At 72.4% G+C, this 226,393-nt stretch carries 202 protein-coding genes, 3 tRNA genes and 2 pseudogenes (2 of these 207 only partly in view); 81 read left to right on the top strand and 126 right to left on the bottom strand.

The features are described from left to right. Positions 1-362, top strand: partial view of an amino acid permease gene (locus tag A6P39_RS08445; RefSeq protein ID WP_067053727.1) — the 3' portion only. 1,057 nt of this gene lie to the left of the window's left edge; only the last 362 of its 1,419 coding nucleotides appear in the window; its start codon lies off the left edge, out of view; its stop codon occupies positions 360-362. A 57-nt stretch (positions 363-419) separates the two neighbouring features. On the opposite strand, the gene A6P39_RS08450 is transcribed toward A6P39_RS08445, so the two are convergent. Both A6P39_RS08450 and A6P39_RS08455 read right to left on the bottom strand, forming a co-directional pair. Next, positions 420-493 (bottom strand) — tRNA-Pro (locus A6P39_RS08450). A gap of 47 nt (positions 494-540) precedes the next feature. Then, positions 541-1,965, bottom strand: a complete 1,425-nt coding sequence (locus A6P39_RS08455; protein ID WP_067053729.1) for an MFS transporter — start codon at positions 1,963-1,965, stop codon at positions 541-543. A gap of 289 nt (positions 1,966-2,254) precedes the next feature. Between A6P39_RS08455 and A6P39_RS08460 the strand changes: the two genes are divergently transcribed. Further along, on the top strand, positions 2,255-2,833 hold the full coding sequence (locus A6P39_RS08460) for a TetR/AcrR family transcriptional regulator (RefSeq protein ID WP_067053731.1): 579 nt from the start codon (positions 2,255-2,257) through the stop codon (positions 2,831-2,833). A 62-nt stretch (positions 2,834-2,895) separates the two neighbouring features. Here the strand turns inward: A6P39_RS08460 and A6P39_RS08465 are convergent, their stop codons facing one another. After that, positions 2,896-3,420, bottom strand: a complete 525-nt coding sequence (locus A6P39_RS08465; RefSeq protein ID WP_067053733.1) for a hypothetical protein — start codon at positions 3,418-3,420, stop codon at positions 2,896-2,898. Between the two features lie 131 nt (positions 3,421-3,551). On the opposite strand from A6P39_RS08465, the gene A6P39_RS08470 reads away from it, so the two are divergent. After that, positions 3,552-3,896 carry a cupin domain-containing protein gene (locus A6P39_RS08470; protein ID WP_067053735.1) on the top strand — a complete coding sequence of 115 codons (345 nt, stop codon included), beginning with the start codon at positions 3,552-3,554 and terminating at the stop codon, positions 3,894-3,896. A 7-nt stretch (positions 3,897-3,903) separates the two neighbouring features. Here A6P39_RS08470 and A6P39_RS08475 read toward each other — a convergent pair whose 3' ends face one another. Next, on the bottom strand, positions 3,904-4,494 hold the full coding sequence (locus A6P39_RS08475) for a poly-gamma-glutamate hydrolase family protein (protein WP_067053737.1): 591 nt from the start codon (positions 4,492-4,494) through the stop codon (positions 3,904-3,906). A gap of 9 nt (positions 4,495-4,503) precedes the next feature. Next, entirely contained in the window at positions 4,504-5,535 is a 1,032-nt protein-coding gene (locus A6P39_RS08480) for a LacI family DNA-binding transcriptional regulator (RefSeq protein WP_067053739.1), read from the bottom strand. A gap of 127 nt (positions 5,536-5,662) precedes the next feature. Between A6P39_RS08480 and A6P39_RS08485 the strand changes: the two genes are divergently transcribed. The 3 genes from A6P39_RS08485 to A6P39_RS08495 all read left to right on the top strand — a co-directional run bounded on the left by A6P39_RS08485 (position 5,663) and on the right by A6P39_RS08495 (position 8,708). Beyond that, a complete protein-coding gene (locus A6P39_RS08485) occupies positions 5,663-6,829 on the top strand; it encodes a phytanoyl-CoA dioxygenase family protein (RefSeq protein ID WP_067053741.1) in 1,167 nt (388 codons plus the stop codon). A gap of 23 nt (positions 6,830-6,852) precedes the next feature. Next, a complete protein-coding gene (locus A6P39_RS08490) occupies positions 6,853-7,641 on the top strand; it encodes an SDR family oxidoreductase (RefSeq protein WP_067054016.1) in 789 nt (262 codons plus the stop codon). Between the two features lie 62 nt (positions 7,642-7,703). After that, positions 7,704-8,708, top strand: coding sequence for a Gfo/Idh/MocA family protein (locus A6P39_RS08495; protein WP_067053744.1), 1,005 nt, complete (start codon positions 7,704-7,706; stop codon positions 8,706-8,708). Between the two features lie 86 nt (positions 8,709-8,794). Here A6P39_RS08495 and A6P39_RS08500 read toward each other — a convergent pair whose 3' ends face one another. The 5 genes from A6P39_RS08500 to A6P39_RS08520 form a co-directional block, all read right to left on the bottom strand. Next, a complete protein-coding gene (locus A6P39_RS08500; RefSeq protein WP_067053746.1) occupies positions 8,795-8,983 on the bottom strand; it encodes a hypothetical protein in 189 nt (62 codons plus the stop codon). 122 nt (positions 8,984-9,105) lie between these two features. After that, positions 9,106-10,014, bottom strand: coding sequence for a sugar phosphate isomerase/epimerase family protein (locus A6P39_RS08505; protein WP_067053748.1), 909 nt, complete (start codon positions 10,012-10,014; stop codon positions 9,106-9,108). A 2-nt stretch (positions 10,015-10,016) separates the two neighbouring features. Continuing rightward, positions 10,017-10,928, bottom strand: a complete 912-nt coding sequence (locus A6P39_RS08510) for an ATP-binding cassette domain-containing protein (RefSeq protein ID WP_067053750.1) — start codon at positions 10,926-10,928, stop codon at positions 10,017-10,019. A gap of 3 nt (positions 10,929-10,931) precedes the next feature. After that, positions 10,932-12,011: an ABC transporter permease gene (locus A6P39_RS08515; RefSeq protein ID WP_067053752.1), complete on the bottom strand. Its 1,080-nt coding sequence runs from the start codon at positions 12,009-12,011 to the stop codon at positions 10,932-10,934. Next, on the bottom strand, positions 12,011-13,030 hold the full coding sequence (locus A6P39_RS08520; RefSeq protein ID WP_067053755.1) for a sugar ABC transporter substrate-binding protein: 1,020 nt from the start codon (positions 13,028-13,030) through the stop codon (positions 12,011-12,013). The genes A6P39_RS08515 and A6P39_RS08520 overlap by 1 nt, the downstream gene beginning before the upstream one ends. A gap of 177 nt (positions 13,031-13,207) precedes the next feature. Between A6P39_RS08520 and A6P39_RS08525 the strand changes: the two genes are divergently transcribed. From A6P39_RS08525 to A6P39_RS08550, 6 genes are all read left to right on the top strand, one after another. Further along, positions 13,208-13,999: a GntR family transcriptional regulator gene (locus tag A6P39_RS08525; RefSeq protein WP_067053757.1), complete on the top strand. Its 792-nt coding sequence runs from the start codon at positions 13,208-13,210 to the stop codon at positions 13,997-13,999. A gap of 297 nt (positions 14,000-14,296) precedes the next feature. Further along, entirely contained in the window at positions 14,297-15,610 is a 1,314-nt protein-coding gene (locus A6P39_RS08530; protein WP_067053759.1) for an ABC transporter substrate-binding protein, read from the top strand. Between the two features lie 8 nt (positions 15,611-15,618). Then, positions 15,619-16,599: a carbohydrate ABC transporter permease gene (locus tag A6P39_RS08535; protein ID WP_067053761.1), complete on the top strand. Its 981-nt coding sequence runs from the start codon at positions 15,619-15,621 to the stop codon at positions 16,597-16,599. Next, positions 16,596-17,483: a carbohydrate ABC transporter permease gene (locus A6P39_RS08540; protein ID WP_067053763.1), complete on the top strand. Its 888-nt coding sequence runs from the start codon at positions 16,596-16,598 to the stop codon at positions 17,481-17,483. The genes A6P39_RS08535 and A6P39_RS08540 overlap by 4 nt, the downstream gene beginning before the upstream one ends. Positions 17,484-17,750: 267 nt before the next feature. Further along, positions 17,751-19,085, top strand: coding sequence for a PP2C family protein-serine/threonine phosphatase (locus A6P39_RS08545; protein WP_067053765.1), 1,335 nt, complete (start codon positions 17,751-17,753; stop codon positions 19,083-19,085). Between the two features lie 145 nt (positions 19,086-19,230). Then, positions 19,231-20,277, top strand: coding sequence for an MASE1 domain-containing protein (locus A6P39_RS08550; protein ID WP_079133723.1), 1,047 nt, complete (start codon positions 19,231-19,233; stop codon positions 20,275-20,277). 28 nt (positions 20,278-20,305) lie between these two features. Here the strand turns inward: A6P39_RS08550 and A6P39_RS08555 are convergent. Next, positions 20,306-20,382 (bottom strand) — tRNA-Pro (locus A6P39_RS08555). 137 nt (positions 20,383-20,519) lie between these two features. On the opposite strand from A6P39_RS08555, the gene A6P39_RS08560 reads away from it, so the two are divergent. Then, the gene (locus A6P39_RS08560; RefSeq protein ID WP_067053767.1) at positions 20,520-21,035 is read left to right on the top strand and encodes a DUF309 domain-containing protein; all 516 of its coding nucleotides are present in this window, start codon (positions 20,520-20,522) and stop codon (positions 21,033-21,035) included. 76 nt (positions 21,036-21,111) lie between these two features. Beyond that, positions 21,112-21,897: a precorrin-6A synthase (deacetylating) gene (gene cobF / locus A6P39_RS08565; RefSeq protein ID WP_067053769.1), complete on the top strand. Its 786-nt coding sequence runs from the start codon at positions 21,112-21,114 to the stop codon at positions 21,895-21,897. Between the two features lie 161 nt (positions 21,898-22,058). On the opposite strand, the gene A6P39_RS08570 is transcribed toward cobF, so the two are convergent. Continuing rightward, complete coding sequence (locus A6P39_RS08570) at positions 22,059-22,805, bottom strand: cobalt-precorrin-6A reductase (protein ID WP_067053771.1); 747 nt, start codon at positions 22,803-22,805, stop codon at positions 22,059-22,061. A 62-nt stretch (positions 22,806-22,867) separates the two neighbouring features. On the opposite strand from A6P39_RS08570, the gene A6P39_RS08575 reads away from it, so the two are divergent. Next, entirely contained in the window at positions 22,868-23,686 is an 819-nt protein-coding gene (locus A6P39_RS08575; RefSeq protein WP_199840981.1) for an HAD-IIA family hydrolase, read from the top strand. Positions 23,687-23,691: 5 nt separating this feature from the next. On the opposite strand, the gene A6P39_RS08580 is transcribed toward A6P39_RS08575, so the two are convergent. From A6P39_RS08580 to A6P39_RS08590, 3 genes are all read right to left on the bottom strand, one after another. Further along, complete coding sequence (locus tag A6P39_RS08580) at positions 23,692-24,468, bottom strand: sulfite exporter TauE/SafE family protein (protein WP_067053773.1); 777 nt, start codon at positions 24,466-24,468, stop codon at positions 23,692-23,694. 72 nt (positions 24,469-24,540) lie between these two features. Continuing rightward, positions 24,541-26,067, bottom strand: coding sequence for a long-chain-fatty-acid--CoA ligase (locus A6P39_RS08585; RefSeq protein WP_067053775.1), 1,527 nt, complete (start codon positions 26,065-26,067; stop codon positions 24,541-24,543). Between the two features lie 129 nt (positions 26,068-26,196). Further along, positions 26,197-27,384 carry a thiolase family protein gene (locus tag A6P39_RS08590; RefSeq protein WP_067053777.1) on the bottom strand — a complete coding sequence of 396 codons (1,188 nt, stop codon included), beginning with the start codon at positions 27,382-27,384 and terminating at the stop codon, positions 26,197-26,199. 149 nt (positions 27,385-27,533) lie between these two features. Here A6P39_RS08590 and A6P39_RS08595 point away from each other — a divergent pair, with 149 nt between their 5' ends. Beyond that, the gene (locus A6P39_RS08595) at positions 27,534-28,343 is read left to right on the top strand and encodes an alpha/beta hydrolase (protein WP_067053778.1); all 810 of its coding nucleotides are present in this window, start codon (positions 27,534-27,536) and stop codon (positions 28,341-28,343) included. 146 nt (positions 28,344-28,489) lie between these two features. Beyond that, positions 28,490-29,287: an SAM-dependent methyltransferase gene (locus A6P39_RS08600; RefSeq protein ID WP_067053780.1), complete on the top strand. Its 798-nt coding sequence runs from the start codon at positions 28,490-28,492 to the stop codon at positions 29,285-29,287. Positions 29,288-29,312: 25 nt separating this feature from the next. Here the strand turns inward: A6P39_RS08600 and A6P39_RS08605 are convergent, their stop codons facing one another. Further along, complete coding sequence (locus A6P39_RS08605) at positions 29,313-30,167, bottom strand: Cof-type HAD-IIB family hydrolase (RefSeq protein WP_067054019.1); 855 nt, start codon at positions 30,165-30,167, stop codon at positions 29,313-29,315. A 192-nt stretch (positions 30,168-30,359) separates the two neighbouring features. On the opposite strand from A6P39_RS08605, the gene A6P39_RS08610 reads away from it, so the two are divergent. From A6P39_RS08610 to A6P39_RS08630, 5 genes are all read left to right on the top strand, one after another. Beyond that, the gene (locus A6P39_RS08610; RefSeq protein WP_067053782.1) at positions 30,360-31,169 is read left to right on the top strand and encodes an SAM-dependent methyltransferase; all 810 of its coding nucleotides are present in this window, start codon (positions 30,360-30,362) and stop codon (positions 31,167-31,169) included. Positions 31,170-31,214: 45 nt separating this feature from the next. After that, positions 31,215-32,618, top strand: coding sequence for a glutamine synthetase family protein (locus A6P39_RS08615; RefSeq protein ID WP_067053784.1), 1,404 nt, complete (start codon positions 31,215-31,217; stop codon positions 32,616-32,618). Between the two features lie 2 nt (positions 32,619-32,620). Further along, on the top strand, positions 32,621-33,805 hold the full coding sequence (locus A6P39_RS08620; protein WP_067053786.1) for an amidohydrolase family protein: 1,185 nt from the start codon (positions 32,621-32,623) through the stop codon (positions 33,803-33,805). A gap of 16 nt (positions 33,806-33,821) precedes the next feature. Then, the gene (locus A6P39_RS08625) at positions 33,822-34,349 is read left to right on the top strand and encodes an NUDIX hydrolase family protein (protein ID WP_067053788.1); all 528 of its coding nucleotides are present in this window, start codon (positions 33,822-33,824) and stop codon (positions 34,347-34,349) included. A gap of 183 nt (positions 34,350-34,532) precedes the next feature. Beyond that, positions 34,533-35,327: a COG4705 family protein gene (locus tag A6P39_RS08630; protein ID WP_067053790.1), complete on the top strand. Its 795-nt coding sequence runs from the start codon at positions 34,533-34,535 to the stop codon at positions 35,325-35,327. Positions 35,328-35,566: 239 nt separating this feature from the next. Here the strand turns inward: A6P39_RS08630 and A6P39_RS08635 are convergent. Next, positions 35,567-35,640: transfer RNA gene (locus A6P39_RS08635), tRNA-Pro, on the bottom strand. Between the two features lie 126 nt (positions 35,641-35,766). Here A6P39_RS08635 and A6P39_RS08640 point away from each other — a divergent pair. Beyond that, on the top strand, positions 35,767-36,474 hold the full coding sequence (locus A6P39_RS08640) for a transketolase (RefSeq protein WP_067053792.1): 708 nt from the start codon (positions 35,767-35,769) through the stop codon (positions 36,472-36,474). A gap of 32 nt (positions 36,475-36,506) precedes the next feature. Continuing rightward, a complete protein-coding gene (locus tag A6P39_RS08645) occupies positions 36,507-37,427 on the top strand; it encodes a transketolase family protein (protein ID WP_067053793.1) in 921 nt (306 codons plus the stop codon). Between the two features lie 93 nt (positions 37,428-37,520). On the opposite strand, the gene A6P39_RS08650 is transcribed toward A6P39_RS08645, so the two are convergent. From A6P39_RS08650 to A6P39_RS08695, 10 genes are all read right to left on the bottom strand, one after another. Continuing rightward, positions 37,521-37,880 (bottom strand): MmcQ/YjbR family DNA-binding protein, encoded by a 360-nt coding sequence (locus tag A6P39_RS08650; RefSeq protein WP_067053795.1) that lies wholly within the window; start codon positions 37,878-37,880, stop codon positions 37,521-37,523. 162 nt (positions 37,881-38,042) lie between these two features. Next, complete coding sequence (locus A6P39_RS08655) at positions 38,043-38,948, bottom strand: LysR family transcriptional regulator (RefSeq protein ID WP_067053797.1); 906 nt, start codon at positions 38,946-38,948, stop codon at positions 38,043-38,045. A 30-nt stretch (positions 38,949-38,978) separates the two neighbouring features. Further along, positions 38,979-40,172, bottom strand: a complete 1,194-nt coding sequence (locus A6P39_RS08660) for a glycine C-acetyltransferase (RefSeq protein WP_067053799.1) — start codon at positions 40,170-40,172, stop codon at positions 38,979-38,981. 53 nt (positions 40,173-40,225) lie between these two features. Beyond that, positions 40,226-41,254 (bottom strand): L-threonine 3-dehydrogenase, encoded by a 1,029-nt coding sequence (gene tdh, locus A6P39_RS08665; RefSeq protein ID WP_067053801.1) that lies wholly within the window; start codon positions 41,252-41,254, stop codon positions 40,226-40,228. A gap of 214 nt (positions 41,255-41,468) precedes the next feature. Beyond that, the gene (locus tag A6P39_RS08670) at positions 41,469-42,044 is read right to left on the bottom strand and encodes a GAF domain-containing protein (RefSeq protein ID WP_067053803.1); all 576 of its coding nucleotides are present in this window, start codon (positions 42,042-42,044) and stop codon (positions 41,469-41,471) included. Positions 42,045-42,171: 127 nt separating this feature from the next. Then, the gene (locus A6P39_RS08675; RefSeq protein WP_067053806.1) at positions 42,172-42,771 is read right to left on the bottom strand and encodes a GTP-binding protein; all 600 of its coding nucleotides are present in this window, start codon (positions 42,769-42,771) and stop codon (positions 42,172-42,174) included. Further along, positions 42,749-43,120 (bottom strand): DUF742 domain-containing protein, encoded by a 372-nt coding sequence (locus A6P39_RS08680; RefSeq protein WP_067053808.1) that lies wholly within the window; start codon positions 43,118-43,120, stop codon positions 42,749-42,751. The genes A6P39_RS08675 and A6P39_RS08680 overlap by 23 nt, the downstream gene beginning before the upstream one ends. A gap of 2 nt (positions 43,121-43,122) precedes the next feature. Continuing rightward, on the bottom strand, positions 43,123-43,557 hold the full coding sequence (locus A6P39_RS08685) for a roadblock/LC7 domain-containing protein (protein ID WP_067053810.1): 435 nt from the start codon (positions 43,555-43,557) through the stop codon (positions 43,123-43,125). A gap of 100 nt (positions 43,558-43,657) precedes the next feature. Further along, positions 43,658-45,850: an ATP-binding protein gene (locus A6P39_RS08690; protein ID WP_107304498.1), complete on the bottom strand. Its 2,193-nt coding sequence runs from the start codon at positions 45,848-45,850 to the stop codon at positions 43,658-43,660. 536 nt (positions 45,851-46,386) lie between these two features. Beyond that, positions 46,387-47,553: an MBL fold metallo-hydrolase gene (locus tag A6P39_RS08695; RefSeq protein ID WP_067053812.1), complete on the bottom strand. Its 1,167-nt coding sequence runs from the start codon at positions 47,551-47,553 to the stop codon at positions 46,387-46,389. A gap of 293 nt (positions 47,554-47,846) precedes the next feature. On the opposite strand from A6P39_RS08695, the gene A6P39_RS08700 reads away from it, so the two are divergent. After that, positions 47,847-49,031, top strand: a complete 1,185-nt coding sequence (locus A6P39_RS08700) for a Glu/Leu/Phe/Val dehydrogenase dimerization domain-containing protein (RefSeq protein ID WP_067053814.1) — start codon at positions 47,847-47,849, stop codon at positions 49,029-49,031. Between the two features lie 149 nt (positions 49,032-49,180). Then, the gene (locus A6P39_RS08705) at positions 49,181-49,801 is read left to right on the top strand and encodes a TetR/AcrR family transcriptional regulator (RefSeq protein WP_199840982.1); all 621 of its coding nucleotides are present in this window, start codon (positions 49,181-49,183) and stop codon (positions 49,799-49,801) included. A 291-nt stretch (positions 49,802-50,092) separates the two neighbouring features. Here A6P39_RS08705 and A6P39_RS08710 read toward each other — a convergent pair whose 3' ends face one another. Both A6P39_RS08710 and A6P39_RS08715 read right to left on the bottom strand, forming a co-directional pair. Next, the gene (locus A6P39_RS08710) at positions 50,093-50,878 is read right to left on the bottom strand and encodes an SGNH/GDSL hydrolase family protein (protein ID WP_067053819.1); all 786 of its coding nucleotides are present in this window, start codon (positions 50,876-50,878) and stop codon (positions 50,093-50,095) included. 228 nt (positions 50,879-51,106) lie between these two features. Further along, positions 51,107-53,179, bottom strand: coding sequence for an alpha-galactosidase (locus tag A6P39_RS08715; RefSeq protein WP_067053821.1), 2,073 nt, complete (start codon positions 53,177-53,179; stop codon positions 51,107-51,109). A 171-nt stretch (positions 53,180-53,350) separates the two neighbouring features. Between A6P39_RS08715 and A6P39_RS08720 the strand changes: the two genes are divergently transcribed. Then, entirely contained in the window at positions 53,351-54,148 is a 798-nt protein-coding gene (locus A6P39_RS08720) for a tyrosine-protein phosphatase (protein ID WP_067053823.1), read from the top strand. A 99-nt stretch (positions 54,149-54,247) separates the two neighbouring features. Here A6P39_RS08720 and A6P39_RS08725 read toward each other — a convergent pair whose 3' ends face one another. The 20 genes from A6P39_RS08725 to A6P39_RS08820 all read right to left on the bottom strand — a co-directional run bounded on the left by A6P39_RS08725 (position 54,248) and on the right by A6P39_RS08820 (position 75,451). Further along, positions 54,248-54,370, bottom strand: coding sequence for a DUF6126 family protein (locus A6P39_RS08725; RefSeq protein WP_067053825.1), 123 nt, complete (start codon positions 54,368-54,370; stop codon positions 54,248-54,250). Then, positions 54,367-54,990 carry a helix-turn-helix domain-containing protein gene (locus A6P39_RS08730; protein WP_067053827.1) on the bottom strand — a complete coding sequence of 208 codons (624 nt, stop codon included), beginning with the start codon at positions 54,988-54,990 and terminating at the stop codon, positions 54,367-54,369. The genes A6P39_RS08725 and A6P39_RS08730 overlap by 4 nt, the downstream gene beginning before the upstream one ends. A gap of 110 nt (positions 54,991-55,100) precedes the next feature. Next, positions 55,101-56,486 carry an aspartate aminotransferase family protein gene (locus tag A6P39_RS08735; RefSeq protein WP_067053829.1) on the bottom strand — a complete coding sequence of 462 codons (1,386 nt, stop codon included), beginning with the start codon at positions 56,484-56,486 and terminating at the stop codon, positions 55,101-55,103. Continuing rightward, a complete protein-coding gene (dxs, locus tag A6P39_RS08740; protein ID WP_067053831.1) occupies positions 56,483-58,381 on the bottom strand; it encodes a 1-deoxy-D-xylulose-5-phosphate synthase in 1,899 nt (632 codons plus the stop codon). The genes A6P39_RS08735 and dxs overlap by 4 nt, the downstream gene beginning before the upstream one ends. Before the next feature lie 34 nt (positions 58,382-58,415). Next, the gene (gene ispG, locus A6P39_RS08745) at positions 58,416-59,543 is read right to left on the bottom strand and encodes a flavodoxin-dependent (E)-4-hydroxy-3-methylbut-2-enyl-diphosphate synthase (RefSeq protein ID WP_067053833.1); all 1,128 of its coding nucleotides are present in this window, start codon (positions 59,541-59,543) and stop codon (positions 58,416-58,418) included. 4 nt (positions 59,544-59,547) lie between these two features. After that, positions 59,548-60,570 (bottom strand): adenosyl-hopene transferase HpnH, encoded by a 1,023-nt coding sequence (gene hpnH / locus A6P39_RS08750; RefSeq protein WP_067053835.1) that lies wholly within the window; start codon positions 60,568-60,570, stop codon positions 59,548-59,550. Between the two features lie 5 nt (positions 60,571-60,575). Continuing rightward, a complete protein-coding gene (locus A6P39_RS08755; RefSeq protein ID WP_067053837.1) occupies positions 60,576-61,217 on the bottom strand; it encodes a phosphorylase family protein in 642 nt (213 codons plus the stop codon). 1 nt (position 61,218) lies between these two features. Continuing rightward, positions 61,219-63,243, bottom strand: a complete 2,025-nt coding sequence (gene shc / locus A6P39_RS08760; RefSeq protein ID WP_067053839.1) for a squalene--hopene cyclase — start codon at positions 63,241-63,243, stop codon at positions 61,219-61,221. Between the two features lie 120 nt (positions 63,244-63,363). Next, positions 63,364-64,428, bottom strand: coding sequence for a polyprenyl synthetase family protein (locus A6P39_RS08765; RefSeq protein ID WP_067053841.1), 1,065 nt, complete (start codon positions 64,426-64,428; stop codon positions 63,364-63,366). A 68-nt stretch (positions 64,429-64,496) separates the two neighbouring features. Next, a complete protein-coding gene (gene hpnE / locus A6P39_RS08770) occupies positions 64,497-65,933 on the bottom strand; it encodes a hydroxysqualene dehydroxylase HpnE (protein WP_067053843.1) in 1,437 nt (478 codons plus the stop codon). Further along, positions 65,930-66,190 (bottom strand): DUF6380 family protein, encoded by a 261-nt coding sequence (locus A6P39_RS08775; protein ID WP_331454105.1) that lies wholly within the window; start codon positions 66,188-66,190, stop codon positions 65,930-65,932. The genes hpnE and A6P39_RS08775 overlap by 4 nt, the downstream gene beginning before the upstream one ends. Beyond that, on the bottom strand, positions 66,190-67,152 hold the full coding sequence (hpnD, locus tag A6P39_RS08780) for a presqualene diphosphate synthase HpnD (protein ID WP_067053845.1): 963 nt from the start codon (positions 67,150-67,152) through the stop codon (positions 66,190-66,192). Before hpnD ends, A6P39_RS08775 begins: the two co-directional genes overlap by 1 nt. After that, a complete protein-coding gene (gene hpnC / locus A6P39_RS08785; RefSeq protein ID WP_107304499.1) occupies positions 67,149-68,075 on the bottom strand; it encodes a squalene synthase HpnC in 927 nt (308 codons plus the stop codon). Before hpnC ends, hpnD begins: the two co-directional genes overlap by 4 nt. Before the next feature lie 329 nt (positions 68,076-68,404). After that, on the bottom strand, positions 68,405-69,211 hold the full coding sequence (locus A6P39_RS08790; RefSeq protein WP_067054023.1) for an ABC transporter ATP-binding protein: 807 nt from the start codon (positions 69,209-69,211) through the stop codon (positions 68,405-68,407). Positions 69,212-69,230: 19 nt separating this feature from the next. Beyond that, positions 69,231-70,160: an ABC transporter permease gene (locus A6P39_RS08795; RefSeq protein WP_067053849.1), complete on the bottom strand. Its 930-nt coding sequence runs from the start codon at positions 70,158-70,160 to the stop codon at positions 69,231-69,233. A gap of 61 nt (positions 70,161-70,221) precedes the next feature. After that, positions 70,222-71,094 carry a glycosyltransferase family 2 protein gene (locus A6P39_RS08800; protein WP_067053851.1) on the bottom strand — a complete coding sequence of 291 codons (873 nt, stop codon included), beginning with the start codon at positions 71,092-71,094 and terminating at the stop codon, positions 70,222-70,224. A gap of 5 nt (positions 71,095-71,099) precedes the next feature. Continuing rightward, positions 71,100-71,879: a CDP-alcohol phosphatidyltransferase family protein gene (locus tag A6P39_RS08805; protein ID WP_079133725.1), complete on the bottom strand. Its 780-nt coding sequence runs from the start codon at positions 71,877-71,879 to the stop codon at positions 71,100-71,102. Beyond that, entirely contained in the window at positions 71,857-72,918 is a 1,062-nt protein-coding gene (locus tag A6P39_RS08810) for an iron-containing alcohol dehydrogenase family protein (protein ID WP_067053854.1), read from the bottom strand. Before A6P39_RS08810 ends, A6P39_RS08805 begins: the two co-directional genes overlap by 23 nt. After that, on the bottom strand, positions 72,906-73,658 hold the full coding sequence (locus tag A6P39_RS08815) for a phosphocholine cytidylyltransferase family protein (RefSeq protein ID WP_067053856.1): 753 nt from the start codon (positions 73,656-73,658) through the stop codon (positions 72,906-72,908). The genes A6P39_RS08810 and A6P39_RS08815 overlap by 13 nt, the downstream gene beginning before the upstream one ends. Continuing rightward, on the bottom strand, positions 73,655-75,451 hold the full coding sequence (locus A6P39_RS08820) for a DUF5941 domain-containing protein (protein WP_067053859.1): 1,797 nt from the start codon (positions 75,449-75,451) through the stop codon (positions 73,655-73,657). Before A6P39_RS08820 ends, A6P39_RS08815 begins: the two co-directional genes overlap by 4 nt. 315 nt (positions 75,452-75,766) lie before the next feature. Between A6P39_RS08820 and galE the strand changes: the two genes are divergently transcribed. The 3 genes from galE to idi all read left to right on the top strand — a co-directional run bounded on the left by galE (position 75,767) and on the right by idi (position 78,617). Next, positions 75,767-76,738, top strand: coding sequence for a UDP-glucose 4-epimerase GalE (gene galE / locus A6P39_RS08825; protein WP_067054024.1), 972 nt, complete (start codon positions 75,767-75,769; stop codon positions 76,736-76,738). A gap of 169 nt (positions 76,739-76,907) precedes the next feature. Next, a complete protein-coding gene (locus tag A6P39_RS08830) occupies positions 76,908-77,849 on the top strand; it encodes a cation diffusion facilitator family transporter (protein ID WP_067053861.1) in 942 nt (313 codons plus the stop codon). Positions 77,850-78,023: 174 nt separating this feature from the next. Then, entirely contained in the window at positions 78,024-78,617 is a 594-nt protein-coding gene (gene idi, locus A6P39_RS08835; RefSeq protein WP_067053863.1) for an isopentenyl-diphosphate Delta-isomerase, read from the top strand. 27 nt (positions 78,618-78,644) lie between these two features. On the opposite strand, the gene A6P39_RS08840 is transcribed toward idi, so the two are convergent. Continuing rightward, positions 78,645-79,139 (bottom strand): ATP-binding protein, encoded by a 495-nt coding sequence (locus A6P39_RS08840; protein WP_067054025.1) that lies wholly within the window; start codon positions 79,137-79,139, stop codon positions 78,645-78,647. Between the two features lie 176 nt (positions 79,140-79,315). Next, complete coding sequence (locus A6P39_RS08845; RefSeq protein WP_067053865.1) at positions 79,316-79,915, bottom strand: HdeD family acid-resistance protein; 600 nt, start codon at positions 79,913-79,915, stop codon at positions 79,316-79,318. 108 nt (positions 79,916-80,023) lie between these two features. Here A6P39_RS08845 and A6P39_RS08850 point away from each other — a divergent pair, with 108 nt between their 5' ends. After that, positions 80,024-80,779, top strand: coding sequence for an enoyl-CoA hydratase/isomerase family protein (locus tag A6P39_RS08850; RefSeq protein ID WP_067053867.1), 756 nt, complete (start codon positions 80,024-80,026; stop codon positions 80,777-80,779). Here the strand turns inward: A6P39_RS08850 and A6P39_RS08855 are convergent. Next, positions 80,751-81,401, bottom strand: a complete 651-nt coding sequence (locus tag A6P39_RS08855; protein ID WP_067053869.1) for a DJ-1/PfpI family protein — start codon at positions 81,399-81,401, stop codon at positions 80,751-80,753. The genes A6P39_RS08850 and A6P39_RS08855 overlap by 29 nt on opposite strands. Positions 81,402-81,505: 104 nt before the next feature. Further along, positions 81,506-82,465, bottom strand: a complete 960-nt coding sequence (locus tag A6P39_RS08860) for a GlxA family transcriptional regulator (RefSeq protein ID WP_067053871.1) — start codon at positions 82,463-82,465, stop codon at positions 81,506-81,508. A gap of 201 nt (positions 82,466-82,666) precedes the next feature. On the opposite strand from A6P39_RS08860, the gene A6P39_RS08865 reads away from it, so the two are divergent. Further along, a complete protein-coding gene (locus A6P39_RS08865; protein WP_067053873.1) occupies positions 82,667-85,108 on the top strand; it encodes a Tex family protein in 2,442 nt (813 codons plus the stop codon). A gap of 201 nt (positions 85,109-85,309) precedes the next feature. On the opposite strand, the gene A6P39_RS08870 is transcribed toward A6P39_RS08865, so the two are convergent. Together A6P39_RS08870 and A6P39_RS08875 are read right to left on the bottom strand one after the other, a co-directional pair. Next, positions 85,310-86,950 (bottom strand): ABC-F family ATP-binding cassette domain-containing protein, encoded by a 1,641-nt coding sequence (locus A6P39_RS08870; protein ID WP_067053875.1) that lies wholly within the window; start codon positions 86,948-86,950, stop codon positions 85,310-85,312. A 36-nt stretch (positions 86,951-86,986) separates the two neighbouring features. Continuing rightward, positions 86,987-88,018, bottom strand: coding sequence for an oxidoreductase (locus A6P39_RS08875; protein WP_067053877.1), 1,032 nt, complete (start codon positions 88,016-88,018; stop codon positions 86,987-86,989). A 101-nt stretch (positions 88,019-88,119) separates the two neighbouring features. Between A6P39_RS08875 and A6P39_RS08880 the strand changes: the two genes are divergently transcribed. After that, positions 88,120-89,034, top strand: a complete 915-nt coding sequence (locus A6P39_RS08880; protein ID WP_067053879.1) for an NAD(P)/FAD-dependent oxidoreductase — start codon at positions 88,120-88,122, stop codon at positions 89,032-89,034. Between the two features lie 34 nt (positions 89,035-89,068). Here the strand turns inward: A6P39_RS08880 and A6P39_RS08885 are convergent, their stop codons facing one another. Beyond that, entirely contained in the window at positions 89,069-91,036 is a 1,968-nt protein-coding gene (locus A6P39_RS08885) for a Xaa-Pro dipeptidyl-peptidase (RefSeq protein WP_067053881.1), read from the bottom strand. A gap of 199 nt (positions 91,037-91,235) precedes the next feature. Here A6P39_RS08885 and A6P39_RS08890 point away from each other — a divergent pair, with 199 nt between their 5' ends. Next, positions 91,236-92,729 (top strand): M1 family metallopeptidase, encoded by a 1,494-nt coding sequence (locus A6P39_RS08890; protein WP_067053883.1) that lies wholly within the window; start codon positions 91,236-91,238, stop codon positions 92,727-92,729. Here the strand turns inward: A6P39_RS08890 and A6P39_RS08895 are convergent. Both A6P39_RS08895 and A6P39_RS08900 read right to left on the bottom strand, forming a co-directional pair. Next, the gene (locus tag A6P39_RS08895; RefSeq protein WP_067053885.1) at positions 92,717-93,703 is read right to left on the bottom strand and encodes a PfkB family carbohydrate kinase; all 987 of its coding nucleotides are present in this window, start codon (positions 93,701-93,703) and stop codon (positions 92,717-92,719) included. The two genes, A6P39_RS08890 and A6P39_RS08895, sit on opposite strands and share 13 nt — an antisense overlap. Positions 93,704-93,888: 185 nt before the next feature. Further along, positions 93,889-95,361 (bottom strand): amino acid permease, encoded by a 1,473-nt coding sequence (locus A6P39_RS08900; RefSeq protein ID WP_067053887.1) that lies wholly within the window; start codon positions 95,359-95,361, stop codon positions 93,889-93,891. Positions 95,362-95,596: 235 nt separating this feature from the next. On the opposite strand from A6P39_RS08900, the gene A6P39_RS08905 reads away from it, so the two are divergent. Further along, entirely contained in the window at positions 95,597-96,316 is a 720-nt protein-coding gene (locus A6P39_RS08905) for a MerR family transcriptional regulator (RefSeq protein WP_067053889.1), read from the top strand. Here the strand turns inward: A6P39_RS08905 and A6P39_RS08910 are convergent. The 3 genes from A6P39_RS08910 to A6P39_RS08920 are packed head-to-tail and all read right to left on the bottom strand — an operon-like array spanning position 96,302 to position 100,928. Further along, positions 96,302-98,485: a 3-hydroxyacyl-CoA dehydrogenase NAD-binding domain-containing protein gene (locus A6P39_RS08910; RefSeq protein WP_067053891.1), complete on the bottom strand. Its 2,184-nt coding sequence runs from the start codon at positions 98,483-98,485 to the stop codon at positions 96,302-96,304. The genes A6P39_RS08905 and A6P39_RS08910 overlap by 15 nt on opposite strands. A gap of 41 nt (positions 98,486-98,526) precedes the next feature. Next, on the bottom strand, positions 98,527-99,741 hold the full coding sequence (locus tag A6P39_RS08915) for an acetyl-CoA C-acetyltransferase (protein WP_067053893.1): 1,215 nt from the start codon (positions 99,739-99,741) through the stop codon (positions 98,527-98,529). Positions 99,742-99,776: 35 nt separating this feature from the next. Continuing rightward, the gene (locus tag A6P39_RS08920; RefSeq protein WP_199840983.1) at positions 99,777-100,928 is read right to left on the bottom strand and encodes a CaiB/BaiF CoA transferase family protein; all 1,152 of its coding nucleotides are present in this window, start codon (positions 100,926-100,928) and stop codon (positions 99,777-99,779) included. A gap of 266 nt (positions 100,929-101,194) precedes the next feature. Between A6P39_RS08920 and A6P39_RS08925 the strand changes: the two genes are divergently transcribed. Further along, positions 101,195-102,373, top strand: coding sequence for a saccharopine dehydrogenase family protein (locus A6P39_RS08925; protein ID WP_067053895.1), 1,179 nt, complete (start codon positions 101,195-101,197; stop codon positions 102,371-102,373). A gap of 37 nt (positions 102,374-102,410) precedes the next feature. Here the strand turns inward: A6P39_RS08925 and A6P39_RS08930 are convergent, their stop codons facing one another. Continuing rightward, complete coding sequence (locus A6P39_RS08930) at positions 102,411-103,118, bottom strand: endonuclease V (RefSeq protein WP_067054028.1); 708 nt, start codon at positions 103,116-103,118, stop codon at positions 102,411-102,413. Between the two features lie 152 nt (positions 103,119-103,270). Between A6P39_RS08930 and A6P39_RS08935 the strand changes: the two genes are divergently transcribed. After that, entirely contained in the window at positions 103,271-103,474 is a 204-nt protein-coding gene (locus tag A6P39_RS08935; RefSeq protein ID WP_331454106.1) for a YciI family protein, read from the top strand. Positions 103,475-103,487: 13 nt separating this feature from the next. On the opposite strand, the gene A6P39_RS08940 is transcribed toward A6P39_RS08935, so the two are convergent. Beyond that, positions 103,488-104,579, bottom strand: a complete 1,092-nt coding sequence (locus A6P39_RS08940) for a WD40/YVTN/BNR-like repeat-containing protein (RefSeq protein WP_107304500.1) — start codon at positions 104,577-104,579, stop codon at positions 103,488-103,490. Between the two features lie 227 nt (positions 104,580-104,806). Here A6P39_RS08940 and A6P39_RS08945 point away from each other — a divergent pair, with 227 nt between their 5' ends. From A6P39_RS08945 to A6P39_RS08960, 4 genes are all read left to right on the top strand, one after another. Continuing rightward, on the top strand, positions 104,807-105,223 hold the full coding sequence (locus A6P39_RS08945) for an SsgA family sporulation/cell division regulator (RefSeq protein WP_067053897.1): 417 nt from the start codon (positions 104,807-104,809) through the stop codon (positions 105,221-105,223). A gap of 333 nt (positions 105,224-105,556) precedes the next feature. Then, the gene (locus tag A6P39_RS08950) at positions 105,557-107,182 is read left to right on the top strand and encodes an ABC-F family ATP-binding cassette domain-containing protein (protein WP_067053899.1); all 1,626 of its coding nucleotides are present in this window, start codon (positions 105,557-105,559) and stop codon (positions 107,180-107,182) included. Positions 107,183-107,353: 171 nt separating this feature from the next. After that, positions 107,354-108,130, top strand: coding sequence for a dimethylargininase (gene ddaH, locus A6P39_RS08955; RefSeq protein ID WP_067053900.1), 777 nt, complete (start codon positions 107,354-107,356; stop codon positions 108,128-108,130). Between the two features lie 251 nt (positions 108,131-108,381). Next, positions 108,382-109,356, top strand: coding sequence for an acyl-ACP desaturase (locus A6P39_RS08960; protein WP_067053901.1), 975 nt, complete (start codon positions 108,382-108,384; stop codon positions 109,354-109,356). A gap of 6 nt (positions 109,357-109,362) precedes the next feature. Here the strand turns inward: A6P39_RS08960 and A6P39_RS08965 are convergent, their stop codons facing one another. After that, complete coding sequence (locus A6P39_RS08965) at positions 109,363-109,608, bottom strand: WhiB family transcriptional regulator (RefSeq protein WP_067053903.1); 246 nt, start codon at positions 109,606-109,608, stop codon at positions 109,363-109,365. Between the two features lie 272 nt (positions 109,609-109,880). Between A6P39_RS08965 and A6P39_RS08970 the strand changes: the two genes are divergently transcribed. Next, positions 109,881-110,669: a VOC family protein gene (locus A6P39_RS08970; RefSeq protein WP_067053905.1), complete on the top strand. Its 789-nt coding sequence runs from the start codon at positions 109,881-109,883 to the stop codon at positions 110,667-110,669. A 35-nt stretch (positions 110,670-110,704) separates the two neighbouring features. Here the strand turns inward: A6P39_RS08970 and A6P39_RS08975 are convergent, their stop codons facing one another. The 3 genes from A6P39_RS08975 to ligD all read right to left on the bottom strand — a co-directional run bounded on the left by A6P39_RS08975 (position 110,705) and on the right by ligD (position 114,079). Further along, complete coding sequence (locus A6P39_RS08975) at positions 110,705-111,805, bottom strand: LacI family DNA-binding transcriptional regulator (RefSeq protein WP_067053907.1); 1,101 nt, start codon at positions 111,803-111,805, stop codon at positions 110,705-110,707. Between the two features lie 203 nt (positions 111,806-112,008). Continuing rightward, positions 112,009-112,944: an ornithine cyclodeaminase family protein gene (locus A6P39_RS08980; RefSeq protein ID WP_067053909.1), complete on the bottom strand. Its 936-nt coding sequence runs from the start codon at positions 112,942-112,944 to the stop codon at positions 112,009-112,011. A 115-nt stretch (positions 112,945-113,059) separates the two neighbouring features. Further along, complete coding sequence (gene ligD, locus A6P39_RS08985; protein WP_199840984.1) at positions 113,060-114,079, bottom strand: non-homologous end-joining DNA ligase; 1,020 nt, start codon at positions 114,077-114,079, stop codon at positions 113,060-113,062. 94 nt (positions 114,080-114,173) lie between these two features. On the opposite strand from ligD, the gene A6P39_RS08990 reads away from it, so the two are divergent. After that, on the top strand, positions 114,174-115,235 hold the full coding sequence (locus A6P39_RS08990) for an ATP-dependent DNA ligase (protein WP_067053912.1): 1,062 nt from the start codon (positions 114,174-114,176) through the stop codon (positions 115,233-115,235). A gap of 277 nt (positions 115,236-115,512) precedes the next feature. After that, positions 115,513-116,562, top strand: a complete 1,050-nt coding sequence (locus tag A6P39_RS08995; RefSeq protein ID WP_234379181.1) for a DUF3048 domain-containing protein — start codon at positions 115,513-115,515, stop codon at positions 116,560-116,562. A gap of 38 nt (positions 116,563-116,600) precedes the next feature. On the opposite strand, the gene A6P39_RS09000 is transcribed toward A6P39_RS08995, so the two are convergent. Then, positions 116,601-117,065 carry a MarR family winged helix-turn-helix transcriptional regulator gene (locus A6P39_RS09000; protein ID WP_067053913.1) on the bottom strand — a complete coding sequence of 155 codons (465 nt, stop codon included), beginning with the start codon at positions 117,063-117,065 and terminating at the stop codon, positions 116,601-116,603. A 180-nt stretch (positions 117,066-117,245) separates the two neighbouring features. Here A6P39_RS09000 and A6P39_RS09005 point away from each other — a divergent pair, with 180 nt between their 5' ends. Genes A6P39_RS09005 through pcaDC form a run of 6 tightly spaced genes read left to right on the top strand, consistent with a single transcriptional unit; the run spans position 117,246 to position 122,554 of the window. Continuing rightward, positions 117,246-118,001, top strand: coding sequence for a CoA transferase subunit A (locus A6P39_RS09005; protein WP_067053914.1), 756 nt, complete (start codon positions 117,246-117,248; stop codon positions 117,999-118,001). Next, on the top strand, positions 118,001-118,645 hold the full coding sequence (locus A6P39_RS09010; RefSeq protein ID WP_067053916.1) for a CoA transferase subunit B: 645 nt from the start codon (positions 118,001-118,003) through the stop codon (positions 118,643-118,645). Before A6P39_RS09005 ends, A6P39_RS09010 begins: the two co-directional genes overlap by 1 nt. A gap of 60 nt (positions 118,646-118,705) precedes the next feature. Further along, positions 118,706-119,479, top strand: a complete 774-nt coding sequence (gene pcaH / locus A6P39_RS09015; protein ID WP_067053917.1) for a protocatechuate 3,4-dioxygenase subunit beta — start codon at positions 118,706-118,708, stop codon at positions 119,477-119,479. A 5-nt stretch (positions 119,480-119,484) separates the two neighbouring features. After that, complete coding sequence (pcaG, locus tag A6P39_RS09020; protein WP_067053918.1) at positions 119,485-120,087, top strand: protocatechuate 3,4-dioxygenase subunit alpha; 603 nt, start codon at positions 119,485-119,487, stop codon at positions 120,085-120,087. Further along, positions 120,084-121,424: a 3-carboxy-cis,cis-muconate cycloisomerase gene (gene pcaB / locus A6P39_RS09025; protein ID WP_067053925.1), complete on the top strand. Its 1,341-nt coding sequence runs from the start codon at positions 120,084-120,086 to the stop codon at positions 121,422-121,424. Before pcaG ends, pcaB (A6P39_RS09025) begins: the two co-directional genes overlap by 4 nt. Next, positions 121,421-122,554: a bifunctional 3-oxoadipate enol-lactonase/4-carboxymuconolactone decarboxylase PcaDC gene (pcaDC, locus tag A6P39_RS09030; protein WP_067053927.1), complete on the top strand. Its 1,134-nt coding sequence runs from the start codon at positions 121,421-121,423 to the stop codon at positions 122,552-122,554. Before pcaB (A6P39_RS09025) ends, pcaDC begins: the two co-directional genes overlap by 4 nt. 245 nt (positions 122,555-122,799) lie before the next feature. On the opposite strand, the gene A6P39_RS09035 is transcribed toward pcaDC, so the two are convergent. Continuing rightward, on the bottom strand, positions 122,800-125,484 hold the full coding sequence (locus A6P39_RS09035; RefSeq protein WP_275883834.1) for an ATP-binding protein: 2,685 nt from the start codon (positions 125,482-125,484) through the stop codon (positions 122,800-122,802). A 317-nt stretch (positions 125,485-125,801) separates the two neighbouring features. On the opposite strand from A6P39_RS09035, the pseudogene A6P39_RS09040 reads away from it, so the two are divergent. After that, a pseudogene (locus A6P39_RS09040) lies at positions 125,802-126,934 on the top strand (DUF2510 domain-containing protein). A gap of 173 nt (positions 126,935-127,107) precedes the next feature. Here A6P39_RS09040 and A6P39_RS09045 read toward each other — a convergent pair. Further along, on the bottom strand, positions 127,108-127,722 hold the full coding sequence (locus tag A6P39_RS09045) for a TetR/AcrR family transcriptional regulator (RefSeq protein WP_067054034.1): 615 nt from the start codon (positions 127,720-127,722) through the stop codon (positions 127,108-127,110). Positions 127,723-127,980: 258 nt separating this feature from the next. Between A6P39_RS09045 and A6P39_RS09050 the strand changes: the two genes are divergently transcribed. Further along, positions 127,981-128,790 carry a phosphatase PAP2 family protein gene (locus A6P39_RS09050; protein ID WP_067053933.1) on the top strand — a complete coding sequence of 270 codons (810 nt, stop codon included), beginning with the start codon at positions 127,981-127,983 and terminating at the stop codon, positions 128,788-128,790. Continuing rightward, entirely contained in the window at positions 128,787-129,734 is a 948-nt protein-coding gene (locus A6P39_RS09055) for a hypothetical protein (protein ID WP_067053935.1), read from the top strand. The genes A6P39_RS09050 and A6P39_RS09055 overlap by 4 nt, the downstream gene beginning before the upstream one ends. A gap of 187 nt (positions 129,735-129,921) precedes the next feature. Here the strand turns inward: A6P39_RS09055 and A6P39_RS09060 are convergent, their stop codons facing one another. From A6P39_RS09060 to A6P39_RS09075, 4 genes are all read right to left on the bottom strand, one after another. Continuing rightward, the gene (locus tag A6P39_RS09060; protein WP_067053936.1) at positions 129,922-130,803 is read right to left on the bottom strand and encodes a phospholipid scramblase-related protein; all 882 of its coding nucleotides are present in this window, start codon (positions 130,801-130,803) and stop codon (positions 129,922-129,924) included. A gap of 66 nt (positions 130,804-130,869) precedes the next feature. Continuing rightward, on the bottom strand, positions 130,870-132,924 hold the full coding sequence (locus A6P39_RS09065) for a phosphocholine-specific phospholipase C (protein ID WP_067053938.1): 2,055 nt from the start codon (positions 132,922-132,924) through the stop codon (positions 130,870-130,872). A 215-nt stretch (positions 132,925-133,139) separates the two neighbouring features. Next, positions 133,140-134,978: a molecular chaperone HtpG gene (htpG, locus tag A6P39_RS09070; protein WP_067053940.1), complete on the bottom strand. Its 1,839-nt coding sequence runs from the start codon at positions 134,976-134,978 to the stop codon at positions 133,140-133,142. A 101-nt stretch (positions 134,979-135,079) separates the two neighbouring features. Further along, positions 135,080-135,520: a cold-shock protein gene (locus tag A6P39_RS09075; protein ID WP_067053942.1), complete on the bottom strand. Its 441-nt coding sequence runs from the start codon at positions 135,518-135,520 to the stop codon at positions 135,080-135,082. 160 nt (positions 135,521-135,680) lie between these two features. Between A6P39_RS09075 and A6P39_RS09080 the strand changes: the two genes are divergently transcribed. The 3 genes from A6P39_RS09080 to A6P39_RS09090 are packed head-to-tail and all read left to right on the top strand — an operon-like array spanning position 135,681 to position 137,838. After that, positions 135,681-136,745, top strand: coding sequence for an aromatic ring-hydroxylating dioxygenase subunit alpha (locus A6P39_RS09080; RefSeq protein WP_067053944.1), 1,065 nt, complete (start codon positions 135,681-135,683; stop codon positions 136,743-136,745). Next, entirely contained in the window at positions 136,742-136,912 is a 171-nt protein-coding gene (locus A6P39_RS09085) for a hypothetical protein (protein WP_199840985.1), read from the top strand. The genes A6P39_RS09080 and A6P39_RS09085 overlap by 4 nt, the downstream gene beginning before the upstream one ends. Then, positions 136,909-137,838, top strand: coding sequence for a PDR/VanB family oxidoreductase (locus A6P39_RS09090; RefSeq protein WP_067053945.1), 930 nt, complete (start codon positions 136,909-136,911; stop codon positions 137,836-137,838). Before A6P39_RS09085 ends, A6P39_RS09090 begins: the two co-directional genes overlap by 4 nt. 16 nt (positions 137,839-137,854) lie before the next feature. On the opposite strand, the gene A6P39_RS09095 is transcribed toward A6P39_RS09090, so the two are convergent. The 7 genes from A6P39_RS09095 to A6P39_RS09125 all read right to left on the bottom strand — a co-directional run bounded on the left by A6P39_RS09095 (position 137,855) and on the right by A6P39_RS09125 (position 146,902). Continuing rightward, positions 137,855-140,032 carry a discoidin domain-containing protein gene (locus A6P39_RS09095; protein WP_067053947.1) on the bottom strand — a complete coding sequence of 726 codons (2,178 nt, stop codon included), beginning with the start codon at positions 140,030-140,032 and terminating at the stop codon, positions 137,855-137,857. A gap of 53 nt (positions 140,033-140,085) precedes the next feature. Next, a complete protein-coding gene (locus A6P39_RS09100; RefSeq protein ID WP_067053949.1) occupies positions 140,086-141,690 on the bottom strand; it encodes a glycoside hydrolase family 13 protein in 1,605 nt (534 codons plus the stop codon). 34 nt (positions 141,691-141,724) lie between these two features. Further along, positions 141,725-142,600, bottom strand: coding sequence for a carbohydrate ABC transporter permease (locus A6P39_RS09105; RefSeq protein ID WP_067053951.1), 876 nt, complete (start codon positions 142,598-142,600; stop codon positions 141,725-141,727). After that, on the bottom strand, positions 142,597-143,553 hold the full coding sequence (locus tag A6P39_RS09110) for a carbohydrate ABC transporter permease (RefSeq protein WP_067053953.1): 957 nt from the start codon (positions 143,551-143,553) through the stop codon (positions 142,597-142,599). Before A6P39_RS09110 ends, A6P39_RS09105 begins: the two co-directional genes overlap by 4 nt. A gap of 5 nt (positions 143,554-143,558) precedes the next feature. Continuing rightward, positions 143,559-144,911 carry an ABC transporter substrate-binding protein gene (locus A6P39_RS09115; protein ID WP_067053954.1) on the bottom strand — a complete coding sequence of 451 codons (1,353 nt, stop codon included), beginning with the start codon at positions 144,909-144,911 and terminating at the stop codon, positions 143,559-143,561. Between the two features lie 142 nt (positions 144,912-145,053). Next, positions 145,054-146,052, bottom strand: a complete 999-nt coding sequence (locus tag A6P39_RS09120; RefSeq protein WP_199840986.1) for a LacI family DNA-binding transcriptional regulator — start codon at positions 146,050-146,052, stop codon at positions 145,054-145,056. A 178-nt stretch (positions 146,053-146,230) separates the two neighbouring features. Continuing rightward, positions 146,231-146,902, bottom strand: coding sequence for an MmyB family transcriptional regulator (locus A6P39_RS09125; protein ID WP_067053957.1), 672 nt, complete (start codon positions 146,900-146,902; stop codon positions 146,231-146,233). Between the two features lie 268 nt (positions 146,903-147,170). Here A6P39_RS09125 and A6P39_RS09130 point away from each other — a divergent pair, with 268 nt between their 5' ends. The 3 genes from A6P39_RS09130 to A6P39_RS09140 all read left to right on the top strand — a co-directional run bounded on the left by A6P39_RS09130 (position 147,171) and on the right by A6P39_RS09140 (position 148,805). Continuing rightward, on the top strand, positions 147,171-147,827 hold the full coding sequence (locus A6P39_RS09130) for a helix-turn-helix domain-containing protein (protein WP_067053959.1): 657 nt from the start codon (positions 147,171-147,173) through the stop codon (positions 147,825-147,827). A gap of 14 nt (positions 147,828-147,841) precedes the next feature. Continuing rightward, entirely contained in the window at positions 147,842-148,399 is a 558-nt protein-coding gene (locus tag A6P39_RS09135) for a toxin-antitoxin system, toxin component (protein ID WP_067053961.1), read from the top strand. A 172-nt stretch (positions 148,400-148,571) separates the two neighbouring features. Next, positions 148,572-148,805 (top strand): hypothetical protein, encoded by a 234-nt coding sequence (locus A6P39_RS09140; protein ID WP_067053963.1) that lies wholly within the window; start codon positions 148,572-148,574, stop codon positions 148,803-148,805. A 28-nt stretch (positions 148,806-148,833) separates the two neighbouring features. Here A6P39_RS09140 and A6P39_RS09145 read toward each other — a convergent pair whose 3' ends face one another. After that, positions 148,834-149,514, bottom strand: coding sequence for a 4'-phosphopantetheinyl transferase family protein (locus A6P39_RS09145; protein ID WP_067053964.1), 681 nt, complete (start codon positions 149,512-149,514; stop codon positions 148,834-148,836). Continuing rightward, positions 149,462-150,367 (bottom strand): metallophosphoesterase family protein, encoded by a 906-nt coding sequence (locus A6P39_RS09150; RefSeq protein ID WP_067054036.1) that lies wholly within the window; start codon positions 150,365-150,367, stop codon positions 149,462-149,464. Before A6P39_RS09150 ends, A6P39_RS09145 begins: the two co-directional genes overlap by 53 nt. 271 nt (positions 150,368-150,638) lie before the next feature. Here A6P39_RS09150 and A6P39_RS09155 point away from each other — a divergent pair, with 271 nt between their 5' ends. Continuing rightward, positions 150,639-151,763, top strand: a complete 1,125-nt coding sequence (locus A6P39_RS09155) for an ATP-grasp domain-containing protein (RefSeq protein WP_067053966.1) — start codon at positions 150,639-150,641, stop codon at positions 151,761-151,763. A 150-nt stretch (positions 151,764-151,913) separates the two neighbouring features. Here the strand turns inward: A6P39_RS09155 and A6P39_RS09160 are convergent, their stop codons facing one another. Genes A6P39_RS09160 through A6P39_RS09170 form a run of 3 tightly spaced genes read right to left on the bottom strand, consistent with a single transcriptional unit; the run spans position 151,914 to position 156,597 of the window. After that, positions 151,914-154,958 carry an alpha-mannosidase gene (locus A6P39_RS09160; RefSeq protein ID WP_067053967.1) on the bottom strand — a complete coding sequence of 1,015 codons (3,045 nt, stop codon included), beginning with the start codon at positions 154,956-154,958 and terminating at the stop codon, positions 151,914-151,916. Positions 154,959-155,014: 56 nt separating this feature from the next. After that, positions 155,015-156,352 (bottom strand): 6-phospho-beta-glucosidase, encoded by a 1,338-nt coding sequence (locus A6P39_RS09165; RefSeq protein WP_067053969.1) that lies wholly within the window; start codon positions 156,350-156,352, stop codon positions 155,015-155,017. Further along, positions 156,349-156,597 (bottom strand): hypothetical protein, encoded by a 249-nt coding sequence (locus A6P39_RS09170; RefSeq protein WP_159396176.1) that lies wholly within the window; start codon positions 156,595-156,597, stop codon positions 156,349-156,351. Before A6P39_RS09170 ends, A6P39_RS09165 begins: the two co-directional genes overlap by 4 nt. Before the next feature lie 668 nt (positions 156,598-157,265). On the opposite strand from A6P39_RS09170, the gene A6P39_RS09175 reads away from it, so the two are divergent. The 4 genes from A6P39_RS09175 (at position 157,266) to A6P39_RS09190 (ending at position 162,473) form a co-directional block, all read left to right on the top strand. Then, positions 157,266-157,769: a DUF4981 domain-containing protein gene (locus A6P39_RS09175; RefSeq protein ID WP_443052840.1), complete on the top strand. Its 504-nt coding sequence runs from the start codon at positions 157,266-157,268 to the stop codon at positions 157,767-157,769. A gap of 67 nt (positions 157,770-157,836) precedes the next feature. Then, positions 157,837-159,678 (top strand): LamG-like jellyroll fold domain-containing protein, encoded by a 1,842-nt coding sequence (locus A6P39_RS09180; RefSeq protein WP_067053976.1) that lies wholly within the window; start codon positions 157,837-157,839, stop codon positions 159,676-159,678. Between the two features lie 314 nt (positions 159,679-159,992). Further along, complete coding sequence (locus A6P39_RS09185) at positions 159,993-160,736, top strand: IclR family transcriptional regulator (protein WP_067053977.1); 744 nt, start codon at positions 159,993-159,995, stop codon at positions 160,734-160,736. 330 nt (positions 160,737-161,066) lie between these two features. Beyond that, positions 161,067-162,473, top strand: a complete 1,407-nt coding sequence (locus A6P39_RS09190) for a glycoside hydrolase family 16 protein (RefSeq protein ID WP_067053978.1) — start codon at positions 161,067-161,069, stop codon at positions 162,471-162,473. A gap of 72 nt (positions 162,474-162,545) precedes the next feature. On the opposite strand, the gene A6P39_RS09195 is transcribed toward A6P39_RS09190, so the two are convergent. Continuing rightward, positions 162,546-163,463, bottom strand: a complete 918-nt coding sequence (locus tag A6P39_RS09195) for a helix-turn-helix domain-containing protein (RefSeq protein WP_067053979.1) — start codon at positions 163,461-163,463, stop codon at positions 162,546-162,548. A 146-nt stretch (positions 163,464-163,609) separates the two neighbouring features. Here A6P39_RS09195 and tkt point away from each other — a divergent pair, with 146 nt between their 5' ends. The 7 genes from tkt to A6P39_RS09230 all read left to right on the top strand — a co-directional run bounded on the left by tkt (position 163,610) and on the right by A6P39_RS09230 (position 172,577). Continuing rightward, the gene (gene tkt / locus A6P39_RS09200; protein ID WP_067053982.1) at positions 163,610-165,685 is read left to right on the top strand and encodes a transketolase; all 2,076 of its coding nucleotides are present in this window, start codon (positions 163,610-163,612) and stop codon (positions 165,683-165,685) included. A gap of 66 nt (positions 165,686-165,751) precedes the next feature. After that, the gene (gene tal, locus A6P39_RS09205) at positions 165,752-166,897 is read left to right on the top strand and encodes a transaldolase (RefSeq protein WP_067053984.1); all 1,146 of its coding nucleotides are present in this window, start codon (positions 165,752-165,754) and stop codon (positions 166,895-166,897) included. Continuing rightward, positions 166,894-168,510: a glucose-6-phosphate dehydrogenase gene (zwf, locus tag A6P39_RS09210; RefSeq protein ID WP_067053985.1), complete on the top strand. Its 1,617-nt coding sequence runs from the start codon at positions 166,894-166,896 to the stop codon at positions 168,508-168,510. Before tal ends, zwf begins: the two co-directional genes overlap by 4 nt. Then, positions 168,507-169,433 carry a glucose-6-phosphate dehydrogenase assembly protein OpcA gene (gene opcA / locus A6P39_RS09215; RefSeq protein ID WP_067053986.1) on the top strand — a complete coding sequence of 309 codons (927 nt, stop codon included), beginning with the start codon at positions 168,507-168,509 and terminating at the stop codon, positions 169,431-169,433. Before zwf ends, opcA begins: the two co-directional genes overlap by 4 nt. Position 169,434: 1 nt before the next feature. Then, a complete protein-coding gene (gene pgi / locus A6P39_RS09220) occupies positions 169,435-171,096 on the top strand; it encodes a glucose-6-phosphate isomerase (protein ID WP_067053987.1) in 1,662 nt (553 codons plus the stop codon). Between the two features lie 2 nt (positions 171,097-171,098). After that, a complete protein-coding gene (gene gnd, locus A6P39_RS09225; protein ID WP_067053988.1) occupies positions 171,099-171,977 on the top strand; it encodes a phosphogluconate dehydrogenase (NAD(+)-dependent, decarboxylating) in 879 nt (292 codons plus the stop codon). A gap of 6 nt (positions 171,978-171,983) precedes the next feature. Next, entirely contained in the window at positions 171,984-172,577 is a 594-nt protein-coding gene (locus A6P39_RS09230; RefSeq protein ID WP_067053989.1) for a histidine phosphatase family protein, read from the top strand. 34 nt (positions 172,578-172,611) lie between these two features. Here A6P39_RS09230 and A6P39_RS09235 read toward each other — a convergent pair whose 3' ends face one another. The 3 genes from A6P39_RS09235 to A6P39_RS09245 all read right to left on the bottom strand — a co-directional run bounded on the left by A6P39_RS09235 (position 172,612) and on the right by A6P39_RS09245 (position 177,392). Then, positions 172,612-174,534, bottom strand: coding sequence for an ArnT family glycosyltransferase (locus tag A6P39_RS09235; protein ID WP_079133727.1), 1,923 nt, complete (start codon positions 174,532-174,534; stop codon positions 172,612-172,614). Positions 174,535-174,705: 171 nt separating this feature from the next. After that, positions 174,706-176,499: a sugar phosphate isomerase/epimerase and 4-hydroxyphenylpyruvate domain-containing protein gene (locus A6P39_RS09240; protein WP_067053991.1), complete on the bottom strand. Its 1,794-nt coding sequence runs from the start codon at positions 176,497-176,499 to the stop codon at positions 174,706-174,708. After that, complete coding sequence (locus A6P39_RS09245) at positions 176,496-177,392, bottom strand: shikimate dehydrogenase (protein ID WP_067053992.1); 897 nt, start codon at positions 177,390-177,392, stop codon at positions 176,496-176,498. Before A6P39_RS09245 ends, A6P39_RS09240 begins: the two co-directional genes overlap by 4 nt. Before the next feature lie 162 nt (positions 177,393-177,554). Here A6P39_RS09245 and A6P39_RS09250 point away from each other — a divergent pair, with 162 nt between their 5' ends. Next, positions 177,555-178,220: a TetR family transcriptional regulator gene (locus A6P39_RS09250; protein ID WP_067053993.1), complete on the top strand. Its 666-nt coding sequence runs from the start codon at positions 177,555-177,557 to the stop codon at positions 178,218-178,220. 183 nt (positions 178,221-178,403) lie between these two features. Further along, on the top strand, positions 178,404-179,756 hold the full coding sequence (locus A6P39_RS09255) for an MFS transporter (RefSeq protein WP_067053994.1): 1,353 nt from the start codon (positions 178,404-178,406) through the stop codon (positions 179,754-179,756). A 75-nt stretch (positions 179,757-179,831) separates the two neighbouring features. Here A6P39_RS09255 and A6P39_RS09260 read toward each other — a convergent pair whose 3' ends face one another. Continuing rightward, a complete protein-coding gene (locus tag A6P39_RS09260; RefSeq protein WP_067053996.1) occupies positions 179,832-180,173 on the bottom strand; it encodes a VOC family protein in 342 nt (113 codons plus the stop codon). A gap of 88 nt (positions 180,174-180,261) precedes the next feature. Beyond that, positions 180,262-180,864, bottom strand: a complete 603-nt coding sequence (locus tag A6P39_RS09265) for a TetR/AcrR family transcriptional regulator (protein WP_067053997.1) — start codon at positions 180,862-180,864, stop codon at positions 180,262-180,264. A gap of 100 nt (positions 180,865-180,964) precedes the next feature. Here A6P39_RS09265 and A6P39_RS09270 point away from each other — a divergent pair, with 100 nt between their 5' ends. Further along, positions 180,965-181,843, top strand: coding sequence for an NAD(P)-dependent oxidoreductase (locus tag A6P39_RS09270; RefSeq protein WP_067053998.1), 879 nt, complete (start codon positions 180,965-180,967; stop codon positions 181,841-181,843). A gap of 169 nt (positions 181,844-182,012) precedes the next feature. Here A6P39_RS09270 and A6P39_RS09275 read toward each other — a convergent pair whose 3' ends face one another. Next, positions 182,013-182,453, bottom strand: a complete 441-nt coding sequence (locus tag A6P39_RS09275) for a PPOX class F420-dependent oxidoreductase (RefSeq protein ID WP_067053999.1) — start codon at positions 182,451-182,453, stop codon at positions 182,013-182,015. A 97-nt stretch (positions 182,454-182,550) separates the two neighbouring features. Here A6P39_RS09275 and A6P39_RS09280 point away from each other — a divergent pair, with 97 nt between their 5' ends. The 3 genes from A6P39_RS09280 (at position 182,551) to A6P39_RS09290 (ending at position 185,764) form a co-directional block, all read left to right on the top strand. After that, a complete protein-coding gene (locus A6P39_RS09280; protein WP_067054001.1) occupies positions 182,551-183,126 on the top strand; it encodes a TetR/AcrR family transcriptional regulator in 576 nt (191 codons plus the stop codon). After that, a complete protein-coding gene (locus A6P39_RS09285; protein WP_067054003.1) occupies positions 183,123-184,472 on the top strand; it encodes an MFS transporter in 1,350 nt (449 codons plus the stop codon). The genes A6P39_RS09280 and A6P39_RS09285 overlap by 4 nt, the downstream gene beginning before the upstream one ends. 65 nt (positions 184,473-184,537) lie before the next feature. Next, positions 184,538-185,764 (top strand): serine hydrolase domain-containing protein, encoded by a 1,227-nt coding sequence (locus tag A6P39_RS09290; RefSeq protein ID WP_067054005.1) that lies wholly within the window; start codon positions 184,538-184,540, stop codon positions 185,762-185,764. Between the two features lie 31 nt (positions 185,765-185,795). Here the strand turns inward: A6P39_RS09290 and ribA are convergent, their stop codons facing one another. Next, positions 185,796-186,467, bottom strand: coding sequence for a GTP cyclohydrolase II (ribA, locus tag A6P39_RS09295; RefSeq protein ID WP_067054006.1), 672 nt, complete (start codon positions 186,465-186,467; stop codon positions 185,796-185,798). A 39-nt stretch (positions 186,468-186,506) separates the two neighbouring features. Between ribA and A6P39_RS09300 the strand changes: the two genes are divergently transcribed. Further along, entirely contained in the window at positions 186,507-187,283 is a 777-nt protein-coding gene (locus A6P39_RS09300; RefSeq protein ID WP_079133728.1) for a creatininase family protein, read from the top strand. A 53-nt stretch (positions 187,284-187,336) separates the two neighbouring features. On the opposite strand, the pseudogene A6P39_RS09305 reads toward A6P39_RS09300, so the two are convergent. The 5 genes and pseudogenes from A6P39_RS09305 to A6P39_RS09325 all read right to left on the bottom strand — a co-directional run. Next, positions 187,337-188,470: pseudogene (locus A6P39_RS09305) on the bottom strand (lysylphosphatidylglycerol synthase transmembrane domain-containing protein); the annotation flags it as partial. After that, entirely contained in the window at positions 188,467-189,576 is a 1,110-nt protein-coding gene (locus A6P39_RS09310) for a trans-aconitate methyltransferase (RefSeq protein ID WP_443053058.1), read from the bottom strand. The gene A6P39_RS09310 and the pseudogene A6P39_RS09305, both read right to left, overlap by 4 nt. A 71-nt stretch (positions 189,577-189,647) precedes the next feature. After that, positions 189,648-190,829 (bottom strand): glycosyltransferase family 4 protein, encoded by a 1,182-nt coding sequence (locus tag A6P39_RS09315; protein WP_067054008.1) that lies wholly within the window; start codon positions 190,827-190,829, stop codon positions 189,648-189,650. Further along, complete coding sequence (locus A6P39_RS09320; protein WP_067054010.1) at positions 190,826-191,224, bottom strand: 6-pyruvoyl trahydropterin synthase family protein; 399 nt, start codon at positions 191,222-191,224, stop codon at positions 190,826-190,828. Before A6P39_RS09320 ends, A6P39_RS09315 begins: the two co-directional genes overlap by 4 nt. Positions 191,225-191,340: 116 nt before the next feature. Next, complete coding sequence (locus tag A6P39_RS09325) at positions 191,341-192,324, bottom strand: zinc-dependent alcohol dehydrogenase (protein WP_275883835.1); 984 nt, start codon at positions 192,322-192,324, stop codon at positions 191,341-191,343. Positions 192,325-192,431: 107 nt separating this feature from the next. On the opposite strand from A6P39_RS09325, the gene A6P39_RS09330 reads away from it, so the two are divergent. Continuing rightward, positions 192,432-193,199 carry a CDP-alcohol phosphatidyltransferase family protein gene (locus tag A6P39_RS09330; RefSeq protein ID WP_067040830.1) on the top strand — a complete coding sequence of 256 codons (768 nt, stop codon included), beginning with the start codon at positions 192,432-192,434 and terminating at the stop codon, positions 193,197-193,199. Between the two features lie 118 nt (positions 193,200-193,317). Here A6P39_RS09330 and A6P39_RS09335 read toward each other — a convergent pair whose 3' ends face one another. From A6P39_RS09335 to A6P39_RS09445, 23 genes are all read right to left on the bottom strand, one after another. Beyond that, complete coding sequence (locus A6P39_RS09335; protein ID WP_067041081.1) at positions 193,318-194,028, bottom strand: YcnI family copper-binding membrane protein; 711 nt, start codon at positions 194,026-194,028, stop codon at positions 193,318-193,320. A gap of 43 nt (positions 194,029-194,071) precedes the next feature. Beyond that, a complete protein-coding gene (locus tag A6P39_RS09340; RefSeq protein WP_067040837.1) occupies positions 194,072-194,662 on the bottom strand; it encodes a hypothetical protein in 591 nt (196 codons plus the stop codon). Positions 194,663-194,798: 136 nt separating this feature from the next. Further along, positions 194,799-196,163, bottom strand: coding sequence for a GH1 family beta-glucosidase (locus A6P39_RS09345; protein WP_067040839.1), 1,365 nt, complete (start codon positions 196,161-196,163; stop codon positions 194,799-194,801). Positions 196,164-196,201: 38 nt separating this feature from the next. Further along, on the bottom strand, positions 196,202-197,041 hold the full coding sequence (locus tag A6P39_RS09350) for a carbohydrate ABC transporter permease (protein ID WP_067040841.1): 840 nt from the start codon (positions 197,039-197,041) through the stop codon (positions 196,202-196,204). Positions 197,042-197,054: 13 nt separating this feature from the next. Then, entirely contained in the window at positions 197,055-198,041 is a 987-nt protein-coding gene (locus tag A6P39_RS09355; RefSeq protein WP_067041083.1) for a carbohydrate ABC transporter permease, read from the bottom strand. Positions 198,042-198,049: 8 nt separating this feature from the next. Next, complete coding sequence (locus A6P39_RS09360) at positions 198,050-199,366, bottom strand: ABC transporter substrate-binding protein (RefSeq protein WP_067040843.1); 1,317 nt, start codon at positions 199,364-199,366, stop codon at positions 198,050-198,052. Between the two features lie 298 nt (positions 199,367-199,664). Continuing rightward, positions 199,665-200,102, bottom strand: coding sequence for a hypothetical protein (locus A6P39_RS09365; protein ID WP_067040845.1), 438 nt, complete (start codon positions 200,100-200,102; stop codon positions 199,665-199,667). Between the two features lie 51 nt (positions 200,103-200,153). Then, entirely contained in the window at positions 200,154-201,014 is an 861-nt protein-coding gene (locus tag A6P39_RS09370) for a heavy metal-binding domain-containing protein (RefSeq protein ID WP_234378762.1), read from the bottom strand. A gap of 13 nt (positions 201,015-201,027) precedes the next feature. Continuing rightward, the gene (locus A6P39_RS09375) at positions 201,028-201,969 is read right to left on the bottom strand and encodes a heavy metal-binding domain-containing protein (protein WP_067040847.1); all 942 of its coding nucleotides are present in this window, start codon (positions 201,967-201,969) and stop codon (positions 201,028-201,030) included. 120 nt (positions 201,970-202,089) lie between these two features. Further along, positions 202,090-203,565, bottom strand: coding sequence for an ABC1 kinase family protein (locus A6P39_RS09380; RefSeq protein WP_079133181.1), 1,476 nt, complete (start codon positions 203,563-203,565; stop codon positions 202,090-202,092). Next, entirely contained in the window at positions 203,562-205,874 is a 2,313-nt protein-coding gene (locus A6P39_RS09385; protein ID WP_067040850.1) for an anthranilate synthase component I, read from the bottom strand. The genes A6P39_RS09380 and A6P39_RS09385 overlap by 4 nt, the downstream gene beginning before the upstream one ends. A gap of 30 nt (positions 205,875-205,904) precedes the next feature. Next, complete coding sequence (pcaB, locus tag A6P39_RS09390) at positions 205,905-207,380, bottom strand: 3-carboxy-cis,cis-muconate cycloisomerase (RefSeq protein WP_234378763.1); 1,476 nt, start codon at positions 207,378-207,380, stop codon at positions 205,905-205,907. After that, positions 207,377-209,398 (bottom strand): FAD/NAD(P)-binding protein, encoded by a 2,022-nt coding sequence (locus tag A6P39_RS09395; RefSeq protein WP_067040852.1) that lies wholly within the window; start codon positions 209,396-209,398, stop codon positions 207,377-207,379. Before A6P39_RS09395 ends, pcaB (A6P39_RS09390) begins: the two co-directional genes overlap by 4 nt. Positions 209,399-209,454: 56 nt before the next feature. Beyond that, positions 209,455-210,597 carry an acyl-CoA dehydrogenase family protein gene (locus tag A6P39_RS09400; protein ID WP_079133191.1) on the bottom strand — a complete coding sequence of 381 codons (1,143 nt, stop codon included), beginning with the start codon at positions 210,595-210,597 and terminating at the stop codon, positions 209,455-209,457. 5 nt (positions 210,598-210,602) lie between these two features. Further along, entirely contained in the window at positions 210,603-211,118 is a 516-nt protein-coding gene (locus A6P39_RS09405; protein ID WP_067040853.1) for a PaaI family thioesterase, read from the bottom strand. Positions 211,119-211,505: 387 nt separating this feature from the next. Beyond that, positions 211,506-212,636: a diiron oxygenase gene (locus tag A6P39_RS09410; RefSeq protein WP_067040856.1), complete on the bottom strand. Its 1,131-nt coding sequence runs from the start codon at positions 212,634-212,636 to the stop codon at positions 211,506-211,508. After that, on the bottom strand, positions 212,633-214,150 hold the full coding sequence (locus A6P39_RS09415; protein ID WP_067040859.1) for a class I adenylate-forming enzyme family protein: 1,518 nt from the start codon (positions 214,148-214,150) through the stop codon (positions 212,633-212,635). The genes A6P39_RS09410 and A6P39_RS09415 overlap by 4 nt, the downstream gene beginning before the upstream one ends. Before the next feature lies 1 nt (position 214,151). Beyond that, positions 214,152-214,400 (bottom strand): phosphopantetheine-binding protein, encoded by a 249-nt coding sequence (locus A6P39_RS09420; RefSeq protein ID WP_067040862.1) that lies wholly within the window; start codon positions 214,398-214,400, stop codon positions 214,152-214,154. Beyond that, positions 214,397-215,416: a transglutaminase gene (locus A6P39_RS09425; protein ID WP_107304256.1), complete on the bottom strand. Its 1,020-nt coding sequence runs from the start codon at positions 215,414-215,416 to the stop codon at positions 214,397-214,399. The genes A6P39_RS09420 and A6P39_RS09425 overlap by 4 nt, the downstream gene beginning before the upstream one ends. Further along, on the bottom strand, positions 215,413-215,670 hold the full coding sequence (locus tag A6P39_RS09430; protein ID WP_067040869.1) for an acyl carrier protein: 258 nt from the start codon (positions 215,668-215,670) through the stop codon (positions 215,413-215,415). The genes A6P39_RS09425 and A6P39_RS09430 overlap by 4 nt, the downstream gene beginning before the upstream one ends. Beyond that, on the bottom strand, positions 215,667-217,340 hold the full coding sequence (locus tag A6P39_RS09435) for an AMP-binding protein (protein WP_067040871.1): 1,674 nt from the start codon (positions 217,338-217,340) through the stop codon (positions 215,667-215,669). The genes A6P39_RS09430 and A6P39_RS09435 overlap by 4 nt, the downstream gene beginning before the upstream one ends. Before the next feature lie 6 nt (positions 217,341-217,346). Next, positions 217,347-218,945 (bottom strand): class I adenylate-forming enzyme family protein, encoded by a 1,599-nt coding sequence (locus tag A6P39_RS09440; RefSeq protein WP_067040873.1) that lies wholly within the window; start codon positions 218,943-218,945, stop codon positions 217,347-217,349. Between the two features lie 268 nt (positions 218,946-219,213). Beyond that, positions 219,214-220,101: an alpha/beta fold hydrolase gene (locus A6P39_RS09445; RefSeq protein ID WP_067040875.1), complete on the bottom strand. Its 888-nt coding sequence runs from the start codon at positions 220,099-220,101 to the stop codon at positions 219,214-219,216. A gap of 191 nt (positions 220,102-220,292) precedes the next feature. On the opposite strand from A6P39_RS09445, the gene A6P39_RS09450 reads away from it, so the two are divergent. After that, complete coding sequence (locus tag A6P39_RS09450) at positions 220,293-222,560, top strand: MMPL family transporter (RefSeq protein ID WP_067040877.1); 2,268 nt, start codon at positions 220,293-220,295, stop codon at positions 222,558-222,560. A 102-nt stretch (positions 222,561-222,662) separates the two neighbouring features. Here A6P39_RS09450 and A6P39_RS09455 read toward each other — a convergent pair whose 3' ends face one another. Then, positions 222,663-223,913, bottom strand: coding sequence for a 3-deoxy-7-phosphoheptulonate synthase (locus tag A6P39_RS09455; RefSeq protein WP_079133182.1), 1,251 nt, complete (start codon positions 223,911-223,913; stop codon positions 222,663-222,665). A 98-nt stretch (positions 223,914-224,011) separates the two neighbouring features. Beyond that, the gene (locus tag A6P39_RS09460) at positions 224,012-224,710 is read right to left on the bottom strand and encodes a 4'-phosphopantetheinyl transferase superfamily protein (protein ID WP_159395973.1); all 699 of its coding nucleotides are present in this window, start codon (positions 224,708-224,710) and stop codon (positions 224,012-224,014) included. Between the two features lie 417 nt (positions 224,711-225,127). On the opposite strand from A6P39_RS09460, the gene A6P39_RS09465 reads away from it, so the two are divergent. After that, positions 225,128-225,631, top strand: coding sequence for a hypothetical protein (locus tag A6P39_RS09465; RefSeq protein ID WP_067040884.1), 504 nt, complete (start codon positions 225,128-225,130; stop codon positions 225,629-225,631). Here the strand turns inward: A6P39_RS09465 and A6P39_RS09470 are convergent. Together A6P39_RS09470 and A6P39_RS09475 are read right to left on the bottom strand one after the other, a co-directional pair. Next, positions 225,608-226,192 carry an RNA polymerase sigma factor gene (locus tag A6P39_RS09470; RefSeq protein ID WP_079133183.1) on the bottom strand — a complete coding sequence of 195 codons (585 nt, stop codon included), beginning with the start codon at positions 226,190-226,192 and terminating at the stop codon, positions 225,608-225,610. The two genes, A6P39_RS09465 and A6P39_RS09470, sit on opposite strands and share 24 nt — an antisense overlap. Positions 226,193-226,378: 186 nt before the next feature. Beyond that, a protein-coding gene (locus A6P39_RS09475; protein ID WP_199840704.1) for a carboxylesterase/lipase family protein crosses the window boundary here: on the bottom strand, positions 226,379-226,393 show its 3' end. Its footprint extends 1,548 nt past the window's final position; the window shows 15 of its 1,563 coding nt (coding positions 1,549-1,563); the start codon falls outside the window, past its right edge — the gene reads right to left on this strand; the stop codon is at positions 226,379-226,381.

The following is a 226,393-nucleotide window of genomic DNA, read 5'->3' on the forward strand; positions in this document are numbered from 1 at the left end:
GGGGTGTGCCGACCGTCGGCGTCGCCGTCACGGTCGTCCTCGCCTCCCTGCTCACCGCCTACAACTACGTGTCGGGCTCGGGGAAGGTCTTCGAGGTCCTGGTCCTCATCACCACGTTCACCGCGACCGTGCCGTACCTCCTCGCGACCGCCGCCCAGCTCTTCCACCTGATCTCCGGCCGCCGCGAGTCGGTGGACCGCGCCCGGCTGGCACGGGACATGGTGATCACCGCGGTGGCGGCCGGCTTCTCCCTGTGGCTGATGGCCGGGGCCGGATACGCGGCGGTGTACCAGGGCGTGCTGTTCCTGTTCGCAGGGGTTCTCGTGTACGCGGTGATGGCGGCGCGCCGACAGCAGGCATGACGAAAGGCGCCGTACCGGAGCGATCCGGTACGGCGCCTTTCGCGCGTTCTCGCAACGTCGGGACGACAGGATTTGAACCTGCGACCCCTTGACCCCCAGTCAAGTGCGCTACCAAGCTGCGCCACGTCCCGTTGCGGTCCCACCCGGGGTGTCCCCCGTGTGATCACGCAGGTCAACCCTACCGCACCTGGGCCGGTGCCCGTGTCGTACCCGCCGTGGCGGGGGCCGTGGGGGCCGGCCGGCGGGCCGGGACCAGGAGGGCGGCGCCGGCCGCGGCCAGGCACAGGAGGGCGAGCAGGGTCCAGCCGTGGGTGTAGCCGGAGGCGTAGGGCAGCCCGGAGGGCTGGAGGCGGCCGGTGACCAGGACGCCGGTGAGCGCGGCGCCGATCGAGCCGCCGATGGTGCGGATGTTGGCGTTCATGCCGGTCGCGGCGCCGGTCTGCTCGGGCGGGACGCTGCCGACGATCAGGTTGGCCATGGCGGCGAAGGCGAGTCCGATGCCGAGGCCGAAGAGCCCCGCGACCACGACGATCTGCCACTGGGCGTCGTGCCAGAGGGTGAGGAACGCGCAGGCCAGCGCGCCGAGCGCGGCACCGGTGGCGAGCAGGGCCTTGGCGCCGACGCGGGGCTCGAGGCGGCCGGACAGGACGCCGGAGAGGAACATCGCGAGCAGCATCGGCAGCATGAGCAGGCCGGAGGCGGTGACGCTCGCGCCGAAGCCGTATCCGGCCACGGGCGGTGTCTGGACGAAGCCGGGCAGGAAGGACCAGATCGCGTACATGCCGGCGCCGAAGAGCAGCGCGGCGGCGTTGGTCGTCCACACCACGGGCAGCCGCATCACACGCAGGTCGATCAGCGGGCTGCGGGAGCGGGCCTCGGCGGTCAGCCAGACGGCGAACAGTACGACGGCGGCGGCGAACAGGCCGAGCACCTTCGGCGAGCCCCACCCCCACTGCCCGGCCTGGCTCAGCGGCAGCAGCAGGGCCACCAGCCAGCCGGAGAGCAGCGCGGCACCGGACCAACTCACCGTACCCTGCGCCCGCTTGGGGGATTCGGGAACGTAGCGCACGGCGATCAGGACGGTCGCGGCGACGATGGCGACGGGGATCCAGAAGAGCCAGCGGTAGTCGAGCGCGGAGACGATCGGCCCGGCGGCCACCATGCCGACCCCGCCGCCCGCGGCGATCACCGCGGAGAGGTTGCTGATGCTGCCGCTCACCTCGGCCGGGGCGAACTCGTCCCGGATGACGCCGAAGGACAGCGGGAAGAGGGCACCGCCGACGCCCTGGACGACCCGGGCGACGATGAGGACGCCGATGTCCGGGGCGAGCGCGGCGATGAGGCAGCCGGCGAGGACGGCGAGCAGGACGGCGACGAGCGTGCGCTTCTTGCCCACGAGGTCGCCGGCCCGGCCGAGGATCGGCGTGAAGACCGAGGCGGACAGCAGATAGGCCGTCATCACCCAGGTCGCGGTCGACTGGGAGGTGTGCAGGGCGTGCTGGACGGTCGGCAGGGCCGGCGCGATCAGCGACTGGAGCATGGAGAACACGCCCGCACCGGTCGCAAGGACGGCGAAGGTGAGGCGGGTGGACGTGCGGGGCATGAAGGAGCCTCTCCGGAGGTCCGGGACAAGGAACGTCGGATGTCAGGGGGACAGGTGGGTACGGGTGGGTACGGGTGGGTACGGCCCGTCGGCGGGGCGGTGCGGGGCGGGCGGCGGACGCACGGACGTCTGGCCGCGTGGCCGTGTGGCCGTGTGGACGCGTCCGGCCACGGCGGTGCCGCCCCCGCACTGCTAAAGTGGAGGCACCCCTCCACTCTAACGGAGGCATTCCTCCGGTTCAAGATACGGAGGCGACCCTCCGGATTGTCCGAGCCCCCAGGAGGCAGCAGTGACGGCCACGCCCTTCCCCGTCGGCGAGATCGTGGCGGCCCGCCGGCCGCGCCGCAAGGACGCCGCCCGCAACTACGACGCCCTGCTCGTCGCCGCCCGCGAGGCGTTCGCCGAGCACGGCTCGGACGCCTCGCTGGAGGACGTCGCGCGCCGCGCGGGCGTCGGCATCGGCACGCTGTACCGGAACTTCCCCACCCGCCGCGACCTCTTCGAGAGCGTCTACGCGGACGAGGTGAACGCCCTGTGCGAGGCGGCGGTGGACGTCGCGGACCGGGAGCCGTGGGAGGCGCTCACGGCCTGGCTGGACCGGTTCGCCGGGTACATGGTCACCAAGCGCGCGGTGCGCGAGGCGCTCAACGACGAGTCGGAGATCTTCCAGTCCTGCCGCGATTCGATGTACTCCGCCGGGGGCCCGCTGCTGGAGCGCGCGCAGCGGGCGGGCGTGGCGCGGGCGGACATGGACTTCGCCGATCTGCTGCGGATGGTCGCCGGGATCACCGCCACCACGTTCGACGACGACGCCCAGCGCGACCGGGTCCTGGCGATCGCCCTGGACGGGGTCCGCACCGGGCGCTGACCCGGCCGCGCCCCACGTGATCACCGGCTTGCGCGATCACCGCGTTCCGCTCGGCCGGCGCGTCACTTGATCACCGCGTTCGCCACCACCACGATCAACCCGAGCAGCGCGTCCCCGGCGCCCGTGAAGACCGCGACCGGCCAGCTGCGGGCCGACCAGCGGGCCGTGGTCAGGCCGAGGCCGAAGAGGATGGCGATGTTGAGGGTGAAGGCCGGGTACTCCAGGCCCTTCGCGGGCCACCAGCCCCAGCCCGCGCCCGCGAGGATGAGGACCGTCGGCAGCACGGCCGTGACCAGCGGCCACTCGTCGCGCAGGGTGCGCAGGACGTCCCAGCGGCGGTGCGGGGCCCGTTCGGCGATGCAGTGGGCGTAGCCGTGGGCCAGGGCGGAGGCGAACGCGGTCACCAGCAGCCAGGCGGCGTCGTAGCGACGGCCGGCGGGGGTCGTGCGGCCGTACTGGGAGAGCGCGGCGACCATCGAGCTGGCGAGGACGGCGCCGTAGACCCCGCCGAAGAGGACGGCCTCGCGTGTGGCGTGCTGCCGGTGCGGCGCGCCGGGGCCGGCGCCGCCCGCCGTGGAGTCGGCCATGCTCCCCACGGTCCCCCGGGCCCGCCCCGGCCGCCAGCGCAGACGCCCCGACGAAGTGTCCCGCGGCCGCCCCCGATGCCCCACACCCTGTCGGCCGCGGTGCGCCCGGCGCGCTGGCTAGGGTCGGCCCCATGACGCACAGCTTCGCGCTCCACATCCCGGACGCCGACCTCGAATCCGATCCCCTCGACCCCGCGCAGATCGTCGCCGGGAACCCGGAGGTCACCGCAAAGGTGCTCTGGGAGTCGCCGGACGGCAGGCAGATCCGCGGGATCTGGCAGATCACCCCGGGCGTGGTGACCGACACGGAGGCCGACGAACTGTTCGTGGTGATCAGCGGGTCGGCGACGATCGAGGTCGAGGGCGGGCCCACGCTGACAGTGGGCCCGGGCGACATGGGGGTGCTGCGCGCGGGCGACCGTACGACGTGGACGGTGCACGAGACGCTGCGCAAGGCGTACGCGATCAGTCTCTGAGCGACGATCAGTCTCTGAGCGACCGGGCGAGCCGGCCCACTCCGGCGACGAACGCCTCGACCACGGGCCGCGGCGGGACATCCGTGCGGCCCGTGGTGCGGGCCGTGAGCGGCAGTTCCACCTGGACTCCCGCCAGCCGGGTCAGGTTGACCGGGTTCCTGGGATGCAGTCCGCGCAGGCCGGCCGGGATCTCCTCCAGGTCCGTCACGATCCGGAACCGCGGCGCGAGGACGTCCAGTTCCCGTGCCAGGACGAGCGACGCCGCGCGGTTGGCGCCACCGAGGAAGAGGGTGTGCCGGGCCTGGCGCCGCATGTGCCCGTGCAGGGAGACCGTGAGTGACACGCGGGAGCGGAACTCGCGCAGCAGCGCGCAGTGGTCGACGGCCATGCGCGGGGACGGGATGTGCACGGGCTCAGAGGTCCCCGGCTGGGTGAAGACGAGGCTGGTGGCACCGCAGCGCCGCGCGACCGCCTCGGCGAGCTGGGCCGTGCCCCCCTCGGTGCCGGCGTGCAACGCGAGCAACCCGACGCCGCCGCCCGGTTCGAGCGTCGCGAGCAGGGGGACGCCCTCGATCTCCACGTGTTCGGTGTGCCCCATGAGGTCCCCTCACTCGCCCGGCCGCGCGGGCATGTTGTACGGCGTGACGACCTGGATCGCGTACGGCAGCACGGGCCCGGCCGGGGGCAGCGCGCCGTGGGCGCGCATCACCAGACGGCAGGCCTCGCGCATGTCGTGCCGCAGATCGTGGTGGAGCACGGCGGAGAGCCGGTGTTCGCGCAGCAGGCGGGAGTTCTCGTGGTCGAGGTCGTGGGCGATGAACACCGCGCAGTCACGGCCGAGGTCGGCGAAGGCCCGCAGGGTGGCGTTGTTGCCGCCCCCGATGGAGTACACCGCGCGGATGTCCGGGTCGCGTTCCAGGGCGGCGCGGACGAGGTCGTACTGCGTGGCGTCCAGGCCCTGTCCTTCGGCGATCTCCAGGAGCGTCCGCTCCGGGCACCGGGCCCGCATCACGCTGCGAAAGCCCATCTCGCGCTCCTCCTCGTTGCGGAAGAAGCCGCTGCTGAGGCTGGTGAGGACATTGCCGGGCCGGTCACCGAGCCACTGGCCCATCAGGTAGGCGGCGGTGGCGCCCGCGGCCCGGTTGTCGCTGCCGACGTAGCCGAGCCGGCCGCTGGCGGGCAGGTCGGTGACCAGGGTGACGACGGGGATGCCGGCCGCGGTGAGCCGGCCCACGGCCGCGGTGACCTCCGGGACGTCCGGCGCCTTGAGGATCACGCCCTGCGAGCCGCGCCGGGCGATCCGGTCCAGCGTCGCCACCAGCTCGGCGGCCGGGCCGGTCTCGCGGAAGTGGAAGCGGGAGCGGACCACCGCCGGGTGCAGGGACGGCAGTTCGGCCTCCAGGGCGGAGCGGACGGCGGTCGAGAACCGCTCGGGCGCCTGCACCACGATGTCGACCATGAAGGTACGGCCGACCAGCCGGACCTGGGTGCGCTGCCGGTCCAGGTCGGCGATGGCCCGGTGCACCTCCTGCGCGGTGCTCTCCCGCACCCCTCCCCTGCCGTTCAGCACGCGGTCCACGGTCGCCTCGCTGAGACCCGCCTGACGTGCGATTTCCCGGATCGGGAACGGATGGCCCATGGTCCGGCTCCTTGAGGGGTTTTTGATGGCTGAGTGCTGGTTGTTCGAGGGGTTTGTACTGACAAGAATGACAGGGCCGTGCCCTCCTCGTGGCCGAATGCCCTCATCACCCGAAAAGAGGAGACCGATGTCCGTCGCCTCCGCACCAGGCCGCACCTGGCTGTCCGAGCAGGACTGCGACCTCGACGCCTTCCGGGCCCTGACCGGCCGGACCACCCGCCTCGCCGACTACCCGCACGCCGCGTCCGTGCGCGACGGCGTCCTGCTCTACGACGCCGGGCAGCTGCGCACGGCCGGCGACCGCGGCCCGCTGCGGGCCGAGCTGGTGCGGGCGCTCGCCGACGGCCCCGGGATCGTCGTCGTACAGGGGGCGTTCGCGGACCCGGCGGTCGTGGACCGGCTCACCGCCGTCTTCGATGCGCTCATCGCCGAGCAGCGCGCCCTCGGCGCCGGTGCCGGCGACCACTTCGCGAAGCCGGGCGCCAACGACCGGGTGTGGAACGCGCTGGAGAAGGCTGCCCTGTACGACCCGGAGGCGTTCGCCGACTACTACGCCAATGACGTCCTGGCCCTGGTCTCAGCGGCCTGGCTGGGCCCCGGCTACCAGGTGACCTCACAGGTCAACGTGGTCAACCCGGGCGGCGCCGGCCAGACCGTGCACCGGGACTACCACCTCGGCTTTCTCGGCAACGCGGCGGCGGCCGCCTATCCCGCCCATGTGCACCGGCTCTCCCCCGTGCTCACGCTGCAGGGCGCGGTCGCCCACTGCGACATGCCCGTGGAGTCGGGCGCGACGCTCTATCTGCCGTACTCCCAGCTGTACGAGCCGGGCTATCTGGCCTGGCGACTGCCGCAGTTCCAGGCGTACTTCGAGGAGCACCACGTCCAGCTGCCGCTCGCCAAGGGCGACGCGGTCTTCTTCAACCCCGCGCTGTTCCACGCCGCCGGTGCCAACCGCACCGCGGACGTGCGCCGGGCCGCCAATCTGCTCCAGGTCTCGTCCGCGTTCGGGCGGGCCATGGAGACGGTGGACCGGGAGGCGGTGGCGAACGCGGTGTTCCCGGTGCTGTTGCGGCGCGCGGCCGACGGCGCGGGCGAGGCCTGGCTGGAGAACGTGATCGCGGCGAGCGCGGAGGGCTACCCCTTCCCGGCCAACCTCGACAGCGACCCGCCGGTCGACGGTCTGGCCCCGCCCTCGCAGGCGGACCTGGTACGGCGGGCCGTGCGCGAGGGATGGGAGCCGGAGCGGCTGCGCACCCGGCTGCGGTCGGGCGTCGAACGGTGCGAGAGCTGAAGGGACTGAAAGGGCGCATGGGCATGGGACTTTCCGGAAGACTCCTCGACGGCAAGGTGGTGCTCGTCAACGGCGGCAGCCAGGGCGTGGGGGCCGCGATCGCGCGGGCCGCCGTCCGCGAGGGTGCCGTGGTGGCGGTCACGGGCCGGCGCACGGAACCGGGTGAGGCGCTGGTGGCCGAGCTGGCGTCGGCGGGCGGCAAGGCGCTGTTCGTGCGCGCCGATCTGGCGGACGCCGAGCAGGCCGGGGCGGCGGTCGCCGAAGTGGTGGACGCCCTGGGCCGGATCGACTGCCTGGTGAACTCGGCGGGGCTCACCTCCCGCGGCACGCTGCTGGACACGACCCCCGAGCTGTTCGACCAGCACATCGCGATCAACCTCAAGGGGCCGTTCTTCGCGATGCAGGCGGCCGTCGCCGACATGGTGTCCCGCAAGGCGCCCGGCACGATCGTCAACATCATCACGTCGTCGGCGCACGGCGGGCAGCCGTTTCTCGCGCCGTACGTCGCCGCGAAGGCGGGCCTGGCGGGCCTGACCCGGAACGCGGCGCACGCCCACCGCTGGGACCGGATCCGGATCAACGGCCTGAACATCGGCTGGAGCGCGACGGAGGGCGAGGACGCCACCCAGCGCGCCTTCCACGGCGCCGGCGACGACTGGCGGGAGCAGGCGGCGGCCAAGCTGCCGATGGGCAAGCTCGGCCAGCCGGACGAAATCGCGGACTTCGTGGTGTTCCTGCTGTCCGACCGGTCCGGGGTGGTCACCGGGTCGGTGATCGACTGGGACCAGAACGTGCTCGGCGGCCTCGACTAGCTCTCTTCTAGCTCTCGTCTAGCTCTCTTCGCACCTCTCGCACCAAAGGAGCTGCACCACCCATGCGTATCGGAATCCTCGGTCTCGGCCGCATCGGCGCCTTCCATGCCGAGACCCTCTCCAGCCTCGACGCCGTCGAGTCGCTCGTCGTCACCGATCCGTTCGCCGAGGCGGCCAAGGCCGCCGCCGAACGGTTCGGCGCCGAGGTCGTGGACTCGCCCGAGGCGCTGCTGGCCGCCGGCGTGGACGGCATCGTGGTGGCGGCCGCGACCGACGCCCACCCGGACCTGATCCGGGCCGGTGTCGCGGCCGGTGTCCCGGTCTTCTGCGAAAAGCCCGTCGCCAGGACGATGAGCGAGGGCGTCGAGGTGCTCAGGGCCGTCCGGGGCAGCGGCGTACCGATCCAGATCGGCTACAACCGCCGCTTCGACGCGGGCTTCACCGCCGCCCGGGCCGCCGTCCGGGCGGGCGAGCTGGGCACCCTGCACACGGTCCGCTCCACGACGCTCGACCCGGCGCCGCCGCCGGCGGCCTACGTCGCCGCGTCCGGCGGCATCTTCAGGGACTGCTCCGTGCACGACTTCGACATCATCCGGTGGGTGACGGGCCGTGAGGTCACCGAGGTGTACGCGGTCGGCGGCAACCGGGGCGCCGACTACATCAGGGCGGCGGGCGACGCCGACACCACCGGTGCGATCCTCACCCTGGACGACGGCACGATCGCGGTGGTCTCCAACTCCCGCCACAACGCCCGGGGTTACGACGTGCGCATGGAGCTGCACGGCTTCACGGACTCCATCGCCGTGGGCCTGGACGACAAGCTCCCGCTGCGCTCGGCCGAACCCGGCGTGACCTTCCCCTCCGGTACCCCGCACGACTTCTTCATGGACCGCTTCACCGACGCCTACCGCGCCGAACTGACCGCGTTCACCGAGGTCGTGACCGGCTCCCGTCCCTCGCCCTGCACGATCGAGGACGCCCTGGAGGCGGGCTGGATCGCCGAGGCCTGCACCCTGTCCCTGCACGAGCACCGGCCGGTGACGATCGCGGAGGTCCGGCAGCCCTGATCCGGCGGGGTACGGCTCCAGGGGGTACGGCGGTCACCGTCGCACCCCCTGTTTCGTGTGTTTCGTGCTGTTCGGGCCGGTGCGGCTCAGAGGCAGTACCGCACCAGCCACTCGTCCGCGCTGTACCGGTCGCGCGCCGGGTCCGGCAGGGTCGCCGGCCTGGTCTCCACCATGTCCTTGGCGCGTATCGGCTCGGGCAGCGTGCCGAAGCGCTCGCGGCGCGCCGCCTCGGCGCTGCTCTCGGACGTCCTGGGTGCTTGCGTACGGCGTGTCATCGCGTCCTCCCGTCTGCGCGGGCGTCCCCCGCCATCGTCACAACGCCCGCGTGCCCCCGGTTGGTTCCCTGCCGCCTCGCGGCCGAATCCCCCCGGGGGCACGCAGGAACGCACGCGGCCGCTCAGGCCCCGCAGGAGCGCAGGAACCTGCGGGTGCGGACCGCGATCGGCAGCGGCTTGTCCGGCTCGCACGGGTACATGTCCTGCTCGACGATCGCGAACAGCTCGACGCCCAGCGTCTGGGCCGCCGCCAGCACCGGCCCCAGCTCGGGTACACCGGACGGCGGTTCGCACATCACCCCCTGGGCCACGGCCGGACCGAAGGGGGTCCCCTTCGCCCGTACGTCGGCCAGGATCGCCGGGTCCACCTGCTTGAGGTGCAGATAGCCGATGCGTTCGCCGTAGGTCTGGATCAGCTTGACGCTGTCCCCGCCGCAGTAGGCGTAGTGCCCGGTGTCCAGGCAGAGGTTGACCAGGTCGGTGTCGGTCGAGTCCAGGAAGCGTTCGACATGGTCCTCGGTGTCGATGTGGGTGTCGGCGTGCGGGTGGACCACGATGTCGAGGCCGTAGGTCTCCTTGACCTCGTGGCCGAGCCGCTCCATGCCCTTGGTCAGGTGTGCCCACTGCTCGGCGGTCAGCTCCGGCGGCTCCAGGATCTCGGCGGTCTTGTCGTCCCGCCAGAAGGAGGGGATGACCACCAGGTGCCGCGCGCCCATGGCCTGGGTGAGCGCGGCGACCTCGCTGACGTGTGCCCAGGTCTCCTCCCAGACGGAAGGGCCCCGGTGCATGCCGGTGAAGACCGTGCCCGCCGAGACCTTCAGGTTCCGCCTGGCCACCTCGTCCCGGAGCCGTGCCGGGTCGGTGGGCAGGTAGCCGTGGGGGCCGAGTTCGATCCACTTGTAGCCGGCCTCGGCGACCTCGTCGAGGAAGCGTTCCCAGGGCACCTGCCGGGGGTCGTCGGGGAACCAGACGCCCCAGGAGTCGGGGGCCGAACCGACCCGGATGCGGTCCAGCGGGGTGTCAGTGGCCATGATCAGGGGGTTCCTTCCGGGGAAGGGGCGACGGGTGCCGTGAGGGCGCTCTCCTCGGGGAGTTCCTCGGTGTCGACGCCTCGTACCTGGGCGAGTTCGTGTTTGAGTGCGGCGAGTTCGGCGCCGCCGGCCATGTGGTTGGTCAGTTCCTCGAGGCTGACCTCGCTGCGGGAGGCGGACAACTCCAGGGTGCCCAGGCGCAGCACGCTGAAGTGGTCACCGACCATGTAGGCGTGGTGCGGGTTGTGGGTGATGAAGATGACGCCCAGGCCGCGGTCGCGGGCGGCGGCGATGTACTTGAGCACCACGCCGGACTGCTTGACGCCGAGTGCGGCCGTGGGCTCGTCCAGGATCAGCACGCGGGCGCCGAAGTAGACGGCGCGGGCGATGGCGACGCACTGGCGCTGGCCGCCGGACAGGGTGCCGATGGGCTGCTCGAGGTCGTCCAGGACGATGCCCATGTTGCGCAGTTCCTCGTCCGCGGTCTTCTTCATGCCGGCGATGTCCAGGCGGCGCAGGGGCCAGGGGCCCTTGGTCGTCTCCGAGCCGAGGAAGAAGTTGCGCCACACCGGCATCAGCGGGACGGTCGCCAGGTCCTGGTAGACCGCCGCGATGCCCTGGTCCAGGGCCTCGCGCGGGCTGGAGAAGCGTACCGGCCGGCCGTCGACGAGGAACTCGCCCTCGGTGTGCCGGTGCAGCCCCGAGATGATCTTGATGAGGGTGGACTTGCCGGCGCCGTTGTCGCCCAGCACGCAGGTCACCTCTCCGGCATGGACCTTCAGGTCCACCCCGTGCAGCGCACGGATGTTGCCGTAGGACTTGCCCGCGCCGCGCAGCTCGACCAGGAGGCCGTCGGAGGCGGGGGGCGCGTCCTGGAGGACGGCGCCGTGGGTGCCGGTTCCGTTGTCAGTCATCGGTTACCTCCGCGTCGCCGTGCGCTGGACCCACAGATTGATCAGTACGGCGCCGAGCAGCATCACGCCGAGGAAGGCCTTGAACCAGTCGGGGTTCCAGCCCGCGTAGACGATGCCCTGGTTGACCATGCCGAACATGAACGCGCCGAAGACCGGGCCGATCGCGGAGCCGGCGCCACCGGTCAGCAGACACCCGCCGATCACCGCCGCGGCGATGTAGATCAGCTCGTTGCCGATGCCCTCACCGGACTGCACCGTGTTGAAGGAGAACAGGTTGTGCATGCCCACGAACCAGGCACCGAAGCCGACCAGCATGAACAGCGAGATCTTCGTGAAGGTCACCGGCACACCGACGGCCCGCGCACTTTCCTTGTTTCCGCCGACCGCGAAGATCCAGTTGCCGTACCTGGTCCGCAGCAGCACCCACGTGGCCAGGGCCGCGAAGACCAGCCACCACACCACGGTGATCTTCACCTGCACCCCGCCGACGTCGAACGACGAGGCGAAGACCTTCCTGGCCTGGTTGAAGCCGTCCATGTCGCTGATGTCGTCGGTTGCGACGTTGCCGGTGACCAGCTTGGTCACCGCCAGGTTCACGCCCTGCAGGATCAGGAAGGTGCCCAGCGTGATGAGGAAGCTGGGCAGGCCGGTCTTCACCACCATCCAGCCGTTGAAGAAGCCGATCGCGAGGGACACGGCCAGGGCGACGATCACGCCCGTCCACACGTTCAGGGTCAGTTGATAGCTGAGCATGCTCGCGGTGAGGGCGGAGGAGATCACCGCGACGCCGGAGGACAGGTCGAACTCGCCGCCGATCATCAGCAGGGCCACCGGGAGGGCCATGATGCCGATGGTCGAGGACTGGTAGAGGACCGTCGCCATCGAGCTGCCCTGGCGGACCGAGGGCGCGACGACCAGGAAGAAGACCAGGACGGCCGCGGCGCCGAGGAAGACGCCCACCTCCGGCCGGGCCAGCAGCCGCAGCGCCAGCGGGCGCCGGGCGGTACGGCCGTCGGTGTCCTTGGGACCGGACGCCGGCGGTGTCGTCCCGACGGCCGGTTCGGCGTGCTGGGCCATGCTCATCACCGGGTCCCCTTCGCGGCGAACTCGGCGACCTTGTCCACGTTGGACTTGTCGACGAAGGCCGGTCCGGTGAGCACCGGCTGCACGCCGCCGCCGCTGTAGTTGCCGTTGTTCTTGTAGAGCCACAGTGCGTCGACCGCGAGGTAGCCCTGGAGGTAGGGCTGCTGGTCGACGGCGAACTCGACACTGCCGTTCTGGACGGCCTTGACCAGGTCCTTGTTCAGGTCGAAGGTGGCCACCTTGGCCTTGCTGCCGGCGTCGCCCACCGACTGCGCGGCGGTCAGGGCGAAGGGGGCGCCGAGGGTGACGACCGTGTCGATGGAGTTGTCCTGCTTCAGCTTCGCCGTGATCGTCGAGCGCACGGACGGCATGTCGGTGCCGTTCACATACAGGGTCTCAGTGGTGCCCTTGAACGTCTTCCGCACGCCGTCGCAGCGCTGGGTGAGGCCGACGTTGCCCTGCTCCTGGATGACACAGACGATCTTCTTGGCACCGGTGGTGTTCAGCTTGTCGCCGAACGCCTCGCCCGCCACGCTCTCGTCCTGCCCGAAGAACGACAGCAGACCGAGCTGCTTCCAGTCGCTCAGTCCCGAGTTCAGGCCCACCACCGGGATGCCCGCCTGCTGCGCCTTGCCGATGACGCTCTTCATCGCGTCCGGCTTGGCCAGGGTGACCGCGATGCCGTCCACCTTCTGGTCGATCGCGTTCTGCACCAGGTTGGCCTGGTTGCCCGCGTTCGGGTCGGACGAGTAGACGAGCTTGATGTTGTCCTTCGCGGCGGCCGCCTCGGCCCCCTTGCGGACGGTGTCCCAGAAGGTGTCACCGGGAGCCTGGTGCGTGACCAGGGCGACGGTCATGCGCGGGGTGTTGGCCTTGCCCGCCGAGGCGTTCTGTGCCGCCTCCTCGGCCTTCTTCCCGCCGTGGGCGCTTGCGCACCCGGCGAGGGTGAGGGCTGCCGCGGCGGCCACCGCCACGAAGGGGGCCGTTCTGCGGAAGCGGGAGGGAGAAGAGCGGTCCATCTTTCCAGCACCTCACTGTGCGTGCGACGGGGGGAGGACGCTGTTGCGTTGGGACGGGATACAAGTCCCTGCCGAGCCCGCTGTCAATACTTTGTTAAGACATCATTTCACGAGCAGGTCCGAATGTAAGCACAAACCATTGACACCCTTGCCGCTCCGGCCCTACACCTGAAAGGCATGAGCCCAGTACACCGCACCCTGCCGCGAACGGCACCGGGTGATCGCGCACTCGACTCCGTCACGTTCGCGCTGGACCGCACGAGCCCGGTGCCGCTGTACTACCAGTTCGCCCAGCAGCTGGAGGCGGCCATCGAGCGCGGGGCGCTGGCCCCGGGCGACCTGCTGGGCAACGAGGTCGACCTGTCCGTACGGCTCGGCCTGTCCCGCCCCACCGTCCGCCAGGCGATCCAGTCCCTGGTCGACAAGGGGCTGCTGGTGCGCCGCCGCGGGGTGGGCACGCAGGTCGTCCACAGCCAGGTCAAACGGCCCCTCGAACTCAGCAGCCTCTACGACGACCTGGAGTCGGCCGGACAGGGCCCGACCACCCGGGTACTGCGCAACGAGCCGGTCCCGGCCTGCGCCGACGTGGCCGCGGCCCTCGGCCTCGCGGAGGGCGCCGAGGTCATCGTGCTGGAACGGCTGCGCCGCACCCACGGCCAGCCGGTGGCGTTCCTGCGCAACTACGTGCCGCCCGCGCTGCTCGAACTGCCCGCACAGCGACTGGAGTCGACGGGCCTGTACCGGATGCTGCGGTCCGCCGGGATCGTCCTGCACAGCGCCCGCCAGTCCGTCGGCGCCCGCAGCGCCACCGCCGAGGAGGCCGCGCTGCTGGACGAGGAGGAGGGCGCGGCCCTGCTCACGATGCGGCGCACCGCCTACGACGACACGGGCCGGCCGGTGGAGTACGGCGTCCACGTCTACCGGGCCTCGCGCTACGTCTTCGACTTCCAGCTGCTGGTCAGACCCTGAGCGCCGTCCCGCGCTGGTCAGGCACCGAAACGGAACCACTCGTGTTCACACAGCCCCCGCGGCCCCGGCCGCCACGGGGGCCGTTTTGCGTGTCCTGCCCCAACACCGCAGGTAACGATGACGATTACGTTTCGGGCAAGAGACTCCCGAGCGGGAGCCGACCTATTGACGCATGAGCGGACATGGGGGTGTTATGACGCCCACGATGTTCGGTCGAGTTGGTTTCTGAGCGGTTTCGACGACCTTTCGGTGATCAACTCACCCCTTGACCGAGCCCTGTATTCCTCAGGAGCCGCCATGCGCCTCTCCCCCTCCGGTGTCCTCGTCCCGGGTCCCAGCCGTCGCTCACTGCTCCGCGGAGCGGGCAGCGCCGCCCTGCTCGCCGGTGCCGGCATACCCCTGCTGTCCGCCTGCGGGAGCAGCGGTTCCTCCTCCGACCCGAAGACCGTCACGCTCGGTTCCAACGCCTCGGACGCGGTGCCGAAGAAGGCCTTCGAGAGCGTCTACGCGGACTTCAAGAAGCAGTCCGGTCTCACGGTCAAGGTGAACACCAAGGACCACAACACCTTCCAGGAGCAGATCAACTCGTACCTGCAGGGCACGCCTGACGATGTGTTCAACTGGTTCGCCGGATACCGCATGCAGTTCTTCGCGGCGAAGAAGCTGGCCACCCCGCTCGACGACGTGTGGCAGAAGATCGGGGGCAACTTCCCCGACGCCATGAAGAAGCTCAGCAAGGGCGAGGACGGCAAGTACTACTTCGTGCCGCTGACGACGTACCCCTGGGCGATCTTCTACCGCAAGAGCGTCTTCCAGCAGCACGGCTACAAGATCCCTGCCTCCTGGGACGACTTCGTCGCCCTGTGCAAGCAGATGAAGAAGGACGGCCTGGTCCCGATCGCCTTCGGCGACAAGGACGCCTGGCCCGCGATGGGCACCTTCGACCAGATCAACTTCCGGCTCAACGGCTACGACTTCCACGTCCAGCTGATGGCGGGCAAGGCCTCCTGGACGGACGCCAAGGTGAAGGCCGTCTTCGACCACTGGGCCGAGATCCTGCCCTACCACCAGGACGGCTTCATGGGCCGTACGTGGGAGGACGCCGCCCAGACGCTGGTGTCGAAGAAGGCCGGGATGTATCTCCTCGGCTCCTTCGTGGCCCAGCAGTTCACCAACAAGGCCGACCTGGACGACCTCGACTTCTTCCCCTTCCCTGAGATCAACTCCGCATACGGCCAGGAGACGGTCGAGGCGCCGACCGACGGCTTCATGGTCAGCAAGGCCCCGAAGAACCACGACGGTGTCCTCAAACTGCTGGAGTACCTGGGCAGCCCGGCGGCCGAGGAGACGTACCTCAAGACCGACCCGAGCGTGGTCGCCGCCTCCGACAAGGCCTCCACCTCCGCCTACTCGCCGCTGCAGAAGAAGGCCTTCGAGATGATCGGCGCCGCCAAGAACCTCACCCAGTTCATGGACCGCGACTCCCGGCCCGACTTCACCTCCACGGTGATGCAGCCGGGCCTGCAGAAGTTCCTGCAGAACCCCAAGGGCGTGGACAGCCTGCTGTCGTCCATCGAGCGCCAGAAGAAGACGATCTTCGCGTCCGAGTGAGCGACCCGATGACGACCGATACGACGACGAAGACCCCGGAGGCGGCCGCCGCGGCGCCCCCGGGGCCCACGCCCGAGAAGAAGCGGGCCGCGCAGAGCCACCGGCGTCTGCTCACCCGCCGTGACCGGATCACGCTCGCCCTGATGGCGGGCGTTCCGACGATCCTGCACGTGGCCCTCGTCTGGGTCACCGCCATCGCCTCGATCTTCCTCGCCTTCACCACCTGGGACGGCATCGGGTTCGACTCGATCAAGTGGGTGGGCCTGGACAACTTCACACAACTCTTCAACGACAACCCGCAGTTCTGGCCGGCCGTCCAGCACAACATCGTCTGGTTCGTCGTACTGATCCTGATCCCGACGCCGTTCGGCCTGTTCCTGGCCGTCCAGCTGGACAAGAAGATCCGCTTCAGCAGGGTCTACCAGACCGCGTTCTTCCTGCCCGTCGTCATCTCGATGGCCTGCATCGGCTTCGTCTGGCAGCTGGTCTACAACCCGGACACCGGCCTGATCAACAGCATCATCGGGGCCAACAAGCCCGGCCACTACATCGACTGGATCGGCGACCCGCACCTCAATCTGTGGGCGGTCCTCATCGCCGCGTCCTGGCGGCACGCCGGCTACATGATGATCCTCTACCTGGCCGGGCTGAAGAGCGTCGACCCGTCGCTGCGCGAGGCGTCCGCGCTGGACGGCGCGAACGAGTGGCAGACGTTCAAGAACGTCATCTTCCCCACCCTGCGCCCGACCAACACGGTCGTCCTCGTCGTCACCATCATCGAGGCGCTGCGCGCCTTCGACCTGGTCTTCGTCTTCAACAAGGGCGCCCAGGGCACGGAGTTGCTGTCGATCCTGGTCACCAACAACATCATCGGCGAGTCCAGCCGCATCGGGTACGGCTCGGCGATCGCCGTGGTCCTGCTGGTGATCTCGCTCGCGGTGATCATCCCGTACCTGATCGCCACCTTCCGCAAGGAGCGCCGCGCATGAGCAGCACCACTCTCCCGCTGAAGCGCCGCGCCCCGATCCGCCCGGCCCGCGCCCTGCTGCACGTCTTCCTCGCCGGTACGGCCCTGGCCTGGCTGGCCCCGCTGCTGTGGGCGGTCTACTCGGCCCTGCGGCCGTACAGCGAGACCAGCACCAAGGGCTACGTCTCCTGGCCGGACAAGCTGACGTTCGAGAACTTCACGAACGCGTTCAAACAGTCGGACATGCTGCACTACTTCGGCAACACGCTGATCATCGCGGTGCCGGCCGTCCTGCTGACGCTGTTCCTGTCCTCGTGCGTGGCGTTCTACGTCAGCCGCTTCGACTTCCGCCTCAACCTCGCGCTCCTGCTGGTCTTCACGGCCGGAAACCTGCTGCCGCAGCAGGTCATCATCACCCCGCTGTACCGGCTGTACCTGCTGACGAACCTGCCCGGCATCACGGCCAGCGGCAAGCTGTACGACTCCGCGCTCGGCCTGGTCCTCATCCATGTGGCGTTCCAGTCCGGCTTCTGCGCGTTCGTGCTGAGCAACTACATGCGCTCGCTCCCGCACGAGCTGACCGAGGCCGCGCTGGTCGACGGCGCGTCGGTGTGGCGGCTGTACTGGCAGATCACCCTGCCGCTGTGCAAGCCCGCGATGGCAGCACTGGCGACCCTCCTGTCCATCTGGATCTACAACGACTTCTTCTGGGCCCTCGTGCTGATCTCGACCGGTGAGAACATGCCGATCACCTCGGCCCTGAACAACCTCTCCGGCCAGTACTTCACCGACCCCAACCTGGTGGCGGCAGGCTCTCTCCTGACGGCGATCCCGACCCTGATCGTCTACTTCGCGCTCCAGCGCCAGTTCGTCAACGGCCTGACCCTCGGCTCCAGCAAGGGCTGACGCGCCCCGCCAGGATCAGCACCGCCGCCAGGCGGCCGGCACAGCCGACGGCGAGCCCGTCCGGCTCCGGCCCCTGGCGGACCCGGCCGCCGGCGTGCCCTCCGGCCCGCCGGGCCCTCGCCCCGGCGCCGGGCGGCCGGGGCCAGCGGCGGCACGGGTGCCGGTGCCACAATCAAAGACGACGCAGCTTGGCCGTCCACCCTGATGGTGATCGGGGGCGTGGAAGGAAGCCGCAATGCACCGCTCGAGTCAGGGGCTGCGCCGGTGATGGCGGGATACAGGCAGGGCAGACACCCCCCGCAGCCGCACCTCCCCGACCTGCACGTGCGCCTGCGCTCCGAGCTGGGCCGGATCGACGAGCAGCTGCGCGCCCTGCTGTCCTCCATGGACCGGCTGCAGGGCCTGCTGGACGCGGTGGTGGCCATCAGCCGTGAGGTGGAACTGCCCGCGGTACTGCGCCGTATCGTGACCACCGCCATGGAACTGGTCGGCGCCCGCTACGGGGCACTGGGCGTACTCGACGAGTCGGGGGAGCGCCTGGAACAGTTCATCACGGCCGGACTGTCCGAGCAGGAGCGCATTGCCCTGGCCGAGTCCGGCCTGCCTCGCGGTCTGGGTGTCCTCAGCCACCTGATCCGCTACCCCGAGCCCCTGCGGGTCGACGACATCCCGGCCCATCCGTCCTCCACCGGGTTCCCGCCCGGCCATCCGCGCATGCGCACCCTGCTCGGCGTCGCCATCAGCGTGCGCGGCGAGATCTACGGTGACCTCTACCTCGCCGAGCGGCATGACGGAGAGCCCTTCGACGTGCACGACGAGAACGTGGTCGTCGCCCTGGCCGGCGCCGCGGGCATCGCGATCGAGAACGTCCGCCTGTTCGAGCGCATCCGGGTCGGAGCCGAGCAGTTCCAGCGGCTGCTGCTGCCCACCCTGCCCGACCTGCGGCCCTACACCGCCGCCGCCATCTACCGGCCCGCCGCCGAGCCCAGTCAGCTCGGCGGGGACTGGTACGACGCCATTCTCCTGCCCGACCATGTGGTGGCCGTCGTGATCGGTGACGTGGTCGGCCACGATCTGCGGGCCGCGGCCGCCATGGCCTCCACCCGGAACATGCTGCGCGCTCTGCTGTTCGACCGGAGCGATCCGCCCGGCGCGGTCCTCACCCGGCTCGACCGCGCTCTGGAGGCCATCACGAACAACCCCGTCACGACCACCGCGCTGGCCCGCATCGAACCGGAGGCACCGGGCTGGCGGCTGCGCTGGAGCACCGCGGGCCACGTCCCGCCCCTGCTGCTCACCCGTGAGCGCCACGTGGCGTACCTGCTCGGCGAGCCCGGACTGCCGCTCGGCGTCGACACCGCACAGCACCGCCCGGACCACTCCCGCTTCCTGCCCCCGGACGCCACCGTGGTCTTCTTCACGGACGGGCTGGTCGAGCATCCCCGCCACCCCATCGACGAGCGGCTGAACGTCCTCGCCGACCTCGCCCTGGAACACGCCGGTCTGCCTCTGCCCGCGTTCGTCCGGACTCTGGCCGATCACCACCCCAGCGACGGTCACGACGACATGGCCATCCTCGCCCTGCGCACGCCTCCCGCCTGAACCCGTGCCTGCCGCGCGTCGTGGAGGAGCCCCACCGGCCTGCCTCCCGCGAGCCGCCGCCCGGCCCGGCCGACGGTGCCGTGGAGGATCCGGGGGATCCGGCGGATGATGGCCCTGGGGGCGATGCGGATCCGGAGGTCGCCCGATGCCTGTCGCGCGGCATGTACAGCTCAGCCGCGATGGTGTGGTGACCGTTCTCGAGATCTGCGCCCTCGCCGCCGTGTACTACGGGTCGGCCAGGCTGGGGCTGCTCCAGCAGCTGGTGCGCGGCCAGGTCACCCCGCTGTGGCCGCCGAGCGGTATCGCGGTGGCGGCGCTGCTCCTGCGCGGCCCGAGGCTCTGGCCCGGGATCGCACTCGGCGCGTTCCTGGTCAACGTCTCGCTGGGGCCCTCGCTCCCGGCCGTGCTCGCGATCACGGCGGGCAACACCCTGGCGCCCGTCTGCTCCTACGCACTGCTGTGCCGCACGGGGTTCCGAAGCGAACTGGACCGTTTGCGGGACGCACTCGCCCTGATCTTCCTCGGTGCGTTCACCGGGATGCTGATCAGCGCCACGACGGGCGGCGCGACCCTGGTCCTCGCGGGTGTCCTGAGCACCGAGGGCTTCTGGCCCACCTGGTCGGTCTGGTGGACCGGCGACGCGATGGGCGTCCTCGTGGTCACGCCGGTCCTGCTCCTGCTCAGCTCGGCACGCCGGCCGAAGGACGTTGCGCCACGGCGGTGGCTGGAGGCACTGCTGCTCGCGGCGGCCACCGCCGGCGTCGGTGTCGTCGAGACCGGCCGGGTGCCGCTCATGTTCCTCGGCTTCCCGCTGCTGATCTGGGCTGCCTTCCGCTTCCAGCTGGCCGGGGCCGCGCCCTGCGCATTGGCCGTGTCCACCTTCGCGATCGTCACCGCCACCCGGGCAGCAGGCCCTTTCGCCGGTCATGGCCTGCTCACCAACATGATCACCCTCCAGGCGTTCAACGGTTCCGCCTCGCTGACCGCGCTGCTGGTCGCGGCTGTCATCAGCGAGCGCAACGAGACCCAGCGGGAGATCGCGCGGGCCTGCGGGCAACTCGCCGGGATGGTGGCCACGATCGCCACCGGCGAGTACCGCCCGATGCGCCCCGAGAGGGAGGGGAAGGGCGTGGGCGAGACGGACGGGAACGGCGGTCCCGCAGACACGAAAAGGCCGTCTCCTCATCCCTGAGAAGACGACCTCCGACCGGCAACAACGCTGGTCGGGACGACAGGATTTGAACCTGCGACCCCTTGACCCCCAGTCAAGTGCGCTACCAAGCTGCGCCACGTCCCGATGCGCTCACCCGCGGTGACCCGCGTGATCGCACGAACAGAACCTTACCCCACGTGCGGGGGTGCGCCGAAGAGGGCCCGGAGGGACATGGGGGGCCATGGGCGCGCCCGAGCGGACGGGGCGGGACAATCGGCCGTATGACGAGTGCGGACGCTGCGGATGCCAGGGACCGGGACGCGCAGGGGCGGGCACGCAACGCGCGGCCCCGGGACGGGCTCGGCCGGCCGCTGCCCTACGGCGCCGACGGCGTCCCCCGGCAGCCGGAGGGTGTCGTACGGGCCCCGCGCGAGACGGTCGCCGAGGCGCAGGCGCTGCTGGAGGCGGGCAGGCCGTTCCACGCGCACGAGGTGTTCGAGGACGCCTGGAAGTCGGGGCCCGGCGACGAGCGGGCGCTGTGGCGGGGGCTGGCCCAGCTGGCGGTCGGTCTCACGCACGCGGCGCGCGGCAACGCCGTCGGCGGGGCGCGTCTGCTGCGGCGGGGCGCCGGGGCGGTGGAGGCGTGGGAGCAGGAGCGGGGGGAGGACCGGCCGTACGGCATGGATCTCGCCTCCCTCGCGCAGTGGGCCCGGGAACTGGCGGGACGCGTGGAGCGGGGAGCCGGTCCGGTGGATCCGGTGACCGAGGCGCCCCGGCTCCGCCGGAGCGAGCCCTGAGCCCCGCAGCGGCCGTGATGACCGTGCGTGCGGAGGCGGTGGACGCGTTGTCAGTGCCATGGGGCAGACTCGGGGCGTGCGAAAGATTCATGTCATCGGTATCGGCGCGGGCGACCCCGAGCAGCTGACCCTGCAGGCGGTCAGGGCGCTCCAGGGCACGGACGTGTTCTTCCTGCTCGACAAGGGCGAGGTGAAGAGCGATCTCACCCAGCTGCGCCGGGACATCCTGGACGCACATCTGCCGGCCGGGTCGTACCGGGTGGTCGAGGCCCGTGACCCGGAGCGGGACCGCGCGGCGGGCGGTTCGGCGTACTCACCGGCCGTGGAGGACTGGCGCGGCGCCCGCGCCGGGATCTACGAGCGGCTGATCGCCGGGGAACTGGACGAGGACGGCACGGGCGCCTTCCTGGTGTGGGGCGACCCGGCGCTGTACGACAGCACACTCGGGATTCTGCAGGAGGTGCTGGAGCGCGGCACGGTCGCCTTCACCTACGACGTCGTGCCCGGCATCAGCAGTGTCTCGGCGCTGGTCGCCCGGCACCGCACGGGCCTGAACCGGGTGGCGCGCCCGGTGCAGATCACCACCGGGCGGCGGCTGGCCGAGGGCTTCCCCGAGGGGGTGGACGACGTGGTGGTGATGCTGGACGCCCACCAGGCCTTCCGGCACTACGCCGGGGAGGACATCGACATCTACTGGGGAGCCTACATAGGCACGCCGGACGAGATCCTCGTCTCCGGTCCGATTGCCGAGGCCGGCCCGCGGATCGAGCGGGTGCGGGCCGAGGCGCGCGAGCGCAAGGGCTGGATCATGGACACGTACCTGCTGCGCAGGAACCCGGGCGAGAACCCCGGTCGGGCCTGACGGTGTCCGGCCGGGCCGCGGTGCGGGGCACCGGCCGGGCCGGCGCCGAGTGCGGCCCGGCGAAAACCGGGTGAACATGTCCGCTTCCCCCGGACGTGGGCGGGCCGGGGCATCGGCCTGTGGGCCGGCTCGGCGGGCCTACCGCATCCGGGAGTCGGTGCTCACAGCGGGCTGAGCCCGAGCCGCTCCAGTACGCCCGCCTCATCGGGCACCGCCGTCACACCCCGCGGCAGCGCAGGGCGGCGTACGACGACCACGGGCAGGGCGAGTTCCCGCGCGGCGGTCAGTTTCGCGGCCGTGGCCTCGCCGCCGCTGTCCTTGGTCACCAGCACCTCGATGCGGTGGGTGCGCAGCAGTTCCGTCTCGCCGGCGACGGTGAACGGGCCGCGCGCGAGGACCAGTTCGGTCTGCGGGGGCAGCGGGGGCCCCGGCGGGTCGACCGAGCGGACGACGAAGTGCAGGTCCGTCAGGTGGGCGAAGGCTGCGAGGCCCAGGCGTCCGGTGCTCAGGAACACCCGGCGGCCGAGGCGGGGCAGGGTCCCGGCCGCCGCCCGGACGGAGGGGACGCAGTACCAGCGGTCCCCGGGGTCCGGGCGCCAGCCGGGCCGGCGCAGGACGACCAGCGGGACCCCGGTGACCGCTGCCGCGCGGGCCGCGTTGGCCGTGATCGACTCGGCGAACGGGTGGGTGGCGTCGACCAGGGCGGTCACCCGGTGGGCGCGCAGCCAGTCCGCGAGGCCGTCCGCGCCGCCGAAGCCTCCGGTCCGCAGCTCACCGGCCACCGCTCCCGGGCGGGCGACCCGGCCGGCCAGCGACGTGGTGACCCGGATGCCGGGACGTGCGGCGAGGTCGGCGGCGAGGCGGCGGGCCTCGGTGGTGCCGCCGAGGAGCAGGACGTGCGCTGGCATAGGGGTGAGCGTACGAGGTGCTGCGGGCCCGTGAGGCGTCCGGGTCGCTACGGTCTGACGTCATGGAGGTCAGGGAGATCAGGCAGATCAGGGAATCCGTGCGGGGCGTGCTGATCGACATCGACGGTGTCCTCACCGTCTCGTGGAAGCCGTTGCCGGGTGCGGTGGAGGCGCTCAGGGCCGTCCGGGAGGCGGGTCTCGGGGTGGTCCTGGTGACCAACACCACCTCCCGGTGCCGGGCGTCCGTGGCCGGCTCGCTCGCGGACGCGGGGTTCCCGGTGGGAGCCGGGGACGTCCTGACGGCCCCCGCGGCCACCGCCGCCCATCTGGCCGGGGCCCGTGTCGCACTGCTGAACAGCGGGGACATCGGGGCGGATCTGGAGGGGATCACCCTGGTCGACGAGTGCGGCGACGAGGTCCCGGACGTCGTGCTGCTCGGCGGTGCCGGGCCGGAGTTCGGTTACGAGGCGCTCAATCGTGCCTTCGGCCGGCTCCAGCGGGGCGCGCGGCTGGTCGCCATGCACCGGAACCTGTACTGGCGGACGGACGAGGGACTCCAACTGGACGCGGGGGCGTTCCTGGCGGGCCTGGAGGCGGCCGCGGGCCTCGATGCAGAGGTCACCGGGAAGCCGTCGCGGGCGTTCTTCGAGGCGGCCCTCGGGCGTCTCGGGGCCGGCCCGGAGCAGGCGCTGATGATCGGGGACGACGTCGAGTACGACGTCTTGGCGGCCCAACGGCTCGGCATCACCGGGGTGTTGGTCCGCACGGGCAAGTTCCAGCCGCAGACCCTGGAGCGGGCGAGCGGACGCCCGGACCACGTCCTGGACTCCTTCGCGGACCTCCCGGCGCTGCTGGGACTGTCGTCGTCCCCCTCGGACTAGTGGACCTAGCGCAGGAGCAACTGCACCCCGCCCACGACCGTCGCCGCGATCACGAGCTGTTCGAAGAGTCGCTGGTTGATCCGGTTCACAGCCCATTTGCCGAACAACGCCCCGGGCACGACGAACACCGCGAGCGCGGCGTCGAGCAGCAGCGAGCGTCCGTCGATCAGGCCCAGGCCCGCGCTGAACGGCACCTTGGACAGGTTCACGACGAGGAAGAAGAAGGCCGACGTGCCCAGGAAGCCCAGCTTCCGGAAACCGGCCGAGAGCAGATACATCGACATCACCGGGCCGCCCGCGTTGGCGACCATCGTCGTGAACCCGCCGAGCACGCCGTACGAGCGCGCCTTCACCCGGCCGGCCCGGCCCGCCACCGCGTCCGGTTCGTCCGGCGCGCTCTGCGGCCTGCGCCGCCGCCACAGCGTGACGCCGGCCATCAGCAGCAGGATCGCGCCGATCGAGGTCCGTACGACCTCGTCGCCGGCCCACACCAGGAACAGCGTGCCGGCCACCACCCCGGCCGCGACGGCCGGGAACAGCCGCCACAGGGTGGGCCAGTGGGCGTGCCGCCGGTAGGTGAGGACGGCGAGCACGTCACCGGCGATCAGGACGGGCAGCAGCACGCCGGTGGAGGCGCGGGCGGGCAGGACGGCCGCGAAGATCGCGAGGCTCACCGTGTTGGCCCCGCTCACCGCGGTCTTGGAGAAGCCGACGAGGAGGGCCGCGGAGGCGAGCGCCGCGAACCCCCAGCCGGATATGTGCCAGAGCGTCATCGTGTTCATGCGAGGACCGATGCTATGTCCGGACAAGCCGTGGGTGTAAGCACCGTCTCGCCAGGTGATCCCCGCCGGCCGCTACGACCGGTCCGCGCGCTCGTGCACGTAACGCGCCCTCAGTTCCCGCTTCAGCACCTTCATGCTGGGGCCGAGCGGCAGCGCGTCGGTGAACTCCACGCGGCGCGGGTACTTGTGCCGGCCCAGGTGCTGCTTGGACCACTCGGTGACGGCGGCGGCGTCGGGCGCCGTGCCCGGCGCCGGCACGACGACGGCGCACACCTCCTCGCCGTGCAGCTCGTCGGGCAGGCCGATGACCGCGACCTGGGCGACCGAGGGGTGGCGCAGCAGGGCCTCCTCGACCTCCCGCGGGTACACGTTGTAGCCGCCGCGGATGATGACGTCCTTCTTGCGGTCGACGATCCTGAGGAAGCCCTCGTCGTCCTTGGTGCCGAGGTCGCCGGTGCGCAGCCAGCCCTCGACCAGGGCCTCAGCGGTGGCCTCGGGCCGGCCGAGGTAGCCGGAGAAGACGTTGTGGCCGCGGATGACGACCTCGCCCAGCTCGCCGGCCGGCAGCAGCTCGATGCGGTCCTCCACCTCGGCGCGGGCGATCTCCACGTCGACGCCCCACAGCGGATGCCCGATGGTGCCGGCCCTGGTGCCGAACAGCGGCTGGTTGACGGTGGCGGTCGGCGAGGTCTCCGACAGCCCGTACCCCTCGTAGATCTTCGCCCCGAACGCCTCCTCGAACCGCTCGAGCACGGCGACGGGCAGCGAGGCCCCGCCGGAGATGCAGATCCGCAGCTCGGGCAGCCGCTCGGCCCGGGCCGCCGCCGCCGCGAGGGCGACGTACATGGTCGGCACGCCGTGGAAGGTGTTCACGCCCTCCTCGGCCATCAGCTCGATGGCGCGGGCCGCGTCGAAGCGGGGCAGCAGGACCAGCGTGGCGCCCGCCCGCCAGGTGGAGTTGAGGGAGACGGTCTGACCGAAGGCGTGGAAGAGGGGCAGGGCGCCGAGGGCGATGTCGTCGGCGCGGATGTCGTTGGCGTCGAAGGCGTTGACGGTCGCGTTCATCACGATGTTGAAGTGACTGAGGACCGCGCCCTTCGGGACGCCGGTGGTGCCGCTCGTGTAGAAGATCACCGCGGGGTCGTCGGCGGCGCGGGTGACGTACGACAGCGGCGGCTCGGCGGCGGCGGCGAGCCGGTCGAACTCGGCGCCCAGGGTGACCGCCTGGATCCCGAGGGCGTCGGCGGCGGCCCGTCCGGTCTCCGCCTGGGCCGGGTGGACGAGCAGCAGGTTCGCCCCGCTGTCCGTCAGGACGTGCTCCACCTCACCGGCCGACAGCAGCAGATGCACCGGTACGACGACCCCGCCGGCCGCGGCGATCGCGTAGTAGGCGACCGGGAACTCGGCGGTGTTGGGCGCCATGAGGGCGACCCGGTCCCCCGGCCGTACGCCGAGGCCGGTGAGCGCGCCCGCGCGGGCGAGGGCCCGCCGCCACACCTCGCCGAAGGTGAGCCGCAGTTCGCCCTCCACGAGGGCGGTCTTGCCGGGGCGGCGCCTGGCGTTCTCGGCGAGGATGCTGGCGACGGACAGGGTTGCCATGGAGTGGTGCTCCGTTTCCTTGCTGCGGCTCGTTCTACCGGGTTCCCCTGCGGGAAGCGCTTGCTGACGTGGCGTCAGTTCCGTGTCACCGCCGTGATCGTGGCGCGTCGGTGGCGTGTCGACGGCGCGTCAGTGGCGTTCGACCAGCACCGCGCTCCCCTGGCCCACGCCCACGCACATGGTCGCGAGCCCGCGCTCTGCTCCCGTGCGCCGCATGCGGTGCAGCAGGGTCGTCAGGATGCGGGCGCCGGAGCAGCCGAGGGGGTGGCCGAGGGCGATGGCGCCGCCGGTCGGGTTGACCAGGCCCGGGTCGATGCCGAGCTGGTCGACGCAGGCGAGCGCCTGCGCGGCGAACGCCTCGTTGAACTCGGCCTCCTGCAGGTCACCGGTCTCCCAGCCGGCCCGGGCCAGCGCCTTGCGGGTGGCGGGGACCGGGCCGATGCCCATGACGTCGGGATGGACGCCGGCGGAGGCGCCCGCGGCATAGCGGCCGAGGGACTCCAGGCCCAGCTCGTTCAGGGCCTCCTCGCTGACCAGCAGCAGCCCGGCCGCGCCGTCGTTCATCGGCGAGGCGTTGCCCGCCGTGACCGTGCCGCCCTGACGGAAGACCGGCCTCAGACGGCCCAGCTTCTCCAGCGAGGTGTCCTCGCGGACGCACTCGTCCTGTTCGACCACGATGCCGTCCGGCCGCCGCACGGGCAGGAGTTCGTCGTCGAAGTGGCCGTTCTTGCGCGCGGCGGCGGCCAGTTGATGGCTGCGCAGGGCGAACGCGTCCTGGCGCTCGCGGGAGATGCCGTAGCGCGCGGCGACCTCCTCGGCGGTCTCGCCCATGGACAGCAGGCCGTGCAGGTCCTTCATCGCCGGGTTGACCAGACGCCAGCCGAGCCGGGTGTCGTGGGTCTCGATGCGCTGCGGCAGGGCCTCGTCGGGGCGGGGCAGCACGAAGGGGGCACGGCTCATGGACTCGGAACCGCCGGCGATCACGATGTCGGCCTCGCCGGCGGCGATGGTGCGGGCGGCGACGGTGACCGCTTCGAGGCCGGAGGCGCACAGCCGGTTGACGGTGGCGCCGGGCACGGACTCGGGCAGGCCGGCGAGCAGGGCGGCCATGCGGGCGACGTTGCGGTTGTCCTCGCCGGCCTGGTTGGCCGCGCCCCAGTAGACGTCGTCGATCCGGGCCGGGTCGAGGGCGGGCACGTCGGCCACCAGCTGCCGGATCACACCGGCCGCCAGATCGTCGGGCCGGACGGCGGACAGGGCTCCGCGCAGCTTGCCGATGGGGGTGCGGCGGGCGGCCGCGAAGTGGACGGGACGCACGGCTTCGACTCCTGACCTACGACCGGCCACGGCACTGTGGGCCGGCGGACCACACGGACTTAATTAGCACTGCTAGTTTTAGACTATAGACCTCGGCCCGGCCCGCTGGGAAGATCCTCCCGGACCTTCCCGAGTCGCCCGGAGGAGACATGCCCCACGTCCGCGAGCACACCCTCGACGGCACCCGCGGCCGGATCGCCGTACGCGAGTGGCCGCACCCGGCGCCGAGGTACCTGGCCGTGGTGGTGCACGGATACGGCGAGCACGCGGGCCGCTACGACGGGCTCGCGGCCCGGCTCACCGGGCACGGGGCCGCGGTGTACGGGCCGGATCACGCCGGCCACGGCAGGTCCGCCGGCGGGCGGGTGGTGATCGAGGACTTCGAGGACGTGGTCACCGATGTGCACGGCGTGGCGGACCTCGCCCGGGCCGCCCACCCCGGCCTGCCGCTCGTCCTGGTCGGCCACTCCATGGGCGGGCTGATCGCGGCCCGCTACGCCCAGCGCTACGGGGCCGAGCTGAGCGCGCTGGTCCTGTCCGGGCCGGTGATCGGCGACTGGGCGCTGCCGGGGCGGCTGCTGGCCCTGCCGGAGATCCCGGACACCCCGGTCAGCCCGGCCGCGCTGTCCCGGGACCCGGCCGTGGGCGCCGCCTACGCCGCCGATCCGCTGGTGTGGCACGGGCCGATGAAGCGGCCGACGCTGGAGGCGTTCGCCCGGATGCTGCGGACCGTCGACGAGGGCGGTGACGTGGGCGGGCTGCCGCTGCTGTGGCTGCACGGCGACGACGACCGGCTGGTGCCGCTGTCCGGCAGCCGCCGGGGTGTGGAGCGGCTCGCCGGCGGCCGGCCGGCCGAGCGGATCTTCCCCGGGGCGCGGCACGAGGTGTTCCACGAGACGGACAAGGAGGAGGCCTTCGCCGAGGTGCTGCGCTTCCTGGATGGGGCACTGCCCGGCTGACTCCTCCAACGGGCTTGCCCGGCAGCCGCGTTGGGGCCTTGGGCAGGTTCGGGAAGGCCTGGTGCGCCATGCCGCGTGATCGTGTCAGACTGCTGCCCGCAGATCCCGGAGTGACCGCCGGGACCAGCCGAGCGGAGGAGCAGCACGTGACGGGGACCGAGCCGGCCACGGCGCACATCGACACCACCCGGCCGCATCCGGCCCGGGTGTACGACTGGTTCCTCGGCGGCAAGGACAACTACCCCGTCGACGAGGAGCTGGGCCGCCGGATCACCGCGATCGACGGGGGCGCCCTGCGGGCCGCGCGCGCCAACCGGGCGTTCATGCAGCGGACCACGCGCGCCCTGGCCGAGGACGGCGTGCGCCAGTTCCTGGACATCGGCACGGGCATACCGACCGAGCCCAACCTGCACCAGATCGCGCAGTCCCTCGCGCCGGACAGCCGGGTGGTGTACGTCGACAACGACCCGATCGTGCTGGCCCACGCCCATGCGCTGCTGCGGGGCCGCCCCGAGGGCGTCACGGAGTACGTCCAGGCCGACGCCCGCGATCCGCACGCCATCCTCGAACAGGCCGCCCGCGTCCTGGACCTCGGCCGCCCGGTCGCCCTGTCCCTGATCGCGCTGCTGCACTTCGTCGCCGACGAGGACGGCGCCCACGAACTGGTCTCCACCCTGGTCGACGCGCTGGCGCCGGGCAGCCGCCTGGTGCTGTCGACGATGACGGCCGACTTCGAGCCGGAGAACGTCGAGAAGGGCATCGCCGCCTACGCGGCGGGCGGGGTGACCCTGGTGGCGCGCTCGCGCACCGAGGTGGCCGCCTTCTTCAGGGGCCTGGACCTGCTGGAGCCGGGCATCGTGTCGATCGCCGACTGGCGCCCCGAGGAGGCACCGGACGGCCTGGGGCCCGTATCGCTGTACGGCGCGGTCGGCCAGAAGCCCTGACCGCGGACCCGGCCCGCCCGGCGCTCTACAGGCCGAGCACGCGCGCGATGGTGCGCAGGACGCCGTTGTCGTTGTTGGACGGAGCCAGGTAACGGGCCCGGCGCACGACCTCCGGGTGGGCGCCCGCCATGGCGAAGGACCAGTCGGCCGCGTCGAGCATCTCCAGGTCGTTGAGGTAGTCGCCGAAGACCATGGTCTGCGCGGGCGTGATGCCGAGCGCACGCTGCAGGCCGCGCAGGGCGGTGCCCTTGTCGGCGGTGCGGTTCATCACGTCGACCCAGTGCTCGCCGGAGACGACGACCTGGTGGGTGCCGGCGAACTCGGCGAGCGCGGGGGCCGTGGAGTGCTCGGCGGAGCCGAAGTCGAACAGCGCGACCTTGATCACGTCGTCCTCGACGGCGGTGACGTCCTCGACGATCCGGTGCTCGACGTAGTACTTGCGCACCTCCGCGAGGAACGCCTCGTCGGTCCGCTCGACGTAGGCGGAGCGCTTGCCGCACACCACGGCGCCCACGTCGACGCCGCCGGCGACCAGCCGCCGTACCGTCCGTGCGATCGCCCCTGCCACGGCGGGGCCGAGGCTGTCGGAACTCAGCTCCACGCCGTCTCGGACCACGTACGTGCCGTTCTCCGCGATGAACACCATCCCCTCGGCGACGTCGGCGAACTGCCTGGCCAGCGTGGCGTACTGGCGGCCGCTGGCCGGGCTGAACAGCACACCGCGGCGACGCAGTTCGGCGAGCACCGGCCACAGCCCGTCGGGGATCCGCTTGGCGTCGTCCAGCAGCGTGCCGTCCATGTCGGTGACGATCAGCCGGATGTCGGCGGGGCCCTCGGGCAGGTCCGGAATATCGAGGAGGGGCGTGGGCGTGGCGGGCATGTCCTGCTTCCGGTCGGGGGAGGAGTGCGGCGTCCAGTGTTCCTCATGCGCCGGCACGTCCCGCAGCCGCGTCCCACCGCGGCGGAACGTCCTCGAAGCCGTCCCGGACCGCCCGGACCGGGCGTTTCCCGGGACAGCGCGAGCGGCCGGCGGCACAATGACGGCGGGCAACCGTGCGAGAAGGGCGGCGACGTGACCGAGGGCGACTCCCCGACGGCCTCAGGGGCGAGACTGAACACCTCCGTGGCGCACAACGCCCGGGTGTGGAACTACTGGATCGGCGGCAAGGACAACTACGAGGTCGACCAGCGGGTCGGCGAGCACGTCGCCGGGATGTTCCCGGTGATCCGGGAGGTGGCCCGCGCGGACCGGGAGTTCCTGGCGCGTGCGGTGCGGTTCCTGGCCGCCGAGCGCGGGATCCGGCAGTTCCTGGACATCGGCACGGGCCTGCCGACCTCGGACAACACCCACGAGATCGCCCAGCGGATCGCGCCCGAGTCCCGGATCGTGTACGTCGACAACGACCCGATCGTGCTCGTGCACGCCCGCTCCCTGCTCACCAGCTCGCCCCAGGGCGTCACGGACTACGTCGACGCCGACGTGCACGACCCCGAGGCCATCGTGCTCAGCGCCGCCGAGACCCTGGACCTGACCCGGCCGGTCGGTCTGATGATGCTCGGCATCCTGAACTTCGTCCTGGACACCGGCGAGGCCCGGGACATCGTGCGCCGGCTCATGGCGGCCCTGCCCTCGGGCAGCTGCCTCGTCCTCACCCACCCGACGTACGACAAGGACGTGGGCGGCGAGGGCAATGCCGCGGCGATGGAGTTCTGGAACGCCCACGCCACCCCGCCGATCACCGCCCGCAGCCGCGCGGAGATCGCCTCGTTCCTCGACGGTCTGGAGCCGGTCGAGCCGGGTCTGGTGCCCTGCTCGCAGTGGCGTGCCGACCCGGCCGCGGCGCCGGTGCCGCAGTTCGGCGCGGTGGCCGTGAAACCCTGACCCCCGTCGACGCCGGCACCGCGCGGACCGAGCCGAGGAGGACGTATGACCACCCTTGCCGACCCCGTGCCCGGCGGGCGCCCCGAGGATCTGCGCCGGGTCGCCCGGCTCACCGCCGAGCTGGCCGGGCAGGGCGTCCGCGGGATCGTGCTCGCGTACGTGGACACCGCGGGAGTGTGCCGGGTGAAGACCGTCCCGACGGCGCGGCTGGCGGCGGCCGTGTCCGGGGGCGTCGGCATGTCCCCGGTGTTCGACACCTTCCTCGCCGACGACTCGATCGTCACCACCGACGTGCTCGGCTCCCCGGACGGCGACCTGAGGCTCTACCCGGACCTCGACCGGCTGGTGGTGCTGGCCGAGCAGCCCGGCTGGGCGTGGGCGCCCGTGGACCGCATCACCCAGGAGGGCGCCCGGCACCCCGGCTGTGCCCGGACCTTTCTGCGCCGGACCGTCGCCGACGCGGCCGAGCGGCACGGCCTCGCCTTCAAGGCGGCGATCGAGGTCGAGTGGGCGGTCGGGCTCGGCTCGGCGCCCGCCGGGGAGTTCGTACCGGCGGTCTCGGGTCCGGCGTACGGCGCGATCCGGCAGGTGGAGCTGAGCGACTGCACCGCCGATCTGCTGGCCGCGCTCGACGCGCAGGACGTGCCCGTCGACCAGCTCCATCCCGAGTACGCGGCCGGGCAGTTCGAGATCTCGGTGGGCGCGCTGGACCCGGTGGCGGCGGCCGACCGCAGCGTGCTGGTGCGGCAGACGATCCGGGCGGTCGCCGGACGGCACGGCCTGCGGGTGTCCTTCGCCCCGGCGTATCTCGCCGAGGGCGTCGGCAACGGCGGCCACCTGCACCTGTCCTGCTGGCGCGACGGGGTGAACCTGCACGCGGGCGGCGAGGGCCGCTACGGCATGACGGCCGACGCCGAGTCGTTCACGGCCGGAGTGCTGGCCCGGCTGCCCGCGCTGACGGCGGTCACCGCCCCGAGCCCGGCCAGCCGGCTGCGGCTGCAGCCGTCGCAGTGGGCGGGGGTGTTCACCGCATGGGGCCGGGAGACCCGGGAGGCGGCGCTGCGGGTGATCACCGGCACGGCGGGCCGCCAGGCGCAGGAGGCCAACCTGGAGGTCAAGCCCGTGGACCTGGCCGCCAACCCCTATCTGGCGCTCGGCTGCGTCATCGCCGCCGGCCTCGACGGCCTGGCCGGGGCACGGGAACTGCCCGCGGAGATCACCGGCGACCCCGCCCGCTACGGTCCCGCCGAGGCGGCGGCCCTCGGGGTGCGGCGGCTGCCGCGGTCACTGCCCGAGGCCGTGGCGCAGTTCCGCGCCGACGAGGTGCTGCGGGCCGCTCTGGGCCCGGTCCTCGCGGACGCGGTCAGTGCCGTACGGCTCGGTGAGGCGGCCGCCGTCGAGGGCCTGGACGACGCGCAGGTGGCGGCGGCCTACCGCTGGGTGTACTGACCGTGGCCGCGCCCGGACCCGTCCACGAGGCCCTGGCCGCGCTGCCGCTGGTGGACCACCACTGCCACGGCACCGTGACGGCCGACCTCACGCCCGCGCAGTTCGCCTCGCTCCTGACCGAGGGCGAGGCCTGGCCCGGCGTCTCACCCTTCGACACTCCGGTGGGCGTGGCCGTACGCCGGCACTGCGCGCCCCTGCTGGACCTCCCCAGGCACGCGCCGCCGCACGCGTACACGGCCCGCCGTGCGGAGCTGGGCCGGCAGGAGGCCGACCGGCGCTTCCTGACCGCCGCCGGGGCCGAGGCGTTCTTCGTGGACACCGGCTACGCCCCGCATCCGCTCGCCTCGCCCGCCGAACTGGCGGCGGCCTGCGGGGCCACGGCCCGGGAGGTCGTACGCCTGGAGCAGGTGGCCGAGGCGGTGGCCGCGCGGGGCGTCGAGCCGGACGCGTACGCGGCCGCGTTCCGTACGGCCGCCGAGGAGGCCGTACGGCGCCCGGGCGTGGTGGCGGTGAAGTCGGTCGCCGCCTACCGCACGGGCTTCGCCCTGGACCCTGCCCGCCCGGCCGCGCAGGAGGTGACGCGGGCCGCCCGGAACTGGCTCGCGGGCGGGGGCCGGCTGACCGACCCGGTCCTGGTACGGCACCTGTTGTGGACCGCGGTGGACCTCGGCCTCCCCCTCCAGCTGCACACCGGTTTCGGCGACGCCGACCTGCGGCTGCACCACGCCGATCCGGCTCTGCTGACCGACTGGCTGCGCCTGACCTCCGGCACCGTCCCCGTGCTGCTGCTGCACTGCTGGCCGTACCACCGTCAGGCCGCCTATCTGGCCGCGGTGTTCGAGCAGGTGTACCTGGACGTCGGCCTGGCCCTGCACCACACCGGCCCGGCCCGCTGCCGGGCGGTGCTGGAGGAGGCGCTGGAGATCACCCCGTTCCGGAAACTGCTCTACAGCTCCGACGCCTACGGACTGGCCGAATTCCACCACCTCGGCGCCCTGTGCTTCCGGCAGGGACTCGCCGATCTGCTCCAAGTCCGCGTAGACGCCGACGAGTTGAGTCTGCCCGACGCCCTGCGCATCGCGGCCTGGACGGGCCGCGACAACGCCCGCCGACTCTACGGACTCTACGGACCACCCGCATCCGAACCGGCCCGCGACCCCTGCGAGCGCCCCACCCGGAAAGTATGATCAAGCAATGTCAGACATGACCGAAACCACGCCCGGCTGGCTGTCCACGGACGAGCTGGAAATGGCCAGGGCCCACATGCCGATCCTGTACGTCGAGGCCGTGCCCGTGCGCGTGGACGACAGCGGCGAAGTCACCAGCATCGGGCTGCTGCTGCGCATCGGCCCGGACGGGACGGTCAGCCGGACCCTGGTCTCCGGCCGCGTCCTGCACCACGAGCGGGTCCGTGACGCCCTGCTGCGCCATCTGGAGAAAGACCTCGGCCCGGTCGCACTCCCCCGCATCCCCGCCTCGCTCCAGCCCTTCACGGTCGCGGAGTACTTCCCCACGGCGGGCATCACCCCGTACCACGACCCGCGCCAGCACGCGGTGTCCCTGGCCTACATCGTCCCGGTCACCGGTGACTGCCGGCCCCGGCAGGACGCGCTGGACCTGGTCTGGTTCAGCCCGCAGGAGGCCGCGTCCCCGGCCGTGCAGAGCGAGATGCCGGGCGGGCACGGGGTCCTGCTGCGGCAGGCGCTCGCGCACGTGGGCCTGACGTACTGACACCGGCCGCCTCCCGACCGGCCTGTCTATCAGGCCGGCCGGGACCGCGGCCAGGGATGACCCGGTCGCGTTCAGGTTGCGTTCAGGTTCGCCGCACCGTGTGGCAACAGCTGCACCAGAAGCCCCAAAACAATGGCAAAGAGGGCTGGGTAAGGGGCAGTTGACCATGCGAGGGTGCGGGCCATGAGCACAGAGCACGTCCTTGAGCACCCGCCTCGCGGGCACGCACGCGCGCGCATACGCGAGAGCGCGAACAAGGTGCCGGAGGTCACCGTCTACTTCTGGATCATCAAGGTCCTCACCACCGGCATGGGCGAGACCGCCTCCGACTTCCTGGCCAAGGTGCTGGGCAACGTCCCCGCGGTCGGTCTCGGCGGCCTGGCCTTCGTGGCGTCGCTCGTGCTCCAGTTCGCCGTCCGCCGGTACGTGGCCTGGATCTACTGGACGGCGATCGTGATGGTCAGCGTGTTCGGCACGATGGCCGCCGACGTGCTGCACGTGGGCCTCGGGGTGCCGTACACCCTGTCCACCCCGCTCTTCCTCGTCGCCCTCGCGGCCGTCTTCGCCCTGTGGTACGCGAGCGAGCGCACCCTGTCCATCCACTCCATCCGCACCCGCCGCCGCGAGTTCTTCTACTGGGCGGCCGTCCTCGCGACGTTCGCGCTGGGCACCGCCGCGGGCGACCTCACCGCGACCATCGGCCTCGGCTACCTGGGCTCGGCGGTCCTGTTCGCCGCGGCGATCTGCGTCCCGGCCCTCGCGCACCGCACCCGCCTGCTGGGCGCTGTGACCGCGTTCTGGACGGCGTACGTCATCACCCGCCCGCTCGGCGCGTCGCTGGCCGACTGGATGGCCATGAGCAAGCGCGACGGCCTGGGCCTCGGCCTCGGCCCGGTGACGCTGTCCTGGACGGTGGCCATCGTCGGCTTCGTGGCCTTCCTCGCGCTGACGCGCCGGGACACCGAGCCCGCGGGCTGACACCGGCCCACCCGGGCGCGCGCCCCCTCGGCCGCGCGCCCAACTCCACGACCCACGCGCGCTCCTGACGGTGCATCAGACGAACTTGACTCGCCAAGTCGTCCCGTCGGCGAGCGCGCGCGGCACATGGCGCCCCGGCCTCAGCACGTTCGGGACGGGCCGGAAAAGCGGACCCGGACATGCGGAAGGGGCCGTGTCGGACTTCTCTGACACGACCCCTGACCTGCGTGCTTCGCAAGTCGGGACGACAGGATTTGAACCTGCGACCCCTTGACCCCCAGTCAAGTGCGCTACCAAGCTGCGCCACGTCCCGGTGCCGTTTGACCTGGGGTTTCCCCGGTCGAAACGTGCAGGGAAACAATACCGCACTCGGCTCGGTGGTCGCGCCCCGCTTTTCCCGGTTGACCTCAAGTTTGGTTGAGGTTGCACGATCGTCGGCATGACGATCACAGCGGATGACAGCCGCCTCCACGGCTACGACGACCTGCCCGGGCTGATGAGCCTCATGACCGGCGACGAGAAGCACGGGCCGGCGGCCACCTCCACCCTCGACGTGCTGTGGGTGCTCTACGACCGGGTGCTCCGGGTGACTCCGCGGCGGCCGGACGATCCGGCTCGCGACCGGTTCCTGCTGAGCAAGGGACACGGGCCGATGGCGTACTACGCGGTGCTGGCGGCGAAGGGGTTCCTGCCGACCGGCTGGCTGCCCGGGTTCGGTTCGTACGACTCCCCGCTCGGGCACCATCCGGACCGCGTGCTGGTGCCGGGGGCCGAGATCGCCAGCGGGTCGCTCGGGCACGGGCTGCCCATCGCGGTGGGCAGCGCCCTGGGCCTGCGGGCCCAGGGGCTGCACGACCCGGCGGTCTGGGTACTGATCGGGGACGCCGAGCTGGACGAGGGCAGCAACCACGAGGCGATCGCCTTCGCCGGGCCCGCGGGTCTGGAGCGGCTGCACACGGTCGTGGTCGACAACTCCTCCGCCAGCCATGCGCTGCCCGGCGGGATCGCCGCCCGGTTCGAGGCCGCGGGCTGGTCCGCGGTGACCGTCGACGGCCGCGATCACGAGGCCCTGTACGCCGCGTTCACCGCGCCGCATCCCGGCCGGCCGCACGTGGTAGTGGCCCGGGTCGAGCCGAAGAACGCCTGACACCCCCCACACCTTTGGAAAGGCACTCCCTCATGGAAACCATGCGTGACCGTTTCGCCCCCGTCGTCTCCCGGATGCTGGACGAGGACCCGCGCGTCGCCGTCGTCCTCGCCGAGATCGGCAAGGACGGCTTCCGCGAGGCCATGGCCCGGCACCCCGACCGGGTGATCAACATCGGCATCCGGGAGCAGTTGCTGGTCGGGGCGGCGGCCGGGCTGGCGCTGACCGGGCTGCGGCCCGTCGTGCACACCTTCGCCAGCTTCCTCGTGGAGCGGCCCTTCGAGCAGGTCAAGCTGGACCTGGGCCACCAGGACGCGGGTGCGGTGCTGGTCAGCGCGGCGGCCTCGTTCGACTGGCCGGCGGGCGGCTACACGCACATGTCCCCCGGGGACGTGGCGCTCCTGGACACCCTGGACGGCTGGACCGTCCATGTGCCCGGGCACCCGGACGAGGCCGAGACCCTGCTGCACCACGCGGTCGCCGCGGGCGACGACAAGGTGTACGTCCGGCTGTCCGTACAGTCCAACGGGCGGGGCCGGGTGATCGACGGACGGCACTTCGTCACGGTCCGCGAGGGCCGCCGAGGTGTTGTCGTCGCCGTGGGTCCGGTGCTGGACGCCGTCCTCGCCGCGACGGAGGGGCTGGACATGACCGTGCTGTACGCGACGACCGTACGGCCCTTCGACGCGGCGGGGCTGCGCCGGGCCACTCAGACGGCGGGCAGCGACGTCGTCCTGGTCGAGCCGTACCTCGCGGGCACCTCTGCGGCCGCGGTGAGCGAGGCCCTGTCCGACGCGCCGCACCGGGTGCTGGGCCTGGGCGTGGGGCGCCGGGAGCTGCGCCGCTACGGGACGGTCGAGGAGCACGTGGCCGCGCACGGGCTGGACGCGCACGGCCTGCGGGAGCGGATCGGCGCGTTCGTGGGGGCGGGGCGGGCCGCCGTCCACGTGTGATCACGCAGGTGTCAGTGCGCGGGCGCCTTCGGCCCGGCCCGCACCAGGCTGCGCGGGATCATGCCGCCCCTGGCCCGCGGGCACCGGGAATTTTCACCCGGCCGCCGGGTGGCCCAACTCGGGGTAGGCGTCCAGGAGTCGGGGCGGGGCGGCCTGGCGCCAGGAGTCGGCGAGGATGTCGCGCAGTTCGTCCTCGTCCTCCAGCGCCGAGAGTCTCGCTCTCACCCAGGCGAACTGGGCCTCGTGGCCGGCGATCCAGAACTTCTCCGGCTCGGCCAGGACCAGTTCGTCGCGCTCCTCCTTGGGGCAGCGCACGGCGATGGACGTCTCGTCCTCGGGCAGGGTCGCGAACATCTTCCCGGCCACCCGGAACGTGGGCATGCTCCAGGCGGTCTTCTCCGTGGTGTCCGGCAGGGACAGGGCGATACGGCGTACGTCTTCAGCGTCCGGCATGCAACGCACCGTAGCTCCTGCCACTGACAGCCGGCCTGCGCGCCGTGTGCAGCAGAGAGTCGTGCGACCACCGCCGAAGAGGCCACGAAGAAGGTGATGGGGGCAGGCATGGCGCGTCGGCCGGCCGGCCCCGCTGCGCCGGACGGTCGCGTTGCGGAGGTCTCATGTCTCCTGTGCCGCCCGGCCCAGCGCCTCCAGCACCGGGCGGATCAACGGGTGCCCCTCGGCTCCGCGCCGTACGGCGGCGAAGACGCGGCGGGTCGGGGCCACTCCGTCGACGGGGCGGACGATCACCCCGGTCAGATCCATGCCGTTCAGGGCCGAGCGCGGTACGAGGGCCACGCCCGCACCGGCCGAGGCGAGGGCCACGACGGCGCGGAAGTCGTCGGAGGAGTGCTCCAGACGGGGCTGGAAACCGGCGCTCTCGCAGGCGAGGACGACCACGTCATGGCAGGGGTTGCCGGGGTACGGACCGATCCAGGAGTCCTTGGCCAGGTCGGCGAGGGGCACCTCGGCGGTGTCCGCGAGGCGGTGCCCGACGGGTACGACGGCGTCGAACGGCTCGGCGTAGAGCGGGACATGGGTGAGCCGGGGGTCGTCGGCGGGCGGGGCGCCCCGGTACTCGACGGCGACCGCGACGTCGACCTGCCGGTCCAGCACCATCGGCAGGCTCGCGTCGCCCTCCGCGTCCTGGACCCTGATCCGTATGCCGGGCGCCCTGTCCGCGAGCCGGGCCACGGCCGGGGCCACGACCTGGGCGATGCCGGTCGCGAAGGCGGCCACGGTGACCGTGCCCGCCTCGCCCGAGCCGTAGGCCGCGAGTTCCGCCTCGGCCCGCTCCAGCTGGGCGAGGACGGCGTTGGTGTGGCCGAGGAGGATCTCGCCCGCCGGGGTGAGCCGTACCCCCTTGGCGCTGCGCTCGACCAGCCGGTGGCCGGTCTCCTGCTCCAGGGCCGCCAGTTGCTGGGAGACCGCGGAGGGGGTGAGATAGAGCGCGGCGGCCGCCGCGGTGACCGTGCGGTGGTCGGCCACCGCGCGGAGGATGTGGAGCCGCCGTGCCTCGATCATGGATCCATTATCCCAGGGCGTCGGCCCTGGTCAGGCCGCCAGCTCGGCGCGGGCGGCGACGAACGCGTCCACCGCGCGGTTGACGTCGTCCGTGGAGTGCGCGGCGGACAGCTGGACGCGGATACGGGCCTGGCCCTGCGGGACGACCGGGTAGGAGAAGCCGATCACGTACACGCCGCGCTCCAGCAGCAGTTCGGCCATGCGGCCCGCCTCGGCCGCGTCACCGATCATCACGGGCGCGATCGCGTGGTCGCCGGGGAGGATGTCGAAGCCCTCCTCGGTCATCCGGCGGCGGAACAGGGCGGTGTTCTCGTTCAGTCGCACGCGCAGGTCGTCCGCCGACTCCAGCAGGTCGAGGACCTTCAGGGAGGCCGCGGCGATCACCGGGGCCAGGGTGTTGGAGAACAGGTACGGACGGGAGCGCTGGCGCAGCAGGGCGACGATCTCCGCGCGGGCGGCGACGTAGCCGCCGGAGGCGCCGCCGAGGGCCTTGCCGAGGGTGCCGGTGATGATGTCGACGCGGTCCATGACACCGTGCAGCTCGGGGGTGCCGCGGCCGGTGGGGCCGACGAAGCCGACGGCGTGCGAGTCGTCGACCATGACCATCGCGTCGTAGCGGTCGGCGAGGTCGCAGATCTCGCGCAGCGGGGCGACGTAGCCGTCCATGGAGAAGACGCCGTCGGTGACGATCAGCCGGCGCCGCGCCTCGGACGCCTCCTTCAGCTTCGCCTCCAGGTCGGCGAGGTCGCGGTTGGCGTAGCGGTAGCGGCGGGCCTTGGACAGGCGGATGCCGTCGATGATGGAGGCGTGGTTGAGGGCGTCGGAGATCACCGCGTCCTCCTCGCCGAGCAGCGTCTCGAAGACACCGCCGTTGGCGTCGAAGCAGGAGGAGTACAGGATCATGTCCTCCTGGCCGAGGAAGGACGAAAGGCGCGCCTCCAGTTCCTTGTGGACCTCCTGGGTGCCGCAGATGAAGCGCACGGAGGCCATGCCGTAGCCCCAGCGGTCGAGGGCCTCGTGGGCGGCGGCGATCACCTCGGGGTGGTCGGCGAGACCGAGGTAGTTGTTGGCGCAGAAGTTGAGGACCTCTCCGGGACGGCCGCCGGCGGTGACGGCGACGGTCGCGGACTGCGGGGTGCCGATGACCCGCTCGGGCTTGTGCAGTCCGGCGGCGCGGATCTCGTCGAGGGTGGCGCGCAGGTCGTCGCGGACGGTTTCGAACATGAGGAGGGCTCCTGAAAGTGCTGACGGGGTGAGGGAGTTGCGCGTTCTGCGACTCAGGCGGTCCAGTCCAGGATGACCTTGCCGCCCTTGCCGCTCGCGGCGTCGGCGAAGGCCGCCTCGAAGTCGCGGTAGCCGTACCGGCCGGTGATCACGGGGGCGAGGTCCAGTCCGCCCTCCAGCAGCACCGACATCGCGTACCAGGTCTCGAACATCTCGCGGCCGTAGATGCCCTTGATGGTGATCATCGAGGTGACGATCCGGGCCCAGTCGACCGGGAACTCCTGCGCGGGCAGGCCGAGCATGGCGATACGGCCGCCGTGCGTCATGTTGGCGATCATGTCCCGCATGGCCTCGGGGCGGCCGGACATCTCCAGGCCGATGTCGAAGCCCTCGCGCAGCCCCAGTTCGCGCTGGCCGTCGGCGATCGTGGACTCGGCGACGTTCAGGGCGAGGCTCACACCGATCTTGCGGGCCAGCTCCAGGCGTTCCTCGCTGACGTCGGTGACGACGACGTTGCGGGCGCCCGCGTGCCGGGCGACGGCGGCGGCCATCAGGCCGATCGGGCCGGCGCCGGTGATCAGCACGTCCTCGCCGACCAGCGGGAAGGACAGCGCGGTGTGCACGGCGTTGCCGAACGGGTCGAAGATCGCGGCGACATCGAGGTCGACGGGGACGCGGTGCACCCACACGTTGCTCGCGGGCAGGGCGACGTACTCGGCGAACGCGCCGTCGCGGCCCACGCCGAGGCCGATGGTGGCCCGGCACAGGTGGCGGCGGCCGGCCAGGCAGTTGCGGCACTTGCCGCACACCAGGTGGCCCTCGCCGCTGACCCGGTCCCCCCTGCGGATGTCGGTCACGTCCCGGCCCGTCTCGACGACCTGCCCGACGAACTCGTGCCCGAGCGTCAGCGGGGTGCGGATCGCCTGCTGCGCCCAGCCGTCCCAGGCCCGGATGTGCAGGTCGGTACCGCAGATACCGGTCCGCATCACCTTGATCAGTACGTCACCGGGGCCGATCTCGGGCTCCGGGACGTCCGTCAGCCAGAGTCCCGGCTCCGCCTTCTGCTTGACCAGCGCCTTCACGAATGCGGCTCCTGTGCGTGAGATCCCGGCCCGCGGGCATGCCGAAGGCGCCCGCACCGGGTCAGAGGGGTGGAATCACCCTGCAATCTGCCGTACGCGCGGGCCGTGGGTCCATCGAGCTTTTCTTAACCGCCGCCTCAGCTTTCCTTCACGCCTCCGGGATCTCCCGCCCGCCGGCCGGGGCCCGAAGCCGGCCCGTCGCAGTCCACCGGGGTCAGAGCGGCAGCCCGTCCTCGGCGCTCCGCTCGAGGCGTACGACGAGGTCGGCGGCGAGCGCCTTGATGGTCTCCAGGCCCGCCCTCCCCCAGACGCGGGGCTCGGTGTCGGCCGCGGACACGGTGCCGAGCGCCATGCCGGAGCTGTCGATGAGCGGGGCGCCCAGGTAGGAGCGGATGCCGTAGGCGTCGACCACCGGGTTGCCGGCGAAGCGCGGGTAGTCGCGGACGTCCTCCAGGACCAGCGCCTTGTGGCGGACCACCACATGGGGGCAGAACCCGTGGTCGCGGGGCAGTACCCGGCCGATCTCGGCTCTGCTGCCGTCCTCGCGGACGACCGGCGCGACGGCGGGGGCGCTCAGACCGGCGAAGAACTGGTGCTCCTCGCCGATGAAGTTGACCATGGCGTACGGCGCGCCGGTGAGCTGGGCGAGATGGCCGGCGAAGGCGTCGAGCGCGGGATCGGGGCGCTCCGCCAGCCCGAGGCGGCGCAGCCGGTCGACCCGGGCGGGGGCTTCTCTGTCCTCGGGGGTGAGCAGCAGACCCCGGACCGGCCGGGGTGGCTCGTAGCTCATGACCGGGCTCCGGGCCGTGCTCCTCGCCGTACTGCCGTCATGGCTGGCGCGGTTTCCTGAACTCCTGGCGGGGCTTCGGCGCTGTGGGCGTACCTCATATAGGAACTCCGTGGGCAATAGGACGTGATCACATGTGGGCGCCATGGCTCGGCGCGGTCGCCGGAGCGTGGGCGAGGAGGTGGCGGACGAGGGTCAGCAGGGTCTGCACGCTGGAGCTGGAGATCCGCGCGTCGCAGCGGACGACGGGGATCTGCGGGTCGAGGTCGATGGCGGCGCGGACCTCTTCGGGGTCGTAGCGGTAGGAGCCGTCGAACTCGTTGATGGCGATGATGAAGCCGAGCCCGCGCTCCTCGAAGAAGTCCACGGCCGCGAAGCAGTCCTCCAGGCGCCGGGTGTCGGCGAGGATCACCGCGCCGAGCGCGCCCTCGGACAGCTCGTCCCACATGAACCAGAACCGCTCCTGCCCCGGTGTGCCGAACAGGTACAGCACATGCTCCGGATCGAGGGTGATCCGGCCGAAGTCCATGGCGACCGTGGTCTCCATCTTGTTCTCGATGCCGTCGAGACTGTCCGTTCCGACGCTGACCGTGGTGAGCAGCTCCTCCGTACTGAGCGGGGCGATCTCGCTGACCGCGCCCACAAAGGTCGTCTTGCCGACCCCGAACCCGCCCGCCACAAGGATCTTCAGCGCGGTCGGGAACGGGTCAGAGCTGTCGTCGTAGTCCATCGAGCACTGCCTCCAGCAGAGACCGGTCAGTGGGTGTGTGGTGGAAGACGGGGGGCTTGGTGGTCAGTGCCCCGCAGTCGACGAGGTCCGAGAGCAGCACCTTGGTGACCACCGCGGGCAGCTTCAGATGCGCGGCGACCTCGGCGACCGAGACGGGCGCGCGGCACAGGTCCAGCGCCTGGGCGTGCTCGGGGCCGAGGTAGCCGAGCGGGGTGACGCCGGTGGCCATCACCTGCGACATCAGGTCGAGGGCGACGCTGGGCTCGGTCCGTCCGTTGCTGACCGTGAACGGGCGCACGAGCCGTCCGGCTGCGTCGTCCAGCCAGGGCCCGTCGCCGGCTGCCGCCACGCTCAAGGCCTCGTCGCCGCGGAGTCGACGGGGTGCTGGCGGGGCGCGGTCACCAGGTAGGGGCGCACGCTCTTGACGAGCATCGCCATCTCGTAGCCGAGCACGGCGGCGTCGGCCTCGCGGCCCGCGAGCACGGCGAGACAGGTGCCGGAGCCCGCGGTGGTGACGAACAGCAGGGTCGAGTCGAGTTCGACGACGACCTGGCGGACGTCCCCGCCGTCGCCGAACCGGACGCCCGCGCTGCGGCCGAGCGAGTACAGGCCGGAGGCCAGCGCCGCCATGTGGTCGGCGCTGTCGATGTCGAGGCCGTGTACGGACTTCACCAGCCCGTCGCAGGACAGGAGCACCGCGCTCGTGGTGTGCGGTACGCGCTGCACAAGGCCGCTCAGCAGCCAGTCGAGGTCGGATGCATGGGCGGTCGGCGCATCGCTCGCCATGGTGGATCGACTCCTTGGGGTACGAAGGTCTGCGGGAGCGCTGGGGGTTGGGAACGGGACGTGTGGTGCAGGGGGTGGCGGGGTGGCTGCGGTGCGCGGGTCAGCCGGCCGGAGCGCTCCCGTCGGGCCGGCCGGCGCCGGCGGCACCGTCGAATCCGGGCGTATGGGCACGCCCTTGGGGTATGGGGGCCGGCTCCAGATGGTCAGGGCCGTTCATGGGTGCGGACTCCATGGGTGCCGGCTCCATGGGTACGACCACCATGGGTGCGGACTCCATGGGTCCGGACTCCATGGTCACGGCCGCCATACGTTCCATGTGTTCCGTGTGTTCCATGTGCTGCTGCGTTTCGGCGAGTCCGAAGCCGCGCTGGAAGGCCGCCATCAGTCCCGGGTCGTGACCTGCGACGGTGTCGGTGTCCTGGCGGGGTGCCGGGCCGCCGCGCAGCTGAGGCACGAGGTGCTCCTGGGCGCGGCGGCGGGGCAGTTGGGGCTTGCCCATGGTGCCACGCACGGTGCCGGTGCGCGGGGTGGGCAGGATGCCCGTGTGCGCCTCGACCGCCGGCCGGTCCCCGGCGCTGATGCCGGGCACGGCCGCGGCGGGGGTGGGCCGGTCCTGCCGGGCGCCGCGCACGGGCAGCGGCGCCGGCGCACCCGCGCCGCGCCCGCTCCCGACGGGCTCGCCACCGGGCCGCACCGGTCCGGCGCCGGCGCCGGACCGCTCGCAACCGCTCTCCCCGGAAGGGCCGTCGGCCCCGTACCGACCGGTCGCGTGCTGGGCGTGCCGCCGACGCCCGGCGCCGGAGGTCTGCCCGGTACCGGGAGCCTGTCCGGTACCCGTAGCGGTTACCTGCCCCGTACCGGGGGCTTGCCCGGTACCCGAGGTCTGCCCGGTCCCGGTCCGGGGGACGGGTCCGGGCCCCTCCCCCGGCCAGCCGTCCGGCACCGGTGAGGGGGCCGGCGAGTACGCGGTCGGCGAGGCTGCCGGCGCCTGCCCCTGCGGTCCTGTCCGGGGCGAGGGCGCTCCGGTGCCGGCCGCCTCCCGCGGCTGCGGTGCACCGGCCCCGGCCGACTCGCCGGGTGTCCCCGCCGCCGTGCCCAACAGCGCCTGCGGGACGACGAGTACGGCCTGCACACCGCCGTAGATGTTGGACTGCAGGCGCACATGGATGCCGTGCCGGCGGGCGAGCTGGGAGACGACGTAGAGCCCGATGCGGCCGTCGGCCAGCAGGCTGGCGACGTTGACCTGGTCGGGGTCGGCGAGCAGGGCGTTCATCCGGTTCTGCTCGCCGACGGGCATGCCGAGTCCGCGGTCCTCGACCTCCACGGCGAGCCCGGAGGTGACGAGGCCCGCGCGCAGCAGCACCTGGGTCTGCGGGGCGGAGAACACCGAGGCGTTCTCGATGAGTTCGGCGAGCAGGTGGATGACGTCGGCGACGGCGTGGCCGCGCAGTTCGCCGTCGATCGGCGGCACCAGTTTGACCCGCGAGTACTGCTCGACCTCGGCGATGGCGGAGCGCAGCACCTCGGTCATGCTGACCGGGTTGCTCCACTGCCGCCGGGAGACCGCGCCGCCGAGCACGGCGAGGTTCTCCGCGTGCCGTCGGATGCGGGTGGCCAGGTGGTCCACGTGGAACAGGCCCTTGAGCAGGTCGGGGTCCTCGATCTCGTTCTCCAGCTCGTCGAGGATCGAGATCTCCCGGTGCACCAGGGACTGGAGCCGGCGCGCGAGGTTGACGAAGACCTCGAGCTTCTGCTCGCTGCCCGTGTGGCTGGAGAGCTGGGCGGCGCGTACGACGGCGGTGACGGCGCCGTCGTGCGCCCGGGCGAGGTCGGCGGCGAGCAGCTCGAAGTCGTCGGCGTCCTCGGGCGGCCGACGGCGCGAGGACCGCTGCGGCGGCGTCTCGCCCTGGCGCAGCGCGTCGACGAGGGCGTGCAGGTCGGCCTCGCCGCGCGCGGCGGCACGGCGCAGCGCGTCGACGCGGTCGGAGACCGCGCGGGCGGCGCGGTCGGCGGCCACGGCGGCGATGAGGATGCCGGCCACGGCCACGGTGACCGCTCCGGCGAGCACTGCCCACAGGGTGGGGCCCGTGCGGGCACCGGTGGAGCGGACGCTGAACAGGACCGCGGCGGTGGCGCTGAGCGCGACCGCGAGGGGCGGCAGTACGGCGAGCCGCATGAGCTGGGGCCGTATGTGCGTTTCGGGCAGTGCGGGAGCGGTTCGGGCGACCGGCCGCCCGTGCCGGCCGCCCTCCCGGCGGTCGGCGCGGGTGGCCGGTGCTCGGAGGTGAGACATCGCTTGCGTCCTCGTACTGGTCCGTCGGGCCTGTCCTCGCGGGGTGCGCGAGGCGGGCATGCGTCATCGCGGAATCGGCCGACGCAGCCGGAAGAATCCGGCCATACGCCGCCGACGGACACTCACAGTAGTTGCCTCAGCATCATGTGCGGTGGGCAGTTGACAAAGTCCCCCAGGGAGCGTCCCGCTCTGGTATGAAGCCTCGTACGACAGACCGATAACCAGTCGGACCGGTCCGGGCAGGATGGACGGCACCCCCAGCGCGATTACGGAGAGTGGCGACTTTGGCCTGGGGTCGAGCCCTGCAGGCGATGCCGTACCTCTCGCGGGCCGGGGCGGTCACCTGCGCGAGAGACGGGGAGGTGGTTGTGCGTACGCCGCCCGTTCCGGACTGCCGTGCGGCGCGCGGGAGTTGCGGGGGCTTCGCTCGGCGCCGTGTGCGCGCCGACGGCACGCGGGCGCACGGCAGCGCAGGAGGAGCGCGGTGGGTCCCTCCTGCGGTGCCGGTCGTGCGGTGCCGGTCGGCGTCGGGGGTGTCAGCCCCGGGCGGGCGGCTCGGCCACGAGTGCGCCGACCGAGCGCCAGGTCCGGCGCTCGGTGCCCGCGACTGCGCGCCACCAGGCCTCCGCCGGGAGCTTGCCCGCCGGCTCGAAGGGCTCGCCGGGCCGGGGCAGCGCCACCGCCTGGCCGGCCTCCTCGGCCGCCTCCTTCGTCCACTCCCCCGGCTCGGCCCAGGGGTGCGGAGCGAGGTTGAAGGTGCCCCAGTGGATCGGCAGCAGCGCGCCGTGCGGTGCTCCGCCCTGCAGGTCCAGGTGGGCGCGCAGGCCCTCGTCGGGCCGCATGTGGATGTCGGGCCAGAACTCGCTGTACGCACCGATCTGGATCATCGTGGCGTCGAACGGGCCGTGGGCGGCGCCGATGTCCTTGAAGCCCTCGAAATAGCCGGTGTCGCCGCTGTGGTAGATCCGGTGTTCCTCGCCCGCGACGACCCAGGACGCCCAGAGCGTGTGCTGCGTGTTGCGCAGGCCTCGGCCGCAGAAGTGGCGGGCCGGGGTGGCGGTGAGCGTGAGTCCGCCGACCTCCGTGGACTCGTGCCAGTCCAGCTCGCGCAACCGGTCCGGCGAGACGCCCCAGTGCTCGAGGTGGGCGCCGACGCCGAGCGGCACGGCGAACAGGGTGTCCATGCCGGCCAGCGCCTTGATCGTGGGCAGGTCCAGGTGGTCGTAGTGGTCGTGGGAGATCACGACCACGTCGACCTCGCCGAGCGCGGCCAGCGGCAGCGGCACGGGGTGCAGCCGCCTCGGCCCGGCGAACGGGAACGGGGAGCAGCGCTCGCCCCAGACCGGGTCGAACAGGACCCGCCGGCCCTCGATCTCCGCCAGCACGCTGGAGTGCCCCATCCACGTCAGCCGCAGCCCCGTGGCGGGCGGCTTGGCCAGGTCGGCGAAGGTCGTGGGGTGCACCGGGACACTGCCCTTCGGGGCGCGCAGCGGCCGGGTCTCCTTGTCGAAGAACACCTTCGCGAAGTCCAGCGTGGAACCGGAGGGCCGGGTGCGCGCGGTGCCGCCGGGATTCTGGAACACGCCGTCCCTGAAGTGCGGGGAGCGGCGGATGCGCGCCATGCGCTCGCCGTCCGGGTCCGCGCCGAAGGCCGCCGGCCGCAGCACGCGGAGCCCGGAGTTCGAGGAACGCAGACCGGTCACGGTACCTCCCGGTGGAGTGGGTGAGGCCCTCCATTATGGTCGGCCCCTCCGACAACCCGGTGCCCCCGGGCACCAGGAAGCACCGGCAGAGCGCTGCCGGGCCTCGGTTCACCACGTTGACACGGCCCGGACCGGCTCCGGATACTGACCCGCGGTTCAGTAACTGCTGTCCCGGGGGACCCGCCGGTTACCCGGCGCGCCGCCCTCCGCGCCGCCCTCCCCGGCCTGCCCGCCCCCGCCGACGTCCCGGAGCGGCCCGGCCCCACCCCGATCACCGCACCCGAGGAGACCGCATGACCGCCCCCGCGCCCCTGATGTCGCTCGTGTGGACCGACCACGTCACGGGCCGCCGGGGCTTCCTGGTCGTGGACCGGCTGGTGCGGGGTGTGGCCAGCGGCGGGCTGCGGATGCGCCCGGGCTGCACCCTGGAGGAGGTGGCCGGGCTCGCCCGCGGCATGACGATGAAGGAGGCCCTGCACTACGACCCTGAGGGCCGCTACGTCCCCCTCGGCGGCGCCAAGGGCGGCATCGACTGCGATCCCCGGGCCCCGGAGGCGTACGGGCTCCTGGTGCGCTACCTGCACGCCATGCGGCCGTACATCGAGAGCTTCTGGACCACGGGGGAGGATCTCGGCCTCAGCCAGGACCTGGTCGACCGCGCGGCGGCCGAGGCCGGTCTGGTCTCCTCCATCCAGGCTGTGTATCCGCTGCTGGACGACGAGGCGGCGGCGCGCGAGCGGCTCGCGGACGCCTTCGCCGTCGAGGTGGACGGCATCGGCCTGCACGAATTGGCCGGCGGCTGCGGGGTCGCCGAGTCGGTGCTCACGGCCCTGGACCGGGCGTCGGTGCCGTACGCCGGCACCCGGGTGGCCGTCCAGGGGCTCGGCACGATGGGCGGGGCCACCGCGCGGTTCCTGGCGCGCGCGGGGCTCGCGGTGGTGGCCGTCGCCGACATCAAGGGCACGATCGCCAATCCGGCGGGGCTCGACGTCGAGGCGCTGCTGGCCGCGCGGGACGGCTACGGCACCGTCGACCGCCGTGTGCTGCGTCCCGCCGACCGCGAACTGCCCGGCGACGCCTGGCTGTCCGCCGACGCGGAGGTCCTGGTGCCGGCGGCCGTGTCGTACGCGATCGACATCGCCGGCCAGGAGCGGATCGGCGCCCGCTGGATCGTGGAGGCCGCCAACATGCCGGTCCTGCCGGAGGCGGAGGCGCTGCTGGCCGCGCGCGGGGTGACCGTCCTGCCGGACGTGGTCGTCAACTCCGCCACGAACGCCTGGTGGTGGTGGACGCTGTTCGGCGACATCGGCGCCGCAGCCGACGAGGCGTTCGCACACATCAGACGCTCCATGCGCGCCCTGACCGGTCTGATGCTCGACCGCGCGGAAGCCGACGGCACAACCCCGCGCGAAGCCGCCCACGCCCTGGTGGCCGACCGGCTGCCGGTGATGGCGGAGCGCTTCGGGTGGTACCGGTGACGGGCCCTGCACAGCCGCCCGCAGAAGTCTGACAGCGTCTCCACGGAGCGGCACCGACCGCGCGGCGGCCCGGCGGTCCGGCGGCCGGAACGGTCCGGGGACACCGGGTCCCTTCGGTGCTGCCCATGACAACGGATTAGGGTGACCGCGTGGCAAGAGTGCGGTTGAGCGTGGCCGAGCGGCGGGAGGAACTGCTGCGGGCCGCCATCGGGCAGATCGAGGCGCGGGGCGTGGCGGCGGTCAGGATCGCCGACGTGGCCGCGGCGCTCGGGGTGAGCAACGCTCTGGTGCTGTACCACTTCTCGACGAAGGAGAAGCTGGTCGCCGCGGCGTTCGCCCACGCGGCCGAGGGCGATCTCGCGCATCTGCGCAAGCTGCTCGGGCGACGTACGTCCGCGCTGCGCCGGCTGCGGTCCGCGGTGCGCTGGTACGCGCCGACCGGGCAGGCCAAGGGCTGGCGGCTGTGGATCGAGGGCTGGGCCGTGTCCCTGCGCGAGCCCACGCTGCGCAACGTCACCCGGGACCTGGACGAGCAGTGGAAGGCGGCGATCGCGGAGGTGATCGCCGAGGGCGTGGCCGCGGGCGAGTTCGCGTGCGCCGACCCGGCCGGTACGGCACTGCGGCTGACCGCGCTGCTGGACGGGCTGGCGGTACAGCTGACCTCGTACCCGGGCGCGGTGCCGCGCAGCCGGGCGCAGGAGTGGGTCGACGACACCCTCGCCCGTGAACTGGGCCTGGACGAGAAGGCGTTGACCGAGCGGGCGCGGTGAGCCGTACGGGCACCGGCCCGGACGACTCGGCCGAGCCGGGCGGGCGGGGCGCCTTGCGGACCGGGCCGCCCGGTTCGACGCCCGGCTCCCTGAGCCCCGCCGCGCACGGGGCCGCAGGCCGCAACCGGGTTCCCGCGACGGCCCGCACGGTGCGTGCGCCGCCGCGGCTGCCCCCGTCCCCGCAGGAGCGCGGGACAAGGGCAGCCGCGGGCCTTGTTTCGCGGCGCCCCGGAGCCGTACGGCACGCACGCGCCCCGTGCCCGCCGGGCGGGGACGTGAACGGTGGCGGTGTCAGGCCACCGAGGCGATGCGGTGCTTGATGTCGTCCGGGGACAGGGCGCCCTTCGCCGTCACATGGTCGCCGGAGGACTCGCCGCGCAGCCGGCGGCCGATCCACGGGACCAGGTACTCACGCGCCCAGTGGACGTCGTCGCGGCGGATGTCCAGGGTGCCCCGGGGCGGCAGCGGCGGCCATGGCTGCTCCGGGTCGGCCGGGGTCTCGAGGCCGAGAACCTGGCCGGCCCGCAGCGCCACGCGCGTGTGCCCCTCGGGAGAGAGGTGGAGCCGGTCGCTGTCCCATGCCCTTCGGTCCTGCACGGACTTCAGGGACCACAGGTCCAGCACCGGGCAGCCGTACCGGTCGGCGATGGCGCGCACATGCCCGTTGTACGTGGCGATCTTGCCACGCAGATGCTTGAGGACGGGGACGCCCCGCGTGTCGAAGCCGGTCGTCACCATGACCGTGCCCACGGCCTCGGTCAGCCGGGCCACGGCCCGCTCGAAGCGCTCGGCCACCTCGTCCGGGTCGGTGCCCGGGCGGATGATGTCGTTGCCGCCCGCGCAGAAGGAGACCAGGTCCGGGGCCAGTTCGACGGCCTGCGGGAGCTGGTCCTCCACGATCTGGTCGAGCAGCTTCCCGCGGACCGCGAGATTGGTGTAGTTGAAGTCGCCCTCGGGCCGCCGGTCGGCGAGCAGTACCGCGAACCGGTCGGCCCAGCCCACGAACGCCCCGTCGGGCCCGGGGTCGCCGACGCCCTCGGTGAAGCTGTCCCCCACCGCCACGTACGACCCGATCACTGATCTGTTGTCATTCTTCGAATCGTCTGCCACAGCGGACCATGATTCACCTTCGGATGTGACCTACGCGACCGTAGGCAGGGGTTGACGAACGGTGAGATGAGCCACTCCTAAATAGTGCGCGATCCTGGAATAAGCCGGTCCCCAGGCGCGTTGAACGGCCGGTCGAGCCGGTGCCGGAACCGGACCTCGGCCGGTGGCGCGCCGGGGCGCTGCGGGCCGGGAGGCTCAGATGCGCCGCAGCCGGAGAACCGTCGCATCCAGGTCGCCCTTGAGCCCGGTGCGCAGCCCGTGGTGCAACAGGACGGCCCCACGGTGCACTTCGCCGGTGTCACGGCATTCGTACGATGCCGTCGCGTCGAGCCCGCGCAGCCGCAGCGCCGGCGCCGGCTCGCCGTGGCTCTGCGCCTGGAGCCAGGCGAGGACCACGGCCTGCTCACCCCGGACGTACTGCACGGCACTCAGGCCGCCGGCCGGGGGCCGCAGCCGGTACAGCTCGCCGTGCTGGACCACGGGGCGGATCTCCTTGTACAGATCCACCCAGCGCCGGGCCTCGGCCAGTTCCCCGTCGCTCCACTCGGTGAGGTCGCCGCCGACGCCGAGCACGCCCGCCATGGCGCTGACGAACCGGAACCGCAGTGTGCTGACGCGTCCGTTGAGCTGGGTGTTCGGGCTGTCGGTGACCCATGCGGCCATCACGCGCGCGGGATGGATCTGGCTGAAGCCGTGCTGGATGGCGAGCCGGTCGAGCGGGTCGGTGTTGTCGGAGGTCCACACCTGGTCGGTGCGGCCGAGCACCCCGAGGTCGATCCGCCCGCCCCCGCCCGAGCAGGACTCGAAGGCGACCTGGGGGTGCGCCGCGCGCAGCCGGTCCAGCAGGGCGTACAGGGCGCGGACGTGGTCCACCCACAGCCGCTGCGGGTACGGCTCGCCGGGCCAGCCCGCGTCGGTGAAGCAGCGGTTGAAGTCCCATTTCACGTAGTCGATCGGGGCGCTGGACAGCAGGGTGTCGAGCTGTTCCCACAGATACTGCTGGACGTCCTCGCGGGCGAGGTTGAGCACCAGCTGGTTGCGCAGTTCCGTCCGCTTGCGTCCCGCCTGGTACTGCACCCAGTCCGGGTGCGCGCGGTACAGCTCGCTGTCCGGGTTGACCATCTCCGGCTCGACCCAGATGCCGAACTGCATGCCCAGGCCGTGCACCTGGTCGGCGAGGGGCCCCAGGCCCTGCGGGAAGCGGTCGGGATTGGGGGTCCAGTCGCCGAGCCCCGCGCGGTCGCTGGTACGGGTGCCGAACCAGCCGTCGTCCACCACGAACAGCTCGACCCCGATCCCGGCGGCCCGGCGGGCGAGCGCCAGCTGCTGCTCCTCGGAGATGTCGAAGTTCGTCGCCTCCCAGGAGTTGAACAGCACCGGCCGGTCCCGGTCCGCGTCCGGGACGACGTACGCGCGCTGGTAGGCGTGCCAGGTGCGGCTCGCGCCGCCGAAGCCGCCGTCGCTCCACAGACCCGCGAAGACGGGGGTGGTGTACGACTCCCCCGGCTGCAGGAGCAGCAGGCCCGAGTCGTCGCAGCCGGCGCCGCCCGTGATCTGCACGCGCGCGTCCGGGAGTTGGGCGACCGCGATCCGCCAGGAGCCGGACCAGCCGAGCGCGCAGCCGTAGACCTCGCCGCGCTCCTCGGTGGCGTCGGTGTCGAGAGCCACCCAGGGCAGGTGCTGGTGGCCGGTGTGGCCGCGGCGGCTGCCGATGACCTTCTCGCCGTAGGTGAGCGGTGCGGTGGCGAGCCGGGACTCGGCGGCCCAGCGGCCGTGCAGCTGGGACAGCCGCCAGCCGTCCCGGTCGGGCAGGGTCCAGGTGGCCGCGTCGGCGCGCAGCAGCTCCACGCGCGCGTGCCCGCCGTTCTCCACAGCGGCCCAGCGCTCGACGACGTCGCCGCGCATCCGGTAGTGCAGGGTGATGGCGATCCCGTCGTCGTCGAAACGCAGCCGCAGTTCGCCGTCCTGCGTCGTGTACGAGTCGAAGCGCCACTCGGTGCCGCGGCGCTCCTCGGTGCGCAGGGACAGGGCGGGGCGGACGAAGCGGGGGCCGCCCTCGACGGGGTACTCCTCGCGGCCGTCGAGCGGGGATTCGAAGGGCCAGTAGCCGGGCAGCGGGTCCCGCGCCAGGGCCTCGGCGTCCTCGAGGGCGATCCGTGGCCCCCAGTGGAGGTGGAGCAGCTCGTCCGCATCGGTCAGATGCAGGGCATAGCTGCTGGTGGGCCCCGAGAGGAGCCAGGTACGACCGTCTTCGGCGATGTCCACCACAGATACCTCACAGGTTTCAACAGATCCACTCAAGTGCCAACATCATCGAGTTCCCCGGCCCTGGTGACAATGCCTGTGGACAACTCCTTGCCCGGGGAAACCGATGTCGTATGGTCGACAGAGCGCCCGCCGACGAGCCGAGACGGCGGGGTCCGACCAGGAGGAGCCCCCGTGACGCAGCAGGTCCCGTCGACCGAGCCGGAGCTGGCCGGTGTGCGCAATTTCCGTGACGTCGGAGGACTGCCGGCCGTGGACGGGCGCCGGGTGCGCCACGGAGTGCTGTTCCGCAGCGGGCACCTCGCGCACGCGACCGAGGACGACGCGGCCTTCCTCGCCTCCCTGGGCCTGCACACGATCTTCGACTTCCGCAACGCGGCCGACCAGAAGCTGGAGGGCCCGGACGTCGCGCTGCCCGGCGTGCGGAATGTGAACCTGCCGCTGAGCGACCCGGCGGACGGCGCCGAGTTCTGGACGATGGTCCGCGACGGCGACATCGGTCAGCTGCGCGGGATCCTCGCCGACGGCAAGGGGGCGGCCCGGATGGTCGCCTCGTACCGGAAGATCGTCAAGGAGCGCACCGCCGAGCACTCCCGGGTGCTGCGCGCGCTCGTCGAGGACAGCGTGCCCGCGCTGATGCACTGCGCCGCGGGCAAGGACCGCGCGGGCATCTCCATAGCCGTGACGCTTCTCGCCCTCGGCGTGGAGCGCGAGGCGATCGTCGCCGACTACCTGGAGTCCAACGCCAAGCACCGCCGCTACCGGGTCCGCCGCAGCGGCAGCGCGGAGAGCGCGTACACCCCCGAGGTGATGGAGCTGCTCAGCCCGCTCTTCGACGCCCGTGCCGAATACCTCGATGCGGCCTTCGAGAGCATCGAGGAGAACTGGGGCGGCGTCGACCCCTACCTGCAGCAGGGCCTCGGCCTCACCCCCGCGGACCGGGACCGCCTGCGCGAGCGCCTGCTGGACTGACCGCGCACACCCGGCCCGGCCAGGAGGTCCCCCGCCTCACGCTCCAGGCGGCGCGCAGGTCCGGGACGTCCGCTCATGGTCCGACGCCCGCGGGCCGGGTCAGCCCTTGCCGCCGATCGCGAACAGCAGGTAGAGGAACGCGGCCAGGACGTGGCCGACGGCGATGTAGATGATCAGGCGGATCCACAGGGAACGGGGGAATTTCGTCTCGAAATTGCTCATGGCAGTTCTCCGGTCAGCGGCCCCAGGCACAGGGCGGTCGTGGGGCTCTGCAGCAGGGTGTGGACGAACAGCAGCTCGACGCCGTCCTGGTCCTCGGCGGCGAGCCGGTGCGGGGTGAGCGAGTCGAAGTGGGCGCTGTCGCCGGGCGCGAGCAGGTGCACGGCGTCGCCGAGACGCAGGCGCAGGCGGCCCTTGAGGACGTAGAGCCATTCCTCGCCGGGGTGGACGCGGACGATGTCGCCCTGCGCCCCGTACGGCGCCCGTACGCGCAGGGCCTGCATGCCACGGCCGGGCGCCCCGGCCTGGAAGTAGGTCCAGCCGCCCGCCCGGGTCGGCTCCATGTCACCGGCCCGCACGATCGCGTCCCGGTCGGCGACCGTCTCACCGAGCAGTTCGGAAACCGTCGTACCGTAGATGCGTGCGAGCGCGAGCAGCATCGGCAGCGACGGCTGACGCTGCCCGGTCTCCAGCCGGGACAGATGGGCGGGCGAGAGCCCGGCGGTGCGGGCCGCGGCCTCCAGTGTGAGGCCGGCGCGCCGGCGCAGCGCACGCAGCTGCGGCGCGACCACGGGCAATGCGTCGCCCGGCTCCGCCGGCGGTACGGCGTCTGAGGCGTTCATACGTCCATTCAGCCCCAGCTTTGCCCCAGCGGCAATTTCTTTGCCTCAGGGGCAAATCCCGCCCCTCCCGCCCCTCCCCCTTCGTGGTGCTGTACCAGGCACCACGACGTTCAGCGGCCCGCCACCGCCTGCTTGATCAGGGTCTTGCCGAAGTCCCACATCAGGCCGCCGCCGCTGTGCGCGTCGTCCATGACCGCGGTGAAGGCGTCCACGAAGCGGTCGACGTCCGCCTCGTCGATGATCAGCGGCGGGATCAGCTTGATCACCTCCAGGTGGTCGCCGGAGACCTGGGTGAGGATCCGGTGCCGCTGCAGCAGCGGTACGACCACCATCTGCGCGAACAGCCCCTTGCGGGCCGCCTGGAGCATGGTCCAGCGGCCGCGCAGCTTCAGCGAGGACGGCTTGCCGAACTCGATGCCGATCATCAGGCCCCGGCCGCGCACATCGGCGAGCAGCTCATACTTGCCGATCAGCGCGGCCAGCCGCGACTTCAGCAGTTCGCCGGTGGTACGCACCCCGGCGACGATCTGCTCGTTCTCCATGACCGACAGCACCGCGAGACCGCAAGCCATCGCCTGGGCGCCCGAGCCGAAGCTCGCCGAGTGGACCAGCACACGGTCCATGGACGAGTAGACCTTCTTGAAGATCCAGTCCTTGCCGAGGGTCGCCCCGACGGGGACGTAGCCGCCGGAGAGCGCCTTGGCCACGCACACCAGGTCCGGCTCCACACCGTCCTCGTGCTGGTAGGCGTAGAAGTCACCGGTGCGCCCGAGGCCGGTCTGCACCTCGTCGGCGATGAGCAGCGCCTTGTGCCGGTGCAGCAGGTCCTGGGCGGCGCGCAGATAGCCGGGCGGGGCCTCGTGCACGCCCTTGCCCTGGATCGGCTCCACGATCAGGGCGGCCACGTCGCCCTTCTTCAACTCCCGTGCCAGGGCGTCGAGATCACCGAGGGGAATGGCGGTGTCGGGCAGCAGCGGGGCGAAGCCGTCACGGAAGCCGTCCTCCCCGTTGACGGAGAGGGAGCCCGTGGTCAGACCGTGGAAGGCGTGGTCGCAGTACAGGACGCGGGGCTTTCCGGTGGCGTAGCGGGCGAACTTCAGGGCCGTCTCGACGGCCTCGGTGCCGCTGTTGCCGAAGAACACCCGGTCCAGGTGCGGGCTGTGCACGAGCAGCCGCTCGGCGAGCAGGCCGGGCAGCGGCTGGCAGTCGAAGCGGGTGAGGTCGGCGAGGTCGAGGTCGAGCACGTCGTGCAGCGCCTTGCGGACGACAGGGTGATGGCGGCCGAGGCCCATCACGCCGAAGCCGGCGAGCATGTCCAGGTAGTCGTTGCCGTCCGCGTCGAAGAAGTGGGCGCCCTCGGCCCGCTCGTAGACCTTGTCGAAGCCGATGGTGTGCAGCATGCGCGCAAGCTGCGGGTTGAGGTACTTCGTGTGCAGCTCGTAGCGTTCGGCTCCGCGCTCGGCGAGCAGCGTGCCGAGGTCGAACTCCGTGCTCATTCCTTCTCCTTGGCTGGGCCGCCCGCGTCCCCGGCGGCCAGGCTCGCGCTGATCCGCCCGGCGATCTCGACGGGCGTGAGTCCGATGTCGGCCAGCACCTCGCTGCGTTTGGCGTGGGCGAGGAACTGCTCCGGGATGCCGAACCGCCGTACCGGCACATCCACGTCGGCGTCACCGAGGGCCAGGGCCACGGCCGAACCGACGCCCGCCGCACGGCTGTTGTCCTCGACCACGGCCACCAGCCGGTGCTCGGCCGCGAGTCCGGGCAGCGCGGCATCGACCGGCTTGACCCAACGGGGGTCCACCACCGTGCAGCCGGTGCCGCGCGCCTGGAGCAGGTCGGCGGCCTGCAGGCACACCGGCGCCATCACGCCGACGGCCACCAGCAGCACCTCGGGGCGCTCGCCGCGGTGCAGGACGTCCATGCCGCCGACGTGGGCGAGCGCCGGGATGTCGGGGCCGACCGACTCCTTCGGGAAGCGGATCAGGGTGGGTGCGTCGTCCACGGCGACGGCCTCGCGCAGCTGCGCGCTCAGCTGGCTCGCGTCGCGCGGGGCGGCGATCCTGAGGCCGGGGACGACCTGGAGGACGGACATGTCCCACATGCCGTTGTGCGAGGCCCCGTCGACGCCGGTGACACCGGCCCGGTCCAGGACGAAGGTGACCCCGCAGCGGTGCAGGGCGACGTCCATCAGCAGCTGGTCGAAGGCGCGGTTGAGGAAGGTGGCGTAGAGCGCGACGACCGGGTGCAGGCCGCCGGTGGCGAGGCCGGCCGCGGAGACGGCCGCGTGCTGCTCGGCGATGCCCACGTCCCACACCCGGTGGGGGAAGCGCTCGGCGAACTTGCCGAGGCCCACCGGGTGCAGCATGGCCGCCGTGATGGCGACGACGTCGTCGCGCTCCTCGCCGATCCGGACGATCTCGTCGCCGAACACCGAGGTCCAGGACGGACCGCCCGCGGGCGCGAGCGGCTCGCAGGTGAGCGGATCCATCACGCCGACGGTGTGGAAGTGGTCCTCCTCATGGGCGAGGGCGGGCTGGTAGCCGCGGCCCTTCTCCGTGAGGCAGTGCACCAGGACCGGACCGTGGAAGCGCTTCGCGCGGCGCAGCGCCGACTCGACCGCCTTGATGTCATGGCCGTCGATCGGGCCGACGTACTTCAGGCCCAGGTCCTCGAACATGCCCTGCGGGGCGAAGGCGTCCTTGAAGCCCTTCTTCGCGCCGTGCAGGGACTCGTAGATGGTGTTGCCGACGACCGGGGTGCGCTGCAGGACGTCCTTGCCCCAGGCGAGGACCTTCTCGTAGCCGTCGGTGGTGCGCAGGGTCGCCAGATGGTTGGCGAGGCCGCCGATGGTGGGGGCGTAGGACCGCTCGTTGTCGTTGACGACGATGATCAGCGGCCGGTCCTTGGCGGCCGCGATGTTGTTCAGCGCCTCCCAGGCCATGCCGCCGGTCAGCGCGCCGTCGCCGATGACCGCGACCACATGCCCCTTCTCCCCCAGCACCCGGCGGGCCTTGGCGAGGCCGTCGGCCCAGCCGAGCGCGGTGGAGGCGTGGCTGTTCTCGATGACGTCGTGCTCGGACTCCGCACGCGAGGGATATCCGGACAGGCCGCCCTTGCCGCGCAATTTGGAAAAATCCTGACGCCCCGTCAGCAATTTGTGCACATAGCTCTGGTGACCGGTGTCCCACAGGATGCGGTCGGCCGGCGACTCGAAGACCCGGTGCAGCGCGACGGACAGTTCCACCACACCCAGATTGGGTCCGAGGTGACCGCCGGTCCTCGATACCGCCTGGACCAGGAACTCCCGTATCTCGTCGGTCAGTTCACCGAGTTCCGCCTCGGACAGCGCCTTCAGGTCGCGTGGTCCCCGGATGTTCTCCAGAACGGTCACGCTGGGCCCCCTCTCGCTCCGTGCTTGCCTCAACTCACTTGTCTGCGGGGCTCGTCCGCTCGGCGAGCTTCATGGCCTCCTCGATGAGGGTCTCGACGATCTTCGGCTCGGGCACGGTCTTGACGACCTCGCCCTTCACGAAGATCTGCCCCTTTCCGTTGCCCGAGGCAACCCCGAGGTCGGCCTCGCGGGCCTCGCCCGGACCGTTGACCACACACCCCATCACCGCGACCCTGAGCGGCACGTCCATGCCGTCCAGCCCCGCCGTGACCTCTTCGGCGAGCTTGTACACATCCACCTGGGCCCGGCCGCAGGACGGACAGGAGACGATCTCCAGCCGTCGCTGCCTGAGGCCGAGGGACTGAAGGATCTGGATGCCGACCTTGACCTCCTCGGCCGGCGGCGCGCTCAGCGACACGCGGATGGTGTCGCCGATGCCCCGGGACAGCAGCGCCCCGAAGGCGACCGCCGACTTGATGGTGCCCTGGAACGCCGGACCGGCCTCCGTGACGCCCAGGTGCAGCGGATGGTCGCACTGTTCGGCGAGCTGGCGGTAGGCCTCGATCATCACGACCGGGTCGTTGTGCTTGACCGAGATCTTGATGTCGCCGAAGCCGTGTTCCTCGAAGAGCGAGGCCTCCCACAGGGCCGACTCGACCAGCGCCTCGGGCGTGGCCCTGCCGTACTTCTGCAGCAGCCGCCGGTCCAGGGAACCGGCGTTGACCCCGATCCGGACCGGGGTGCCGTGGTCCCGTGCCGCGTGCGCGATCTGCTTCACCTGGTCGTCGAACTTCTTGATGTTGCCCGGATTGACCCGCACGGCCGCACAGCCGGCCTCGATCGCCGCGAACACGTACTTCGGCTGGAAGTGGATGTCCGCGATCACCGGGATCTGCGACTTCGCCGTGATGGCGGCGAGGGCGTCCGCGTCGTCCTGCGTGGGGCAGGCGACGCGGACGATCTGGCAGCCGGACGCGGTGAGTTCTGCGATCTGCCGCAGGGTGGCACCGATGTCCGACGTACGGGTCGTCGTCATCGACTGCACCGACACCGGGGCCCCGCCCCCGACCGCCACCGGCCCGACGTGGATCTGCCGCGACCGCCGCCGCGGCGCGACCGGCCGGGCCGGCACCTCGGGAACGCCCAGGGGAACGGCGCTCACGGCGTCACTCCCGGTTCCCGGTGACGGTCTCGCGCATCGCCCGCAGCGACTCCTTCAGGGAACCGATGGTGGCGAGGACGGCGGTGGGCTCGTAGCCGCAGTGCGCCATGCAGTTGTCGCAGCGCGGGTCCTTGCCGCGGCCGTACTTGTCCCAGTCGGTCTCCTCCAGCAGCTGCTGGTAGGTGGACACATAGCCGTCGCTCATCAGGTAGCAGGGCTTCTGCCAGCCGAACAGCGAATAGCTCGGGATCGCCCACGCGGTGCACGGGAAGTCGACCTTGCCCTCGAGGAAGTCCAGGAAGAGCGGGCTCTGGTTGAGCCGCCACTTGGCGCGGTTGCCGCCCGAGAAGGCCTTCTTGAACAGCTCCCGGGTCTGCTGGACGCCGAGGAAGTGGTCCTGGTCGGGGGCCTTGTCGTAGGCGTAGGCGGGCGAGAGCATCATCTCGTCCACCTTCAGGTCGTCGTTGAGGAAGTTCAGCACGTCGATGACGGTCTGCGGGGTGTCCGTGTTGAAGAAGGTCGAGTTGGTGGTCACCCGGAAGCCGCGCCGCTTGGCCTCCTTGATGGCCTCCACCGCCTCGTCGAAGGTGCCCTCCTTGGCCACGGAGGCGTCGTGCCGCTCGCGCAGCCCGTCGACGTGCACGGCCCACGCGAAGTACGGCGAGGGCTTGAACTTGTCCATCTTCTTGCGCATCAGCAGCGCGTTGGTGCACAGGAAGACGTATTTCTTCTTGGCCACCAACTGCCGTACGATCTCGTCGATCTGAGGGTGCATCAGCGGCTCGCCGCCGGCGATGGACACCATCGGCGCTCCGGACTCCAGCACCGCTCCCACGGCCTGCGCCACGGGCATGCGCTGCTTGAGCACGCCCGCCGGGTGCTGGATCTTGCCGCAGCCCTCGCACTTGAGGTTGCACGCGAACAGCGGCTCCAACTCGACCAGCAGGGCGAACTTGTCCCGCTTCCTGAGCTTCTGTTCGAACAAGTATGTAGCGACCTTGATGGTCTGACGCAGCGGCATGGCCATCTGGCTCACCTCCTGGGGAGCAGCAAAGAACGGTGCCATTCAAAAAATGCGGGAAGTACGGAACGAAGAACACGGAAAGCTGATATTCCACCGCGTACCGTTCCGATCCGGACGAGTTCATGTTCTGGGGCGTCCACGACCACCCGGACGGCCGCAACCGGACGCTCACCGGTGCCGGCGGCGGCGAGGAGCGTGGCGGCCGACTCCATGTCGACCGCGATCGCACCCGTCGCGCACAGCTGCGCGCGCTCCGGGCCGCGGACGACGTGGTCCGAGCCGGTGAGCGGCCCGGTGTGGACCGTGCGGCCGGGCAGCAGGCGCACGAGTTCCTTGACCAGCAGCTCGGTGCCCACGCAGGGGACGGTGCCGCGCGGGTCCCGGGTCCCCTCGGCGACCACCAGGTCACCGGGGTGCATACCGGGGGCGAGCCCGGCGCAGAAGCCGGTGGCCAGCACGGACGCGTCGGCGAATGCCGGGACGGCGAGCTGCCGGGTGACGGAGCGTTCCGCCGCACGGGGCCCCATGCCCGTGCGGAGGAAGGTGACCGGCCCGTCCGCCCCGCTCCGGTCGCCGGTGCGCAGGGCGAAGTGCTCGATGCCGAGCGCGCAGGCGATCAGCAGCGGGGCCGGGGCGGGCTGGGTGCTCACCTCAGCCCGCCTTGACCTCGGGGTGGGGTTTCCTGGCGAGCAGGCCCCGTTCGAAGGGGTCGCCGTGCAGGTACCGGCCGAGCGCGGTGAGCGGGAAGACCTGCCGGTACAGGTGGTAGTTGATGGAGAAGTCCCAGGGGAAACCGGTGCCGGTGAAGTACGGCTCGTCCCAGCTGCCGTCCTCGCGCTGGGTGCCGGCCAGCCACCGCACGCCGCGCTCGACGGCCTTGGAGTCCTTCTCCCCGGCCGCGAGCAGCGCCATCAGCGCCCACGCGGTCTGCGAGGCGGTGGAGGCGCCCCGGCCGCTCCACTCCTTGACGTCCTTGTAGGAGCGCAGGTCCTCGCCCCAGCCGCCGTCGTCGTTCTGCACGCTCTCCAGCCAGGCCACGGCCCGCCGGATCGCCGGGTGCGAGCCGGGCAGCCCGGCCGCGGTCAGGGCAGGCACCACCGACCCGGTGCCGTAGACGTAGTTGACGCCCCAGCGGCCGAACCACGAGCCGTTCGGCTCCTGTTCGGCGAGCAGCCAGTCGATGCCGCGCCGGGTGCGCGGATCGTGGGCGAAGCCCTCGGCGGCGAGCATCTCCACGACGTGCGCGGTGACGTCCGCCGACGGCGGGTCGATGACCTCACCGAAGTCGCAGAACGGCAGCCGGTTGGGGAACGGGCTGGTGTTGTCGACGTCGAAGGCGCCCCAGGCGCCGTTCTTCGACTGCATGCCGAGGTTCCAGCGCACCGCCCGCCCGATGGCCTTGTCCACGCGCCCGGGGTCGTGGTGGCCGACCCGGCGCAGCGCTAGGGCGACCTCGGCGGTGTCGTCGATGTCCGGGTAGTTGTCGTTGTGGAACTCGAACGCCCAGCCGCCCGGCGGCAGCCCGGGCCGCTTCACGGACCAGTCGCCGGGCCTCACGATCTCCTCGCCGAGCATCCAGTCGGCCGCCTTGACCAGTTGCGGATGGTCGGCGGGCAGCCCCGCGTCGACGAGCGCGATGGTGGCGAGGCAGGTGTCCCACACCGGGGACTGGCAGGCCTCGATCATCCGGGCGCCGTCCTCCCGCCACACGGCGAAACGGTCCAGCGAGGCGATGCCCTCGCGCATCACGGGGTGCTCGAGGTCGTAGCCGAGCAGGTGCAGGGCGATGACCGAGTACACGGCCGGTGGCTGGATGCCGCCCCAGCAGCCGTCGTTCTCCTGCCGCTCGATGATCCAGCGGGCGGCCGAGTCCATCGCCGCCTTGCGCAGCCTGCGCGGGGCGACCTTGCGCAGCTGGTGCAGCGCCTTGTCCAGCCGCTGGAAGGCGCCGTCCCAACTCGTCACCGGAGCAAGCGGCTTGGGCGGGTTGGGACGGGCGGGGTCGGTGTGCAGCTCGTCCAGCGGGAACGGCGCCGGACGCACCGGCCGCTTGGCCGAGACGACGGTCAGCGGCACGATGGTCTGCCGGGCCCAGCAGCCGAAGTCGTAGATGTTGAGCGGCATCCAGGTGGGGAAGTAGATCAGCTCCGGCGGGAGTTCGGGCAGGTCCTCCCATTTCCACCAGCCGAACAGGGCGAGCCAGATCCGGGTGAAGACCCGGGCGGCGGCGATCCCGCCGCGCTCGCGGATCCAGGCCGCGGCCAGGGCCATGTGAGGTGCTTCGGGCGCGTCGCCGGCCAGGCGCAGGGCGACGTACGCCTCGATGGTGGTGGACAGTTCACCGGGGCCCTTGTAGAAGGTGGCCCAGGTGCCGTCCTCGCGCTGCTCGCCGCGGATGAACATCGCGGCGGCCTGTGTGGTCTTCTCGTCCCGGATCCCCAGGAACTGACGGAGCAGCAGGTCCTCGGCGTCCATGGTGACGTTGGTCTCCAGGTCGCCCTTCCACCAGCCCTCGTCGTCCTGCCGCGCGAGCAGGAAGTCGGTGGCGCGCCGGGCGGCGCCTGCGGCGGCTTCGTGCACCCCGGCCGCCTCGGGGGTGGTGACGGTGGTGTCGCTGGCCGCGGCCGCGTGGGACGGCAGGGTCGCCCCGGTGCTTCCGTCGGTCGTCGCTGTCATGGCTTCCCCTTCGTGCAGTCGTGCGAGTCGTGCTGCTGTGGGTCCGCCGTCGGCCGGTGTCCTGCGTCGTACGTGTGACACCGGCCGGCGACTACGCGAGGCTTATCGAGCCGATAATGATCATCTCTTTCGTACGACGACGAAGTCGGCGAGCGCCGCGAAGGCGTCCCGGACCCGGCCGGGCATGTCGACGGCGTCGAGGGCTTCGATGGCGATGGTGTGCTGGCGGCGTGCTTCGTCCGCCGTCCACTCGCGGCCGCCGGCCTCCTCGATCAGGGCCGCGCGGGCCGCGAACTCCTCCTCGGAGAAGTTCGCGAAGTCGCTGCTCTTGGCGTCCGCGGCGAGGATCTCGCCGAGCTTCTCGGAGGCCGAGCCGCCGGCCGCGAGCGCGGCGACGACCGGCAGGGACTTCTTGCGCTGGCGCAGATCGCTCCAGGTCTGCTTGCCGGTGGCCTCCGGGTCGCCCCAGATGCCGAGGAGGTCGTCGACGGCCTGGAAGGCGAGGCCGAGGTGGTAGCCGTACTTCTCCAGCGCGTCGGCGGTGGCGTCGTCCGCGCCGCCGAGGACCGCGCCGATGGAGCTGGAGGCGGCGAGCAGCGCGCCGGTCTTGTTGCCCTCCATCTCCAGGCACTCCTCGACGCTGACGCGGTCGCGGTGCTCGTAGGAGATGTCCTGCGCCTGACCGTCGATCAGGGCGCGGGAGGCGGAGGTCAGACGGCGCGTGGCGCGCCCGGCCTCGACGGTGCCCAGCTCCAGCAGGACCTCGTTGGCGAGGGCGAACAGGGCGTCGCCGACCAGAATGGCCTGGGCGGGGCCGTGCACCTTCCAGACGGTGTCGCGGTGCCGGCGCTGCTCGTCGCCGTCCATCAGGTCGTCGTGCAGCAGCGAGAAGTTGTGGACGAGTTCGACGGCGACGGCCCCCGGCACGCCCACCTCGGGGGCGGCGCCGGTGACCTCGGCGGAGAGCACGGCGAGGGCGGGCCGTACGGCCTTGCCGCCGTCGCCGTCGGCGGGGTTCCCGGCCGCGTCGATCCAGCCGAAGTGGTAGGCGGCGACGGTGTCCATGGGAGGCGCGAGACGGTCGACGGCCGTACGCAGGACCGGTGTGGTCAGGGTCCGGCCGCGCTCCAGCAGCGCGGTCACGTCCACCGCGGTCCTCCGAGCGGGGGTCGGGGCCGGGGGCACAGTGGGCACAGTCTCTCCTCTTGTTGCGGTGCCGGGGGTGCGGGGGCCCGGCCGGTGCTGCTTGAGCATCAGGCCGCCTCCTCGAAGGCGAAGAGACGGCGGGGGCGGGGCCGGCCCAGGGCGCTCAGCGCGGCGTCGGCCGCGCTCACTCCACTGCGGACCGCACTCTCCATGGTCGCGGGCCACCCAGTGGCGGTCCACGCTCCGGCCAGGTACAGGCCGGGGGCCTTGGTGCGGGCGCCGGGCCGCAGCCGCCCGACGCCGGGGGCGGGGGCGAACGTCGCCGTGCGCTCCCGGGTCACGAAGAAGTCCTTCACCACGGCACTGCGGGTGCCCGGGATCAGCCGCTCCAGCTCCGGCAGGTAGCGCTCGCGCAGGACGGCGACCGGGGCGTCGATGTCGTCGTGCGCGGCCGACTGCGACAGCGCCAGGTACTGCCCCTCGGCGAGCCCGGAGGCGTCCGTGCGGTCGAAGACCCACTGCACGGGGGTGCCGAGGGCGGCGAAGAAGGGGCGGGCGAGCACCTTGCGGTCGTAGACGACGTGCACGTTGAGGATCGGCGCGGTACCGATGCCGAGCAGTCGCCCGGGACTGTCCAGCGCGCCGGGCGGCAGCAGGTCGTGCGCCTCGCGCTGGGGTACGGCGAGGACGACCGCGTCGGTCTGCAGCGTCTCGCCGGGAACCTGAACGCTCCACGTCCCGTTGTCGTTTGCAGAGATGGAGGTGACGCGTGTACGGACCTCGGTACGGACGCCCGCGGAGTCGAGCGCCTTGCGGGCCAGCCGGTCGTGCAGTTCGCCCAGGGGTACGTGGGCCCAGCCGATGTCGGCCGCGCCCGGGTCGGACAGCAGACCGGTCTTGAACACCATCGCGGCGAGCCCCAGCGAGGCGTCGCCCGCGACCGCATTGAGGGTGGCGACCCCGACCAGGTCCCACAGGGCCTCGACGGCGCGCGCCGACTGGCCGTGCGCGGCCAGCCAGCTGCCGAAGTCCTGGGTGTCCAGGACCGGATCGGCGAGGTCGAGTCCCTTGAGCGCGAGCGCGGCCCGCCCGACCGCGGCACGCTCGGCGAGCGAGAGATGCGGATAGGCGGCCAGGCTGCGTCCCAGGTGGAGGGGGACGGGCAGCGGGTCGCGCCGCAGTCTGCCGAGCCGTCGTCCTTCGGGTTTGGCGACGTCGACGACGGGCACGTCCAGGCGGTCCTGCAGCGGTGCCAGCGCGGTGCCCCGGATCCGGTCGAGGAACCAGCGGTAGGCGGTGCAGCAGCGCAGGTACACGTGCTGGCCGTTGTCGACGGTCAGCTCGCCGCGTCGGAAGGAGAAGGCCAGGCCGCCCAGCCTCGGCCTGCCTTCGAGCAGAGTGACACGGACGCCCGCGTCCGCGAGCGCGAGCGCGGTGGTGATCCCGGCGAGCCCGCCGCCGACCACTACGGCACTGCGGCCTGCCGCCCCCTCGGCTCCCGCGGTGTCAGCGTGCGCCGGTGCGGGGCGTGAGCCGTCGGTCATCGTGCGTCCTTCCATGCGTGCCCAAGCGCTCCGCAGGGAGTGCCGTGACGGGCCGTCGATCGCGCACGGGCCCGTCGTGGCTGATCGTGCCCACGCGGCGGCAGCCGCATGTCCGGCACGGCCCCGCGCCCTTTCGGGGCGCCGCAGGCCTGCCCGGCGTGCAGGGTGAACGGTGCACGCCCGGCCGTCGCAGTCTGGGACGCCACGCCGCAGTGGAGGGTTGCCTCCCCCATGTCTCCTGGTTCGGTGAGGTCCATCAGGCGCGCCTCCGGACGGACCTCGCGCCGGCGTGGCGGGTCACGTTGCGGGCGTCGAGCCCGGACAGTCCGCGCACGGCGACATAGGCCTTCTCGCGTCCGGGCAGCGAGACCCGGCCGCGCAGCACGGCCTCGGGGTCGCGCTCGATACGGTCCAGCAGCCTGCGGTAGATGCCGGCCATGGCGGCCACGCAGGCGCCGCTGCGCCGGTCGAGCATGGGGAGCAGCCGGTAGCCCTCGGCGAACAGGGCGCGGGCCCGTCGCACTTCGAAGTGCACGAGGCCCGCGAAGTCGGAGCCCTCCGGTGGCGTCGGCGCGTCGAACCCGGCCGAGCAGCCGAACTTGGCCAGGTCGTCGGCGGGCAGATAGGTACGGCCGCCCTGGGCGTCCTCGCGGACGTCCCTGAGGATGTTGGTGAGCTGCAGGGCGAGGCCGAGCGTGTCGGCGTACTCGGAAGCGCGCTCGGCGCCGCGCGCGCCCGGTTCGGTGCCGAACACGCCGAGCGAGAGGCGGCCGATGGCACCGGCGACACACCGGCAGTAGACCTTCAGGTCGTCCCAGGTCTCGTACGTCTGCCCGCGCAGGTCCATCTGGACGCCGTCGATCAGCTCGTCCAGCCCGCCGAGCGGGATCGGGAAGGCACGCGCGGCATGGGCGAGGGCGACGGCCACCGGGTCGGTGTCGTCCTCGCCGACCTCGCCCTCGCGGACCCGGGCGAGCAGCGCCCTGGTGTCCTGCAGGCGGGTCAGTTTGGTCTCGCCGGGCAGGTCGCCGTCGCCGATGTCGTCCACGCGCCGGGAGAACGCGTACAGCGCCGACATGGCGCGGCGCTTGGACGTGGGCAGCAGCCGGATGCCGTACGCGAAGTTACGGGCCTGCTGCCCGGTGACGGCCTCGCAGTAGCTGTAGGCGGCGAGTACCGGCGCGGACACGTGCGACGCAGACTCCACGGTCCGGATCACCCCTCTCCTCGCAGGATCACGCCCGCCTCACGCAGCAACTGGACCTTGCCGGGTCTGGGCGGGCCGGGAAGTACGTCGTATTCGGCGGCGGCGATCGCCCGGATCGCCGCCCTTCCCCCCGCCACGAACCCTGCGAGCAGCAGCTTCAGCCTGCCGTGGACGCTACCCACGAGGGGGGCGCCTTCATTCAGCAGATCGCGGGCGCGTTGTGCTTCGTATGCAACCAGGGAGCGCACTGATGCGCCTGCGGTTTTCACGCCAAGATCCGCTTCCTGCACGTGAAAGCGCTTCATGTCGGCGGCCGGGAGGTAGATCCGGTCGCGGCCGAGGTCCTCGGCGACGTCCTGGAGGTGCTCGACGATCTGCAGCGCGGTGCAGACCGCGTCGGAGAGCCGGATCCGCTCGGGGGTCGCGGTACCGGTGACACCGAGGACGAGGCGGCCGACGGGATTGGCCGACAGTTCGCAGTAGGCCAGGAGGTCGTCGTAGGTCTCGTACCGGCTGACGAGCTGGTCCTGGCGGTTGGCGGCGATCAGGCCGAGGAAGGGTTCAGGCGTCAGGCCGCGGCGGCGGACGGTGGGCTGCAGGCGGCGCAGCAGGGGGTGGCGCGGGGTGCCGTCGAAGACCCGGCGCAGGTCCGCCTCGAAGGCGTCGAGGAGGACCAGCCGGTCCTCGGCCGCGGCGGGCGACACGCCGAGCAGACGGGCGTCGGCACCGCCGGGCGCCAGGTCGCCGTCGCCGATGTCGTCCACGAGACGGGCGAAGCCGTAGACGGCCATGAGGTCGTCGCGCCACGCCCGGGGCAGGAAGAAGGGGGCCACGGGGAAGTTCTCGCTCGCGGCCTTGTCCAGGGTGGCGCGCTCCAGGCCCGGCGCCGCTTCGGTGGCCGTCACAGGGCGCTGCCCGGGGCGGGGACGGCACATGCTGCGTTGAGCTGGGGAGTTTCCGTAGCCATTGCCGTCACATCTCCCGTTCTACACTGCCGACCCAATACACACTATTTCGGACACGCCGCCCGGTAATTCACGGGGCGCCCTGGCGCAGGGTGTCGTGCATTATCGCCCCACTTGCCGCTTTCCGGCACTGGTACAGCTTACGTTGTACAACGCATCGAGGTTCGCCGGGGTGTCCTGCACATCACAACAACGCACCGATCGACGTCAAGATTCCTTGCTCCAGCCCGAGTTGACGTTTCCTTTGCGGCTCGGGGCCCGGCCGGAGGGAGACCGGCGGGCCCCTGGCCGAAAACAGGCTACTTCCCCGTGAACTTCTCGTACTCCCCGAGTACCTCTTCGGTCGGCCCGTCCATCCGCAGCTCGCCTCGCTCCAGCCACAGGACTCGGTCACAGGTGTCGCGGACGGACTTGTTGTTGTGGCTCACCAGAAAGACCGTTCCGGCCTGCTTGCGCAGTTCCCGGATGCGCTCCTCGGAGCGCTTCTGGAACCCCCGGTCGCCGGTGGCGAGGGCCTCGTCGATCATGAGGACGTCGTGGTCCTTGGCGGCGGCGATGGAGAAGCGCAGCCGGGCGGCCATGCCGGAGGAGTACGTCCGCATGGGCAGGGTGATGAAGTCGCCCTTGTCGTTGATCCCCGAGAAGCCGACGATCTCCTCGTAGCGCTCCTTGATCTCTTCCCGGGGCATGCCCATGGCGAGACCGCCGAGGATGACGTTGCGCTCACCGGTGAGGTCGTTCATCAGGGCCGCGTTGACGCCCAGCAGCGAGGGCTGGCCGTCGGTGTAGACCTTGCCGCGCTCCGCGGGCAGCAGGCCGGCGATGGCACGCAGCAGGGTCGACTTGCCGGAGCCGTTGGAGCCGATCAGGCCGATGGCCTCACCGCGGCAGGCCGTGAAGGAGACCCCGCGCACGGCGTGCACCGTGCGCACGCCCCGTTCCCGGCCGCGCCCGACGATCCGGCTCAGCGCCGCCGTGGCACTGCCCTTGCCGGTCTTCGCGCCGTTGACGCGGTAGACGATGTGCAGGTCCTCCGCGATGACGGTGGGACGGCGCCCGCCGGCGTCCGGCCCGGGGCTGCCCTGCCCGGCGTTCTGCCCGGGGATGCCCTGCCCGGCGTTCCGCTCAGCCACGGCCGTACCTCTCCTCCGCCTGCCAGAAGTACACGAAGCCGCCGGCGAAGACGGCCACGGCCCAGAACAGCGCGATGGCCCACACGTGCGGCGGCAGGTTGGCGGCGCCGTAGCCGTCGATGAGCGCGTAGCGCATCAGGTCCATGTAGACCGCGGCGGGGTTGGCCTGGAGCAGTCGTACGGCGATCTCGGAGCGGCCCTCCATGATCTTGCTGATGGAGAACATGACGCCCGAGGTGTACATCCACGTGCGCAGGACGAACGGCATCAGCTGGGCGAGATCGGGTGTCTTCGCGCCCATGCGGGCCACGATCAGCGCGAGCCCGGTGTTGAACAGGAACTGCAGCAGCAGGACCGGCACGATCAGCAGCCAGGCCGGGCTCGGGTAGCTGCCGAACCCGATCGCCACGACGAACATCACGATCATCGAGAAGAGCAGCTGCTGGAGCTGCTGGAGCGAGAAGGAGACGGGCAGCGAGGCGCGCGGGAAGTGCAGGGCGCGCACCAGGCCCAGGTTGCCGGAGATCGCCCGGACACCCGACATGACCGAACTCTGCGTGAAGGTGAACACGAACACGCCGGTGACCAGGAACGGGATGTACACGTCCTGGGACAGGCCGCGGCTCGCGTGCAGGATGACGCCGAAGATGAAGTAGTACACGCCCGCGTTCAGCAGCGGCGTCGCCACCTGCCACAGCTGGCCGAGCTTGGCCTCGCTGTACTGCGCCGTCAGCTTCGCCTGGGAGAAGGCGAGGATGAAGTGGCGCCGGCCCCACAGCTGGCGGACGTACTCGGGCAGTGAGGGACGGGCGCCGCTCACGGCGAGCCCGTACTTGGCGGCGAGCTGCGCGGCCGTCAGTCCCTCGTCGGGCGACGGTATCGCGCTCACCGCGACACCGCCGTCATGCGTTGTGTGACTCACGAGTGGAAATCCGGACTCTCTCGGGTAAGAAGCTTGCTCTCTTCTGGTAAGAGAAAGCTTCTCAGATCACCGGAGGCCGGCCCAGCCGGGTCAGCCGCCACACCGTGCGCCAGCGCATGGGACGGCGCGGGCCGCACGGAGCCGTCCAGCCCTCCTTGAAGCCGCCGAACCAGGCCTTCAGGGCCGGTACGGACGGGCGGCGCAGCAGCGTGAGCAGCAGCCAGACGCCGAGGTAGACGGGGACCAGGAGCGCGGGCAGGTTGCGGCGGGCCAGCCAGACGCGGTTGCGGGCGACCATGCGGTGGTACACCGCGTGCCGCGAGGGCGCGGTCGTCGGGTGGTTCAGGACCATGTCCGACCGGTAGTCGATCATCCAGCCGGCGTCCAGGGCCCGCCAGGCCAGGTCGGTCTCCTCGTGGGCGTAGAAGAACTCGTCCGGCAGGGTCCCGGCCTCCGCGAAGACACGGGTGCGCACGGCGTTGGCGCCGCCGAGGAAGGTGGTGACGCGCGAGGACCGCATCGGGTCGGAGGCGCGCAGCCGGGGCACATGGCGGCGCTGGGTCCGGCCGGTCTCGGGGTCGGCGATGCGGAAGCTGATGATGCCGAGCGCGGGGTCGGCCTCGAACGCCTCGCGGCACAGCTGGGCGGTGTCGTGCCGGGCGAGCAGGCCGTCGTCGTCGAGGAACAGCAGTATGTCGGCGTCCCGGCCGCTCGGCCCGAAGGCCTCTATGCCGACGTTGCGGCCGCCCGGGATGCCCAGGTTCTCGGGCAGCTCGATCGTCCTGACGCCCTCGGGGACGTCCGGCACGGGTGAGCCGTTGCCGACCACGACCACCTCGACCGGGTCGCCCTCCTGCTTCGCGACCGAGTCGATGAGGGCCCGCAGCTCCTCGGGCCGGTTGCCCATGGTGATGATGACGGCGCCGACCTTCACGGCACTCACTTCAGCCTACTGGAGGCGAGGATGGACACCAGGTGCAGCAGGGTCTGCAGCAGGGCGATGCCGGCGAGGACCGCGACACCCAGCCGGGAGAAGAACAGGTCACCGCGCGCCTGGTCGGCGATCGCGAGGACCAGGATCAGCAGGGACGCCTCGATGCCGAGGATCAGCCGGTGGAACTTGAGGGCGGCGGCGGCCCGGCGGGCCAGCGCCATGCCGGAGGTGCGCATCTCGGCGGCGGCCTCCTGGACCGGCGGCTTGCCCGCCTGGTGGCGGGCGACGCCGACGAGGTCGGTCTCGGCCTTGATCAGGATGGCGCCGAGCGCGGCCAGCGTGCCGAGGAAGGCCCACAGCCAGTCGATACGGCCGCTGCCCCACAGGTCGGCGGCGCGCAGCCCGAAGCCGGTGAGCACCGCGGCGTCGGTCAGGTAGGCGCCGACCCGGTCCAGGTAGACGCCGTTCAGCGAGTACTGCTGCTTCCAGCGCGCGATCTCGCCGTCGACGCAGTCCAGCAGCAGGTACAGCTGGACGCAGACCACGCCGAGCACGGCGCCCCAGATCCCCGGCACCAGCAGGGCCGGGGCCGCGAGCACGCCGAAGACGGTCATCAGGTACGTGAGCTGGTTGGGCGTGACCCTGGTGCCCACCAGGTAGCGGTCGACCCGCAGGGACACCTCACGCATGTAGAGGCGTCCCATCCAGTGCTCACCGCTGCGCCGGTCCTTCACCCCGGCGGGGTGGACGACCGGACGGAGTTCAGCTACCGATGGCCTTGACATAGTCGGCGTAGACGTCCTTGATCTGGTTCGGCTTGAGGTCGAGGTGTTCGAGGATCGTGTAGCGGCCCGGCCTGGTCTCGGGAGCGAACTCCACGGCGCGGACGAACTCGTCCACGGTGAAGCCCAGTTCCTCCGGCAGCACCGGAAGCCCGTGCCGGCGCAGCACCTCGGCGGTGTGGGCCGCCTCCTCGTGGGCCCCGCGCAGATACGTCGCGAAGGCCGCGCCGAGGCCGCACTGCTCGCCGTGGGCGGCCGCCCGCCTGGGGAACAGCAGGTCGAAGGCGTGGTTGATCTCGTGGCAGGAACCCGAGGCGGGCCGGGAGTCGCCGGAGATCGACATCGAGATGCCGGTGAGCACCAGCGCCTCGGCGAGCACCTGGAGGAAGTCGTTGTCGCCGATGCCGCCGGGGTGGCGCAGGACCGCCTCGCCGGCCTGGCGGGCCATGGCCGCGGCGAGACCGTCGACCTTCTCGCCGGTGACCCGGTTCGACAGCTCCCAGTCCGCGACCGCGTTGATGTTGGAGATCGCGTCGCCGATGCCGGCCCGGACGAAACGGGCCGGGGCCTCGCGGATCACGTCCAGGTCGATGACGACGGCGATCGGGTTCGGCACACCGTAGGAGCCGCGCCCGGCGTCGTTGTCGAGGGTGGCGACCGGCGAGCACAGACCGTCGTGCGCGAGGTTCGTCGGCACGGCGACCAGGGGCAGGCCGACGCGGGCCGCGGCGAACTTGGCGCAGTCGATGATCTTGCCGCCGCCGAGCCCGACCACGGCGTCGTAGTGGCCGGACTTCATCTCGCCGGCCAGCCGGATCGCGTCGTCGAGGCCGCCGCCGCCCACCTCGTACCAGGAGGCGCCGGGCAGCGTGGGGGCGATGCGCTCGCGCAGCTTGGCGCCGGAGCCGCCGCTGACGGCGACGGCGAGCCGGCCGGACTGCGCGATGCGCTCGTCGGCGAGGACACCGGCCAGGTCGTCCAGGGCACCCGGGCGGATGTCCACGACGACCGGCGAGGGAATGAGCCGGGTCAGTAGCGGCACGCGATCTCCCGGCCCTTGGCGAGGTCGTCGTGGTTGTCGATCTCGACCCACTGGACGTCGCCGATGGGCGCCACGTCGATCCGGAAGCCGCGGTTGACCAGCTCCTGGTAGCCGTGCTCGTAGAACTGCTGCGGGTCGGTCTCCCAGACCGCCTTCAGCGCGTCGGCCAGGTCGGGAGCGGCGTCGCCCTCGATCAGGGTGACGCCGATGTACTCACCGGTGGCCTCGGCGGGGTCCATCAGCTTGGTGATCTTCGTCATGCCCTTGCCGGGGTCGACGACGACCTTCATCTCCTCGTCCGCGAGGGACTTCACGGTGTCGAGGGCGAGGATGATCTTCTTGCCCTCGCCACGCGCGGCGAGCAGGGTCTTCTCGACGGAGACCGGGTGGACGGTGTCGCCGTTGGCGAGGATCACGCCGTCCTTGAGGGCGTCACGGCCGCACCACAGGGAGTAGGCGTTGTTCCACTCCTCGGCCTTGTCGTTGTCGATCAGGGTGAGCTTGAGGCCGTACTTCGCCTCCAGTGCCGCCTTGCGCTCGTAGACGGCCTCCTTGCGGTAGCCGACGATGACCGCGACCTCGGTCAGGCCGATCTCGGCGAAGTTGCCGAGGGTCAGGTCCAGGACCGTCGGTTCGCCCTCTGTGCCCGCGGGCCCCACCGGCACCAACGCCTTGGGCAGGGTGTCGGTGTAGGGGCGCAGGCGCCTTCCGGCGCCGGCCGCCAGCACGAGGCCGATCATGCGGGTTCTCCTTCGTCGTGTACGGCGGGTGCCCCTGCGGACACCCAGAAGCGGATGCTCTCGGCGAGCACCACGAGGGCCACGGCCACGGCGAGGACCGTGAGCGCGACCGTGAACTGCGCAGCGGTGAGCACCGCGGCGAGGACGGCGACGAGCAGCGTCCGCCCCTCGTGCCCTCCGATGACACGCACCAGCCGGGCGGGCGGTGCTCCGGCGTTGCCGCGGATGCGGTACACCGTGTCGTAGTGATGGTAGGCGACGGCGGCCACCAGCCCGAAAGCCGCGGGAAGCGCTCCGTTCACCCCGGCCTTGCCGGCGAGGATGAGCACGGTGCCGTACTCGGCGGCCCGGAAGAAGGGCGGGACCAGCCAGTCGAGGGCGCCCTTGAGGGGGCGGACGACGGCGAGCGGGGACTGCAGGACGTAGAGGACGGCGCCCAGGACGGGCCACCAGCTGCCGTACGGGGCGAGGCAGGCGGCGAGGGCGACGACGGCGCCGCCGGCCAGGGCGGTGTACGCCGGGGCCCGCCACGGCACCCGCCGGGCGATCCGGGTCAGCCCCTGCGCGAGCGGCCCGCTGTCCGCGAGGTCCGCGAGCGCGCGGGCGGCCCGGTCGGTGCGCTTCGCCCTGCGGGTCAGGGAGCGCAGCACCCGGCCGGCGGTGGTGTACGCCGCCGCGAAGGCGCAGCCGGCGAGCAGGACGCAGAAGGTGATCCGGGGGGTCGTGGCCGCGGTGAGGACCGCGATCATCGCCCAGCGCTCGCCGATCGGCAGCACTATCATCCGCCGCACCCACACCGTCCACCCGACGCTGTCCAGCCTGCCGGAGAGGGCGGCGGTGGGGCTGGTGTTGGCGGTCGCGTCGTGGTTGGCCTCGTTGAAGGAGAAGTCGACCACGTGCCGGCAGGTCTGCAGGACCATCGCGCCGAGCGCGAGGGCCCAGACGTCATCACCGCCGCGGGCCGCGCCGAGGGCGAGGCCCGCGTAGTAGGCGTACTCCTTGGCCCGGTCGAAGGTGGCGTCCAGCCAGGCGCCGAGCGTGGAGTACTGCAGGGAGTAGCGGGCGAGCTGGCCGTCGGTGCAGTCCAGCACGAAGGAGGCGATCAGCAGCACGCCGGCCGCGACGAACCCCGCGCGCGTGCCCGTCGCCGCGCAGCCGGCCGCTATCAGGGCGGTGAGCAGCGAGGCCGTGGTGACCTGGTTCGGGGTCAGGCCCCGGCGGGCGCACCAGCGGGCGAGGTGGCGCGAGTAGGGGCTTATGAAGAACGTGGTGAAGAAGCCGTCGCGGGACTTCACGGCCGACTTCAGGCGTACGGCCTCGTCGTCCACGGCGGCCACGGCCTGCCGGGCCTCGTTGCGGGCCTGCGGGTCGGCGGGGACGGCGGCGACCAGGCTGCCCAGCTCGGGCCGGTGCACCTCGCCGCCGTCGGCGTCGAGGGCGGTGACGACCTGGTCGGCGAGGCTGTCGACCGCGAGGGCCGTACCGCCGCCCACGGAGGTCTGGCGGGCCACGGCCCGGGTCAGCGCCTGCCGGGCGGCCGGCTGGGCGGTGACGGCGCCGGGGACGGCGGACAGCTCGAAGCGCGGGTCGGTCAGGCCGAGGCGCAGCGCGTGCGGGTGGCCGACGAAGCGGGCGTCGACCAGGGCCACGCGCTCGGCGGCGGGAGCCGCGGCGAGCAGGGCCTCTGCCTCGGCGGGGTCCGCCGCCACCCGGACGTCGAAGCCGAGGGACCGCAGATCGTTCTCCAACGACGATCCGGGAACCGGCTGACCGGTGACGATGGCGGTCGACAACCGAACTCACTCCCTGGGTGCCGGCTGCGGGCGCCGGTCGCTTGCTTGATGGGGCGCCTGCCTGTGGCACCCGGGCGGCATGTCGGCGAAGGCTACCGGATGGGCCGGAGCCCACGTTCACCGGCCGTTAACGGCCCGGCCCACGGGGACTGCCCCGGCCTTTGCCGCGATCATCATCGGTGATCCGGGGCCCGGCCCACAAACCGCCGGCGCAGACCCGGGCAACCGGGACACCCTCAAGGACAGGAGGCCGGCTCAGGGGGTGTCGTTCGGATCATGCCGGCGTCCGAACGTCACCCCCTAGGCTGGGCGACCATGACATGGTTGATCACCGGCGGAGCCGGATACATCGGGGCGCACGTGGCACGGGCCATGGCCGGCGCCGGGGAGAGCGTCGTGGCGCTGGACGACCTGTCGGCGGCGGTGCCCGCGCGGCTGCCCGCCGACGTGCCGCTCGTCGGGGGCTCGACGCTGGACGGGGCCCGGCTGAAGCGGGTCCTGGCGGAGTACGGCGTCACGGGCGTCGTGCATCTCGCGGCGCGCAAGCAGGTCGGGGAGTCGGTCGCCGAGCCCACCCGTTACTACCGGGAGAACGTCGGCGGCCTCGCCACGCTGCTGGACGCGGTGGCCGAGGCCGGGATCCGGCGGCTGGTGTTCTCCTCGTCGGCGGCCGTGTACGGCAATCCGGACGTGGACCTGATCACCGAGGACACCCCCTGTGTCCCGGTGAACCCCTACGGCGAGACCAAGCTGGCCGGGGAGTGGCTGGTACGGGCGGCGGGGCGGGCACACGGGATCTCCACGGTGTGCCTGCGCTATTTCAACGTGGCGGGCGCGGCGGCGCCGGAGCTGGCGGACACGGGCGTGTTCAACATCGTGCCGATGGTCTTCGACCGGCTCACCCGTGACGAGGCCCCGCGGATCTTCGGGGACGACTATCCGACCCCGGACGGCACCTGCGTCCGGGACTACATCCACGTGGCCGATCTCGCCGACGCGCACCTGGCGGCGGCCCGGCGGCTCGCCGGCGGTGACCTGTCCGGGGACCTGACGCTGAACATCGGGCGCGGCGAGGGCGTCTCGGTGCGGGAGCTGATCACGGTCATCGGGGAGGTCACCGGGGACCACCGGGAGCCCGTGGTGGAGGGGCGCCGGCCGGGGGACGCGCCGCGCGCGGTCGCCTCGGCCGGGCGGGCCGAGCGGGAGCTGGCCTGGCGGGCCCGGCGCGATGTGCGCGAGATGGTCACCTCGGCCTGGCAGGGCTGGCAACTGCACCGCTCCGCCTGAGAGCGAAGCCTCGTCCGCCGAACTCGCAGCGCTCTGACCTGCGGAACGTTTCCGCAGGTCAGGGCACATGACAACGGTGTTCAATGCCGCGTTGCCCCATACCCCCCACCCGTAGTTCACTGAACCTGCCGGACGGATCCCGCAAGGGCACAGGAAGGGTGGTTTCTCCATGGGGGCAGGGCACGACCACGGGCACGCGCACAGTCATGCGCCGGCCACGGGTACGGCCGCGGCGGCGTACCGCGGGCGGCTGCGGATCGCGCTGGGCATCACCCTCACGATCATGGTGGTCGAGATCGTCGGCGGCCTGGCCGCGGACTCGCTCGCGCTGATCGCGGACGCGGCGCACATGGCGACCGACGCGGTGGGCCTCGGCATGGCCCTGCTCGCGATCCACTTCGCGAACCGCCCGCCGAGCACGAACCGCACCTTCGGCTACGCCCGCGCCGAGATCCTCGCCGCCCTGGCCAACTGCGTCCTGCTGCTCGGGGTCGGCGGCTATGTGCTGTACGAGGCGATCGAGCGGTTCATGACACCCGCCCAGACCCACGGCGGGCTGATGGTCGTGTTCGGTCTGATCGGCCTGGTCGCGAACTCGATCTCGCTGTCCCTGCTGATGCGCGGGCAGCAGGAGAGCCTGAACGTGCGCGGCGCCTTCCTCGAGGTGGCCGCCGACGCGCTCGGCTCGTTCGCGGTGCTGGTCTCGGCGGTCGTCATCCTGACCACCGGCTGGCAGCGGGCCGACCCGGTGGCCTCGCTGGTCATCGGGCTGATGATCGTGCCGAGGACGCTGAAGCTGCTGCGCGAGACGCTGGACGTCCTGCTCGAGGCGGCCCCGAAGGACGTCGACATGACCGAGGTGCGCACCCACATCCTCGCCCTGGACGGCGTGGAGGACGTCCACGACCTGCACGCCTGGACGATCACCTCGGGCATGCCGGTGCTGTCGGCGCACGTGGTGGTCAGCTCGGACGTGCTGAGCGCCATCGGCCACGAGAAGATGCTGCACGAGCTGCAGGGCTGCCTCGGCGACCACTTCGACGTGGAGCACTGCACCTTCCAGCTGGAGCCGGGCGGGCACGCGGAGCACGAGGCACGCCTGTGCCACTGAACGTACGTGCGGGCGTTCGCCCCTGAGGGCGGTTCCCCGCGCGGCACGCCGGGCACGATGATCTACCGGGTCCCCGTCCCGGTACGGCGCCGCGCGCGGACGTGCGGGGAAGTGCCGGGAGTGCCGGATTCGTACGGCAGACTGGGGGTGCGAAGAACGAGGCGAAGGATGGGTATGCCGATCACACCTGCCACCGCGACGCACAGCTCGTCGGAGGGCACCGCAGAGGCGATTTTGCTGGAACTGGTCGACGAGAAGGGTGTGACGACCGGTACGGCGGAGAAGCTGGCCGCCCACCAGCCGCCCGGACAGCTGCACCGCGCGTTCTCGGTGTTCCTCTTCGACGAGCAGGGCCGGCTGCTCCTCCAGCAGCGGGCGCTCGGCAAGTACCACTCCCCCGGCGTGTGGTCCAACACCTGCTGCGGACACCCCTTCCCGGGCGAGGCGCCGTTCGCGGCGGCCGCCCGGCGCACCTTCGAGGAGCTGGGCGTGTCGCCGTCGCTGCTTGCGGAGGCGGGCACGGTCCGCTACAACCACCCGGACCCCGCCTCGGGCCTGGTCGAGCAGGAGTTCAACCACCTGTTCGTCGGCCTGGTGCAGGCCCCGCTCGCGCCGGATGCGGACGAGGTCGCCCAGGCCGCCTTCGTGACGGCGGCCGAGCTGGCGGAGCGGCATGCCCGCGACCCGTTCTCGGCCTGGTTCATGACCGTGCTGGATGCCGCCCGTCCCGCGATCAGGGAGCTGACCGGGCCGTCCGCGGGCTGGTGAGCTGCGCCGCGGCGCCGGTGAGCACCGCTACGGCAGTGCCGGGGGCTTGAGCGGCAGGGCGGCCCAGATCACCTTGCCGCCGCTCGCGGTGTGCTCCACGTCCACCGCGCCGCCCGCCTCCCGCGCCACCTCACGCACCAGCAGCAGGCCCCGGCCGCCGGTCTGGCCGTGGTCGGCCTCAAGGGCGGTCGGCCGGTAGGGATGGTTGTCCTCCACGGACACCCGCACCCACTCGGCTCCGACGGCGACCTCCACGGCCAGCACCGGCGACAGCAGCGCCGCGTGCCGGACCGCGTTGGTGACCAGCTCGGAGACGATCAGCAGCAGGCCGTGGACCAGCTCGTCGGAGACCGGTACGCCCTGGCGCAGCAGCAGGTCCCTCACGGCGTGCCGGGCCTGCGGGACCGAGGCGTCCACGGCGGGAGCGGTGAACCGCCAGACGCCCTCGTACGGCAGTGGGTCGGGCGGCCGCTCGGCGCCCCCCGCTGGGCGCGGGCCGTCCCCGCGCCCGTGGTTGTCCATCGTCCGGTCGCCACCCTCGCGCTCGATTGTCACCACACGTCGAGTGTTGGTAACGATCGGCTCCGGCCCGAATGCCTGAACACAAGTCAGCGGGTATCGAACACTTTGTGACCGAATGCGTATGACACGGTCACGTGTGGGACTGCTTCCTGTCCCTGCGGACGCCGGTTCGCGAACTATTCGGGTTGTACGGGTTCGGCCCCGCCCTTCCCCGAGACGAGCCCGACGATACGGCGCCCGCCGTGGCCGGTGGCCAGGAGTCCGAGGCCGTCGAAGAGCAGGGCGAGCGAGAAGAAGGCACCGATCACGTACTGGCTGCTGCTCGGCCAGGAGCCGAGGACCAGGATCCCGAGCAGCAGGTCGAAGGCGCCGAGCAGCAGGGTCCAGCCGAACTGGGGACCGCGCACGACCAGCCTGCCGACCAGCCGGAAGATACCCGCGGAGAGGAACAGCAGGGCGGCGAACATGGTGAGGGCGGCCGCCGCCGCGTGGGGCAGGTGGATGACGACGATGCCGGCGGCGATGTTCAGGGCGGCGACCACGACACCCAGCCAAAAGAAGCTGGTGCCGCGGGCCTGGATCGCGTGCAGCAGGCCGACGATCCCGCCGATCAGCAGCAGCCAGCCGAACAGCAGCATGGAGGTCAGCGTGGCGGCCGCGGTGTAGACGAGTCCGACGAGTCCGGCGAGCACGAGCACCACGCCGAGCGCCGCGAGCATCCCGAAGCCGCGGCGCAGTGTCGCCGCCCTGTCCGTGCTCTTGCCGGCCCTGGCCATCGCAGCCTCCTCGGCAGCCGCCTTCTTCACACCCCCCTTTCCCTTTTGTCCCCGCTGGGCGGGATTCCGTAACTCCCCGCCCCTGCCGCCCCCGGATACGATCCGCGCATGGAGCCCCAGCTGTCCCACCACGTCGAAGGCGCCGTCGCCACCGTCGTCATCCATCACCCGGCCAAGCGCAACGCCATGACGGCAGCCATGTGGCGGGCGCTGCCGCCGCTGCTGGACGCGTTCGCGCGCGATCCCGGCGTACGGGCGCTGGTGCTGACCGGGCAGGGCCCGACCTTCTGCGCGGGTGCGGACATCAGCACGCTGCAGGGCTCGCCGCAGGAGGCGCAGGAGCTGGCGGTGGCGGCCGAGGAGGCGCTGGCCGCGTTCCCCAAGCCGGCCCTCGCCGCGGTGCGCGGGCACTGCGTGGGCGGCGGGGCGCAGCTCGCGGCGGCCTGCGATCTGCGGCTGGCGGAGGAGAGCGCGCTGTTCGGCGTGACCCCGGCGCGGCTCGGCATCGTCTATCCGGCCTCCTCGACCCGCCGGCTGGTGTCGCTGGTCGGCCCGGCCACCGCCAAGTACCTGTTGTTCACGGCCGAGTTGATCGACGCCCAGCGGGCGCTGCGCACCGGGCTCGTGGACGAGGTGCTGCCGGACGGCGAACTGGACAAGCGGGTGGCGGAGTTGACCCGGATCCTGGTCTCCCGCTCGCAGCTCACCCAGTGTGCCGCGAAGGAGTTCACCGACGGCCGCACGGACCGGGACGCCCACTGGGCGCGGCAGGCGCACGGCAACCCCGACACCGCGGAAGGGGTCGCCGCGTTCCTGGAGCGCCGCCGGCCGCGCTTCACCTGGAGCGTGCCTGCGTCAGGCTGAACCGCCCACCCGCGCGGACCTCCTCGACGAGGTGCGCGGGCGCCTTGTCCGGGGAACCGGCGTCATAGGGCGGCTGGGGGTCGTACTCGGTCAGCAGCTGGACGGCCTGGGCGTGTTCGTCGCCCGCGATCCGGCCGGTCAGGGTGAGCGCCATGTCGATGCCGGAGGAGACCCCGGCGGCGGTGACGTACTTGCCGTCGGTCACCACCCGCTCACCGGTCGGTTCGGCACCGAACTCCTCCAGCGTCTCCAGGGCGGCCCAGTGGCTGGTCGCGCGCCGGCCGCGCAGCAGTCCCGCGGCGGCGAGCAGCAGCGAGCCCGAGCAGACCGAGGTCGTCCACGTGCTCGCCGCGTCGGCCGCGCGCAGCCAGTCCAGCAGGACCTGGTTCTCCAGCTGCGCCGCCGTGCCGGGACCGCCGGAGACCACCACCAGGTCGGGGCCCGGCACCTCCTCCAGGGCCTGATCGGCGGTGACGGCGAGAAATCCGGTGTCGGTACGCACGGGCCCGGACCGCTCGGCGACGAAGGTGAGGTGCGCGCCCGGCAGCCGGCTGAGGATCTCGTAGGGCCCGACGACGTCCAGGGCGGTGAAGCGGTCGTAGACGACCAGGGCGATCTGCATGAGGGGCTCCTTCGTGGGTGCCGGGCGGGCGTGGGGCCCGGTGGTTGCCGGCGGTGCCGTGGCCGGTGCGCTCCCTGCCCGGTGTCCGGCGGGCGCCGTGGCGGTCAGCGGGCAGGGGCCGGGTGGAAGCGTCTGCGGTATTCCGCGGGGGGTGTGCCGAGGGTGCGCAGGAAGGCGCGGCGCATGGCCTCGGGGGTGCCGTAACCGCTGGCGCGGGCGACCTCCTCGATGCCGTCCGCGGCGTCCTCCAGCAGGCGGCGGGCGTGTTCGAGGCGGACCCGGTCGACGTAGCGGCCGGGGGTCATGCCCGTCTCCTCCCGGAAGGCGCGTGCGAAGTGGCACGGTGACAGCCGGGCGCGGGCGGCGAGGGACTCGACCGTCAGGTCGCCGGCCGGGTGCTCGGTGATCCACCGCTGGACCTCCCGCAGGGGCGCGCGCTGTGCGGTCTGGGCCGCCAGCTGGGCGCTGAACTGCGCCTGGTTGCCGGGCCGGCGCAGGAAGACCACCAGGTGCCGGGCGATGGCGAGCGCGACATCGCGGTCCAGGTCCTCCTCCACCAGCGCGAGGGCCAGGTCGATGCCGGAGGTCACCCCGGCCGAGGTGGCGACGTCCCCGTCACAGACGTAGATGGGCTCCGGTTCGACGGTGACGGCCGGGTGGTCCCGGGCCAGCTTGTCGCAGTAGGCCCAGTGGGTCGTCACCCGGCGGCCGTCGAGCAGACCGGCGGCGGCGAGCAGGACGGCGCCGGTGCACACGGAGACGAGGCGCCGGGCACGCGGGCCGTGGGCGCGCAGCCACTCGATCAGCCGCGGGTCGGCGGCGCGGGTGCCCTCGCCGCCCGGGACCAGCAGGGTGTGCGGATCGGGCGCCGCGGCGAGCGCCTCGTCGGGTACGAGGGTCAGGCCGCTGGAGGTGCGCACCGGGCCGCCGTCCAGGGAGGCCGTACGGATCCGGTACGTCCCCGGCGTGAACTTCTCGGCGCCGGCGAACACCTCGAGCGGGCCGGTGACGTCGAGGCTCTGGACGCCGTCGAACAGGACGAAGAGGAGCGTGCGCTGCGGCATGCCACCGATTCTTCGACGCCCGGGACATGGCCGCAATGACGAGTTTCCCACCTTTCCTGCCATGGGCGGCGCTCCTGCGTGACGAGCGGTGACGCGTGGTGCGCCACCGGCGGCCCGCCGGTGTGGCGCCCTGATCACCGGTTGTCGGTGCCACCTGCCACAATTGCCGCGCAACCTCAGTGGAGAAGGCGGTACGGGATCGTGACGACACCCGGGTCCAGCGGATCCATCAGCGTGGGATCCATCGAAGGCAGGATCGCCGAGGAACTCGGCGTACGGGAGCGGCAGGTGAAGGCCGCGGTGGAGCTGCTCGACGGCGGTTCGACGGTGCCCTTCATCGCCCGCTACCGCAAGGAAGCGACCGAGATGCTCGACGACGCGCAGCTGCGCACGCTCGAGGAGCGGCTGCGCTACCTGCGGGAGCTGGAGGAGCGCCGGGCGGCGATCCTGGAGTCGGTGCGCGAGCAGGGCAAGCTCACCGGCGAACTGGAGGCGCAGATCCGCAGCGCCGAGACCAAGGCGCGCCTGGAGGACATCTACCTGCCGTACAAGCCCAAGCGGCGCACCAAGGCGCAGATCGCGCGCGAGGCGGGCCTTCAGCCGCTGGCCGAGGGCCTGCTGGGCGACCCGACGGTGGAGCCGCTGGCGGCCGCCGCCGCGTTCGTGGACGCCGGCAAGGGGGTGGCCGACCCGCAGGCGGCGCTGGACGGCGCGCGGGCGATCCTCACCGAGCGGTTCTCGGAGGACGCCGACCTGATCGGCGAGCTGCGCGAGCGCATGTGGGTGCGCGGGCGCCTGGCCGCGAAGGTGCGGGACGGCAAGGAGGAGGCGGGCGCCAAGTTCGCCGACTACTTCGACTTCGCCGAGCCGTTCACCGAGCTGCCCTCGCACCGCATCCTCGCGATGCTGCGCGGCGAGAAGGAGGAGGTCCTCGACCTCGTCCTGGAGCCCGAGGAGCCGGCCGAGTCCCCCTCGGTTCCTTCCTCCTACGAGGCCATCATCGCCTCGAAGTTCGGGATCGCCGACCGGGGCCGCCCCGCCGACAAGTGGCTGACGGACACCGTCCGCTGGGCCTGGCGCACCCGCATCCTCGTCCACCTCGGCATCGACCTGCGCCTTAGGCTGCGCACGGCCGCCGAGGACGAGGCGGTGAACGTGTTCGCGGCGAACCTGCGCGACCTGCTGCTGGCCGCCCCGGCCGGCACGCGCGCGACGCTGGGCCTGGACCCCGGTTTCCGTACGGGCGTGAAGGTCGCCGTGGTCGACGCCACCGGCAAGGTCGTCGCGACCGATGTCATCTACCCGCACGTCCCGGCCAACAAGTGGGACGAGGCCCTCGGCAAGCTGGCCCGGCTCGCGAAGGAGCACGCGGTCGACCTGGTCGCGATCGGCAACGGCACGGCGTCCCGCGAGACCGACAAGCTCGCCGGTGAACTGATCTCCAGGCACCCGGAGTTGAAGCTCACCAAGGTGATGGTGTCCGAGGCGGGCGCGTCGGTGTACTCGGCCTCGCCGTACGCCTCGCGCGAGCTGCCCGACATGGACGTGTCGCTGCGCGGCGCGGTCTCCATCGCCCGGCGCCTGCAGGACCCGCTGGCCGAGCTGGTGAAGATCGACCCGAAGTCCATCGGCGTCGGCCAGTACCAGCACGACCTGTCCGAGGTGAAGCTGTCCCGCTCGCTGGACGCGGTCGTCGAGGACTGTGTGAACGGCGTCGGCGTGGACGTCAACACCGCGTCCGTGCCGCTGCTCTCCCGGGTATCGGGCATCTCCTCCGGCCTCGCCGAGAACATCGTGGCGCACCGGGACGCGAACGGCCCGTTCGCCTCCCGTGCGGAGCTGAAGAAGGTGGCGCGGCTCGGCCCGAAGGCGTACGAGCAGTGCGCGGGCTTCCTGCGCATCCGCGGCGGCGACGACCCGCTGGACGCCTCCAGCGTGCACCCGGAGGCGTACCCGGTGGTGCGCCGCATGGTGAGGACCAGCGGCCAGGAGGTGGCCTCCCTCATCGGCAACACGGGCGTCCTGCGCTCGCTGAGGCCCGCCGAGTTCGTGGACGACACCTTCGGTCTGCCGACGGTCACCGACATCCTCAAGGAGCTGGAGAAGCCGGGGCGCGACCCGCGTCCCGCCTTCAAGACGGCCACCTTCAAGGAGGGCGTGGAGAAGATCTCCGACCTCGCCGCCGGGATGGTGCTGGAGGGCGTGGTGACGAACGTGGCGGCCTTCGGCGCGTTCGTGGACGTCGGTGTCCACCAGGACGGCCTGGTGCATGTCTCGGCGATGTCGAAGACCTTCGTCAAGGACCCGCGCGACGTCGTCAAGCCCGGGGACATCGTCAAGGTGAAGGTCCTGGACGTGGACATCCCGCGCAAGCGGATCGCGCTGACCCTGCGCCTGGACGACGAGGCGGCCGTGCAGGGCGGCCAGGGCGGCGGCGGCCGGCAGCAGCGCGGCGGCCGGCCGCCCCAGCAGCGCCAGGGCGGCCAGGGCGGCCAGGGCCAGCGGCAGAGCGGCCAGGGCCAGGGCCAGCGGCAGGGCCGTGGCGGCGGCGACCGGGGCGGGCGGCAGGCGCCGGCACCGGCCAACAGCGCGATGGCCGACGCGCTGCGCCGCGCGGGTCTGCTGGACCCGAAGAAGCGCTGAGGCGGGCGGGGCCGGAGCCGTCAGCGCTGCGGCCCCCCGCGCACGAGGACGACGGCGGCGCCGACGCCCTGGGGGGCGCGGGGAACTGCGCGACCAGCCACGACGGCGCCGCAGCCGGACGGCACACGCCACAGCCCGGCCGATTCCCGCACGGCACGGCCCTTCCCGCACGGCACGGCACACGGCCCGCCCGGCGGAGAGCTACCGCTCCGTCACCTTCCCGTCCGCCACTTCCAGGCGCCTGCTCACCCGGACCGCGTCCAGCATGCGGCGGTCGTGGGTGACCAGCAGGAGGGTGCCGGTGTAGGACTCGAGGGCCGACTCCATCTGCTCGATGGCGGGCAGGTCGAGGTGGTTCGTCGGCTCGTCCAGGACCAGCAGGTTGACACCCCGGCCCTGGAGCAGGGCGAGGGCGGCCCGGGTGCGCTCGCCCGGGGAGAGGGTCGCGGCCGGGCGCAGCACATGTCCGGACTTCAGGCCGAACTTGGCGAGCAGGGTGCGCACCTCGACCGGCTCGGTGTCGGGGACGGCCGCGCAGAAGGCGTCGAGGAGTGTCTCGGGGCCGTGGAACAGCCCGCGGGCCTGGTCGACCTCGCCGACCAGGACGCCGGGGTCGAGGGCGGCGTGGCCCGCGTCGAGCGGGACACGGCCGAGCAGCGCGCCGAGCAGGGTGGACTTGCCCGCGCCGTTGGCCCCGGTGATGGCGACCCGGTCGGCCCAGTCGATCTGCAGGGACACCGGACCGAAGGTGAAGCCGCCGCGCCGGACCTCGGCGTCCCGCAGGGCCGCCACGACCGCACCGGAGCGCGGCGCGGAGGCGATCTCCATCCGCAGCTCCCACTCCTTGCGCGGCTCCTCGACCACCTCCAGGCGCTCGATCATGCGCTGGGTCTGCCGGGCCTTGGCGGCCTGCTTCTCACTGGCCTCGCTGCGGAACTTGCGGCCGATCTTGTCGTTGTCGCTGCCGGCCTTGCGCCGGGCGTTCTTCACGCCCTTGTCCATCCAGGCCCGCTGCGTCCGGCCGCGCTCCTCGAGAGCGGTCTTCTTCCCCTCGAACTCCTCGTAGTCCTCGCGGGCGTGCCGGCGGGCCACCTCGCGCTCCTCCAGATAGGCCTCGTAGCCGCCGCCGTAGAGGTTGATCTGCCGCTGGGCGAGGTCGAGTTCGAGGACCTTGGTGACCGTGCGGGTGAGGAACTCGCGGTCGTGGCTGACGACGACGGTGCCCGCGCGCAGGCCGGTGACGAAGCGTTCCAGCCGCTCCAGGCCGTCGAGGTCGAGGTCGTTGGTGGGCTCGTCCAGGAGGAAGAGGTCGTAGCGGGACAGCAGGAGCGAGGCGAGGCCCGCGCGGGCCGCCTGGCCGCCGGACAGGGAGGTCATCGGCTGGTCGAGGCCGACGGCCAGGCCGAGCGAGTCGGCGACCTCCTCCGCGCGTTCCTCCAGGTCCGCGCCGCCCAGGTTCAGCCAGCGCTCCAGACTCACCGCGTAGGCGTCGTCGGCGCCGGGCGCGCCGTCGACCAGGGCCTGGGTGGCCTCGTCCATGACGCGCTGGGCCTCGGCGACGCCGGTGCGGCGGGCCAGGAACGCGCGGACGGTCTCCCCCGGCCTGCGCTCCGGCTCCTGCGGCAGATGGCCGACGGTCGCGGCGGGCGGGGACAGCCGCAGCTCGCCCTGCTCGGGCGCGAGGAGCCCGCCGAGCATCTTCAGCAGCGTGGACTTGCCCGCGCCGTTGGCGCCGACCAGCCCGATCACATCGCCGGGCGCGACGACGAGGTCCAGCCCGGAGAAAAGGGAGCGGTCGCCGTGTCCGGCGGCGAGGTTCTTGGCGACGAGGGTGGCAGTCATCAGGACGCCGATCCTAATGGGCCCGCCGCCCCGCGCTCAGCTCCGTCTCCCGCCGCGCACCGGTGCCGCGAGCACACCGGACGCCGTCCGGGCAACGAGGTACGCCTCCCCCCTGACCGCCCGCGGATCGAGGGGCACGCGGTGCCTGCCGGGTCCGAGGGTGCCGTCGAACACCTCGTGGCCGTGGGTGCGGCGCAGCCGGTCGAGCCGGTACGCGGTGATCCGTACCCGGCACGGCGCACTCACCTCGATGTCCGCGGTGCAGCCGGCGGCGGCCAGCGAGGTCAGCAGGCGCCGTGGCAGCGGGCCGCGGTCCAGGGCCTGCTCGATCTGGGCGACGAGCAGCGGCACGATCGGGGCGAGGCCGTGCACCGCCGCGACCTCCACCCCGGCGCGCTCGAACGCGCCCAGGGCGGCCGTCCGTTCGGCCTCGCCCGCCGCCCGGCCGAAGGCGACCGCGCCGTAGCCACGGAGTTCCTCGGCGGGGACCTCACTCGCGTCCTCGGTGATGTCGGCGCCGATGCCGATGGTGCGCAGCGCGGCGGCCAGCCGGGCGAGGACGGCTACCCGGGCGCCGATCAGCAGCACGCGGCGGCGGGGCGCGCCGGGGCCGTCCCGCAGGGCGGTCAGGGCGGTGCGGTATTCGGGGCCGTGGAAGCGGAAGGGGCCTATGCCCAGGTAGCCGTTGCGCTCCAGATCGGCGTGCTCGTCCGTCTGCCAGGCGAAGTCCCGCCAGACGTAGTCCTCGCCGTCGCGCTCGATGACGGCGGTGACCGCTCCGCAGGCCAGGTCCTCGCACTCGGGACAGCCGTAGAGGACGAACCGGCCGTCCGGGAGCGGCGGTTCGGCCTCCAGCAGCAGGGCGCGCACCTGCTCGGTGAAGATGGCGGGCGGGATGTCCGAGGCGAGCGGGGAGACCGCGTCGAGGTCGGAGAGCTGGAACAGCAGCGGACGGCCGTCCACGACGAAGTCCACGAAATCGCGGTGGACCTGGTAGCCGCCGTCGGCGAGGACGGCGCCGGCGCGGGTCGCCGGTGCCAGGCCGAAGGTCGCATATGCGGCAGACATGCTGTGAGTATCCCCACATCGGGGCGGTTGTGAGCGCAGCATGACAGAGTCGCTCGGACAGGGCCTATCGTCCAGGCGTGGACAGCTTGCCGAATGACGAAGTGATCGTGGTCGGAGGCGGGGTCGCCGGGCTGACGACGGCCGTGCTGCTGGCCGAGTCCGGGCGGCGGGTGCGGGTGTGGGCGCGGGAGCCCGCCGGGCTGACGACCTCGGCGGTCGCCGGCGGCCTGTGGTGGCCGTACCGCATCGAACCCGGGCTGCTGGCCGGCGCGTGGGCGCTCGAGTCCCTCGCCGTGTACGAGGAGCAGGCGCGGCGGCCGCAGGAGACGGGCGTACGCCTGGTCGACGGCGTACACCACGGGAGCCGGCTGGACGAACTGGGCGAATGGGCGGGCCGGGTGCCGGGGCTGCGGGAGTGCGCCGGCGGCGTGGCGGCACGGCTGCCGGTGATCGACATGCCGGCGTATCTGGCGTGGCTGCGGGAGCGGTTGGCGAAGGCGGGCTGCGAGGTGGAGGTCCGCGAGGTCACCGACCTGGCCGCGGTGCCCGCCGGGGTCGTCGTCAACTGCACGGGTCTCGGCGCCCGTTCGCTGGTGCCGGACCCTGAGGTGCACCCGGTGCGGGGGCAGCTGGTCGTCGTGGAGAACCCGGGGATCACCACGTGGTTCACCTGCGTAGACCACTCCCGCACCGGCTCCACGTACTTCATCCCGCAGCCGTACGGCCTGCTGCTGGGCGGTACGGCCGAGGAGGACGACTGGTCCCTGGAGCCGGACCCGGCCACCGCCGCTGCCGTCGTCGCCCGCTGTGCGCGGATCCGCCCGGAGATCGCGGGCGCGCGGGTCCTCGGCCACCGCGTGGGGCTGCGGCCGGCCCGCAGTGCCGTACGGCTCGAGCGGCGGCGGCTGCCGGACGGCCGCCCGGTGGTGCACAACTACGGGCACGGCGGTGCCGGGGTGACGGTGGCCTGGGCGTGTGCGCGACAGGCGGCCGGGCTGGCGTCCGCGGGACTGTGAGCAGGACGCCTGGCGCTCCCGGCCGCCCGCGCTGTCAGTTCGCCGGGATGTGCCGGACGGCGGCCGGGGCGCGGACGCCGGTCAGGGTCCCCGGCGTGGGCGGCGTGACCGCGCCGCCGGCGGTGGCGCGCGCGAAGGCCGCCGGGCCGCCGGCCAGCGGGAGGCGCGCCGTCGTGGCGGACAGGTCGAGGGTCAGGGTGGGCTTGCTGGACGGCGGCTCGATGAGGTCCTTGTCCGTGCCCGCGATGATCAGGGCCAGACGGTGCCCCTTGGGAACCACATGGTCGGTGGCGGCCAGGTCGAGGGTCATGGTGCAGGCCTTGCCCGGGGTGAGCGGGACGCCCCTGCCGAGGGAGGCGTGGTGGCCGAGGTCGGCCCAGCCGCGGCTGAACACGGTGTAGCCGGCCTTGACCGTCTTGGCCTTGGTCTCCTTGAAGCACGCGCTGTCCCCGGCCGTGCTCTCGCCCCAGCAGGTGCGGTTGGTGAGGGTGGTGATGCCCTCGGCGGCGTCGGCGTAGTCGCGGATGGTGTCCGGGCCGACGTCGACCAGGACGGCGGACAGGTGGGCCGATGCGGTGGTCGGGGTCGCCGTCACCGTGACCGTGGACGAGCCGGACAGCCGCAGGTCCTGGGTGAGCGGTGCGGTGAGGAAGCCGGACTTCTCGGGCGTGGACGTGGTCAGGTGCGCGGCCCAGTCGGTCTCGCTCAGCTTCGGGTCGTCGGTGAAGGTCTCGGTGCCGGTGGCCGGGCGCAGGCCGAGCGTGCCGACGCCCGCCTCGGTGCCGGGGGCCGGGTGCAGGACGGTGGGGCGGGTGGTCTGCGGGGGCCACACGCGGGAGGTGACCCACTGGTCGGGGTGGCGTTCGATGTCGGCCATCGGCTCACGGTCGATGCCGTTGTCGTAGCCGAGGAGTTCGTGGTCGAACCAGCGGTGCAGCGTGTCCACCCAGGCGCCGCGCCGGTAGTCGAAGGGGTCGACGTGCCCGGTCTGGGAGAGCCAGATCTTGCGCTCGACACCGTGCTTCGCGAGCGCGTCCCACCACTGGCCGAAGTGCTTGGTGCGGACGTTGAGGTCCTGCATGCCGTGCACCAGGAACACGCTGGCGCGCACCTTGGCCGCGTCCTTGACGTAGTCCCGCTCGGTCCACAGGGAGGTCCAGTCGCCGCTGCGCGGGCTGCCGTCGGCCAGCTTCTTCTGTACGGCCGCGCAGTGGGGCTTGGCCGCGTCGCTCTCGACCTCGCCGGCGAGGTCGGCGGGGCCGCCGTCGTACAGCGGGGCGCCCTGCGCGAAGTAGTAGTCGTACCAGGAGGAGATGCCGCTGATCGGGACGATGGTCTTCAGGCCCCTGACGCCGGTGGCGGCGACGCCGCTCGCGATCGTGGCGTCCCAGCTCTTGCCGATCATGCCCGTGCTGCCGTTGGTCCACGTGGCCTTGACGGTCTGCGTCCCGGTGCGGCTGGTGTACGCCGTGGCGCGGCCGCCCAGCCAGTCGACGACCGCTTTCGCGGACTGGATGTCGGAGCGGCCGCCGACGTCGACGCAGCCGTCGGAACGGTTGGTGCCGGCGAGGTCGACGCCGACGAAGGCGTAGCCGCGGGGCACGAAGTAGTTGTCGTAGAACAGCGGCATCTGGACGACGTGGCCTTGGGCGTCGTACGTCTTGACCTGGCTCTCGTTGCCGCGTCCGCAGCAGGAGAAGTAGGGGCTCGCGTCCATGATGACGGGCACCTTGCGGCCCTGCCGGGCGGGTTCGGCGGGCCGGACGATGTCGGCGGCGACCCGGTCGGGTTTGCCGTCGCCGTCCCCGTCGAGGCCCGTGTCCACCCAGACGGACTCACGGATGGCGTGGGCGTAGGAGTAGACGGGCCGGCTCTCGCGGGGTGTCCGGCTCGCGCGGCCGGCGGCCTGTGCGGCGGCCGGGGTGAGGAAGGCGGCCGTCAGGATGACGACGACCGCTGCCACGAGTGGTCTCCAGATCGTCAAGCGCGTGCGTTTCGGCATGCGCGGACGGTACTCCGGTCAACTCCCGGGCAGAAGGGGGCTCCACGGGACACCGGGTGACACATGACGGCTGAATGGCGATCGTGTGACAGCGGGTGCTGTGGACAGGCCGGGGGGCACAGGGAATGAATAGGCTCCGGAAAGATCCACCGAACAGATCCACCGAACGGACTTGCATTCCCGACGACTTGGAGCTGACGTGCACCGCAGAATCATCGCGCCGGGCGCACTCGCGGCCGCCTCCCTCCTGCTGGCGATCCCGGCATCGGCTGCGAGCTACACCCCCGGCGCACCGGGCATCGGCGACCCCTACTACCCGTACTACGGCAACGGCGGCTACGACGTCTCGCACTACGACCTGAGGCTGCAGTACCAGCCGAAGACGGACGAGCTGCAGGGCACGGCGACGATCCTGGCGAAGACCACCCAGGACCTGTCCAGCTTCGACCTGGACTTCCTGCTGGACGTCAGCGAGGTGCGGGTCAACGGCGCCAAGGCCGCCTTCGCCCACTCCCAGCAGCACGAGCTGGTGATCACGCCGAAGACGCCGCTGGCGAAGGACACGCCGGTCACGGTCGTCGTCCGCTACAGCGGGGTGCCCTCGACGAAGACCGCCTACGGCTTCAACACCTGGCACCGCACGCCCGACGGCGCGGTGGCCGCCGACGAGCCCGAGGCCGCCTGGTGGTGGTTCCCGAGCAACGACCACCCGAGCGACAAGGCCACCTACGACGTGTCGGTGGCCGTGCCGGACGGCACCCAGGCCATCTCCAACGGCACGCTGCAGGCGACCAGTTCGAAGCTGGGCTGGACCCGCTACAGCTGGCGGCAGAACAAGCCGCAGGCGACCTATCTGGCCACGCTCGCCATCGGCAAGTTCGACGTCACCACCGGCACCTCCGACGGCGGGGTGCCCGTCATCAACGCCTACAGCAAGGACCTCGGCGACAACGACGGGGCCGCGCGGGCGAGCGTGGAGCGCACCGGGGAGATCGTCGACTGGCTGAGCGGCTACTTCGGGCCGTATCCGTTCAGCACGGCCGGCGGGTACGTGCCGAACACCACCACCGGGTACGCGCTGGAGACCCAGAGCCGTGTCTACTACAGCCCGAAGCAGTTCGCGAAGGGCGCCAACGCCTCGGTGGTCGTGCACGAACTGGCCCACCAGTGGTACGGCGACGACGTGTCGCTGAAGGGCTGGAAGGACATCTGGCTCAACGAGGGCTTCGCGACGTACGCGCAGTGGCTGTGGTCCGAGCACGAGGGCGAGGGCACCACGCAGCAGCTCGCCGACTACGTGTACGCCTCGCACCCGGCCGACGACGCCTTCTGGACGGTCGCGCCCGGTGACCCGGGCGCGGACCACCAGTTCGACGACGCCGTCTACGACCGGGGCGCGGCCGCCCTCCAGGCACTGCGGGGCGACGTCGGCGACGACGCGTTCTTCGCCATCCTGAAGGGCTGGCCCAAGGAGCACGCGTACGGCAACGCCTCGGTGGCCGACTTCGAGCGCTACGCCGAGCAGGTCTCCGGCAAGCCCCTCGCCGCGCTGTTCGACACCTGGCTCTTCCAGCCGTCGAAGCCGGCCGCGTCCGCGGCCCGCGCGGCGTCCCTGGCCAAGGCGGGCCAGGCGGTGGCCCAGCCGAAGTCGTGGAAGAAGATCGAGGCGGCCCACGGCGGTCACGGGAACTGACGCGGCGCGCCTCGGCGTCTCGGCTCCGCCGCCGCCTTGAGCAGCCGGTCCCGGTCCATCGCGTCCGCGCGGGAGGCCGGGACCGTGCAGGCGTAGGCCCCGGCGATCGCGCCGTAGCGGGCGCAGGTCCCGGGCGCCTCGCCGGCGAGGCGGCCGTAGAGGAACGCGGCGGCGAAGGCGTCGCCCGCGCCGTTGGAGTCGACCACCGGTGCGGGCGGGGCCTCGGCGGGCACGCGGGTCAGCTCGCCGTCGGCCAGCAGATACGCGCCCTCGGCGCCGGCGGTGGCCACGACGGTCCGGGCCCGCCCCCGCTCGGCGATGCGCCGCATGGTCCGCTCGGGGTCGGCCAGGGCGGCCGCCGACAGGAACACGACATCGGCCGCGTACGCGAACGGCTCGTGGTAGGGGTTCTCGCCGTCCCAGTCGTGCAGATCCGTCGACAGCGGCGCGCCCGTCGCCCTCAGCGCAGGCAGGGCCTCGGCGCAGGGCTGGGTGATGGTCACGTGGACGTGCCGGACGGCCGTGGCGAGCGCGCCGAGGGTCTCGTCGGGGAAGCGGTCGCCGGGCCGGGCGCGGCTGGTGTCGTACAGGGACAGCCGGCGGCCGTCGGGGCCGACGAGGTTGACCGCCCGCTTGGTCCCGGCGGGCTGAGGGAGCGCGGTGAGGGCGATGCCGTGCTCGCGGTGCAGGGCGCGCACGAGGTCGCCCTCGGGGTCGTCGCCGAGCAGGTCGAGGTGGTGGGTGCGCAGACCGAGGGCGGCGAGACCGAGCGCGACGAAGTCACCGGTCTGCCCGGCCCGGGTGCGGATCCCGGAGTCGATCATGTAGCTGTCGGCGTACGGCAGGGGCAGCTCGGGGACGTGGATGATCGTGTCCACGCCGGATCCCCCGAGCACCAGCACATCCGTCGCACCGCTCCGTGTCGCGCCGGTCCGTGTCGCATCGGTCCGTGTCGCGTCGGTCCGTGAGGTCATCGCCCGCCCTCCCCGTGGTCGTACGCCGTCACCCGGATGCCGCGTTCGACCAGCCGCTCGGCGATGAGGCGGTGTCCGATCACCTTGGCGCCGTTGACCGGCACAGCGGTGGCGTCACCCCGGACATGTGTGGTCTCCGATATGACGCCACCGTAGGCGATGCCACTGACAGTGGCGCTGAGCTGCTACTTCGTCATGGACGACAGCTCTTGCAGCTCCTTGTCGGTGTTCGCGGACACCCTGCGGCGCACCCCGAACCAGCCGGCGACGAGCATGACGGCGATCACCGGGATCAGCAGGATGGTCTTGCGGCCGACGTCGGGGTCGTTCCACATCATGCCGAGGCAGATCAGCAGGAAGGCGATCGTGGCGATCTCGGTGACCGGGCTGAACTTCAGCTGGAAGTGCGGCCGGGTCACGAGGCCTTCGCGGGCGCGGCGGACGAAGACCATGTGGCAGATCATGATGATCACCCAGGTGCTGATGATGCCGAGGGAGGCGACGTTCAGCACGATCTCGAAGGCCTGGCTGGGCATGAGGTAGTTCAGGCCGACGCCGAGCACACAGACCGCGCAGGTCAGCAGGATGCCGCCGTAGGGCACCTGGGTGCGGCTCATCCTGGCGGTGAACTTGGGGGCGGAGCCCGCCATGGCCATCGAGCGCAGGATGCGGCCGGTGGAGTACAGGCCGGAGTTCAGCGAGGACATGGCGGCGGTCAGCACGACGAGGTTCATCACGTCACCGGCCGCCGGCACGCCGATCTTGGACAGGACGGTGACGAACGGGCTCTCGTCGGCGGAGTAGACCGAACCGGGCAGCAGCAGCGCGAGCAGGACGACCGAGCCGACGTAGAACAGGCCGACGCGCCACATGATCGAGTTCACCGCGCGCGGGACGACCTTCTCCGGCTCGGCGGTCTCACCGGCGGCCACGCCGACCAGCTCGAGGGCGGCGTAGGCGAAGATCACGCCCTGCATGACCAGGACGACCGGCATCAGGCCGTGCGGGAAGATGCCCCCGTGGTCATTGATCACGCTCAGGCCTGGGGTGTGGCCGCCGACCTTGTGCTGGGTGGCGAGCAGGAAAATGCTGATCAGCATGAAGCCGACGATGGTGGCGACCTTGATGATCGCGAACCAGAACTCCATCTCGCCGAAGATCTTCACCGAGATCAGGTTCACGGCCAGGACCACCGCGAGGGCGATCAGCGCCAGGACCCACTGCGGGATCGAGGTGAAGAAGCTCCAGTAGTGCGTGTAGAGCGCGATCGCGGTGATGTCGGCGATGCCGGTGGTCGACCAGTTCAGGAAGTACATCCAGCCGGCGACGTAGGCGCCCTTCTCGCCGAGGAATTCACGCGCGTAGCTCACGAAGGAGCCGGAGGACGGCCGGTAGAGGACCAGTTCGCCCAGGGCGCGCACGACGAAGAAGGCGAAGACGCCGCAGACCAGGTAGGCCAGGGCGAGCGCCGGGCCGGCGTTGTGCAGGCGGCCGCCGGCGCCCAGCAGGAGGCCGGTGCCGATGGCACCGCCGATGGCGATCATGTTGATGTGGCGGGCCTTGAGGTCCTTGCTGTAACCGGCGTCGCCCGCGTCCGCGGGCGTCTGGGCCGCCCGGGGGTTCGCGGCCTGTGCCGATTGCACGGCGTCCTTGCTCACGGGTGGTTCCACTTCCTGGTGCGCCCGGGCCTCGTGGGCCCGGGGGTCGTGCAGGGTTAGGCCCGCACCACCCTGTCGAGTTGCGGCACAGACCAAGGCAGCAGCTTCCCAGAAAGATCCGCAGGTAGTCGGTGGCCCATGTCACAGAGCGTTGCTTCTCACACGGTCCACCCAGGCGTTACGCGATGTTCACCACGGGTTTCACACTCCTGGTGAGACAGCGATACTGCTGCACATGACGACCGATGCGACGGCGGACGCCGGGGAGCAGACCCTCACCATCGACGAGCTGGCCGCCCGCGCGGGCGTCACGGTCCGCACCGTCCGCTTCTACGGCAGCAAAGGGCTGCTTCCGCCGCCGGTGATCGGTCCGCGCCGGGTGGGACGGTACGGGCCGGTGCATGTGGCGCGGCTGGCCCTCATCGAGGAGTTGCAGCAGCAGGGCATGACGCTGGCGGCGATCGAGCGGTACCTGCGGCAGCTGCCCGCCGATCTCACCCCGCACGACCTGGCCATTCACCGGGCGGTGGTGGCGTCCTGGGCGCCGGACGCGGTGGACACGGTGTCGCGGCGGGAGCTGGAGCGGCGGGCCGGGCGGCCGCTGTCGGCCGAGGACGTCGAGCGGCTGGCGGCGATGAACGTCGTCGAGGAGGCGCGGGACGGCACCTTCCGGGTCGACTCCGGGCTGCTCCGGCTCGGTGTGCGGCTGCTGGACGTGCCGCTGTCGCAGGAGGCGATCCTCGCGGCGCGCAAGGTGCTCATCGAGCACTCGCGCGCCGCGGCCCGTGAACTCTCCCAGCTCCTGCGCGGCGAGGTGGCCGAGCGTGCCGCACAGGACGTGAAGTCCCTGTCGGCGCACATGCACCCGTTGGTGGTGCAGGCGCTGCTGACGACGTTCCAGCGTTCGCTGCGCGAAGAGCTGAGCGAGTGGGTCACCGGGTCAGGAGCGGACTGAGTCGGCGAACGGCTCCCCCTTCTCGGCCTTCTCCACGAGCAGCGCGGGCGGGGTGAACCGCTCGCCGTAGGTCCCGGCCAGCTCCCGCGCGCGGGCCACGAAGCCGGGCAGGCCTCCTTCGTAGCCGTTGATGTACTGCAGCACACCGCCGGTCCAGCCGGGGAAGCCGATGCCGAGGATCGAGCCGATGTTGGCGTCGGCGACCGAGGTCAGGACGCCCTCCTCGAGGAGGCGTACGGTGTCGAGCGCCTCGGCGAAGAGCATCCGCTCCTGCATGTCCCGGAACGGGATCTCGTGCCCCGGCTTCGTGAAGTGCTCGCGCAGGCCCGGCCAGAGCCCGGCGCGCTTGCCGTCCTCGGTGTACTCGTAGAAGCCGGCGCCGCCGCTGCGGCCGGGGCGGCCGAACTCGTCGACCATGCGGTCGATGACGGCCTCCGCCGGGTGCGCGGTCCAGGTGCCGCCCGCCTCCTCGACGGCCCGCTTCGTCTCACCCCGGATCTTGCGCGGGAGGGTCAGGGTCAGCTCGTCCATGAGGGAGAGGACCTTGGCCGGGTAGCCGGCCTGGGCGGCGGCCTGCTCCACGGAGGCCGGCTCGACGCCCTCGCCGACCATGGCGACGCCCTCGTTGATGAAGTGGCCGATGACCCGGGAGGTGAAGAAGCCGCGCGAGTCGTTGACGACGATCGGCGTCTTGTTGATCTGCCGGACCAGGTCGAAGGCCCGGGCGAGGGCCTCGTCGCCGGTGCGCTCGCCCTTGATGATCTCGACCAGCGGCATCTTGTCGACCGGTGAGAAGAAGTGCAGCCCGATGAAGTCGGCCTGGCGCTCCACGCCCTCGGCGAGGGTGGTGATCGGCAGGGTGGAGGTGTTGGAGCACAGCAGTGCGTCCGGGGCGACGACGGACTCGATCTCCTGGAACACCTTGTGCTTGAGCGCGGTGTCCTCGAAGACGGCCTCGATCACCGCGTCGCAGCCGGCGAGGTCGGCCGCCTCGGCGGTGGGCGTGATCCGGGCGAGCAGGGCGTCCGCCTTCTCCTGGCTGGTACGGCCCTTGGCGACGGCCTTGGCGCACAGCTTCTCGGAGTAGGCCTTGCCCTTGGCCGCCGCCTGAGCGGAGACGTCCTTGAGGACGACCTCGATGCCCGCGCGGGCGCAGGAGTAGGCGATGCCCGCGCCCATCATGCCGGCGCCGAGGACGGCGACCTTGCGGACCTTGCGGGACTCGATGCCCTGCGGCCGGTTGGCGCCGGAGTTGACGGCCTGCAGGTCGAAGAAGAACGCCTGGATCATGTTCTTGGCGGTCTGCCCGGTGACCAGCTCGGTGAAGTAGCGGGTCTCGATGGTGATCGCGGTCTCGAAGTCGACCTGCGAGCCCTCGACGGCGGCGGCCATGATGTTGCGCGGGGCCGGGTAGGGGGCGCCGTTCGTCTGCTTGCGCAGACTGGCCGGGAACGCGGGCAGGTTGGCGGCGAACCTCGGGTTGGCGGGGGTACCGCCGGGGATCTTGTAGCCGGGGACGTCCCAGGGCTGGTGCGACTCGGGGTGGGCGTCGATGAAGGCGCGGGCCTTGGCCAGCATCTCCTCCTCGGTGGCGGCCACCTCGTGGACCAGGCCGTTGTCCAGGGCGCGGCGGGGGTTGTACTGGGTGCCCTGCAGCAGCACCTTCAGCAACGCGTCGGTGATGCCCATCAGGCGTACGGTACGGGTGACTCCGCCGCCGGCGGGCAGCAGGCCGAGCGTGACCTCGGGCAGACCGATCTTGGAGCCGGGGGCGTCCAGGGCGATGCGGTGGTGGGAGGCGAGCGCGATCTCGTAACCGCCGCCGAGGGCCGCGCCGTTGACGGCGGCGACGACCGGCTTGCCGAGGGTCTCGATGCGGCGCAGCGCGTTCTTGATCTCGGTCGCGGTGTCGAAGACCTGCTGGGCGTCCTCGGGACCGGCCTTGATCATGTCCTTGAGGTCGCCGCCCGCGAAGAAGGTCTTCTTGGCGGAGGTGTAGATGATGCCGCGGATGGAGTCCTTCTCGGCCTCCGCGCGCGCGGCGATCGCCGTGATGGAGGCGCGGAACGCCTGGTTCATGGTGTTCGCGGACTGGTTGGGGTCGTCCAGGACGAGGGTGACGACACCGGTGTCGTCCTGCTCCCAGCGGATGGTGGTGCTTTCGGTCATGACGGTCGTCTCCGTTGAGGTCTGGTGATTCCGCGGGGAGTTCAGATGCGTTCGACGACGGTGGCGATGCCCATGCCGCCGCCGACGCACAGGGTGGCGAGGCCGTAGCGCTTGTCCTGGCGCTCCAGTTCGTCCACGAGGGTGCCGAGGATCATCGCGCCGGTCGCGCCGAGCGGGTGGCCCAGCGCGATGGCGCCGCCGTTGACGTTGACCTTGTCCAGCGGCAGGCCCATGTCCTTGACGAAGCGCAGCACGACCGCGGCGAACGCCTCGTTGATCTCGACCAGGTCGATGTCGTCGATGGTCAGGCCGGCCTTGGCGAGCGCCTTGCGGGTGGCGGGGGCGGGACCGGTGAGCATGATGGTGGGCTCGGAGCCGGAGACGGCCGCGGAGACGATCCGCGCGCGCGGGGAGAGGCCGTATCGCTCGCCGACCTCCTTGGAGCCGATCGCGACGAGCGAGGCGCCGTCCACGATGCCGGAGGAGTTGCCCGCGTGGTGGACGTGGTCGATCTTCTCCACCCAGTGGTACTTCTGCAGCGCGACGGCGTCGAAGCCGCCCAGCTCGCCGATGTCGGCGAACGACGGCTTGAGCTTCGCGAGGGAGTCGGCGGTGGTGCCGGGGCGGGGGTGTTCGTCGTGGTCGAGGACGACCAGGCCGCTGCGGTCCCTGACGGGGACCACCGAGCGGTCGAAGCGGCCCTCCTTCCAGGCCGTGGCCGCGCGCTCCTGGGACAGGGCCGCGTACTCGTCGACGTCGCGGCGCGAGAAGCCCTCGATCGTCGCGATGAGGTCGGCGCCGATGCCCTGCGGCACGAAGTTGACGGCGAGGTTGGTCATCGGGTCGTTGAACCAGGCGCCGCCGTCGGAGGCCATCGGCACCCGGGACATCGACTCGACGCCACCGGCCAGGACGAGGTCCTCGAAGCCCGAACGGACCTTGGCCGCAGCCATGTTGACGGCCTCCAGACCCGAGGCACAGAAGCGGTTCTCCTGCACGCCCGCGACCGTGTCCGGCAGCCCCGCGGCGATGGCGGCGATCCGGGCGATGTCGGAGCCCTGGTCGCCGACCGGTCCGACGACACCGAGGACGATGTCGTCGATGGCGGCCGGGTCGAGGCCGGGGAAGCGGTCGCGGAGTTCGTGGATGAGTCCGACGACCAGGTCGATGGGCTTGGTGCCGTGCAGGGCGCCGTTCGCCTTGCCGCGGCCGCGCGGGGTGCGGATCGCGTCGTACACGTACGCTTCGGTGCTCACTGGTGTGCCTTTCGGAAAGGGTGGGCCGAGCGGGGTCAGTCGCTGCCTGCGACCGGGTCGCCGTTCACACGTGCGGGTGTTCCCCAGTCCCGCGCGACCGCCTCGGTGTCCGCGCCCGGGCGGGCCGGGCCGGTGCGGACGGCGGTGGGGGTCACGGAGAAACGGGGGGCGGGGGCGGGCTGGGTGATGCCGCCGTGGTCGGTGAAGGTGCCGCGGGCGGCGAGGTGCGGATGGTGCGGGGCCTCGCGCAGGGACAGCACGGGGGCCACGCAGGCGTCGGTGCCCTCGAAGAGGGCCGTCCACTCTTCGCGGGTGCGGGACCTGAAGCGGGCGGCGATCCGCTCGCGCAGCTCGCCCCAGCGGGTCCAGTCCTTGCGGGCGCCCGTCAGGTCCTCCAGGCCGATCAGGCGCAGGAACTCCTCGTAGAACTGCCCCTCCAGTGCGCCCACCGCCATGTACCCGCCGTCGGCCGTCTCGTAGGTGCCGTAGTAGGGGCAGCCGCCGTCGAGCAGGTTGGCGGCGCGCCGGTCCTGCCAGCCGCCGGCCGCGAGCATGCCGTGGATCATCGCGGACAGATGGGCCGTGCCGTCGACGATGGCGGCGTCGACGACCTGTCCGGTGCCGCTCGCGCGCGCGTGGTGCAGGGCGGCGAGGACGCCGACGACCAGGTAGAGGGAGCCGCCCGCGTAGTCCCCGAGCAGGTTGGCGGGGACGGCCGGGGGCTCGTCCGGGCGGCCGATCATGCCGAGGGTGCCGGTGAGCGCGATGTAGGCCACGTCGTGGCCCGCGCGCTGGGCGAGCGGGCCGTCCTGGCCCCAGCCGGTCATCCGGCCGTAGACCAGGCGGGGGTTGCGGGCGTGGCAGTCCTCGGGGCCGATGCCGAGGCGCTCGGCGACGCCCGGGCGGTAGCCCTCGATGAGGATGTCGGCCCGCTCGGCGAGGTCCAGCACGCGCGCGGGGCCGTCGGGAGTCTTCAGGTCGACCACGACGGAGCGCTTGTTGCGGTTCGTCACGTCGAAGGCGGGGTCGATCGCGAGGCCGGGGCCGCCCGGACGGTCCACCCGGACCACGTCCGCGCCCAGGTCGGCCAGGAGCATGGCGGCGAACGGGCCAGGCCCGATGCCGGCCAGCTCGACCACGCGCACGCCGGTCAGCGGCCCCTGCCCCGGCTTGGCTGCCGTCGTCATGGTCCAGCCCCCAGACATGTGTGACACAACTGATGTAACACCCGTGATGCTAAGAACGCGTTCCACCGGGCACAAGACCTGAACGAGCAAGCGCTTAGCCAAGTGCCCGGGGAAGCGGGGATCACCCGGGAGAGTGAAGGGCGGGCGCGGACCGGGGCGTTCCTGGTGTGGGCCACCGCTGCCTCCGGGCCGGTCGTCGTCGCTCGTCGCCCTCACGCTAGCCTCGGCCACCGACAGCGGCGCGGGCTGCACGACCAAGGGGTGTCATGAGCAGGCTGAACAGGACGGATCGTCCCTACGACCTCGTGCTCTTCGGAGCCACCGGCTTCGTCGGCGCCCTCACCGCCGAGTACCTCTGCGCGCACGCGCCGAAGGGCCTGCGCTGGGCGCTGGCGGGCCGTGACGAAGGGAAGCTGGAGCGGCTGCGCGAACGGCTGCCCGGCGGCGCGGACATCGGCGTCCTGCGGGCCGACGTGGCCGAACCGGCCACCCTGCGTGCCCTCGCCGAGCACGCGCGCGTGGTGGCCACGGCCGTCGGGCCGTACGTGCTGTACGGCGAGGACCTCGCCGCCGCCTGCGCGGACACCGGCACCGACTACCTGGACCTGGCCGGGGAGCCGGAGTTCGTGGACCTCGTGTACGTCCGGCACGACGCACGCGCGCGGGAGACGGGCGCGCGCCTGGTGCACGCCTGCGGCTTCGACTCCGTGCCCCACGACCTGGGCGTGTACTTCACGGTCCGGCAGCTGCCCGAGGGGGTGCCGCTGACCGTGGACGGGTACGTGACCGCCGACGCGGCCTTCTCCGGCGGCACCCTGGCCTCCGCGCTGAACCAGTTCGCGCGCGGCCGGCAGCTGCTGGCCGCCGCGCGTGACCGGGCACGGCACGAGCCGCGGCTGCCGGGACGCCGGGTCGCGGTGCCAACGGGCCTGCCGCGGTTCGCCGGGGAGGTCGGCGCGTGGGCACTGCCGCTGCCGACCCTCGACCCGCACACGGTGCGCCGGTCGGCGAGGGCGCTCGAGCGCTACGGTCCGGACTTCCGCTACCGGCACTACGCGGCGGTGCGGCGCCTGCCGGTCGCGCTCGGCGGGCTCACCGCCGTCGGCGCGGTGGTGGCAGCCGCCCAACTGCCGTCGGCGCGGCGCTGGTTGTCGAACCGGCTGCGGCCCGGCGACGGGCCGAGCGCACAGAGGCGGGCGCGCAGCCAGTTCGCGGTGCGCTTCGTCGGCGAGGGCGGCGGGCGGCGCGTGTGCACGGAGGTCGCGGGCGGCGACCCCGGCTACGACGAGACGGCGAAGATGTTCGCCGAGGCGGCCCTGTGCCTGGCCTTCGACGACCTTCCGCCGGTGGCCGGGCAGGTCACCACGGCACAGGCGATGGGCGACGCCCTGACCGAGCGGCTGCGCGCCGCGGGGATCACCTTCCGGGTCGCGGCCGACCGATGACCGCCCTCTCCCCCGCCTTCCCTCCGGACCCGGCGTATCAGGAGGCCGGCGCCCGGCGCGTCGTCGCCTCCTGGAGCGCCCGGCGGCACAGGGCGTCGGCCCTGCGCGTGGTCTCGGGCAGCCGGTAGCGCGGGGTCAGGGCCAGGGTGTGGGCCAGGGCGTTGTCCAGGCTCATCCGGTGGCCCACCGAGACGTACACCGGCTTGACGCCCTCCCGGGTGCGCAGGGCGCGCCCGACCTCCTCGGTGCCCGCGAGCAGCGGGGCGGACGCTCCCCGCGCGGACTCCGGTTCGTCGTACGTGAAGGTGAACGGGTTCTTGGCGACGCCGATCACCGGGAGACCGGTGAGCACGCCCAGATGGCTGGCGAGGCCGAAGCGGCGCGGATGGGCCAGGCCGTAGCCGTCGCACACGACCAGGCCGGGCGGGCACGGCAGCCGGTCCAGGGCGGCCAGGACGGTGGGGATCTCCCGGAAGGCGAGGAGCCCGGGCACGTACGGGAAGGAGACCCGGCCGACGGCCGTGGCCTCGGCGACCACGTCCAGGGTGGCGGCGTCGAGCACGACGGCCGCCGCGGCGACGAGGTCGAGGCCGTCGTCGTAGGCGACGTCGACGCCGGTGACGCGGCCCGTCCCGGGCGGCGGTCCGGGCTCGTCCAGCACCACCCGTGCGCGCAGTTCGTCCTGCACGGCGCGGGCCTCTTCCTCGGTCGCGGGCCAGCCCGCCGGTACGCCTACGGTCGTCATGGTGACCAAGACTGTACGGCCCGGGGCGAACGGTCGCAGTCCAGGGGTGGCCTCGGGATCACGTTCGTCCTCGACGTGACCTGCACCGTCCAGCCCGCCGCCGTCGAAGCCCTGCTGCCCGGCCATGGGCCCGGCTGCAGGAGCAGTTCGACATGGGCGTCTTCGTGGCCGCCGGGCCCGAGAACCCGCGCGAGGGCGGCGTGGTCCTCGCCGTCGCGCAGGACCGCGCCCTGACCGAGGAGATCGTCGCGGGCGACCCGTTCGCCGTCGGCGGTGCCGGCACGTACCGCGTCACGGAGTCCGTCGCCACGAGAACGGCCGCGGAGCCGGCCCGGCACCGGCGCACGGCGGCCTGAGCGGACCCCCCGGTCAGCGTTCCAGCCGGGCCACCCTGCCCTGTTCGCCGGCCGCCCAGCAGCTCAGGTCGGGCGTGCAGGCCACGGTGTCGTACGAGCCGGTGCCGATGGTCCGCCAGGTGCGGCCCCCGTCGGTTGTCAGGTCGGTGCCGGTGGGGCCGACGGCGAGCGCGGCGGTGCGGCTGTGCGGCAGCCAGGCGACTGCGGAGCGGTAGGCCGGCGGGGGCGTGGCGGCCGGGGTCCAGGTGCGGCCGCCGTCGGCGGTGACGGCGGCGGCCCGCGGCGAGGCCTGGCCGGGGCGGTAGTCGCCGCCGACGGCGAGGCCGTGGCCGCGGTCGCGGAAGGCGAGCGCGAAGACGCCCTTGGCCGGATCGCCGGCCGGGACCGGGGTGTCGGACGCCGTCCAGGTCACTGCGCGGTCGGCGGAGTGCAGCACGCGCGCGCGGGCGCCGCCGCCGGTGGCCAGCCAGACGTCCTTGGGACCCGAGGTGACCAGGCACTGGCCGCTCGCGGCGAAGCCGGCCTCGCCGTCCAGGGCGGGCGGCATGCCTTCGGCGGGCAGCACTCGCCAGGAGCGGCCGCCGTCGCTCGTGGACAGGATGCGGAACCTGCCGTCCACCGGGTCGCCCATGGCGAGGCCGTGGCGGTGGTCGAAGAAGGCCAGGCAGTCGTAGAAGGCGTTCGGGTCGGTGTTGCGGAAGGACTCGGTCCAGCTCGCGCCGCCGTCGTCGGTGCGGTAGACGCGGGAGGCCTCGCCCTCGCCGACGGCCAGCACCACCGCGCGCCGCGCGTCGAACGCCTCCACGTCCCTGAACTGCAGGTCGCCGGCCCCCGGCGGAGAGACGTTGCGCCAGCTCGTTCCGCCGTCCGTGGTGCGCAGCACCGTACCGCCCGTGCCGGCCAGCCAGGCGGTCGCCCGGTCGACGGCCGCGAGCCCGCGGAAGCGGACCTGCGGGGTGCCGGGATCCTTCGGCGCCCAGTGCACCGCCCCGCCGTCCCCTCCGAGCGGGCGGGCCTCGGCCACCGGGACGGTCAGCGCGGCCAGCACCGCCCCGCACGCCACCCCCGCCGCCACGAGCCGGCCCGTGCGTCCCCTGCCCCGCATGCTCCCCGAGCGCCTCATGACGGGCGAAACTAGTGCCCCGCACCGGCGCCGTCCAGGGGGCCAACTGCCGGGCACCGCGGGCACAAAGACCTGATTCCGACGGTGTGAAACGCGGTGACCGAGGTCACTCGTCCTCGGTGTGCACGCTTCGGCCGGATCCGTCGTCTCTCCCAGTGCCGGGTGCCGCACATCCGGGCGTAGTCCAGCCGTCACGAGGGAGCAAGGCGTTGTCCACCGTCATCGAGCAGCCCGTAGAGGCCCGTCTCGTCGCCGCCGCACCGCGCATGCCGAGCATTCCCGCCACGCTGCGCTACGACCGGCGCGACCCGTTCGCCGTCGTCATGACCTTCCCGGCCCCGGCCACCCTGGAGGGCGTCGAGGTGTGCTGGACCTTCTCGCGCGAGCTGCTCACCGCCGGGCTGCGGGGCCCGGAGGGCCACGGGGACGTCCGGGTGCGGCCGTACGGCTACGACCGCACGGTGCTGGAGTTCCACGCCCCCGAGGGCACCGCGATCGTGCATGTGCGCTCGGGCGAGATCCGGCGCTTCCTGGAGGCGACGAACGGCCTTGTGCCGGTGGGCCTCGAGCACCTCCAGCTCGACCTGGACCACCACCTGGCCGAGCTGATGCGGGACGCCTGCTGACCGCCACGCGCGCGTGAACGGCGCGTCCGGCCCTGGAACACCCCCGTCGACGGCGGTCCCCGAATTAATTGCGTTGACACCCCTCAGGGGCTCTCCTACCGTTTACCTCGGTCCTGTTGCCGTCGATTGGAGAAGGACGTTGCTCGTCTGAGGTCCTGAGGCATCGCGTTGCACCGGTGAGGTGTGCGCGGCGTACGACCTCGGCGTCCGAGCCGTCCTCCGGCACAGGCCCTTTTTCATGGCCTCCTCGTGCCCCAGACCCTTCGGTTTCCGCCTCGCGGTGTCTCGAGATGCGTCCACCCAGACCGCACGCACCTGCATCGCGAGGCCTTCATGTCATCTTCCCTCACCTGTACGTCCCTGACCTTCGCCTGGGCCGACGGCACCGCCGTCTTCGACGGCCTCGACATCGCCTTCGGCCCCGGCCGCACCGGCCTCGTCGGCGTCAACGGATCAGGGAAGTCAACCCTGTTGAAGCTGCTGGCCGGGGAACTGACCCCGGCCGACGGCACGGTCAAGGCGGCCGGCGAGATCGGCTACCTCCCGCAGAACGTCACCCTGGACACCGCGCTCCGCGTCGACCAGGCCCTCGGCATCGCCGAACGGCGGGCCGCGCTGCACGCCATCGAGGCGGGTGACACCGCCGAGGAGCACTTCGAGACGGTCGGCGACGACTGGGACGTCGAGGAGCGCGCCCTGGTCACGCTCGGCGAGCTGGGTCTTGGCCACATCGGCCTGGACCGCACCGTCGGCGAGGTCTCCGGCGGCGAGTCGGTGCTGCTGCGGCTGGCCGCGCTGCTGCTGCGCCGCCCGGACGTGCTGCTGCTGGACGAGCCCACCAACAACCTCGACCTGTACGCGCGCCGCCGGCTGTACCAGGCCGTCGCCGCGTGGCCCGGTGTCCTGATCGTGGTCAGCCACGACCGGGAACTGCTCGACCTGGTCGACCAGATCGCGGAGCTGCACTCCGGCGAGGTCACCTGGTACGGCGGGAACTTCTCGGCCTACGAGGAGGCCCTCGCCGTGGTCCAGGAGGCCGCCGAGCGGATGGTGCGCGTGGCCGAGGCCGATGTGCGCAAGCAGAAGCGCGAACTGGCCGACGCCCAGGTCAAACTGGCCCGCCGCAAGCGGTACGGGCAGAAGATGTGGGACCAGAAACGCGAGCCGAAGATCGTCATGGGGGCACGCAGACGCGCCGCCCAGGAGTCCGCGGGCAAGCACCGCATCATGCACGAGGAGCGGCTCGCCGAGGCCCGGGAGCGGCTGGACGAGGCGGTGGAGGCCGTGCGGGACGACGACGAGATCCACGTCGACCTGCCGTACACGGCCGTGCCGCCCGGCCGGCAGGTGCTCACCCTGGAGAACCTGGCGCTGGCCCACGGGGCGCGCGTCGAGGGCATCCTCGATCTGCGCGGCCCGGAGCGGATCGCGCTCGTGGGCCGCAACGGCGCCGGCAAGACGACGCTGCTGCGGACCGTCGCCGGGGAGCTGGCGCCGGTGGCCGGCGAGGCACGCGCGCACGTGCCGCTGCGGTTCCTGCCCCAGCGGCTGGACGTGCTCGACGACGCGCTGACGGTCGCCGAGAACGTGGCCCGGTTCGCGCCGGGCGCCACCAACAACCGGATCCGGGCGCGTCTGGCCCGCTTCCTGTTCCGGGGCGCGCGGGCCGACCAGAAGGCGGCCACCCTGTCGGGCGGCGAGCGGTTCCGCGCGGCACTGGCCGCGCTGATGCTCGCCGAACCGGCACCCCAGCTGCTGCTGCTCGACGAGCCGACCAACAACCTCGACATGGCGAGCGTGCGGCAGCTGACCTCGGCCCTGGAGTCGTACGCGGGCGCACTGCTCGTGGCCAGCCACGACATGCCGTTCCTCGAGTCGATCGGCATCACCCGCTGGCTGCTGATCGAGGACGGGCAGTTGAAGGAGACCACCGCGCAGGACATCGGGTCTCCCGCCTGACGCCGGCGCCGTGCCCGGTGCCCGGGGCGCCTCGGGCACGGCCGGGACGTCTCAGGAGGGGCACAGCCTGACAACGGGGGTTTTGCCCTGACCGGAGCGGACTGCATGATGGCGAAACCGGTGCCGTGTACACCGGCGCCGCCACCGCACCATCGATTCGAAAGGTCCCTCGTGCCCAGCAAGAAGGCCCTCGTCCGCCGTCCCAGCCCCCGCCTCGCCGAAGGCCTGGTGACGCACATCGAGCGGGAGAAGGTCGATGTGGGGCTCGCCATCGAGCAGTGGGACGCCTACGTCGAGGCGCTGCGCACGCACGGCTGGGAGACGGTCGAGGTCGATCCGGAGGACGACTGCCCGGACTCGGTGTTCGTCGAGGACACCGTCGTCATGTACAAGAACGTGGCGTTGATCACCCGGCCCGGTGCCGAGTCCCGGCGCATGGAGACCGTCGGGGTCGAGGAGGCGGTGGCCCGCCTCGGCTGCTCGGTGAACTGGATATGGGAACCGGGCACGCTGGACGGCGGTGATGTCCTGAAGGTCGGCGACACCGTCTACGTCGGCCGGGGCGGGCGGACCAACGCGGCCGGGGTGCAGCAGCTGCGGGCCGCCTTCGAGCCGCTCGGCGCCCGTGTGGTGGCCGTCCCCGTCAGCAGGGTGCTGCACCTGAAGTCGGCGGTGACCGCGCTGCCCGACGGCACGGTGATCGGGCACATCCCGAAGCTGGACCGGCCCTCGCTGTTCCCCGGCTTCCTGTCGGTGCCGGAGGAGTCCGGCTCGCACGTGGTGCTGCTCGGCGGCCACAAGGTGCTGATGGCGGCGAGCGCCCCGAAGACGGCGGAACTGCTGACCGATCTCGGCCACGAGGTCGTCACGGTCGACATCAGCGAGTTCGAGAAGCTCGAGGGCTGTGTGACCTGCCTCTCGGTGCGCCTGCGCGACTTGTACGCCTGACCGGCCGGTCATGCCACTCCGGCGGCCCTGGGACCGATGCGTCCCAGGGCTGTTCCGCATGCCCGCGACAGTCCGGGCCAGGGACTGCCCGAAATCCGTTCCAGGGCGCTGATCAGCGATCTTTACAGTGAACTTAGCCTACGGCTTCGTAACCTACGGATTCGTAGCCTACGATCTCGTAGGTTTCCCGGCCCCGCTCGCCGGACCGCCCTCTTCCCTCTCCCCTTGTTCGGCGTCCCCCTGGAGTTCCCGTGACGATCACCTCCCCTCACCTCGGCAGCCCGTCCGCCTGGACCGACGCGCGGCTGCTGTACGCGCTGGAGGAAGTGGTGGAGAAGGAGCTGAACCGGCATCTGAAGGTCGCCAAGGACTGGATGCCGCACGAGTACGTGCCGTGGAGCGACGGCCGCAACTTCCCCGGCCTGTTCGAGGACGGCGAGGCCTGGGACAAGAACCAGTCCAAGGTGACCGAGGTCGGCCGGACCGCCCTCGTGGTCAACCTGCTCACCGAGGACAACCTGCCGAGCTACCACCACGAGATCGCGACGCTCTTCGGGCGCGAGGGCGCCTGGGGCACCTGGGTGCACCGCTGGACGGCCGAGGAGGGCCGGCACGGCATCGTGATGCGCGACTACCTGCTCACCTCGCGCGCGGTGGACCCGGACAAGCTGGAGCAGTTCCGCATGTCGCACATGAGCGAGGGCTTCCAGTCCGACAACGCGCACTCGATGCTGCACTCGATCGCCTACGTCGCCTTCCAGGAGCTGGCCACCCGGATCTCGCACCGCAACACCGGCCACCAGTCCGGTGACCCGGTCTGCGACCGCATGCTGGCCCGCATCGCGACCGACGAGAACCTGCACATGATCTTCTACCGCAACCTGCTGAAGTCCGCCTTCGAACTCGCGCCCGACCTGACGATGCAGGCGGTCCGGGACGTCGTGGTGAACTTCCGGATGCCCGGCCACGGCATCCCCGGCTTCGAGCGGGCCGCCGCGCAGATGGCCATCGGTGAGGTCTACAACCTGCGCATCCACCACGACGACGTGCTGCAGCCCGTGCTGCGCTTCCTGAAGGTCATGGAGATCGACGGCCTCGGCCCCGAGGGCCGCCAGGCGCAGGAGGAACTCGGCCTGTTCATGGGCGGGCTGAACGACGAGGCCACGAAGTTCGACGAGAAGCTGGCCGCGCGCAAGGCCCGGATGGCGGCGCGCCTGGGCGCCTGACCGGTTTCAGTCGGAGGTGCGGCGCAGGGCGAGGCGCTCCTTCTCGGAGAGCCCGCCCCAGACGCCGAAGCGCTCGTCGTTGGCCAGGGCGTAGTCCAGGCAGGCGGGGCGCAGCTCGCACATGGCGCAGATGCGCTTCGCCTCGCGCACCGAGCTGCCGGGCTCGGGGAAGAAGAAGTCCGGCCCCGTCTGGGCGCACAGGGCCTGCGCCTGCCAGGTGTCGTCGGCCGGGGTGATCGTGTCGAAGTGCATGCCATGGATCGTGCCGCGCGGCGAAAAACGTTCGATCAACGCGGGATCAACGCCGCCGCCCGGACCTCCGGCCGCCCCGATGATGCTCCCCCGGTCGCCCCGCGCGCACGGCGGCGCGCGGGGCTCGTACGAAAACCCGGAGAACGTCTGCGGCCACCCGGGGTGAGGCCGAGGGCCGCTGCGGCGAGCCATGCCGTTGTGGCGGCGATTGTCGGTGGGGGGTGCCAGACTCGGCAGTGCAGAGGACGGGACCCCTTTCGAGGAGGGCGAAGATGCTCACCACCCGGTTCGTCGACGGCGCCCCGAACTGGCTCGATGTCACCACGCCGGACATCGACGGCGCCGGCTCCTTCTACGGCGCTCTGTTCGGCTGGGAGTTCCGGTCGGCGGGACCGGACGCCGGCGGCTACGGCTTCTTCCAGCTGGGCGGCAGGACCGTCGCGGGCGGTATGCAGGCAGACGCTCAGCAGGCTCCGCCGGCCTGGACGGTGTACTTCCAGAGCGCGGACGCCGGGGCCACGGCCCGGGCAGCTGAAGCGGCCCACGGCAAGGTGCTGGTCAAGCCCATGGACGTGATGGGCCAGGGGCACATGGCGGTCCTCGCCGACCAGGCGGGCGTGCCGTTCGGGGTCTGGCAGCCCGGACGCACCGTGGGCGTGGAGGTGGCGGGCGAGCCGGGCTCGCTGTGCTGGGTGGAGCTGTACACACGGGACGTCGCCGCGGGCGCCGCCTTCTACCACAAGGTGCTCGGCCTGGAGACCTCCTCGACGGCCTTCCCGGGCGGGACGTACACCTGCGTCAACCCCGCCGGTGCCGGTGAGGACTCGATGTTCGGCGGGATCATGCCCCTGACCGACGGCGACGCGGCGCAGGGCCGCCCGTACTGGCTGCCGTACTTCGAGGTCGAGGACACCGACGCCGTGGTCGCGAAGACGCGGCAACTCGGCGGAGCGGTCCGGATGCCGGCGACGACGATGGCGGGTGTCGGCCGCATGGCCCAGCTCACCGACCCCTACGGTGCGCGTTTCGCGGTGATCCGCAGCGCCTCGCAGCAGGGCTGAGCGGGGCCGAGGGGCCGACGCGGGCTCTGCCCCGGTCAGGCGGAGGCGCGGCGGATCAGTGTCGTCGGCAGGATCACGGCGCCGTCGGACGGCGTGTCCGCCGTGGTTCCGGCGCGGTCGCGGCCCCCGGACAGGCCGCGCAGCAGCAGGCGGGCCATCAGGCGGCCCATCTCCTCGATGTCCTGACGGACCGTCGTCAGCGGCGGGTCGGCCTCCATGGCGACGGGCAGCATGTCGTCGAAGCCGATCACGGCCACGTCCTCGGGCACCCGTCGGCCGCTCGCGCGCAGCACGCGCAGAGCACCGAGCGCGGTGAGGTCGTTGGCGGCGAACACGGCGTCCACGTCGGGGCAGCGGTCCAGCAGCGTGCGCATCGCGCGTTCGCCGCCGCCCGGGGTGAAGTCGCTCTCCACGACCAGCCGGGGATCGCTCCCGCCGGGCACGTCGCCCATGACGTCCCGGTATCCGTCGAGGCGGTCCACGGCCGAGGTCTGGTCCAGGGCACCGGTGATGTGTGCGACACGCCGGCGGCCCAAGTCCACGAGATGGCGTACGGCCGTGCGGGCCCCGCCCCGGTTGTCGCAGTCGACGTACACCACGCCCGGGTTCACGCCCGCCCGGCCGGGGCGCCCGGGGCCGGGGGCCCGGGTGTCGCCGCCCCAGCCGGGCCGCCCGCCGAACACGGTGGGCACGCCGGCGTCATGGATGAGGCCGGGCAGCGGGTCGTCCAGGTGCAGGGAGAAGACGAGGGCGCCGTCGACGTGTCCGCCGGCGAGGTAGCGGGCCACGCGCGCGTGATCGTCGCGGCCCTCGGTGAGCAGCAGCACCAACTGGTTGTCGTGGGCGGTCAGTTCCTTGCTGATGCCGCGCAGCTGGAGGGCGAAGAAGGGGTCCGCGAACACCCGGGTCTCGGGCTCGGCGACGACGACCGCGACGGCATCGTGCCGCCGGGTCACCAGGCTGCGCGCCGCCTGGTTGGGAACGTAGCCCAGCTCCGCCACGGCCTGCCGGACCCGCTCGGCCAGCGGCTCGCGCACCCCGTCGCCGCCGTTGACCACCCGGGACACGGTGGCCCTCGACACACCGGCGCGCGCGGCCACGGCCTCCAGCGTCGGACGCGACACTGCCTCGGTCACTTCGGACTCCTCATCGGCGGCTGGCGGCCAGGATAACCACGAGGTGGCGACGGCGTCGGTGCCACGACAACGGCTCGGCCAGGGCCGGTTGCCAGGCATCGCCGCCGGGCCCCGGCCGGTGGCCGGTGCGACCCGGTCACGGCGCAACACGGGCACGGGATGCGCCCGGACCCGCCTGCCCGCCCGGCGCGTGAACCCGTGGCTCAGCCCAGCAGGTCGATCACCGCCCCCACGCCCCGGCGCTCCGCCTCCCGCCAGGCGAGCCAGGTCAGCGCGAGGTCCTGCCAGGGCAGCCCGACGGGGGCGTACACCGTGCGCTCACCCGGCGAGGTGCGCCCGGGGCGGGTGCCGCGCAGCACGTCGGTGAGGGTGGCGTCGGCGGCGGTCCGGGTGAGCCCAGGGGCCGCCAACGCGCCCATGCGGGCGGCGAGTTCCTCGTCGTCGACGACGAGCAGTGCCGCGTCCAGCAGGTCGGGGGCGAGTTCCCGCTTGCCGGGCTCGTCGGCGCCGAGGCTGGTGAAGTGCTGGCCGGGACGGGTGTCGGCGAGGGCGAGCAGCGGCGCCCGGGACCAGGTGGCGAGCAGGACGGTGCCGGCCGCCTCGGCCACCGCCCGGGCGGAGGCCAGCACGCGGCCGCCGTGCCGGGCCGCGAACGCGGCGGCGCGCCCGGTGTCCGTGTCATGGACGACCAGGCGCCGTGGCCGGTGCTCGCCCGTCAGGCCGCGCAGCGTCAGCTCGGCCTGGGCGCCCGCTCCGATCACGCCGAGGACGTCGTGCGCCGGGGCCAGCAGCGCGGTGCCGAGGGCCGCGGCCAGTCCCGTCCGCCAGGCGGTGAGGGTGGCCGAGTCCAGCAGCGCGAGCAGTTCTCCGTCCGTGCCGCTGTGCAGGCAGATCACCCCGCGCAGGGCGGGCCGGGCGCCGGGGAACTTGGCGTTCACCTTCACCGTGTACGCGTCGATGCCGGGCAGCAGGCCGGGCACGAGCGCGGTGGCGGTGCCGGGGAACGGCAGGTCGGTGCGGACCCGGCGGCCGGGTACGGCCACGGTGCCGGCCGTGCGGAAGCCGTCACGCAGGGCCGTGAGGCAGGCCGCCGGCTCCAGCAGGGCCTCCAGGTCGCTTCGGGTCAGAACGCGGGTCATCCCGGCATGATCGCCTGCCGCGGGGGGCATTGTCAGTGCGCGTTTCGTGCCGGCGTCCATCAGCCCGGCGGGTCCGGGCGCAAGGCGCACGGCCGGCGGCGGGGCGTCGCCGCGCTCAGGAGGTCTTCTCGGGCCGGGCCCGGCTCGGCTGGACCCGCTTCGGTTCGCCGGGCATCTTCGGGTACTCCGGCGGGTACGGCAGATCGCCCAGGCCGTGGTCGTGTTCGTCGCGGCGGGCCAGCTCCAGGAGCGCGTCCAGGCAGTAGGCGTGGTCGTCCATGTCGGCGTGCACGTCGCCGAGTTCGGCGAAGCGGGCCGGCATGGTGGCGAGGTCGAAATCGCGGGGGCGGGCCGCGTCGACCTCCTCCCAGCGCAGCGGCGCGGAGACGGGGGCACTCGGGCGGGGCCGTACCGAGTAGGCGGAGGCGATGGTGCGGTCGCGGGCGGTCTGGTTGTAGTCGAGGAAGATACGGCGGCCCCGTTCCTCCTTCCACCACTTGATCGTCACCTGGTCGGGCATCCGGCGTTCCATCTCCCGGCCGACCGCGATCGCGGCGCGCCGCACCTGGGTGAAGGTCCAGCGCGGTTCGATGGGCACGAAGACGTGCAGACCGCGGCCGCCGGAGGTCTTCGGCCAGCCGCGCAGCCCGCCGAACTCATCGAGGACGGCGCGCAGTTCATGGGCGGCGCGGACGGCGTCGTCGAAGTCGGTGCCGGGCTGCGGGTCGAGGTCGATGCGGAGTTCGTCGGGGCGGTCGACATCGGTGGCGCGCACCGGCCAGGGGTGGAAGGTGAGGGTGCCGTACTGGGCGGCCCACACGACGGCGGCCTCCTCGGTGGGGCACATCTCGTCGGCGCTGCGGCCGCTGGGAAAGGTGATGTGGGCGGTCGGGATCCAGTCGGGCATGTTCTTGGGGGCCCGCTTCTGGAAGAACCACTCGCCGCCGACGCCGTCCGGGTATCGCTCCAGGGTGGTGGGCCGGTTGCGCAGGGCGCGCAGGATGCCGGGACCGACGCAGGCGTAGTACTGGGCGAGGTCCAGCTTGGTGAAGCCGCGCTCGGGGAAGAAGACCTTGTCCGGGCTGGACAGCCGTACGGTCCGGCCCGCCACCTCCAGTTCCACCGCAGCACTCATGCGGCCACGGTAGGCGCACCCCACGCACCTCGCACACCGGGCGGAATCGGGTGACAGCAGGCGTTCACGGTCGTGTGCGAGCAGAATCGGACGCATGGATCTGCCGGTGATGCCGCCCGTGAAACCCATGCTCGCCAAGTCGGTGGCGACGATCCCGCCGGGGATGCACTACGAGGCGAAGTGGGACGGGTTCCGGGCGATCGTGTTCCGTGACGGGTCCGACATCGAGCTGGGCAGCCGTACCGGAAAGCCGCTGACCAGGTACTTCCCCGAGCTTGTCGCCGCGCTGCGGGAGCAGGTGCCCAAAAGGTGCGTGCTCGACGGGGAGATCGTCATCGCGCGGGGCGGGCGGCTGGACTTCGACGCGCTGACCGAGCGCATCCACCCGGCGGACTCCCGGGTGCGGATACTGGCCGAGCGGACCCCGGCCTCCTTCGTCGCCTTCGACCTGCTCGCGCTGGAGGACCAGTCGCTGCTCGACGTGCCGCTGACCGACCGGCGCGCCCTGCTGGACCGGGCACTGGCCGGGTCGGCCCCGCCGGTGCACCTGGCACCGGCGACCACGGACCTCGAGGTGGCCCGGCGGTGGTTCGAGCAGTACGAGGGCGCCGGCCTTGACGGGGTCGTGGCCAAGCCGCTCACCCTGCACTATCTGCCGGACCAGCGGGCCATGTTCAAGATCAAGCACGAGCGGACGGCGGACGTCGTCGTGGCCGGGTACCGCTTCCACAAGAGCGGCCCGGTGGTCGGCTCGCTGCTGCTGGGGCTGTACGACGACCACGGCAGGCTCCAGCACGTGGGCGTCTCGGCCGCCTTCGCCATGAAGAAGCGGGCCGACCTGGTCGAGGAACTCCAGCCGCTGCGCATGGACGACGTGACCGGGCACCCGTGGGCGGCCTGGTCGGACGAGTCCGCCCATGAGACGGCCCGGCTGCCGGGCGCGCCGAGCCGCTGGTCCGGCAAGAAGGACCTGTCCTGGGTACCGCTGAGGCCGGAGCGGGTCGCCGAGGTGGCCTACGACCACATGGAGAACGGACAGCGCTTCCGGCACACCGCCCGCTTCCGCCGCTGGCGCCCGGACCGCACACCGCAGAGCTGCACCTACGCCCAGCTGGAGGAGCCGGTGCGGTACGACCTCTCGGAGATCCTCGGCTAGACGCTGCACCGGGATCGGACCTCTCCGACGCCTTCCGGCGCCTTCCGGCGTCTTCCGGCGCCTTCCGGCGTGGCGCGCCGTGCCGCCGGGCGGCCTGGCGGCCGGAGCAGCGCCGCGGGCGGCCGCGCCCCGCGGCAGAGCCGCATGTCCGATGTCCGACACGGCCCCGTACCCCTTCGGGGCGCTGCTCCACCCCCGCCCGGGTCACACCCTGCGCCCGTTCGGCCCACCGGGCGCGCATGACCGTGGGCGATCGGGTAGGGCCAGCGTCGACCCGATGAGCACACAATCCGACAACACGGACGGGATGGCACCGGTGGGCATGAGATGCGGAGCGCGCTCGCGGCGCGCGGCACTGACGGCGGCCGTGGCGGCCGCCTCGCTGGCTGTCTCCCTCACGGCGGGCTGCACACGGCACGGCCGGGACGACGACCGCTCCCCGCAGCACACCCCGGCACCCGCACGGCCCGCGCCGGCGGCACCGTCATCGGCACCCGCGGTGACGGCGGCCGGGTCACCGCTCGCCGTGAAGATCGACAACGCGCCCGCGGCCCGCCCGCAGACCGGCCTGGAGGCGGCGGACGTGGTGTACGCGGAGCAGGTGGAGGGCGGCCTGAGCCGGCTGATGGCGGTGTACGCGACCAGGCTGCCGGCGGCCGTCGGGCCGGTGCGCAGCGCCCGCGAGTCCGATCTGGAACTGCTGCGCCAGTTCGGCCGGCCGGCCCTCGCCTTCTCCGGTGCCCAGCACAAGCTGCTGCCGCTGATCGGCAGGGCGCCGCTGCGGGTGCAGTCCCCCGACCGGGCACCCCGCGCCTATTACCGGGCCACCGGCAGGCCCGCCCCGCACAACCTGTATCTCCGGCCCGCCCGGCTGCTGTCCGCGGCCCCGGGCGGGGCGGCTCTGACGACGGGCTTCGGCTACGGCCCGGCTCCGTCGTCCGGCGGCATCCCCACTCTCTCGCGCACGGTCCGCTACCCGGCCGCCCGCTTCACCTTCACCTGGTCCGCCGCGCGCGGCGGGTGGCTGGTCGCGATGGACGGCACGCCCGCCGTGTCGGCCGGCGGGACACCTCTGGTGCCGGCGACGGTCGTCGTGCAGTACGTCAGGATCCGCGCCTCCCGCTTCCACGACCGGCTCGGCAACCGCACGCCGTACACCGAGACGGTGGGCTCGGGGGAGGCGGAGGTGCTGCGCGACGGACGGTCCTTCGCCGCCTCCTGGTCCCGGCCGGCCGCGACGGGCGGGACGACGTTCAAGGCGGCGGACGGCAGCCGGATGAACTTCGCCGCCGGTCCGGTGTGGGTGGTGTTCACCCCGGCGCCCTGAACCGGCGCGAACCGCCGTGAGCTGCCGTGAGTCCTTGCTCAGCCCTGCGCGGCCACCGGCTCGGCCGGGTTGCGCAACCCCTCCGCCGCGTCCGCGACCCGGCGGATCAGGTCGAAGAAGACGGTCTGTTCGCCGGGCGAGAGCGGTGCGAGGAACACCTGGTTCATCCGGGCGGTGCGTACGGTCAGCTTGCGGTGGGTGCGCAGGCCGTCATCGGTCAGGCGGAGCAGGAAGCGCCGGCCGTCCCTGGGGTCGCGCACCTTGGTCAGCAGCCCGCGGCGGCCGAGCCGGCTGATCACCTCGGCGATGGTCGACCGGTCCAGGCCCACCCGCTCCCCGACGGTCCGCTGGTCGAGACCCGGCTCGGCGACGAGCGCGTTCATGACCGCGAACTGCGGCGAGGTGATCTCCTCGGAGACCATCGTGTTCCACAGCAGGTAGTGCGCCTGCTGGAGCCGCCGGGCCAGATGCCCGGGATGGGTGGTGAGATCCACCGCGGCCATGAGCACTCCCCTGATCGTTTCGTTGGTGCACTGAACAATACCGCCGACCAGACGATCTGTCTGTCACGAAAGACGCAGGCAGCCAGCACCTTGACGGCCATCGTCTCCGGTGGCAGCGTGTGAGGCACCTCGCGAAATACTCAGTGCGCTGATTAATGGCGAAGAGATGGGGCTTCACGGATGGACAAGGTGGTCGCCACGGCCCAGGAGGCGGTGGCCGATGTGCCGGACGGCGCGTCCCTCGCGGTCGGCGGGTTCGGGCTGAGCGGAGTCCCGAACGTGCTGATCCAGGCGCTCTACGAGAGGGGGGTCGGCGCGCTGAGCGTGGTGTCGAACAACTGCGGGGCGATGGAGACCGGACTGGCGGTGCTGCTGGCCGCGGGCCGGATCGCCCGGGTGACCGGCTCCTACATCGGCGGCAACAAGGAGTTCGCCCGCCAGTACCTCGGCGGAGAGCTGGAGCTGGAGCTGATCCCGCAGGGCACCCTGGCCGAGCGACTGCGCGCGGGCGGCGCCGGCATCCCCGCCTTCTACACCCCGGCGGGCGTCGGCACCCAGGTCGCCGAGGGCGGGCTGCCCTGGCGCTACGACGGCGCGGGCGGCGTCGCTGTGGCCTCCCCGGCGAAGGAGGTCCGGGAGTTCGACGGTGTCCACTACGTCCTGGAGCGCGCCATCCGCACCGACTTCGCGCTGGTCAGGGCCGCGAAGGGGGACCGGCACGGGAACCTGGTCTTCAACAGGTCGGCCCGGAACTTCAACCCGCTGGCCGCCATGGCCGGCAAGGTCGCGATCGCCGAGGTGGAGGAGCTGGTCGAGCCCGGCGAGATCGACCCGGACGCGGTGCACCTGCCGGGCATCTTCGTCCAGCGGGTCCTCGCCCTGACCCCTCGGCAGGCGGCGGACAAGCGGATCGAACGGCGGACGGTGAGCAGCTGATGGCCTGGATGCGCGAGGAGATGGCCGCCCGCGCGGCACGCGAGCTGCGCGACGGCCAGTACGTCAATCTCGGCATCGGCCTGCCGACGCTGATCCCGAACCACCTGCCGCCGGGTGTCGAGGTGGTCCTGGAGTCGGAGAACGGGATCCTGGGCACCGGCCCGTATCCGGCGGACGACCAGGTCGACCCGGATCTGATCAACGCCGGCAAGGAGACCGTCACCACCCTGCCCGGCGCTTCCTTCTTCGACTCGGCGCTGTCCTTCGCGATGATCCGCGGCGGGCACATCGACGTGGCCGTGCTCGGTGCGATGCAGGTGTCCGCCGGCGGCGACCTGGCCAACTGGGCGGTGCCCGGCAAGCTGGTCACCGGGATCGGCGGCGCGATGGACCTGGTACACGGCGCCCGGCAGGTGATCGTGGTGATGACACACACCGCGAAGGACGGCACCTCGAAGATCCTCAAGGAGTGCACGCTGCCGCTCACGGGCAAGGCGTGTGTGAACCGGGTCATCACGGATCTGGCGGTACTGGACGTCACCGACGAAGGGCTGACGCTCGTGGAGACCGCGCCCGGCGTCGGTGTGGACGAGGTCGCCGCCCGGACCGACGCCGAACTGACCATCGCGGAGAACCTGCTGTGAACACGGTTCACATCGCCGACGTCCGTCCGCTCGAACGGTAAGGAAGCACCAGGTATCCCCATGGCTCTCACCCAGCAGGACATCGACCAGGAGATCGCCGCCGAGCGCGCCGCGTACGACAAGCGCGTCGCCGGCGGCGCCCCCGTCGAGCACCATCCCCGCCGCGACTACGCGCCCTACCGCTCCTCGGTGCTGCGCCACCCGCGGCGGCCCCTGGTCGCCATCGACACCAGCAAGGACCCGGAGCTGGTGGAGCTGCACTCCCCCGCCTTCGGGGAGCGGGACATCACCGGGATCGACAACGACCTCACCCGGCAGCACACCGGGGAGCCGATCGGCGAGCGGATCACCGTCTCCGGGCGGCTGCTGGACCGCGCCGGACGCCCGGTGCGCGGCCAGCTGATCGAGATCTGGCAGGCCAACTCGGCGGGCCGCTACGCCCATCGGCGCGAACAGCACGACGCCCCGCTCGACGCGAACTTCACCGGCGTCGGCCGCACCCTCACCGACGCCGAGGGCCGCTACCACTTCACCACCATCCAGCCCGGCCCGTACCCGTGGCGCAACCACGTGGGCGCCTGGCGCCCGGCCCACATCCACTTCTCGGTGTTCGGCTCGGCGTTCACGCAGCGGCTGGTGACACAGATGTACTTCCCGGGCGACCCGCTGTTCCCGTACGACCCGATCCTTCAGTCGGTGACGGACGACGCGGCCCGGCAGCGGCTGGTCGCCACGTACGACCACGGCCTGTCGGTGCCGGAGTTCTCGCTCGGCTACCACTGGGACATCGTGCTCGACGGCCCGGCCGCCACCTGGACCGAAGAAGGGCGCTGACCGCCATGACCAAGATTGACACGAGCAGCCCGGAGCGTGTGCTGCCCACCCCGTCCCACACGGTCGGCCCGTTCTACGGCTACGCGCTGCCCTTCCGCGGCGGCGAGGAGATCGCGCCGCTCGGCCACCCGGACACGATCACCGTGCACGGGTACGTCCTCGACGGCGCCGGCCGGCCGCTGCCCGACGCCCTCGTGGAGCTGTGGGGTCCGCGGCCCGACGGCACGGTGGCGCAGGTCGACGGCTCCATCCGCCGGGACCCCGCCACCGGCGGGTATCTTGGCCGCAACGGCGTGGAGTTCACCGGCTGGGGCCGGATCCAGACGGACGCCGACGGCCACTGGTACGCCCGTACGCTGCGGCCCGGAGTCCGGGGGAGCAACGCGCCGTACCTCAGCGTCTGCGTCTTCGCGCGCGGCCTGCTCGTGCACCTGTACACCCGGGCATACCTGCCCGGCGACGAGGCCGCGCTGGCCGCCGACCCGCTCCTCGCGCAGGTGGGCGACCGGCGCGACACGCTGATCGCCGCCGACGAGGGCGCCGGCACCTACCGTTTCGACATCCGCCTTCAGGGCGAGGGCGAGACGGTCTTCCTGGAGTACCGGTGACAGCCGAGACCGACACCGGCCTGCTCGCCCCCGGGTGGGCCGCTTCCCCGGCCGCGGACGCCACCGGCGACGCCGCCTTCCTGCGCGCCCTGCTCGACGCCGAGGCAGCCCTGACCCGCGCCCAGGCCGCGCTGGGCCTCGCCCCCGCCGCGGCCGCCGACGCGGTGACCGCCGCAGCCGCCGACCCCGCCCGTTTCGACGTCCGCTCCCTCGCCGGGCGGGCCCGGGCCGGCGGCAACCCGGTCATCCCTCTCGTCGCCGACCTCACCGCCGCCGTGGGCGAGCGGTACGGCCCGTACGTCCACCGCGGCGCCACCAGCCAGGACATCCTGGACACCGCCGCCATGCTGGTAGCCGTCCGCACCCTGGAGCTGATCCTGGCCGACCTGGCGCGCACCGAGCGCGCGCTGGCCCGGCTGGCCGCCGAGCACCGGGACACGGCGATGCCGGGGCGCACGCTCACCCAGCACGCGGTGCCGACGACGTTCGGCCTGAAGGCGGCCGGCTGGCGCTCGCTGGTCCTGGACTCCCGCGACCGCCTCACCCGGGTACGGCGGACCCTGCCGGTCCAACTGGGCGGCGCGGCCGGGACGCTGGCGGCCTTCCAGGCGTACGGCGCCCGGGACGCGACCGCGCTGACCGAGGCGTACGCCCGTGAACTGGGCCTGGCCGCACCGCCGTTGCCCTGGCACACGCTGCGCACGCCCGTGGCCGATCTGGCCGGCGCGCTGGCCTTCACGGTGTGCGCCCTCGGCAAACCGGCCGAGGACGTGCTGACGCTGTCGCGTACGGAGATCGGCGAGGTGGCCGAGGGCAGCGGCGGCACTTCGTCCGCCATGCCGCACAAGGCCAACCCCGTGCGCGCCACGCTGCTCGCGGCCGCCGCCCGCCGCGCCCCGCAGCTCGCGGCCACGCTGTACGGGGCTCTCGCCGCCGGGGACGAGCGGCCGGCCGGGGCCTGGCACGCCGAGTGGGAACCGCTGCGCGACCTCGTCCGGCTGGCCGGCGGCGCGGCCCGGGACGCGGCCGGACTCGCCGAGGGCCTGCACGTGAACAGCACGGCGATGCGCCGCAATCTCGACCTCACCCGGGGACTGATCGTCTCCGAACGGCTGTCCGCCGCACTCGCCCCGCTGCTCGGCCGCGCCCGGGCGGTGGAACTGCTCACCGAACTCGCCCGCCGCGCCCACAGCGAGGACCGCACGCTCGCCGAACTCCTCGCAGAGCAGCAGGAGTTGAGGGGATCGCAGATGCCGGACCTGGCCGACCTCACCGATCCCACGCACTACACCGGTGTCGCCGGTGCCCTCACCGACCGTGCCCTGGAGCGACGTTGACCGCACCACTGCTCAATCACCTCGCACAAGGCCCGGCTTCGGCCGCCCCGCTGCTGCTCGGGCCGTCGCTGGGCACCTCCTACGCCCTGTGGGACGCCGTCGCGCCCGAACTGTCCGTCACGCACCGGGTGGTGCGCTGGGACCTGCCCGGGCACGGCGGCTCGGCGGCGGACCTGATCGGGCCCGGCGCGAGCGTCGGCGACCTCGCCGCGCTGGTGCTGGACCTCGCCGACGCGCTCGGCATCGACCGGTTCGGCTACGCGGGCGTCTCCCTCGGCGGCGCCGTCGGCCTGCACCTGGCCGTGCACCACCCCGACCGGCTGACCTCACTGGCGGTCCTGTGCTCCTCCGCCCGCTTCGGGGACGGCGCGGCCTGGCGGGAGCGGGCGCAAAGGGTGCGGCGCGAGGGCCTTCAGTGGCTGGTGGAGAGCGCCGACGCACGCTGGTTCACCCCCGGGTTCACCGTGCCCGTGCTGGTCCAGGACCACCGGGAGGCCGACCCGCAGGCGTACGCCGCCTGCTGCGACGCGCTCGCCGCGTTCGATCTGCGCGACCGGCTCGGCGAGATCGCCGTACCGACCCTGCTCGTGGCGGGCCGGCAGGATCCGGCGACGCCGCCCGCGCATCTGCGGGAGATCGCCGACGCGGTGCCCGGCTCGACGCTGGTGGAGTTGCCCGGGGCCTCGCACCTGGCGCCCGCGCAGTGCCCGAAGGCCGTCCTGGCCGCGCTGCGCACCCAGCTCGGCGGAGCGCCGGCGAGCGGGATGGCGGTGCGCCGCCAGGTGCTGGGCGACGCGCACGTGGACCGGGCGCAGGAGCGGCAGACCCCGTTCACCGCCCGCTTCCAGGACTTCATCTCCCGCTATGCCTGGGGTGAGATCTGGACCGACCCGACGCTGTCCCGCCGCGAGCGCAGCATGATCACCCTCACCGCGCTGGTCGCGCACGGCCACCACGACGAACTGGCCATGCACATCCGGGCGGCGCGCCGCAACGGGCTGACGCCGCAGGAGATCGGCGCGGTGCTGCTCCAGAGCGCCGTCTACTGCGGGGTGCCGGCCGCCAACTCGGCGTTCGCGACGGCCCAGCGGGTCCTCGCCGAGGCCGCCGAGGAGGAGGGCACGGACTGAGGACGCGGGGCCGAGGGTGACCCCGTACGACCCGCAGGTACGCAAGCGGCTGACTGCGGTGACGGAGCAGTTGCTCACGGCGTGAGACCGACGACTGTATGCAGTATGGCGTCGATCGCATGATGCCGACCGCATACGGCGTGCCATCAACCGTAGGGCGCCGACCGTATACGGCCTGCGGTCAACCGTATGGCGCCGACCGCGTACGGCGTGGCGTCGACCGTATGCGATATGCGGTCGACCGCCTACCGCAACCCCCGCCCCGTCTCCAGCACCTCCCTCGCCCGGGCCACCAGTCCCTCTGCTCCGCAGGACCGGGCGAGGTCCAGCCCCCGGTTGAGTTCCGCGACGGAGCGGGCGGCGATGCCGTACTCGACGCGGGCCGCCGCGTGTTCGTACTGGCAGGGTGAGGCCTCCAGGTAGGTGACGGCCTGGGCGGCGAGCTGGACCGCGCGGGCTCCGGTCTCCAGGGCGGCGGCGCAGCGCAGGGCCTCGCCGATCGCGGTGTCCGTGCCGAAGCGCTCGGCCTGGCGGCGGGCGTCCGTGGCGAGCCGGGCGGCGCGGGCGGGGTCGTGCACGGCAAGGGCCTTGGCGAGGTCGATCGACCAGGGCGCGAGGACGGGGTTGTGGCCGCCTCGGGAGACGGCGGTCTTCTCGGCGGCTTCCAGTTCGTTGATGCCGTCCTCGGTGCGGCCGATGGCGAGCAGCAGCCGGCCGCGTACGGAGCGGATGTCGGGCAGCACGATGGTGGACGGGTAGGGCGGTGCGAAGCCGTACTGGTCGGCGATGGTCCGGGCCTCCTGGACACGGCCGCGGGCCAGCAGGGTGTCGACGAGTCCGCAGGTGGCCGACCAGTACAACGGCAGCCCGCGGCCGACGCGTTCGGCGAGGACGAGCGCCTCGCGCAGGGTGGACTCGGCGTCGCGCAGCCGGCCCTGCCTGCGGTAGGCGAGGCCGAGGAAGGCGTTGGCGAGGGAGAGATGGCCGCCGCGCCAGCCGGCGGTGGTGTAGGCGCGCAGTGCCTCGGCGAACAGGCTCTCGGCCCGGTCGAGCCGGTCGGCGTAGGCGTACGCGCTGCCGAGCCTCATCAGCAGTTCGATGCCCCACTCCTGGTCGGTCCAGCCGAGACCGGGTGCCAGGCGGCCGTTGACGAGGGCGCGGTCGCACAGTTCGAGGACCTCTGCGGCGCTCTCGCCGTGGGTCATGGCGTCGAAGCCGCGCAGGATGAGCAGGGCGCGCTCGGAGTTGTCGCGGCCGGTGCAGGTGCTCGCGAGTTCGGCCAGGCGCCGGGAGCGGGCCGGGGAGACGGTCTCGCCGTGGATGCCCTCCCACATGAACTGCACGGCCTGCAGCCGCATTCTGGCGGGGCCCGGTTCGTGCCGGGCGGCCTCGGCCTCGACGGTGCGGACGGCCTCCTCGAGCTGGTCGTTGTGGAGCAGCGCCTGGGAGAGGCGGACCACGCCGTCGACCCGCCGGCCGCCCTCGAGGCCGGGCATGCCGAGCGCGTACTGGAGGTGGTCGATGGTGACGGCGGGCGCGGTCAGCAAGGTGGCGCAGCCCAGTTCGTACAGGACGTGCGCGTGGACCTCGGGGCGCGGCGGCTCCTGGAGGGCCCGCTCCAGGCAGCGGCGGGCGGCGTCGGGCGCGCCGACGGCGAGGTGGTCCCGGGCCGCCTCGCGCAGCTGGGAGACGAGTTCCTCGTCGTCGTCCGGGTGCACCTTGAGCAGGTGCCGGGCGGCCTCGGCGGCGCCGCGGCCCAGTTCGGTGATGATCTGGGCGGCGACGCCGTGCATGGCGGTGCACACGGCGGGCGGGATGGAGTTGTAGACGGCGGTGGCGATCAGCGGGTGGACGAACTCCAGCTCGCCCTCTTCGCGTTCGACGCCGGCGACGGGGGCGGGCGTGGTGAGGATGCGGGCGTTGCAGAGGAGTTCGGCGCAGTGCCGGGCGATGTCGTCGCTCATGGTGGCGAGGCGGGCGACCATGTCGACGGTGATGGAGGTGCCGAGGATGGCGGCGGCCCAGGCGAACCGGGTGGCCTCCAGGCCCAGTCCCTTGAGCCGGTCGACCAGTCCGCCGCCGCGGGCGGAGCGGTTGAGGGCGCGCAGTTCCCCGGCGCGGGCCTCGACCGGCTGCAGCTCGCTGTCCTGCACCTTGGCGAGGAGTTCGACGGTGTCGTAGGGGTTGCCGCCGGTGACGGCCCACACCTCGCGGCAGAAGGCGTCGTCGGCGTGCCGGCCGAGGGTGGCGCGGGTGAGTCCGGCGCAGGCGTCCGGGGTGAAGGCGCTGAGGTTCTTGACGGGGCTGCCCGCGGCGGCGGCCACCGCGTCGAGGTGGCGGGCGCTGTCCCCGCCGACCTCGCCGGGGCGGCGGGCGACGACGACCAGGACGGACACGTCGTCCAGCCGCTCGGCGAACGCGGCGAGCCAGCGCAGGGTCTCCTGGTCGGCCCAGTGCGCGTCGTCGATCAGCAGCACGAGGGGCCATTCGCGGCGGGCGAGCCGGCGGACCGCGGCGACGAGGCCGTCGCACACGTACTGCGGGTCGGCGCTGCCCTCCTGCGGGTCGGCTATACCAAGGGCGGGAGCGGCGATGTCGTACCAGTCGCCGAGGTACTCGCGGGCCTCCTCCGGCAGTAAGGAGAGCAGGGCGGGCTGGAGCAGCTGCCGTACCACGTTGAACGGGACGGACTTCAGGGTCTCCGCGCCGCGCGCGGACCACACGGTGCAGTTGCGGCGCTCGGCGACGCGGCGGGTCTCGGCGAGCAGCGCGGTCTTGCCCAGCCCCGCCACGCCGCGGAAGAGCAGCAGGCTGCCCGCGGACGACCGGTCGGCGCACAGGACGTCGAGTGCCTCTGCGACGGCGGTGATCTCCGCGTCCCGCTCCCACAGGGAAGCCGAGGCGGCCGTCGGGGGCCGTCCCTCCGTCATCCCGTTACCTCCCCAGGTCGCCCGAATGACGTACAGAGCACGAGCGTAGCCGTCCGGTGGAGCCCGTGGTGGGCGCTCGGGGCAGCTGTTGCCCCGCCGGGTGAAAGTGGGTGCGGCCGGGCGACGCGGACCGGGCCCGAACCGCCGGTCAGCAGCCGACGGTGCGTCAACAGTGCCGCTCGGAGCCGGTGCCGGAGAAATCGGAGCCGGTGCCGGGGAAGAAGGACGGGAGAAATCGGAAGCGAAATATTCCGGTCCGTTCCTTTCGCGGCAGATCCTCTCATCACACTTTCAGGGTCGCCTCATACGGTGGGGGCATGACGCAGGTGACTCCCCCCGGGTGGTACCCCGACCCCGGGCAGACGAACGACGGTCCGCCCACCGAGCGCTGGTGGGACGGCAAGGCCTGGACGGACCAGACCCGCCCCGCCGGGACGGCCGCCGCGTGGGGTCCCCCGACGCAGCCGCCGCCGGACACGGCCCCGCAGCCGGCACCCCCGGCGCCCTTGCCGCCGGCCGGGTACGGCGCGCAGCCGGCGGCCCCGGCTCCCGCCGGGTACGGCGCCCAGCCCAGGTACGCGGCGTATCCGCCGTATCCCCCCGAGCCGCCGGCCGGGCCCCGGCGCGGGCTGCGTACGGGCATAGCCGTCGCGGTGGCGGCGGCGGTACTGGGGAGCATCGGTGTCGGCGTCTACGCCCTGACCAAGGGCGACGGCGACGGCGGCGGCAGCGACCGCGCCTCGGGCCAGGGGCGCCGGGCGGGCAGGGCGGCGGGCAGGGCGGGCCGTCCGGCGGGTCCGGCGGCGGCTCGGGCGAGTCCGGCGGCCCGGACGGCTCCGGGGGCTCGGGAGGGCCGGGCGGCTCCGGCGGTTCCGGGGGCGGTTCGCCGTCGCCGGGGCAGTCCGACGCGCCCAAGGTGCAGGGCGGCGGCACGGTGCCGGACCCGGTCAACGGGATCAGCCTGCCGGTGCCGAAGGGCTGGACGGGGCAGGCGATCAGCGTCGGCGCGCAGGTGACCTCGGACGACTCCTACAAGTGCCCGGGCAATTCCGGCCAGACCTGCACCGCGGGCGGCGCCTACACCGCGCCGGCGGTGACCCTGGGCCTGAAGGGCACGACGGCCGAGGAGGTCGCCAAGGCGGACATCGCGGCCAACGCCAAGCAGTCCTACGGCGGCACCACCTACGGCAGCATCACCTCGCACCAGCAGCTGGCCTCCCAGGCGGTGACGGTCGCCGGGCAGAAGGGCTACATGGTGCGCTGGAAGGCGGTGACCAGCAAGGGCTCCGACGGCTACGTCGAGTCGGTCGCCTTCCCCTCCCCGAACGACGCCCGGCAGATCGTGGTGGTCCGCTTCGGTGTGGACGCCGGCCAGAACCTGTCCGTCATCGACGAGATCCTCAAGGGGATCAAGGTCTCCTCCGGCAGCGGCAGCGGCCAGGACGTCTGAGCCGCGCCCGCGCCGCGGCGGACGCCCGGGACCGGGACGTGCAGCGGCCGGGTGGGGCCCCCTCCGCTCAAGAGGAGCCCCACCCGGCCGGGGGGTGCGCGCCGCCCCCGTCCCCACGGTGCGGCGCGGGCAGGCCGCCGTTCAGTCATCCCGTGAACGGCGGCCTGGGTCTTCTACGTCAGCCCGAGCGCGGGCAGCACGATGGCCTCCACGAACCGGGCGAGATAGTCGGCGTCGGCGTACTGGCCGCTGAGCACGGGCCGCACCCGCAGGACGCCGAACATCATCGCCGGGACGTACTCCAGCGCCGGATGGCCGGCCGGGACCTCGCCCCTGGCCACGCCCCGGGCGAGCATCTGCTGCAGCGCGGCGATCTCCGGGTCCACCAGGGCCTCGCGCAGCGCCTGGGCCAGTTCCTCGTCGGCCGTCCACGCGTGTCCCAGCGCCTGGAGCAGTCTGGTGTCCTTGCCCGACCAGTCCCCCGCGGCCCGCGCGGCCTGGCGCAGGTCCTCGGCGAGGGATCCGGTGTCGATGCCGGCGAAGCGCACCCGGCGGCTGGCGCGCAGCGCCGCCGCGACGAACTGGGGCTTGGTCTTCCACTGCCGGTAGAGCGTGGACTTGCTGCACCGGGTGCTGGCGGCGACGCCCTCCATGGTGACGGACTCGTAACCGCACTCGCGGATCTGCTCCAGCACGGCGTCGAAGAACTCCCGCTCACGCTCCGGCGTGATCTTGGAGCGGCTCGAGGCGACGACGGTCTCCGGTCCGTCCGCGGCCTGCGACGTCATGCGGTGCTTCCCCTCACTCGTGTCCGACGGGTCCTCGATGTGCGGCCCCACCACTTCAGTCCGGCTCGAGCCCGGCTCAACCGGAGGCGCTCACTCTGCCTCCAGTGTGGCGCACATCAATCGATACGCCAGTGTACCGGTACTCGAGCGTATCGGTACACTGGCGTATCGGTACGGAAACGTATCGATGCGTTCCGGTCCGGTGCCGGGACCCGTTCGCACCACCACACGCACCACCGTCAGTGAAGGGGCCGGGGGATGACTGCCCGAACCGAGCCTGCAGAGGCAGAAACGGAGCCGCCGGACGCGACCGCGCGTCCGGCACTGATACGTGAGCTGCTGCTGGTCGCCGGGCTCTTCCTCGTCTACAAGCTCGGCCGGCAGCTGGCCACGCGGCACACCGCGGGCGCCGTCCACAACGCCGACCGCGTGTGGGACCTGGAGCGGGCACTGCACCTCCCCCACGAGAACGGCGTGCAGTCCGCACTGCTGCACGGCGACACCCTCGTCCGCATCGCGAACACCTACTACGCCACCGTCCACTTCCCGGCGACGCTGGCCTTCCTGGTCTGGCTCTACGTCAAGCGGCCGGCGCACTACGTCTGGGCCCGCCGGGTCCTCGCGGCCGTCACCACGGCGGCCCTGGTGCTGCCCTTCACCTTCCCGCTGGCCCCGCCCCGGATGCTGACCGGGACCGGCCTGGTGGACACCGCGAGAATCTTCGGCCCGTCCGTGTACGGCCCGCCGGCCAGCGACCATCTGTCCAACCAGTTCGCGGCGATGCCGTCGCTGCACTTCGGCTGGGCGCTGATGGTGGCGGTCGGCCTGATCGTGGCCACCCGCTCCCGGTGGCGCCCGCTGTGGCTGCTGCACCCGCTGATCACCCTGCTGGTGATCGTGGGCACGGCCAACCACTACTGGCTCGACGCGATCGTCGCGACCCTCATGCTCGGCATCGCCCTCGCCGTGATCCGCCCGCCGCGGCGCACGGCCGGCCCGGCCGGACGCGGCACGGCCCGCGACCGGCTCACCCCGGACACCCCCGTACTGGTGGGAGCGGGCCGATGAGCGCCGCCGCCCTGGTCTCCGTGGCCCTCTCCCTCGTCTCGGCCATCGCCTACGCCCTCGCCGCGGTCGCCCAGGAACGCCTCGCCTCCCGCAGCGCCGGCACCGGTGTGCTGCGGCTGCTGGGCACGGGTGCCTGGTGGTCCGCGGTCGGTCTCAACGCGGCCGCCGCGCTGCTGCACGTCGTCGCACTCAAGTACGGCCCGCTGACCCTCGTCCAGCCGCTGGGAGCGCTCACCCTCGTCGCTGCGGTGCCGCTCGGGGCGCGGGCGGCCGGGCGCCGGGTCAGCGTGGCGGAGTGGCGCGGTACGGCGCTCACGCTGCTGGGGCTCGCCGCGCTGCTCGTGACCGCCTCCGGTCCGGCGCCCGAGCGGGTGCTGTCGCTGACCGAGGCGCTGGCGGTCGCCGGTACGACCGCCGCCGCGATCGGCATGCTGTCCTGGCCCGGCGCCCGCCCGGGCCTCAGGCACGCGACGGCGTCCGGCTTCGCCTCCGGTGTCGCCTCCGCGCTCACCCAGACGGTGACCGTCGCGGCCACCGAACGCTCCGGCCCGGTGCTCGGCACCGAGGTGATCGTGGTCGCGGTCCTGGTCGCCGCGTTCGCCGTCGGCGGGCTGCTGCTGTCCCAGACCGCCTACCGCGGCGGCCTCGGCGCCCCGCTGGCCGTGGTCACCCTCGCCAACCCCGTGGCCGCCGCCGTGATCGGCCTCACCCTGCTCGGCCAGGGCCTCCAGGGCGGCCCCGCCGGCGTGCTGCTCGCGCTCACCGGCGCCGCCCTCGCCTCCCGGGGCGTGGTCCTGCTCACCCGGGGCACGCCGGTGCCGGTGCACACCGACGAGGACCACCCCGTGGCCCGGGTGCTGGCCCTGGAACCGCAGACGGCGGCCACCGAACCGGCGCTGGTGCCGCGCCGGCCGGAACAGCCGGGCCACCTCACCGCGCTCTGAACGGCACGACGGCGGCCGGAGCGCGCGTCATCCGCGCGCGCCGGCCGCCGTCGCCGTACCTCTCTCGTACGTCCTGTACTGCTTCTCTCGTACGTCCCGTACTTGTCCCGTACGTCCCGTACTTCGTCTCTCGTACGTTTCCGTACTTGTGGTGTCCCCGTGCCCGTCCTCCCCCGTCGGGGCAGGCTCAGTTCCAGCCCCGCGAGTCCTGCTTGAGGGCGGTGTCGACGGTCAGGGCCGTCGACACCACGAGGCTCAGCAGCGGCTCGGGCAGCTGGTAGTGGATCTGCAGGACGTAGTTGTCCGCGGTCGTGAAGAGTGTCTTGGCAAGGCCTTCCCAGGTCTTGGTGATCCGGGCGACCTCGTTGTCCGCGTGGTCGACGATCGCGAAGTTCCAGGCCCGCCAGTTCTCCGCCTTGATCGCGCCGACCTGCCGGCCGTCCGCGTTCATCGCGAAGCCGATCTTCCCGATCATGTTCTGCTGGACGATCTCACCGACCGGCGAACCGTCCGGGCGGGTCACGATCACCCGGGACTTGAAGAACTTCGCGGGCCGGGTCAGCACCAGCTGGGGCTGGCCGTAGGCGTCGCGGATCTCCAGTTTGTGGGTCATGAACTGGTCGAGGCTGGAGACGAAGCGCAGGATCTTCTTCAGCGCGCCCTGCCCCACCTCGGTCACCGCACCGATCTCACGGCCGTGCTGATCCATGACCTTGTACTCGTTGGTCACCTCGATCAGCTTGGCCTTCTGGTTCACGACCAGAACGGGCTCGGTGAACAGGGTGCCGCCGCCGGGACCGGCCGCCTGGACGCCGGCCTGCTGCTGCACCTGCCGCTGCACCTTGGGATCGGCGGACTGCTGCGGCGGGACGCCGTACTGCTGGCCGGGTGTCTGCTGCGCAGCGCCGAACTGCTGGGCGGGCGCCTGCTGCTGCGGGGCCTGGCCGACCGGTGCCTGCGCCGGGTTGGTGTGCTGAGTCCACTGCGTACCGTCCCAGTAGCGCAGCGTCTGGGGCGCTCCGTGCGGATCGGGGTACCAGCCTGCAGGAGTGTTGGATTGCGTGGTCATCGGGGCACACTACCCTCATCTGACCGGTACCTGACCAGTCCGCACGGAGCGGTGTTCATCGCCCGTTCACGCCGTGACGATCGCCGGGTCGCTGACGCCGGGACGGCCGTTCTCGACGTGGCCGGCGAAGCCGCGCAGGAAGGCCGGGTCGGCGTCGCAGGTCACGGTCACGTCGTACCAGCGCCTGCTCGCCGTGAGGTCGACGGTGTGCCTGACTCTCGCGCCGGGCCGTACGGTCACGGTGGCCGGGTGGCCGCCGTAGCCGCTCGCCACCTTCAGCTTCACCGTGCCGGAGCCCTTGTTGGTGAAGGTGAGTTCCAGGCCGTCACCGGCGGGCCGCGCGGTCACCTCGAGGCCGGCCGTCCCGCCCTTGCCCTTGCCCTTGAAGGCGCGCAGGAACCCGTTGGGGCCGTGCACGGTGAGGTCGTGGCTGCCGCCGGAGTAGACCGGGTTCCAGGTGTCCGAGAGGGTCTTGCCCGCCTCGGTGGTGTAGGTCCAGGGGCCGTCGGCGCGGTTGCCGGAGGTGACGAGGAAGGCCGCGCCCGCGTGCGCCCCCGAGGCGAACGTGAGCGTGAGCCTGCCGGTGGCCGCATCCACGGAACCGTCCACCACCGGGGCGTACTTCAGCGGGCGGGTGGGCCGGTGGCCGCGCTCCTGCCTGGGCAGGGACGGGTTCGCCGGGGGCTTCGGCACATAGTCGGGGTGGCGGTTGTGGTCCGGCGGCTCGTAGGCGGTCGTGGACGGCAGCGCGACCGGCTTGGTGTCCTTGTGGGAGAAGTCGAACGCGCTGGTCAGATCTCCGGTGACGACGCGGCGCCAGGGCGAGATGTTCGGCTCGTGCACCCCGAAGCGGCGCTCGATGAACCGGATGATCGAGGTGTGGTCGAGCGTCTCGGAGCAGACGTAACCGCCCTTGCTCCACGGCGAGACGACGAGCATCGGCACGCGCTGCCCGAGCCCGTAGGCACCGGCGACATGCCCGGCGTCGCCCTTGAACAGGTCGAGGGAGGCGTCCACGGTCGACTTGCCCTGTGCGGCGGAGGCCGGCGGGAACGGCGGGACGACGTGGTCGAAGAAGCCGTCGTTCTCGTCGTAGGTGATGAACAGCGCGGTCCGGCCCCACACCTCGGGGTTGGAGGTGAGCGCGTCCAGGACCTGCGAGACGTACCAGGCGCCGTAGTTGGCGGGCCAGTTGGGGTGCTCGGTGAAGGCCTCGGGGGCCACGATCCAGGACACCTGCGGCAGCGTGCCGGCCTTGACGTCGGCCTTCAGCCGGTCGAAGAAGCCCTCGCCCTTCTTGGCGTCGGTGCCGGTGCGGGCCTTGTCGTACAGCGGGTCGCCGGGCTTCGCATTGCGGTACTGGTCGAAGTAGAGGAGCGCGTTGTCGCCGTAGTTGCCGCGGTAGGCGTCCGGTATCCAGCCCCAGGAGCCGTTCGCGTCGAGGCCGTCGCCTATGTCCTGGTAGATCTTCCAGGAGACCCCGGCCTTCTCCAGGCGCTCGGGGTACGTCGTCCAGCCGTAGCCCTTCTCGTCGTTGCCGAGGACCGGGCCGCCGCCCTGGCCGTCGTTGCCGACGTAACCCGTCCACATGTAGTAGCGGTTCGGGTCGGTCGAGCCCATGAACGAGCAGTGGTAGGCGTCGCAGAGGGTGAAGGCGTCGGCGAGCGCGTAGTGGAACGGGATGTCCTCGCGGGTCAGGTGCGCCATGGTCGTGGTGCCCTTGGCCGGCACCCACTTGTCGTACTTGCCCCCGTTGAAGGCCGCGTGGGTGTCGTTCCAGCCGTGCGGCAGGTCCTGGATGAAGGCGAGGCCCAGGTCGTCGGCGTCGGGGCGGAAGGGCAGGATGTCCTTCGTGCCGTCGGACTGCTTCCAGACGGACGTGCCGTTCTGCGTGACGGAACGGGGGTCGCCGAAGCCCCGGACACCGCGCATCGAACCGAAGTAGTGGTCGAAGGAACGGTTCTCCTGCATGAGCACGACGATGTGCTCGACGTCCTGGACGGTCCCGGTGCGGTGGTGGGCGGGCAGCGCGGCCGCCCGCTGGATGCTGCTGGACAGCGCCGTGAACGCCGTTGTCGCGCCTGCGAGTTGGAGGAAGCGGCGCCGGTTGACTTCGGGCATGGGTGTTCGGATCCTCTCGTCCTGACGTACGTGATGCCGCCCATATGACGGAATCTGCGCGGAGCGAGTGTTCCAAGAGCAGCAAACGTCAGGGAAGGGTCTGATGGCGCCCGTGTGAAAGTCGTCGGTCCGCGCGGTGCCGCGCCGGCCACGGACAGCAGGAGCCGTGACCGGCGGGTGCGATCCCCAAGGAGCGGATGTGCCGGCTGTGCCGGTCAGACCGTCCGGGCCAGGCGGTCGGCGAGCAGCTTGGCGAACCGCGCCGGGTCGGCCAGGTCCCCGCCCTCCGCGAGCAGCGCGGTGCCGTAGAGCAGCTCGGCCGTCTCGGTCAGCTCCGGGTCGGCGGCACGCTGTTCGTGCGCCGCCCTCAGCCCGCTGACCAGCGGGTGCCCCGGGTTCAGCTCGAGGATCCGCTCGACCGGCGGCAACTCCTGGCCCATCGCCCTGTACATCTTCTCCAGCGTCGGCGAGATGCCGTCGGCGTCACTGACCAGGCAGGCCGGCGAGCTGGTCAGCCGGGTGGTCAGCCGTACGTCCTTCACACCGTCCAGCGTCTGCCCGAGCCAGCTCAGCAGCGGCGCGTAGGCACCGGAACTCTCCTCGGACACCTTCTCCTCGGCGGGCAGGTCGACCGCGCCGCGCGCGACGGACCGGAACTCCTTGCCGTCGTAGTCGCCGACCGCCTCGGCCCAGATCTCGTCCACCGGGTCGGTGAGCAGCAGGACCTCGTACTCCTTGGCCTTGAAGGCCTCCAGGTGCGGGGAGTTCTCGACCTGTGCGCGGCTCTCACCGGTCATGAAGTAGATCTTGTCCTGGCCGTCCTTCATCCGGGCGACATAGTCGGCGAGGGTGGTGGGCTCCTCGCCGGCGGTGGAGGCGAACGAGGCGATGTCGAGGATCGCCTTGTGGTCCTCGGCAGGATCGAGCAGGCCCTCCTTGACCGCGGTACCGAACTCCCGCCAGAAGGTGCGGTACTTGTCGGCGTCGCTCGTCATGAGGTCCTTGACGGTGGACAGGACCTTCTTCGCCAGGCGCCGCCGGATCAGCTGGATGTGCCGGTCCTGCTGGAGGATCTCGCGGGAGATGTTCAGCGACAGGTCGGCGGCGTCCACGACGCCCTTCACGAAGCGGAGGTGGGACGGCAGCAGCTCGCGGGTGTCGTCCATGATGAACACCCGCTTGACGTACAGCTGGATGCCGTGGCGGGCGTCGCGCTGGAACAGGTCGTGCGGGGCGCGCGCGGGCAGGAAGAGCAGCGCCTCGTACTCGAACGTGCCCTCCGCCCGCATCCGGATGGTCTCCAGCGGGTCGGTCCAGTCGTGGCTGATGTGCCGGTAGAACTCCCGGTACTCCTCCTCCTTGACCTCCGAACGCGGGCGCGCCCACAGCGCCTTCATCGAGTTGAGGGTGCTCTCGCCCATCCGGATGGGGAACGCGATGAAGTCCGAGTACCGCTTGACGATCTCCCGGATCTTCGCCGGGTCGGCATAGTCGTGGAGGGCGTCCTCCTCGTCCGCGGGACGCAGGTGGACGGTGACCGCCGTGCCTTCGGGCAGGTCGTCGGCGGACTCGATGGTGTAGGTGGCGCCGCCGTCCGACTCCCAGCGCACACCCGTCTCCTCGCCGGCCCTGCGGGTGAGCAGGGTGACCTTGTCGGCGACCATGAACACGGAGTAGAAGCCGACGCCGAACTGGCCGATCAGCTCGGACGATTCGGCGTTCTTCCCGTTCTCCTTCAGCCGGCTCAGTGTCTCGGCCGTACCGGAACGGGCGATGGTGCCGATCAGGGCCACCACGTCGTCGCGGGACATGCCGATGCCGTTGTCGCGCACGGTCAGGGTGCGGGCCTCGCCGTCGGCCTCGATCGCGATGTGCAGGTCGTCGGCCTTGAGCCGGTCGTCCGTGAGGCCCGCGAGACGCCGCTTGTCCAGGGCGTCGGAGGCGTTGGAGATGAGTTCCCGCAGGAAGATGTCCTTGTTCGAGTAGATCGAGTGGACCATCAGCTGAAGGAGCTGGCGCGCTTCGGCCTGGAACTCCAGCGTCTCGGTGCTCATTGCGTCCTTTCTCCTCAATCCGATACGGCGCGCCTCTCGTCACCCGATGACGCGCGCTGCCGTTCGTCCTGTCGTCCTGTCCCTCCGGTGAATCCCGTGGGTCAGTCCTCGATCCAGCCGTGCCGCTTGGCGAACAGGACGAGCTGCCTGCGTGCGGCGAGAATCTGCTGCCCCGTCAGATCGGGGACACCGGCCAGCAGCAGTTCGGTCACCTCACGGGTGTACTCGGCCGGGCCGAGCACGTCGCACAGCGGTTCCTGACCGTCCGCGGCGGCCGGGACACCCGAAGCCGGGACACCCGTGACGGGCTCGGCCGCACGGGCCGGCGGATCTCCCGCGTCCTTCGCGAACCGGACGGCGGAGGCCTTCAGCCCGCGCCCGCCGTTCTCGACCTCGAACTCCACCGCCAGGCCCGACCGCACGGACGCCTCGGGAATCAGCAGGTCGTTCACATGCAGGAAGACGTCCTCGCCACCCTGCTCCGGAGCGATGAAGCCGTACCCACGCATCCCATCGAACCGGATCACCCGACCGACAGCCATCCACAACCCCCACACTCAACGCCACACAGCCTCTGTACTGCCGTTAAGCGTACGCGACTTGCGCGATCCGGGGGGTGTTTCCGCGAGGCGGAAGGAGCGTTGCGGCCCTTCGGCGCGCTCCTCGACGATGCCAGCACCTCGACAGACGGGAGCCGGCTCCATGCCTCATACAACCGCCTTCGCAAGGAATCAGTGGTACGTCGCCGCCCACAGCCAGGAGGTGGGGCGCGAGCTGCTCGGCCGGACGGTCCTCGGCGAGCCGCTCGCGCTGTACCGCGCCGAGGAGGACGGCACGCCCGTCGCCCTGCACGACCGGTGCGTCCACCGCCGCTATCCGCTCTCCGAGAGCGGCCTGGACGGCGACCGGATCGTGTGCGGCTACCACGGCTTCACCTACGACCGGACCGGCACCTGTGTGTATGTGCCGGGCCAGAAACGCGTCCCGCGCACCGCGCGCGTCGCCTCCTACCCGGTGGTGGAACAGGACTCCCTGGTGTGGGTGTGGATCGGCGACGCGGCCCTGGCCGACCCGGACACCGTCCCGCGGGCCCGGCATCTCGACTCCCCCGGCTGGGTCACCGTCCGGGGCATGGAGCCGATCGACGCCGACTACGGCCTGCTCGTCGACAACCTCCTCGACCTCTCCCACGAGACCTACCTGCACGGCGGCTACATCGGCACCCCGGAGGTCGCCGAGACGCCCATCACCACCGAGGTGGACGAGGGCGCGGGCATCGTCCGGGTCGGCCGGCACATGGACGACGCCGAGTGCCCGCCGTTCTACGCCCGCTCCACCGGCATCACGGGCCGCATCGCCCGGTGGCAGGACATCGAGTACCACGCGCCCTGCCTGTATCTGCTGCACAGCCGTATCGCGCCCTCGGGGGTCGTGCCCGAGCCGGACGGCAGCGACCCGCACGGCTTCCACACCGAGATCACCTACGCCATCACCCCGTCCTCGGACGGCAGGGTGTACGACTTCTGGGCGGTCTCCCGGGACTGGGCCACGGACGACGCCGAGGTCACCGAGTTCCTGCGCGCCAACAACCACACCGTGGTGATGCAGGACGTCGACGCCCTCAACCTGCTCCAGCGCACCCTGGGCGGCGAGCGCACCGGCTACCAGGAACTGAGCATCAACATCGACACCGGCGGCCTGGCCGCCCGCCGCATCCTGGCCCGCCTCGCCGAGGAGGGCGACAAGCCGGTGGAGCGGGTCCGGTGAGCACCCCCGCCGGCGAGGTCTACCGCATCGACTGGCTGCCCGGCACCGACGTGCTGCACGGCACCTGCCACTGCGGGGCCGAGCACACCGCGCAGGATCCGGTGCGCATGTGGGCGTGGATGCTGGCGCACCCCGAGGGGCACGACGCCCAGGAGGACACCCCGTGACGGAGACCGAACTCGTCGTGGCCGAGAGGCGGTTCGCGGCCGAGGGAGTGCTGTCGCTGACCCTGCGCCACCCGCTGGGGCAGCAGCTGCCCGGCTGGGAGCCCGGCGCCCATGTGGACCTGCTCCTCGGGCCGGGGCTGCAGCGGCAGTACTCACTGTGCTCGGACCCGGCGGACCGCTCCGCATGGCGGATCGCGGTGCGGCGGGAACCAGAGGGCAGGGGCGGATCGGCGTACGTGCACGAGGAGCTGGCCGAGGGCGGCAAGGTGCGGGTACTCGGACCGCGCAACCACTTCCGGCTGGAGGCCGCCGACCGCTACCGGTTCGTCGCGGGCGGCATCGGCATCACACCCCTGCTGCCGATGCTCGCCGCCGCCGGTGCGGCGGGCACCGAGTGGACGCTGCTGTACGGCGGCCGGTCCCGCGCCTCCATGGCCTTCACCGGCGAACTGGCACGCTACGGCGACCGGGTCACCCTCGCCCCGCAGGACGAGACGGGCCTGCTCGACCTGGGCCCGGTCCTGGACGACGTCCCCGACGGCACCCTGGTGTACTGCTGCGGTCCCGGGCCGCTGCTGGACGCGGTGGAGGAGCGCTGCCCGGCCGGGCTGCTGCGCACCGAGCGCTTCCAGCCGAAGCCTCAACAGGCCGCCATGGAAGCCGAGTTCGAGGTGGTGCTCGCACGCAGCGGCCGTACCCTCACGGTGGCTCCAAAGGTGTCGGTGCTGGACGCGGTGCGTGCCGCCGGCGTCGAGGTGCTGTACTCCTGCACCGAGGGCACGTGCGGGACCTGTGAGACGGACGTGCTCCAGGGCACCCCGGACCACCGGGACTCGGTCCTGTCCGAGGAGGAGCGGGCAGCGGGCGACACGATGATGATCTGCGTGTCCCGGTGCCGGGGCGCCCGGATCGTGCTGGACCTGTGACCCGCCTGGCCGGGGCTCAGGACGTCAGGTACGCCTCCACCTCGCTGAACTGCCCTGCGGGCCAGCCGGTGTTGGCGCTGACGGTCAGGCGCAGGTCGCGCAGGTCGGTCCCGCTCGGCAGGGACACGGTCGCGGTGTTGCCGGTGGCCGGGTCGAAGCGGTAGTCCCGGGAGCCGACGACGGTGGAGTAGTTCGAGCCGTCGGTGCTGCCGAGGACGGTGATGGTCTGGGTGCGGGCTCCCCAGGCCGAGGACGGCGGCAGCTTCAGCACCAGCCGGCGCACGGCGTAGGAGGAGCCGAGGTCGACCGTCCAGGACTGCGGGAAGGCGTTGTTGGTGGACTCCCAGTAGGAATTCGCGTCACCGTCGACCGCCTTGCCGGGCGTGTAGACGTCCTGGGAGCCGGTCGCACTGGCCGGGCGGCCCTTGGCGAGGTTGCGGTTCGGGTCGGGGTCGGGGTCGCCCTGGCCGGGCTGCGGCCAGGTGGAGCAGTCCGGCCAGGTGCTGCTCCAGCCGGAGTTGCCGCCGCCGTCGGTGAGCGTGAAGGAGCCGGAGTTAACCGGGTAGGGGCAGTTGTAGACACCGGCGGCCCCGACCTGGGTGGCGGTGACGTTCCTGAAGGTGGCCGCGCCCTGCGCCTCGGCCTGGACGACGACCGTACCGGTGTTCCGCACACTCGCGCCGGTCACGCTGACGTTGCCCACCGCGTACCCGTGCCCGCCGCCGGAGACGAACTCGAAGGCGCTGTAGGGGCTGTCGGTGATCGTGGTGTTGGTGATGTCGACGGTGGCGTTGACGGCGCTGTCGTAGGAGTCGACCCTGAGCGCGCCCATCGGATGGTTCCAGTTGGGGTTCATCGCGCCGGTGCGCACCAGGGTGTTGCCGTCGACCGTGATGGTGCCGGACAGCGGGAAGAACGGGTCGAGGAACTTCTGGTTGGAGATCGCGATACCGCTGCCGAGGGCGTTGGTGTCGGAGATCAGGTTGTTCTTCACGGAGAGGTTGGTGCCGCCGTAGATCGCGATGCCGTTGGCGAGGTTGGGCTGCGAGATCGTGTTGTTCTCGAAGCTGGAGTCCGTGTCCGGGGAGTACAGCGACCACATGGCGAGGGCGTCGTCGCCCTGGTTGCGCAGGAAGTTGTTGCGCACGACGACGCCCTTGGCGGTGCCATTGAGGTTGATGCCGTCGGCGGTGGTGTCGAGGATGCGATTGTCCTCCACCACCAGGTTGTCGTCGTCGTCCATCAGCCACATGCCGCACTTCATGTGCTGGATCCACATGCCGGAGACCGACGAGTTCGGGCCGAGGGAACCGTTGACGAAGTTGTCGGGGCTGGAGTCGACGCGCTCGGTGACCTCGCCCATGACCGCGAAGTCCTTGATGTGCACGTTTCCGGCAGAGCTGGACTGGTCGATGAACCGGGAGGTGTGCACCACCGAGTACCAGCTGCCGGCGCCCTGGAGCGTCACATTCTGTACGCCGCTCAGCGACGACGTGATGCGGTAGTCGCCGGGCGGGATCCACACGGTGCCGCCCTGGGCCGCGGCGATGGCGTCCCGGAAGGCCTGCGTGGAGTCACCGCCGCCGGTGGGGTCGGCACCCTTGGAGACGACGGAGACCGAGCCGGCGGGCTGCGCGGCCGCGGCGGCGACCTGCTCGAAGTCGGCGACGTCGACCGTGACCTGCGTGCCGGCCGCCTCGAACGCGACCGTGTCGCCGGGCTGGACGTCCTGGCCGAGCAGCATCCGGGCATCGTCGAAGAAGTGGTGCGTCTTGGCGCCGGGGATCGAGCCGGTGTCGATGTAGGAGTACTTGGAGGTCACCGGGAGGGTCTTGGCGAGCCTGGTGCCGTTGACGTAGACGTCGAGCGCACCGGACTGACCGTCCGGGACACTGTAGGCAAGATTCACCGCATCGGATGCACGCGGCACGGTGAACTCCACCCGCTGCCCGGCCGACAACCGGACGGCCTGCCGCCCGGAGGCCTCCGAGGCGAGCGAGCCCTGCGTGTAGTCGGGGCCGATCTTCGTGCCGGTGGTGCTCGCCGACTCGGCCTCGACGGAGGTGAAGGGCAGACTGGCACCCGGAGCCGCGTGCGCGGCGGGGGCCACGGCGGTGAGCATGCCGGCCACGAGAGCGACGACCGCCCCGACGGACGGCATACGCCTGACATATCTGAAAGTGCTGGTGTGCATGTGCTGATCCCTTCATGGTGGGGGTGCGGGAGACAGCGCGCAGACGGTACGGCTCAGGCACACAGCCAGACCGCCGTGTCCTGCGGCAGCCGGCCCGCGTCGTCCAGCGGGCCACTGCCGAGCAGGAGCCGGGAGTGCGCGGGGAGGACGGCGGGCGTGGACGCGAGGTTCACCACGCACATCACCCCCTCGGCACGGGCGAAGGCGAGCACGCCGTCGGGGGCGGGCAGCCAGGCCAGAGGGCCGTCACCGAAGACGGGGCGGATGGCGATGGCCTCACGGTAGAGGGAAAGCATCGAGCGGGGGTCACGCTGCTGACGGTCGACCGCATACGATGTCCAGTCGACCGGCTGCGGCAGCCAGGGCTCCTGTGTACTGAATCCTGCATACGGCATACCGTCGGCCCACGGCAGCGGCACCCGGCAGCCGTCCCGCCCGGGGGCGGCGCCACCCGATCGGAAGTACATCGGATCCTGTATGCGGTCGACCGGGATCTCGGCCTCCGGCAGCCCCAGTTCCTCCCCCTGGTACAGGTACACCGAGCCGGGCAGCGCCAGCGACAGCAGAGCGGCGGCGCGGGCCCGCCGGGTGCCGAGGGCCAGGTCGGTCGGGGTACCGAAGGCCTTGGCGGCGAAGTCGAAGGCGGTGTCCGCGCGGCCGTAGCGGGTGACCGTGCGGGTGACGTCGTGATTGCTCAGCACCCAGGTGGCCGGGGCGCCGACGGGGGCGTGTTCGGCGAGGGTGGTGTCGATGGCGGTGCGCAGCCGGGCCGAGTCCCAGGCGCAGGACAGGAAGGAGAAGTTGAAGGCGGTGTGGAGTTCGCCGGGGCGCAGGTAGCGGGCGAAGCGCTCGGCGTCGGGGAGCCAGACCTCGCCGACGAACACACCGTCGTAGGCGTCGGCGACGGTGCGCCAGGAGCGGTAGATTGCGTGCAGTTCGTCCCGGTCGACGAAGGGGTGCCGCTCGGGGCGGGAGGCCAGGTCGGGCAGGTCCGGGTCCTTGGCGAGCAGGGCGGCCGAGTCGATGCGGACGCCGGCGACGCCCCGCTCGAACCAGAAGCGCAGGATGTCCTCGTGCTCCTGGCGCACCGCCGGGTGGGCCCAGTTGAGGTCCGGCTGCTCGGGGGTGAACAGGTGCAGGTACCAGTCGCCGTCCGGGAGCCGGGTCCACACCGGCTCGGTGGAGCCGGCGAACTGCGACGGCCAGTCGTTGGGCGGGAGTTCACCGTGTGGGCCGCGCCCGGGACGGAAGTGGAACAGGGCGCGCTCCGGACTGCCGGGGCCGGCGGCGAGCGCGGCCCGGAACCAGGGATGCCGGTCGGAGACGTGGTTGGGCACGATGTCGACGATGGTCCGGATGCCCAGCTCACGTGCCTCGGCGATGAGCTTCTCCGCCTCGGCGAGGGTGCCGAAGGCCGGGTCGATGGCACGGTAGTCGGCGACGTCGTAGCCCCCGTCCTTCATCGGTGACAGGTACCAGGGGCTGAACCACAGGGCGTCCACGCCGAGTTCTGCGAGGTACGGCAGCCGTGCGCGGACGCCCGCGAGGTCGCCGGTGCCGTCGCCGTCGCCGTCCGCGAAGCTGCGGACGTAGACCTGGTAGATGACGGCGGTGCGCCACCAGTCGCGGTCCTTGCGGGCAGGGGTGGGCTGTCCCACGGGGGCTTCCCTTTCTCTAGGCGGTGCGGCGACGTCAGCCCTTGGTGCTGCCCGCGCTGATCCCGGCGATGATGTGCCGCTGGAAGACGAGGAACAGCGCCACCATCGGAATACTGGCGATCACCATCGCGGCGATGAGCACGGTGAGCTGGATGTTCTGCGACAGTTGCACCAGGGCCACGCTGACCGGCTGTTTGCCGGTGTCGGAGAAGACCATCAGCGGCCACAGGAAGTCCTGCCAGACGGCGACCAGCGCGAAGATCGACACCACGCCGAGCACGGGCCGGGACATGGGCAGGACGACCGACCACAGGATGCGCAGCCGGCCTGCGCCGTCGATCTCGGCGGCCTCCAGGACGTCGCGCGGCAGCTGGTCGAAGAACCGTTTGAGCAGGTAGAGGTTGAAGGCGTTGGCGACGGCCGGCAGCCAGACGGCGAGGGGGTTGTTGAGCAGGCTGGTGTGCAGGAAGGGCAGGTCGGCGACGGTCAGGTACTTGGGTACGACCAGGGCCTGCGCCGGCACCATGAGGGTGGCGAGGATGCCGCCGAGGATCACCTTGCCGAAGGCCGGTTTCAGCTTGGACAGGGCGTAGGCGGCGGCCGTGCAGAACACCAGCTGGAACGCCCAGGCGCCGGCCGCCTGCACCACGGTGTTCCACAGGTGCTGCGGGAGCTGCATCAGGTCCCAGGCGTCGGCGTAGGCGCCGGGGTGCCAGTGGTGCGGGACGAACGTGGGCGGAGTCCGGGCCACTTCGTCCGGGGACTTCATCGCGCCGGTCACCATCCAGTAGACCGGGAACAGGAAGGCGAGCGCGAAGAGGACCACTACGGCCGTGAACACGGTCCAGTAGATCGCCTTGCCGCGTGGGCGGGCGAGGGCGGCCGGGGAGATCAGGGTGCGGGTGCTCATGCGGTGTCCCCCTCGGCGCGGGTGAGCCGCAGGTATACGGCGGAGAAGGCGCCCAGCAGGACCAGGAGCATGACGCTGAGGGCGCAGGCGCCCCCGAAGTCGTCGTAGAGGAAGGCGTATTTGTAGATGAGGTAGAGCACGGTCACCGTGGCGTTCTCCGGGCCGCCGCCGGTGATGACGAACGGTTCGGTGAACACCTGCATGGTGGCGATGATCTGAAGGAGCATCAGCATCAGGATCACGAACCGGGTCTGCGGGACGGTGACGTGCCGGATCCGCTGGAGCAGGCTCGCGCCGTCGAGTTCGGCGGCCTCGTACAGCTCCCCCGGGATGGACTGCAGGGCGGCGAGGTAGATCAGGACGGTGCCGCCCATGTTGGCCCAGGTGGCCACGATCACCAGGGAGACGAGCGCGGTGCCGGTGCCGTTGGACCAGTTCGAGGTCGGCAGGTGCAGGAAGCGCAGCGTCTCGTTGGCGAGGCCGGCTCCGGGGTCGTAGAACCACTTCCACAGCAGGGCGCTGACCACCGGCGGGATCATCACCGGCAGGTAGACCACGACCCGGAAGAAGGCCCTGGCGTGCCGCAGTTCGTTGACGACGAGGGCGAGGAGGAAGGGGATCGCGAAGCCGATGAGCAGGGCGAGCAGGGTGAAGGTGAGGGTGTTGCGCCAGGCCGCGGTGAACTCGGGGTCGTGCCAGACGCGGGTGAAGTTGGCGGTGCCGACCCACTCGGGTCTCGAGCCGGGTGTGTACTTCTGGAAGGCGATGACGACCGCGCGGATCGCCGGGTACCAGGAGAACAGGGCGAAGCAGATCAGGCCGCCGAGGAGGAAGGCGTAGGCGCGGGCCTGGTCGATCAGGCGGCGCCGCCTGAAGTCCCCGGCCGCAGGCGGTGCCGGGACCGGGTGGGCGGCGGTGTGCGCCGTGGGCCGCCGCTCGGCCGTCTTCGTCATGGCGGTCAGCTCCGGGCCAGGATGCTGTCGATCTTGCCGGAGGCGTCCTGCAGGAGCTGGTCGATGCCGGCGTCCTTCTCGGTGAGGACGGCGGAGACGGCGGAGTCGAGGACGGAGTAGATCTGCTGGGCGTGCGGCGGCTCGATCTTCATCTCGAGGTGCTGGCCGGCGTCGAGGAAGGCCTGGTAGTTCTCCACCGGGACATTGGCGGCGGCCTTCTTGGCCCGCTGGTCCTTGGCGTCGGCGGCGCCCGTGAACAGGCGCGGCTCGGGCAGGCCGACGGGGGCGCCCTGCCGCTTGGCGCGGGCGTAGTCGCCGAGGAAGCCCGATCCGGGGGTGAGGAACATGTGGTCCAGCCACTTCAGGCCGGCCCGGATCTGGGCGGGTGTGTCGTGCTTGTTGAACATGTAGCCGTCGCCGCCGATCAGCGTGCCCCTGCCGCCGGGCATGGGGCCGATGGCGATGTCGTCGTAGTTCGCGCCCTTCTCCTTGACCAGGATCGGGATGTTGTCGGGGGCGGCGAGGTACATGCCGAGTCTGCCCGAACCCATCATCTGCTGCACGTCGTTGATGACGAGGAGCTGCTTGCTGCCCATGGAGTTGTCGGTCCACCGCATGTCGTGCAGGTTCTGCAGGACGGCACGGCCCTCGGGAGTGTCGATGGTGGCCTTCTTGCCGTCGGCGCCGACGACGTCGCCGCCTTGTGAGTACAGCTCGGCGGTGAAGTGCCAGCCGCCCTGGTTCTGCGCGCTGTAGTCGGCGTATCCGACGGTGCCGTTCCCGAGGGCGGCGATCTTCTTGGCGTCGGCGCGGACCTCGTCCCAGGTGGTGGGCGGCCGGTCGGGGTCGAGACCGGCCTTCTGGAAGAGCTTGCGGTTGTAGATCAACCCCATGCTGTATCCGGTACGCGGTATACCGTAGACCTTTCCGTCGACGGTGTAGATGTCCCGCAGCTGCTTCTGGATGGTGCCGTAGGACTTCAACTCCTTGAGGTACGGAGTGAGATCGGCCGCCTGGTTGATGTCCACGACGTGCCGGGCGTCGGTGAAGTACGTGTAGAAGACGTCTTCCATCTGGCCGCCGGCGAGCTTGGCGTCGAAGGTCTTCGGGTCCTGGCAGGGGAAGGCGTCGTGCGCGGCGACGTCGATGTCCGGGTTCTGCTTCTCGAAGGAGGCGAGGTCCTCCTCGAAGAAACCGCGGTCGACCTTGGCGCTCCTGGGCGGCTCGCAGTTGACGGTGATGCGTGTCTTGCCGCTCGCCGAGCCGTCGCCGCCCGGGCCGCAGGCGGTGGCGGCGAGGGCGAGCGAGGAACAGACGCCGATCGCGGCGAAGGTACGGCGGAACCCGGTGCTTGTCATCGGTGGACCCCCTGATGGCACTCATGGCAGGAGCGGTGGGCGTCGCACACTCAAGCACCGCCGACATCGGACCGCAAGATGTCGCGCGAACTCTGTAATTATTTGACAGCTATCCGGATCTCCTCGATCGCCTCGGGGGCGCTCAGTCGCGCGGGGCTTGCGCGGTGGATCCGCGGACCACCAGCTCCGGCTCGAACAGCAGCTCCTCGGCGGGTACGGCGGTGCCGCCGATCTGCGCGTTCAGCAGCTCGACGGCCGCGCGGCCCATGGCCTCGATGGGCTGGCGGACGGTGGTCAGCGGGGGTTCGGTGCAGTTCATGAAGGCCGAGTCGTCGTAGCCGACGACGGAGATCCGCCCCGGGACCTCGTACCCCTTGCGGCGCGCGGCCCGGATCGCGCCGAGCGCCAACGGGTCGCTGGCGCAGATGATGCCGGTGACACCGCGCTCGATCAGCCGGGAGGCGGCCGCGTGGCCGCCCTCGATGGAGAAGATCGCGCGCGCCACGAACTCCTCCGGCAGGTCACGGCGGACCGCGCGCGCGGCGGCCAGCTTGCGGGCCGAGGGCACATGGTCGCCGGGGCCGAGGACCAGACCGATGCGCTCGTGACCGAGGGAGGCCAGATGCCGCCAGGCCTGCTCGACGGCGACGGCGTCGTCGCAGGACACGCCCGGGAAGCCGAGGTGTTCGATGGCCGCGTTGACCAGTACGACGGGGATGTTGCGCTCGGCGAGCAGCCGGTAGTGGTCGTGCGGGGCGTCGGCCTGCGCGTACAGGCCGCCGGCGAAGACCACGCCGGAGACCTGCTGCTGGAGCAGCAGCTCGACGTAGTCCGCCTCCGACACGCCGCCCTTGGTCTGGGTGCACAGCACCGGGGTGAGCCCGAGCTGGGCGAGCGCGCCGCCGATGACCTCGGCGAACGCGGGGAAGATGGGGTTCTGCAGCTCCGGCAGGACCAGGCCGACGAGCCGGGCGCGTTCGCCGCGCAGCTGGGTCGGGCGCTCGTAGCCGAGGACGTCGAGGGCCGTCAGCACCGCCTGCCGGGTGGCTTCGGAGACTCCGGGCTTGCCGTTGAGCACCCGGCTGACCGTGGCCTCGCTGACCCCGACCTTCTTCGCCACTTCCGCAAGTCGTCGCGTCATGAGCGCAAGCGTAGCGCAAATTATGCAAGTTGCTTGCAGAAACCGCTCGCACGAGAGGACACGGGAGGGCGTGCGCGCCAGCGCCGGGTACGGGTGCGGGTACGTGCGGGTGTGCGGGCGAGCGGGCGCGGTGTCCCGACCCGGCGCCGCCGGCGACCTGAACGCCGGCGGTGCCGGGTCAGTCCTGGGGCGCCGGGACGACCGTGAGGTGGGGCGCCGTGCCGCGCGGGCGGCGCGGGCGGCGTACGGGCGCGGCGGGGCGGCGGGCGTCGCGCAGGACCATCGTCAGGCGCCGGTAGCCGATCTCCCGCAGGGTCTGCGGTGTCTCGTCGACGACCCGGCACTCGGTGGGGCCGCGGCGCGGGTCGGGGTGCAACAGCAGCCGCACGGCCCCGTCGAGCCGGGTCCCGGCCTCGCCGACCGCCCGCATCCAGTGCGGCAGGCCCTGCCGGTAGGCGGCCTCCATGATCGGGTCCTGGGCGATCTCCCGCCGCACCGCCTGGAGTTCGTGATCGTGGCCGTACGTCTCCAGGGCGGACCTGAGATGGGCCAGCATCGGCAGGCACCAGCCCGGCTCGTGCTCGCCGAGGACCTCGGCGGCGTCCGGGTGGAAGAGCACGAACCGCAGGAAGTTGTCGCCCGGCATGGCCGTCGGATGCGGGCGGGCACCGCGGAAGAGCGTCGCGTACGCACTGTTGGCCATGATGACGTCCCAGCGGTGGTCCACGACCAGGGAGGGCAGGACGAGGGACTCCAGCAGCGCGGCGTAGTCCTGGAGGTACGCCTGGGTGTCGCACGTCTCGGGGACGGGCCGCGGTGCCGGCCGCCGCCCTCCTGCCTGATGTGCCATCGGGAGGTCACCCCTCTTGCCTATGCGGCCTTGACGCGGCCCCTGCGATCCTGCGACCCCGGCAAGAGGCATGTCAACTATCGTGGCATTTCCTGCCTGTTGACGGCTGAAATTCGCCACAGTTGTGGCGACACCTGGATGTGAGTTCGAGGCACCGGCTAATCTCCGGGAAGTTCACGGCGGCCGCGCGCAGGACCCGCGGACGCATCGGACGCGTCGGACGCATCGGACGCAACGGAAGCCCTCGAGAGACGTAGGAGTTCTGTCGGTGACGGATGGCTACGAGGATCCGGGCGCCTCGGCGACCGCCCAGCTGCCGGCCGTCGTCGCCCGCGTCACCGCGCTCGCCGACCGGCTCGGCATACCGCACACCGAGGTGTTCGACGTCGTACGGCTCTGCGTGGCCTGCGGCGTCCCGGAGCCGGTGGTCAGGGCCCTGCTGAGCGGACGGCCGGCCGGCGAGCCGGACGTCCAGGCGCGCTTCCTGCAGCGCCTGGGCCTGCTGCGCCGCACCCGGCTGAAGCCGGGCGGCCGCAAGTACACCCAGCAGGAGATCGCCGACGGGGCGGGCATGTCCCGCCAGCAGGCCGGCGCCCTCATCAACGGCGACCGGCGGCCCACCATGGAGCACTGCGACGCGCTGCAGCGTTTCTTCCGGGTGCACGCCGGCTTCCTGACCGCCGAGGACCCCGAGGCACTGGCGGGTGCGCTGATGCGCACCGAGCAGGAGCTGCTGCAAAAGCTCGCCGACCGGGAGCGGGCCGCCGCCTCGGCCGACGGGGATCCGCTGGAGCGGCTGCTCCAGGACCACGGGGTGCGCGGGATCGCCTGGCGGGCGGCGCAGTTGCCGACCGACCAGCACCGGGACAAGGTCGCGGAGTGGCTGGACATGCTCTTGGAGAGCGTCAAGCGGCCCGAGTCGTGAACCGGGGGAGGACCGTGGGCATCGGCAGGGACATGCGCCGGCTGTGCAACGAACTGGTGGGCGGCCTGACCCTGCCCGTGCCGGCACCGCCGCGGGAGCTGTACCACGCGCTGTGCGAGGCGATGAGCCGGCGCCGCGGCCGCCCGGTGCGCTTGCGTACGGCCGCCTTCCCGACCGGCACGGCGAGCGGACTGTGGCTGGAACTGACCGACCGCGACGTCGTCGTCGTGGAGGAACGCACCGCCCCCGCCCACCAGTTGGTGATCCTCGGCCACGAGCTGTGGCACATGCAGGCCGACCACCGCGGGCACCCCGTCGCCGGGATCGGGGTCGCCACGCGGCTGCTGGACGACGACACCGACCCGGCCGCGCTGCAGGCCGCGGTGCAGCGGGTCGCGGCCCGGACCCGCTTCGCCCTCGCCGAGGAACGGCAGGCTGAGGCCTTCGGCCTGCTGCTGTCGTCCAAGTGCCGTACCTGGCTGGCCGGTTCGCCATCGCGCGGCCCGGGGCGGCGCGACCGTCTGGCCGGCCGTATCGAGGTCACCCTGGGCTATCCGGGGCCACAGGGCTGAACCGTCCGGGAGGCGTCGGCGTGCCGGGAGGCGTCCAGGTGCGCGGCCGGACCGCGCTGCGCCGAGCGGACGATGCGGGGCGCAGCCGGACGGCATTGTCAGTGGTGGGCGGCAAGCTGGAGGTGCGCGCATGTGTGCGCGACCGTGACGCCTACCCGGGGAGAGCCGACCGATGCCCACCGCCGTACTGACCGACCGTGAGCGCACCGCCGTCCAGGCCTATCTGCGGCTGCTGCACACGGTGCGCGCCGCCTTCGACGGGCCGCCGGACGGCGGCCGGCCCGCCATGGTGCCGCCCGCCGTGCTGGCCGAGGCGGAGCAGGCCCTGGCCCGGGCGGGGCTCGCGGGCAACGAGGAGGAGTTCTTCCGCCTGCTGCGCGACTGGCACCCGCACCCACCCGCCTGAGTGCCGCCGGGCCCGCGCGGCCGGGGCCTCACGCGTGCGGTACGACCACGCTGGTGGCCACCAGCGCGTCGCGTACGGCCCACCGGCCCTCGAACACCCGGATCCTGCGGCCCGCGACCAGGGGCCCGGGGACGAGGAGTTCGGCGTGCAGGGTGCCGTGCGCCGCGCTGTCCGGATCGGGGCGCAGGGTGATGTCGGCCTCGGAGAAGTCCAGCCACTTGCGGGTGAGGGGGAACCACGCCTTGTAGACGGACTCCTTGGCGCTGAACAGGACCCGGTCCCAGTGCACGGCGGGCCGCCGCGCGGCGAGACGGGCGAGCCGCTCGGCCTCGGCGGGCAGGAACACCGCGTCGCCGACGCCCTCGGGGAGCGGCCCGTGCGGCTCGGCGTCGATGCCGAGGGAGGCCAGTTCGGCCGCGCGGACGAGAGCGGCGGCGCCGTAGCCGTCGCAGTGGGTCATGCTGCCGGTCAGTCCGGCCGGCCACACGGGGGCACCCCGCTCGCCGTTGACGACGGGCTGGGCCGGCACACCGAGCTTCTCCATGGCGCGCCGGGCGCACCCGCGTACGGCGGCGAACTCGCGGCGGCGCTTGGTCACCGCGCGCTCGACGAGCGCCTCCTCCTCGGCGAAGAGCGGGGTGTCCCACAGCGGATCGTCATGGTGTGCCTCCACGGCCACGACCGACTCCGGGAGCAGCTCCTCGATCACCGGCTTCGACCTCCATCGGCAGGATACGGCGCAGCCGGCCCGGGGACTGCGGGCGCTTGCGCCACTCTCGGGGGTAACCCACGGAGACCTCCACGAAGCGGACTCCGTCGTGCCAGGTCGTGCGGGGGATGTGCAGATGACCGTAGACCATGGTCGCGACGGGGAACCGGCGGTGCCAGTCGGCGGTCAGCGTGGTGCCGCACCACATGGCGAACTCGGGGTGCCACAGCACCTCGGTGGGGTGCCTGTGCAGCGGGTAGTGGTTGGCCGGTACGACGGGCAGGCCCGCGGGCAGTGCGGCGAGCCTGCGCTCGGTCTCGGCGACCCGGGCCCGGCACCAGGCGTCCCGGGTCGGATAGGGGTCGGGGTGCAGCAGGTACTCGTCGCTGCAGACGATGCCCGTGCTCTCCGCGTAGGCCAGGCCTTCGGCCTTGGTGGCGCAGCCGGCCGGCAGCCACGAGTAGTCGTACCCGAGGAACAGGGGCGCGACGGCGACCGGGCCGCCCGGTCCCTCCCACACCGGGTAGGGATCCTCGGGAGTGACGACGCCCAGCTCCCGGCACAGGGCGACCAGATGCTCGTAGCGTGCGAGGCCCCGCAGGGTGACGGGGTCCTTGGGATGGGTCCACAGGTCGTGGTTGCCCGGTGCCCACAGCACCTTGCGGAAGCGGCCGGCGAGCGTGGCGAGGGCCCAGCGGATGTCGGCCACGGTCTCGGCGATGTCACCGGCCACGATCAGCCAGTCGTCATCACCGGCGGGATGCATGCCCTCGACCAGGGCTCGGTTCTCCGGATAGGAGATGTGCAGGTCACTGATGGCCAGCAGCTGTCCGTCCCCGGCCGTCGACTCCACCCCGTACCCCTCTCCGATCATCCTCGCCCGGACCACAAGAACACATTCCCGGACCCGGGACAAGGGGGTCCCCGGCCGGGTGCCGGGGCCCGCGCGGGTCCGTGGATCCGTAACATCCGCGTTGCACGCGCGGGCTCTTGAAAGCCGTATGATCGCCCCAACACCGACGTCTCAACCTCCCTTTTCGCAGGGGTTGTTCGGTGTCCCTTCCTCTCTCCTGCCCGGGCACGGGCCGCTCAGCCCTGCCCGAAATCCCCGAAAGGCGGCCTGCATGTTCTCTCGCGTACGCGTCTGGCTCAACCGCACGTACGCGGAGAACGTCTTCTTCATGGAACAGCTGCGCAGAAATCCCAGCGACCGCGCGGTGGAGATCCATGCGACGCACGGGGACCCCGACTCCCCCGTGCTGGCCGCCGCCGACACCGCGGACCTGGAGCCGGAGGGCCTGTCCCCGGCCGGCTACGTCGAGTACGCGCTCGACCAGTGCGCCCGGCGCGGCATCGACGTGTTCGTGCCCCGGCTGCACCAGGCGGCGATCGTGGCGCACCGAGCCGACTTCGCGGCGGCCGGTACGGCGCTGCTGGCGCCGACGCCCGAGGCGGTGGCCGTGTTCGAGGACAAGGCGACCGCGTACGAGGCGGTCCGCTCGGTGGGGATCCCGGTGCCGCCGTGGTGGCGGGTGCGGACCGCGGACGAACTCCTCGCGGCGGTCGAGGAGCTGGAGGCGGCCGGGCACAAGGCGTGCTTCAAGCCGGCCGCCGGTGCGGGCGGGGTCGGCTTCCGGGTGATCACCCGCGCCCCCTTCTCGCTGGCCCACCTCGCGGGCTTCCCCGGCCCGTACGTACAGCTGGACCTGGCCCTCCAGGCGCTGCGGCACTGCGAGGAGCCGGTGGACTGGCTGGTGATGCCGCGCCTGGAGCAGCCCGAGGTCTCGGTCGACGTCCTCACCGGGCCCGACAACCGGGTGCGGCTCGCGGTGGGCCGCACGAAGAACGGCCGCCGGCGGGGCTTCACCCTGGACGAGCGGTGGCTGGCACCGGCCCGGCTGATCGCGGGGGGCTTCGGGCTGCACCACCTGTCCAACGTCCAGTTCCGCATGTACGGCGACCAGCCGGTGCTGCTGGACGTCAACACGCGGCCGGCCGGCGGGCTGCACCAGCTGTCGCTGTGCGGGGTGAACGCCCCCTGGGCCGCCGTGCAGCTGGCGCTCGGCGAGGACCCGGGAACCATCGAGCCGCCGTTCCTGGGGCAGGACTACACCGTGGTGTCGGGACCGCGGCCGTTGCTGCCGGCCCTTCCGCGGCAGCGGACCGAGGAGGCCGAGGTGCCGCTTCCCGCCCTGTCCGTGCCGGTGCCCGTGCAGGCGGCCTCGGCGGCGGAGGCACTGCCGCTCTAGGCGTGTGCCGGGAGCGGGTCCCGATGGTCGCCCGCGCTCGCGCGGCGGGAGCCTCATGTTCCCTACGGCCCCGCACCCGTGGGCCCCGCGTCCCTACGGACCCGCACCCGTGGGCCCCGCACCCCTGCGGGCGTGGGGCCCACGGGTGTCTCAGCGCGCCACGGCCAGCCGCAGTGTCCGCACCTCGAACGGCCGCAGCCGCACCGGTACGGCGTCGCCGTCCGCTTCGGCCTGCTCGAGCGGGCGTTCCAGCAGGTCGGTGACCTCGGCGCGGGCCAGCGGGAAGCCGGTGCGCAGCAGCCCTTCGGCGCGCCCGCCCCGGGACTCGTACAGCCGGACCACCACGTCCCCGGAGCCGTCGTCGGCGAGCTTGACCGCCTCCACGGTCACGCCCTCGCCCTGGACGCGGACGACGGGCTCGGGCTCGCCCGCCGAATCGGCCACGCGCAGCGGGAGGTTGAGGGCGTAGCCCTCCGCGACCGCGTCCTCGATGCCCGCGCCGGGCAGCAGCGCGTAGGTGAAGCGGTGGCGGCCCTGGTCGGCCCCGGGGTCGGGGACGCGCGGGGCGCGGACCAGGCTGAGACCGATCGTGGTGGTCGTACCGCCGTCTTCCCGCACCGTGCGGGTGACGTCGTGGCCGTAGGTGGAGTCGTTGACGACGGCGACGCCGTAGCCGGGCTCCGCGATGTGCACCCAGCGGTGGCCGCAGACCTCGAAGCGGGCCGCCTCCCAGGTGGTGTTGGTGTGGGTGGGCCGCTGGACGTGACCGAACTGGATCTCGGCCGAGGAGTGCGGGGCGCGCACGTCGACGGGGAAGCCCGCCTTGAGGATCTTCTCCGTCTCGTGCCAGTCGATGTCCGTCTCGATGTCGATCCGGGCGCTGCCGGCGCGGACGGTGATCGTCTGGGTGATCCGGGAGCCCTGGCCGAAGGAGCGGACCACGCGGATCGCGCCGACGAGGGGGCCCTCCTCGGTCACGGTGACCGAGTCGCGCTCCAGCAGGTCGGTGCAGCGGTTGCGGTAGTGCTTGTCGATGTCCCAGGCGTCCCAGTGGTTGGGCAGGTCGGTGTGGAGGCGGAGCAGGTTGCCGGGACCGGCGAGGACTTCGCGGCGAGCCCGTAGATCGTAGACAGACGACAGTGTTCCGTCTTCTGTCACCTGTACACGGACGATTCCATTCTCCAGGGTGTGTCCGCGCACGGTCACCGGGTGCGGGGGCTCGGCCGGGGTGAGGGGCGCGGAGCCGCCTGCGGGCACCCACACGTACACCGGTGTGCCCTCGGAGGTGCGGACCACCTCGGCGCGGTCGCGGGGGCCGGTGTTGAACACACGGGGTGCTCCAGCGCCGAGGGCGGCGATCGCCTCGCCGGTGAGCGCCGTCAGCTCTTCCGCCACGCGGGCGTATTCGGCCTCGGCCTCGCGGTGCACCCAGGCGATGGAGGAGCCGGGCAGGATGTCGTGGAACTGGTGCAGCAGGACCGTCTTCCACAGCCGGTCCAGCTTCTCGTACGGGTAGGCGTAGCCCGACGCGTGCAGGGCGGCCGTGGTGGCCCACAACTCGGCCTCGCGCAGCAGGTGTTCACTGCGGCGGTTGCCCTGTTTGGTGCGGGCCTGGGTGGTGTAGGTGGCGCGGTGCAGCTCCAGGTACAGCTCGCCCACCCACACGGGGGCGTTCGGGTACTCGGCGCGGGCCTTGGCGAAGAACGCGTCCGGGTGCTCGATCTCGACCTTCGCCGAGCCTTCCAGGTCCTTCAGGCGGCGGGCGCGTTCCATGATCTCGCGGGTGGGGCCGCCCCCGCCGTCGCCCCAGCCGAAGGGGGCGAGGGAGCGGGTGGCGCCGCCCTTCTCGGCGTAGTTGCGCACGGCCCGGGACATCTCCTCGCCGCTGAAGCGGGCGTTGTAGGTGTCGATGGGCGGGAAGTGGGTGAAGATCCGGGTGCCGTCGATGCCCTCCCACCAGAAGGTGTGGTGGGGGAAGGTGTTGGTCTGGTTCCAGGAGATCTTCTGGGTGAGGAACCAGTCGTTGCCGGCGAGCTTGGCCAGCTGCGGGTAGGCAGCGGTGTAACCGAAGGAGTCCGGCAGCCAGACGCCCTTGGTCTCGATGCCGAAGTGGTCCATGAAGAACCTTTTGCCGTGCACGAGTTGGCGGGCGAGCGCCTCGCCGCCGGGCAGATTGCCGTCGGCCTCCACCCACATGCCGCCGACCGGCGCCCACTGGCCCTTCGCCACCGACTTCTTGATCCGCTCCCAGACGTGGGGGTAGTGGTCGCGGACCCACTCGTACTGCTGGGCCTGGGAGCAGGCGAAGACGAACTCCTCGTACTCGTCGGCGAGCGCGGTGACGTTGGAGAAGGTGCGGGACGTCTTGCGCTTGGTCTCGCGGATGGGCCACAGCCAGGCGGAGTCGATGTGCGCGTGGCCGACGCCGGAGACGATGTGCGCGCTGGCGTGGGCGGGCTTGGCGAGCACGGGCTTCAGGGCGTCGCGTACGGCGCTCGCCGAGCCGGAGACGTCGTCCAGGTCGAGCAGGTCCATGGCCCGGTCGAGGGCGTGGGTGATCTCGTGCCGCCGCGGGTCGTGCTCGCCCAGTTCCCGCATCAGTTCGCGCAGCACCTGCAGGTCGAGGTCGAGGTGCCAGACCGGTTCGTCGAGGACGGCGAGGTCCGCGCGGCGGAATGTATACAGTGGACGGTCGCCTGCCGTCCGTACATCGCCGAGCGGGGTCGGCGCGGCGAAGCCGTTGGCGAGGACGTCCGGGTTGGAGGCCGCCTCCACCAGGTACTCGACGACTTCGCCGCCGGCCGCCGGGCGGGCGACCGGCACGTACTGGTTGAGCGGGTTGACCGCCTTCAGCGGGGTGCCGTCGGTGCGGTGGACGAGGGCCTCGGCCTGGTTGCCGGGCCAGTCGCCGACGAAGCCGAGGTCGATGACGGACTCGACGTGCCTGCCCGCCCACTCGGCGGGCACCTCACCGCGCATCCGGAACCAGGTCGTACCCCAGGGCGGCCCCCACGGGGTACCCGTCGTGAACGGCGTGTACACGGCGGCCGCGGCCTCCTCGAAGGAGACCGGTTCCCCGGGGGCCTGCCAGGCGGCCACCTCCAGGGGGACGCCGGCGGCGTAGATCGCGGGCTTGATGCGCTGGTCGTGGAGGCGTGCGACGCGCTCCTCGATGCGACGGCGTTCGTCGTGCATGGCGGTCTCCAGGAGGGAGAGGCGAGCAAAGGGCTGAAAGCGCTTACTAAGGCTGCTCACTCAAGGTACGCGAGGCCAGGATGGACCTCGGTGTAGCCCTCCACCAGTGCACGGGCGACGGTGACCGAGTCGATCAGCGGGTGCAGCGCGAAGGCCTTGACCGCCGTTCGCCGGGAGCCGGACTCGGCGGCGGCGAGCACCTCCCGCTCGACGGCCTTGACCGAGCAGACCAGCCCGGTGGCGTGCCCCGGCAGCGGATCGACCGCGACGGGATGGGCACCGTTGGCGTCGACCAGGCAGGGGACCTCGATGACTGCGTCGCCGTCGAGCGCCGACAGCGTGCTGCCGTTGCGCACGTTGAGGATCAGCGTGGTCCGCTCGTCGTGGGCGATGGCCCGCATCAGGGCGAGCGCGACCTTCTCGTAGCCGCCGGACAGGTCGTCGGCCTCGCGCTCGCCCGCACCGGCGCTCTGCCGGCTCTCGGCCATGTAGGTGGCCTCGCGCTCGGCCCGGGTGCGGTCCCACACGTGCAGTGCGGAGCAGTCCGTGCGCAGGGCCTCGTCGTAGAACCGGGCCTGCTGGTCGCGCAGGAAGGCACCCCGGGTCCGCCCGGCCTGCTGGTAGGCGCGTACGGCTTCCCGGTTGAAGTAGTAGTAGTGCAGGTACTCGTTGGGGATCGCGCCGAGCGACTGCAGCCAGTCGGCGCCGAACAGCCTGCCCTCCTCGAAGGAGCCGAGCAGGGCGGGGTCGGCGAGCAGGCGCGGGAGTTCGTCGCGGCCGGCGACGTGCAGGCCGCGCACCCAGCCGAGGTGGTTGAGGCCGACGTAGTCGACGAAGGCCTGCCGCGGGTCGGCGCCGAGGACGCGGGCGATACGGCGGCCGAGGCCGACGGGTGAGTCGCAGATGCCGATGACGCGGTCGCCGAGGTGCCGGGACATGGCCTCGGTGACCAGGCCGGCCGGGTTGGTGAAGTTGATGACCCAGGCGTCCGGGGCGAGCCGCGCCACGCGCCGGGCGATGTCGACGGCGACGGGCACGGTCCGCAGACCGTATGCGATCCCTCCGGCGCCGATGGTCTCCTGGCCGAGTACGCCCTCGGCGAGCGCCACCCGTTCGTCGTCCGCCCGGCCCTGGAGGCCGCCGACGCGGATCGCGGAGAAGACGAAGGCGGCGCCGGCGAGCGCCTCGTCGAGGTCGGTGGTGGCGGTCACCTCGGGCGCGTCGGGGATCCCGGCGGCCTGTTCATCCAGTACACGGGATACCGCATACAGTCGGCGGTCGTCCAGGTCGTGGAGGACGACCTCGGTGACCCGCCCTTCGGCGTGGTCGGCCAGCAGTGCACCGTATACGAGTGGCACGCGGAACCCGCCGCCACCCAGAATCGTCAGCTTCACCTCTGCACCCTTTCCTGGTCCTGCGCCACGACCTCCTCGGCTCCGGCTTCCCGGAGGACGGGCCGGGCGGCCGGGTCCGCCGGCCCGCCGCTCACCACCGCGTCCGGGTCCGGGTCACCGGGACCGCACACCCGCGCCCTGCCCGCGCCCGGGAGTTCGGCGCCGTCGACGAGCAGGACTGCTCCGGCACCTGACGTGATCACGGCCCGCCCGGCCGGCGCCTCGGCCGCGGTCGTGTCCCTCACCTGCCCGCCGGGCCGGATCCCGCCGGCTCGAGGCAAGCGCCGGCCGGCGTGCGACAGGAGGCCGTCCTCGGTGAGGACGCCGACGGGGCAGCGGGTCTCACGGCGGGCCAGGCCGCCGGGCGGCACCGGCCGGCGGCCGGCCGCTCGTTCTCGCGCCGGGCCTCGGTGAGCCGGTGGCGCCGCTCCGCGAAGCCGGGCGCGGTCCTTCGGCCCGGGCTCCCGCGCCCATGCCGCTCGTCCGCGAGGTTCCGCACGTGCCGGGCGTGCGCGCGGTGTTCGGGCAGGATGCCCGCTCGCTCGCCCGTCGGGCACATCCGGAAGCGTGACATGCCGTCACAGTAGCGCCTGCTCGAGGCCGGGCCCGACAGCGTGTCCCCCAGGTCGCCCCCTCCCCGCTGAACAGCCGCTCACGGCACCCACGACTGCCCACGGCGCCACCGGCCGCCCGGCCACCGGCCATCCCACCCTCCGGTCATCCCGGCCATCGCGGCCACCGCAGCCATCCCGGCCACCGCAGCCATCCCGGCCACCGCGGCCATCCCGGCCACCGCGGCCACGCCGTGGTGATGGCCCGCGCCCGCGCGGCCCACCGGTCGGCCGTCGAGTCAACCCCGGCTCTTCAGGGCGGCTTCATCCGGTGGTCCCGGGGCCGCGGGATCGTGCACCGCGTGAGCGACGGAAGACCGGCCGGGCGCATGGACGCCGGGCCGTACGTGCACCGGGGGAGCCGGGCTCCGGTCGGCATCCGGTGCCTGCGGCACGAGGGAATCGTCCTCGTCAACGACCATGCGGTCCAAGGACTCGGCAGGCTGGCGGCGACCTGGGAGCTGGTGCGGGCCGACGGCCGGATCCTGACCGCCCCCGCCGAACTGCCTGACCTGCGGCCGGGCCAGACGGCGGCCGTGTCCCTGCCGTTCCGGCTGCCACGGGACGGCGGCGCGGCGTGGCTGACGCTGCGCGTGGTGACGACGGCGGACGAGCCGTGGGCGCCGCGCGGGACGGAGCTGTGCGCGCCGCGGGTCCGGCTGCCGGCGAACGGGGCCGCCCGGCACGCCGGGGCCGAGAGTGCCGTACACGCGTCCCGCCCAGCGCGATCCCCAGTCCCAGCACCGGAACCGGCAACGGCAACGGCCGGGAACCGTCGCCGGAACCGGCCCCTGCGCGCCCTCTGAACCCCCGTCCGAACCCCCTGGGCGAGCTGCCGAACCCCTCTTGCCCCCTGGCTTTCACGGAGCACACGTGTGTACGTCGCATGACCCTGTCCGGGGCGAGGCCGCGCAGCCCGGTGCCGGACGACGCAGTTTCCTCAGGGCCACCGCGCTGCTGGGCGCGGCCGCCACGGCCGGGGGCACGCTGCCGGGTGTCGCCGAGGCCGCGGCGAGGACCGCCCGGCGGCCCGACCCGGAGAGCCGTCGCTTCACCCTCGCGGTGATGCCCGACACCCAGTACCTGTTCGACGGGCCGAGCATCGACCCGGCGCCCGTCGAGGCGTCGTTGCGCCATCTGCTGGAGCAGGACGGCGAGGGAGGCGAGAAGGGCGAGAACATCGTCTTCCTGTCCCACCTCGGTGACCTCACCCAGAACGGCGCCGAGGAGGAATTCGCCGCGATCGGACGGGCGTTCGGGATCCTCGATCGCGCGGGGGCCGGTTACAGCGTGCTGGCCGGCAACCACGACGTGCGGTCCTCGACGGACGACCAGCGCGGCGCGACGCCGTATCTGGACGCCTTCGGTCCGCGGCGGTTCAGGGACAGTGCGACGTTCAAGGGCGCCTCCCCGGACGGCTACAACACCTGTCACCTGTTCAGGGCGGCCGGGCGTGAGTGGCTGGTGCTGGCGCTGGACTGGCGGTTGTCGGCGCAGGGGTACGCATGGGCGAAGGACGTCCTCGCCCGGCACCCGCGCACTCCCGTGATCCTCACCACGCACGAACTCGTCGTCGGGGACGGCCGGTTGTCGGCGTACGGGGAGCAGCTGTGGGACCAGCTGATCAAGGACCACGACCAGATCTTCCTGACCCTGAACGGCCACTACTGGCCGGCCGGGCGGGCGGTCCGCGAGAACGCGGCCGGGCACGAGGTGCACCTCCACCTGACGAACTACCAGAACCGGTATTTCGGCGGTGCGGCGATGATCCGCCTGTACCGCTTCGACCTGGACCGCAATGTCATCGACGTCGAGACGGTCTCCCCGTGGATCCTCGGCCGAGCCGGCGAGGGCCTGAACGCGCTCGAGCGGCAGGAGATGGAGCTGAGCGGCGACGCGGACCGCTTCTCGGTCGGCATCGACTTCGCCGCCCGCTTCTCCGGCTTCGACCCGGTGCCGGCCCGCCCCGCGCGCCCGGTGCCGAGGATGCTGGTCCCGGGCACGGTCGCGTACTGGCGGTTCGAGTCGCCGGTCTCCGGGACCGTGCGTGATCTGTCCGGCCGGGGCAACGACCTCACCGTGGTCGCGGTCGGCGGCGGCTCGCTCGGCTGGTCGGCCGACCACCACCCGGACCAGCCCGGCCACGGCAGCCTGGAGTTCCAGGGACACAAGTCGCCGCTGAAGGGCGCGTATCTGCGTACGGTCGACGGCGCGCCCCTCAACTCGGCCACTCTCACGAACGGTTACACCATCGAGGCGTTCTACCGTCTCCCGGCCGACTGGGACCCCGCCCACCACGCGTGGTCGGGCATCGTCAGCCGCACGGGCACGGGCGGTGCGGCCGGCAAGACCGCCGACGACCCGGACGAGCCGCTGGCCACGCTCTCCTTGTCGGACGACCGTGAGCCGCAGTGGGCGATGCGCCCGCTCAACCAGGAGGGCATCGCCACGAACTGGGGGCAGGAGACCCCGCTGGAGACCTGGTGGCACCTGGCGGTCGTCAACGACGGCAGACACACCACCCTCTACGTGGAGGGCTGCCCGGTCGCCCGCAACCCCAAGGCCCCGGCCGCCGGGATCACCTCCGTCGGGCTGGCGTGGCTGCTCGGCGGCTACGAGTACGCCGGGAAGATCGACCAGATCCTGCACGGCCGCCTCGGCGACGTCCGGATCGTCGCCCGGGCGCTGCCCGTCACCGCCTTCATGAACCACTGACCGCCGCCGCGTGGCACGAGGGCCGTCACGACCGGGCAGCGGCTCCCCGCCCGAGCCGGCCCGGTGCTGTCCCCCGCCCACCTCCACGCCCCGCCCGCCTCGACGCCCCACCCACCTCCACGCTCCCCGCCTGCCTCGACGCCTCCCGCCCACCTCGGCGCCCCCGTCCTCGCCGACGGGGCCGGAGCCCGGTGCGGCACCGGCTCCGCACCCGCGCCTCCCGGCTCCCGCACGTGGGCATGTCCGCGTACTGTCGGCGGTGACGATCTCGCCGGGGCCGGCGGGGAGCGGCGGCGAGGGCGAGGTGGGTGCCGGTGGGCGAGCGGTCCGCTGCCGACCGGCTGCTGGCCGTGCTCGCCGCGTTCGACCACGAGCACCCCGCCCTGTCGCTCACAGACATCAGCCGCCGGGCCGGGCTCAGCCTGACCACCGCGCACCGGCTGGCGGGCGTCCTGACCGCGTGGGGCGCGCTGGAACGCGACGCGTCCGGGGTCTACCAGGTGGGCCTGCGGCTGTGGGAGGTGGCCGCGCTCGCCCCGCGCGGCCTCGCCCTGCGCCAGCTGTCGCTGCCGTATCTGGAGGACCTGTACGAAGCGACGCACGAGAACGTGCAGCTGGCGGTGCGCGACGGTGCGGAGGTCGTCTACGTCGAGTGGCTGCAGGGCCGTTCGGCGGTGGGCGTGCACATCAGGATCGGCGCCCGCTGGCCGCTGCACGCCACCGGGGTCGGGCTCGCCCTCCTCGCGCACGCCGGTCCGGCCGTCCAGGAGGAGTACTGCGCCGGGCCGCTCGCCGCCTTCACCCCGTACACGATCACCGATCCGGTGCGGCTGCGGCGCACGCTCGCCGAAGTGCGGCGCGCGGGCGTGGCGGTGAGCGAGCGTCAGGTGACCGAGGACGCGCTGTCGGTGGCGGCGCCGGTGCGCGGCGCGGACGGCGAGGTGGTCGCGGCGGTGTCGGTGGTGGTGCCCCGCGCGGGTGCCCAGGTGCCGGCACTGGCCCCGGCGGTCCGGCTGGCGGGGCGGGGCATCTCCCGGGCCCTGGGCTGGCGGCCGTAGCGCACGCGCGGTTGCGGTCTGCGCGAGACCGGCCGAAGGACCGGGGCACCCGGCCAACGGGTTCAACGCGCTCAACGGGCTCAACGGGCTCAACGGCTGGAAGCTGTCGTGGGCCGAGTGGCAGGCGGGCAGCGCACTCTGAGCCGGTACGGGTGGCTTCACCCCGTGAACTCCCCCGTGAATCAAGGACTTTCCTTGTTTCAAGGCTTGACGGCCGCAGGGGCGGGGAGCACATTGGCGGCACCTTGAGAGCGCTCTCAGCCATGCGAGGCATGGGAGCGCTCTCACAGCCCACCCGCCCCCGTACCCCCGTACCCGAGAGGCCTCCCCATGAGCGCATCCTCCGGCATACCCAGACCGCACCCCCCGCGCCCCCGCCCCCTGCGGCGCGCCCTCATCGCGGTCGTCGCCACGCTCGGCCTGTCCGTGGCCCTCGCCACGGCCGCCGGCACACCCGCGAACGCCTCCGCGCCCACACCGCCCTCGGGCTGGACGCAGGTCTTCCTCGACGACTTCGACGGCGCGGCCGGCTCCGGCGTGAACACCTCCAACTGGCAGTACGACACCGGGACTTCGTATCCGGGCGGGGCCGCCAACTGGGGCACCGGCGAAGTCGAGACGATGACGTCGAGCACGAACAACGTCGCCCTGGACGGCAACGGCGACCTGCTCATCACCCCGCGCCGCGACGCCTCCGGCAACTGGACCTCAGGCCGGATCGAGACCACCCGCACCGACTTCCAGCCCCCGGCCGGCGGCAAGCTGCGCGTGGAAGCCCGGATCCAGATGCCGAACGTGACCGGTGACGCGGCCGCCGGCTACTGGCCCGCCTTCTGGATGCTGGGCGCGCCCTATCGCGGCAACTACCAGAACTGGCCCGGCGTCGGCGAGCTGGACATCATGGAGAACGTCAACGGCCTGAACAAGACCTGGGCCACCATGCACTGCGGCACCAGCCCCGGCGGCCCGTGCAACGAGACCACGGGCCTCGGCAACTCCACCGCGTGCCCGAACACCACCTGTCAGTCGGGCTTCCACACCTACACGATGGAGTGGGACCGCTCGGTGAGCCCGGAGGCGATCCGCTTCTACGTCGACGGCGTCAGCTACCAGACGGTCACGGCGAACCAGGTGGACGCGACGACCTGGGCCAACGCCACGAACCACGGCTTCTTCGTCATCCTGAACGTGGCGATGGGCGGCGGTTTCCCGGCGGCGTTCGGCGGCGGCCCGACCGGCGCCACCGACCCGGGCCACCCGATGGCCGTCGACTACGTCCAGGTGCTCCAGTCCGGCGGCGGCAGCACCACCCCGCCCCCCGGCAACCGGGATGCCTACAGCCCGATCCAGGCCGAGTCCTACGACGGCCAGTCCGGCATCGCCACCGAGACCACCACGGACACCGGTGGCGGCCAGGACATCGGCTACATCGCGAACGGGGACTGGGCACTGTACAAGGGCGTGGACTTCGGATCGACGCCGGCCACGCAGTTCTACGCCCGGGTGGCGAGCGGGGCCGCGTCCGGGGTGAGCGGTCTGGTCCAGGTACGCCTGGACAGCCCCACCAGCACCCCGATCGGCAGCTTCGCGGTGGCGGGCACGGGCGGGTGGCAGTCCTGGCGGACGATCCCGGCCAACATCAGCTCCGTGACCGGCACGCACGATGTCTATCTGACGTTCTCCAGCGGGCAGCCGGCGGACTTCGTGAACGTGAACTGGTTCGACTTCGGGCACTGACACACCCGAGGAGAAGGCGGGTGGCTGCGCGCGCGTGCGTGGAGCCACCCGCTTTCCGTGTCCGCGCGCCTCTCAGCGCAGCTCCGCCCGGAACCCCACCGGTGTCCGGCCGGTGTGCAGCTGGAAGAACTTGGAGAAGTTCGCCGCGTCGGGAAAGCCGACGGCCGCGCCGACGCGGCCGATCGGCAGGTCGGTGTGGGCGAGGAGGCGTTTGGCCTCGAGGACGACGCGTTTGTCGATGAATCCCTTCGGGGTCTCGCCGGTGGCCGCGCGGACGGCGCGCACGAGGGTGCGGCGGGAGTAGCCGAGGGCGTCGGCGTAGGCGCTGACGCTGTGGTTGGTGGCGAAGTCCTGCTCCACGGCGTCGCGGAACCGGGTGAAGGTGCTGTCCGTCTGTTGCCGTGAGGCCTCGGCGGAGCTGGCCGCGAGGTGGGCGAGGCGGAGCAGGAACGCGGTGAGGGTGTGCCTGAGGACGGCCGTGTGCAGGCTGAGCGGGAGCGTCGCGGTGTCCTCGTACTCGCGTTGCAGCTGGTCGAGGGAGGCCTGGAGGGCGGCGAGCCGGTCCGGGTCGGGGTGCAGCAGGGGCGGCAGGTCGTAGCGGTACAGGCCGGTGGCCTCGACGGTGGCCCGGGGCAGGAAGCCGGGCTGCATGGTCAGGACGGTTCCGTGGTACGCGGACTCCCGGGAGAAGCGGTGGACCTGTCCGGGGCGGATCCACAACAGGTCGCCGGCCGATGCCTCGTACTCGGCGAAGTCGATCATGTGGCGTACGGGGCCGTCGGTGAAGAGCATGACGACGTGGAAGTCGATGCGATGGACGCGTTCCAGCGGGGCGTCGGCGTGCCAGGTGCGGCCGGTCCCCATGGGGCCGACCTGCATGCCGACGCGGCCGACGGCCAGCTCGGTCGGGAAGGGGAAGGTTCTGATTCCGCCGCCGTCACCGTCGCCGTCCGCAGCGCTGTCGCCAGCTTGTGGCGTTCTGCCAGCCATGTCCTGTTCGCGCCGTCCTTGTTCCGTGATCGCTGTCCCAGATTCACCACAGACTGACACACCCCGACCTTCCTTCGAAAAAGTCAGACTTTTAAGTTTGAACGCGTCCGGCCAGCCATCCCGCACTGAACGAGGACTTCTTGAAGATGACCATGCAGACTTCCGACAGCTTCGAGTGGACCGACCTCGACCGGCGCGCCGTCGACACGGCCCGTCTGCTGGCGGCCGACGCGGTGCAGAAGGTCGGCAATGGCCACCCGGGCACGGCGATGAGCCTGGCGCCTGCCGCGTACACGATCTTTCAGAAGGTGATGCGTCATGACCCGGCGGACCCGGAGTGGGCCGGCCGTGACCGCTTCGTCCTGTCCCCCGGCCACACCTCGCTGACCCTGTACACGCAGCTGTTCCTCGCCGGGTACGAGGTGGAGCTGGACGACCTGAAGGCGTTCCGCACGCACGGCTCGAAGACGCCCGGCCACCCCGAGTACGGGCACACCGCGGGCGTGGAGACCACCACCGGCCCGCTCGGCCAGGGTGCCGCCAACGCCGTCGGCATGGCGATGGCCGCCCGCTACGAGCGCGGCCTGTTCGACCCCGAGGCCCCCGAGGGCACCTCCCCCTTCGACCACACCATCTGGGCGATCGTCTCCGACGGCGACCTGGAGGAGGGCGTCTCCGCCGAGGCTTCCTCGCTCGCCGGCCACCAGAAGCTCGGCAACCTGGTCTTCCTCTACGACGACAACCACATCTCCATCGAGGGCGACACCGCGACCGCCTTCTCCGAGGACGTCCTGAAGCGCTACGAGGCCTACGGCTGGCACACCCAGCGCATCGAGCCGACCGCCGAGGGCGACGTCGACCCCGAGGCCCTGTACACGGCGCTGAAGGCCGCGCAGGCCGAGACCGGGCGGCCCTCGATCATCGCGATGCGCACGATCATCGCCTGGCCCGCCCCGAACGCCCGGGACACCGAGGCCTCCCACGGCTCCGCGCTCGGCGAGGACGAGATCGCCGCCACCAAGCGGCTCCTCGGCTTCGACCCCGAGCAGACCTTCGAGGTCGCGGACGAGGTCCTCGAGCACACCCGCCGGGCCCTGGACCGGGGCGCGGAGGCGCACGCGGCCTGGGACAAGCGGATCGCCGAGTGGCGCACCGCCCGGCCGGCGCGGGCCGCGCTGTTCGAGCGGGTCGGCAAGGGCGAGCTGCCCGAGGGCTGGCAGGACGCGCTGCCGGTGTTCGAGGAGGGCAAGCCGGTCGCCACCCGTGCCGCCTCCGGCAAGGTGCTGCAGGCGCTCGGCCCGGTGCTCCCGGAGCTGTGGGGCGGCTCCGCCGACCTCGCCGGCTCCAACAACACCACCATCGACAAGACCAGCTCCTTCCTGCCGGAGGGCAACCCGCTGCCCGAGGCCGACCCGTACGGCCGTACCGTCCACTTCGGCATCCGCGAGTTCTCCATGGCGGCGGAGATGAACGGCATCGCCCTGCACGGCAACACCCGCGTCTACGGCGGCACCTTCCTGGTGTTCTCCGACTACATGCGCAACGCCGTGCGGATGTCGGCGCTGATGCAGCTGCCGGTGACGTACGTGTGGACGCACGACTCCATCGGTCTCGGCGAGGACGGTCCGACCCACCAGCCGGTCGAGCACCTGGCCTCGCTGCGCGCGATCCCGGGCCTGAACGTCGTCCGCCCGGCCGACGCCAACGAGACCGTGGTGGCCTGGGCCGAGATCCTGAAGAGGCACGCCGTGAACCCCGCCCCGCACGGGCTCGCGCTCACCCGCCAGGGCGTGCCGGTGTACGCGCCGAACGAGGACGCGGCCAAGGGCGGCTACGTGCTGCGCGAGTCCTCGACCGAGGTCCCGGAGGTGATCGTCATCGCGACGGGTTCCGAGGTGCACGTGGCCGTGGCCGCGCGGGAGACGCTGGAGGCGGAGGGGATCGGCACGCGGGTGGTGTCGATGCCGTCCGTGGAGTGGTTCGAGGAGCAGGAGCAGGCCTACAAGGACTCCGTGCTGCCGCCGGCCGTGAAGGCCCGGGTCGCCGTGGAGGCCGGGATCGGTCTGACCTGGTACCGCTACGTCGGTGACACCGGCCGGATCGTCTCCCTGGAGCACTTCGGCGCCTCCGCCGACGCGGGGACCCTGTTCGCCGAGTTCGGCTTCACCCCCGAGAACGTCGCCGCCCAGGCACGCGCGTCGCTCGCCGCCGCGCGCGCCTGACCCGAACTCGACAACAATCCGCGATATACGTCCGCGACAAGACAACGCGGCGAGAAGACAAGAAAGATGACTGACGTGACCGAAGCAATCGCCACCGCCGGAGCCCTCAAGCGCCTCGCCGACGAGGGGGTCTCCGTCTGGCTGGACGACCTGTCGCGGGGGCGGATCGCCTCGGGCAACCTGGCGGACCTGATCGAGAACAGGAACGTCGTCGGTGTCACCACCAACCCGTCGATCTTCCAGGCCGCCATCGGCTCCGGCGAGGGCTACGAGGAGCAGCTCACCGACCTCGCCGTGCGCGGGGTGACGGTGGACGAGGCGGTGCGGATGATGACGACCGCCGACGTGCGTTCTGCCGCCGATATTCTGCATTCCGTATACACCGCTTCCGAGGGGCGCGACGGCCGCGTCTCCATCGAGGTCGACCCGCGCCTCGCCCACGACACGGTGGCCACGGTCGCCGAGGCCAAGCAGCTGGCCTGGCTGGTGGACCGCCCCAACGTGATGATCAAGATCCCCGCGACCAAGGCCGGACTGCCGGCGATCACCGAGGTCATCGGCCTCGGCATCAGCGTCAACGTGACCCTGATCTTCTCCCTGGAGCGCTACCGCGAGGTGATGGCCGCCTACCTGGCCGGCCTGGAGAAGGCCCGCGAGCGCGGCATCGACCTCGCCACGATCCACTCGGTGGCGTCCTTCTTCGTCTCCCGGGTGGACTCCGAGATCGACAAGCGGCTGACCGCGATCGGCACCGACGAGGCCCTCGCCCTCAAGGGCCGCGCGGCCCTCGCCAACGCCCGGCTCGCCTACGCGGCGTACGAGGAGGTCTTCACCTCGGAGCGCTGGCTGGCGCTCGGCGGGGACGGGGCGAACAAGCAGCGTCCGCTGTGGGCGTCCACCGGGGTGAAGGATCCCGCGTACAAGGACACCCTGTACGTGGACGAGCTGGTCGCGCCGGGCACGGTCAACACCATGCCGGAGGCCACGCTGAACGCGGTCGCCGACCACGGCGAGATCACCGGCGACACGGTGACCGGCGGCTACGCCCGGGCCCGCGCCGACCTGGCCGCCGTGCAGGCGCTCGGTGTCTCCTACGACGAGGTCGTCCAGCAGCTGGAGGACGAGGGCGTCGCCAAGTTCGAGGCGGCCTGGCAGGACCTGCTGGACGCTGTTGCGAAGTCCCTGAAGAGCAAGGGAGTTGACGCCCGATGACCGAGAACGCACCCGCCGCTGCGGCACCCGCGAAGGCGAAGGCGCCGGCGAAGGTGCCGGCGGAGGCGACCGTGCCGGTGGGCCCGGCCGCCGACTGGGAGAACCCGCTGCGCGATGCCCGCGACCGCCGGCTGCCGCGCATCGCCGGCCCCTCCGGCCTGGTCATCTTCGGTGTGACCGGTGACCTGTCCCGCAAGAAGCTGATGCCGGCCGTGTACGACCTGGCCAACCGCGGTCTGCTGCCGCCGGGCTTCTCGCTGGTCGGCTTCGCCCGCCGCGAGTGGGAGGACCAGGACTTCGCGCAGGTCGTGCACGACTCGGTGCGCGAGCACGCCCGCACCCCGTTCCGTGAGGAGGTGTGGCAGCAGCTCGCCGAGGGCATGCGGTTCATCCCGGGCGACTTCGACGACGACACCGCCTTCAAGCAGCTCAAGGACGCCGTGGAGGAGCTGGACGCCTCCCGCGGCACCGGCGGGAACTTCGCGTTCTACCTCTCGGTGCCGCCGAAGTTCTTCCCGAAGGTCGTGCAGCAGCTGAAGAAGCACGGCCTGGCCTCCCCGTCCAAGGGTTCCTGGCGGCGCGCGGTCATCGAGAAGCCGTTCGGCCACGACCTGGCCAGCGCCCGCGAGCTGAACGCGATCGTGCACGACGTGTTCGGGCCGGACCAGGTGTTCCGCATCGACCACTACCTCGGCAAGGAGACGGTCCAGAACATCCTGGCGCTGCGCTTCGCCAACCAGATGTACGAGCCGATCTGGAACCGCAGTTACGTCGACCACGTGCAGATCACCATGGCCGAGGACATCGGCATCGGCGGCCGGGCCGGCTACTACGACGGCATCGGCGCCGCCCGTGACGTCATCCAGAACCACCTGCTCCAGCTCATGGCCCTCACGGCCATGGAGGAGCCGATCGCCTTCGACGCGGACGCGCTGCTCACCGAGAAGCTGAAGGTGCTCAAGTCGGTGCGGCTGCCGGAGGACCTGGGCAGGCACACCGTGCGCGGCCAGTACGCCGAGGACTGGCAGGGCGGCGAGAAGGTGATCGGTTACCTCCAGGAGGAGGGCATCGACCCCAAGTCGAAGACCGACACCTACGCGGCCATCAAGCTCGGCATCGACAACCGCCGCTGGGCGGGCGTCCCCTTCTACCTGCGCACCGGCAAGCGCCTGGGCCGCCGGGTCACCGAGATCGCGGTGGTCTTCAAGCGGGCCCCGCACTCCCCCTTCGACTCCACCGCGACGGAGGAGCTGGGCCAGAACGCGATCGTCATCCGCGTCCAGCCCGACGAGGGCATGACCGTCCGCTTCGGCTCGAAGGTGCCGGGCACCTCGATGGAGATCCGTGACGTGTCGATGGACTTCGCCTACGGCGAGTCGTTCACCGAGTCGAGCCCGGAGGCGTACGAGCGGCTCATCCTGGACGTGCTGCTCGGCGACGCGAATTTGTTCCCCCGTCACCAGGAAGTGGAAGAGTCCTGGAAGATCCTCGACCCGATCGAGGAGTACTGGACGGCACACGGCAGGCCGGCGCAGTACGCGTCGGGCAGCTGGGGACCGACCGAAGCCGACGAGATGCTCGCACGAGACGGACGGAGCTGGCGCAGGCCATGAAGATCGACCTGACCGACACCACGGCAAGCAAGATCAACAAGGCGTTGGTGCAGGGCCGCCGCGCCATCGGCACCCCGGCCGTGGGCATGGTCCTGACGATGGTCATCGTCACGGACGAGGAGAACGCCTACGACTCGATCAAGGCCGCCGAGGAGGCCTCGCACGAGCACCCCTCGCGGACCCTGGTCGTCATCAAGCGGCACGCCCGTACCCTGCGCGACCGCACCCACTCCCGGCTGGACGCCGAGGTCCGGGTCGGCTCCGAGGCCGGCACGGGCGAGACGGTCGTGCTGCGCACCTACGGCGAGGTGTCCGACCACGCCGACTCGGTCGTCCTGCCGCTGCTGCTGCCGGACGCGCCGGTCGTCGTGTGGTGGCCGGTGGAAGCGCCCGACACCCCGTCCAAGGACCCGCTCGGCGCGCTCGCCCAGCGCCGGATCACCGACCTGTACGCCGTCGAGCGGCCGATGGAAGTCCTGCAGACCCGGGCCCGCAACTACGCCCCCGGCGACACCGACCTCGCCTGGACCCGGCTCACGCTGTGGCGCTCGATGCTGGCCGCCGCCCTGGACCAGGCCCGCACCCAGGTGACGTCGGCGGCCGTCGAGGCCGAGGCCGACAACCCCAGCGCGGAGCTGCTCTCGCGCTGGCTGGAGGCCCGGCTGAACGTGCCCGTGGACCGCGTGGTCACCGCCGGCCCGGTCGTCACCGCCGTACGCCTCGGCACCGCGAACGGCGAGATCGTCATCGACCGGCCCGAGGGGCCGCTCGCGACGCTGACCCTGCCGGGCCAGCCGCCGCGCACCCTCGCCCTGAAGGTCCGCCCCACCTCCGAACTCATCGCCGAGGAGCTGCGCCGCCTCGACGCCGACGAGATGTACGCCATCGCCCTGAAGGGCGAGGCCACCAAGGAGAACGCCTGACATGGCAGCGTCCGATCATCCCCAGCTCACCAACCGGCCCGAGTGGGCGGCCCTCGCCGACCACCGCGCCGCGGGCCGACCGCACCTGCGCGACCTGTTCACGCGGGACCCCGGCCGCGCCGAGCGGTACGTCGTACGGGTCGGCGACCTGTACATCGACTACAGCAAGCACCTGATCACCGACGAGACCCTGGCTCTGCTGACCGAACTCGCCACCGCCACCGGCGTGTTCGGCCTGCGGGACGCCATGTTCCGCGGCGAGAAGATCAACGTCACCGAGGACCGGGCCGTGCTGCACACCGCGCTGCGCGCCCCGCGCGAGGCGGTGATCGAGGTCGACGGCGAGAACGTCGTGCCGAAGGTGCACGCCGTCCTCGACAAGATGGCGCGCTTCGCCGACCGGGTCCGCTCGGGCGAGTGGACCGGCCACACCGGCAAGCGGATCAGGAACGTCGTCAACATCGGCATCGGCGGCTCCGACCTCGGCCCCGCGATGGCGTACGAGGCGCTGCGCCCGTACACCGCCCGGGAGCTGACGGTCCGGTTCGTGTCCAACGTGGACGGTGCCGACCTGCACGAGGCCACCCGCGACCTGGACCCGGCGGAGACCCTGTTCATCGTCGCGTCCAAGACGTTCACGACGATCGAGACGATCACCAACGCGACCTCGGCGCGCTCCTGGCTGCTCAAGGCCTTCGACGGCGACGACAAGGCCGTCGCCCGGCACTTCGTGGCGCTGTCCACGAACGCCGGGAAGGTCACCGAATTCGGTATCGACCCGGACAACATGTTCGAGTTCTGGGACTGGGTCGGCGGCCGCTACTCGTACGACTCCGCGATCGGCCTCTCGCTGATGATCGCCATCGGCCCGGAGCGGTTCCGCGAGATGCTCGACGGCTTCCACCTGGTCGACGAGCACTTCCGCACCGCGCCCGCCGAGGCCAACGCGCCTTTGCTGCTCGGCCTGCTGGGCGTGTGGTATGGCGACTTCTTCGACGCGCAGTCGCACGCGGTGCTGCCCTACAGCCACTACCTGTCGAAGTTCACCGCCTACCTGCAGCAGCTGGACATGGAGTCCAACGGCAAGTCGGTGCAGCGCGACGGCACCCCGGTGCAGTGGCAGACCGGCCCGGTCGTGTGGGGCACGCCGGGCACCAACGGGCAGCACGCCTACTACCAGTTGATCCACCAGGGCACCAAGCTGATCCCCGCGGACTTCATCGGCTTCGCCCGCCCGGCCGGCGAGCTGAGCGGTGAACTCAAGGCGCAGCACGACCTGTTGATGGCCAACTTCTTCGCCCAGACCCAGGCCCTCGCCTTCGGCAAGAGCGCCGAGGAGGTCCGCGCGGAGGGCGTGCCCGAGGCACAGGTGGCGCACCGCACCTTCCACGGCGACCACCCCACCACCACGATCCTGGCCGCCGAGCCGACCCCGTCGGTGCTCGGCCAGCTGATCGCCCTGTACGAGCACAAGGTGTTCGTGCAGGGCGCGATCTGGAACATCGACTCCTTCGACCAGTGGGGCGTCGAACTCGGCAAGGTCCTCGCCAAGCGGGTCGAACCCGCCCTGACCGAGGGCGCGGACGTACCCGGTCTCGACCCCTCGTCCAAGGCCCTCGTCGCCGCCTACCGCACTCTCAAGAACGCATCGGAAGTGAACTGATCATGCAGCTCGGTCTCATCGGTCTCGGCAAGATGGGCGGCAACATGCGCGAGCGGATCCGCCGCGCCGGCCACACCGTCATCGGCTACGACCGCAACCCCGACGTCTCCGACGTCAAGTCCCTCGCCGAACTGGTCGAGAAGCTCGACGCGCCCCGCCACATCTGGGTGATGGTCCCGGCCGGCACCGCCACCCAGACCGTCGTCGACGAACTCGGCGACCTGCTCGAGCCCGGCGACACGGTGATCGACGGCGGCAACTCCCGCTGGACCGACGACGAGAAGCACGCCGCCGCGCTCGCCATCAAGGGCATCGGCTTCGTGGACGCCGGCGTCTCCGGCGGTGTGTGGGGTCTGCAGAACGGCTACGCGCTCATGGTCGGCGGCGACAAGGAGCAGGTGGAGGCCCTGAAGCCGATCTTCGAGGCGCTCAAGCCGGAGGGCCCCTACGGCTATGTCCACGCGGGCCGGGTCGGCGCCGGGCACTTCTCGAAGATGGTCCACAACGGCATCGAGTACGCCATGATGCAGGCCTACGCCGAGGGCTGGGAGCTGCTGGAGAAGGTGCACTCCGTGGAGAACGTCCGCGAGGTGTTCCGTTCCTGGCAGGAAGGGACGGTCATCCGCTCCTGGCTCCTCGACCTCGCGGTCAACGCGCTGGACGAGGACGAGCACCTTGAGCAGCTGCGCGGCTACGCGGAGGACTCCGGCGAGGGCCGCTGGACGGTCGAGGCGGCCATCGACAACGCCGTACCGCTGCCGGCGATCACGGCGTCGCTGTTCGCCCGGTTCGCCTCGCGGCAGGACGACTCCCCGCAGATGAAGATGATCGCCGCGCTGCGCAACCAGTTCGGCGGCCACGCCGTCGAGAAGAAGGACTGAACCACCGTGGCAGACCTTCTGCTGGTCCGCCACGGTGAGACGCAGTGGAGCCGGTCGGGCCAGCACACGAGCTGGACCGACCTGCCCCTGACCGAGCACGGCGAGGAACAGGCCAAGTCCCTCGCCCCGCTCCTCACCGCACGGACCTACGCCCTGGCGCTGGCCAGCCCGCTGGGCCGCGCGATACGCACCGCCGAACTGGCGGGCCTGACCGGGGTCGTGGCGGACCCCGATCTGCACGAGTGGGACTACGGCGGCTACGAGGGCGTCACCACTGCCGACATCCACCGCTCGCGCCCCGGCTGGGACCTGTGGACCGACGGGGTGCCGCCCGGCCCCGAAGGTCATCCGGGCGAGTCGCCCGAGCGGATCGGCGCCCGCGCGGACCGGGTGCTGACCCGTGTCGAGGCGGCGCTCGCCGAGGACGCGGGCGATGTGGTCCTCGTCGCCCACGCCCACTTCCTGCGCGTGCTCACCGCCCGCCGACTGGGCCTCGCGCCCGCCGAGGGCCGGCTGTTCCAGCTGGCCACCGGCACGGTCAGCCGGCTGTCCACCGAGCACGGGCGGCCCGTGATCGCCGAGTGGAACAAGAGGCCCTGACGGGCCCCTCGACCCCCTTGTGACGTGGCCCGGTTCACCTCTGGTGGGCCGGGCCGCAGTCGTACAGCCGGTGCGCCAGGTCGCGGGAGCCGTACGCGGCCGCCGGGACGAGCGTGCAGTGGCCGCTCGTCCAGCGCACGAGCCCGCCGACCGGCGTGCGGTCCCGGTGCCGGTGACCGGCCAGGACCTCGGCCCGCGACAGGACGACGTAGCGCAGCCGGCCGGAGTCGATCAGCCGGTGGAAGCGGGCGGACGAGGGGTAGGGGACCCGTCCGGTGAAGCCGCCCATGGGCATGACGCGTGCGTTGGCCGAGATGACGTAGGGCGCGGCGGACCACCAGCCGGGGATCGCGGCCAGGTACTCGGCGCCGCCGCGGTGCGCGGTGAGATAGCCGAGCATGCTCCGCTGGGCGGGGGCGAGCCGTGCGAGCGGGTTGCCGGGCCGGCTGCTGCTGGGGCCGACGCGGGCCAGCGAGCCGGGCTGGTTGTAGCGCAGCGACAGCGCCGACGCCGACCACGCGGCCGGCACCAGCAGGACCGCGGCCAGGCCCAGTGCCAGACCGGCGCCGGCCACGCGCGGGCGGCTGCGGATCGCGGTCAGGACCAGCGCAACCACCCCGAGGGCGACGGCGGTGGGGGCCGACCAGGGCAGGAAGCGCGGGTACCACAGCGTCAGCGTCACGCACCAGGCGGCGTTCGCGGCGAGCGCCACCGGCAGCACCCAGGCCCGCCCACCGCCCCTGAGGCCCGCCCGCCGCGCCTTGACGACGCCGGCGCCGGCGAACGCGGCGAGCGGCACCGCGACCACGCCCATGTAGTAGGTGTGGCCCGTGACGCTGCCGAAGCTGAAGACGAGGAAGAACGTCGCCAGCCACACACCCCACAGCACCTGGCCCGCGAGCACGCGGTCCGTGCGGGCCGCGCGCCGCCGCCACAGGGCCACCGCGCCGCCGGCGAGCCCGAGTGCGGCCAGCGGATAGAGCCACCCGGTCTGCGTGGCGAGTCCGGGGCTGAACATCTTCCACACGCTGTCGCCCATGCCGGGGCCCGAACCGGCCGCCCTGAGGCTCTGGTTGGGCGCGACACTGCCCGTGCCGGCCGCGTCGACGCCGACCGCGTTGAACCGGGTGAGGAAGTTGTAGCCGACGACCAGGCTGAACGGCGAGTTGTCGGTGGTGCCGTCGAGGTACGGCCGGGCGGAGCCCGGGGTGAGGGCGGCCACCACCATCCACGACACCGACACCGCGAACATCACGGCGGCGGCGAGGGCCAGGTCACGCAGGCGGCGGCGCAGGCTGCGGGGCGCGGCGACCAGGTAGGTGGCGGCGAGCGCGGGCAGCACCGCCCAGGCCTCCAGCATCTTGCACTGGAAGGCCACGCCCACCCAGAACCCGGCGAGCAGCAGCGGGCCCGTCCTGCCCCGCTCGGTCGCCCGCGAGGTGGCCTCGGCGGCCAGCAGGAGCAGCAGCACGAACGGTGCGTCCTCGGTGACGGAGCGCCCGAGCCCCACGGTCACGGGGGTGAGGGCGAGGAAGGCGGCCGCCAGCAGCCCGGCCGGCACGCCCGCCCAGCGCCGTACCACCACATGGAGCAGGACCACCGAGGCCACGCCCTCGAGGGCCTGCGGCAGCACCAGCGCCCACGGGTGGAAGCCGAACACCAGCGCCGACAGGGCCTGCGGCCACAGGAAGCCGGGCAGCTTGTCGATCGTGAGGGTGTTGCCCGGGTCGAAGGAGCCGTAGAGGAACGCGACCGGGTTGTCCGTCATGCTGCGCACCGCGGCGGCGTAGAAGCCGTGGTAGGAGCTGTGGTTCAGGCCCCACAGGGACAGCAGCGCGGCGAGTGCGGCTATGGCCACCAGCACCGGACGCTCGTACCTGCTGGTACGCGGGCGGGGCGCGGGCTCGGTCGGCGGCCCGCCGTCCCGGACGACCGACTCGGTGGGGGTGCTCAGCATGAACGGCCTTTCGGGCTCCCGGAAAACGCGGTGATCCGGGCGCAGCGCGCATACCGGATCTTGCGGAGTATCCGCCTGCCGACATGTACGGAGCCTGAATGGGATCTGAACCCGGTGGAGGTCTCACCGGCCTCTCACCCCTGCGGGCAATCCAGTAAGAGGCCGGTCAGCTCAGTGCAAGAGCCGTCCCGTGTGCTGGGCCGCGAGCCGCACCGGCGCGTTCGCGGCGCCGTAGCCCTGGTGGCCCGGATCGCGCTGGACGAGTTCGAAGAAGACCCGGCCGACGGTCTCGGTGTAGCAGTGCCTGAAGGCGCCGCCCGCGTCCCGGTCGTAGAGGATGCCCAGGTCCCGGTAGGTCTCCAACTCGCCTTCGGCGAACTCGAATCGGGCGGCGAGGTCGTCGTGGTAGTTGCCCGGCACCCGCAGCAGCCGGCCGCCGGCCGCGCGGAAGGCGCGGGCCGCGGCCACCACGTCGTCGGTGGCCAGCGCGATGTGCGCGGCGTGCACGGTCTCGTCGGCGGGCGCGGCGCCGACGGTGAGGGCGATGCGCACGCTGCCGTCGGCGCTCGCGACGGCCCGGCTGCGCCGCAGCCCGTAGGGGTCGGCGAGGTCGACGCTCTCCTGGGCGTCCAGGCCGAGGACGCCGCGGAGGAACAGCGTCGCCTCGTCGAAGTGGTGCCAGGGCTGGGTGAGGGCGAGATGGTCGACACGGGTGCCGCGGGCGGGCTCCGGGACGTCCGGCAGGCCGGTGAAGTCGCCGCGCCAGTCGGGCAGTTGGGACTCTCCGGTGGCCAGGAGGAACAACTGCGTGCCGTCGGGTGCGGCGACCGCGTCGAGCGGGGCGTCCTCGGGGGCGCGGCGGCGGGGCAGGACGGGGGCGTGCAGGGCCTCCGCGCGGCGGGCGGCAGCGGCGGGGTCCGGGCAGGCGAGTCCGATCGCGGCGAGCCGGGTGCCCTCGCGGCGGTCGGGGGCGGCTGTGTTGACCAGGATCCGGGCCTCCCCGCGCTCCCACAGGTCGACGGGCTTGCCGCGGTGCCGGGCGGTGCGGGTGAAGCCGAGGGCCCTCAGCAGCGCGGTGACGGGCTCGGCGTCCGGCGTGCGAAGCTCGGCGAAGGCCACCGCGGTGGGGACGGCCGGCGGCGGCAGCTCGGCCGTGCCCGCGGCCTCCTGGAGCAGCAGCAGGGACCGGTGCGCGTCCACGGCGGTGGATCCGGCGTCCGCCTGCCGGTGGACGTCGTTGAAGACCTCCAGCGACAGCGGCCCCCCGTACCCGGCGTCGAGCACGTGCCGCAGCAGCCCGGCGACGTCGAGGCCGCCCTGGCCCGGGAAGCAGCGGTGATGACGGCTCCACTGGAGAACGTCCATGGCCGGCAGCGGCGCGTCGGCCAGCTGCAGGAAGAAGATCTTCTCGCCGGGTATCTCCGCGATGCCCCGGGGGTCCGAGCCCCGGGAGAGAATGTGGAAGCTGTCCAGGCAGGTGCCGAGCGCCGGGTGCCCGGCGGCCTCGACGATGCGCCACGCATGGTCGTACGTGTTCACATGCCGCCCCCAGGCCAGCGCCTCGTACGCCACCCGCACCCCGGACTCCCGTGCCAGACCGGCCAGTTCGGCCAGCTGCTCGGCGGCGAGGCCGTCGTCGTCCAGGGCGAGCGGGGAGACGCTGGAGCACACGAGCACGGTGTCGGCGCCGAGCCGCCGCATGAGGTCGAACTTGTGCCGGGCGCGCCGCAGGTTCGCCGTGAAGACCTCGTGCGGGACGGCCTCGACGTCCCGCATCGGCTGGTACAGCTCGATCCGCAGTCCGAGATCGGCGCACCGGGCGCGGATCTCCTCAGGGGTCAGGGGGCTGGCGAGGAGATCGTTCTCGAAGATCTCCACCCCGTCGAACCCGGCGCGGGCCGCGGCGGTGAGCTTCTCGGTGAGGGAGCCGCTCAGACAGACGGTGGCGATGCTGGTGCGCTTCATCCGGCCACGCTCCCCGACCGCTCCGCCCCGGCCAGCTCCTCGAAGTCGGCCAGCATCCGGGCGCTGTCCGGCTCGAGTCCCGTGAACAGCCGGAAGGCGTCGGCGGCCTGGAACACGGCCATCCCGCCCCCGGGCACAACGGCGCACCCGCGCTCCCGGGCCAGACGCACCAGCTCCGTCTCCAGCGGCCGGTACACGACCTCCGCGACCCATGACCCGGGCCGCAGCAGCTCCGCGGGAAGGGGGAGTCCGGGGTGCGCGGCCATACCCGTGGGGGTCGCGTGCACCAGGCCCCCCGCACCGTCCGCCTGCGCCAGCAGCACGGGCAGCTGATCGGGCGGGGCGGCCTCGGCCCGGCCGGGGCCGAAGTGCCGGACGAGGGACTCGGCGAGCGCGGCGGCCCGGCCCTCGAGCGCGTCGACCACGGTGACCCGCCCGGCGCCCAGCGTGAGCACGGCGTGTGCCACGGCGGCCCCCGCGCCGCCCGCGCCGAGCTGGACGACCCGCTCCAGCGGGGCGTCCGGCAGGCCGCGGGCGAAGGACGCGGCGAAGCCGGTGACGTCGGTGTTGTGCCCCACGGCCCGGCCGCCCGCGTCGAAGACGACGGTGTTGACCGCGCCGAGCGCCTCGGCCCGCGGATCGATCGCGTCCAGGTGCTCGAGGACGAGCTGCTTGCAGGGGTGGGTGACGTTCAGCCCGTCGAAGCCGAGGTCGCGGGCGGCCCGGACCAGCTCGCCGGCCGCGTGGGGTGCGATGCCGAGGACGTCGAGGTCGAGGAGCCGGTAGAGGTAGCGCAGGCCCTGCCGGTCCGCCTCCCGCTGGTGCAGGGCGGGGCTGAGCGAGGGACCTATGCCGGCCCCGACCAGCCCGACGAGATACGAGTCCTTGGCCACGCGGACCTCCCAGACGGCGCTAATGTACGAACCAGTACGTTACCTATATCAGCAGCCGGACCCGGCGAGGAAGCCCCCGGCGGCACCCGGGGCGCTGCTTCTACAATCACCGGCACCGCCCACGAGCGCTCCGCCCAGGCGTCCCCGGCCCGAAGGAAACCGATGACCAGCGCCGAAGAACCCCTGCGCCCCGGCGGGCGGACGCGCGACGCCGCCCGCACCCGGGCCGAGATCCTCGACGTGGCCACCCAGGAGTTCGCGCGGGCCGGCTACGACGGCGCCCGGGTCGACGAGATAGCGGCCCGCACCCGCACCACCAAGCGGATGATCTACTACTACTTCGGCGGCAAGGAACAGCTGTTCACGGCCGTGCTGGAGCGGGCCTACGGCGTGATCCGCGAGGCCGAGCAGCAGCTCGACGTCGAGCACCTGGATCCGGTCGCGGCGATCCGGCGCCTGGCGGAGGTGACCCTCGACCACCACGAGCAGCACCCGGACTTCATCCGCCTGGTCAGCATCGAGAACATCCACGGCGCCGAGCACATCGCGGCCTCCGGGAGACTCGGGAGGATCAGCTCCCCGGCCCTGGACGTGATCCGCCGCATCCTCGCCGCCGGACAGGAGTCCGGGCTGTTCACGGCCGACGTGGACGCGGTCGACCTGCACGCGATGATCAGCTCGTTCTGCTTCTTCCGGGTCGCCAACCGGCACACCTTCGGCGCCCTGTTCGGCCGCGACCTCGCCGACCCCGGCCGGCGCGAGCACTACCGCACCATGCTCGGCGACATGGTGATCGCCTACCTGACGGCGGAACGGGCCGGCGGCTGACGTCCGCACCCGAGGACGCCTGCGGGGACTCTTGACACGTGGGAAACACCGGCGCAACATCCCACCCACCACAACTAACTATCCAGTGGGTTAATTAGCGGCCGAGACCCGGCCCCACCCGTCGTTGCGTCCCTCCGCCGCTCACTCCCCCGCAGGGTGGAGTCCCCCCGAAGGAGCACCGCCGTGCCCGTCCCCGCACCCGCCCCCGACGCCCCTCCCGGCCAGCCCTGGAAGGCGGCGACGGCCGCCTGGATCGGCAGCGCGCTCGAGTACTACGACTTCTTCGTCTACGGCAGCGCCGCCGCACTGATCTTCCCGAAGGTGTTCTTCGACGCCTCCGACCCGGCCACCGCCACCCTGCTCTCGCTGGCCACCTTCGGCGTCGCCTACGCCGCCCGGCCGCTCGGCGCCCTGGTCCTCGGGCACGTCGGCGACCGGCTCGGCCGCAAGAAGATCATGGTGTTCACCCTGCTCCTGATGGGCCTGTCGACCTTCCTGATCGGCTGTCTGCCCACCCGCGCCCAGGCCGGTCCGCTCGCCCCCGTCCTGCTCGTGCTCTGCCGTGTCCTGCAGGGCATATCGGCGGCCGGCGAGCAGGCCGGCGCCAGTTCCATGAGCCTGGAACACGCGCCGGAACACCGGCGCGGGTTCTTCACCAGTTTCACGCTCAGCGGCACCCAGGGCGGCCAGCTCATCGCCACTGTCGTCTTCGTCCCGGTTGCCCGGCTGCCCGAGGGCCAACTGCTCTCCTGGGGCTGGCGGGTGCCGTTCTGGCTGAGCGTGGCGGTCGCCGTCGCGGGCTACGTCATCCGGCGCCGGCTGCCCGAGACCCCGGCCTTCGCGAAGCAGGCGGCCGGCGAGGGCGTGGTCCGGCTGCCGCTCGCGGTGCTGCTGCGCGAGCACTGGGCGGACGTCCTGCGGGTGATCGCGGGTGCGCTCATCGCCTCGGTCAGCACGATCTTCACGGTGTGGGCGCTGGCGTACGCCACCAGCGACGCGGTCGGCATGTCCCGTACGTCGATGCTGTGGGCGGGCGCCCTCGCCAACCTGGTGGCGCTGGCCGCGATCCCGCTGTGGGCGACGCTGTCGGACCGTATCGGGCGCCGCCCGGTGTTCCTGATCGGCGCGGTCGGCAGCGCGGCGGCGATGGCCGGCTATCTGTGGGCGATCTCCACCGGCTCCTACCCGCTGACCCTGGCCCTCGGCATCGTCGCCTTCGGTGTGCTCTACAGCGCCGCGAACGGCGTGTGGCCCGCGTTCTACGGCGAGATGTTCGCGACCCGGGTCCGGCTGTCCGGCGTGGCGATCGGCACCCAGACCGGCTTCGCGGTGGCCGGGTTCGCGGTCACCTTCGCCGCCGAGATCGCCGGCCCGGGCGGCGACGACTGGGCGGCGGTGGCCCTGTTCACGGCCGCGCTGTGCGTGCCGCCGGCCGTCGCCGCGCTCACGGCCCGCGAGACCCACACCGTCCCGGCGGAACTGCTCGGAGAGCGGACGGGCCGGCCTCCGGCGCGGACGGAGCGGGTCACCGCCTGAGACGAGACACACCCGGGCCGGGGCCGGGGCCGGGATCGTGGCCGGCCGGGGACCGGAGGCCAGAGGCCGGGGACGCTATGGGTGCGGATGGCGCGGCTCGTACAGCGCGAGTTCGCCGCCGCCCGGCAGCCGGACGGCGGTCACCCGGCCCCAACGGGCCTCCTCCACCGGACGGCTGAACTCCGCTCCCCGGTCCGCGAGTTGACGCCGGGTCGCATCCAGGTCGTCGCACATGAGCATCAGCTCGTGCGAGGGTTCACCGTCGGCGGGGTGGCAGGCCACCTCGGCGGGCGGCGCCTTGAAGATGAGCCATCCGCGGCCGGCGTCGACGTAGTTCCAGCAGAGGGTGCCGCGCAGGAACGCCCGGTCCGCCTCCGGATCCTGGCTGTAGAGCACCACATGTGCACCGTTGATCACGCGCGGAGGCTAGTGCGGCGGGCCGAGCCGGACAAGCACCTGCGCCCCGCGACCCGCCGTCCGTCCGCGTTCACCGCACGGACCGCGCTCATGCGGCCGGGGCCACCGCCGCGTCGAGCAGGGGGCCGAGTTCCGCCACGACCGTCCGCAGCGGCCGTACGTCCTTCTCGGCGCGCGCCAGGATGATCGCGCCCTCCAGGGTGCTGATCATCAGCGTGGCCAGGGCCTCGGCGCGGACCACGGGGACCCCCAGGCCTACGAGGGCCTCGGCGAGCGGCTCCCGCCAGGTGGTGAACGCCGCGGCCACCGCCTCGCGGGCCGAGCCGCCCGCCGCCGCGCACTCGACCGTGACGGCGGCCACCGGGCAGCCCCCGGCGAAGCCCTCCGCCGCGTACTCGTCGCTCCACTGCGCGACCATCGCCGCGAACAGGGCGCTCGGGCTCGGCTCGTCCAGGCTCGCGACGAAGCGCTGGATCCGCTTGCCCGCGTACCGTCCGGCCCACCCGACCGCCTCGTTGACCAGCTGTTCCTTGCCGCCCGGGAAGTAATGCTGGAGGGAGCCGCGCGGTGCGCCGGCATGGGCGGCCACCTCGCGCATACCGGTCGCGGCGACCCCGTCACGCCGGATCAGCTGGGCCGCGCTGAAGACCATCCGCTCCCGCGGGCCCCACCGTGCCCCTGCCTCACCCATCACCGGCCTCCGTTCCTCGCCCCGCCCACTCTATGACCACCGTCATAACGGCGGCTACTATGACAGCGGTCATAGACTCGCATGAGGGAAGGACGGTCCCGTGAACGTCGGCTTCATCGGACTCGGAGTGATGGGCCGGCCCATGGCACTGCGCCTGGCCTCGGCCGGCACTCCCCTCGTGGTCTGGAACCGCACGCCGGAACGCACCGCACCCCTGCGAGCCGCCGGTGCCGAAGTCGCCGCGGACGCCGGCGAGGTGTTCGCGCGGGCGGACGTGGTGCTGCTGATGCTCGCCGACGAGGCCGCGGTCGACACCGTCCTCGCCCGCGGCACACCCGCCTTCACCGCCCGCGTCGCGGGACACACCGTGGTCCACATGGGCACGACGTCCCCCGAGTACTCCCACGCCCTGGAGCACGACGTCGGCGCCGCCGGCGGCCACTACGTCGAGGCACCCGTCTCCGGATCGCGGGTCCCGGCCGAGGAGGGCCGGCTGGTCGCGCTGCTCGCCGGCGACGCGGGCACCGTGGCCGCCGTACGCCCCCTGCTCGCACCCCTGTGCCGGGAGACCTTCGCCTGCGGACCCGCCCCCGGCGCCTTGCTGATGAAACTCGCCGTCAACCTGTTCCTGATCACCCTGGTCACCGGATTGACCGAGGCCTACCACTTCGCCGAGCGACAGGGCCTGGACCGCCGCCTGTTCCTCGACGTCCTCGACGTGGGCCCCATGGCCAGCCCGGTCTCCCGGATGAAGGCGCCGAAGCTGCGCGAGCGGGACTTCACGGTGCAGGCGGCCGCTCTGGACGTCCTGAAGAACAACCGCCTCATCGCGGAGACCGCCCGCAGGGCCCACCTGGCCTCGCCTCTCCTCGACGCGTGCCACGCGCTGTTCGAGGAGACCGTGGCGCAGGGGTACGGCGGCGAGGACATGGTCGCCGTACTACGGGCGATCGAGGCACGGACGGCCGCGGGAGCGTAACGGGAGACGAGACAGTGGACCGGTAGACGGTAGACGGTAGACGGTAGACGGGAGACGACGGCGGCCAATCGCAGACGGTATGCGATACACCGCAGGCGCCATGCAGCATGCGGTATGCGGTATGCGGTAGATCCTCGACCGGCGGCGGTGGATCGCAGACTGCCGACAGTCACTCCTTCTTCGGGATCCCGTACACCCGCTCCACCCGCAGCCGTACCACCAGTCGGCGGTCGCGGACCATCGCCGCCCGGTAGTCGTCCCAGTCGGGGTGTTCGCCGAGGACGTCGCGGTAGAGCCGGATGAGTTCCTCGACCGTCTCGTCGTGCGGGTCCTGGGCGACCGGGCTCAGTTCGGCCGTGCCCTCTGCGACGGTGTACGCCCAGCGGTCGGCGCTGGTGACGTGGTAGGAGGCGCGGGGGTCGCGGCGCAGGTTGCGGGTCTTGGCGCGGTCGTCGGTGACCGAGATGCGGATGGTGCGTTCGTCGGGATAGTAGGCGTGGCTGACGTTGGACAGCTGGGGGCGGCCGTCCTGCTTGAGGGTGACCAGGATGCCGCCGTTGCCTGCGGAGAGCAGTTCGGTCAGCGCGTCGTGAGTGGAGTCGTCGGTCATAGCACCGTCAACTCGCCGTGGCGGCGCCCGCATTCCCCCGGGCCGTACGCCGGACGAGTGGTAGACACTGTCTACTCGCGCCTGGTAGACAGTGTCCATGACAGAGTCCGACAGCGGGTTGCGGGAGCGTCTGGTCGACGCGGGGGTGGAACTGCTGGCCGCCGAGGGGCTGCCGGCGCTGACCTTGCGGGAGATCGCCCGGCGTGCCGGGGTCTCGCACGGGGCGCCGCGCCGCTACTTCCCCACCCATCTGGAGCTGCTGTCCGCCATCGCGCGCCGGGGCTTCGCCGACCTGGCAGGGCAGGTGCACGGGAAGCCCGCTACCGCCGACCCCCGCACGCGGGTGGCCGTGCTGGCGCGGACGTATCTGGAGTTCGCGCTGGACAACCCCGGCATGTACGAGCTGATGTTCCGTCACGATCTCTTGGAGAGCGGGCACTTGGGGCTGCGGGAGACGAGTCTTCCGTTGTTCGAGCTGCTCGCCGGGCTGGTCGCCGAGGTGCGGCCGCAGGCCGATGCGCGACAGGCGGCGGGCGCACTGTGGGCGAACCTGCACGGGATCGCCCAGCTGTTGCGCTGGCGCAGTCTCCAACTGGCCGTCGGTGACGAGGACTTCGCTCCGCTGCTCGATGCGGCGCTGGCGGCGCATCTGGGCGCGGAGGACGGCCGGTGAACCGGCGGTGGACGCTCGCGAGCAGTGTGGCGGGAGCGGTGGCCGTCGCCCTGGACGGTACGGTCCTCACGGTCGCGCAGCCGCGTCTGCAAAGGGAGTTGGGCGCGACGTTCGCCGAGGTGCAGTGGACCAGTACGGCGTATCTGGTCGCGGTGGCGAGCCTGCTGGTGTTCGCGGGACGGCTCGGTGACCGCTACGGGCACCGGCGGGTGTTCGGGCTCGGGATGCTGGGGTTCGGGGCGGCGTCGGCGGGCATCGGTCTCGCGCCCGGTGTGGGGTGGGTGATCGGACTGCGGGCGGTGCAGGGGGTGTTCGGGGCGCTGTTGCAGCCGGCCACGCTGGGCATGCTGCGGGCCGCGTTCCCGCCTCCTGTGCTGGCGAGGCCGCTCGCCGTGCGGACGGCGGCGATCGGGCTGGCGGCGGCAACGGGGCCGCTCGTGGGCGGGGCGCTGGTGACGCATCTGGGCTGGCGGGCGGTGTTCTTCGTGAACGTGCTGCCCGCGCTCGCCTTCGGTCTGCCGGCTGTGCTGCGCCCAGGTCGGTCACCGGCCGGCGCCCGGGGCGGGCTGGACGTGCCGGGTGCGGTGCTGCTCGCGCTCACCCTGGCCTGCCTGGTGCACGCGCTGACGGCCGGGGCCGTCTCCTGGGCCGGTCTCGTGCTCGCCGGGGCCGCAGGCGCCGTCCTCGTCCGGCACGAGCGGCGTACGGCGTGTCCGCTGCTGCCGCCGGGCGTGGTCGGCTCGCGGGCGGTAGGGGCGGCGATCGGCGTCCTGGTGGCGGTGTCGGCATCCATGTTCGGCACCCTCTTCGTGGTCACGTACGTGCTCCAACGCGGCCTCGGCCTCGATCCGTTGGAGAGCGCGGTGCGCAGTCTGCCGCTGGCGGTGCTGATGGTGGGCTCCGCCGCGCTGTGCCCGGTGCTGCTGCGCCGGTTCGGGGCGCGCGGTACGACGGGGGCGGCGACGGCCGTGCTCGCGGCCGGAGTTCTGGTGCTGTCCCGGGCCGGGTCCGCGCCGGTGTTCGGCTGTGGGTTCGCGCTGCTGGGCGCCGGGTTCGGGGCGGTGATGGTGGCGGCCACCCATGTGGTCGTGACCGAGGCGGAGGCGGCCGTGGCGGGGGTCGCGGGCGGGCTCCAGCAGACCGCGCTGAACGTGGGGCCGGCCGTGGGCGTGGCCGCCGCGAGCGCGCTGCTGGGCGCCGGGACCGGGCCGGCGCTGCTCGCCTTGGCGGCCCTCGCCGGGCTGGGCGTGCCGTCGGCCCGGGCGCTGCCCGGGGCGGTCGGCGTCGCGTCGGTCACACCGGCTGCCGAAGATCACCTTCCGGACGGTGTTCCTGCGCGACGATGAGGACGGGGTGCGGGCCGGCCGGGCGGCCGCAGGGCGTCCCGCACGACGGCGACCGGAGGAGAGCGATGGCACAGCTGCTGCGACAGGAAGTCGACCCGGGTGAGGCGGGGTTGGACGGGAAAGCGCTCGACCGCCTGGACCGGTACTTCGCCGACCACGTCGACGCGGGGCGGCTGCCCGGTTTTCTGCTGGCCCTGTCCCGCGGGGGGCGCGTCGCGCACCTCACGACGTACGGGCGGCGCGATGTCGCGGCCGGTCTGCCGGTCGCGCCGGACACGCTGTGGCGGATCTACTCGATGACCAAGCCGGTCACCGCCGTCGCGGTGCTGCTGCTGGTGGAGGAGGGCCGGCTCGGCCTGGACGATCCGCTCGAGCGCCATCTGCCGGAGTTCGCCGGCCCGCGGGTGTACGAGGGCGGTTCGGGCGCCGGGGTGCGCACCCGTCCGGCCGCCGGGCCGGTCCTCCTGCGCCATCTGCTCACCCACACCGCCGGGCTGACGTTCGGCTTCTACCACACGCACCCGGTCGACGCCCTGTACCGCGCGTCGGGTCTGGAGTACTCGGTGCCACCGGGCGCCGATCTGGCCGAGACGGTCGAGGTGTACGCGCGGATGCCGCTGCAGTTCGAGCCGGGCACGCAGTGGAACTACTCGGTCGCCTCGAACGTACTGGGCCGGGTGATCGAGGTGGTGTCCGGGCAGCCGCTCGACGCGTTCTTCGCCGAGCGGATCCTCGGTCCGCTCGGCATGACCGACACGGGGTTCCACATCGCGGCCGAACAGGCGCCCCGGCTGGCCGAGTTGTACCGGGAGACGGACGAGGGCGGGATCGCGCCGGTGCCGGGGCTGCCGGTGCGCGGCCGGCCGCGGTTCCTGTCGGGCAGCGGCGGCCTGGTCTCCTCTGCGTACGACTTCCACCGGTTCATGGAGATGCTGCGCCGGGGCGGCGAACTGGACGGCGTCCGGCTGCTGTCGGCGGACGGTGTCGCGCTGATGACGCGCAACCAGCTGCCCGGCGGTGCCACCGTGCGGGCCTTCGGCGCCCCGGTCCACCAGGAGCCCGGCAACGACGGTCTCGGCTTCGGCCTGGGCGTCTCGGTGGTGGTCGACCCGTCCCGCACCCTGGCCCCGTCCAGCCTCGGTGCGTACGGCTGGACGGGCGCGGCCACGACCGCGTTCTGGGTGGACCCGGCCCACGAGCTGACGGTGCAGTTCATGACCCAGGTGCGCCCGAAGACACTGAAGGTGTTCCCGCAGCTGCGGCGGCTGGTGAGCGAGACCATGGTCGGGTGAAGTGCCGCTGAGCCGCCGGGGCGCCGGGCCGTCAGGAGCCGTGGGCGACGGCGTCCAGGTGGGGCAGGATGTGATCCAGCCGCTCGCGCTTGGTGCGCAGATAGGTGATGTTGCTCTCGCACGGCTCGATGAGCAGCGGCACCCGCTCGGCGACCTGGACGCCGTGCCGGACGAGCGCCTCCCGTTTGCGCGGGTTGTTGGACATCAGCCGTACCGAGCGCACGCCGAGGTCGCGCAGGATCTCGGCGGCGACCCGGTAGTCGCGGGCGTCGACGGGCAGGCCGAGGGCGAGGTTCGCCTCCACGGTGTCCAGGCCCTCCGCCTGCAGGGCCATCGCGCGCAGCTTGGCGAGCAGGCCGATGCCGCGTCCCTCGTGGCCCCTCAAGTACACGACGATGCCGCTTCCTTCGGCGACGACGGCGCGCAGCGCGGATGCCAGCTGGTCGCCGCACTCGCAGTGCCGGGAGCCGAACGCGTCCCCGGTCAGGCATTCGGAGTGCAGCCGGGTCAGTACGTTCTCGGTGCCGATCTCGCCGTACACCAGCGCGACTTGCTCGTCGCCGCGGTCGTGGTCCAGGTAGCCGATCGCCTGGAATTTTCCGTACACGGTGGGCAGCGGTGCATTCACGACGCGTTCCGTGCCCGATCGCCGCGCGGACTTCGTGCCCACTACGCCGATGTTGACGCCGTTGTTTTCTGTCATGATCTGTTTCCTCAAGCGAGACGAAAGGCCGTGAAAAAGATGAGTGGTTCGGGCGCGCGTGCGGCGGCACACGGGGTGATGCCGGCGGACACCACGGAAGATGTGAGGGCGCGGGGGGCGGGCGTCATGGCGCAGGTCGCCGTCCTTCCCGTCGGCAGCTTCGAACAGCACGGGCCCTTCCTTCCGCTGGCGACGGACACTCTGGTCGCCTGCGCCGTGGCGCGTGAGATCGCCGCCGCCTACCCGGTGCACCTCCTTCCTCCGGTGACGGTCTCCTGCTCGCACGAGCACGCCGGCTGGCCGGGGACCGTCAGCATCTCCGCCGTGACCCTCCATGCGGTGGTCCGGGACATCGCGGCGTCGCTGCACCGCGGCGGGGTCGATGCGCTCGTGGTGGTCAACGGGCACGGCGGCAACTACGTTCTGGGCAACGTCGTCCAGGAGGCGTCCGCGCGCGGTGAGCGAATGGGACTGTTCCCGGCCGCCGAGGACTGGGAGGCGGCGCGGGAGCGGGCGGGCGTGCGGACCTCGCTGCTCACCGACATGCATGCCGGGGAAATCGAGACCTCGATTCTTCTGCATGCTCATCCCGAATTCGTCCGCCCTGGTTACGAGTCCGCCGATTTCACCGCGGACGACCGTCGTCATCTGCTCACCGTGGGAATGTCCGGCTATACCGAATCGGGCGTCATCGGCCGTCCTTCCCTGGGGTCGGCGGAAAAAGGGAAGGAACTGCTGTCGGGCCTGGTGGAATCCTTCTCGGCGGTGTTCGCGCTGCTCACCGGGTCCGACGGCGCCGGGGACGTACGGGGATAGCCGCGCAGCCCGGCGCCCCAGCGGGCGAGGAGCACGACGGCGCCGGGCAGGCTCGCCACGAAGCTGAGCACGCCGTACACCACGGCGACGGCGATCCCGCTGCTCGCGCCGAGCTGCGCGGCGCCGAACGCCCAGGCGGTGACGCCTTCGCGGGGGCCGAAACCGCCGACGTTCAGCGGCACGCCCATCGCGACCAGGGCGAGGACCGCGAGCGGGACCAGCACCGTGACCGGGGCGGCGCAGCCGGTGACCCGGGCGGCGACGACGAACGTCGCCAGGTGTCCGGCCAGGATGACGGCGGAGGCCAGCGCGACTCTGGGCCCGGAGTGCCGGGACAGCAGCCCGTGGCGGGCCTCGCCGAGGAGGGTGCGCAGCGGGCCGCGGCGGCGGGCGGGCCCGCGGTTCATCCGGACGGCGGCGACGACGGCGGACGTTCCCACGGCGGCCAGGGCGGCGAGCGGGGCGAAGTCGCGCACCTGGCCGCGCACCGGTGAGGGCAGGACCAGCAGTGCCGCCGCGCCGAACACGGCCAGCGCGATCTGTCCCGCGACGCGCTCGAGGACCACCGCCTTCACCGCGCGCCGCAGGTCGCCGGCGCTCTGCCCGTGCCGGACCGCCCGGTGCACATCGCCCAGGACCCCGCCGGGCAGCGCAGCGTTCAGGAACAGCGCGCGGTAGTAGTCGGCGACGGCGGATCCCAGCGGCAGCCGGATCCCCAGCCCCCGGGCCACCAGCTGCCAGCGCCAGGCACTCAGCACGGTGGTGACCCCACCGATGCCGAGGGCGGCGAGGAGTGACGCGGTGTCGATACGCCGCAGCCCGTCGAGCAGCGCGCCGGTGCCCAGCCGCCACAGCAGCGCGCCGAGAATGGCCGCACCGACGACGGTCCCGAGGTGAGCACGCAGAGTACGAGGGCCGCGGCGGCGGGAGGCAGGGGTCCGCGGTGACGCGGCCTCGGGAGCGGTGTCGGGGCCGTCAACTCCCGTGGCGCGGACCGGAACCGACGCCGCCGTGCCGACCGCGCCGGGCACCTGCACCGTACCCGCATCGCCCACGGCACCCACTGCACCCACTGCACCCACTGCACCCACGCGCGAGCGTCCCGTGCCGGAACGCGTCTCGGCTGCGCACACATCGGCGCCCGTGGTCCGCGATCCCCGCTCCGCTGCTGTCGTACGCCCCGTCATGGTGTGCCGCCGGTCGGCCGGGGCAGGGCCAGCAGATCGCTGTGGTGGACCACCACCCGCAGTTCGCCGGCCGCGCAGGCGGCGAGGCGGTCGCGCAGGTAGCGTGCGGCACGTTCACGCAGTTCGGGCCGTTGTTCCACGGCCGCTCCCACCCAGCCGCGCAGCCACTGTTCGCTCAGCGCGGCCTGCTCGGGGCCGAGCCGCCACGGGCTCGGGTGCACCCGTACCGTCGCCCCGCGCGCGGCGAACGCCTCGCAGGCCGCGGTGACCGCGTCCGGGCCGAGCAGTCCGGTGCGCCGCTGGTGGTCGTTGAACGCCTCGGCGATCTCGGCGTCGAGCGGGTCGGCAGGGGTGAGTTCGACGTGTCCGGCGACGGACAGCGTGAGCAGTGCGGGGCAGCCGGCCCCGGTGCACGCGTCGACGAGGGTGCCGACCTCTTCGCGGGTGAGGACGTCGAGCAGCGCGGAGGCGGTGACCAGCGAGGCGCCGCGGAGCGCGTCCGCGGTCAGCCGGGCCACGTCGCCGCGCCGGGTCTCGACGGTGACACGGCTGCCGTCGGCGGCGGAGCGCGGGGAGGCCACGGCGGCGAAGTGCAGCAGGTAGGGGTCGCGGTCGTGCAGGACCCAGTGCTGGGCGCCGTCGAGGCGGGGCGCGAGCCAGCGGCCCATCGAGCCGGTGCCGCACCCCAGGTCGTGCACGGCCAGTCCGCCGGTGCGGCCCGGCATGTTCGCCAGCCGGATCCTGAGCGGATCCAGCAGGTCCTGTGCACGGGCGGCCGTGTCGGCCGGTTCCCGCAGCTGCAGCCATTCGGGGGCGTACCGGGGCGGTTCGTCGGAGCCGGGGGCGGGGTCAGGGGCGGGGTCGCCGCCGTCGCGCAGCCGTACGGTGGCCCGCTCCCCGGGACGCCCGACGGGCCCGGCGCCGGCGACGACCGAGAGCACCGAGTCGGCGGCGGCCGCGGGACCCCCGCCCCGGACGGCATCCGCAACGGCCGGGGCGGCGCCGAGCGTTCCTGCGCGCGGGCCGTCCACGCCGGCGTGCGAAGCGTCCCGGTCCGCGGTGTCCCGGGCGGGCTCCGGGACGTCCTCGTTCTCGCTCACCGGCATCAACTCCGCCTTCCTGTACCCGGGTTGGGCCGGGATCGCGGCGGCGCCGTTCGTCACGGTGTCGCGCCTGGTCATGCCACCCTCCTCGGGGCCTCGGGGAGCCGGCCGAGGACAGCGGCCAGGCTGCGGGCGGTGGTGGCCCAGCCGTCGAGCGCGGCGCGGCGGGCGCGGGCGGCGGCCTTGAGCCGGCGGCGTACGTCTGGCTCGCCGAACCAGCCGCGCAGTTCCGCGGCGAATGCGGCGGGGTCCTCCGGCGGGACGAGGATGCCGGGCACACCGCCGTCGGGGGCGCGGCCGACGGCCTCCGGTACGCCGCCGACGTCGGTGGCGAGGACGGGGATGCCGCGGGCCAGTGCCTCGGTCACCGCCATGCCGTAGGTCTCGGCGTAGGAGGTCAGGACCATCAGGTCGGCGGCGGCGTAGACGGCGTCGAGGTCGGCGCCGGAGCGCGGGCCGGTCAGGTGCAGGCGGTCGGTGAGGCCGTGGCGGGCGATGAGGGTGCGCAGCCGGGCGACGTACTCCGGGTCCTGGCCCAGTCCGCCGACGCACTCGCAGGTCCACGGCAGGTCCCGGACCGCCGCGAGCGCCTCCACCAGCCGGTGCTGGCCCTTGCGCGGGGTCACCGCGGCCACGCACAGCAGCCGGGAGACGCCGTCGGTGCCGGGGGCGAGGGGCGCGATGTCGGCGCCGGGCGCGGCGACGTGCACCCGTTCGGGGGCGAGGCCGTGGTGGGAGACGAGCCGGCGCACGGCCCAGTCGCTGGTCGCGATCACGGCGGGCGCCGCCCGCAGCACGGCCCGTTCACGGGCGTCGAGGCCGGCGGCGACGGCCGGGGCGAGGCCGGTCTCGTCACCGAGCGGGAGATGGACCAGGACGGCCAGGCGCAGGCGGTCGGCGTGCGGGGTGACGATGTCCGGGACACCGCAGGCGACGAGCCCGTCCAGCAGCACCACCGCGTCGTCCGGCAGGTCCCGCAGGGTGCGCTCGAGCCGGTCGCGGGCGGCCCGGTCGGGGCGCGGCCAGGTGCCGGGTGCGGGGTGCCGGGTGACCTGCCAGCCGAAGCCGGGCAGGTCCAGGCAGACCCGGCGGTCGTAGGCGTTGCCGCCGCTGGGCGCGGCCGGGTCGTCGATGCCGCCCGGCAGGACGAAGTGCACGGTGCGCAGGGACATGGGGGTGTCTTTGACCTTCTCGGCGGCGGGCTGCGCCGGCACATAGGACAGGCGGGCCCGCGGCGTGGTCGTCGTCTCGGTCACAGGCCACGCTCGTAACTCGCCCAGGCGATGTGCGATTCGTGCAGGGTGACCGTTATCCCGGCGAGCCCCTTGGCGCCTTCGCCGAGGGCGCCCTTGTGGATGCGTTCGGCGAGCCGGTCGGCGATCACCTTGGCGAGGAACTCCGTGGAGGTGTTGACGCCGGCGAACTCCGGTTCCTCGTCGAGGTTGCGGTAGTTCAGCTCGGCGGTGATCAGCCGCAGTTCCTGCGTGGCCAGGCCGATGTCGACCACGATGTTGTCCTGGTCCAGCTGCTCGCGGCGGAACGTGGCGTCCACGAGGAAGGTGGCGCCGTGCAGTTTCTGCGCGGGCCCGAACACCTCGCCGCGGAAGCTGTGGGCGATCATGATGTGATCGCGGACGGTGATGCTGAACAACGGACGACCCTCCAGGTGCGGCGCGTCTTCTCCCCCGGACCGTGCCTGCCCGGGGATGACGTGTAGTACGGCTCTTCGCTTCCCCGTGTTCAGTCCTCTCTCACTCTTTTCTCAGGTCAGACCGCCTCGGCGTACCGGATCCGGTGACACAGGGCCGGGATCTCGCCCGAGGCGAGCCTCGGCATGACGTCGGGGAGTTGCCCGAATGCGCTCTCGCCGGTGATGAGCGCGTCCAGGGCCGGGTCGGCGAGCAGGTCGAGGGCGAGGGCCATCCGGTCGGCGTAATCGCGGCCGGCGCGGGCGGCCGGGGAGACGGTGCCGACCTGGCTGCTGCGCACGGTGAGCCGGCGGGAGTGGAAGGCCTCGCCGAGCGGCAGGGTCACGCGCCGGTCGCCGTACCAGCTCAGTTCGACGACCGTGCCCTCGGCGGCGAGGAGCTGCAGGGCGCGGGTGAGGCCGGCTTCGGTGGCGCTGGCGTGGACGACGAGGTCGCAGTCGCCGCGGGCGTCGGCGGGTGTGGCGAAGTCGACGCCGAGCGCCTCGGCGGTCTTGGCGCGGGCGGGGTCGGCGTCGACGAGCTGGAGGCGGACGCCGGGGAAGCGGGCGAGCAGGGCGGCCACCGAGCAGCCGACCATGCCGCCGCCGACCACCGCGATCCGGTCGCCGATCAGGGGCGCGGCGTCCCACAGGGCGTTCACGGCGGTCTCCACGGTCCCGGCGAGCACGGCCCGCGCGGCGGGCACCGACTCGGGTACGACGGTCACGGCGTTCACCGGAACGACGTAACGGCTCTGATGCGGATACAGGCAGAAGACCGTACGTCCGATCAGCTCGGCCGGGCCCTCCTCCACCGTGCCGACGTTGAGGTAGCCGTACTTCACCGGGCCCGGGAAGTCGCCCTCCTGGAACGGCGCCCGCATCGCGGCGTGTTGGCTGCCGGGGACCTGGCCGCGGAAGACGAGCGTCTCGGTGCCGCGGCTCACCCCGGAGTACAGGGCACGCACCAGGACCTCGCCCTCGGCGGGCTCCGCGAGGGTGATGTCGCGCAGTTCCCCGTGGCCGGGGCTGCGCAGCCAGAACGCGCGGGCCGAGCGGTTCATCGGCATCCTCCTGAACAGTAGGCAAGTTGTTCACGTACCGAGAAGTGCACAGGCCGCGCACAGTACGCGGCGTTGATCGACTCTGTCACTCGGCCGGAGGGTGTGCGGTGGCCCTGAACAACACGTATGACGCGAGGCTCCAGCAGGAGACCGCTGTGGGAGCGGGCGTACAGCTCCTGCTGCTGGCCCTGCTCGGCACGGCGATAGGCATGGGGCCGGCCGGCTGGCTGACGGGGCTCGCGTTCGCGTTCGCCACCTGGGCCGTGCTGGCGCGGGCGCTGCACCGCTCGCGCCTGCGTTCCTTCGGTCCGGCGAACCGGGTCACCTTCGGCCGGGCGACCCTGGTCGGCGGGGTGACGGCGCTGGTCGCAGACTCCTTCGAGAGCGCCCCGCCGGTGACGCTGCTGGTCGCGCTGACCGCGGTCGCCCTGCTCCTGGACGGCGTCGACGGCCAGGTGGCCCGCCGTACCGGTACCTCGACGGCGCTCGGCGCGCGCTTCGACATGGAGGTCGACGCGTTCCTGATCCTGGTGCTGAGCGTCTACGTCTCCACGCAGCTGGGTCCGTGGGTGCTGCTGATCGGCGGGATGCGGTACGCGTTCGTCGCCGCCGCCCGCCTCGCCCCCTGGCTGAACGCCCCGCTGCCGCCGTCCTTCGCCCGCAAGACGGTGGCCGCGGTACAGGGCATGGCCCTGCTCCTGGCGGGCGCCGAGCTGCTGCCGCGCCAGGCGAACCTCGTGGTCGTACTGCTGGCGCTGGGCTCCCTGGTGTGGTCCTTCGGCCGCGATGTGCTGTGGCTGTGGCGCACCACGCGTACGGCCGCGCCGGTGCCCACCGAGCCGCAGGTGCTGGAGCTGGAGCTGGCCGCGCGCTGAGCACGGGCGGCGGCAGCGGCGAAGGGCCCGGACCGGGTACCGGTCCGGGCCCTTCGCCTCGGGTACGGCGGCTGCGGGCGCGGGTAGGGCGGCCCCGGCCGTCAGCCGCCCTGCCGTGCTACGCCTGCGGCTTGCGGCTCCGCAGGATCGCGAAGGCGGCGGCCGCGAGGCCGAGGGCGCCGACGACGAGGCCGGCGATGCCGAGCCCGCGGGCCGTGGAGTCGCTCGAGTCCGACGCCTGGGCCGCGGCCGTGGCACTCTTGGCGGGAGCCGGGGCGGCGCCCGGGTCGCCGGCCGTCAGCTTGAGCACCGGGGCCGGGTTCTCCGGCTCCTGGCCGCCCTGGGCCTCCTCGATCCAGCGGACGATCTTGCCGTCGGAGTAGGTCTGGAGCGTCTTGAAGGCCAGCTTGCCGGTGTCGCCGGGCAGTTGGCCGAAGGCGACGTCGAAGTCCTCGTACTGCCCGGCGCCGATCTTCCCGCCCGTGAACGTGATCTCGGAGGCGGCCTCGGTGATGGTGCCGTCGTCGGTCTTGACCGGCGTCTTGAGCTTGGTGGTGGTGACCTTGGCGGTCCAGCCATCCTGCGGGTGGACCAGGACGCCGAGGACGGGGTGGTCGGTGGGCAGGAAGACCTGGACCTTGGTGGTGGCGGCGCTGTCCTCCTCGTTGGGGACGCGGAAGGTGAGGACGCCGTCGGTGGCGCCCTTGGCGTAGCTGTCGGGGTGGACGGTGACGTGCGCGGACGCGGCACCGGCGGCGAGCAGGACGGTGGCGGCGGCGCCGGCGGTGACGGTCGCGGCACGGCGCAGGGCCGGGTGTACTGCGGACATGGCTGAGTCGGTCTCCGTACGAGTGATGTGTTCGAACATGCGGTCAGGTCGGGTACGGGACCGGGAGCGGGGGTCCGCGCCGGCTGACCGCGTGCCGCAGCGGGGTCCGGCGGGGCGGTGCCGGGTCGGCCGGGACGCGCGCGAGGCGCGGGGCGGGGGCGGGCAGCGGGGTCTCGCGCCACCAGGCGACGAGGCCGGGGACGAGCGTGGCGGTGCGCCGCAGCAGCGACCACAGGGCGGCCTCGCCGCGCCGCAGCCACCAGGCGGCGGCCAGCGCGGCGAGCAGGTGGGCGGCGGCGGCGTGAGCGGTCAGGTGCGGGGCCGCCGCGTGGGTGTGCATCGCGGCCATGCTGTGGCCGGGCATGGCCATGTGCCCGCCGGTGCGGTGGACGGCGTCGAAGCCGGCGTGCAGAACGGCCTGGGTGAGCAGCATGGCGGCGCCGATCCCGGCGAGCGACCGCTCCTTCCCGCCGAGGACCCAGCCGAGCGCGAACACGCCGAGGAAGCCGGCCGCGTCGGCCCACAGCGGCGGCATGTCCCCCATGGTGAGCCCGTGCCCGGCGGCAGCGAGCAGCACGCACACCGCGGCGAACACCGCGGCACGCAGACCTCTCACTGCCGGGGACGCGCTCATGGAGAGGGAGTCTCCCACGGTGGGGGGATACGTGGGGCGGGGGCGTCGTGTTCAGCCGGGTGCGGAGGGTGCGCGGTCGCAAGGCCCGGTGGGCACGGGTCTCCCATCCCGTGCCCACCGGCCGTTCGGGTCCGGGTCAGGCGGCCCGGCGGGTCTGGCCGCGGTGGACGCGGACGATGTCCGCGTAGCGGTGTCCGCTGCCCTTGATGGTGCGGGCCTGGGTGCGGTAGTCGACGTGGATCAGGCCGAAGCGCTTGGCGTAGCCGTACGCCCACTCGAAGTTGTCCAGCAGCGACCAGGCGAAGTAGCCGGCGAGCGGGGCGCCCCTGCGGGCGGCCGCGGCACACGCGGCCAGATGCCGCTCCAGGTACTCCTGGCGCTCGGGGTCCTCGACGCTGCCGTCGGGACGGACCACGTCCTCGAAGGCCGAGCCGTTCTCGGTGACGTAGATCTTCCGGGCGCCGTACTCCTCGGTGAGCCTGAGCAGCAGCGTCTCGATGCCGCTCGCGTCGATCTCCCAGCCCATGCCGGTGCGCGGGACGCCCTCGCGGTGCACGGCGCGGACGTGCGGCACCGGGCCGCCCGGGTCGTCGGCGACGTACGCCGGGAAGTAGTAGTTCAGCCCGAGCCAGTCCAGGTCCGTGGCGATGGTCGCCAAGTCGCCTGCGTGGACGGGCAGTTCGACGCCGTAAGTCTCCACCATGTCGGCGGGGAAGCCCCGGCCGTGCACCGGGTCGAGCCACCAGCGGTTGACGTGGCCGTCCTGGCGGCGGGCCGCCGCGACGTCCTCGGGGCGGTCGGTGGCCGGGTGGACGGTGGAGAGGTTGTTGACGATGCCGACCTGGGCGCCGGGGGCGGCGGCGCGGACCGCCTGTGTGGCCAGGCCGTGGCCGAGGAGCAGGTGGTAGGAGGCGCGCACGGCGGCGGCCGGATCCCGCAGGCCGGGCGCCATCTTGCCCTCGAGGTGGCCGATCCAGGCCGAGCAGGACGGCTCGTTGAGGGTCGCCCACAGCTTCACGCGGTCGCCGAGGCGGCCGGCCACGGCCGAGGCGTACTCGGCGAGCGCGAAGGCGGTGTCCCGCTGCGGCCAGCCCCCGCGGTCCTGCAGCGCCTGCGGCAGGTCCCAGTGGTAGAGCGTGACCGAGGGGGTGATGCCCGCCTCCAGGAGGGCGTCCAGCAGCTCGTCGTAGAAGGCGAGACCCCTGGGGTTCACCGGTCCGGTGCCGGCGGGCAGCACGCGCGGCCAGGCGATCGACAACCGGTAGGCGTCGACGCCGAGTTGCCGCATCAGGGCGATGTCCTCGCGCCAGCGGTGGTAGTGGTCGCAGGCGACGTCGCCGGTGTCGCCGTTCGCGGTCTTCCCCGGGGTGTGGGAGAAGGTGTCCCAGATAGAGGGCGCACGGCCGTCCTCGGCGACGGCCCCCTCTATCTGGTACGCCGCGGTGGCCGTGCCCCACAGGAAATCGTGCGGGAAGGCGGCGAGGTCGATGCGTTCGGACACGGAAGTCCCTTCGGAATACGGGGAACACGAGGAATCGGTCACTTGACGGCACCCGCCGTCAGCCCGGCGACGAGATAGCGCTGCAGCAGCAGGAACCCGGCCACCACGGGAACGCTGACGACCAGCGAGGCCGCCATGATCTGGTTCCAGTAGACGTCGTTGAGGGTGGAGTAGCCTTGCAGGCCGACAGCGAGGGTGCGGGTGGTGTCGTTGGTCATCACGGACGCGAAGAGCACCTCGCCCCACGCGGTCATGAAGGCGTAGACGGCGACCGCGACGATGCCGGGGACCGCGGCCGGCACGACGATCCTGAGCAGCGCGCCGAGCGGGCCGCAGCCGTCCACCAGCGCCGCCTCGTCCAGGTCGCGCGGCACCGAGTCGAAGTAGCCGATCAGCATCCAGATGGAGAACGGGAGGGAGAAGGTGAGGTAGGTCAGGATCAGGCCGCCCCGGGAGCCGAACAGGGCGATGCCGGTGGCGTTGCCGATGTTGACGTAGAGCAGGAACAGCGGGAGCAGGAAGAGGATGCCCGGGAACATCTGCGTCGACAGCACGGTCACCGTGAACACGCGTTTGCCGCGGAAGTCGTAGCGGCTGACGGCGTAGGCGGCGAAGACCGCGATGACCACCGAGCAGACGGTCGCCGCGCCCGCCACGATCAGCGAGTTCACGAAGTACCTGGCGAGCGGGACCGTCGACCAGATGTCGATGTACGGCCGGACCGTCAGCCCGCTGGGCAGCCAGCGGAACTGGCCGGTGACGTCCGCGAGCGGCTTCAGCGAGCTGGAGACCATCACGTACACCGGGATCAGCACGAAGCCGGTGAGCAGGGTGAGGAAGATCCGCCGCGCCCAGGTGAACGAACGCGGCGGCGCCATGGGCGAGTTGGTGCTAGCCATCGGACGCCCTCCGTCCGCGTGAGGTCAGGAGCAGATAGCCGGCGGTGACGAGGAGCAGGAAGAGGAGCAGCAGGACGGACATCGCCGAGCCGGTGCCGAAGTTCCAGGTGACGAACGAGGCCTGGTAGATGTGGACCGAGATGAGGTCCGCGGCGTTTGGGGCGGACTTGCCGAACAGCACGTACGGCGTGTTGAAGTCGTTGAACGTCCACAGGAACAGCACCAGGACCAGCACCTGGTTGACCGGGCGCAGCGAGGGCAGCGTGATGCGGCGGATCTGCTGCCACGTCCCGGCGCCGTCCAGCGCGGCGGCCTCGTACAGCTCCCTCGGGATGTTCTGCAGGCCGGCCGTCACGATGAGGAAGGCGAACGGCCAGCCCTTCCACACCGACACCGTCAGCAGCGCGTAGAAGCTGTTGTCGCCGATCAGCCAGAAGGAGGGCTTGCCGGTGAGGTGCAGCTGGTCGTGCAGGACGTGGTTCACCAGGCCGTTGTCGTGCTGGAACATGAACACCCAGGTGATGACGGCCGCGTAGACGGGCAGCGCGTACGGCACCAGGAACAGGGCGCGCAGCAGGCCCCGGCCGCGGAAGCCGTCCTGCATGAAGACGGCGGCGGCGGTGCCGGTCAGCCAGCACAGGGCGACCGAGAGCAGGGTGAAGGCGACGGTGACGGAGAAGGAGTGCAGCAGCGCCTTGCCGACGGGCGCGTTGAAGTCCACCGACACCCTGTAGTTGCCGAGACCGGACCAGGGGGCGGTGCCCCAGTCGCGGATGTAGAACTGGGTGAGTTCCTTGAAGCTCATCACGATGCCGATGACCATCGGCACCAGGTGGACGAGGAGTTCGAGCACGAGAGCGGGCAGGAGGAGCAGGTAGGGCAGACCGGCGCGGCGGATCCGCCCGGTGCGGCGGGGTGCACGCTTCGCCGTACCGGGGGCAGCCTCGCGCACCGGCTCCTTGAAGGCGGTGGTCGTCATCGTCTCGCTCACGCCGCCGGCATCTGCTGCTGGGCCTTCTCCAGCGCCGCCTTGACCGAGTCGGTGGTCACCGCGTGTCCGGCGGCGGCGTCCGCGAACAGGTCCTTGACGGCCGTACCGACCGCCGTCTCGAACTGCGACTCGGAGGCGACCTGCGGCAGCGCGGCCGCGGACGTGGCGAGGGTGTTCTTCAGCACCGCGTCGGCCGGGGTGCCGAACGCCGGGTCCGTCTGGGCGGACTTGACCGGCGGGATGGTGCTGTAGGCCTTGTTGAGGATCTTCTGCTCCTCGTCGGACGTCATGAACTTCACGAACGTCGTGGCGCCGTCGAGGTTGTGGGTGTTCTTGAAGACGGCCAGGTTGATGCCGGCGACCATCGAGTCGACCTGGGTGCCGGTGCCGGGGGTGCCGGAGATCACGGGTACGGGCGCGATGCCGTAGGCGTCCTCGCTCATGCCTTGGGACTTGAGGTTCGCGGAGGCCGACTGCCACAGCAGCATCGCCTGCTTGCCCTTGGCGAAGTCGCTGACGGACTGGTTCTGCGCGTACTCGGCGTCACCCGTCGGGATGACCTTGTCCTTGGCCATCAGATCGACGTAACTCTTGACCGCGTCGACCACCTTGGGGGCCGTGAAGCCGGGCTTGCCGTCGGCGGTGAAGAAGTCGGCGCCGTGCTGCTTGGCGAAGACGAACACGTGGTGGATGTTCTCCGCCAGGTTCCCGCCCTCGGCGCCGAGGACGGACTTGCCGCCGGCCTTGATCTTCTTGCCGTCGGCGACCAACTCGTCCCAGGTGGCCGGGGGCTGGGAGATGCCGGCGTCGGCGAAGATCTTCTTGTTGTAGTAGAGGGCGTACGCCATCGAGTACAGCGGGACCGCCGCCGGGTCCTTGCCCTGGGCGCCGGTCGAGCCGAGCGCGGAGCCGACGAACCGGTCCTTGCCGCCGATCGCGGCGAAGTTCTTCGCGTCCCACGGCAGGAGCGCGCCGGTCGCCTGCAGCGAGGCGCTCCAGGTGTTGCCGATGTTGAGCACGTCCGGGCCCTGGCCCGAGGTGGTGGCGGTGAGGATCCGGTTGAGCAGGTCGGACCAGGGCACGACCTCCAGCTTCACCTTGATGCCGGTCCGCTTCTGGAACTTGTCGAGTTCGGGCCCCAGCACCTGCTGGTCGACGGCGATGCTGGCGCCCTGGTTGGAGGCCCAGTACGTCAGCGTCCTGGGTGAGTCGTTCGACCCGCCCCCGGTCGCGGAACCGCCGCCGCAGGCCGTGGCCGCGAGGGCGAGAGACAGAGTGACGGCGCCGGTGGCCGCGGCTCGGATTCTGCGCATGGCTCCTGGTGTCCCTTTCCGGGAGTCGAACTCCAAGGCCCGCCCCGGGGGCCGACACCGCGTGCGCGTTCGGCCCCCGAAGGCTCCTCAGGGCTTAATTTACGACGTGAGTTAAACCTCGTGGGGGACGCCCGTCAAGGGGTTGGGCACAGGTGACGGCAGTCGTGATGAACTCGATGACCGGCAGGGCCCGTTGAGGGCGCGGGGTGACGGGCACCGCCCGGCCCGCTCCCGAGGGCTGACAACTGAGGGAACAGGAGGCCTTCGCCTCATGTCCGCGGCCGGGCGAGCTGCGTCCTCACTCGCCGAGCAGCAGACGCTCCAGTGCCGCCCGTGCCCGTGCGTCGGACTGCGCGCGGGCCGTGACCGCGACCGCGAGTTCCCGCAGCCACTCGTCGAGCGCCACCGGGCGCCGCGAGAGCACCACGCCGCGGACCTCCTTGCACACCTCGCCCTGGGGACGCGCGCCCGCCAGGTCGAGCACCAGACGCTGCTCGCCGAGGAAGACCTCGACCCGCTCCACGCGGCCGTCGCGGCCCGCGAGCCGGTCGGCCAGGCCCCGTCTGCGCTCGACGGCGACGGCTCCCGGCGGCAGCGCCTGAGCGAGGGTCCCGGTGAGCACCTGGACGTAGACCTCCAGATCGGCGGCGTTCCTGCGCAGCGCGGCCGTCAGCAGCTCGATGGAGTCCGTTTCCCCGGCGGGCTCGAACGGCACGGGGTCCTGCGGCGAGGTCATCGTGGGGCCTCTCGTGGTGTGCGGTTGGTCCGGGTCTGCTCGGCCGGGTGCTCAGCCGTCCAGGCCGAGCACCATCGTCGGGCGCTCGATGACGTGGTCCTCGCGCAGCGGCCGCACCGCCGTGCCGATCGCGAAGAACTCGGTGGTGTGACCGCCCCAGCGGTGGTTGTGCGCATCGAGCTGCACGCCGACGACGCCCTCCGCCCGCAGTTCCTCCGCCTCGTGCTGCATCCGCGCCATCGCCAGCTCCCGCGCGTCGTACAGCGCCTGCGTGAACTGCTCGATCTCCACGTTCTTGCCGATGTTGGAGAACATCTGCCCCATCTTCTGGTGCGCGACGTGATAGACGCAGGTGCCCATCACCATGCCCAGGGGGGCGTAGCCGGCACGGATGAGCGTCCAGAAGTCCTGGCCGTTCAGGTCCGAGGTGAACGGCTGGCCCTTCAGGTTGCGCCAGCTGCCGCCGCCCGGGCCCGGCGCCGGGTGGTCGGCCTTGACGGCGGTGCCGATGGCGATGAACTCCGCGATGTCGGTGCCGAATTCACGGGCCTCGACGCTGAGCCGCACACCGACGATGCCGTCCGCGCCCAGCTGGGCCGCCTCCGCCTCCATGCGGGTCATCGCCAGTTCGCGGGCGTGGTACATCGCCTGGCTGAGCGTGGTCAGCTCCTGGTTCTTGCCCCAGCGGCCCAGCTGGATGCCCACGTGGTAGATCGAGCTGCCGAGGACGAGGCCGAGGGGCCTGAATCCCGCCTCGCGCACCAGCAGGAACTCGTTGACCGACAGGTCGCTGGTGAAGATGGAACCCGGCCTGCCCGGCTGCAGCTCGGCCAGCCGCCGCATCGCGTCGGCCGGCACACCCTGGGCGGACATGCCGTCAGGAGTGCCGCCGGCGGGGTTGAAGACGGTCATGAACGCGGTCCCCTCATCGTATGTCGGTGGCGGTGCGGCGCATGGTGCGCCGGCGTCGTTCCGGGTCGAGCGGCATCACGGTGAGCGTGCGGGGCGGCTGCTCGCGTGTGGCGAAGCGGGCGACGGTGGTGCCCACGAGCGTCGCCTCGGCCACGTGGTCCTTCTGGTCGTTGTTGCTGCGGCGCATGCACGACTCGCCCCAGATGCGCAGGCGGCCCGCGGAGAGGATCACGCCGTCGCCGCCCCGCCGCCCGCTCTGCGCCCGCAGGTGCGCACGGGCGTCGTGGCGCACCGCCTGGACCAGCTCGCTCCAGCCGCTGACCTCGGTGTTGCTCCACGAGCGGGTCTGTGCGCGGGTGGTGTAGTCGTCGTGGCGTACGCCGATGGACATCCCGTACAGCAGCTCGACGGGGACCCATCCGGCGGTCACCAGCTTCGCGAACCCCTGGCCGTCGAGGTGACAGGTGAACGGCTGCGGTGCCCGCACCGGTCCGGCCGCGCGCACCGCGGTTCCGATCACCTTGAACTCCAGGCAGTGGGGCTGCGCCGGGAAGGGCGCCACCGTCAGCTGTGCCGCGACGACACCGTCGCCGCCGAGGGCCGAGCACTGCGCGGTCATCCGCTCGAGGGCCGAGCGGCGCGCCCGGTCGAGCACCTCGACGAGGGCGGCGGACGGGGCGCCGCCCCCGGACAGGGCGACGGGCGCCGGTGTGCTGCTGAAGGTGTACTGCATGCCACCGTAAAGGCAGTCGTGATAGCCCCAGTACCGGCCGCTGCGGGCCACGTGGTGGACGGCCGAGCCCATGACCTGGCCCACCGGCTCGAACCCCACGGCGCGCAGTGCGGCGAACTCACCGGTGGTCAGCGCCGAGGACCACGTCCCGCTGCTCCGTGCCTCCGCGATGCGCGCGGCTGCCGCCGGGGGCAGCCCGGCCCCCGTCCAATCCCCGCTCATGGACACCAACTTCCCGCCTCGTGCCGTGCCCCGGGTACAGCGGCTCGAGTGTATGCCCGGCCGGCCGGCGACGAGCGGGCAGGACGACGTTTGCGCTGTCGCCGGTTCCCCTCCTCCTCTTCAGTTCCCCTCTTCCTCTTCCGCGGCGGCGACGTCGCCCGCACCGCCCGCGAACCCGGGCAGCCAGCGGGCCGCCTCGGCGCGGAAGGCGATCTCGCACTCGAGCTGGCAGAGCACCGCCGTGGCGGCACCGACCACCCGGTTGATGAGGACGTACGACGGCGGCACGTTGAAGCGGCGCAGCACACTGCCCTCGCGCAGATCGACCGCGCGCGCCACCTCCTCGCGCAGCCACTCGCGTGTGAAGCGGTACGTTTCGCCGGCCGACGGAGTGGCGACGGGCAGCAGGAAGGAGACGAGCGCGGCCTGATCGAGAGGTGCCCCCGGGGTCAGGAACCCTTCCTGGACGAGGAGTTCGTGCGCGGCCGTCCACTCGCCGCCCTGGGCCAGCCGGATCAGGGTGCCGAGCGCCGAGGGGAAGCCGTCCGGCAGATTCTTGACGGCGCCGAAGTCGATGACGCCGAGCCGGCCGTCGTCCAGGAGCCGGAAGTTGCCCGGATGGGGATCGGCGTGCAGCAGTCCGGCCCGTTCGGGCCCCGAGAACAAGAAGCGCGCGTACTTGAACCCGGCGTCGTCGCGTTCGGCCTGCGAGCCGTCCCGGATGACGGCGGCCAGCGGGGAGCCCTCCAGCCACTGGGTGACGAGGACCCGCCCGGTGAACGCCACGACATCGGGTACGAGGATCTCCTTGTCGCCGCGGTAGGCGTCGGCGAACGTCTGCTGGGCTGCGGCTTCCAGGCGGTAGTCGAGTTCCTCGGCGACCCGCTCGCGCAGTTCACGCAGCATGGGTTCCACGTCGAGACCCGGGGCGACCGCGGAGAACAGCCGGATCAGGCGGCCGAGCCGGGCGTAGTCGCCGAGCAGCGCCTCTCTGGCACCGGGGTACTGGATCTTCACGGCCACGGGACGGCCGTCCTCCCACACGGCCTGGTGCACCTGGCCGATGGAGGCGGCCGCGGCGGGCCGGTCGGCGAACACGGTGAACCGCTCGCGCCACCGCGGGCCCAGTTCCTCCTCCAGCACGGCGTGCACCTGCTCCGCGGGCATGGCGGGCGCGCTCTCCTGCAGGAGGGTCAGGGCGGCCCGGTAGGGGCCGATGGCCTCCGGGGGCAGCGCCGCCTCGAAGACGGACAGCATCTGCCCGAACTTCATGGCGCCGCCCTTGAGTTCGCCGAGCACCCGGAAGAGCTGGAGGCTCGTACGGCGCTGCAGCTCGCTGGCGATCAGGTCGACGGGCTGGCCCAGCAGCCGGCGCCCGAACCGCAGTGCGGAACGGCCGGCGAAGCCCAGCGGCAGCGAGGCCAGCCGCGCGCCCCGCACGAGCGAGGAGCGCGGCACGGCCCGGGCGGCCCGGGCGGCCCCCTCCTGGATCTGCGGCACGAACGGCTCCGCCTCGTCGTCGGCCACCGGCCCCTGCCCGGGGAGTTCCCCGGGCTCCCGGTCCTCCGGCTCCGGCGTCCGTCGCGTTCCGGTCATCGCACGCTCCCCGCGGTCGCGGTCGCGGTCACGGTCGCGGCGGCGGCCGGCGCGCGGCGGCCCAGGCCGGCGACGGCGTTGGCGACGAGGATGTGTCCGGTGCCCTCCGCCATCGTCATGATCGATTCCGGATGGAACTGGATGGCCGCGATGGGCAGCGTGCGGTGTTCGACGCCCATCACCGTGCCGTCGGCCGTCCGCGCCGTCACCCGCAGCTGAGCGGGCAGCGTGCGCGGATCGGCGTACAGAGAGTGGTAGCGCCCCGCGCTGAACCGCGCGGGCAGGTTCCGGAAGAGCGTTCCGCCGCCTGCCACCACCTCCACCGGCGACGGCTTGCCGTGCAGCGGCTGCGGGAGGGTGCCGAGCGTTCCGCCGAAGTACTCCACGATGCCCTGCAGCCCCAGGCACACGCCGAACACCGGTATGCCGCGCAGCAGCGCCGCGTCCAGCACGCCGGACATGCCGAAGTCGGCCGGACGGCCGGGCCCCGGCGCGAGGAGCAGCAGGTCCGGCTTCTCGGCGTCGAGCAGTTCCAGGGGGAAGCCCGCGCGGTAGGTGACCACCTCGGCACCGGTCTGGCGGACGTAGTCGGCGAGCATGTGGACGAAGGAGTCCTGGTGGTCCACGAGCAGCACGCGCGGGGGCCGGCCGGTGCCCGGGGCGTCGCCCGCCCACCGCCCGGGCGTGACAGGCCGTGCCGCCCCGCCGCCCGGACCGTCCTGCGCGTGTTCCCCGCCGTCCGCCTTCCCGGGGTCGCCCGCGTTCTCCACCGCGTCCAGCAGCGCGGCGGCCTTGAGGACGGTCTCGTCCTCCTCGGCCTGCGGATCGGAGTCGAACAGCAGCGTGGCACCCGCCCGTACGGTGGCTACCCCGCCGCGGATCTGGATGGTGCGCAGGGTGAGCGCGGTCTCCAGGGCGCCGTCGAAGCCGATCCGGCCGACCGCGCCCCCGTACCAGCGGCGCGGGCTGCGCTCGTGCTCCTCGATGAAGGCGACCGCGGCCCGCTTGGGTGCCCCGGTGACGGTGACCGCCCACATGTGTGTCAGGAACGCGTCCAGGGCGTCCCGGTCGGGGCGCAGCCGGCCACGGACGTGGTCGACGGTGTGGATGAGCCGGGAGTAGGGCTCGATCTGGCGGCGGGCGAGGACCTCGACGCTGCCGGGGACGCACACGCGGGCCTTGTCGTTGCGGTCCACGTCCGTGCACATCGTCAGCTCCGACTCCTCCTTCGCGGAGCCGAGCAGGGTGCGGATCTGCTCGGCGTCCTCCAGGGGGTCGCGGCCGCGGGCGATGGTGCCGCTGATGGGGCAGGACTCGACCGTGCGGGCGCGGGGGTCGACCCGGACGAACATCTCCGGTGACGCCCCGACGAGGTGCTCGCCGTCGGCCAGGTTCATCAGCAGGCCGTACGGTGCCGGGTTGCGGGTCCGCAGCCTGCGGAAGACCTCCGCGGGCGGCGCGCCGGCGCGGCGGTGGAAGCTCTGGCCGGGCACGACCTCGAAGAGGTCGCCGCGGTGGAACCGTTCCTTGGCGCGGCGGACCAGTTGGGCGTACGCGCCGGGCGCGTGGTCGCGGCGGGTGCCCGGTTCCGCCGGCGCTGCGCCGGGCGTCGGGGGCGTGGCCCGGTCGAGGCCCGCGGTGCCGCGCCCGGCGTAGGAGAACTCGTAGCTGTGCAGGGCGGCGGTGCCGGTGCGCCGGTCGATCTGCAGGATGCGGTCGGGCAGGTGCAGCACCATGGTGCGGTCGTGCGGGTCGCGTTCCTGGTGCAGCGGTACGGGGTCGAAGCCGAGGACGAGGTCGTAGCCGAACGCGCCGTACAGGCCCCACATGTCGTCCTGCGGTGCGGCCAGGGCGGCGACGAGGGTGCGCAGCACCGAGAAGGCGGAGGGCAGGCGGGTGCGCTCCTCCTCGGCGACGGGACCGTGGCCCAGTTCCGTGCCGCCGAAGCCTGCGGTGATGACGCCCGCGGCCGGGTCCCAGTGCGCCCCGCCGGGGGTGAGGGCCGCGGCGAGCGCGGGCAGCAGGACGTGACCGCGTTCGTTCAGGGCGCGCAGCCGCACCCCGAGCAGGTCGGCACTCACCTCGACGGGCGGGTCCACGTGGCCGAGGTCGTGCGGCCGGTAGCGGCCGGGCTGGTCGCAGCGGCCCGACAGCACGAGCCCGCGCCGGGTGTCCAGGGCGTCTTCCAGGGCGACCAGTTCGGCCTCGGCCCGCCGCGCGTCCAGCGGCTCGGTGAGGCGGGTCACCTCCAGGCCGATCGGGGTCGTCCACCGGTGTGTCGTTGCCGTCATCATCTGGTCCTTCTGCATCGGTTCGCCGTCAGGCTGCGGGCGGGTGGGTCAGCCGCGGTCGCGGGGGCGCGTGGTGCGGAGCCGGGCGAGGACGCGGTCCACGAGCAGGCGGGCCGCGCCGGTGTACTGCTCGGGGTCGCACAGGGCGTGCAGCGCCTCGCCGTCGTGCCGTCCGGTGAGTTCGGGGGCGGTGGCCAGGACGTCCGCCAGCGGGCGTGACTCGCTCGCCGCCCGCGCGCAGGCCGCGGAGACCAGGGCCTTGGCGGGGGCCCTGCCGAGATCGGGCGAGAGCGCGGCCGCGAGGCGTTCGGAGACCACCAGGCCCTGGGTGAGGCCGAGGTTGGCGTGCATCCGGTCGGCGTGCACGCTCAGGCCCTCGGCCAGCTCGGCCGCCGTGTGCGCGGCTCCCCCGGTCAGCCGCAGGGCGGTGCGCAGCGGCTCCCACTCGGCGTGCCAGGCGCCGGCGGGGCGCTCGTCGTCCATGACGGCCGCCTGGGCGAGGGTGCTCGCGAGACCCGGAAGCTGGTAGGCGACCGACCGCACGAGGGCGGCGAGGGCCGGGTTGCGTTTGTGCGGCATGGCGGAGGACGTGCCGCGCGTGCCGGTGGCCGGTTCGCTGACCTCCGCCGTCTCGGTGCGCGAGAGCAGCTGTACGTCGGCCGCGAAGGTGCCGAGGGCGGAGCCGGTGAGGGTGAGCGCGGCCGCCAGGTCGGCGAGCGGGGTGCGCACGGTGTGCCAGGGGGTGGCCGGTTCGGCGAGGCCGAGTTCGGCGGCGTAGGCGGCGGGCAGCCGGCGGGCGTACTGGTCGACGGCGTCCGGGGTGAGTCCGGCGGCCGAGCGCGCGTACTCCAGGTATCCGGCCAGCGTGCCGGCCGCGCCGCCGAGTTGGACGGGCAGCCCGCTCTCGCGGACGCGCCGCAGCCGCTCGGCGGCGTCGAGGACGCCCTGGAGCCAGCCGGCGGCTTTGAGCCCGAAGGTGGTGGGCACGGCGTGCCGGCCGAGGGTGCGCGCGGCCATGGGGGTGTCGCGGTGCCGCTCGGCGAGGGCGGCGAGCGCGTCGGCGGTGCGGTCCAGATCGGTGAGGATCGTCTCGGCGGTCCGGGCCGCGACCAGCATCAAAGCGGTGTCGAGGACGTCCTGGCTGGTGGAGCCCTGGTGCACGAAGTGCGCGGCGTCGGGGTCCGTGCGGGCCACGGCCTCGCCGAGCACCCGGACGAGGGCGACGACCGGGTTCGCCGCGGCGCGTGCGGCAACGGCCAGGGCCCGCGCGTCGAAGTGCTCGGCCCGGGCGCATGCCGTGATGACGCGGGCGGCCCGCTGCGGCACCGTGCCGAGGCCGGCCTGGACGCGGGCGAGGGCCGCCTCCGCGTCGAGCATGGCCTGCAGGCAGGCGGCGTCGCTCGTGGCGGCCTCGGCCGGGCAGCCCGCGCGGACGGGCGACAGCAGACCGGTGTCGGCCAGGGCCGGTTCGGCACAGGAGGGCAGGGGCGCGGGCAGGGGCAGGGGGTCGCGGGCGGTGCTCACTCGGTCTCCTGACGGGCCGTGCGGGCGGGCTCCTGGCGGGGGCGCGGGCCCGGGGTGACCGGTGGTGCCGATCCCTCCGGGGCGACGGGGGCAGGGGCGGGGGCGGCCAGGGCGAGCAGGGCCAGCGCGATCGCGTCGGAGTCGCCGAGCGTCACGGAGTCGACCCCGGGCCGCACGCCCGCGGCGGTCACCCAGTGGACGGACTCGGTCGGGACTCCGTAGGCGAAGCGGCGCGGATGCGGCCGGCCGTCGGCCGCCACCAGGTGGTAGGGACGCCTGGTGACGGACACACCGCCCGTCTCGTGGTCCCCGTGCTCGGCGTCGGCCACCACGAAGGGGCGGCACTGGCCGGTGGCGGCCAGGTGGCGCAGCAGCGGATCCGTGGTCCGGCGCAGGTCCGGCTCGGGCAACCGGGCCTCCACCAGGCAGGTCACCGCGGCCCGGGATCCGGGCACCTCGGCCGAGTCGACGACGAACACCCCGGCCTGTCCGTCAGTGTCCACGCGCATGCCGGGACCGAGGACGCGCAGGACGCCCGACTCGATGAGCGCGGTCATCTCCTCGATGCGGCTGGGCGGCGGGCCGATGGACAGGAACGCGTTCAGCGGCGTGTACCAGCGCTCGAGATGCTCGCGGTGCGAGGAGCCGGTGAGTCCGCCGTGGTCGATGACGAGGCGGATCTCGTTGCGCAGGTCCCTGAGCACGTCGAGGGCGGACTTGAGGGGGCCGTCCACGTTGCCCAGCGCCGACTCGGCGACGTCGCGCCGCAGTGCGCCGAGGAGCCAGGACCGCCACTGACCGGGGTCGGAGAGGGCCTGGTCGCCGTAGGGGCGGGCGATGCGCCGCCAGTCCCAGCGCTCGGCGGGCGCGATCCCGTACCGGTCGAGTACGGCGGTCTCCTCGGGGGTGTCCCAGCCGGTGGCGAGGCTGTCGTCGCGAAACGAGCGGCCCACGCACACGCACGAGCGGCGGGTCAGCAGTGCCGTGTAGTAGACGGTCTCGGCCTCCTTGGCGATCAGCGGCCACAGGTCGCGCACGAAGTCGACTCCGCCCCGCCCGGCGGCCGCCCGCAGCCCGGCGATCCTGGCAGGGGTGAGCAGCAGCGGTTCGTGCCGGCCGTGGGCGCCCTTCTGGTTGGCGCCGCGGGAGTGGTACGGCACCCCCCGGCGCGAGCCCGCGTACAGGACCGGTTCGCGGCCCGAGGGGTGGTAGACCAGCCCTGCGCCCTCGGTGCGCTCGAACGTGCCGCCGCGGCCGACGGTGAACTGCACCATGTGGTCGAAGAAGGCGAGGCCGAGTCCGCGCAGGGCGACCTTCTCGCCGGGTGCCACGTGGGACAGGTCGATGTCGGCCGGGTTGACCGGAGGGACGTAGGTGAGGGAGTGCTCCCGGGCGAAGGCGGCCAGTTGCGTCTGTGTCTCGTCCGCGTGCACCGGGACGTGGCCCTGGGCCATCACCACGGCGTCCAGGCCGTCGATGCGGGTGCCGTTGGCGAGCGTCACGCACTGGCGGCCGTCCGGCCGCTCCTGGAGCCGCACCGCGCGCAGGGGGTGGACGACGATGCCGACGTGCTCCGGGGCGGTGCGCACCACTCGGGCGAACACCCAGCGCAGGTAGTGGCCGTAGAACGCGCGCGTCGGATACGCGTCGGGCGTCAGGTCGCGGGCCTCGGCGAGCACCTGGTCGTCGAGGGCGGTGTCGTCGCCCGCCGGGTCGCCCATGAGCGCGATGGCGCGCGCCCACTCGTAGAGGCTGGGTCCGGGCGCGAGTTCACCCGCCATCCGGACGCTCGGGTCGGTGAACAGGGTCACCTGGGAGGCGACGGTGTTCATCAGCAGGAGGTGTGACTGGTCGGTGCGCCACACCCGGCCGGCGCCGGGCCGGCAGGGGTCGACGAGGTGGACCACGACCTCGGTGCCCAGGGCGCGTTCGCGGGCGTTGGCGCACAGCCGCTCGAGGACCGACAGGCCGCGGGGGCCGGCACCGATGACGCAGACTTCGAGCTGCGTTTCGCTCACAGGCGTATCCGTTTCACTGAAGAGGGTGCATGCGGCTCACCGGGGAGCCGGGATGCTCAGACGCCGAGATCGCGGCCGATGATCTCCTTCATGATCTCGTTCGTGCCGCCGTAGATGGGGTGCACACGGTTGTCGACGAACGCCCTGGCCACCGGGGTCTCGCGCATGTAGCCGTAGCCGCCGTGCAGTTGGACGCAGCGGTCGAGCACCCGGCGCTGGACGTCGGTGGCCCACCACTTGGCCTTGGCGGCGGCGACCGCGTCGAGGCGGCCCGCGTTGTGTTCGGCGACGGCCCGGTCGACGTAGGTGCGGGCGACGTCCAACTCGGTGGCCATCTCGGCGAGTTCGAAGCGGACGTGCTGGAAGGCGCCGATCGGCTGCCCGAAGGCGGTACGGCTCTTGCAGTACTCGAGGGTCTGGGTGAAGGCGGTCTCGGCGGCGGCCACCGCGTAGGCGGCGATGCCGAGGCGTTCCTGCGGGAGGTTGGCCGCCAGGTGCAGGAAGGCGTGGCCGGGGCGGCCGAGCAGGTTGGCGGCGGGGACCCGGACGTCGTCGAAGAACAGCTCGGCGGTGTCCTGCGCGGCCATGCCGATCTTCTCGAGCTTGCGGCCGCGGGTGAAGCCGGGCATGCCGCGCTCGACCACGAGCAGGCTCAGGCCGCGCGCGCCCCGGCCGGGCCGGGTGCGGGCCACCACGATCACCAGGTCGGCGTGGATGCCGTTGGTGATGAACGTCTTGGCGCCCTTGAGGACGTAGTCGTCGCCGTCGGGATACGCGGTGGCACGGACGGACTGCAGGTCGCTGCCGGCCTCCGGCTCCGTCATCGCGATGGCGGTGATCAGCTCGCCGGAGCAGAAACCCGGCAGCCAGCGCCGCTTCTGCTCGTCGGTGGCGAGGCCGAGGAGGTAGGGGGCGACCACGTCGTTGTGCAGCGCGAAGCCGACGCCGGTCGCGCCCACGCGCATGATCTCCTCGCTGATGATGACCTGGTAGCGGAAGTCGCGCACCCCGCCGCCGCCGTACTCCTCGGGTACGTCGATGCCGAGCAGCCCGAGCTTGCCGGCGCCGCGCCACACCTCGCGGTCGACGAGTCCGGCGCGCTCCCAGGCGGCGTGGTGCGGCACTATCTCGTGTTCCACGAAGTCGCGCACCATCGCCCGGAAGTCGCGGTGGTCCTCGGTGAGTTCGCTCTCGCGCACGCCGCTCACCCCGCCGTCCGGCCGGCCGCGGCCGGCGCCGTGCGGTGGATGATCTGCTCCACGGTGCCGGTGCAGGCACGGGTGCCGTGCTGGACGAAGCGGACCTCGGCGACGGCGCGGCGGGAGGAGCAACTGGTCAGCTCCGTCTCGATGGTGACGGGTCCGGGCACCAGCGGGGCGTGGTAGGCGACGGACAGCCCGGCGGTGAGGAACCCGGAGCCGTTCGGGATCGCCGACAGCATCACCAGCCCGGCGAAGTGGTCGACCAGGCAGGCGATCCAGCCGCCGAAGACGACGCCCGGGGTGAGGGTCAGCTGCTCGTCGAACGCGGTCTCACAGGTGATCAGGCCCGGCAGCCACGAGGTCGCGGGCGGCAGGGCGAGCGTACGGGCCGCCGGCGGATCGGCCACCGTGCCGTCGGCCAGGCCGGCGAGCACACGGCGTCCGCTGGTGTCCGCACCGGCGGGCGCGAGCCCGCGCAGCCGGGTGGGACGAGCAGGTGGCGGGGTGGTCTCGAGCATGCTGACACTCCGTGTCTCCAGGGAACAGGGGCGCGCGCTGTACGCGTGGGGCGGCGCAGCTCCACCGCTGCGGCCCAGGGGACCGGGCCGTGCGCGGGGGCCCGCGGTGCGCGGCTGCGGGCGGCGTGGGCGCACCGTCCACGACGCGGCGGCCCGGCAGACCGCGGCCCGCCGCCCATCGGTCCGCGGCCGGGCGCCGCACGCGGGACGGAGCCGGGCCCCTGCGGCGCACCGCGCCCGGGGCGGCGCTGCGGGACCGCGTTTTCAGGAGCCGGCCGGGCCAGGGGTGTCGTGCGGACGCCGGGACGGTCCGGACGACACCCCCTGGGTGGGGCCGCCGCCGCCCGCGGAGCCGGGGGACGTACTCCGGGGCGGCGGCGGCCCGGTTCAGGGGGCGGGCGCCACGGCGTCGGACGCGGCGGCACCGCCGAGGTCGGCGACCTGCTGGATGTCGCGGCGGCGCAGCTCCATCTCGCTGCGGGTCAGGGCGTCGACGGCGGCCTGGTCGTCGAGGGCGCGCAGCGCCTCCTCGTCCACCTCGTGGAAGCCGAGGACGCCCATCTTGGCCAGCGCCTCCTGCACCCGCGGCCCGAACATCCCGATCTCCTTCAGACCGGGCACGATCCGCATGAAGACCAGGCGCCGGAACTCCCGCTTGGCGGGCGAGCGCCGCGACGCCCTGACCGCCTCCTCGCCGTACCCCAGCGTGTTCCAGATCTCGTCGTCGACGTACCGGTCGCGCAGTGCCCAGCAGCCCTCGACGACGAAGTCCTCGCGTTCCTTGAGCTCCGCCTCGGACAGCTGCGGGTAGTACTCCCGCAGCAGCAGCCGCCCGAAGGCCACGTGCCGGGCCTCGTCCCGGGCGACGTACGCGCTGAACGCCCGCGCCAGCGGATCCTTCAGCCGCTCACGGTGCACGCCGAACGTGGCCAGGCCCATGTTCTCCACGAGGATGTGCGCCGCCAGCACCCCGAAGTCCCAGCGCGGTTCGCGCATCGCCTGCTCGAACATCGCGGAGATCGACGGCGACAGCCCGTACCGCAGGCCGATCTTGGTGTGCAGGAAGCGGTTGAAGCCCTCCACGTGGCGGGCCTCGTCCATCATCTGGGTGGCCGCGTACAGCTTGGAGTCGAGGTCCTGCACGGTGAGCAGGATCTTGCCGACCGCGATCAGCGCGGCCTGCTCGGAGTGCAGGAACTGCGAGTACAGCCAGCCGCTGCTGTGCCGGCGCACGACGCGCCGCTCGCTCTCGGGCAGGCGGTCCCACAGCTTGGACCCGGCGATGGAGATGAACTCGTCGGGCAGGCCGAGCGGGTCGTCCGGGTCCACCTCGTGGTCCCAGTCGAGCCGTTCGTCCATGTCCCACTGCCGCTGCTTGCCCTGCTTGTACAGCCGCACGAGCTTGTCGTTGCGCTGGTCGTAGTCCCACTGGATGACGGCGTTGCCGTGCACCGGGACGGCCCACTCGCCGGCGAGGTCCGTCAGGACCTCGGGACGGGTGTAGTCGGTGGTGGTCATGCGGTGTGCTCCCTGTCCGCGATGAGCGTCTGGTGGGCGATCTCGCGCAGGTCGGCACGGAGCGCCTTGCCCGCCGGATTGCGCGGGATGCGCTCCAGGGGCAGGAAGTGGCTGGGCCGTTTGTACGGGGCGAGCCCGTCCAGGCACAGCTGCAGCAGCTCCGCCGGGTCGAACCTGCCGTCCGCGGCGGCCTGCACGAACGCCACGGGCGTCTGCCCCCACAGGTCCGACGGCAGGGGTACGACGACGACGTCGGCGACGTTCGGGGACTGCCGCAGGACGTGCTCGATCTCGGCCGGGTACACGTTCTGCCCGCCGCGCAGGATCAGGTCGTTGCGCCGGTCGACGACCCAGACCAGACCGTCGGCGCCGAGGCAGCCGAGGTCATGGGTGTTGAGCCAGCCCTCGCGCAGCACGTCCCCGGTGGCCTCCGGGTTCTTCCAGTAGGCCTGCATCAGCCCGTCGCCGCTGACCTGGATCTCGCCGACGACGCCCGCGGGCACCTCGCGCCCCTGGCCGTCGGTGATGCGCAGGCCCGCGCCGAGCATCGGGACCCCCACGCACACGGCTCCCGGCACCGGGGGCTGCCCGGCGTCGGTGCCCGGGCGGAGCGTGAGCACGGGGCCGCCGCCCTCGGTGATCCCGAAGATGGTCTGCAGGTCGGCGCCGAGCCGCTCCCGTGCCTCGCGGGCGAGGTCCCCGGGCATCGGGGCGGCGCCGTGCAGCAGCAGCCGCAGCCGGGACAGGTCCGTGCCCGCCAGGCTCTTGGTCTGCAGCAGCAGCCGGACCATGGACGGGACGAGGAAGGCGTGCTCCACCTCCCAGCGCTCCAGGGCGGCCAGGCAGCCCTGCGGTGTGAAACGGTCCAGGACGCAGACCGTGCCGCCGGCGGCCAGGTGGTCCAGGGCGATCACGACGCTGCCGTGGAACAGCGGCCCGGCGTTGAGGAACACGGTGCCGGGCTCCGGGCGGACGTCGGCGAGCCAGGACAGGGCGTTGGTCTGCAGCGAACGCTGGTCGACGACGACGCCCTTGGCCCGCCCGGTCGTCGCCGAGGTGTGCAGGATCAGCACCGGGTCGGCCGGTCCGCTGGCCGCCTCGCCCGTGAACTCCTCGCCGGCGTCCGGAAGCTCGGGGATCGTCGCGATGTCGGTGACGGGCAGTCCCGGGTACAGGTCGCCCAGGCGGGCCGCGTAGCCCTCCTCGGCGACGGCCGCCGACGGCTCGACGGACTCCATGATCGCGCCGATCTCCGGGTCGGTCAGCGCCGGGTTGACCGGCACCGCGACCAGGCCCGCGGCGGCGCAGGCGAGGTAGGTCTCCAGCACCTCGACGCGGTTGTCGCTGAGCACGAGGACGCGGCTGCCCGGCAGTGTGTCGTGGCGCAGCCGGCAGGCCAGCGCCCGCATGTCGCGGTGCAGTGCGCGCCAGCTGACGTCGCGCCGGCCGTCGCGCAGAGCGAGGGCGTCGGCGTCCCGGTCCAGTCCGCGCCGCACCACGTGGTTGAGCCACATGTCAGCCCGCCTCCCCCGCGCCGAGCACGGCGGCGACGGCGCGCACCGAGGTGAGCCCGAGCAGTTCCTCGTCGCCGAGGGGCCGGGCGAGTTCGTCCTCCAGGCTCAGCGCGATCCGGATCAGTTCGCCCGAGCCGATGCCCGCCCGGGCGAAGTCGTCGTCGTCGCCGAGGCGGTCCAGCAGGGTGGGGTGCTCGAGGCTGCGCCCGATCAGGGCGCGTACGGCCTCCAGGGAGCGTACGGCGGTCATGCGGTCCTCCTCGGGCGGGCGCCGACACCGGCCATCGCCCAGTAGGGCGCGGGTTCGCCGTCGAAGTACACGAGGGGTTCGGCGCTGTCGGTGCGGCACGGCAGCAGCCGGTTGAAGCGGCTGCCGAAACAGGCGGCGGCGAACTCGGGCGACTTCTCCACCCCGCGCTCGTCGCCGACGGTGGCGACGAAGGCGAACACCGGGTCGAGCGACTTGTGCACGCCGTCCTCGACGACGTCGCACCAGGCGTGGTCGCTGCCGAAGAGCCCGAGCAGGTAGCCGCGCCGGGCCGTCGCCTGAAGGCCGGCCGCGCGCAGCCGGTCGGTGAGCAGCCGCGAGGCGACCACGCAGTCGGCGATGCCGAGTTCCCAGGCGCGGTGGTGGTCCGCGCGCAGCGGCTCGGGGACCGTCTGGTAGACGACGCGGCGGGAGGCGAGGCCGTCGACGACCTCGGACCAGGCCGCAAGGATGCGCGGGTCGCGCACCGTGTGCTCCGCGCCGGTCAGGCGGATGGCCGCCGTGTAGCCGGACGGGCCGAGCGGCTCGTCGAACGGTCCGCCGGCGAGCAGTTCCACGCCGGGCGCGGACAGGTCGGGGACCCGGACGGTCACCGCCGGTCCCCCGCCCACCGCCGAGAGGGCCGGTGCTGCCTCACCGCCGGCCGTGCGGGACGGGTGGACGCCGACCTCCCAGTCGCGGGGCGCGAACCAGCCGGCCCGCGACGAGGCCGCGAAGCGCATCAGGAAGCGCAGGCCGAGTTCGGGCACGGTCTGGCCGGTGCCGCAGAACATGCCGACGTTCATCAGGTCGTCGTAGTCGAACAGCGGGCCCCGCCGGGAGTCGACGACGTGCGGCAGTCCCTCGTCGGCGAGCCGGGCCACCTGTTCGGGTGCGGCGCGCAGGGCGCGCGCCGCGGTCGCGGTGTCGGTGTCGTAGCGGGCCACGTCCGCCGGCGCGACCCTGAACCGGTCGAGTGCGCCGAGCAGCGCGTGCGACGCGGCGGTCTCCACGGTCACAGCGAGCTTCCCTCCCGCGCCAGCTTCGCCACGAAGTCGGCGAGTTCGCGCACGGTCGCGCTCTCGAAGAGGAAGTCGTCGGGGATGACGACCTCGCACTCGTCCTCGATGTCGGTGATGGCGCGCAGGGCCTTGACGGACTCGATGCCCGGCACGGCCGACAGCGGCTTGTCGGGGTCGATGGACGACTCGGCGACCTGCGCCTGCGCGGCCAGGGCCCGTACGACGATCTCCAGGGTCGCGGTGACGCTCACGAGTGCTGTCCTTCCGGTGCGGTGGTGGTTGCGGACTTGTGCTGCCGGTACAGGTCGGCCGCGCCGGAGCGCTTGACCTTTCCGGAGCTGGTGAACGGGAGGGTCTGGGGGGAGACCGCGAGGGTCTCCACGGCGGTGAGGCCGAGGTGTTCGGCCAGCCGGGTGCGGATGGCCTCGCCGACGGCCTGCGCCGTGCCGGCGTCGAGCCTGGTCTCCCAGATCACGACCATGCGCTCCTCTCCGTCCGCGTCCCAGGCGAAGGCGGCGCAGTGCCGGCGGTCGACCCCGGGGGTGGCCTTGACGATCTCCTCGACGTCCTCGGCGTAGTAGTTCTGGCCGCGGACGACGGCCATCGCCTTCAGGCGGCCCATGACGTACAGCTCGCCGTCGCGGAGGAAGCCGATGTCGCCGGTGCGCAGCATCCCGTCGGGCGTGAACGGCTGCCGGTCGGCCGGCAGGCCCAGGTAGCCGGACGTCACGGGCCCGCCGCCGATCTGCACCTCGCCGACGACGCCCTCCTCGAGCGCGGTGCCGTCGGCGTCGCCGATGCGCAGCTCGACGCCCTCGACGGGGGTGCCGCAGGAGACGACGGTGCGGGTGGTGGGGCCGGGCTCGGCACTCTGCTCGACGCGGCCGCCGGGGGACAGGCTGGAGCGCTCGACCTCGAGGCTGCGGTAGGCGGATCCGGGCGCGCCGGTGCTGACGATCAACGTGGCTTCGGCGAGGCCGTAGTTGGGCTGGACGACCTGGGGACGCAGCCCGTAGGGGGCGAAGGTCCGCTGGAACGCCTCGAGGCTGGAGCGGCGCACCGGCTCGGAACCGTTGCCGCCGTAGCGCCACGCCGACAGGTCGAGGCCGTCGGGGATGCCCTTGGCGGCGGCCGCGACCAGGTAGTCGTAGAAGAAGTTCGGAGCCGGCTGGATGGTGCAGCGCGCCGCGGCGAACTCGGCGAGCCACTGCATGGGGCGGCGCACGAAGTCGCCGGGCTGCCACAGGGTGATGGCCGAGCCCATGCGCAGCGCCGCGAGCAGCGTGAACAGGCCCATGTCGTGGAAGAGCGGCAGCCATTCGCCGAGCCGGTCCTCCGGCTGCCACAGGGTGCCGGCCTCGATCGCGTCGAGTCCGGCCGAGATGTTGTCGTGGCTCACCACGACGCCCTTGGGCGCCGAGGTGCTGCCGGAGGTGTACTGGATGACCGCGGGGGCCGCGCCGCCGCCGGCCGGGGCGGGCAACTCCTCGCGGGCGGCGGGGGGTTCGGCGATGTCGAGGAACGGCAGGCCGGGGACGGCCTCGGCGACGCGGGAGGTGATCCGGCCGCCGACGCTGCCGTCGACGAGCATGGCGTCCAGCGAGGCGTCGTCCGCGATGCGCCGCACGTGTGCGGCGTAGGCGTCCGCGCCGCCGAAGGCCACCGGCAGTGCCAGCGGCACGGCCGCGGCGTCGAGCCGGAGCGCGGCGAGCAGGCCGCGCACCCACGGTTCGCCGTTGGCCATGAGCAGGCCCACCCGGCGCGGGGTGCGCCCGCCGCACGCGGCGAGCAGGGCGCCCGCGGTGCGCTCGGCACGGTCGAACAGGGCGCGGCCCGAGACGGGTTCCTCCGCGCGCGAAGGGGTGTGCAGCAGGGTCTCGTCGCGCAGTGCGCGGGAGAGTTCGTACCACAGGTGTGTCATGGGGGCTCAGGCCTCCTTCCGGGCGGTGGCGGTGCGGTGGATGCGGCCGGCGAGCATGCGGCGCAGCACGGACCTGCGGACCTTGTAGGAGCCGGTGACGGGCATGGCCTCCCACTCCCAGAAGCGGACCTGCAGGCCGGGCAGCCCGGCCTCGGCGGCGACGGCGCCGAACCGCTGCGGATCGGGCGTGGTGCCCGGGCGCGGACAGGCCACGGCGAAGACGGAGCTGTCGTCCTCGTCCTTGACCAGGACCAGTTCGACGAGTTCGGGCAGCGCCTCCAGCAGGTGGTCCTCCGCCTCCAGGAGGCTGCCGACCCCGTCGACGTGCTCCACGATGCGGTCGAGCAGCTCCAGGGAGCCGTCGTCGAGCAGGCGGCCGATGTCGCCCATGGGCCACCAGGAGTCCTCGGGCGGCATGGGTCCGCCGCCGACGTATCCGCGCATCCGCCCCGGGGAGCGGGTCTCGATGAAGCCGGGCGTGTTCGCCGGCTGCGGGACACCATGGGCGTCAACGATGCGGATCTCCATCCCGCCGCCGGTGTGGCCGACGTTGCGCGGCGAATAGTCGGCGGACTCGTCGCGGGTGACGATGCGCAGGCAGATGGGGCCCGACTCGGTCTGGCCGTACGCCTGGAAGTAGTGGGCGCGCGGGTGTTCCGAGGCGTTCAGCAGGGTGCGCACGGTGCGCGGGTGCATCGCGTCGAACGTGGAGATGAACCTCTCGACGTGCTGGAAGGGGCGCTCCGGGTCGTGGGCGAGGGGCTCCCACTGGATGTAGACGTTCGGGTGGGTCTCGATGGACGTCGGGCGGTGCTCGAGCATCAGCCGCTTGACGTTCGCCGGGTCCGGGTCGGCGATGGCCAGCGCGGGCATCGCGGTCTCCAGCGAGGCGAGCGTGCCGGCGCAGGTGCGGGCGTGCACGAAGGACAGGTGCTTGGCGTTCAGGTCCTGCGGCGAGTACTGGTCGCGGAAGATCATGATCATCGGGGCGACCATGCCGAACAGTGAACGGGTGGAGTGCGCGGCCATCTTGGGCGCGCCGGTGGTGCCCGAGGAGTGCGTGATGACGAACCACTCGTCCTCGTCGCGCGGATCGGCGCTGTGCGCGAGCCGCTCCTGCAGCGGTACGACCCACTTCTCGTCCGTCTCCTGCAGGCACAGCACGTTGCGGGTCAGCTGCCGCAGCGCGTGCCGGTGCTCGGCGACCTTCGACAGGCCGGCGAGGTCCACGAGGAGGTAGGGGTTCTCGAGGCGTGCGAAGCACTCGAGCAGCTCTCCGCTCTCCATGGCGCAGGACAGCAGGGCGGGCAGCGCCCCGATCTTTCCGAGGGCGCACATCACCGCCTCGACCTCGATGTGGTTGCGCTGCACCACGGCGACGACGTCCCCGCGGCGGATACCCCCGGCCCAGAGCCGGTCGGCGTAGTCGTCGATCGCCCGGGCGAACTCGGCGAAGGTGCGGACCGGACGGTCGTAGGTGCGCCACGGCGTGTCGGAGAGGAAAGGAGTGTCGGGGTACTTCTCCGCCGCGACGGCCGGGAGGATTCCGAGCGGTGCGGTCGGCTGGGGCACATCGTCGAGCTTGAGTGCGGATATGTCGGGCATGGCGGTTCCCTCTGCTCGGCCTGGCGATGACGTGCGGGCAGCGCGGGGCGTGCCCGGATGAGGCGGTTCGTGCGCGGGGGGATGGCCGGGGCCGCTCACCGTGGGCCGGGAGCGTCCGACATGAGACAAGAGGCGGGATCCGGCCGATGCACTCCACCGGAATTCGAGAATTTCCGGACGCCTGCGCTCCGGTGGTGCCCCGCTCTGCCAGGCCGCGGGACGGCACGGCCGCGGACGTACAGGGGGCGTCCGCGGGCCGTGCGGCAGGTCAGCGGTGGTCGCTGAAGAGGTCCTCGGCGACCGCGGCCACGAGGTCGGGCCGCTCCTCGTGGAGGTAGTGGCCGCAGCCGGGCACGATCTCGACGCGCAGGTCGTCGGCGTGCCGGCCGGCGTCCGTGAGCACGCTCGGCGGGAGCATGAAGTCCCGCTCGCCCCCGAGGACGACGGTCGGTGTGGTCAGCCGCAGCTTCTTGTACCGGCCGAGGACGAGCCGTGCGATGTCCCGCAGGGCGAAGGCGCGGTGCAGCGCCTCCCCGGCCCTGGCCCGCCCGGGCTCCTGGCTGGAGCGCACGAACTCCTCGGCCGCCTGGGGCGTCCACACCGCCTGTTCCACGACGCCCTTGCGCATGAGGTAGCGCGTGAAGCCGGGCCGGTGGCGCAGCATCCAGCGGCCGAGCAGCGGCTGTTCGAGCAGGGCCGTGTACCAGAACCGCCAGGACTGCGGCATGAGCCTGTGGTGCAGCGGCCAGGGATGCATCATGTTCAGCGCCAGGTAGTGCCGCACGCGCTCCGGGGCCTTGAGACACACGTGGAATCCGGTCCACGCGCCCCAGTCGTGTCCGATGAGCCGGACCCGGTCGAGGCCCAGTTCGTCGAGGAGGGCGAGGACGTCGGCCACCCTGCTGTCGGTGTCGTAGCCCTTGGACGGCGTGTCGGACCAGCCGAAGCCGCGCTGGTCCACGCACAGCAGCCGGTACCGGGCGGACAGCAGCGGCACCAGCCGCCGCCAGCCGTACCAGTGCTGGGGAAAGCCGTGCAGCAGGACCACCGGCTCCCCTTCTCCCGCCTCCGCGACGTGCAGGCGGATGCCGCGCACGCTCACGTAGCGGTGGCGCACTCCTTCCAGTTCGGGCAGCGGCGGGGTGCTGTACTCCATGGTTTCCACGAGGGCTCCCGGGGGGGTTGGGCGAAGTGGTCGGTCTGTCAGGAGTCGGCCGATGCGCCAAAGGTTCCGTCCGGCGGCGGATCGGATTCCCTCGAAGACGCGGGGAACGTTTGCGCGCTCCGGCCTCTCCTGACCCAGCGCGGCTCGACGGAGCCGACTGGCCCTCAACGGAGGAGAAGACCGTGACAAGCAGGCGAGGCCTCGCTCAGGCCGCGGGGCGCTGGAGTTCCACGCACCGGTGGGCGGCGGTACTGCTCTGGCTCGCGTTCGTCGTCGTGGCCACCGTGGCCGGCGGCATGGTCACCCAGCAGGAGCCGACCCCCGCCGAGCTGACCAACGGCGAGGCCCGGCACGCGGAGCAGATCCTGCACGACGCCGGGCTGACGCTCCCCGCGCACGAGGTCGTGTTCGTCCACGGCGACGGGGCGAGGGCGGACTCCGCCCGGTTCCGCTCGGCCGTCACCGACGTGGTGCGGCGGATCGAGGACACCGGCAAGGTGCGGGACGTGGTGTCGCCGCTCGATCCGGCCGGCGCCGCCGCTGTCTCGGCCGACCGGCACAGCGCCCTGGTGCAGTTCGACATGGCGGGTGACGCCGTCAAGGCCAAGGAGGAGGTGCAGCCGGTCCTGGACGCCGTGGCGAAGGCGGACGAGGCCCACCCGGGCATCGCCGTCGAGGAGTTCGGCGAGGCCTCCTTCACCCACAAGTACGAGCAGAAGCTGAACACCGACTACACGAACGCCGAGACCATCTCCTTCCCGGTGACGCTCGGCATCCTGCTGGTGGCCTTCGGCGCGCTGGTGGCCGCGCTGCTCCCCGTGGTGCTGGCCATCACCGTGGTCGTCGCCGCCGGCGGACTGCTCATCCTGAGCAGCCACCTGGTGCACATCGACCAGAACGGCAGCTCCGTCATGTCGCTGATCGGCATCGCGGTCGGCGTCGACTACTCGCTGTTCTACATCCGCCGGGTGCGCGAGGAACGGGCGCGCGGCAACGCGACACAGGCGGCCGTGAGCGCCGCCGCGGCCACCTCCGGCCGCTCCGTCATCGTCTCGGGCCTGACGGTCCTCGTCTCCCTGGCCGGGCTCTTCCTCTCGGGCAACGGCATCTTCTACGGCATGGCGACCGCGACGATCCTCGTGGTGGCCGTGGCCGTCCTCGGCTCGGTGACCGTGCTGCCCGCCCTTCTCTCGCTGCTCGGCCACCGGATCGACAAGGGCCGGGTGCCGCTGCTGCCGCGGATGCGCGCCGAGCGCCCGGGCGGCGGCGCCGACGCGCGGCGCGGCCTGTGGGGTGCGGTGCTCGGCGGCGTGCTGCGCCGTCCGGCCGTGTCGCTGGCGGTGTGCGGCGGCGCGCTGGCGGCCCTGGTCGTGCCGGCCTTCTCGCTGCACACCTCGGACCCGGGCGTGAGCGACCTGCCCGCGAAGAGCCTGCCGGTGCTGCAGACGTACGAGCGGATCCAGCGGTCCTTCCCCGGTTCGTCCGCCCCGGCCAAGGTCGTGGTGAAGGCCGAGGGCCTCGGCGGGCCGGCGGGCGAGGCGGCGCGGCGGCGCTTCACCGAGGCCGCCGGCTCCACGCCGGGTCTGAGCGGCCCGGTGACCTACCGCGTCTCGGGCGACGGCAAGGTCGCCGTCGCGACCGTCGGCCTGGCCGGCACCGGCACGGACGGGGCATCGGTGCGCGCGCTCAGGACCCTGCGCACCAAGGTCGTGCCGCAGACCTTCGGCACGATCCCCGGGGCCGAGGTCGCGGTCGGCGGCACCACCGCGGCCTCGGTCGACACCAACGCGAACCTCTCGGACAGGGCCCCGTGGGTGGCGGGCTTCGTGCTGCTGTTCACCTTCGTGGTGATGCTGGTGTCGTTCCGGTCGCTGGTGGTCGCCGCCTTCACCCTGGTGCTCAACCTGCTGTCGGTGGGCGCGGCCTACGGCATCGTGGTGCTCACCTTCCAGCGCGGCTGGGGCGAGGGACTGCTCGGCTTCACCAGCACCGGCGGAATCGCCTCCTGGGTGCCGCTGTTCCTGTTCGTGTTCCTGTTCGGCCTGTCGATGGACTACCACGTGTTCGTCGTCAGCCGCATCCGCGAGGGCCACGACCGCGGGCTGCCCACCTCCCGGGCCATCGAACAGGGCATCAGGGGTACGGCCTCGGTGGTCACCGGTGCGGCCGTGGTGATGGTCGCGGTCGCGGGTGTGTTCGGCACGCTGCCGCAACTGTCCATGAAGGAGTCCGGCGTCGGCATGGCGACCGCGGTGCTGGTCGACGCGACGTTCGTCCGGATCGTGCTGCTGCCGGCCACGATGAAGCTCCTCGGCGACGCCAACTGGTACCTGCCGCGCGGGCTGCGGTGGCTGCCGGCCGGTTTCGCCGAGCCGTCCGCCGGCGGTGCCGCGGCGCCCGCGCGAAGCGCGCGTCCCGCCGACCGGGACACCATCGCGACCGGGGCCTGACCGCCCGGCTCTTGACGCGCCGATGCCGCCGGACCCGGGTCCGGCGGCATCGGCGCAGGTGCGGACGGGCCGGCCCGGCGCGGACGGCCCGAAACGAGCGGCTCAGCGGCCGGCCGCGTGCAACCGCGCCGTCAGCGCGACGATCTGCGCGGTCTGGGAGCCGTTGAGGCGCGGGTCGCAGGCCGTCTCGTAGCGGCGGGGCAGGTCCCTCTCGGTGATGCCGGCGCCGCCGACGCACTCGGTGACCTCGGCCGGGGTGGCCTCCAGATGGAGGCCGCCGGGCCGGCCGCCGGCCGCACGGACGGCGTCGAAGAAGCCGCGGATCTCGTCGGCCACCGTGGTGACGTCCCGGGTCTTGTGCCCGGTCGCGCTCACGTAGGTGTTGCCGTGCATGGGGTCGCACAGCCACACCACCGGGTGGCCGAGCCGGGCGGTCTCCTCCACCAGTGGCGGCAGTACCTCGCGCACCCGCTCCGCCCCCATCCGCGAGATCAGCACCAGGCGGCCCGGCTCCCGGTCCGGGTCGAGCCTGGCGCACAGCGCGGCCAGGGCCCCGCGGTCGGTGGCCGGGCCGATCTTCACGCCGACCGGGTTGGCGACGCCGGACAGGAACCGCACGTGCGCCCCGTCCGGGTCGCAGGTGCGCGCACCGATCCAGGGCAGGTGCGTGGAGGTCAGGCTCAGGATGCCGGTGACAGGGTCGCGCCGCACCTGGGGCTCCTCGTAGTCGAGCACCAGAGCCTCATGACTCGTCCACACCGCGGGCGCGCCCTTGGCCGGGGCGCCGGGCATCGCCATGCCGGACTCGGCGAGTTCCCGCAACAGGGCGAGCACCTCACGGGCGTGGGCGTGGCCCTGCAGCAGCCGCATCGCGTCGGGGACGCGGGCGGCGGGGTCCGGCTCCGGGTCGTTCACCAGGTGCCCCCGGAACGAGGGCAGGAGCACATCGCCGACCCGCTCGAGGGGTGAGGAGCGGGGCTTGGCGTACTGGCCCGCCAGCCGGCCGACCGGTATCACGCGCCGGCCCAGGGCGGCGCCGATGCTCCGGGCGGTGCTGTGCAGCAGGCCGGCCCGGGCGGCCGTCCCGGCGAAGGTGGGGGCGTCGAACGTCTCGGCGCAGTCGCCCAGTTGCACCACGAAGGCCTCGCCGTGCGCGGCCGCGGCGAGCGAACGGCGCAGGTCGAGGATCTCGTGGGGCCGTACGAGCGGTGCCGCGCCGGCCAGCCGGGCGCGGACCCGGCGCAGCAGCGCCGCATCGGGCCAGTCGGGCTGCTGGGCAGCCGGGCGGTGGCGCCAGTCGGAGGGGGTCCACTCGGGGGTCCGGGGGGATACGAGCACACGGGGTGAGGGCATGGCGAATCGGCCTCCGTCATCGAAGGAGAGAAGGGCAAGAAGAGGGGCAACAGGGGCAGCAGGGGCGACAGGTGCACCGGAAGAAGCGGTCCGCCGGATCACCGCGCCGGCACCGACACCCCCTGGGCGTGGGGAAGCGCCCAGCACAGCACGCCTCCCGCGGGCAGGTGCCGCACGCTGACGCGCACCCGCGGTCCGGGGTGCCGGCCGGCCTGCGCCAGGAATCCGGCACCGTCCGGTGTGAGCCGTACGTCCCGCAGTCCGCGCAGGTGGGGGCCGAGGACGGGGCTGAGGGCCTTGAAGGCGGCCTCCTTGGCGGAGTAGAGGGCGAGCAGGCGCTGCGGTGCGGTGCGGGGCGGGCCGAGCAACGGCCTCTCGGGCTCACGCAGGACCAGGTGGGCGGCCCGCAGCGGCAGGTCCGCCAGTTCCAGGTCGACGCCGAGCACCGGGAACCGGTCCGCGGGCCCGGCGACGGCGACCGCGACCCCGCGGGAGTGGCTGATCGACGCCGAGAGCCCTTCGGGCAGCCGGGGCCGGGGGCCGTCGCACAGCACCGGGCCGGCGGTCAGTCCGGCCGCTCGCACGGCACGGTGCAGGGCGCTGCGCCCGATGAGGAAGTCGCTTCGGCGCGGCTGCTGCATCGTGCGTGCCAGACACCGCTCCTCGTCGGTGACGGCGACCGGCGGACCCTCGTGGACCGAGGCGACCGCGAAGCCCATCCCGGAAATACGTGGCCCGGCGGCGGAAAAAGCACGGGGCAGATTGCGGAGCGTCCCACTGAATTGAACGATGCTCATTTTCCTGTCCGTGACTGGTGGCTGTCGGAAAGGACGGCGCACGAATGCCGGCGAACCCCCGGTGAACAGACCTGCTCGTTTCGCCGGATATCGCCGGATCACGTGGCGGAGGGGCCAGGCGCACGGTTTTGCACCCCGTGGCCGCGCCGGTGGTGAATTCCGCATCCTGGAACCGCGCACCGGCGGACACCGTGGTGCGCCGGACCGGAATTCCTCGCGGCGGCTCGGGGGCGGTCGCCGTCCTGACCTCTCAGCCACAAAGAGGCGGCGCGGCGGCGATGCACTCCCCCACGGCGCGAATCTCTTCGCGCCGGCCGCCCGGACCCGCCCCGGGCACCGCCGCGCATTGCGGGACCTTGACCGTGTGGGGAGATGGTGCGACGCTCCCTCACGTACGACGCAGAGGGAGCGACTGCAATGACCGGTGCGGTGAACAGCAGTTGGCCGACAGCCGACCTCGACATGGTGCGCCGGCTCAAGGTCATGGCATCCGCCGCGAAGCATCCCGTCTACACCGAACGCCGCTTCGACGAGCCCTTCGACCAGGTGTGGTCCACCGCGTCCGATCTGGAGCACGAACTGCCGCTCATCGTCGGCGCCCTGCGCTCCTTCACCCTCACCCAGGCCCCGGGTGAGCACCTGTCGGGCCTGGCCGTCGGCGCCCTCGGATACCGGGAGCGCTTCGACGTCGTGCTGCGCCCGGGCTGGTGCCTGATGCAGGGCAGGGTGCTGACCAGCGGCATGGCCGCCGCGGCGGACGGCGACGGCTGCCGGTTCGCCTTCTTCACCAGCCTGCGCCTGCCCGGCGGCGACCTGCTCGACCGGATGCGCGCCCCGTGGTCCGCGCGCCGGGCCGAGGAGATGCTCGACCTCCTCGGCGAGCGGGTGGCGCTGCGGTCAGCCCCAGGCCGAGCGGAATGACCGCCGGGCGCGGAACAGCCTGGACCGCACCGTACCCACGGGTATCTCCAACAGGGCGGAGACCTCCTGCTCGCTGAGCCCCTCGACATGGCGGAGCATCAGGACCGCCCGGTGCTCGGGCGCCAGGCGGTGCAGGGCGTCGGCGATGTCGGAGGCCAGGTGGAGGTCCGCGACGGCGGGCGGCTCCTCCCACTCCATGGGCACCGTGGGCTGCTTGCGGCGCTGCCCGGCGATCTTCAGCGCCTCCCGCACCGCGATCGCCCGCGCCCAGCCGAACAGGGCGGCCGGCTCCTTGAGCTGGCGGATGCTGCGGAAGACCGCGATGAGGGCCTCCTGCGCCGCGTCCGCTCCGTCCTGGAGCGCCACGGGTCCGCAGATCCGCCCCACGTAGGGGGCGAGGATCGTCAGGAGTTCGTCCATCGCCAGGGCGTCGCCGCGCTGCGCCCCCAGCACCAGCCTGGCCAGCAGATCCGGATCGCACAGCGTACGCGTGCCGCCGTTCCCGGTCACCGCGTCGCCGCTGCCGGCTCGACCACCGGCCCGCGCCGGTCCTCTCCGCATCGACACGATTTCAATTCAGGCCGACAAGTGCGCACTTTTCTGAAATCTTGCAGAACCATGACTCAATCCCCCGTCGATGGCGAATTCGAAAGAACATACGCGCACATCGTCGGCAACCCTAGCACTCTGCCCAGTAATCCGGGAGGCTGGCGAAGCGGAGGGCAAACCTCCTCAACTCGCCGGTAACTATTGGACCGCACC

This window comes from Streptomyces sp. FXJ1.172 (assembly GCF_001636945.3).
GTDB lineage: Bacteria > Actinomycetota > Actinomycetes > Streptomycetales > Streptomycetaceae > Streptomyces.

Excerpts from the sequence above, each read along its gene's own strand:
- A6P39_RS08685 (WP_067053810.1), bottom strand. The coding sequence starts at position 43,557 with ATGGCGAGCGATGCGCCGACCGCCCATGCATCCGACCTCGACTGGCTG.
- A6P39_RS09310 (WP_443053058.1), bottom strand. The coding sequence starts at position 189,576 with ATGCCGGTGAGCGAGAACGAGGACGTCCCGGAGCCCGCCCGGGACACC.
- A6P39_RS09095 (WP_067053947.1), bottom strand. The coding sequence starts at position 140,032 with ATGCACACCAGCACTTTCAGATATGTCAGGCGTATGCCGTCCGTCGGG.
- A6P39_RS09460 (WP_159395973.1), bottom strand. The coding sequence starts at position 224,710 with ATGAGCATCGTTCAATTCAGTGGGACGCTCCGCAATCTGCCCCGTGCT.
- A6P39_RS08605 (WP_067054019.1), bottom strand. The coding sequence starts at position 30,167 with ATGCCCGCCACGCCCACGCCCCTCCTCGATATTCCGGACCTGCCCGAG.
- A6P39_RS09125 (WP_067053957.1), bottom strand. The coding sequence starts at position 146,902 with ATGGCACATCAGGCAGGAGGGCGGCGGCCGGCACCGCGGCCCGTCCCC.
- A6P39_RS08925 (WP_067053895.1), top strand. The coding sequence starts at position 101,195 with ATGAGCAGGCTGAACAGGACGGATCGTCCCTACGACCTCGTGCTCTTC.
- A6P39_RS08585 (WP_067053775.1), bottom strand. The coding sequence starts at position 26,067 with ATGGCAACCCTGTCCGTCGCCAGCATCCTCGCCGAGAACGCCAGGCGC.
- A6P39_RS08730 (WP_067053827.1), bottom strand. The coding sequence starts at position 54,990 with ATGAACGCCTCAGACGCCGTACCGCCGGCGGAGCCGGGCGACGCATTG.
- hpnC (WP_107304499.1), bottom strand. The coding sequence starts at position 68,075 with ATGTGCCGTCCCCGCCCCGGGCAGCGCCCTGTGACGGCCACCGAAGCG.
- A6P39_RS09385 (WP_067040850.1), bottom strand. The coding sequence starts at position 205,874 with ATGCAGAAGGACCAGATGATGACGGCAACGACACACCGGTGGACGACC.
- htpG (WP_067053940.1), bottom strand. The coding sequence starts at position 134,978 with ATGAGCACCGAGACGCTGGAGTTCCAGGCCGAAGCGCGCCAGCTCCTT.
- A6P39_RS08630 (WP_067053790.1), top strand. The coding sequence starts at position 34,533 with ATGAGCACAGAGCACGTCCTTGAGCACCCGCCTCGCGGGCACGCACGC.
- A6P39_RS09360 (WP_067040843.1), bottom strand. The coding sequence starts at position 199,366 with ATGCGCAGAATCCGAGCCGCGGCCACCGGCGCCGTCACTCTGTCTCTC.
- A6P39_RS09275 (WP_067053999.1), bottom strand. The coding sequence starts at position 182,453 with ATGACCGACGACTCCACTCACGACGCGCTGACCGAACTGCTCTCCGCA.
- A6P39_RS08815 (WP_067053856.1), bottom strand. The coding sequence starts at position 73,658 with ATGATCGGCCTCGTGCTGGCGGCCGGCGCCGGAAGGCGCCTGCGCCCC.
- tal (WP_067053984.1), top strand. The coding sequence starts at position 165,752 with ATGACTGACGTGACCGAAGCAATCGCCACCGCCGGAGCCCTCAAGCGC.
- A6P39_RS08670 (WP_067053803.1), bottom strand. The coding sequence starts at position 42,044 with ATGAGCTACGAGCCACCCCGGCCGGTCCGGGGTCTGCTGCTCACCCCC.
- A6P39_RS09075 (WP_067053942.1), bottom strand. The coding sequence starts at position 135,520 with ATGGCTGTCGGTCGGGTGATCCGGTTCGATGGGATGCGTGGGTACGGC.
- A6P39_RS08520 (WP_067053755.1), bottom strand. The coding sequence starts at position 13,030 with ATGGACCGCTCTTCTCCCTCCCGCTTCCGCAGAACGGCCCCCTTCGTG.
- A6P39_RS08980 (WP_067053909.1), bottom strand. The coding sequence starts at position 112,944 with ATGACCCGCGTTCTGACCCGAAGCGACCTGGAGGCCCTGCTGGAGCCG.
- A6P39_RS08735 (WP_067053829.1), bottom strand. The coding sequence starts at position 56,486 with ATGAGCACGGAGTTCGACCTCGGCACGCTGCTCGCCGAGCGCGGAGCC.
- A6P39_RS08540 (WP_067053763.1), top strand. The coding sequence starts at position 16,596 with ATGAGCAGCACCACTCTCCCGCTGAAGCGCCGCGCCCCGATCCGCCCG.
- A6P39_RS09065 (WP_067053938.1), bottom strand. The coding sequence starts at position 132,924 with ATGCCCGAAGTCAACCGGCGCCGCTTCCTCCAACTCGCAGGCGCGACA.
- A6P39_RS08545 (WP_067053765.1), top strand. The coding sequence starts at position 17,751 with ATGGCGGGATACAGGCAGGGCAGACACCCCCCGCAGCCGCACCTCCCC.
- A6P39_RS09115 (WP_067053954.1), bottom strand. The coding sequence starts at position 144,911 with ATGACAAGCACCGGGTTCCGCCGTACCTTCGCCGCGATCGGCGTCTGT.
- A6P39_RS09105 (WP_067053951.1), bottom strand. The coding sequence starts at position 142,600 with ATGAGCACCCGCACCCTGATCTCCCCGGCCGCCCTCGCCCGCCCACGC.
- A6P39_RS09005 (WP_067053914.1), top strand. The coding sequence starts at position 117,246 with ATGGACAAGGTGGTCGCCACGGCCCAGGAGGCGGTGGCCGATGTGCCG.
- A6P39_RS08575 (WP_199840981.1), top strand. The coding sequence starts at position 22,868 with ATGGAGGTCAGGGAGATCAGGCAGATCAGGGAATCCGTGCGGGGCGTG.
- A6P39_RS08970 (WP_067053905.1), top strand. The coding sequence starts at position 109,881 with ATGCTCACCACCCGGTTCGTCGACGGCGCCCCGAACTGGCTCGATGTC.
- A6P39_RS08595 (WP_067053778.1), top strand. The coding sequence starts at position 27,534 with ATGCCCCACGTCCGCGAGCACACCCTCGACGGCACCCGCGGCCGGATC.
- A6P39_RS09045 (WP_067054034.1), bottom strand. The coding sequence starts at position 127,722 with ATGACGTCGCAGGCCGCGGACGGACCGGAGACCGTCGTCGCCTCGAGC.
- A6P39_RS09410 (WP_067040856.1), bottom strand. The coding sequence starts at position 212,636 with ATGACCACCACCGACTACACCCGTCCCGAGGTCCTGACGGACCTCGCC.
- A6P39_RS08495 (WP_067053744.1), top strand. The coding sequence starts at position 7,704 with ATGCGTATCGGAATCCTCGGTCTCGGCCGCATCGGCGCCTTCCATGCC.
- A6P39_RS08525 (WP_067053757.1), top strand. The coding sequence starts at position 13,208 with ATGAGCCCAGTACACCGCACCCTGCCGCGAACGGCACCGGGTGATCGC.
- A6P39_RS09420 (WP_067040862.1), bottom strand. The coding sequence starts at position 214,400 with ATGACCGCCGTACGCTCCCTGGAGGCCGTACGCGCCCTGATCGGGCGC.
- A6P39_RS08935 (WP_331454106.1), top strand. The coding sequence starts at position 103,271 with ATGGGCGTCTTCGTGGCCGCCGGGCCCGAGAACCCGCGCGAGGGCGGC.
- A6P39_RS08490 (WP_067054016.1), top strand. The coding sequence starts at position 6,853 with ATGGGACTTTCCGGAAGACTCCTCGACGGCAAGGTGGTGCTCGTCAAC.
- A6P39_RS08655 (WP_067053797.1), bottom strand. The coding sequence starts at position 38,948 with ATGATCGAGGCACGGCGGCTCCACATCCTCCGCGCGGTGGCCGACCAC.
- A6P39_RS09190 (WP_067053978.1), top strand. The coding sequence starts at position 161,067 with ATGAGCGCATCCTCCGGCATACCCAGACCGCACCCCCCGCGCCCCCGC.
- A6P39_RS08840 (WP_067054025.1), bottom strand. The coding sequence starts at position 79,139 with ATGGACAACCACGGGCGCGGGGACGGCCCGCGCCCAGCGGGGGGCGCC.
- A6P39_RS09010 (WP_067053916.1), top strand. The coding sequence starts at position 118,001 with ATGGCCTGGATGCGCGAGGAGATGGCCGCCCGCGCGGCACGCGAGCTG.
- A6P39_RS09080 (WP_067053944.1), top strand. The coding sequence starts at position 135,681 with ATGCCTCATACAACCGCCTTCGCAAGGAATCAGTGGTACGTCGCCGCC.
- A6P39_RS08775 (WP_331454105.1), bottom strand. The coding sequence starts at position 66,190 with ATGGACCTCACCGAACCAGGAGACATGGGGGAGGCAACCCTCCACTGC.
- A6P39_RS08895 (WP_067053885.1), bottom strand. The coding sequence starts at position 93,703 with ATGACCTCACGGACCGACGCGACACGGACCGATGCGACACGGACCGGC.
- A6P39_RS09325 (WP_275883835.1), bottom strand. The coding sequence starts at position 192,324 with ATGAACCGCTCGGCCCGCGCGTTCTGGCTGCGCAGCCCCGGCCACGGG.
- A6P39_RS09050 (WP_067053933.1), top strand. The coding sequence starts at position 127,981 with ATGACTGCCCGAACCGAGCCTGCAGAGGCAGAAACGGAGCCGCCGGAC.
- A6P39_RS09335 (WP_067041081.1), bottom strand. The coding sequence starts at position 194,028 with ATGTCCGCAGTACACCCGGCCCTGCGCCGTGCCGCGACCGTCACCGCC.
- A6P39_RS09465 (WP_067040884.1), top strand. The coding sequence starts at position 225,128 with ATGACCGGTGCGGTGAACAGCAGTTGGCCGACAGCCGACCTCGACATG.
- A6P39_RS08645 (WP_067053793.1), top strand. The coding sequence starts at position 36,507 with ATGGAAACCATGCGTGACCGTTTCGCCCCCGTCGTCTCCCGGATGCTG.
- galE (WP_067054024.1), top strand. The coding sequence starts at position 75,767 with ATGACATGGTTGATCACCGGCGGAGCCGGATACATCGGGGCGCACGTG.
- A6P39_RS09000 (WP_067053913.1), bottom strand. The coding sequence starts at position 117,065 with ATGGCCGCGGTGGATCTCACCACCCATCCCGGGCATCTGGCCCGGCGG.
- pgi (WP_067053987.1), top strand. The coding sequence starts at position 169,435 with ATGGCAGCGTCCGATCATCCCCAGCTCACCAACCGGCCCGAGTGGGCG.
- A6P39_RS09415 (WP_067040859.1), bottom strand. The coding sequence starts at position 214,150 with ATGTGGCTCAACCACGTGGTGCGGCGCGGACTGGACCGGGACGCCGAC.
- ribA (WP_067054006.1), bottom strand. The coding sequence starts at position 186,467 with ATGACAGAAAACAACGGCGTCAACATCGGCGTAGTGGGCACGAAGTCC.
- A6P39_RS08700 (WP_067053814.1), top strand. The coding sequence starts at position 47,847 with ATGACCGCCCCCGCGCCCCTGATGTCGCTCGTGTGGACCGACCACGTC.
- A6P39_RS08990 (WP_067053912.1), top strand. The coding sequence starts at position 114,174 with ATGGATCTGCCGGTGATGCCGCCCGTGAAACCCATGCTCGCCAAGTCG.
- A6P39_RS08950 (WP_067053899.1), top strand. The coding sequence starts at position 105,557 with ATGTCATCTTCCCTCACCTGTACGTCCCTGACCTTCGCCTGGGCCGAC.
- hpnH (WP_067053835.1), bottom strand. The coding sequence starts at position 60,570 with ATGGCCATGCCGCTGCGTCAGACCATCAAGGTCGCTACATACTTGTTC.
- gnd (WP_067053988.1), top strand. The coding sequence starts at position 171,099 with ATGCAGCTCGGTCTCATCGGTCTCGGCAAGATGGGCGGCAACATGCGC.
- A6P39_RS08875 (WP_067053877.1), bottom strand. The coding sequence starts at position 88,018 with ATGTCTGCCGCATATGCGACCTTCGGCCTGGCACCGGCGACCCGCGCC.
- A6P39_RS09110 (WP_067053953.1), bottom strand. The coding sequence starts at position 143,553 with ATGACGAAGACGGCCGAGCGGCGGCCCACGGCGCACACCGCCGCCCAC.
- pcaH (WP_067053917.1), top strand. The coding sequence starts at position 118,706 with ATGGCTCTCACCCAGCAGGACATCGACCAGGAGATCGCCGCCGAGCGC.
- A6P39_RS09445 (WP_067040875.1), bottom strand. The coding sequence starts at position 220,101 with ATGGAGTACAGCACCCCGCCGCTGCCCGAACTGGAAGGAGTGCGCCAC.
- A6P39_RS09355 (WP_067041083.1), bottom strand. The coding sequence starts at position 198,041 with ATGACGACCACCGCCTTCAAGGAGCCGGTGCGCGAGGCTGCCCCCGGT.
- hpnE (WP_067053843.1), bottom strand. The coding sequence starts at position 65,933 with ATGACCGACGGCTCACGCCCCGCACCGGCGCACGCTGACACCGCGGGA.
- A6P39_RS08870 (WP_067053875.1), bottom strand. The coding sequence starts at position 86,950 with ATGACTGCCACCCTCGTCGCCAAGAACCTCGCCGCCGGACACGGCGAC.
- A6P39_RS08505 (WP_067053748.1), bottom strand. The coding sequence starts at position 10,014 with ATGGCCACTGACACCCCGCTGGACCGCATCCGGGTCGGTTCGGCCCCC.
- A6P39_RS09250 (WP_067053993.1), top strand. The coding sequence starts at position 177,555 with ATGACCAGCGCCGAAGAACCCCTGCGCCCCGGCGGGCGGACGCGCGAC.
- A6P39_RS09435 (WP_067040871.1), bottom strand. The coding sequence starts at position 217,340 with ATGACACACCTGTGGTACGAACTCTCCCGCGCACTGCGCGACGAGACC.
- A6P39_RS08845 (WP_067053865.1), bottom strand. The coding sequence starts at position 79,915 with ATGGCCAGGGCCGGCAAGAGCACGGACAGGGCGGCGACACTGCGCCGC.
- A6P39_RS09350 (WP_067040841.1), bottom strand. The coding sequence starts at position 197,041 with ATGGCGCCGCCGCGTTCGTTCACCTGGGCGCGGCGGATCTTCCTCACC.
- A6P39_RS08470 (WP_067053735.1), top strand. The coding sequence starts at position 3,552 with ATGACGCACAGCTTCGCGCTCCACATCCCGGACGCCGACCTCGAATCC.
- A6P39_RS08500 (WP_067053746.1), bottom strand. The coding sequence starts at position 8,983 with ATGACACGCCGTACGCAAGCACCCAGGACGTCCGAGAGCAGCGCCGAG.
- A6P39_RS09265 (WP_067053997.1), bottom strand. The coding sequence starts at position 180,864 with ATGGGTGAGGCAGGGGCACGGTGGGGCCCGCGGGAGCGGATGGTCTTC.
- ligD (WP_199840984.1), bottom strand. The coding sequence starts at position 114,079 with ATGAGTGCTGCGGTGGAACTGGAGGTGGCGGGCCGGACCGTACGGCTG.
- A6P39_RS09140 (WP_067053963.1), top strand. The coding sequence starts at position 148,572 with ATGCCCACCGCCGTACTGACCGACCGTGAGCGCACCGCCGTCCAGGCC.
- A6P39_RS08515 (WP_067053752.1), bottom strand. The coding sequence starts at position 12,011 with ATGAGCATGGCCCAGCACGCCGAACCGGCCGTCGGGACGACACCGCCG.
- A6P39_RS09380 (WP_079133181.1), bottom strand. The coding sequence starts at position 203,565 with ATGACCGGAACGCGACGGACGCCGGAGCCGGAGGACCGGGAGCCCGGG.
- idi (WP_067053863.1), top strand. The coding sequence starts at position 78,024 with ATGCCGATCACACCTGCCACCGCGACGCACAGCTCGTCGGAGGGCACC.
- pcaG (WP_067053918.1), top strand. The coding sequence starts at position 119,485 with ATGACCAAGATTGACACGAGCAGCCCGGAGCGTGTGCTGCCCACCCCG.
- A6P39_RS08455 (WP_067053729.1), bottom strand. The coding sequence starts at position 1,965 with ATGCCCCGCACGTCCACCCGCCTCACCTTCGCCGTCCTTGCGACCGGT.
- A6P39_RS08830 (WP_067053861.1), top strand. The coding sequence starts at position 76,908 with ATGGGGGCAGGGCACGACCACGGGCACGCGCACAGTCATGCGCCGGCC.
- A6P39_RS08940 (WP_107304500.1), bottom strand. The coding sequence starts at position 104,579 with ATGCGGGGCAGGGGACGCACGGGCCGGCTCGTGGCGGCGGGGGTGGCG.
- A6P39_RS08485 (WP_067053741.1), top strand. The coding sequence starts at position 5,663 with ATGTCCGTCGCCTCCGCACCAGGCCGCACCTGGCTGTCCGAGCAGGAC.
- A6P39_RS09300 (WP_079133728.1), top strand. The coding sequence starts at position 186,507 with ATGAGTGGTTCGGGCGCGCGTGCGGCGGCACACGGGGTGATGCCGGCG.
- A6P39_RS09235 (WP_079133727.1), bottom strand. The coding sequence starts at position 174,534 with ATGCTGAGCACCCCCACCGAGTCGGTCGTCCGGGACGGCGGGCCGCCG.
- A6P39_RS08550 (WP_079133723.1), top strand. The coding sequence starts at position 19,231 with ATGCCTGTCGCGCGGCATGTACAGCTCAGCCGCGATGGTGTGGTGACC.
- A6P39_RS09455 (WP_079133182.1), bottom strand. The coding sequence starts at position 223,913 with ATGCCCTCACCCCGTGTGCTCGTATCCCCCCGGACCCCCGAGTGGACC.
- A6P39_RS08650 (WP_067053795.1), bottom strand. The coding sequence starts at position 37,880 with ATGCCGGACGCTGAAGACGTACGCCGTATCGCCCTGTCCCTGCCGGAC.
- A6P39_RS09405 (WP_067040853.1), bottom strand. The coding sequence starts at position 211,118 with ATGCTCGAGACCACCCCGCCACCTGCTCGTCCCACCCGGCTGCGCGGG.
- A6P39_RS08615 (WP_067053784.1), top strand. The coding sequence starts at position 31,215 with ATGACCACCCTTGCCGACCCCGTGCCCGGCGGGCGCCCCGAGGATCTG.
- A6P39_RS08905 (WP_067053889.1), top strand. The coding sequence starts at position 95,597 with ATGACGACCGATGCGACGGCGGACGCCGGGGAGCAGACCCTCACCATC.
- A6P39_RS08920 (WP_199840983.1), bottom strand. The coding sequence starts at position 100,928 with ATGACGACGGCAGCCAAGCCGGGGCAGGGGCCGCTGACCGGCGTGCGC.
- A6P39_RS08965 (WP_067053903.1), bottom strand. The coding sequence starts at position 109,608 with ATGCACTTCGACACGATCACCCCGGCCGACGACACCTGGCAGGCGCAG.
- A6P39_RS09155 (WP_067053966.1), top strand. The coding sequence starts at position 150,639 with ATGTTCTCTCGCGTACGCGTCTGGCTCAACCGCACGTACGCGGAGAAC.
- A6P39_RS08535 (WP_067053761.1), top strand. The coding sequence starts at position 15,619 with ATGACGACCGATACGACGACGAAGACCCCGGAGGCGGCCGCCGCGGCG.
- A6P39_RS08465 (WP_067053733.1), bottom strand. The coding sequence starts at position 3,420 with ATGGCCGACTCCACGGCGGGCGGCGCCGGCCCCGGCGCGCCGCACCGG.
- A6P39_RS09370 (WP_234378762.1), bottom strand. The coding sequence starts at position 201,014 with ATGACCGTCTTCAACCCCGCCGGCGGCACTCCTGACGGCATGTCCGCC.
- A6P39_RS08860 (WP_067053871.1), bottom strand. The coding sequence starts at position 82,465 with ATGCCGCAGCGCACGCTCCTCTTCGTCCTGTTCGACGGCGTCCAGAGC.
- A6P39_RS08675 (WP_067053806.1), bottom strand. The coding sequence starts at position 42,771 with ATGGACTACGACGACAGCTCTGACCCGTTCCCGACCGCGCTGAAGATC.
- shc (WP_067053839.1), bottom strand. The coding sequence starts at position 63,243 with ATGACAGCGACGACCGACGGAAGCACCGGGGCGACCCTGCCGTCCCAC.
- A6P39_RS08660 (WP_067053799.1), bottom strand. The coding sequence starts at position 40,172 with ATGTTCGAAACCGTCCGCGACGACCTGCGCGCCACCCTCGACGAGATC.
- zwf (WP_067053985.1), top strand. The coding sequence starts at position 166,894 with ATGACCGAGAACGCACCCGCCGCTGCGGCACCCGCGAAGGCGAAGGCG.
- A6P39_RS08725 (WP_067053825.1), bottom strand. The coding sequence starts at position 54,370 with ATGAGCAATTTCGAGACGAAATTCCCCCGTTCCCTGTGGATCCGCCTG.
- A6P39_RS09375 (WP_067040847.1), bottom strand. The coding sequence starts at position 201,969 with ATGAGCGGGGATTGGACGGGGGCCGGGCTGCCCCCGGCGGCAGCCGCG.
- A6P39_RS09160 (WP_067053967.1), bottom strand. The coding sequence starts at position 154,958 with ATGCACGACGAACGCCGTCGCATCGAGGAGCGCGTCGCACGCCTCCAC.
- A6P39_RS09120 (WP_199840986.1), bottom strand. The coding sequence starts at position 146,052 with ATGACGCGACGACTTGCGGAAGTGGCGAAGAAGGTCGGGGTCAGCGAG.
- A6P39_RS08805 (WP_079133725.1), bottom strand. The coding sequence starts at position 71,879 with ATGTCAAGGCCATCGGTAGCTGAACTCCGTCCGGTCGTCCACCCCGCC.
- A6P39_RS09035 (WP_275883834.1), bottom strand. The coding sequence starts at position 125,484 with ATGACGGAGGGACGGCCCCCGACGGCCGCCTCGGCTTCCCTGTGGGAG.
- A6P39_RS08640 (WP_067053792.1), top strand. The coding sequence starts at position 35,767 with ATGACGATCACAGCGGATGACAGCCGCCTCCACGGCTACGACGACCTG.
- A6P39_RS08855 (WP_067053869.1), bottom strand. The coding sequence starts at position 81,401 with ATGCAGATCGCCCTGGTCGTCTACGACCGCTTCACCGCCCTGGACGTC.
- A6P39_RS08580 (WP_067053773.1), bottom strand. The coding sequence starts at position 24,468 with ATGAACACGATGACGCTCTGGCACATATCCGGCTGGGGGTTCGCGGCG.
- A6P39_RS08690 (WP_107304498.1), bottom strand. The coding sequence starts at position 45,850 with ATGTCTCACCTCCGAGCACCGGCCACCCGCGCCGACCGCCGGGAGGGC.
- opcA (WP_067053986.1), top strand. The coding sequence starts at position 168,507 with ATGAAGATCGACCTGACCGACACCACGGCAAGCAAGATCAACAAGGCG.
- A6P39_RS08480 (WP_067053739.1), bottom strand. The coding sequence starts at position 5,535 with ATGGGCCATCCGTTCCCGATCCGGGAAATCGCACGTCAGGCGGGTCTC.
- A6P39_RS08475 (WP_067053737.1), bottom strand. The coding sequence starts at position 4,494 with ATGGGGCACACCGAACACGTGGAGATCGAGGGCGTCCCCCTGCTCGCG.
- A6P39_RS09340 (WP_067040837.1), bottom strand. The coding sequence starts at position 194,662 with ATGAGCGCGTCCCCGGCAGTGAGAGGTCTGCGTGCCGCGGTGTTCGCC.
- A6P39_RS08625 (WP_067053788.1), top strand. The coding sequence starts at position 33,822 with ATGACCGAAACCACGCCCGGCTGGCTGTCCACGGACGAGCTGGAAATG.
- A6P39_RS09290 (WP_067054005.1), top strand. The coding sequence starts at position 184,538 with ATGGCACAGCTGCTGCGACAGGAAGTCGACCCGGGTGAGGCGGGGTTG.
- A6P39_RS08885 (WP_067053881.1), bottom strand. The coding sequence starts at position 91,036 with ATGCCGAAACGCACGCGCTTGACGATCTGGAGACCACTCGTGGCAGCG.
- A6P39_RS09440 (WP_067040873.1), bottom strand. The coding sequence starts at position 218,945 with ATGCCCGACATATCCGCACTCAAGCTCGACGATGTGCCCCAGCCGACC.
- A6P39_RS08930 (WP_067054028.1), bottom strand. The coding sequence starts at position 103,118 with ATGACGACCGTAGGCGTACCGGCGGGCTGGCCCGCGACCGAGGAAGAG.
- A6P39_RS09365 (WP_067040845.1), bottom strand. The coding sequence starts at position 200,102 with ATGACCTCGCCGCAGGACCCCGTGCCGTTCGAGCCCGCCGGGGAAACG.
- A6P39_RS08995 (WP_234379181.1), top strand. The coding sequence starts at position 115,513 with ATGAGCACACAATCCGACAACACGGACGGGATGGCACCGGTGGGCATG.
- A6P39_RS08910 (WP_067053891.1), bottom strand. The coding sequence starts at position 98,485 with ATGACCGAAAGCACCACCATCCGCTGGGAGCAGGACGACACCGGTGTC.
- A6P39_RS08560 (WP_067053767.1), top strand. The coding sequence starts at position 20,520 with ATGACGAGTGCGGACGCTGCGGATGCCAGGGACCGGGACGCGCAGGGG.
- A6P39_RS08510 (WP_067053750.1), bottom strand. The coding sequence starts at position 10,928 with ATGACTGACAACGGAACCGGCACCCACGGCGCCGTCCTCCAGGACGCG.
- A6P39_RS09470 (WP_079133183.1), bottom strand. The coding sequence starts at position 226,192 with ATGCGGAGAGGACCGGCGCGGGCCGGTGGTCGAGCCGGCAGCGGCGAC.
- A6P39_RS09055 (WP_067053935.1), top strand. The coding sequence starts at position 128,787 with ATGAGCGCCGCCGCCCTGGTCTCCGTGGCCCTCTCCCTCGTCTCGGCC.
- A6P39_RS08570 (WP_067053771.1), bottom strand. The coding sequence starts at position 22,805 with ATGCCAGCGCACGTCCTGCTCCTCGGCGGCACCACCGAGGCCCGCCGC.
- tkt (WP_067053982.1), top strand. The coding sequence starts at position 163,610 with ATGACCATGCAGACTTCCGACAGCTTCGAGTGGACCGACCTCGACCGG.
- A6P39_RS09195 (WP_067053979.1), bottom strand. The coding sequence starts at position 163,463 with ATGGCTGGCAGAACGCCACAAGCTGGCGACAGCGCTGCGGACGGCGAC.
- A6P39_RS09240 (WP_067053991.1), bottom strand. The coding sequence starts at position 176,499 with ATGAAGCGCACCAGCATCGCCACCGTCTGTCTGAGCGGCTCCCTCACC.
- A6P39_RS08530 (WP_067053759.1), top strand. The coding sequence starts at position 14,297 with ATGCGCCTCTCCCCCTCCGGTGTCCTCGTCCCGGGTCCCAGCCGTCGC.
- A6P39_RS09280 (WP_067054001.1), top strand. The coding sequence starts at position 182,551 with ATGACAGAGTCCGACAGCGGGTTGCGGGAGCGTCTGGTCGACGCGGGG.
- A6P39_RS08850 (WP_067053867.1), top strand. The coding sequence starts at position 80,024 with ATGGAGCCCCAGCTGTCCCACCACGTCGAAGGCGCCGTCGCCACCGTC.
- A6P39_RS09060 (WP_067053936.1), bottom strand. The coding sequence starts at position 130,803 with ATGACCACGCAATCCAACACTCCTGCAGGCTGGTACCCCGATCCGCAC.